A 202512-nucleotide genomic window follows, 5' to 3' on the forward strand; every position below is an offset into this window, starting at 1 on the left:
GATGTCCGTGGCCTACCCTGACCGGTTTAATAAGTATTTATAAACAATGCTCACACACAAACAACTTGACACACTCAGCGCATCAGAAAGATAACGGAAATCAAGAGTTGCGACCAACTCTTCCGGTTCCATTTCACCCAGCAGGCGCCACAGAGGCTTTCCAGCACGCTTGGCTTTAATATCCCAAAGCGCTGAGAGCAATGCACCGATAGCCATATGCTCCACGCCCTTCTCGGGACCAAGCCACCGCAGTTGGGAATCCCCTACGAGCAGATCCCACGCGAGTCGCATATTGTCGAGCAGCTCTTCAACATTACGCCCGACGAGCGTGTGAGCCATAGAGTTCATTGCCGCGCAAACAACATCATTTCCACGACCAATGGTGAACACAAACCCAACACCGATAATTCCATCATCAGCATCAGTAGAAATCTCCACATAAGCCGACGAGTAGTCAGGGTCGGGATTCATCGCATCCGAGCCAGAGAGCGTGTTAGATGTGGGGAATCGAAAATCGTACGTTTTTACGCCGGTAATCTTACTCACGAGTAAACTCCTTTGTTTTAGTTACCCACCGTGGAAGTTCCACGTCATGAACCCTAGTCCCATTTGGGGAACTATCCTAGGACCTTTTGCGACCAAGATTTGCACCCAGTGCGTAAAACTGCACAAATACGCGGGTTTAGTATTTAGGTATGACACACTTCACACATTCTCATAATCTCGCCAAAGCTACAGGAAATAATAATTTCAGGTTCAAAACAAATGCGGGGCGACTCTTCCCGCATGACTTTGAATCGTTTCCGGTTCCTCAAGGCTCCTTACGAGAGGAGGCGCACAAGCAACAGTCAACCATCTACAATTGAGTTCCATAAAATGGAACTGGTGGTCCGTATCGATCTAGAAGAAGGTTCTTCTCTTGAGTACCAAACAGAGCCCGAGCGCAGCCGATAAAACTCTCATTGTTCTTCAGGCAGCACTGCAACACCCCCGTTTTACCGACATCGTTAACGCGACCGGCCTGGCAAAATCTAGTGTGCATCGCCTTCTCCAAACTTTGGTGAAGTACGAGTTCATTGCGGTAAGCCCTGACGGAAACTATTACGCCGGACCGGCTGCTTTGTCACTCGCCGCAACAGCATTCGAAAGAATCGACATCTCTCAACAAACGAAACCCTACATCCGACAACTTGCCCGCGAAGTTGGGTGCCAAGTGCACATTGGGGCGAGGAACGGTAAAGATGCCGTTTATGTTGCCATACAAGAAACTGATACCCCGTACCGCATACCATCACGAATTGGGGATCGGCTTCCTCTCCATTCAACTTCAATTGGTAAGTGTTTCCTCGCCGAGGAAGAGGATGAGGCGATCATTCGTTACGTGGCAGAGATGCAACTCCCTAAACATACACCCCGAACTATTTCGACAACCGCTGAACTGATAAAAGAAATCGACACAGTTCGTGACCGCGGGTTCGCTATTGACGACGAAGAGAATGTTCCCGGAATTCGATGTGTTGCCGTCCCTATTCGCAACCATCTTGGACGGGTGAACCATGCATTATCAATCACGACTTTAACATTGGAGAAAAGCATGGACGAAGTCATTGCCTTGGTTCCTCAAGTTAAACAAACCGCAGCAAAGATCTCGCGTTCTCTTGGTGCTAAAGAATCCTGAGAATAATCAACCGAGTATTTGGAGTGAACTACCCCAGCTCCATGCGCTCCTCACATGTGCGGCGCTGCGCCTCGAGTTCCATGAGGCGGGCGAAGTGCTGCTGGTAGGCGGCATCTTCCGGATTGGTGCGCTGGAGCGCGGAACGCACGTCCTCGATTTGGCGTAGCACACCTAGCCGAATGAGCGCGAGGGCAATCCCCCACACATAGTGCGGGAGGCGCTGCACATCGGTCTCCGGGAGCGGCTCGGCGGCGAGCTGGGAAATCACTCCGGCTAGCTCCGGGCCACCGGCCGCAATCACCGCCTCCACGTAAGCGGCACTCGCCTGGGGCTCGGCGTGTTCTACGTCCATACCCGCGCCGGTCAGCTGCGCGAAGCGCTCGGCAAATACTCGGGTTCCGCCCGCCGCCCGAATCGCCGTATGAATGGCGTGGTGCACCGGATGGGTGAACGTATGCGGAGGCAGATTATCCATCTCCGCCCGTGCCGCAAAAGCCGGAAGCTGAAGATAAATCTCCAGCGCAGCCCGCTCGACTTTTTCGGTAGGGTCACGCAGCTGCGACACCGGCGGCAAGGTCGCCGCCCGGTGGGTACCGGCATCGGCCGCACTCCCCTGCACTGTACCCGTCCTTTGCGCTGCCGCCTGGTACGACGGCGCATTCCCCGGCTGCACCGCGACTCCCGCCTGCTGCGCACCGCCGGCCGCTAGCGCCCTCGGGGTGTGCTCGCTGGCTGCCTCCAGCACCGCGCGCGCCTGGGCTCGCCCCTGGCGCCCGGCTTCCGCCACCGCCTGGCGCACCACGTGCTCATCCATGCCGAGCCAGCCGGCCAGATTCCGGGTGTATTCCCCGCGCAGTACCCGATCTCTAATCCCCGCCACAATCGGCGCGCTCACCCGTAGCCCGGCGCTGCGGCCCTCCGCGGTGGTGAGCGGAAGGTCCTCAATCAGGGAGCGAATCGCGAATTCGAAAAGGGGGCGCCGCCCGGCGATTACCTCGCGCAGCGCCTCATCCCCGCGCTGGAGCCGCACATCGCAGGGATCCAGATTATCCGGCGCAATCGCCACGTAGGTTTGGGTGGCGAAAGCCTGATCTTCCCCGAAAGCACGCAAAGCTGCCTTCTGGCCGGCACTATCGCCGTCGAACGTAAAAATAACCTCGCCGCCGTAAGCCTTCCCGGAGGAGAGCACCACCCCGGCGGCCGGATTGGCGCCGTCGCCCAAAAGCCGCCGCACAATTTTGACGTGCTCCGCCCCGAAAGCTGTACCACACGTTGCTACCGCCGTGGTGATTCCGGCCAGGTGCGCGGCCATGACGTCCGTATAGCCCTCCACGATGACCACGGAACGCGAGGTCGCGATCTCCTTTTTCGCGAGGTTGAGGCCGTACAGCACCTGCGATTTTTTGTAGATCGGTGTTTCGGGGGTATTGAGGTATTTCGGGCCGCGGTCATCCTCCCCGAGGCGGCGCGCCCCGAAGCCGATAGGTTCGCCGGTGATGGAGAAAATCGGCCACATGAGCCGCCCGCGGAAACGGTCGTAGAGCCCGCGGTTGCCCCGGGTGGCCAGGCCCGCCGTTTCGATTTCCCGGTCGGAAAAGCCGTGGCTGCGCAGGTGCGTGTAGAGCGCGTCCCAGGAGTCCGGGGCGTAGCCGCATTCAAAATGGTCAACGGCCGCCCGCTCAAAACCACGTTCGGCCAGGAGCGTGCGGGCCGGGGCCGCCGCCGGGGTATCGAATTGGGCGCGATAGAACTGCACGGCAACCCGGTGCGCATCGATGAGCCGCCGCTTGGACGGCTCCCCCGGCCGCCGTTCACGCGCGCCCTCGTAATGCAGCTCGATTCCGGCGCGCCGCGCCAGCAGCTCAACCGCCTCCACAAAATCAATACTTTCGGCCCGCTGCACGAAAGCGAAAACGTCGCCGCCTTCCCCGCAGCCAAAGCAATGCCAGCGCCCCAGGTTCGGGCGCACGTGGAAGGACGGAGTTTTCTCGTCATGGAAGGGGCACAGGCCTTTGAGGGAGTCCACCCCACCGGGGCGCAGGGCCACGTACTGGGAGGCGACGTCGTCGATCCGCACCGCGGCGCGCACCCGATCGATGTCTTCCCTTTTGATGAGCCCGGCCATGCCGCCTAGTCTAAGCGAGCCCGCCGCGCAGCGCACGCTCGAACCGTTTCACGCGCTCACCGCGTTCCGCACGCGCGAACCGCGGCGCACGCCGGGGCCGCGGGCGCCGGAACATCAGTGCCGGAACATCAGTGCCGCAGCATCCCGCACAGGTGCGCGTGCCACTGCCGCGCCGAGAGATCGGTGAGCGAAGCGACCTGGTCAATCACCAAACGCAGCCGCGCGTCCTTATCGCTGCTCGCCCACAATTCCGCCAGGTGCGGCTCCAATTCATCCGGATTCTCCAAGAGCGCCTCGACGAGGTCGAAAATAATGGCCCGCTGCTCCACGTAATGCGGTTCGTGTTCGCGCGGAGCCATAACATAGGCCACCGCGATCCCTTTGAGAACCGTAATTTCGGCAAAAGTTTCTGGTGGTACGACGACGTTACCGTTGTAGCGCACCAATTTGCCATGCCCGGACTGCGCCCAGGTTGCCTGGCATACGGCGGAAACAAAACGGCCGATGAGGTCGGAAGTGAGGTCCTTCATGCGGGCAAAATCACGGTAATTGCCACCGAAGTGCACCGGCCAGGCTTCTTCGCGCAGCAGGCGGTCGAGGGCATCGGAAAGCTCCCCCGCGCTCGGTTCGCCATACCAGGCCAGGGTATCCTCCACGACTTTCTGGCGCTCCCCCGGGTCGGTCAGGCAGGACGGGTCGAAGAAACCGCGGGCGATCGCATCCTCAACATCGTGGACGCTATAGGCAATATCATCGGCCAAATCCATGATTTGGGCTTCAACACAGCGGTCGTGCCCGTGCTCGCCGTGAATCCACTCGAAAACATCGGCATCATCGCGATAGTAATTGAATTTCGGGGTGCCGCCCGGGCCTTCGTTATTGCCCCACGGGTATTTGATGACGGCATCCAGGGTGGCGCGGGTGAGGTTGAGGCCGGCCGGACGCCCGGTGTGGGTGGTGCGTTTCGGTTCCAGGCGGGTGAGGATCCGCAAGGTCTGGGCATTGCCTTCGAAGCCACCGATCTCCTCCCCCACTTCCGCGAGGGCCCGCTCCCCGTTGTGCCCGAAGGGCGGGTGCCCGAGGTCATGACACAAGCACGCGGTTTCTACGATATCCGGGTCGCAACCGAAGTTTTTTGCCAGCGAGCGCCCGATTTGGGCCACTTCGAGCGAGTGGGTGAGGCGGGTGCGCACAAAATCATCCGATTCGGGCCCGAGCACCTGGGTTTTCGCGCCCAGGCGGCGCAGCGCCGAAGAATGCAGCACCCGCGCGCGGTCGCGTTCAAAATCGGTACGCGAACGAGATTTGGGTGGTTCATGCACCCAGCGCTCGCGGTCATCCGGCCCGTAAACTTCGGCCGCCCCAAATAAATCCGTCACAGCTAGAGGGTACCAAGCCCGCGGGCGGTGCGGTGGCGGCGAGCGGAGCGGTCGTGACGGGCAGGGCACCGGGCCTGAGGCAAGCGCCGCGTCGGGGCTGGGGCAGCCAGCACACCGTGGCCGGCGCGGTCTCCGCGCCGTTGCCCGTTTAGCCGCCGGAAATATCGAGTTCGGCTTCGTGGATCCGGGCGGCCTGCTCCGGGGTAAGCTCGCGCGAATCGAGCCAGCCCTCGGGGAGATGCGGGCGCTTTTCCCCGCCGGCGCGCCCGCGTTTACCTTCCGCGGCCGCCGGATAGGGCTGATCCAAGTCCAGGGCCTGGAGGCGTTCGTGGAGTTCCTCCAGGGTGGAGACCAGCCCTAAGGAGTGGCGGGTTTCCCCGCCCACCGCGAAGCCCTTGAGATACCAGGTGATGTGCTTGCGCAGCTCGCGCATGGCCTTATTTTCGCTTCCGAAATGCTCCACCGAGAGGCGGGCGTGGCGCTCGATCATCGCGGCGACTTCGCGCAGCGTGGGGCGGCGCTGGGCGCTGGCCCCGTGCATGAGGGCAGCCAGATCATAGAAAATCCAGGGCCGGCCCTGGCAGCCGCGCCCGACAGCTACCCCGGCGCAGCCGGTATGGGCGCGCAGCGCGGCGGCATCTGCGGCGTCGAAAACATCACCGTTACCAAAGACGGGCAGGTCCGTGGAGTCTACGAGCTCCGCAATAAAATCCCAGTTCGCGTGGCCGGCGTAATGCTGCGCGGTGGTGCGCGCGTGCAAGGTGAGCCCGGCAACCCCGTAATCTTCGGAGATGCGGGCGACGTCCCGGAAAGTTTCGTGGGCGGCGTCGATGCCGATGCGGAATTTCACGGTGATGGGTACGGCGTGATCGCGCCCGCGGTTCGCGGCACCCGCTGCTGCGGTGGCCTGGCGCACCAGGTCCTCGTACAAATCCAGTTTCCACGGCAGGGCCGAACCGCCGCCTTTGCGGGTAACTTTGGGGGCCGGGCAGCCGAAGTTGATATCGATATGGTCCGCGCGGTTTTCATCGATGAGGAGCCGCACCGCCGCGGCCACCACCTTGGGTTCTACCCCGTAGAGCTGGATGGATCGCACCGGATCGCTCGGATCGGGCTGGATCATGGTCATGGTTTCCGGGGTGCGTTCCAGCAGCGCCCGGGAGGTAATCATTTCGCAGACCCACAGCCCGGCCGGGGCGTAAGATCCGGGCGCGTGGGGTTGCGGGGAGGGCGTATCCGGTGCATTGCTGGCGGTCGCACCCGGAGCATCTTTCGCGGCCGTCGCGTTTTTTGTGCCCGTCGCGTCTTTCGCGCCCATCGCGCGCCGAATTCCCGCTTCGGCTTCTTCACGGCAGAGTTGGCGGAAAGGCGGGTTGGTCACCCCGGCCATCGGCGCGAGCATGACCGGCGTGGCCAGAGTCAGATCGCCTAGCTGAATCGCCGGCCATGCGGCATTCTCCGCCATACGCTTCCCTTCTTCCCGTCCTGCGTCATGGATGAGGGTACCGCACAGCCAGGAGCGAGAGTTATTCCGTGAGCTAAACACCCAGCTATATGACCTGCATCACGGTAGGCTACAAGTGAACTCGCCAGAGTTCCCAGGCAGATTGCGTTCTTCCCGCACCGCCCACGCCGCGTGGGGCCTAGGCTCTTCCGCCGTGGCTGGGAAGAGGTGTCACCACCACACGTGAGCAGTTAGCTTCGGCTACCTGGCCTCGGTTCTACATTTTCTATCAGGAAGGCACACCACATATGGCCGAGAACAAGAATGTTCAGGATCTCCTGAACGCCACCGCATTTGATTCCCATAACGATAAGCTCGGCGGAGTTAAGGAGGTATTCCTTGACGCCGAAACGGGCCAACCCTTCTTCGTGGAAGTGGGCCACGGACTCTTCGGTATGTCCTCCAGCCTCGTTCCGCTGCGCGGTTCGCACCTTGAGGGTGAAGAACTCCACCTGGCTTTCGTCAAGGATGCGATCAAGGATGCCCCTGATTTCGATGTGGAACAGGGCATCACCCCCGAAGAGCAGGACCGCCTGCTCGCCCACTACCATCTCACGGATGCTCACGAAGGCGACCGCTACGCCACCGAGGTTCCGCCGGTAGGTACCGGTGAGCCTCGCACTGCGGCCGAGCATCCCGCCCCGGTAACTGACGCGGATGATAATTCCGTGGTTCGTTCTGAAGAGCGCCTCAATGTTTCTAAGGACAATGTGGCGACCGGTACCGTGCGGCTGCACAAGTACGTTGTGCATGACACCGAAACGGTGGAGGTACCCGTGACCCGCGAAGAAGTACGGGTGGAACGCACCCCTATCAAGGAAGGTGAAGAGTACGTTGGTGAAATTTCTGAAGGGGGCGCCGCTGTCACCCTTCATGAAGAACGCGTCAATGTAGAGAAGGAAACCGTACCCGTTGAGCGGGTATCTCTCCATAAGGATGTCGTGCAGGATACCGAAACGGTCTCCGAAGATGTAGCCAAGGAACAGATCGAAATCGAAGACGAAACGGGCCGCTCTACCAAGTAGTAGGCTCGTGAGAAACCTGACCTGCTAGGCAGAGCCAGGCAGGAACGTGAGCCGCACAGGAACGTGAGCCGCGCGGGCACGTCAGCCGCGCAGCGAAGCTAGGGAAAGAGGAAGAATGGCTGAGGTAACCGTCCGCGACATTATGGATGCCACCGCTTATGACCGCTCCGAGGCGGAGATTGGGCCGGTGCGCGAGGTATTCCTCGATGATGCCAGCGGGCAACCCACCTTCGCTCTCATCGGGCGGGGATTATTCAATCTTCGCTCCGCCCTGGTTCCGCTGCGCGGTTCGCGCCTGGTGGAGGGCAGGCTCATCCTCTCGGTTTCCGCAGAAGCGGTGGCCAGTGCTCCGGCCTGGTCGGTGGAGGACGGCCTGACCGAGGACCAACAGCAGCGTATTTACGAACATTTCGCCCTCACCGATATCGCCGACGGCAAAGAGCACGCCACTAACGCTTAGGCACCGGATCTCCACGGGGAACCTGACCTCCGAGGGGAAGCTGCTCTCCACGGCGAACCCGATCTCCACGGGAACCCGGTCACCAAGGTATCGCCTGTTGTTTAGCCGCCCCGGGGAGCCACAAGCTAGGCGCTCACCCGATCCCGCCCCGGTGCCACAGGGGCGAGGAGCGCGGCTACCGCCGTCGTCAAAGGAATTGCTAATACCAAACCAACGGAAGCAGCCAGGGTGCGGGTGATCTCCTCCGCGATCTGCTCCACCTGCATGAGGTCAAGGAACGACCGCTGGTACATCGAGGCAAGAATGAGAAGGGGCAACGAGGCCCCCACGTAGGCAAAAGCCAGCGTGTAAACGGTTGAGGCAATGTGGTCGCGCCCGATGGCCATCCCGCGGCTGATGAGGCGGCGGCGCGGCGTGCTCGGCGATTCGGCATGCAGCTCCCAAATGGTGGAAACCTGAGTAATAGTGACGTCATTGAGGGCCCCGAGCCCGGCCAGAATAATCCCCGCCAGCAGCAGCGTGCGCATATTGATACCGCCCAGGCTCCAGGACAGCATCGCGGTTTGTTCCCCGCCCGTACCGCTAAGATTTTGGGCGCCCACCGCCCACACCGCCACCGCCGTGGTGATAAGAAGCCCGAGGAAAGTGCCGATAATCGCGGTGGTGGTGCGGATAGAAATACCGTGGGCCAAATAAATCGAGGCGAACATCATCGCCGAGGCCCCGGTGAGCACCACCGCGAAAGCATTTCCGCCGCCGGCCAACGCCGGGATAATAAAGAATCCGACCACCAGGAAGGACACCCCCAGGCCCGCGAGCGCCGCCAGCCCTTTCCAGCGTGCCACCGCCACAATGACCAGCACGTACAGTCCGGCGAGCAGCGCCAGGGGCATCCCACGCTCAAAATCAACGAAAATATGGGCAGTGCCCGAGGTGGCCATGGCCGGGTTGAAACGGGCTTCGATCACGTCGCCCACTTCCAACCCGGAGGCCACCACCTCCGCGGGGACGTGCACGGGAACCGGCACGCCCTCGACCTCCATCTCCACCGGGGTCTGGCCCTGGGGATCCGTCTGCCCCACCGAGGTAATCGGCCCGCTCACCATCTGCACGCCCGGGGAATTCAGCGGAATGGAGCCCACCGGGGACTCCCCGCGCGGCCACAGCACCGCCAGCGCAATCGCGGTAAGCAGCGCTAGGGGAACAACAATAGCGGCAAGCAGGCGCCCGACCTTGCGGCGCACCCGCGCCGGGACCTCAATATCTGAATGATGATGCACGCCTTCAGGCTACCGGCCCGCCGCCGCGCGTGGGAACAGGTGTTTCCTCCCGCGGCACCGCGTGGGAGGTGTTTCCTCCCGCCGCCGCGATACTCACTCGCTAGACTGTATACATGCATTTCACCACCTTGACCGCCGAGGAATACGCTTCCGCAACCCGCCACAGCCCGCGTCTTTTCCTCGCCCAGCTTCCCGAATACGGCCAGTGGCGCACCGAGCAGGGTGACGCCGTTGATTATGTGGGGGTGCGTGATGGCGCACAGCTGCGCGGCGTCGCCCTTATTACCTACCAGCCGTGGAAAAAGCTTTTTACCCGCGCCATTATTACCAATGGCCCCACCCTGGATTGGGAGGACGGCGAGCTGGTGGAGTTCTTTTTCACGCAGCTCGCCGCGTATCTTGCCACCAAGAAACGGGTGATTGCGCTGCGCATCACCCCTAATGTGCCCGCCGCTTTCTATGAGGACACCACGAAAATTGCGGATTCACCCCTGGGGGCGCGGGTGACCGAGCAGCTGCGCGCAGCCAGGTTCCAGCATATTCCCGTCGATCCCAATGACCCGGCCGATATTCATTTTATTTATACGAAAGATATTGCCGGGAAGAATTTCGAGGAGATCGCTGATTCCCTCACGAAAACGATGCGCCGCCAGGTCAAACACGTAGGGCGCTACGGCGTGGAGGTGCATACCGGCGGGGTCGAACTGTGGGGTACCTTCCACCAGCTTTATGAATCCTCGCGCGAGCGCACCGAGATGGCTGAGATCTCGGATTATTCCGCGCAGCTGTATACCGGAATGATGGAGAAGCTGGGCCCTGAGCGGGCTTTCCTCGCGATTGCCTACGCGCATCCGGCCACCTACCTGGAGGAAATCACCGCGAATATCGCTCGCCTCGATGAGCAGATCGCGCAGAATTCCACCGAGCCGCGCACCCGCAAAAAGGAGGGCGCCCTCAAGGAGCTCGGCAGCCAGCGCGCTTCCCTCCTCAAGCAGGAAACCGAGGCCCGCGATTTAGCGCAGCGTTACGGCAATAATGTGCCTTTTGCCGGGGTTCTGGCCTGAGTCGTGCAACTTTTTGAGTTTTAAGATTTTCTCGAGTGTTTGGCCTGGTCAGAGGGTTGTGGTTGGTGGTTTTGGGTCACTAAAAGGGTGGTGGTGTTTTAGCTAGACTGGGATCATGGCACCTTTCCTACGTAAAGTGAGAACCGCCTCGGGTGCCACGGCCGTGCAGATCGTGGAAAAACAAGGCCGGGTAAACCGGGTTATCAAACACCTCGGCTCGGCACACGACGAGGCCACACTGGCGGCATTACTCGAGAAAGGCCGCCAAGAACTCTCCCCGGGCCAGTTAAAACTCGATTTATTCGATAGTGGTAGCCCTGGTAGCCCGCGTGCTTCTACCCTGGCTAAACGCTCAACACTACTGTGGCAAGTCCTCCAGGACGCCTACCGGGTAGTGGGCTTCGACCAGGCCATTAGAGACAACGTATTTGAGCAGTTGGTTTTAGCCAGAATTGTTGAACCGGCCTCGAAAGCCGACACGATCCGTATCCTCGACGAGCTCGGTGTTGAGCACGCGAGTTTGCGTACCATATTCACTACCCTGCGTCGCTGCGCGGATAAAGACTACCGATCCCAACTCGCCCGGGCGTGTTTCGGCCACGCCACAAAATCCGGGGATTTATCACTGGTGTTGTATGACGTGACTACCTTGTATTTCGAGGCTGAACGCGAGGACGAGGACGGGGACGCGAATGAGGGATTACGTAAAGTCGGGTACTCGAAAGAAAGACGTGTTGACCCTCAAATCGTGGTGGGTTTGCTGGTAGACCGTGGCGGGTTTCCTTTGGAGATCGGTTGTTTTGAGGGTAACAAAGCCGAAACTAAAACCATTCTCCCAGTCGTGAAAGGCTTTCAAGCCCGTCACGGGTTAGATAGTTTCGTGGTGGTAGCAGACGCAGGAATGCTCAGCGCCAACAACCTCAAGGAATTAGACGCAGCCGGGTTCAGGTTCATAGTCGGGGCCAGGCAAACCAAAGCACCCTACGACCTGGAATCCCATTTCCACTGGCATGGCGCGTCTTTTACTGACGGGCAGATTATCGACACGGTCACGCCCCGGCATGCCAACACGAAAGTCAATGACAAGTTGAAGGAAGACGAGCCTGTGTGGGATGAGACTATGGTCAAGTCCTGGCGGGCTATCTGGCAGTACTCCGCAAGGCGAGCCCGCAGGGATGGACTCACCCTGGAAGCCCAACGCCGGCGTGCTATGGAGGCGATAGAAGGCTTCAAGCCCGCGCGTAAACCCAGGTTCGTGAAAACCACTCGTAACGGTTGTAGTTTCGATGAGGTGGCCTTTGAACGTGCCCGGAGGCTAGAAGGATTGAAAGGCTATGTCACTAATATCCCGATCGCGGTGGCTCCGGCAACGCAAATCGTTGATTCCTACCACGAATTGTGGCACGTGGAGCAGTCTTTCCGTATGTCTAAATCGGATTTACGGGCCAGGCCGATATTCCACCGGAAACGTGAGGCAATCGAAGCGCACCTGACCGTGGTGATGGCGGCTTTGGCTATCTCCCGTTATCTCTACCAGGAAACCGGGGTCACGACTAAAAAGCTCGTACGCTTGCTACGCCCGATCCAGGAACAAACCATCCTTTATCAGGGCCATGAAATCCGTTCCAGTGATCCCATCCCGCCCCAAGCCCAAGAAATCCTAGACAGTCTGGGTCACTAAAGTTGCACGACTCAGGAGATCGCTGATTCCCTCACGAAAACGATGCGCCGCCAGGTCAAACACGTAGGGCGCTACGGCGTGGAGGTGCATACCGGCGGGGTCGAACTGTGGGGTACCTTCCACCAGCTTTATGAATCCTCGCGCGAGCGCACCGAGATGGCTGAGATCTCGGATTATTCCGCGCAGCTGTATACCGGAATGATGGAGAAGCTGGGCCCTGAGCGGGCTTTCCTCGCGATTGCCTACGCGCATCCGGCCACCTACCTGGAGGAAATCACCGCGAATATCGCTCGCCTCGATGAGCAGATCGCGCAGAATTCCACCGAGCCGCGCACCCGCAAAAAGGAGGGCGCCCTCAAGGAGCTCGGCAGCCAGCGCGCTTCCCTCCTCAAGCAGGAAACCGAGGCCCGCGATTTAGCGCAGCGTTACGGCAATAATGTGCCTTTTGCCGGGGTTCTGGCTTTCCGCTGGGGTGATGAGCTGGTGCAGTTGCTCCGCGGTTTCAATAAGGATTTCACCACCTATAACCGTGATTACCCGGTGGAATCGACCCTGCTGCGCTGGGCGGCCGCCCACGATATTTCCACCTACAACACCCTCGGGATTTCCGGTATTTTCGACGCCACCGGCCCCGATTACCCGGTGCTCGAGTACAAGCGCAAGCTCAACGGGAACGTGGAGGAATTCATCGGCACCTTCGCGCTGGCGCTGCGCCCGGAAGCCAAGCTCACAGGAGCGTTATTCTAGCGGTTCTGGCACGCCACCCCGCCGCACCGGGTACGACGACGGGGCTGCGCCGCCGGCGCAGCCCGGCTAGCTGCCACCAAGCCGATTAGCGGCGGCGTAGGCGGGCCAGGATCCTACCCACGGGGCGGAAGAGCACATCGATTTCTTCCATTTTTGCCAGCTTCATGCCACCCACGTACACGAGCACCATGACGCTTCCTCCCACGATGAGGGCCAGGAGCGCCTGGACGGGGCTCATGGGGCTGAAGACGGGGCCCACCAGGCGGGCCGCCCCGTAGCCGGCAGCGGCTGCCAGCCCGGAAATCCCCAAGAGTTTGAGATGGAAGGAAGCCAGAACTGCGCCGTCGACCCCACCCATCCGCGGTGAGAGGTGCCACAGCATCACGATGACCGCAAAAATATTGGCGAGCGAGCCCACGATACCCACCGCCCACACCACGTGCTGGGGCGGGAGTAGCGCGCAAAAAACCGTGAGCACGCAGGAAGCACCCTGGAACGGCAAGCTGATGAGGAAAGCGCCGCGGGTGTCCTCGAAGGCGTAGTAGACGCGGTCGAGTACGCTCACCGCGCCGATGCCGAAAAGCCCGAGGGCCATGGAGGCCACCACTTTCCCGAGGGTGACGGCCTGCTCCGCGCTCGAAGTAATGGCGAAGAGGCGGGAGACGGGAACCGCGAAAACCATGAGGCCGATGGCGGCCAGGAACATGATGGTGGAGACGATGCGCAGGGTGCGGGAAACGTCGCGGCGCATCCGATCCCGGTCGCCGTCCGCCGCGGCGCGCGAGATGCGGGTGAAGACCGCGGTGGCGATAGAAACCACGAAGAGCGAGGTGGGCAGGGAGTAGATCGTGTAGGCAGTGTCGTAGGCGAAATTGCCCGCCACGTACTCGGAGTTCATCCCCATGCGAATGGCCCGGTCAGAGGCCCCGGCGGCGGCATTGGAGATGAGCGCCGTCGGAATAATGGAGGTGACCATCATGAGGAGCATCCACCACGAAGCCCGGCCAGCCGCTCCCAGCCCGGAATTGCGCCACCGGAAATCGAAACGGAAATGGATGCCCAGGCGGCGCAGCGGCCAGATGAGAATAAGCGCTTGGGCGACGATCCCCAGGGTGGAAATACCGCCGAGCCAGCCCACCCGCGAGGCCGTCCAGCGCCCCGCTTCCAGGGCGTCTTCCGGGGTGGCCGAACCGAACAGAGCGAGGATGGCGAGCATCCCGAGGACCGCCACCACGTTATTGAGAGCCGGCGCCCACATATAGGGCCCGAAGTTTTCGCGGGCGTTGAGGATCTGCCCGATCACGGTGTACATGCCGTAGAAGAAAATTTGGGGCAGGCACCAGTAGGCCCAGGCCACCGTGAGGCGATACCAGTCCTCGGACATGGTGGCGGCCATGACTTTGACCACGGCGGGAGCGGCCAGGGTGATGAGCACGGTCACCGCGCCCAGGCCCACAATCGCCACGGTGAGGAGCTTGTTAATAAAGGCGGCGCCTTCTTTTTCCCCCCGTTTGGTGGCCCGCACAATGGCCGGCACCAGCACCGCGTTGACCAGGCCCCCCACAATAATCATGTAAATAAGATTGGGGAGCTTATTGGCGATCCCGAAAGCGTTGCCGGCCGGCGAGGTCAGGCCCACCACCGCGCCGAGCAGGATCGGGGAGCGCACCAGGCCGAGGATACGCGAAACGAGCGTGCCGAAGAACATAATGATGGAGGCCCGCGCGGCGCTCGCGCTTTTTTCGCTCGCGTTATTCGCGCTCGAGGTGGCGGAAGTAGCGGGCCCCGCGGAGCCGCCGGAGGTAGCGGACTCGAGGCCGGCAGCCGAGGTTTCGTGAGTGGCAGCCGCGGATTCCGCTAGATCCGGGCGGGCATCCGCGCGGTCATCGGCCACAAAATGCCGTCCGCTAGGGCGGCGCGGGGGGAAGAAACGCATGCTTCGAGCTTAGCCTTAGAATCCAGATTCGGTGGGATGCGGGTAGAAGCGCCGCATTTTCTGTACCGCGCGAATATCAGAAAGCATCCGGAAGATGGTGCGCTTGGGGTGGCGGTCCTTGCTGTAGGCGATCGGGTTGACCACCGGGCCGCGCCGCCGCACCCGCCGCACCTGCTCGGCCAGCTGCGGATCGCGCAAGTAGCGGCGCCCCGCCAGCCAGTCGGGAATAATCGCGAAAATCCCCTCGCGATTGACCCGCTGGAGCGGCGCGGTTTCCCCGGCCATATCCGCCACCAGGGCACGCGCCAGATTCACCCCGCCCACCTTGAGGTAGTAGTGCCCGCGCCCGGCGCGCGGGTTGAGATCCAACCAATAGGCCCGGCCGGTACGCGGATCAATTTTCACGTCCATGGAGAAGAAGCCGCGCAGGCCCACCTCGCGCACGATCCGTTCGGCGCGGTCGGTGAGGAACCCCTCCGGATCGGTGAGGATAATCCCAGCGTTGCCGATGAGCGAGGGCTCATGCAGCCCGAGGAGCACCCTCCCCGAGCCAATCGCGCTCAGGTGCCCGCGCGAATCGATATACCCATTGACAACCCACTGGGTGGTGTCGTCCCCCGGGATGAGTTCCTGGGCGATAAGGTCAATATCGACCTGACGGCCGGCAAGCGTGGCAAATTTCGCGCGGGCCAGCGCGGCGTCGTCGAATACCTCCACCTTTTTCAGACCCGTGGCGTACAGCGAGGTGGGGTTATCCGCGCGCGCGGGTTTGACGACGATGGGGAAAGGCAGCGTGGCGAGTGCCGCGTCCCAGGTATCGGGTTGGGAGAGATGTACGACGGCGCGCCGCGGGGCCGCCTCCCCCACCTTTTCGTACACCTGCGCCATCGCCTCTTTCGAATTCGCCACGTCCACGACGTCCGGCGCGGCGAAGGGGAAGAACCAATTGGAGGCGAGGCGGTGCCGGTTGCGCACAATAACATCCACGCCCTCATCAACATTGACCAGGCAGATGAGGCGGCGATCCGCGAACTCGGCGGCCAGGGAATTGAGCAGGGCCACGAATTTTTCTTCGTCCTCCATAATATGGCGTTCGCAGTAGCGCACCGAGAGGATAGAGGAATTATTAATATGCCCCCGCGGGTATTCGGCGACGACGAGCGAATTCACCCCGTAAGTCTCGTGGAACAGCCGCGCGAAACTATAGGCTTCCACCTCATTACCGAAGATCACCGGCAGTGCATCCATACGTGTTCTCCCTCCGCGCCCGGCCGCGGGCATGGTCATTATGCTAGCAGCGCCGCGCTAAAGTAGAAGGCAGCACTCCGCCCGCGTGAAAGGACCATCGTGACCGAAGCCGATATCCCCAGCATTGAGGTTCGTTTGCCGATTAAGCTCGGCCAGTTCGTGAAATTAGCATCGCTGGCCGCCTCGGGCGCCGAAGTCCGCGAGCTTATTGAAGCGGGCGATATTAGCGTAAACGGCCAGGTAGAAACCCGGCGCGGCAGCGCGCTGAGCGACGGCGATGTGGTTGCCCTCGCCCAGCCGCGCGGTGCCTTGCGGGTGCGGGTAGCGAGCCTCTAGTAGCTAGCCTCTAGCAGCCCACCAGTTTCTGGGCCAGGAAGCCCTCCACCTTCTCGAGCGGGATCCGGACCTGCTCCATGGTGTCGCGGTCGCGGACCGTCACCGCCTGATCTTCGAGGGTGTCGAAGTCCACGGTCACGCAGTACGGGGTGCCGATTTCGTCCTGGCGGCGGTAGCGGCGCCCGACCGCTCCTGCGTCGTCGAAATCAACATTCCACGAGGCCCGCAAGCGCGCGGCAAGATCCGCAGCCAGGGGCGTGAGCTTCTCGTTACGCGAGAGCGGAAGCACCGCGGCCTTGACGGGCGCCAGGCGCGGATCCAGGCGCAGCACGGTGCGCTTATCCACCCCGCCCTTGGTATTGGGGGCTTCATCCTCCACGTAGGCATCCACGAGGAAGGCCATGAGCGAGCGGGTCAGCCCGGCCGAGGGCTCAATCACGTAGGGAACGTAGCGTTCCCCGCTGGCCTGGTCGAAGTAGGACAGGTCCTTGCCGGAATGCTTGATATGGGTGGTGAGGTCGAAATCGGTACGGTTGGCGATGCCTTCCAGTTCGCCCCAATCCGAACCTTGGAAACCGAATTTGTACTCGATATCCACGGTGCGCTTGGAGTAGTGGGAGAGCTTTTCCTTGGGGTGTTCGTACAGGCGCAGGTGCTCCGGGTTGATGCCCAGGTCCTTGTACCAATCCAGGCGCTGATCAATCCAGTACTGGTGCCATTCTTCGTCCTCCCCCGGCTTGACGAAGAACTCCAGTTCCATCTGCTCGAATTCGCGAGTGCGGAAAATGAAGTTTCCGGGAGTGATTTCGTTGCGGAACGACTTGCCGATCTGGCCAATGCCGAAAGGCGGCTTCTTACGCGAGGTGGTTTGCACATTCGCGAAATTCACGAAAATACCCTGGGCGGTTTCCGGGCGCAGGTAGTGCAGGCCGGATTCGTCTTCCACCGGGCCGAGGGTGGTTTTCAGCATCATATTAAAATCGCGGGGCTCGGTCCATTGGCCCTTCACCCCGCAATGCGGGCAGCCCAGCTCCGCGGTGGGGATGGAATCCGGGTCGTCAATATGCTTCTTGGCGGCCAGCGCTTCCTGGAGCTGGTCCATGCGCAGGCGCTTGTGGCAGTTGAGGCATTCGATAAGCGGGTCGTTGAACACGCCGACGTGCCCGGAAGCAACCCACACTTCCCGCGGCAAAATAATGGAGGAGTCGATACCCACAACGTTATCGCGACTTTGCACCATGTAGCGCCACCACTGGCGCTTAATATTTTCTTTCAGCTCGGTTCCCAGCGGGCCGTAATCCCAGGCCGAGCGGGTACCGCCGTATATTTCCCCGGCGGGGAAGACGAAACCGCGGCGCTTGGCCAAAGAAATAACGTTATCGAGACGGGAGGGAGCAGGCTTAGCCAACGTTGTTCCTTTCTATTGCGCGCATCCGGATGATGCGTGGCCCGTCTAGTCTACCGCCGCGCCCGTTTCCGCGCGGTCCCGGCCGGTGCGGAAAACGAAAAGGAAATATGCGACGACGACGCCCAGTACCACCACTGCGGCAATTCCCCACGGGTTGCCGAAAATAGCGGCCCAGACCGCTCGCAGGGCGAGCATGCCCACCGTGGAGTAGATCGCCGCCCAGCCCAGCCAGCCGGGCAGCGCGGCCAGGGTGAAACGCCAGCCGCTCATGCGGGTGAGCCCGGCACCGATAAGAATGACGGTTTGCACCCCGATGGTGAAGAAGCAGAGAGTAACGAGGGGCCAGCCGCGCCGCGCCACTCGCTGCGAGGCCGCGATCACGCGCTCGTCATGCGCCCAGGCCCAGGCCCGGTGGGCGAGGCGGTTGCGTGGTTCGCGCTGCCGGGCTACCAGGTAGGCGGCGTAGCGGCCCAGCCAAAAGGTGGCGCTGGAACGCAAGGACACCACGAGGAAAAGGAAAAGATAGACGAAGGCGAAGGAACGCCCGGCCAGGAAAGAGAAGGAATCCATGCTTAGCGGCCCGTTCCTTCCCGGTTCCGGCTGGTTTGCTGCCCGGCGCAATCGGCGCAGACCCCGATGAGTTCAAGGGTGTGGTCCACATCCGAGAAGCCGTTGGCAGTGGCGATGGAACGCACCCAATCTTCAGCCCCTTCAAGCGCGATTTCCACGGTTTTCCCGCAGCGCCGGCACATGAGGTGATGGTGGTGTTCTTCGGTTTCGCAATAGCGGTAGAGGGTCTCGGTGCCCTCCTGCATGGTGTCAAGAATCCCTTCGTCCGCCATCGCCTGCAAGGTGCGGTACACGGTGGCCAGGCCGATGCGCTGGCCCTCCCGGGAAAGCTTTTCGTGGAGCTCCTGGGCGGAAACGAATTCCGGGATCGTCTCCACCATCTTCGAAATGGCGATCCGCTGGGCAGTTACCCGCGGTTTAGACGCGTTCATGAACCCTCCTGTGGTTGCGCCGTACCAGTGTGGACATGATTGCCACAACTGCGTACCCGGCAATGAGAATCACCGCGATCATAGCCCCGGGAGAGGCAGAAACATAGCGGGTAATGACCAATCCGACAAGTGCGGCCCCGCATCCGAGCCCCATGGCCAGGCGCTGGGTGTGCGCCAGGGAGGAGCACACCAACTGGGCGGTGGCCACCGGCACGATCATCATGGCCGAGACCAACAGAATTCCCACCACCCGCATGGAAACCGCCACCGTGAGGGCGGCCGTGACCGCGATGAGGATATTAAAAGCACGTACCGGCAGGCCCGAGGCCCGCGCGAAGTCTTCATCATTGGTCACGGAAAAGAGTGGGCCGCGCAGCCCGATACCCACCGCGAGGATGACCACGGTGAGGGCTACGGTGTACCACACGTCCTGCCCCGTGACCGTGGTAACCGAGCCAAAGAGGTAGTAGTTGAGGTTCGCCGTCGTACCACCCGCGAGGGAAATCAGCAGTACCCCGCACGCAATACCGCCGTAAAACAAAATCGCGAGCGCGGTATCTCCCGAGGTGATCCCCGAGGAGCGCACCCATTCGATAATGAGCGCGCCGAGCACCGCAATAATGAGGGCGCCGGGTACCGCGAAACGTTCGGGTTGCCCGTGCAACCAGGTGCCGGTCAGCCAGCCGAGCGCCACCCCGGTGAGGGCCACGTGGCCGATGCCGTCGCCCATGAGGGCCATGCCGCGCTGGACGAGGTAGCTGCCCACGATTGGTGCGGCCAGCCCCACGAGCACCGCCACCAGCAGCGAGCGCATCATGAGGGGCGAGGAAAGAATATCTGCGATCATTGCGCCACTCCCCCGTGCACGTAGCCATCGGATACCTGAATATCGCGGCCTACCAGGTGGGCGAGTTCCCCGCGTTCGTGGAGCACCATGACGAGGGTGAGGCCCGAGCCGTGCAGGCGGGTGAGGATCTCGGCGAGGTCGGTGCGGGCGCGGGCATCGATGCCGGCCAGCGGTTCGTCGAGCACCAGCAGATCGGGGCGGCGCACCAGCGCGCGGGCAATCATGACACGGTGCTGCTGCCCGCCGGAAAAGACCCGCACCGGGTCCTGGGCGCGGCTTTCCAAACCCACCGCCGCGAGGGCCTCGTAGGCGGCGGCGCGGGCCGCTTTCCCTTTATCCGCGAAGAGGCGGCGCCCGGAAAGTAATCCGGAGCGCACCACTTCCAGGGCGGTGGCGGGCAGGTTGCCGGCATGCACCATCGACTGGGGCACGTAGCCCACCCGGTGCCAGGGCACCTGGCGGGGGTGCGCCGTATCCGCCCCGAATATCTGCGCGGTCCCGGTATGGGGTACGACGCCGAGAAGCCCTTTGACAAGGGTGGATTTGCCCGAGCCATTGGGCCCGAAAATCCCCACTGATTCCCCGGCTGCGATCTCCAGGTGGGCCGAATGCACGATTTCGCGCCCGCCCAGGGTAATGCACAGATCGCGGGCGAAGAGGGCCGGGGCCGGGCTTACTGGCACTGCAATCCCTCACGCAGGTGGGCGAGGTTGCTGTCCATAATGGCCAGGTAGCCCGCGCCCTCCGGATCGGCTTCCGCGGTGCTCAGCGAGGAGAGCTGCGCGCCGGTTTCCGAGGCGATGGCCTCCGCGGTTTTCGTCGGGCTATTGGCTTCCGCGAAGATGGTGCGGGTCCCAGTTTCCGCCATAATGCGTTTTACTTCGGAAATATCGAGTGGGGAGGGATCTTGATCCGGGTCAATGCCGGCGATCCCCACCTGGACGAGGTTGTAGCGGTCGGTCAGGTAGCCGAAGGCCGCGTGGGAGGAGACCACCGTGGTGGTGGCGCACTGGGCCAGGCCGGTGGCGTAGCGCGAATTCAGATCGGTGAGCTCTTGCTTGAGGCGCGCGAAATTCGCCTCGAAATCACCGCGGTGTTCCGGATCCATAGAGGAGAGCGACGCCGTGATCGCTTCGGCTACATCCTGCATGCGCACCGGGTCGAGCCAGAAATGCGGGTCGAGGACGCGCCCGGCTTCGGTGGCTTCATCCCCGTGATTATCGGCCAGGCCGCGGTGGTGGACCAGCTTCGCGGCATCGGCCAGGTTCACGGCGTTACCGGCCCCGATGGTGGAAATAGCCGCGTCGAGGGAGGGCTGGAATCCGGAGACGTAGAAGATAACATCCGTGCTTTCCAGCTCCGCGACCTGCTTAGGGGAAAACTCGTAATCGTGGGGTTCCACATTGGTGGGGGTGGCGGAGGTGACCGTCACGTAGTCCCCGCCGATCTGTTCGGCAAGCCACCGGATCGGGGTGAAGGATGCCGTCACGCCAATGCGCGCGGCATCCGCGCTTGATGCGGCTGCGGAGCTTGAAGCACTATCCGCGGGTGAGGTTGAGGAGGGCTGGCACCCGGCCAGCAGGGCGGTGGATCCTAGCAGCGCCGTGCAGCTCAGCAGCGCCACCATACGAGTCAAAGTTTTCTTCACCCGCCCAGTCTACCCAACGCGCCCGACCGTGCGGCGTGGCGGCCCGCGCCAGTAGCGCGTAGCCGCGCCGTCGCCGCCCCATAGCTACCGTGCCTACCGGCCGCGCCGGTGGCGCGTAGTCGCTGCGCCCCGCCTCGCAACGCCGTCGCGCCGCTACGACACCACGCAGTTGCGCCCGAGGAGCACCTTGAGATCGGAGAAGAAACGCGCTTCGGGTTTGACGTAAAACTCCTGGCCCACCTGCACCACCGAGGTGCGCCCGGGGCGCTGGATATGGAGACGCACCGGGGCGCTACCCGGGTAGGTGCGCAGCAAATCGCTCAGCTGCCCGAGCAGATCGCGAGTGCAGATACGTTCAGCCAGCTGCACATCTACGGGAGAATCCGGGAGCAGGTCACCGCTCGGGATTTTCATATCCTGGGCGGAGAGCTGAATATTGCCATCCCGATCCGAGACGCGCGCGGTAATAATCGCCACCTGGTCCGGGGCGAGCAGCCCGGCCACGGTCTGATAGGTAGCCGGGAAGAAGTTAATTTCGGTACTGCCCGTCATATCTTCCAGGACGATCGTCGCCCACATCTTCCCGTTTTTCTTGGAGATGCGCGGTTGGACAGCTGTGACGAGTCCGGCCAATGTCACAGTCCGCCCGTCCGTTGCGGCGTCGTCGTCCAAAAGACGTACCACCGTGGTATCTGCCGCACGGTCCAAAATATGCTCCATGCCCGAAAGCGGATGGTCGGACACATACAGGCCGAGCATATCGCGCTCGAGGTTGAGCTTTTCGCGTTTATCCCATTCGGGAAGCTCGGGGATATCGACTTCCACCCCGCCGGCGATTTCCGAACCACCGAACAAATCGAATTGCCCCACCGCTTCATTTTTCTTTAGGGCGACGACGGCATCTACTGCCTCGGCGACTTTGGAGAGCAAGGCGCGGCGGGTATAGCCCATCGAGTCGAAAGCCCCGGCACGCACGAGGCATTCCACGCTGCGCTTATTGAGGACCTCGAGGGGGACCTTGTCGAGGAAGTCCTGGAAGGAGGTGAAAGCGCCCTTCTCTTCGCGGGCGCTAATAATGCCGTCCACGACTTTCGCGCCCACGTTACGCACCGCGGAGAGGCCGAAGCGGATCTCCTCCCCCACGGCGGAGAAATTCGCCAGGGATTCGTTGACGTCGGGCACCAAAACCTTGATGCCCATGCGGCGGGCTTCCCCGAGGTAGACCGCCATTTTGTCTTTATTGTCTTTGCGGGAGGTGAGGAGGGCCGCCATGTATTCCACCGGGTAGTGGGCTTTCAGGTAGGCCGTCCAGTAGGAAATCACGCCGTAGCAGGCCGAATGGGATTTATTGAACGCGTAGGACGCGAAGGGCTCCATGGTGCCCCACAGGGTTTTCACCGCGTCCTTGCTAAAGCCCTGGGCCACCATCCCGGCTTCGAAATCGACGTACATCTTGTCCATGACGTCTTTTTTCTTCTTGCCCATGGCTTTACGCAGCGAATCTGCCTGGCCCATCGTGAAACCGGCCACCGTGCGGGCGATCTGCATGATCTGTTCCTGATAGACGATCAGGCCGTAGGTGGGGGCCAGAATCGGCTCGAGGATCTCCTCCAGCTCAGGGTGGATCGCCTCGATTTTCTGCAGCCCGTTCTTACGCAGCGCGTAATTAGTGTGGGAATTCATCCCCATGGGGCCGGGGCGATAGAGCGCCGAAACGGCGGAAATATCCTCGAAGTTGGTGGGTTTCATCTGCTTGAGCAGGGTACGCATCCCCGACCCATCCAGCTGGAAAATACCGAGGGTATCGGCGTGCTGGAGCAACTCGAAGGTGCGCTCATCGTCAAGGGGAACATTATCAATATCGAGCGGCTCTTTATTATTCGCCACGATATTTTCCAGGGCGTCCTCAATGGTGGTGAGGTTGGAGAGCCCCAGGAAGTCCATTTTGAGGATGCCGAGGTCCTCGCATTCGGGGTATTCGAATTGGGTGATAACCGCGCCGTCGGCCGGGCGTTTCATCACCGGGATCACGTCCGTGAGGGGCACGGAGGACATGAGGATAGCGCAGGCGTGCACGCCCCACTGGCGGGTGAGGCCTTCAATACCCTGGGCCAGGTCGAAAACGCGTTTGGCATCCACGTCGGTGGAAACCATATCGCGGAATTCCCCGGCTTCCATATAGCGGGAATTCTTTTCATCGAAAACGCCGGAAAGCGGGATGTCTTTGCCCATGACCGAGGGCGGGAGGGCCTTCGTGAGGCGTTCGCCCATTTCGAAGGGGTAGCCGAGCACCCGGGAAGCATCCTTGAGGGCCTGCTTCGTCTTAATGGTGCCGAACGTGACCACCTGGGAGACTTTGTCATGCCCGTATTTATCTTCCACGTAGGCGATGACTTCCCCGCGGCGGCGTTCATCAAAGTCCACGTCAATATCGGGCATGGACACGCGTTCCGGGTTAAGGAAACGTTCGAAGAGGAGGCCGTGCTCGATAGGGTCAAGTTCGGTGATATGCAGCGCGTAGGCCACCATGGAACCGGCTCCGGAGCCACGCCCCGGCCCGACCCGGATACCGTTACGTTTGGCCCACAGGATGTAATCGGATACCACGAGGAAGTAGCCGGGGAAGCCCATCTGGACAATAACTTCCACCTCGTAATTGGCGCGCTGGCGCACGTGATCGGGAATATGCTCCCCGTAGCGCGAATGCAGGCCGCGTTCCACTTCCTTAATGAACCAGGAGGTGATGTCCTCCCCATCGGGCACCGGGAAGACCGGCATGTAATTGGCGCCTTCGGCGGCGGTGGTGAAGGAGATATTGCAGCGTTCGGCCACCAGCAGGGTGTTTTCCATGGCCCCGGGCAGGTCCCCGAAGAGCTTGTACATTTCTTCGGTGGAGCGCAGGTGGTAGCCATGCCCGTCGAATTTGAAACGGTTGGGGTCCTGGAGGGTGGAGCCGGAGTTAATGCAGAGCATGGCGTCCTGGACGGAATGGTCCTCCGCGCGCACGTAATGCGAATCATTGGTGGCCAGCAGCGGCGCATTGATTTTCTTGGCGAGGTCAAGCAGGTCATTGCGGGTGCGTCGCTCGATCTCATTATCGTGGTCCATGATTTCCACGAAGTAGTTCTCTTTGCCGAAGATTTCCTGCATGCGCCCGGCGGCCTCGAGCGCTTCGGCGTGCTGGCCCAGGCGCAACCGGGTTTGCACCTCCCCGGAGGGGCAGCCGGCGGTGCCGATAAGGCCTTCGTGCAGCTCCTCAAGAAGCTCGATATCCATGCGGGGCCATTTGCCCATCTGGCCTTCCAGGGAGGCGCGCGAATCGAGCCGGAAGAGGTTATGCATCCCGGTGTTATTGGTGGCGAGCAAAGTCATATGGGTATAGGCCCCGCGCGCCGAGACGTCATCGCTGCGCTGTGATTCATCTCCCCACAGCACCCGGTTGCTCGAGTACCGCGAGGTCCCCGGGGTCATATAGGCTTCCACCCCGATAATCGGTTTGATGCCGGCATCCTTGCAGGCCCGGTAAAACTCGTAAGCACCGAAGCAGTAGCCGTGGTCGGTGATGGCCAGGGCGCTTTGCTTTTGGGCGACGGCCTGCGCCACCAGCGGCTTGATTTTCGCCGCCCCGTCCAGCAGGGAGTATTCGGTATGGGTGTGGAGGTGAACGAAATCTGAGGGAGCGGCCATGGGGCCTAGTCTATCCAGCGCTCACTACCCGCGCCATTTCCCGGTGCCAGATGCGCGCGTCCGAGAAGGGTGCGCGGGCCGTGAGTTCGTAGCCGAGGGCCCGGTAGAAGCCGATTTTGTCCTCCTGGGCGTCGAGGACGATCCGCACCTGCCCGGCGTGTCCAAATTCGCGCAGCGCTACCTGAGCGGCCGCCTCGCACAGGAAGCGCCCTACGCCTAGCCCGCGCGCGGCACTGGTCACGCACACCCGCCCCAGGTGTACGACGCCTTCGGTGGTTGCGTAGACCCGCGCGGCACCTAATGCTTCACCAGCATTATTTTCGACGACGACGTGGTGGGCGCGTTCGTCAATATCGTCAAGTTCTTCCTCAAGCTCCACGCCCTGTTCCCCGCAGAAAACCTCGATACGGAGGGCGCGGGCCCGCTCCAGGTCTCCCTCGAGCCAGCGCAGCTGGGTGGCGCCGCGTTGCGGCACGGTGGTATCTGGCGCGGCGGGCGGCGCGGTGGCGGGTTGCGGCGCACCGTGCAGCGGTGCGCCGTATGGCGGGGTGGTGGGTCGCGGCGCGCCGTGCAGCGGTGCGCCGTCGTGCGCCGCCGTCATGAAAAAACTCCTTTACGCATGCGCTCAAGAGCGGTGGCGAGGTCCTCCGGGTAGGGTGCCTCGAATTCGCGCCAGCTGCCGTCCGGGTGTTCGAAGCCGAGGCGGGTGGCGTGCAACCACTGGCGGGTGAGCCCCAGGGTTTCGCTCAGGCCCGGGTCGGCCCCGTAGGTAGCGTCCCCCACGCAGGGGTGGCCGAGGGCGGACATATGCACCCGGATCTGGTGGGTGCGCCCGGTTTCCAGGTGGACCTGAAGGAGGCTGCCGCCGGCCATGGCTTCGAGGGTGTCGTAGTGGGTGATGGAATGGCGCCCGTCCGCCCGCACCCCCATTTTCCACTGGTGGCGTGGATCGCGCCCGATGGGGGCGTCCACGGTGCCGGAGAGCGGGTCGGGATGCCCCTGCACGAGGGCGTGATAGATCTTTTCGGGAACGCGGTTGCGGAACTCATCCTTGAGTAGCACGTAAGCGCGTTCTGATTTCGCCACCACCATGCACCCGGAGGTGCCCACGTCCAGGCGGTGCACAATGCCCTTGCGTTCGGCCGGTCCGTAAGCGGAGAGCTGCACCCCGGCGTTCATGAGGGCGCCCAGCACGTCCGGGCCGGTGAAATTGAGGGAGGGATGGGCCGCCAGGCCGGCCGGTTTATCCACCACCACCAGATCGGCATCTTCGTAGAGGATGGGGATGGTGACATCTCCCCCGCGCGGGGCAACGGTGCGCGGGGTAGGAATATTGATTTCCAGGATGCTCGGCGCGCGCAGCCGGAGGGATTTCGCTACCGGGCTGCCGTCCAGGAGGACATCCCCGGCATCGATGAGGCGTTGTACTTCCGCGCGGGAGAGGCCGGTCAGACGCGCGATGGCCGCGTCGATACGAGCCTCGTTAAATTCTTCCGTGACCGGGTAGGTCCGCCACATGTTACTCGCCTCGCTCCGGCTTTCCGGGTGCGGGCACGGAGCCTGATGTGGATACGGAGCCGGAGTCCGCGCTGGCCCGAGCTGCGCCGTCGTTCATAAAGAACGCGACAGCGATCATGATCACGGCCCCGGCCACGAGTGCAATATCGGCCACGTTTCCCACGAACCAGTCGAAGTAGGCGATGAAATCGACCACGTGCCCGGCGAAACCGCCTGGCTCGAAGAAGATCCGGTCGATGAGATTGCCGGCCGCGCCACCCCACATGAGGGCCAGGCCCACGCCGATCCAGCGGTGCCGTACCCGTGCCGCGAGGACGGGGAAAACCGCGAGCACCACGACAAGCGCGATGGCGGTAATGACGCGGGTGGAATTTGCCCCCAGTGAGAATGCTGCACCCGGGTTGAAGACCAGGTGCAGCCCGAGGGCATCCCCGACAATGGCGATGCGCTCCGTTTGGCTGAGGTTAGCGATGGCCCACTGCTTCGTGAGTTGGTCGATGGCCACCACGGCCAGCGCCCCCACGAGGATGAGGAACCACGAGGTGCTTCGCCTCACCATACGCACTAGTTACGAGCTTCGGGTTCCTGCGCGCCAGAATCGACGTTGGCGAGCAGCGTCTCCAGGTAGCTGTGCAGGCGCGTGCGGTAGTCACGCTCGAAGTCACGCAGCTCGGAGATCTTGCGCTCCACCAGGCCGCGTTCCTGCTCCAGCTGAGCCAGGGTGCGGTTGGACTGGGCTTCGGCATCCTCGATGATCTTGGCGCTGCGGGTTTCCGCATCCTGGATCTTCTGGGCCTTCTCGGTTTCACCGCGGGCCACGAGTTCTTCGTAGGTCTGCTGCGCCATCTGAAGCACGGCGGCGGCCTGTTCCCCAACGGTGCCGGTGGGCTGAGCGAAGGACGCGGTGGTTGTGGCCTGGTCCGGCGCTGCGGGTTCTTCACCCGAACCGTTCTGGAGTTCGGTCACGCGCGCTTCGGCGACGGTGGCGCGATTCTCCGCTTCCTGGAGCTGCTTCGACAAATCGACGATGGTTTCGTAGATCGCGTCAAGGAATTCATCGACCTGTACCTCGTCGTAACCGGTCTCCGCGGTTTCCGGGCGCTTAAAGCGGACATCCATGACATCCTGTGCCGTGAGCATTGCCATTTCTCACCTCAAGTAGTGTAACGAAACTGTGTTAAGAGCACGCGGCTGTGTTATGAGCACACGGCTCTCGGATAAAGCCTACCTCATCTGGGCGAACTACGAGACAAAGATACGTAAAATTATCCCATTGAGGATTTGAAGCACGATAAAAACAACGATGAAACCGATGTCAATCGCGATGCCTCCCAACCGCAGGGGCGGGATGATTTTGCGCACCAGATTGAGAATCGGGTCCGTGAGTGCGTAGACGACATTAACGATAACGAGAAGGGCGCCACTAGGGCGCCAATCACGCGCCGCAATGGTCACCAGATCAATAATCACCCGCGCGAGCAGCACCAAAAGATAGATGCTGATGAGGGTGGAAAGAATGATTCCAAGTACTGCCATTAGAACGAATCACGCGACTCCGGGCGCTGGTTTTCCATGCGGACGGTGCGCGGGGTCATGAGCAGGACATCCGCGGAAATCTTATTGAGATCCCCGTGCAGTCCGAAGCAGATCCCGGTGGCGAAATCGACAATGCGATTGCGCGCAACGTCGTCAGCTTCCGCCAGGTTGATAATGACGGGCAGGCCGTCGCGGAATTGTTCGGCGAAGCCCCGCACCTCGGTGAAGGAACGCGGCTTAGCGGTGATGATACGGGCGATATCCACGGGCTGCTCCACAGCGTGAATTTCGCTGACGGGGCTTTCCGCTTCGGCCTCGTAATCATCTTCGTAGTAATCGGCGTCGTCCTGGTAATCCAGGTACTCGTCGTCGTTAAGCGTTGCCTTGGAGACAAAACGCTGGAACATTCCCATAGCAGCCAACCCTTCTCGCTGTTCTCGTTTTACGTTAGGCGACGCGCCCGGCCTTGTCAGCACGGCGCGCCGCGGGAGCGTTGCCGGCAGTTTCGATGCACGGCGCTTCGGTACCCACCGGCACCGTGTCCGTTAGTGCCGTTCCCACAAGCTCAGTGCCCACCGGCGCCGTGCCCGCAGGCCGCGGAGTGACGTCCACCGCGAGCACGCCGGCGAAGCGGCCGGTGCGCGATGCACGTCGGTAAGAATAAAAATCTGGATCTTCGCGGGTGCACTGAGGACTGACGTGGATCTCAGACACGCCGACGGCGCGCAGCTGGGCGGTGAGCCCGGCCGCGATATCGAGGGAGGGCGTGCCCCAGGCGGTGCGCCCGGCAGCCTCGGGGATGCGCGCGGAAACGCTATCCCGGAGTTCCTCGGGCACTTCGTAGCAGCGCCCGCAGATGGACGGGCCAAGGTAGGCGATGAGGTGCTCCGGCCCGAGGGCGCGCGCCGCGGCCGGCCCGATACCGGCCTCCAAACCGCGCCGGCCCACATGGACGGCTGCCCCGGCGGGACGATCCTGCGCCACCAGGAGCAGCGGGAGGCAATCGGCCACCATGACCACCGCGGCCGCGCCCCTCGGTACAGGTGCGGCGCCCGAGCTAAGCGGGATGTCAATGAGGAGGCCGTCGGTGCCGGGGGCCACGAAGGTGCCGGCGGAAGTCAGAACGCCGGCATCTTCAAGGTGGTCCCCGTGCACCTGGTCCATATAGACGGGGCGCTGCCCGATTTGCTCTGCGAGCATAGCTCGGTTGTGCTCCACGGCGGCGGGGTCATCCCCGACGTGGTGGGCCACATTGAGGCTCGCAAAAGGAGCGCGGGATACCCCACCGGCGCGGGATGTGAATCCCGCCCGGATGCGGCCACCGGGCACGGAGATATCCGCCACCCACTCCACCAGAGCGCTACGAGTCATTGATGCCTGAGTTTCCTATGCCCTATGTTTCCCTGAGTTTTCGAGCTTTCCGGGGTTTCCCGCAGTTTCCCTAGTTTCCGCGATTTCCCCTAGTTTTCCTCGAAGAGGAAGGAGGGGATATCCAGATCGGAGCGCTGGGGTTCTTCCACCCGCGGCGGGATGGCGCGGTGGGTTCCCGGGCGCTGTGCAGCCGGCTGCGCTTCAGGCTGAGCCGACGCATAGGTGGGGGTGGCCACCGGATGAGCCGGGCTCGCCACAGCTTCAACTTCCGGTTCGGGTTCCACGGGGGCCAGGTCCTCAATAGGCTCCACGGTATCGTGCCCGGCAGGCACGCCATCCATCTGCAGCAGGTGGTCGCGCGCCTCATCGAAGCCCGCGGCAATCACCGTCACGCGCACCTCGTCGCCGAGGGATTCGTCGATAATCTGGCCAACGATAATATTCGCGTTCGGATCGACCGCTTCCTTGACCATCTTGGAGGCGGAGGCGAGCTCCTTCATGCCGAAGTCCGCGCCGGCCAGGAAGGAAATAAGTACGCCGTGTGCGCCGTCGATGGAGGCTTCCAGCAGCGGGGAGGAGATGGCGCTTTCGGTGGCGCGCACCGCCCGATCTTCCCCGGAGGCCGAACCGATACCCATGAGGGCGGTGCCCGCGTCCTTCATAATGGCCTTGACATCCGCGAAGTCGAGGTTGACCAGGCCCGGAATGGTAATAAGATCCGAAATTCCCTTAACGCCCGAGCGCAGCACTTCATCGGCGAGGTGGTAGGCCTCAATAATGGTGAGATCTTCTTCGGCGATCTCCAGCAGGCGATCATTGGGGATAACAATGAGGGTATCCACCGCTTGACGCAGTTCCGCGATACCCATGGAGGCGTTATTGGCGCGCTGGGCGCCTTCAAATTCAAAGGGGCGGGTCACGACGCCGACAGTCAGCGCTCCCAGATCCCGAGCCACCTTGGCAACCACGGGGGCGGCACCGGTGCCGGTCCCTCCGCCTTCACCAGCAGTGACGAACACCATATCCGCGCCTTCGAGGGCACTTTGGATAACTTCCACGTTTTCTTCCGCGGCGCGCTTACCCACCGAGGGATCCGCGCCCGCACCCAGGCCCTTAGAAACCTCGCGGCCAATATCGAGTTTGGTTTCCGCTTCGGATTTCACCAGGGACTGCCCGTCGGTGTTAACGGCAATAAATTCCACACCGGCAAGTCCGTCTTGAATCATGCGGTCAACAGCGTTGACACCGCCCCCGCCGACCCCGATGACTTTGATATTGGCGGCGTTATTGACTACGGCCATGAGTTTTCCTCCCGAACCTCAAGTAAAACTTGAGGTTTTTCGTTCCTGACTTCGCGGAAAAGATAGTAGGTGAATGACAACGGTGCAATTCCCCGCGCTGGTGTGTTGCGAAGTGATCTGCGCCGCCGGGTCGAAATCGGGTGGAACGATGCCGCAGTGGGGCGTAACGGTGCGCGAATCGAGTGGAACGGTGCGATGGCCCCGTGGAACGGTGCGGTAGCCGGGTGGTTCAGGATTAATGAACGACGACGGCGGTGGGCTCTGACACGTCGTACACCTGGCCAGGAACGGTAATCACGGTGGCCAGTGCGGCCGCTTTCAGATCGGAACGCTGGGCATCCCCCCAGATCACTTTCTGCCCGGAGTTGAGATCGAGTCCGACCCGCCCGCTATCGCTCACTGACACCCCGGCTACCTGAGCCCGGACATCGTCCTTGAGGCTGGCCAGCACATCGAGGGCGATGCGGATACCCGGGCCGTCACTACCATCCTCGGAGCGGGTGGCCGGCCCGGGGCTCAGGCTCACGCGCGGGAGGCTGGCTTCCACCTCGGGGAGGACCGGGAAGCTCACGCCGTCCCGATCCATGGCGGAGCATGCTCCTTTGCCCACCAGGCAGGCCACCGGTTCACGCACGGTGAGGGTGACCTCAAGTCCGTGGAGGTAGCTGCGGCGCAGCTGCGCTTCTTTAATAGATGGGAATTGGGTACTCAGGTCGGTGGCGAGCGCTTCGGTATCCAGGCGTGGGAGCGGGATTCCCGAGCGTTCGGCGAGGGCGGCGGTGACGTCTTCCGCCGTCACCGCCGCGTTCGCGGGGATACCCGAGACGGTAATATCGCTGGCCCGCAAAGCCAGCAGCGGGCTAAAGAAAATCACCCAGGCCAGTGCGGCAAGCGCGGCGAGTACCGCACCAACCACCCCGAGGCGCCGCCAGCGTACCCGGCGTTTCTCGGAAGCTTTTTCTTCGAGGCGCTCGTCCAGGGATACCGTGGTGGTGCTCCCTAGGTCGGCTAGCGGGGCGTCGCCGTCGTCGTACACCACCGGGGCGGTGGCTGCGGTGGGAACGTAGGTGATCTCCGCGTGCGGATTGATATCGCGCGCGGAGCGGCGCCGGGATGGTTCTTTCACCGCGCCGTCCCCTCCCCCAGTGCCGCCAGGATCTCGGGCCCCAGCGCGGTCACATCACCAGCCCCCATGGTGAGAAGCAGATCTCCCGGCTTCGCGCTTTTTGCGAGCACCCGCGCGGCCTCGTGTTTATCGGCAATAAAATGCCCGGCGTTTCCCATGCGGGAGGTGATCATATCGCCTTCGATACCGTCGAAGGGCGTTTCGCGGGCCCCGTATACGGCGGTAACAATGGCGGTATCGGCCAGTTCGAGAGCGGTGGCGAAACGATCCGCGAAATTGCGGGTGCGCGAATACAGGTGCGGTTGGAAGAGAACTCGCACGCTGCCCTGCCCGGCCTCGGCGCGGGCGGCGCGCAAGGTGGCTTCCACTTCGGTGGGATGGTGGGCGTAATCATCGAAGAGTCGCACTCCCCCAGCCTCGCCGCGCAGCTCAAAACGCCGCCCCGTTCCGGTAAAAGCCGCCAGGCCGCGCGCCATATCCGCCAGGCTCACGCCCAGTTCCAGACCGGCGGCGGCCGCCCCGGCCGCATTGAGTTCGTTATGGGATCCGGGAACCTGAAGGGAAAGCGGGGCGCGGCTTTCCCCGCACCGTAGCGCCCCGTCCTCGAGGGCCACGTGGAATTCCACGCCAGGGAGCGGGGCGCCACGCCCGTAGCTGACCACCCGGATACCTTCGCTCACCGCTTGAGCGCCCAGGCGGGCCGCACCTGCGTCGTCGCCGCACACGATGAGGAGCCCGCCGGGCACGATGCAGCGCGCGAATTCCGCGAAGGCTTCTTCGAAAGCTTCCCGGCTGCCGTAATGGTCGAGGTGATCGGGTTCGACGTTGGTGACCAGGGCGATACGGGGCCGGTAGTTGAGGAAGGAAGCATCGGATTCATCGGCTTCGGCAACGAGAACCTTCCCGGTGCCCAGGTGGCCTCCGGAGCCGTGCCCGCGCACGCTCCCGCCAATCGCCCAGGACGGTGCCTGACCGGCTTCCTCCAGTGCCACCGCCAGCATTGCCGACGTGGTGGTTTTCCCGTGCGCTCCGGCGACCGCCACGAAATCGCGATCCCCGCTCGCGAGGGCGAGGGCTTGGGAACGGTGGATGACGCGGGCACCGAGCTGGCGGGCCCGCGCGAGCTCGGGGTTATCTTCCCGGATGGCGGAAGAGACCGCCACGAGGGTGTCGGCGCTGAGGCGTTCCGGTTCCGTTCCGATCCACAGGGTGATGCCGGAATCTGCCAGGCGCTCCGTGGTGGCCGAGGCGCGGGCGTCGGATCCGGTCACGGTCCAGCCTTCGGCGTGGAGCAGATCGGCGATTACGCTCATGCCTGCCCCGCCGATGCCGATGAGATGGATATGTGTCACCTGAGAACCTCCTCGATAAGATCGGCGAGCCGGGCCGCGCCGTCGGCCGGGCAGATGGCACGCGAAGCCTGGGCCATGCGGGTGCGGGTGGACGCATCGGTGACGATGCCCAGTACGGTGCTCACCGAATCGGCAGTGAACTGGGAATTGGGGATGAGCAGCGCCCCGCCGGCAGCCACGACGTCCGCGGCGTTGCGCGCCTGTTCGCCGTTGCCGATAGGAAGCGGAACGAAGACCGCGGGGATACCCAAGGCCGAAACTTCCGCGACGGTGCCGGCCCCGGCGCGGCACACCACGGTGTCGGCCACCGCGTAAGCGAGTTCCATTTCTTCCAGGTAGTCGAGCACGTGGTACCTGGGGATAGTGGCGGCGGTGCGCTGGGCCGCGGCGGCTTTACCCCGCCCGGTCAGATGGAGTACCTGCACGCCGGCGGCGGCGCAGCGGGGGGCGGCTGCGGTCATCACGTCATTGAGGTGGGCAGCCCCCAGGGAGCCCCCGGTGACCACAAGGGTAGGTAACCCCGGATCCAGGCCGAGGCGCGCCGCGGCGGCGGTGCGTGCTGCTGCCCTATCGGCGCTGGCTAGAGCCGCGATGGCGGGGCGTAGCGGCAGCCCGACGGTGCGGGTGATGCCGCGCGCGGCACGCAGCGGTGTGGAGGGGAAGGTGAGGGCGACGGCGGCCGCGCCCCGTGCCCCGAGTTTATTGGCCAGACCCGGTAGCGCGTTTTGTTCGTGCACCACTACCGGGATGTCGGCCCGGCGTGCCGCGGCGTAGACGGGGGTGGAGGCGAAACCTCCGAAACCGACAGCCAGCTCGGCTCCGGCCGCGGTGAGGATACGGCGGGCTTGGCGCACTGCCCTCGGGAAAGCCACGGGGAAACGTAGCGCGTCCCTATCGGGACGGCGCGGGAACGGTGCGCGTTCCACGGTGGCGAAATCGAAGCCGCTGGCGGGAACGAGGTCTTTTTCCATACCGGTGGCGGTGCCGACCACGAGGATACGGTGCCCGCGCCCGGCGAGTTCGTGGGCGGTGGCCAGTAGTGGATTGACGTGCCCGGCGGTTCCCCCGCCGGCGAGCACTAGTGTCACGAAGTCCTCCTGATAACTGCGCGCACCCGGCCCGCGAGTGAGCTGGAGCGCCGGAACGATTCTTTCACGCCCGGGACCGCCAGGGCTGCCGCCACGCAAACTCCCACCGCCATGAGGCAGGAGATGACAGAGGAGCCGCCCTGACTCATAAAGGGCAGCGGCACTCCGAAAACGGGCAGCAGGCCGGTGACGACGAACATATTTGCCACGGCCTGTCCGCATAGCCACAGGGTGGCTCCCCCGGCAACGAAACGGCCGAAACGGTGCGGGTGGTACATGCAAATGGTAAGAAGGGCGTAGCCGATGGTGCCGAGCAGCACGATGACGACGGCGCATCCGAAGAAGCCGAGTTCTTCTCCCACCACCGCGAAGATGAAGTCGGTATGTGCTTCGGCGAGGTTCCCGGGCCATTTTTCAATTCCGGTGCCCAGGCCGGAGCCGCCCGGCCCCCCGGAGCCGAAAGCCCAGAGCGCGTAATCAGCCTGGGAGGGTGTTTGCCCGGTGGGAAGCGTGAAGAGATTTTGGAAGAAGTCTTGGATGCGGGTGATGCGCGACCGGCTGGAGAAAATAAGCACGACGACGAGGAAGAAACCCAGCGCCCCGCTGATAAGGAAATAGCGGCCCGGGAAACCGGCCATCCAGAACATTCCCACGCCGATGAGGAGGAAGATGAGGGCGGTTCCCATATCGCCGCCCACGAGCACCGCGCCGATGGACGCGCCGGTGATGGCAATGGGGCCGCTCCAATCGGAGAGTTGGAAGTGGGCGCCTTGCACCATGCGCCCGAGCACCGCGGCCAGGGCCACCACCATGGCGAGTTTGAGGAATTCGGAGGGCTGGAGCCGGATGGGGCCGAAGGCAATCCAGTTGCGGTTACCGGCAACGGAGGCACCCATCGGGCTGAGCACGAGGAGCTGCAAAAGGATCCCGAAGCCGAGGGCCAGGCCCCACAGGCGCTGGAAAACAGCGAGGGGAATACGCGCGCAGATCACCGCCAAAACGGTGCCGATAGCGGCGTAGGCCATCTGGAGGTAGGCGGAGCGGAACAGGTTGGGGCCGTCTTCGTATTCGGCCCGTACCGCCCCGGGGGTGATGGCGGAAAACACCATGAGGAGCCCGAGGAGGGTGAGAATCGCGGTGGCCACCACGAGAAGGAGGATGGAACGGTGCATGACGTTGCGCACGCGTTCCTCCGGGATACTCGGTGCCTGCGGCTTCTCGGTCCGCTCACGCATGACGTGCCTCCGTGGCGCTATCCGGTGCACCGTTATCCTGCACCGTCGCCTCCGTCGGGGCACCGGCGCCCGCCGAAGTGCTGCCCGCTTCCGGGGCAGCGTCCCCCGTTACAGCACTACCTTCCGACGGGGCGGGCAGGGCGCGCACCGCCGCGGCGAAGCGGTCACCGCGATCCGCGTAGGAGGTGAATTGGTCCATGGAGGCACTGGCGGGAGCCAGCATCACGGTATCCCCCGCCTGTGCGTAGCGCGAGGCAGCCAGCACCGCGCGCGCCATGGGTTCGGAAGCCGCCGGATCGATATAGGTGACGGGGAGGTTTGCTCCGTCCAGCGCCGCGTGCCAGGGTTCTTGGTTCACGCCAATAACGACGACGGCGCGCAGCTTGTCCCGCACCTGTGCCACGAGGGATTCAAAGCGGGCGCCCTTGGGTTGCCCGCCCACGATCCACACGCAGGTTCCCTCCGCCAGCGCGGAGACGGAAGCGAGGGCGGCGTGGGCATTGGTGGCTTTGGAATCGTCCACGTAGCGCACCCCGGCACGTTCAGTCACCGTCTCAATACGGTGGTGGCCCGGGCGCATATGCTGGAGGCCGGCGCGCACCACCTCCGCGGGAATATCAATGGCCCGAGTGAGCGCCACGGCAGCCAGGGCATCCCAGATAAGGTGGCGCGGCAGCGCCGCAGTCGTGGGAGCCAGCTGGGCGACGTCGTGCAACGAAGCGATCTCCACGGCGCTAGTCCACCGTTGCTTCCCGTAGGCACGGTCCACAATGAGGCCGTCCACGATGCCGATCTGCCCGACGGCGGGAATGCCGGTGGTGATGCCGATGGCGCGCGCGCCTTCGCGCACGTCCGCGTTATCGACCATGCTCTGGACGGTGCTATCACCCACCGGGTATACCGCGGCGGTGCGCACATGTTCGTAAATACGGGCTTTCGCGGCGGCGTAGGCGGCGCGGCTGCCGTGCCATTCGAGGTGGTCGTCGGCGATATTGAGGCAGATACTGGCGGCCGGCTCCATGGTGTGGGTGGTGCGCAGCTGGAAGGAAGAAAGCTCCAGGGCGAAGGCACGCGGGGCATCCGGGCCGGTGGCGCTCACGGCGGTGACGGCGGGATTGCCGACGTTCCCGATGGGTTCGGCCCCCAGGTGCGCGGCGCGCAAAATATGCGCCGCCATGGTCACCGTGGTGGTTTTGCCATTGGTGCCGGTGACGGCGAGCCACGGGGCGGCGTGCCCCGCACCGTCATGGGTGCGCAGGCGCCAGGCCAGTTCGATTTCAGACCACAATTCGATACCGTGGTCGGCGGCCGTCGTAAAAAGCGGGCCGATTTCGGGTATGGCGGGTGCGGGGATAATAACGTCGGGCCGCCACGCCAGCACTTTGCGTGCCAGTTCGGCAGGGGTCGGGTCACTGCCGCCAGTATCCACGGGGAGCGCGGTGACCGCCCCGAGCTTAGTGATATCGGCGTCCCATACGCTCACGCGTGCCTCGGTGAGCTCGGTCAGTGCCCGCGCGCAGGCCCGCCCTGATTTCCCTAAACCGACGACGGCGATGCGGCGCCCTGCCAGTTCCGCCCCGCCCGGATGTTGCCACTCACTCATCTTTGCATCAACCACTCAGCGTAAAAAATACCCAGGGCAATAAAGCCGCACAGGGCTTGGATCACCCAGAAGCGCACCACAACCGTGACTTCGTTCCACCCTTTGAGTTCGAAATGGTGGTGGATGGGCGCCATGCGGAATACCCGTTTTCGTGTCATTTTGAAGACGCCCACTTGGACTACGTCGGAGATGACTTCTAGCAGGTAGAGCCCGCCGATGAGCACGGCGAGGAATTCGGTGTGGGTGTAGATGGACATCCCCGCGAAGACGCCGCCCAGGGCGAGGGAGCCGGTATCCCCCATGAAGATTTGGGCCGGCGAGGTGTTCCACCAGAGGAATCCGATCAGTGCCCCGACGAGGGCCACCGCGATGATATTGAGATCGCGCGGGTCACGGATGGGGTAGCACCCGGGGGCGGCGTCCACGAGCCCGTAGCAGGGGTGGTTGCTTTGCCACATAGTGATGAGAGTGTAGACCCCGAAAGCGATGATGGAGGCACCGGTGGATAGGCCGTCGAGACCATCGGTGAGATTGACGGCATTGGACCAGGCGGTGATAAGGAAATTCGCCCAGATAATGAAAAGGATAATGCCGACGGCGGTACCGGCGAAGGCGAGACTCAGGCCGGTATCGCGCACGTGGGAAATGCGCATCGATGCCGGGGTTCGGTTGTTTTCATCCGCGAACATGAGGGAAAGCACCGCGAAGGCGACACCGACAATCCCCAGGCCGGCGATTTTCGCCCAGGGGGTGAGCCCCAGGCTTTGTTTGCGGGAAATCTTGGTGAAATCATCGGCGAAGCCTACGCCCGCCATGCCGATCATGAGGCCGAGGAGGAGTATCCCGGACATGCCCGGGCTGCGCCCCGCCCCGATATTGCCCACCAGGTAACCGATAACAACCGCTGCCACGATGGCCAGGCCTCCCATGGTGGGGGTGCCGCGCTTGACGAGGTGGGAGGTGGGGCCGTCCTGGCGGATGAATTGGCCGAATTGTTTGCGCACGAGGAAACGGATGAGAAGCGGGGTCCCGAATAGGGTGACGAGAAGCGAGACCGCAAAAGCGATAATAAGCGCGAGCACTATTCCCCCTTGAGGCGGGTGGCGATATGCCACACGCCCGAACCGTGCGAACCTTTGATGAGGAGTGCCCCATCCTCATTGAGCATATCGGAGAGCTCCGCCTCGGCTTCTTCCCACGCGCCGACGGCGCGGGCGGTGATACCGGCGTCACGGGCTGCCTCGGCGAGCGCCGCCATCTGGGGGCCCACCGCGATGAGGAGGCTCACCCCGGCGGCTTCCAGGGCCGGAAGGAGAGCGAGGTGTTCTTCCCGCGAGGCAGCTCCGAGTTCGAGCATATCTCCGAGAATTGCGGCTTTGCGCCCGCTTCCGAGCTGTCCGAGCGCGGCGATGCCGGCGCGCATGGAATCCGGGTTGGCATTGTAGGAGTCGTCGATGATGAGGGTGGAGCCGCGGCGGAATACATCCATACGGTGGGCGCTGGCGGGTCCGCTGGATAGCCCCGCCACGATGGCGGGCAGGCTGACCCCGGCGGCGGCCGCGGCGGTGGCCGCCGCGAGCGCGTTCATGACCTGGTGTTCTCCTACGAGTCCGAGGTTGACAGCAGCTGCGCCGTCGTTCATATGGAGCGTGAAACTGGCCCGACCGTCACTGCCGAGGGTAATGTCGGTTGCTGTCACGTCCGCCGGGTGCACGCGCCCGAAGGTGCGTACCCGGCCGCTCGCGACCTGCCCGGCCATGGCCGCCACCCGCGGATCATCGGCGTTGAGGATAGCGATGCCGTCCTCGCGCAGGCCTTCCACGAGTTCTGCCTTGGCGCGCGCCACGTTCTCGATGCCACCAAATTCGCCCAGGTGCGCGCGGGCAACCACCAGCACCACGGCGATATCCGGGGGTGCGATGGAGGTGAGGTAGGCGAGGTTGCCGATATGGTCGGCGCCCATTTCCGCCACCAGGGTGGCGGTGTTCGCGCCTACCCGGAGCACCGTGAGCGGTAAGCCGATTTCGTTATTGAGCGATCCGGGTGGGGCAACCACATCCCCCCGTTCCCGGCATATGGCGGCGAGAAGATCCTTGGTGGTGGTTTTCCCGACGCTCCCGGTCACCGCGATAACCCGCAAGTCGGGGTTGAGGTGGCGGGCCAGCTCAAGGTTGTGCCGGGCCAGGCGCCCGAGCGCTGCGGGAATATCATCAACCACGATAATCCGCTCAGCTTCGGCACCGCCGGCGCGGGCTGCCTGGCCATCTTCGGTGAGAATGAGGCTGGCTCCTGCCGCGCGCGCCTGGCCGCTCAGGGTATTCGCGTCCACGCGCGCGCCTTTCACGGCGGCAAAAAGCGCGCCGGGCGTGATGGCGCGGGTATCGATAACCGCCGCGGTGACCTCGGTATCGCACAACGGTGCGAGCGCGGTCCCGCCGACGGCGGCGATAACCTCCGCGGAGGACATGGAAATCATTGCGTGTCTTTCTCTTCTTGCGTGTTTTTGTCGAGGATGCCGCGCCTAGCGCGCTCAGCGAGCGCCACCCGCGCTACCTCGCGGTCGTCCAGCGGAATGTTACGCCCCCCGGCCACCGGTTGATAAGTTTCGTGCCCGCGCCCTGCCAGCAGCACGGTATCTTCCGCTGCCGCATCACGGATGGCGGTGCGCATGGCGGTGGCGCGATCAGCTATCTCCACGATGCGTGCGGGGCTGTGCGCGCTGCGCGCCCCGTCCAGGAGTGCGGCGCGAATCGGTGCGGGATCTTCTTCGTGCGGATCGTCATCCGTGATGTAAACGACGTCGGCCAGTTCGGCCACCGCCCGCCCCATCTCGGGGCGCTTGTCCACATCGCGCTCCCCGGCGCTTCCGGTTACCACGATGAGCTGACCGCTGGTGGTGGGGCGTAGGGCAGTGATCGCTAGGCGCAGCGCCGCGGTATTATGCGCAAAATCAACGACGACGCACGGCGCGGCCCCCACCACTTCCATCCGACCGGGAACTTGCGGTGTGAGCCCGGTGCCTACCACGGCGCCAACGGCACTGCGATCCGCCCCGCTTTCCAGCACCATGGCCACGGCAAGCGCGGTATTGGCGATATTGAAATCTCCGGGCAGGCCGGTGCGCACCGTCATCTCCCAGCCGTCGCTATGGGTCAGGGTGAAGGAGGTGACGGGGCCGCGCTTGATATCGCGCACCTGGTACCCACTTCTCCCCTCAAGTTGAGAGAACACGGCGAGGGCCACGGTGGGCACCTCGGTTTCATCCGCCAGGCGCCTGCCCCACTCATCATCAACCGTGATAACCGCCCGCCGTGAGCACTCCGGGGTGAAGAGGCTGCGTTTGGCCTGGTAGTAGTTTTCCATGGTGCGGTGGTAATCGAGGTGGTCCCGGGTGAGGTTAGTAAATCCGGCCACGCTAAAGACCACGGGGCTGGTACGGTGCTGGGCCAGCGCGTGGGAGGAGACTTCCATGGACACATCCGTGCCGCCCCGTTCCACCAGGAGGGCGAGCAGTGCTTGCAGATCCGCGGGCATGGGCGTGGTCAGATGCGCGGGAGCGCACAGGTCCGCAATTTTTGTTTCCACGGTTCCCACCAGCCCGGTGGTGCGATCCAGCGCGGTGAGCAGGCCGTCCAGGAGGTACGTCGTCGTCGTTTTTCCGTTGGTGCCGGTCACCGCGAAACTCCGCAGGTGTTCGGCCGGTTCCCCGTAAATGCGGGCCGCAATGCTGCCCAGGTGCGCGGCCGGGTCCTCCACCACGAGGAGCGGAAGCTCCACTCCGGCCTGCGCGATGAGAGCGGCCCCGGCGGCGTCGGTGAGGATGGCGCGTGCGCCCCGTTGCGCCGCCTGGGGGGCAAAGCGCGCCCCGTGGGCGTGAGCGCCGGGCAGCGCGGCGAAAAGCGCCCCGTCCTGCACCGCGCGCGAATCGGCGGTCACGGAACTAACGGCAGTCACGGACGTAACGGTGGTCTGCGGGGCCTCGCAACCGGCACCATCCACCTCGGAAAGCTCGGAAAGCTCGCGCAGCGCCACCGGACGCACCTGCGGAAGAGGGAATTCGTCACTCACTAGTTGCCTACCTCCGATGAGAACCACGGATATTTGAAGAGGGGAACGGTGCTGGGCGGGACGCCCAGGTGCCGCATCGCGAAGGGCGCGAAATTCGCGAAAACGGGCACCGCCGTATCCCCACCGTACCCGGCCCCGGCCCCGCCGTAGACCGCTATCGCCACCGCAATCTGCGGATCTTCGGCCGGGATGGCCGCAATAAAGGTACCCACGCGGCGGGTGAGGTTTCCGTTAGCGTCCGGAACCTGGGCGGTACCGGTTTTGCCAGCCACGTTGTAGCCGGGGACTTTCCCGCGCCATCCGGTGGATTGGTTATTGGTGACCGCCTGCATCATATTCATCATGGTGCGTGAGGATTCCTCGCTCATGACGCGGTGGCTTTCCCCGGGAACGGTGGGAGTGGTGCGTCCGCTGGCGTCGGTGGTCGAGTCCACAACATGGAGCGGGATATAGACTCCCCCGTTGGCGATGGTGGCCCCGATCTGAGCGAGTTGCACGGTGGTGGCCGCCCAGCCCTGCCCGAACATGGTGGTGTAGCGGTCACGCTGGCCCCATTGCTCCGGCGGGCGTAAAATTCCGCTCGATTCGGCCGGTAATTCAATCCCCGTGGGGCTTCCCAGCCCGTAGCTGCGCATATAGTCATAGCGCACGTTATCGTCCACGGTGTCACCGATCTGGACGAGCCCGGTGTTATAAGACTGGGCGAGAATCCCCGCCACCGTCATGCCCTGGGTGGGATGCGGGTCGTTATCGGAAATGCTTTCGCCATTGGGCATGGTGATAGTGTCCGGAACCGTGAACTGAGTGAGCGGGGTGACGGTGCCGGTATCGATGGCCGCCGTGAAGGTGGGGAGCTTACCGGAGGAACCCGGCTCGACCGGCGCCTGCACGGCGCGCGAACCCCAGGAATCCGGATTCGCTTCCTGGAGGCGCGAAGGATCAGGGGCATGGGAATCAGCCAGGGCAAGCACCCGCCCCGTCCCCACTTCGATAACAACGGCGGCACCCCAATCCGCGGCATTGGCGTCCACCGAAGCGTCGAGAGACTCCATGAGGGCGTTTTGCAGATCGCGGTCGATGGTGAGTTTCACGCTCGCACCATTGACCGGATCCACGCGTTCGGTTTTCCCATTCGGTACGACGGCGCCGCCTCCGGCGGTTTGCACCGTCAGGCGCCCATCCGTGCCAGAAAGGGCATCATTGAAGGTGCGCTCAATCCCGGCCTGGCCGGTGGGCACCGGGTTATCCGCGGTTTCCCCCACGTAGCCCAGCACATTTCCGGCCACCGAACCATTGGGGTATTCACGTTTCATGAACTGTTCGGGTTCGATTCCCGGAATTCCCAGCGCGTTGATTTCCCGCCATTTTTCGGGGGAAATATCCCGGGCGATATACACGAAAGTGGATTTCTTCTCACCGCCCAGGAGGGTGCCTCCCAGTTCCGCCCGATCCACGCCGAGCAGGGGTGCGAGTACTTTCGCGGCTTCTGCCGCCCCGGTGCCTTCCACGATGAGCTGGTCATTGGCATCCAGAACGTAGTCACCATTGTCATCGGTTTGGTAGTGCCGATAGGAGCCGATGAGATTCTGGTTGACGCCCACGTTATAGCGCTCCACGGAGGTGGCGAGAACCGCCCCGTTGGCATCCACGATATCGCCCCGTTTGGCCTGCAGAGTGTAGGTACGGGTGCGGAAAGCATCCGCCGAGGCAGCCAGGGCATCGGCGCGAATAAATTGCAGGTCGATGAGCCGCACCCCGAGGATCCCCAGCGCGAAGAAGAAGATAATCGCCATGGTGCGCACGCGCCGTACGTGCGGCTGCGCGGCCTTCCAGCGGCGGGCTAGTTCCTTCATGCGCTTGTCCTTCGTGTCACTCCCCCGGAATCGGAGCAAGAATTGTAGCGGACCCCAGGTCCATATGCTGAACGTCCGTGGCGGGGACGAGGCCGAGGGCCTGCGCGCGTTCCTTGAGGCCTTGCGGAGTGGAGGCCCCCACCACTTCATCCGTGAGGGTGGACTCCACCGATTGCGCGACCGCCAACTCCTGCTTGACGGAGCGGATTTCGTACGCCGTGCCTACCATACGCGTATTAAGCGCGAAAACTGTGGCAAACGCGCCGAAGAAGAGCGCCAGGCAGATGATCACGGTGCCGAGGAAACCACGGTGCGCCGCCGGAGTGGGGATGAGTGTCAGCTCGGGTCGCCCCGAGATGACGGGACGGGTACGCGGCGCTGCAACAACGTGGGGCTGTGCGCTCATAGCTGACCTCCGGGGCGGATTTTCTCGGCCGCGCGTAAGCGAACAGAGGCGGAACGAGAATTGCGGGTAATTTCTTCTTCATTGGCTTGGATAGCTCCTCGGGTGAGGAGCTCCAGCCAAGGTTTATGTTCTTCAAGTTCAACGGGCAAACCCTTGGGCGCCCGGGAGGTAGCACCGGCAGCGAAAGCCCGTTTCACCAAGCGGTCCTCGAGGGACTGGTACGCTTCGACGACGATGCGCCCACCCACTCGCAACGTGGCGAGGGCTGCCGGCAAGGCTCGTTCGAGCGTTCCAAGTTCGTCATTGACCGCGATGCGTAGTGCTTGGAAGGTGCGCTTGGCGGGATTCCCGCCGGTGCGCCGTGCCGGGGCGGGAATCGAGGAGCGCACGATCTCCACCAGTTCGCCGGTACGGGTGAGCGGGGCACTGGCGCGCCGTTCCACAACGGCGGTGGCAATACGGTGGGCGAATTTTTCCTCTCCGTACTCGCGCAGAATCCGGGTGAGTTCCCGCACCGATGCGCCCGCGAGGATATCCGCGGCGGTGCGCCCGACCTGGGCATTCATACGCATATCGAGCGGAGCGTCATGGGAGTAGGAGAACCCGCGCTCGGTTTCATCCAATTGCAGGGAGGACACTCCCAAATCCATGAGGATTCCATCCACGGGGCGATTACCCGCTGCCGCGGCCACGTCGTCGTACGTGGTTTGGACGGGGCGGAACCGCTGCCCGAAACGGGCCAGGCGCTCCCCCGCCAAGGCGATGGCGGCCGGGTCGCGGTCGATTCCGATGACGGTGAGGTTCTCGAAACGCTCGAGGAAAGCTTCGGTGTGCCCGCCCATCCCGAGGGTGCAGTCAACGAGGACCGGAGCGGGAACCTGGAAGGCGGGAGCGAGGAGCTCGATGCAGATGTCCACGAGCACCGGGGCATGCAGCGCGTTCCCAGCGGCACGCGGCGCGTCCGGGGTGCGTGCTGTCTCCATCCTGTGCCCTTCTCATTGCGGCGCCCGCGATAGTGATCCCCCGCGAGCGATCTGAAGCTGGGGAAGTGCCTCAGAGCTCTCGCGAAAGACCGCCACCGCGATCACGCGATTCCTAGAAGAGGCCGGGAATGACCTCTTCCTCCCTATCGGCGAAAGCCGATTCTTGATCCTCCAGGTAGGCCGCCCACGCGGCGCTATCCCAGATTTCGACCCGGTTGCCCGTGCCGATAACCGCGAGGTTGCGATCCAGGCTCGCGTAGCTGCGCAGCATTGCCGGGATGGTGATTCGCCCCTGCTTATCAGGGATGTCATCCACGGCGCCGGAGAGCAGCACGCGGGTATACGACCGCGCCTCTTTGGACGTCAAGGGGGCTTTAGCCAGGGTCTGCTGCAATTCCACAAAATCCGCGAGCGGGAAAACGTAGATGCAGTGTTCCTGACCGCGCGTCATCACCAGCCCGCCCTGGAGCTGATCACGAAATTTGGCGGGCAGGATGATTCGGCCTTTGTCGTCCAATTTGGGCTCATACGTGCCGAGGAACATCTACCGCACCCCCTCTCGTGGCGCTTGCCTCCACTTTACTCCACTTTCCTCCACCAGTTTGCCACGGCAGGGGTATGTCGCGCTAGTGATTCCTAGAAAAGCGCGCCAGAACACGGAAAAGCGAGTGGAGGGTTAGTGGAGTGTGGTGGGGAGATCAGTGGCGGGTAATCCGTGGTGTGGGGCGCCAGAGCGGTGGAGTCTGGCGGGCGCGGGGCGGTTGGCTCGCTTCGTGGAGCACCGTGGATGGCCTGGCGCGCCCCTGCCCGGCGGCGCCGTCGTATCTAAAAAGAAAAAGAAAAACGGTGAGAGGATCGATATCCTCCCACCGTTATGGGTGCTGAGTTTGAGTTACCGGCCGACCGGGCCGGCGCTACCGCAGTTTTTAGTGTTCGCCGCGGCGGCGCTTTTCCCAGATTTCTTGCTGGCGCCGCATAAAGGACGATACGCCGCCCGGCGCGGACGACGTTGGCGCCCCGCCACCGCCGGCAGGCACCGCCACTTTCTCCGTGTGCACGCCCGCGAGCGCGTACCACACCGAGGCGAACATGATAATGACGCCGAGCAAACCGAGCCACCACATTTTCGGTGTGGAAATTCCGCCGATAAGAATGGCGATGCCCGCGACCAGCCCGAGAATCCCCAGTACGAGATTGCGCACGGACAGTTGCCGACTGATGGCTTCCACTTCCGGCGCAGCGGGCTTCATATTACGTGCGAAGCTGGGATCCTCGTTGGTGAGCTGCGCTTCCAGCTCCGCGAGCATCTTCTTCTCGTAGTCCGATAGGGCCACTGTGCCTCCTTGTTAATGTACTGCTGCCAGTCTACCGTGCGCGGCGCGTCAGCGTCACGATATGTTGTGTCACGATACACCGTCCCGGTGCCCCGTGTGTCCGCCCGGTGCGGAGCTTCCCGGCACCGCGCCAGCCCCGCCGTCGTGCTCCGTTCCGGCACGTTCAGCCCCGCCGCCGCGCACCGTTCCGGCACGTTCAGCCCCGCCGTCGCGCACCGTCCCCGGCGACTGCAAGAGACTTGCCGGGCCGAGCGCCCCGGCCCCGAAGCGCGAGCGCACCGCATCCATGGCGTTCTCAGCTTCCCCGCGGCGCGGATCATCATCGAAAGCGAGCTGCTGGTAGCCGCCTTGCTCGCTCAGGTTCTCCACACGCAAGCCCAGGAGCCGCAAACCGGCGGCGGTGATCTCCACACCGTCCAGAAGCTCGCGGGCGCGTTCGTAGATCTCGGCGGCAACCTGGGTGGCTTGCGGTAGCGTTACCGAGCGGGTGATAGTGGTGAAATCCGGGAAGCGCACTTTGATGGCGACGGTGCGCCCCACCAGGCCTTTTGCACGCAGCCGAGTGGCGGTGTCATGCGCCTGGAAAAGTAGAATACGGTGCAATTCCTCCCGGTCAGCCAGGGGGTCGAAAAAGGTTTCTTCGCGTCCGATGGATTTTTCCTCGCGGCTCGGGGTGACGGGGCGCGGGTCGACGCCGCTGGCCAGCTGGAAGAGGTGATCTCCGGCAGCGGTGCCCAGGAGGCGGCGGAGCTGGTCCGGGCCGGCAGCTGCGACGTCGCCCACCGTTTCGATCCCGTGCAAACGCAGCCGTTCTTCGGTGCGCCCGCCCACACCCCAGAGCGCTCCGGCCGGTAAGTCATGCAAAAACTCGAGGGTAGCCGCGGCGGGAATGAGGAGAAGCCCATCCGGCTTGGCGTGCGCGGAGGCAATTTTAGCTACGTGTTTGGTCGCGGCGATCCCCACGGAGGCCGGCACCCCAACCTCGGCGCGGATACGGGCACGCAGCTGCTGGCCGATTTGTACAGGTGAGCCGAAAAGCCGGCGCGCTCCCCCGACGTCCAGAAAAGCTTCGTCCACGGAGAGCTGCTCCACCAGCGGGGTGACCTCCCGCAAAATCGCCATGATTTTCTCTGAAACATTCCGATAGAGCCCCAGGCGCGGAGTGAGCATAATGAGATTCGGGCAACGCCGCCGCGCCTGCCCCACCGGCATCGCAGAATTCACCCCGAAGGCGCGCGCCTCGTAGGATGCCGCCGCCACGACGCCCCGTTCCTGGCCGCCCACCGCGACGGGGCGCCCGCGCAGCTCCGGGTGATCGAGGAGCTCCACGGAAACGAAAAAGGCATCCATATCAATATGGAGGATGGGGGTGCCCGAATCGTCATCGCCCCAGGAATGGCGGGCGGCGCGTGATCGCGGTGCACGTGACATGAGCCCTCCGTTCCCTCTCGCTCCATTTTTGCGCGCGGTTTCGTTTCCTGAGTTCTCCTCGCGAAGGCGCGCTCTCCATTAGGCTGGAACTGTGAGTGTGCCTACAGAACCCGTGCGAACTGATTATGCCCTCGCCGAACTGGATCGGCGCTCGGATCGCCCCTCCCTCGTGACGCTCTACCTGGACGGGGTGGAATCTTCCGCCCTGGACCTTGACGATCCCACGTATCTGGAATTCGAGTATATGCAACAGTTTAGGTGCATTCTCGAGGCCATGTACCCCAAGCGCGAGCCGCTGCGCGTGCTCCACCTGGGTGCGGCCGGATGTGCTTTCCCGCGCGCCCTGGATGCCGCCCGCCCCGGCTCGCGCCAGCTCGCTGCGGAAATTGACGGCAAACTCGCCACCTACGTGCGTGAATGGTTCGATCTGCCCCCGTCCCCGCGTTTGCGTATCCGGGTGCAGGATGCGCGCGTCACCTTGGATACCACGGCGGCACGGTGGGATGTGGTGGTGCGGGATGCTTTCGCTGACCGCGACGTCCCGTCCCATTTACGTACCGGCGACGCCGCTGCGCGGGTCGCCCAGGTTTTGCAACCGGAGGGCGTGTATCTCCTCAACTCGGTGGCCTCCACCGGCCTGACCCGCTTCGCGAATGAGTCACGGGCTCTCCTCGAGCATTTCGAGCACGTGCTGGCGATTATGGATCCGGCAGTGCTGCGCGGGCGCCGTTTCGGCAATATTGTGCTGGCTGCCTCGCAGCGGGAATTTGCTTTCGCGCAGATCGAGAGGCTGGTGCGCCGGCTCCCGCTCCCGGCGCGCATGGTGGGGCGGGCGGATTTACGCCGCCGAGCCCGCGGCGCGATCCTCGAGAGCGATGCCGATATCGGCTACGTACCCCCGAATACCTAATCCGCGGCGTGCCGGCCGCGCGGGCGCTGCGGCGCCTCTCCCCCGCCGTCCTCACCGTGGGCATCCCCCTCGGCTCCGGCTTGAGCTTCGCCTCCGGTATGCGCCTCGGTGCCGGGCTGGTGCCCGCTACTGGCGTGCTGCCAGGCGGCCCGCATATTTTCCAGGCGTTCCGTCAGCTGCGCCTGCTCGTTATCCGCGTGCTCCTTACGCTTGACCATCGAGGCATCCACTCGGGCGAGGAAACTTTCCGCGGCCCGCCCAATTTCATCAGCGCTGGGAACAGTGAGGGTATGCTGCGGGGCCTGGATAAGCCCGGGGTGCCCTTCCGCGCGATCATATTCGTGTTCCAGGGCCGCCACGATCTCCGCGAGCTGCTCATTCTGCTCGGTGAGTTGGGCGAGCTGCTCGGATTCTTCAGCGGCACTGGCCTCCAGATCTCCCAGTGGCAAGCTCAGTCCGGCCGTTTTCGCGAGCATGGACAGCGCGCTAGCCGCCCCGGCCGCGTAATGGTGCCCCGCGATATACATGGGCACCCGCACCGTCACCGAGAACGTCGCCACGCCCATTTGCCCAAGGCTGTATTCCAAAAAATCAGAGAATGAAGCCGGGTACCACACATCGGCTTCCAGGGCGGGAGCCACCGGATCGGCATTGCGCGTGCGGATGAGCATATCCGGCTGGCGGGTATGGGGCAGCGCACCGGCAACCGATCCCGCCCGGTAAAGCCGTTTCACCCCCAGTTGCGCGAATACCGCCATGAGCTCCGAATTAAGACCCTGCCAGCAAAAATCAGGTTCGGTACCGAGCAGGAGCAAAAACGAGGTACCTTCAATATCCTTGGCGTGGAAGAGCCCGAGCGCGGGGATAGCAATATCTTCCAGAGCACCGTTGAGGTAGTGCACCCGCGGGCGCTGCGCCCGGTAATCAACCAGCCCATCCACATTAATATCGGCCACCGGGCTGAGATCCAGGGTGTAGAGCTGGGAGGCAATAAGTTCGGAAACCGAACCGATGTCATTGATGGGATCGGTGAGATGAACGACGACGCTCTCGAAATGCTCCCCGTTCGCCCAGGAATCTTCATGTTTCCCCTCGCAGGGGTAAACGAAATAGTTCACCGTGATCCTCCTCCCTCTCCAGCTCGCTAGCTTCCCCTCCAGCCTAGACTACCGGTCTGGCCGAGTACCCTGGGCGCCGTCGTACCTCCATAACGGCAATCTCTACAACGAGACGCAAGCACACACGGTTCCGGTATTCGCCACCGGCTGATCACTGTCGTTCCCGTCACCGCACTATAGCGCGCCCCGGTGTTTTCCGTAATAATTGATTGTTACTTTTTTGCAGGACGCCACCCGATAATTTTCGGTCATCAGGAGGAGCCGCTCGTGGTTAACGATCCTCACAGTGCGCGCGAGGACGCGATACGGGAAGAACAGCTTTTCGTGGACACTGCGTACCGTGCCCTTGACCGCCAGCGCGAGGCTTACGCCCAGCGCCTGGCCGCGGTTCGCAGTCAGAGCGGTCAGGAAAGCGCCGGTGAAATGACCGAGCGCGATTCCTTCGCCACCCATTACGAAGATAATCTCACCCGATTGCGGCGCGTGGAAAACCGCTTGGTTCTTGGGCGACTCGATACCCGCGAGGGGGAAACAGATCATATCGGGCGTATCGGCTTGAAAGACGAGGCCGGGGACATCCTGCTTCTAGATTGGCGGGCCCCGCAATCCGAACCGTTTTATCGGGCCACCGCGGCCCATCCAGGGAAGGTGCGGCGCCGGCGCCATATTCAGACGCGTCTGCGCACCGTGACCGGCGTGGAAGATGAACTTCTCGATTCGTCGCAGGCATCCTCGGATCTCAATTTGACGGGTGAGGGCGCGCTCATGGCGGCAATGAATGCGGCGCGCGACGGGAAAATGAACGATATCGTCGCGACGATTCAGGCCGAACAGGACCGTATTATTCGCGCTGATTCCAATAATGTGCTCGTGGTCCAGGGCGGGCCGGGTACCGGGAAAACGGCGGTGGCCCTCCACCGCGCGGCCTATCTTCTCTACACCCACCGCGAGCGCCTGGCGCGTTCCGGCGTGCTCATTGTGGGCCCCTCGCCGGTCTTTTTGCGCTATATCGACCAGGTGTTGCCTTCGCTGGGCGAATCAGATGTGGTGTCGACGACGCTCGCCGGGCTGGTGCCCGGCGTGACGGTCAGCGCCGTCGACACTGCCCCAGCCGCGGAGATCAAAGGGCGCCTGGTGTGGCGCACCATTGCCCCGCGGGCGGTGCGCACCCTCCTGGAGCGTCCGCTCCTCCGCCCCGTACGCATGCGCATCAGCGGGGTTGATGTGCGTTTGACCCCGCAGGATGTGGAGAATGCGCAGCGGCGGGCTCGCCGTACCGGTAAGCGCCATAATGAGGCCCGCGATACCTACGCGAAATACCTCGTGGATGTGTTGGCCCGCCAGGTGGCCGAGGGTCAGGACGTTGAGCTTTCGGAAAATCCGTGGATTATTGCGGACGTGGCGGAGAGTATTGACGCGCGCCGTGAGATTAATTTGCGTTGGATGCCGTCCTCCGCGGTGGCGCTGCTCGAGCGCCTGCTCACCAAGCCGCATCTCCTCGCCGAGGTAGCCTCCGAGCTGAGCGCTGCCGAGCGGGCTGCGCTCGCGCGCCCGGCCGGGCACGGTATTACTATCGCGGATATTGCCCTCATTGATGAATTCGCTGAGGTCCTCGGGCCTTTTGCCACCGACGCGGAGCGCCACGCGCGGGCGGCTCGCGATGCGGCCGAGCGCAATCGGCTCAGCTACGCCGGGGAAACGATGGAGGCCCTGGGCGTGGGCGGCGGGATCGTGAGCGCGGAGCTGCTGGCCGAACGCATGGGCGGGCGCGGGGACGGGACTTCGCTGGCCGAGCGGGCCGCCGCGGATCGGACCTGGACTTACGGGCACGTGGTGGTTGATGAGGCGCAGGAGCTCTCCCCCATGCAGTGGGAGATGCTCATTCGGCGCAATCCCTCGCGTTCCATGACGGTGGTCGGTGACCTGGACCAGCGCCCCGATGGTTCCCCGCGCGCCGGCTGGGAAGGGCTGCTGGGCCGCCTGGCTGATCGGGTGCGAGTGGAAGAACTCACGGTTTCCTACCGAACACCGGCCGTTATTTTGGATACTGCCGGTGCGGTGCAGCGCGCCGCCGGGGTGAAGGTGCGTCCCGTGCGTGCGGCGCGTACCGAGGGTGGCGCCGTGGAGATCGCTGAACGTTGCGCGCCGGGAACTCTTGTGGCGGGCGCTATTGCGGCGACGGCGCAGGTGTGCCAGCGCTTGGACACCCGCTACGGGCAAGCCGGTACCCTCGGGGTTATCGTGCCGGAAGCTCGGCTAGCGCAAGTGGCGGCGGCTATCGGCGCGGCTCCGGAGCTGGCCGAATGGACTGTGGATGTGACGGGGCGCGATGTCACGGCGCGTATCCAGGTTCTCACGGCGGTTCAGTCCAAGGGCTTGGAATTTGACGCTGTTGTGTTGCTCGAACCTGCTGAGATTTTAGCCGAAGGGCCGGGCAATATTTACGTGGCGATGACGCGCCCCACCCAGCTTCTCTCTGTGGTTTCCGAAGGAGAACTCCCGGCCGGGCTCACCGCGAGCGCGGCGGATACAGGAGTCTAGCTGCACCGTGGAGCGCCGGTGAGCGTAGGTTCGTAGGGCGTGGTTCGTAGGGCGTAGGCTCGGCGGACGTGGGCCGCAGTTCCCAATTGTTACCACTATGATTGATTAGTCAATGCTGTGAGGCTGCCGTTCGGGTAGGTGAAGGAGTAGGAATGACCGTGAAACCTTGGCTGGATATTTACCCGGAGTGGGTACCTTCCGATATCACGGTGGATGAGGAGACTTTAGAAGAGTCGCTCCTGCGCGCTGCTGACCGGTACCCCGATCGGGTGGCCTTGGATTTCCTCGGTGCGACGACTAGTTATCGCGAACTTGTTGAGCGTGCCCGCAAGGTTGCTACGCTGCTACGTAATTTAGGGGTGCAGCGCGGGGATACCGTTGCTCTGGCTTTGCCGAATTGCCCGCAACATATGTATGCCCTGTGGGGAGCGATCTTGACGGGGGCAACCGTGGCAGAGATGAATCCGCTGGCCCCGCAACCGGAATTGCACCGCCAGATCGCGATGGTTGATGCGCGGGTTGTTATCGCGTGGGAGAAAACCATTGCCACGATGGCGCCGGCCGCTGATGACCCGCGCCACTACTTCGCGGTTGATCTTTCCCGTGATTTGCCACTGACGTCGCGGATGCTTCTCAAGCTTCCGGTGGCCCAGGCCCGCACCCAGCGCGCTCGTTTGCGCGGGGAGGTTCCCCCTCATGTGGCTTCTTTTGATCGGGAGTGGCGGAAGGCGGCCCCGATGGATCTTGCAACGTTCCGTAAACCGCAGGCGGACGACGTCGCTCTCTATATGTTTACCGGGGGTACAACGGGAAAGCCGAAGGCTGTTATGCTCACCCACCGGAATTTGGTATCTAATCGTAAGCAGATTATTGCTTGGGTGCCTTTTGAGGCTGATCATCACGAGGTAATCGCGGGGGTGCTTCCCCTCTTCCATGCCTTCGGTTTCACTCTCATGATGATGTGCGCCCTGGATCTGGCGGCTACCGCTATTTTCTTGCCGAATTTCGATATTCCGTCTCTCTTGGCCGCTCAGAAGCGCCGGCCGATTACGGTGCTGCCCGGGGTGACTCCCATGTTTTCCCGCATTCTTGCCGAGGTGGAGAAGCGGGAAGCGGCCGGGGAAACTATTGATCTGTCCTCGATTCGTTTCGGGGTGTCTGGAGCAATGGCGCTGCCGGATGAGGTGGCGCGCCGCTGGGAGGAACGCACCGGGGGCTTCCTCATTGAGGGATACGGGATGACGGAATCTTCTCCGGTGGTTTCCGGGTCTCCGATGAGTCAAGATCGGCGCCCGTCCACCTTGGGTGTTCCGTTCCCCGGCACCGAGGTGCGTATCGCCAATCCCGATAATTTGGCGGAGGACGCCGAGGATGTGGGTGAGATTTTGGTGCGCGGCCCGCAGGTGTTCGCTGGGTATCTGGGTGAGCCGGAGGAAACCGCGCAGGCGATGTTCGAGGATTGGCTGCGCACTGGTGACCTGGGGCGCTGGGATGGGCCTTTCGTTGTTATGGCGGATCGCGCAAAGGAAATGATTAATTCTTCCGGCTTCAATATTTATCCTTCCGAGGTGGAGGAGGTTCTGCGCGGGATGCCGGAGGTGCGCGATGTTGCTGTTGTGGGGATTCCCGCCGCTGAGCGTGGCGAGTCTGTGGTAGCGGCTCTTGTTTTAGAGCCGGGATCAACGGTTGATTTGGCGACGGTGCGCCGCTGGGCGGAGGGTAAGCTCGCCCATTACGCGATGCCCTCCTCCATCGCTCTTTTTGATGCGCTTCCCACGTCTCAGTTGGGGAAGGTGATGCGCCGCTCGGTGCGCGAACAGCTGGATACTTTCGAGCTGAAAACCGGCGTATGGGTGAAGAAAGCCGGTGCAGTTGCGGGTAGTGCTACTGCCGCGGTGAGTGATATGACCCGTGAGACTTTCGAGCGGGTCTTGGCCGGGTTGGAGACCACCTATAACCTGACTGTTGATCAGATTCAAAGCTGGGCATCCAGCGTCACGAAGTCCGCTGCGGAAAGTGGCGATGTGGTACGCCAGTGGGTTGATAAAACGGCCCCCAGTGGCGAAACTATTGCAGCTTTTGTGCGCTCCGCGGGAGCCACGCTGGAGTCTTTCGCCACCTGGGTGGTGCGTTCCAGTCACGACCTGGTTGCTGGTGCTACACGATCCGTCCCACCCGCAGCGGAAGACAAGGGTACCACTGGAGACGACACGACCGATCAGGAAGGCCGCGCCAAGTCCGAAGAAACCGCGTAGCCCCGGCCACCGGAGCATCCGGGGCCACCGGAAACACCCGGCCCTGGCACAGCTCTTTGCGCGTGGAACCCTCAGGCGCGTGGAACCCTCAGGATTGGGGTTTCGAGAAATCCGGCGATTCGGATGCAACTGGGACATCCGGATCTTGGCGTAGATCTGCGATGGCTCGCTCGAAGTCGTCAATGGAATCGTAATTCGAGTAGACCGAGGCGAAACGCAGGTACGCGACCAGGTCAAGAGCCTTGAGCGGTTCGAGAATGGCAAGACCAATATCATGCGCATCGATCTGCGAGCTTCCCGAGGAGCGGACTTTTTCTTCCACTTGGGCTCCGAGCAGCGCAAGTTGGTCTTCGGTAACCGGGCGCCCCTGGCAGGCTTTCCTCACCCCGCTGATGATTTTCTGACGCGAGAAGGGTTCGGTAGCACCCGAGCGTTTGACGACCACGAGGCTGGCTGTTTCCAGCGTGGAGAAGCGCCGGTGGCAGTTCGGGCATTCACGACGACGTCGAATGGACAGACCGTCATCAGCGGTACGAGAATCAATCACCCGTGAATCAGGGTTGCGACAAAATGGGCAATGCACATTAATCATTCTAAATGTCTCAGCTATAATACGCCAACCGCATAACTATGACGGACCCGCTAGTGCTACCCGTGGCACTATCCGCAGCGACCGTGCCGCCCACGCACAGCCTTGTAGCTCGGGACTAATAGCCTGGAATCTCAAGCACTTGGCCGGGAACCAGGTCATGAGAAGCGAGTCCGTTGAGGTTCACGATATCCGCCACGCCGGTGGAAATATCCGGAACGCCCGGGATGCTGGCAGCAATGCTGGCCAGAGTATCCCCGCCTTGCACCGTTACCGTGGCCATTCCCGTTTCCAGGAAAGTGGTGCCTACGATCATGGCAAAGCTAGCCAGCAGAAGAGTGACAGCGATGGTCAGCGCCACCCGCACCCCCATGCGAACGATGGCATCCAGCGAAGCCGGAGTGGTACGCGAACGAGCTGCCGCTGGCACCGGCACGTGACTAGCGGATCGTTCGACCCCTAGGGCGAGCGATGACGCCACCGCCCCTGTGCGTTGAGCGGCTGGCCGGGCAACCGGCTGTGGAGCGAAAGTAACTGGACGGCGCACCGCGCCCAGGGCCGGAGTATTCCAGCGCCGACGCGCCTGCGCCACTCGCAGCGCGGTGACTGAAGCTCCCCCGCGGACACTTCCGCGGGCATCCCCGCGGGCATCCCCACAATCATTCCCGTAGTGCACTTCTTCGCCGCGCAGCTCACGGTGTACAGCAGCCGGGCGCTCAGCCACCACCCGCAGTTTCGGGTGCCGCCGGCTAGTGTGGGCACGGCTAGTTTCCCGCGGAATCTCCTGGTATGCGACACTCATTTTCCACTCCTCGAACATTCGTTCGCCGAACATCTGTATGTTAGACTAGTACGACAGTGAGGGTTTGTCTAGAACGTTCGTTCGATTCCGTTCGCTTCGGTAACGTTCTGGGCCTTGCCCTCATAGAACTATTCAAACCCGCCCTTACGACATAAAAATCGGCACGAACTCTCGGGAGTGCATATGGATCGTCCTCAGCTCACAGCTCGCCAGGCAGAGATACTGGACGCTGTTATTAACGGGATCGTCACCCACCGCGTCCCCCCAACGGTGCGGGAAATTGGTGAGGAAGTAGGAATGTCGTCCCCTTCCTCGGTGAAATACCAGCTCGATGCACTGGAAGAAAAGGGCTATATCTCCCGTAACCCGCGCCGGCCGCGCATGATTGAACTCACGGAAGCAGGGGTCGCCCATGCCCGTAGTTCTCGTAGCGATTCGGCGTGGGAAAGCACCCTGTTCCCCGTGGGTGAACCCGCTCAGAGCAGCCTGGAATCCGATGTGCCGGTTGATATTAGCGAGGCAATCAATGTTCCCGTCGTTGGGAAGATCGCGGCGGGGGCTCCGATTCTGGCTGAAGAGCTTATTGAAGATGTTTTCCCGCTCCCGCGCCAATTGACCGGAACGGGCGAGCTTTTCACGCTCAAGGTGCAGGGCGAATCAATGATTGATGCCGCGATTTGCGATGGAGATTGGGTGGTAGTGCGCCGCCAGCCCACTGCGGAAAACGGGGAAATTGTTGCCGCCATGATCGATGGCGAAGCCACGGTCAAAGTCCTCCAACGCCGCGATGGCCACGTCACGCTACTCCCGTGCAACCCCGCCTACTCCCCTATCCCCGCAGATGATAGCGAAGTGCTCGGCCGTGTCGTCATGGTACTGCGCACCCTCTAAGCATCCTCTGGTTCAGCCAGCTTCAGCTAAGTCCTAGCCCGGAGCTACCTTCGGGCTGAGGCCCCATGCCGCGGCCCCCGGGCCCAGTCACTGCCAAGCCCACACTCGTGGCAGGTCAGCCTCCCGCCACGAGGCTGCGTCGTCGTACTACTTCCCGTTACCCCAGCTGTTCCGCAAGCCGGCCCAGGGCCGCACGCACCACGGCGCCGTCAACCGTACCCCACATACGCGGAAGGGAGGCACGCAAGAATCCGCCGTAACGCGCCGTCACAAGCCGCGGATCCAGAATCGCCACCACGCCCCGATCGCCCTCGCTGCGGATAAGGCGCCCGGCTCCCTGCGCCAGCAGCAAAGCAGCATGCGCGGCAGAAACATCCATGAAGCCGTTAAATCCACGCTCGTTAGCTCGTCGCGAACGTGCCTGCACCAATGCGTCATTGGGTCGCGGGAAGGGAATCCGATCAATAGTCACCAGACGGCACGTCAAGCCGGGCACATCCACGCCCTGCCACAGCGAAAGCGTGCCAAAAAGCGAGGCATGCGGATCCGCCGCGAAATCCTTAACAAGCGTGGGCAACTGGTCTTCGCCCTGCACGAAAATCGGCAGGTCAAGGTGATCACGAGCGAAAGCCGCGGCCTCATTCGCTGCCTTGCGGGAAGTGAAAAGGCACAGCGCCCCGCCCCGGGAAGCCTCAATCAACTCCACGAGTTCGCGCAGCGTTTCCTGCCCGTACCCGTCCTTTCCCGGCACGGGCAGGTGGCGCGCAATATAGAGAATGCCCTGCTGGTGGTAGGTAAAAGGAGAGCCGACGTCGATTCCCAGCCACGGTCCCTGACTCGGATACGAAAAACCAATCTGCCGAGCGGCCAGGTCAAAACGCCCGCCAATAGCGAGCGTTGCGGAGGTGAGGATCGCGGGGCGCGCCTCGAAAAGGGTATCCGCCAGCGGCGCGGACACGTCGAGCGGCGCCGCGCACAAACTCGACCGTCCCTCCAGGTCGCGGGATACCCACACGACGAGGGAGCCGTTCGCCACCTCGTCACTGACCATCGCGCTCACCATATCGACGCAGGTAGAAAGCCGGTGGCGCACTACCGCTTTCGTTGCGGCATCAGATTCGGTACTACCAGGCAGAGCTGCGACGTCGTTCTCCACCAGCTGCAATTCACGCAGCAGCAACATAAGAGCGTCCTGCAGGGGCGCCGGAAGAGACGTGAGGCGCCCTTCCTCCAGCTCATCAAGAATATCGACGACGCCGTTACGGGCCCGTTCGATCCCATCTGCCAAGATTTTTTCGCGGCGCAGCAGGCGCGCCAATCCCGTGATTTCGCCGTGGGAGAGCGCGAATGTGAGTTGGCTGGTGACCCGGTCAGCCAGGTCATGGGCTTCGTCCACAACAAAAGCATCCACGTCCGGGAGCACCGGAGTGCCCGAGCTATGCACGCCCAACATCGCGTGGTTCGTGATAACGATATCCGCCTCGGCGGCCTCGGTGCGGGCGCGCACCGGGAAACACACCTCGCGCAGCGGGCACTTCACGCCCACGCATTCGGGTTTACTCAAAGAAACTTGGCGCCACGCCCGCTCCGAGACCCCGGGAACAAGATCATCGCGGTCCCCGGTCTCGGTTTCTGCGGCCCATTCGCGCAAGCGCATCACTTCTTCGCCGGTTGCGCTCGCGCCGTATTCCCCTTCGGCGCGGCTGACCAGGGCATCGTCTTCGGGGTAGCCGCCGTGGACTTTACGTAAACATACGTAATTATTCCAGCCTTTAAGCAGGGCAATATGCGGTTCGTGGCCGGTCACGGCGCTGACGGCCCGTGCCACTCGCGGTGCGTCCTGCCCCACGATTTGGCGCTGCAAGGCGAGGGTGGCGGTGGAAACAACAGCGCGCTGGCCGGTGCGCACCGACCATTCCATGAGCGGGACCAGGTAGCCGATAGATTTCCCGGTGCCCGTCCCGGCCTGAATCAGCAGGTGGGAGGAGTCCTCGAGTGCGGTGGCGGTCTCCTCGACCATGCGATTCTGCCCCTCGCGGACCGCTCCCCCGAGATCCGCGACCACCAGCTCGAGGATCTCGGTTAGTTCTTTCCTCATGCCCGCGTCCCGGTGGGCATATCTGTTTGGGCACCCCAGCGGTCCTCAATCTGGCCTGCGATATTTGCTCGCACCCGCGCGTGGATACGAGTTCCGGTGGGCAGATACTCAAGTTCCTCCAAGAGTTCCCCCTCTTCCAAGATCCGTGAAACAAGATCGCCGCGCTCAAAGGGAATGACCGCATCTATTTCAATATTCGGGTGAGGCAGTTCTTCTTCGATGCGCGCCAGGAGCTCATCGATACCCGCTCCGGTGTGGGAAGACACCGCGATAGCGGACGGGTAGCGCGAACGCAGCGCGGTTAGATCCACCGGATCAGCAATATCGGCTTTGGAGAGCACAATAATTTCCGGGATATCGCGGGCCCCGGGCACATCCGCGAGCACCTCGTGCACGGCGGTGACCTGGGCAACCGGATCAGCGTTGGAGGCATCAACGACGTGGAGGAGAACATCCGCCCCGTCCACTTCCTCAAGGGTGGAGCGGAAAGCTTCAACCAGCTGAGTAGGAAGATTGCGCACAAATCCCACGGTATCCGAGAGAGTGAATTCACGGCCTTCCGGAGTGAGGGCTTTGCGGACCGTCGGGTCAAGCGTAGCAAAAAGCGCGTTTTCCACCAGAACATTGGCGCCCGTGAGCCGGTTGAGCAGCGAGGATTTCCCGGCATTGGTATAGCCAACCACCACCACCGAGGGAATCCCGGTACGGCGCCGTTCGGCACGCCGGGTGGAGCGGGCCGGTGCCATCTTTTTGATATCGCGGCGGAGTTTGGCCATGCGTTGGCGGATGCGACGTCGATCCAATTCGAGCTGAGTTTCACCCGGGCCGCGCGACCCGATGCCGGCGCCGCCAGCCACCTGCCCACCGGCCTGCCGCGACATCGATTCACCCCACCCGCGCAGGCGCGGGAGGAGATATTCGAGCTGAGCGAACTCAACCTGGGCTTTACCCTCTTTCGATTGGGCATGCCGCGCAAAAATATCGAGGATGAGCGCGGTGCGGTCAATCACTTTGACATTGACGATATCTTCGAGGGCACGCCGCTGGGAGGGCGCGAGCTCAGTATCGACGATGACAGTATCGGCTTCCTGGGCTTCGACCATAGCGGCGAGTTCGCGAGCCTTGCCGGCGCCCAGGTAGGTGGCGCGATCAGGTAGCGCGCGACGCTGGATCACTCCGGCCAGTACCGTTGAGCCTGCGGTATCCGCCAGTGCGGCGAGCTCACGCAAGGATTCTTCGGCGCGGGGGCGATCCTCAGAAAAGACTCCCACGAGGATGACCCGTTCGAGGCGAACCTGGCGATATTCAACATCGATGCCTTGTTCGCGTTCGATACCGCGCGCTAGGCCTTCCACTTCTTGGAGGCCGGTGTGGTCACGGTGGATGCTATCGGTATTGGCCTGCCAGGCACTATCGGCTTGGAGTACCGTGCCGCGGCGGGTGGAGATATCGACATCACCGACGTGGTGGTTGTGTTCATGTACTTCGTTGCTAATGGCCACGTTCTCCTTTGTATTCGCTTTTATTTTCTCACGTTGTGCCGGAGTTTCCTACCGGGAAGTGGCGCGCGTGCTTCGGGTATGTACGTGGGATTCTTCGAGACGGTTTCCACGGTGGTTTTCACGAAAGTTTGCGCGACAGTTTCCGCGCCGCTGTGCGCTCCTTTAAGCTGGTGTTATGACTTCGCACTACTTTTCAGAGCATCCGGATACCGCGAGTAATGCGCGCACGCTCGAGGTTACAATCCGCGGACGGGACTATTCCGTTACGGTCGACGACGGCGTCTTTTCCGGCGGTGGCCTCGATAAAGGCACCGCGGTGCTCTTACGAAAAGTGCCCGAGCCGGAGCTGGATCCGGGCGATATCGCGGTCGATCTCGGGTGTGGCTGGGGGCCGATCACCTTGGCTTTGGCCGCCGAGGCACCTCAGGTTATCGCGGTAGACGTGAATGATCGGGCGCGCGAATTGACCCGCGTCAATCTTGAAGCGAATGGCTTGCGAGGCGAGGTGTTGGCTCCGGATGCGGCTCTGGAACGCTTGGGTGAGAAGTCGATTCGGTTGCTGTGGTCAAATCCTCCTATCCGTATCGGGAAAGCTGCCCTGCATGAGCTGCTCACCACGTGGTTGGGCCGTCTGAGTGAGGACGGGGAAGCGTATCTGGTTGTGCAGAAGAATCTGGGTGCTGATTCCCTTGCTTCCTGGCTGGTAAACGAGGGGTATCAGTGCGAGAAGATCGGTTCCTCTAAAGGATTCCGGGTCTTGTACGTACGCCGGTAGTAACACGGGAGCTAACTCGATACTGACAGAAACGCTCCTTCGGTAACCGCAGCGCCGTTCCGCGGACTCACCGGGTGAGTTTCGTGAGGATCTGCGCGGCTAGCTGGGCTGGCGTGTCCGTACCTGCGTCCAGCCAGGTGATGCGGGGATCGGCCCGGAACCACGAGCGTTGCCGGCGCGCGAGCTTTCGGGTGGCGATACGGATCTCTTCGGTTCCTTCAGCGAGGCTAAGGGTGCCGTCCAGGATGGCCATGGCTTGGGGGTAGCCGGTTGCCCGTGATGCGGTGGGGGCTTCCCGCAAGCCGCAGCGTAGCAAGCCGGCGGTTTCTTCCAGGAGCCCCTCCCGCATCATTTCATCAACCCGCTCGTTAATCGCGGCGTGAAGATCGGCTAATTCCCCATGGATCGCGAAGATATGCACATCCTGGTAGTGGGAGGTATGGCGCGGGAAACGCGGGGTGTAGGGCTTTCCCGTCAGTCGAATAACTTCCAGGGCGCGAATGACGCGGCGTTCATTACGCGTATCGATGGTGGCATATGCCTGCGGATCGCGTTCCTCTAGCTCCCGCAGGAGCCGGGGATAATCACGGCGGGATTCCTCCGTGATCGCGGCTCGCAACCTGGGATCGGTTCCAGGGAACTGCAATTCATCAAGAAGCGCAGATACATAGAGCCCCGAGCCTCCCACCACCAGGGGAATTTTCCCCGCCGTGGTGATAGCCGCGAGATCCTGCCGGGCATGCTTTTGGTAGGCCGCAACCGAGGCTTCTTCCGCGATATCTAACTCATCAATCTGATGGTGGCGGATTCCGCGCCGCTGGGAAACCGGAAGCTTGGCGGTACCAATATCCAAGCCGCGGTAGAGCTGCATGGCATCGGCGGAGATGATCTCCACTTTTTGCGGCCCGCCCAGAAGCTCCGCCAACTCCAGCGAGACGGATGTTTTTCCGCTCGCGGTGGGACCCACCACTGCAATAATCACCCGGCCACCGCCTCATCTGCCGCGTAACCGTACTGAGCATCATCAGTTTGCTCCGCGGCAAGTTCTTCCGCGGCAAGTTCTTCCGCGGCGCGTTCTTCTAGGAGCACCGCACGGGCTTGGCGGAGCGCCTGGGCGCATTGTTCGGCCGTGAAACCGCGCCGAGCCAGCATGGCGTAGGTACGTTGGGCGAGCGTTTCCGGTTTCCCGGAGGCGCTGCGTAGCTTCTTGAGAGCAAGCGCCACCGCCGAATCGAGTTCCGCTTCCGGTTCAATATCAGCAAGCACTTCCTCGATAATGCTTGCGCCTACGCCTTTGCGGCGCAGTTCCGCTGCGATAGCACGCCGGGAGGCGTTCTTATCACGCCGGCGGGCCGCGGTCAGCGTGCGCGCAAACTTGGCATCGTCAATATAACCGGCCGCCTCAAATTCGTGAAGTACCCGCTCAGCCACGCCTTCCGGCACCTGGCGGGTGTGAAGCGCCTGGCTGAGTTGATAGCGAGAACGATCCATCATCCCGAGCTGGCGATAAACAATATCCCGAGCCCGGTGCAGGTGTTCTTCTTCACTCAAGGACTCGAGGTCAGGCCCTCTCCGAGCGCCGCGCCCATCTCTACTAGCGCCGCGTTGTGAACGGCCACCGCGGCGTGTGTAGCTAGCACCGCGTGATCGACCGCCGCCGGTATCGGTATCGGTATCGGTATCGGTATCGGTATCCGAGTAGTGTGCCACCGCGACCACCTACTTAGAAATCAACGGTTTCCGCGGCGGAGCCGGTGCTTTTCGCGGATGCGGCCTGCTTAGCACCACCAGCTCCCGCGGTAGTGCCATCAACTCCGGCCTTAGCTTCAGTTTCGCTTGCTTCAGCTTCCTCCGGGTCTTCCCGCAGGCCGGCCTTGCGGAGAATTTTATCCTCAATTTCATCACGCAAATCCGGATTATCCATGAGGAATTGGCGGGCCTTTTCTTTACCCTGGCCTAATTGGTCACTTTCATACGTGAACCAGGCGCCGGCCTTGCGGATGATATTCAGTTCCACCCCAACATCGAGGAGGCTTCCCTCCCGGGAAATGCCCTCACCGTAGATGAGGTCAAATTCTGCCTGCTTGAAAGGCGGTGCCATCTTATTCTTGACGATCTTGACGCGACAGCGGTTCCCCACGGGTTCACTACCATTTTTGAGGGTCTCAATGCGCCGCACGTCCATACGGACGGAGGCGTAGAACTTGAGGGCCTTTCCGCCGGTGGTGGTTTCCGGGTTGCCGAACATCACCCCGATTTTTTCACGCAGCTGGTTAATGAAAATGGCGGTGGTACCCGAGGCGGAGAGCGCACCGGTCATTTTCCGCAGTGCTTGGCTCATGAGGCGTGCCTGCAAACCAACGTGGGAATCGCCCATATCGCCTTCAATTTCCGCCTTGGGAACGAGGGCAGCCACGGAATCGATGACGATGATGTCAATCGCGCCGGAGCGAATGAGCATATCGGCAATTTCCAAACCCTGTTCCCCGGTATCCGGCTGGGAGACAATCAGCGAATCAGTATCAACGCCCAGCGCCCGCGCGTAGATAGGGTCAAGCGCGTGTTCTGCGTCAATAAACGCGGCAATCCCGCCATTGCGCTGCGCGCTAGCAACAGCGTGGAGCGCAACCGTGGTTTTACCCGAAGATTCCGGACCGTATATTTCCACCACGCGCCCGCGCGGCAAACCACCAATGCCAAGGGCAATATCCAGAGCGATAGATCCGGTAGGAATGACTTCCACCCGCGGACGGACATGGTCACCCAGCCGCATTACGGAGCCCTTACCGAATTGCTTATCAATTTGCGCCAGAGCGGTATCAATTGCCTGTTTGCGATCATCCACTGCGGGGCGCCCGACCGTTTTGGTGCGGGCACTAGCTTTAGCTGCGGCCATATCCCATCCTTACTCACGTTTCCTACAGATCAGGCCTAGGCGAGACACTCCCTCTCCGAGAGGCTCGAGATCACTGTATATCCGGCCTACGACATACTTAGGCGCCGCGAAACTCTTGTGGATAACGCTGACGCCTGAGGATCTGTGGACTATTCTAATACGAACGGTTGTTCGGTACCGTATCGAGAGGGTGTGTCACCCGCTGCATTCACGCAGCTACTCGCGGGCCGCGAAATCTTCCGAGCTGAGCCGGTGGAGGTAATGGTAGTAATCCGGGAATCCCATCGTGTCACAGACGGCATCCCAGATCCGCTGCGGATCTTCCCCCGCTTCGAGGGCTTGGACCGGGCTGCGGTCACCCAGAGCGGATAGAACGAGATCTTGGGCCGCGCTTCTCCCGCGCCCGTGCGGGAAAGCACGATCAATATTGAGCCAGAATTCAGATTCACGCACCGGTGCTTTGCATTCCTTTGCTGGTGTGGGGCCTCGATTAGGGCGCCTGGTGAGAAGCGCTCGACACAGCATAACGGCGCGTATCAAGGGAAACTGAAGCTAATGGCCTAGCTCCGAGCACTCCCGCTTTGCGAGCGGGGCGCTACCTTGACCGCGCCGTTTGCGACGTGGTGTACAGGGATTACTTCGTAGTGGAAAGTTCCCCGCGCATGAGTTCCGCCGGACTTTCCGGCACGCGCAGGTGAGCCGGGATGCGACCTTCAACCAGATCAATCCGATCAGCAACCAAGCGCAGCACGTGACTCATGGGCACGTTGAGCGCCCGGCAGATCGAAGCGAGGAGTTCCGAGGAAGCTTCTTTCTGACCACGTTCGACTTCGGAGAGGTATCCGAGGGAAACACGTGCATCGGAGGAAACTTCCCGCAGGGTACGCCCTTGCCGCTGCCGGTAGGCCCGCAAAACCTCGCCAATCTCTTCGCGAAGGAGAGCGGGTTGGCGCTGTTCAGGACGCACTACGAAATCATTCTTCCGGGTTACGCCGGTACGGGTATCAATTGTCATCACTAACCTCAACGCCTACTTCCTGTTTTTATTCCCCACAGAGCGAAACATCTTCATCGCCTCCGGTGCCAGGCTCGTGGCACGAGGCCATCAAAAGGTTCCACAAATATTAAGCCAGGCGAATCTGAAGATTTACTGGGAGCGAACAGGAGTTAGTCAGGACACAGCCGAATTGGCGCACTGATCGGTTGCGCCGTCGTGCAAAAACGTTGCAAGAAGTTCGACGGCGCCGCGCACCGCCCCGCTCCGTACGTCGCTCCGGCCCCCGGCAATATGGAGTTCGCGCGCCAGGTGCGCACCGCTCCGCGTGCTCACCGCAATCCACACGGTTCCCGCCGGGTGCCCATCATGCGGGCCGGGGCCGGCTACCCCGGTGGTGGCCATGCCGATATCCGCTCCGGCGACGTCGCATACGCCGCGGGCCATCTGGAGCGCGACTTCCCGGTCTACCGGCCCGTGGCTGGCCAAACGCTCGCTAGACACTCCGAGGATGCTGGCTTTGAGGTCGGTGGCATAGCTGACCACTCCCCCACGCAGCACCGCAGAAACCCCGGGAATGGTGACGAATTGTGCGGTGAGCAGCCCGCCGGTGAGGGATTCCGCGCAGGCGAGGCTGAGGCCGCGTTCGTGCAAGTTCCTCACGCAAGTTTCCGTGAGCGTGGCGAGGTCCGCGGCGCCACTTGGCTGCGCCGTCATCATGAATGCGCCTCGTGGCCGCTACCGCGGGCGATACGCACCGCGTCGCCGACATACCCGACGGCGGACCACACCGAGAGTACAAGCGCCACCCCGAGGGTGATCCACCCGAGCCACTGGAAAATATCTCCACCCGGGTGCCCGAGCCACGCAATCCACGGCAGCATGAGGATACCGGCACCGATGGACTGGGCAAACATTTTGAGTTTGCCAATCCAGCCGGCCGCCATAACCTGTTTTGTCACCACGAGCATCCGCACCAGGGTGATGAAAATTTCGCGGGCGATCATGAGGATGGTGACCCACCACCACAGCCGGTCATGGAGCGAGAGCATAATGAGCGCCGCCGCGATGAGGCCTTTATCGGCGATGGAATCGGCGAGTTTCCCGAAGTTAGTAATCAGACCGCGCGAACGCGCCAGCTGCCCGTCGAGGCGGTCAGTGAAAGCGGCGACGGCAAAAACTACCCATGCCCAGAAGCTGCGGGTAGCGGTCGGCTCCCAGAACACCCAAACAAAAACGGGGATGAGGATGATCCGCGCGACCGTCAAAGCATTAGCAATATTGAGGAGGGGCGGCTCGCTCGCCTCCGGAGCGTTCGTGTGAGACATGGCCCTACTTTACCGCCCCGTGAGCTGCCAGGCGTCCTCCCCGGATTCGCCGGCGGGGTCATCATCGTCGTACCAGGTGGGGGCGGTGCTCTCCGGGTCGTGTGCCAGTGGATCTTCGGCGTAGCGGTTCGCGGGCGCGGCGCCAGCACCGGCACCGTTCGCACCGTTAGGTGCCCCGTTACCACCGTTCGCGCCCTTCGCCCCGTCGGGCGCTCCAGTTCCCGGCGCACCGGCGCCAGCTGTCCCGGCCCCGGCTTCCGCCTCGCTCGGTTCGTCCTCGTAAATAGAGTCACGTTCTCCACGCAGCATGGCGAGGGCGTCTTCCACCAGTTCCGGGGCCACCAGCACGTCGCGGGCCTTGGAGCCTTCGGAGGGTCCCACGATTTCGTATTGTTCGAGCAGGTCCATCATCCGCCCCGCTTTGGCGAAGCCAATGCGCAATTTACGTTGCAGCATGGAGGTGGATCCGAATTGTGTGGTAATCACGATTTCCGCGGCCTGGAGCAGAATATCGAGGTCCTCACCGATTTCTTCGCGCTGCTTCTTTTCACGCCCGGCAGCCTCCACCGTTTCTTGGAAATCCTCGCGATACTGGGGACGCAGCTGCGTTTTCACGTGCTCGACAACGCGCTCGATTTCTGCCTCGTCCACCCAGGCACCCTGGAGGCGAATTGGCTGGGCACCGCCCGGCATGAAGAGGGCGTCGCCCTGGCCAATCAGTTTCTCCGCCCCACCCTGGTCGAGGATGGTGCGCGAATCGGCCAGCGAGGAGGTCATAAAGGCCAGGCGGGAGGGAATATTGGCTTTAATAAGGCCGGTAACCACGTCCACGGAGGGACGCTGGGTGGCGAGCACCAGGTGAATACCGGCGGCGCGCGCCAGCTGGGTGATGCGCTGGATGGAGGATTCCACGTCGCGCGGCGCCACCATCATCATGTCAGCCAATTCGTCCACCACGACCAGCAGGTAGGGGTAGGGCTGGAGGGTACGGTGCGGATCGTGTGCCTTAACGGTGCCCGCCCGGATCGCCTCGTTGAAATCGGTGATGTTCTTGAAGCGGTAGGACTGCATATCGTCGTAGCGCGCGTCCATCTCCTTGACCACCCATTCCAGCGCCTCGGCGGCCTTCTTCGGGTTGGTGATAATCGGAGTGATGAGATGGGGAATACCCGCGTAAATCGTCAGCTCCACGCGCTTGGGATCCACGAGGATCATCCGCACTTCGTCCGGGGTGCAGCGCATAAGTACCGAGGTAATCATCGAGTTGATGAACGACGACTTCCCCGCACCGGTAGCGCCCGCCACCAGCAGGTGCGGCATTTTCGCCAGGTTGGTCACCACGAACTGCCCGCGCACATTCTTCCCCACCGCCACGGTGAGGGGATGGTGGTCACGGCGCGCCACGTCAGAAGCCAAGACGTCGCCCAGCTGCACCACTTCACGGTCCGCATTGGGAATCTCAATACCGATCGCGGATTTGCCGGGAATAGGCGAAAGAATACGCACATCGGCGCTTGCCACCGCATAAGCAATATTCTTCGAGAGCTGGGTGATGCGCTCGACTTTGACGCCCGGCCCCAGTTCCACTTCGTACTGGGTAACCGTCGGCCCGCGTGAAAAGCCAACCACCTGCGCATCCACCCCGAAATCGGTGAAGACCTGGGTGAGCGCAGCAACAACGCGATCATTTGCCTCGGTGCGTTCGGGATGCACCGCCCCGCGTTTGAGCAGATCCGGGGAGGGCAGCTCATACAAAATACTCGGGTCGAGGACTAGCTGCTGGGTACGGGTGAACGGTGCGCCGGTATCGGGTGCGGGAAGATCAGGCACCGTGGCCGCCGCATCCTGGGTCTCTGCCGCGCTGCCGGTTTTCTTGGTGCGCACCGTTTTTTTCGGCGACGACGCCGCCCGACCCGCCGCCCCGCTTCCCGCCGTAGCCTGCGGCAGCACCGTGGTGGCGCCCTGGGTCTGCGCACCATTGGCGCCGCTGGCACCATTGGCACCGTCTGCCCAGGCGGACCCCGCCGCCCCGTCTGCACCATTCCCGCCATTACTGGCGGCGGGATCGGTAGCGGCGTCGTCGTGCTCAGAAGAAGCTCCGGACAGTGCCGCATCCAAGTAACTGCGCGCGGATTTCTTACCGCGCCGGGACGTGCGCCCGGCGCTGGGGAGCCGGGTGGTGTTCTCCGCCGCATCAATATCGTGGGGGGAATCGTAGGGCACTGAGGCGGAATGCCCGCGGTTGGCGATCTCCTCCCCCGTATCAAGCTGGCGCTGTTCGCGCCGGTCCCGAATGGTGGCGGCAATATCCGCCATGGAGACGTCGGCAATATAGAGCCCGGCCCACAAAATAATAATGACGAGGATAGGAACGGCGCCCCACGGGGAGAACAGCATTTCGAGGACGCCCCCGCCGAGCCAGCCGATCAGGCCGCCGGCGTTTTCTACGTCCGCGAAGTGGTCGGCCGGGCTGCGCGGTTGTTTCACGACGTGAATAATGCCGGCCAGGCACACCACGATCATCAACACGCCGAGCAGCACCCGCCGGTGTTCGTTCCCGCGCGCCGGGACCACCAGCCTGATAGCGAGGGCCAGGAAGACGGCGGGTATAAGAACGGAGAGCATCCCGAAGATACCGGCGGTGGCGTGGTGAATAACCCCGCCGAGAACCCCGGAAATATTGAACCATTCGCGCAGTGCCACAATAACCGCGAGACCGAGGAACGTGGCCACGAGGGCGTTGCGCACGTTCCCCGTCAGCTGGCGCCCCTCCGCCCGCTCCGTACCCGCACCGTTGGCGGACGGTGCGGTACGGCGGGACGGGCGGCGCGCGGGCGCCGTCGTCTCTTTCTCGGTTTTTTTGACACGTCGCTGAAACTTCACATCAAAAGCCTAGCCTTTGTGCAAAAACTTGCCCCTCCCGGCGCGCCGCATGCGAGGGGGACTACACCTCCACGACGGTCGGAATAATCATGGGCGAACGGCGCAATTTACGCGACACCCAGCGCCCCACCACGCGCCGCATGGCCTGCTGCATCCCGTAGCTATCCGAGCCCTTCGCCACGGCTTCTTCCAGGGCACGCGTGACTTCCGGAGTGATGCTGTCAAAGACGGTTTCATCTTCGGCCATGGCACGCGCCTGGAGGTGCGGGCCGGTAACGATGCGCCGCGCATTGGTATCCACCACCGCGAAAATAGCAATAAAGCCTTCGTTGGAGAGAATTTGGCGGTCCTTGAGTTCGGATTCGGTAATATCCCCGACCGAGGAACCGTCCACATAAATATTCTGGAAAGGCACCGACCCGACGAGGCGAACTTCGCCGTCGATCATATCGATAACCGAACCGTTTTCCGCCAGAATCACATTATCGGCAGGCACCCCGGTTTTCACCGCGACACCGGCATTAGCGACCTGGTGGCGCACCTCCCCGTGAATGGGCATGGCGTAGGCCGGCTGCAAAATGTTGTAGCAGTAGAGCAATTCGCCCTGAGCGGCGTGCCCGGATACGTGCACCCGCGCATTTCCCTGGTGGATAACATTCGCGCCGAGCTTGATAAGCCCGTTGATCACCCGGAACACCGAATTTTCGTTTCCGGGAATGAGCGAGGAGGCCAGCAGCACCGTATCCCCGGGATTAATTGCCACCTTGGGGTGGGAACGATTCGCGATGCGGGAAAGCACCGCCATGGGTTCACCCTGGGAGCCAGTGGACATGTAGATGCGGCAGTTTTCGGGCAGGTCCTTCATATTTTTGAGATCGACGACGGTGCCCTCTGGCACGTCCAAATACCCCAGGTCCTCCGCAATTTTCATATTGCGCACCATGGAGCGACCCACGAAGGCAACCTTGCGCCCGTTGTGGGCAGCGGCGTTGAGGACCTGCTGGACCCGGTGCACGTGCGAGGCAAAGGACGCGACAACGATCTGCCCGGTAGCCCCGCCGATTACCGAATCGATCACCGGCTGAATTTCTGATTCGGAATGCACAAAACCGGGAATTTCCGCATTGGTGGAATCGCACATGAATAGGTCCACGCCTTCATCCCCGGCCGCCGCGAAAGCGCGCAGGTCGGTGAGGCGCCCGTCCAGCGGGAGCTGGTCCATCTTGAAATCGCCGGTGATGAGAATATTGCCCTCCGGGGTGCGGATGAACAGGGCCAGCGCATCCGGAATGGAATGGTTGACGGCAATGAACTCAAATTCCATGCCCGCGATACTCATGGAATCACCTTCGGCCACCACGGTGACATTCGGGGTGATGTGGTGCTCCTGGAGCTTCGCCTCCACGAAAGCAATGGTCAATTGGGATCCGATCACCGGGATATCCGGGCGCATTTTCAGCAGGTAGGGCACCGCCCCGATATGGTCCTCATGCCCATGGGTGAGCACGATGGCGGCAATATCCTCGAGGCGATCTTCCAGGTAGTCAAGATTGGGGAGAATAAGATCAACACCGGGCTGGGCTTCTTCGGGGAACAGCACGCCGCAATCGGCAACCACCAGTTTTCCCTGGTATTCAAGAACATTGCAATTGCGGCCAACTTCACCGAGCCCACCTAGGGGAACGATACGAACGGCGTTCCGCAGCGGTGGTACAGATTTCTTCACTTCATCACTCACCCCTGTATTCTCTCACGAAGCGGGGCGCTTCCATAGGTGCTTCATGCCCGGGCGTAAAACTAGTGGCCTGCTAGTCCGCCGCGGCGGCGAGGCACGGCGCGGCACGGAGCGCCCCACCTCGTTGCGGCACGGCGCGGCACGGAGCGCCTGCCGCCGTTGCCGCCGTGCCCGCACCGGCTAATCCGCGAGGAGCCCTTCGGCGCGCAGCACTTCCGCCAGTTCCGCGATCTGCGCCGCGGAGGCCCCCACCAGGGGTAGCCGCAGGGTTGCCGAGGGGATAACCCCGAGGAGCTTGAGCGCCTCTTTGGCCATAACGGCGCCCTGGCCGCTGCCCATAATCGCGGAAATAATATGACGCTGCGCGGCGGCTTCTCGGCGGGCGGCGGGCAGATCCCCGGCATCGACCTGCTCCACCAGGGCCCGCAAGCGCGCCGCAATAACGTGCCCGGCCACCGAAATCACCCCGGAGGCACCGTGGGCGAGCCAGGCGAAATTGAGAGCGTCGTCCCCCGAGTAATACTCCAGGCCGGTGCGCGCCATTTTGACGAAACCGCCCGCCACGTCCCCGGTGGCATCTTTGACGGCGAGGATGCGCGGATGCTCCGCCAGGCGCAGCAGCGTATCCAGTTCGAGCCGCACCCCGGTGCGCCCCGGGATATCGTAAACCATGACGGGCAGATCGGTTGCTTCCGTCACGTTCAAAATATGCTGGTACACGCCCTCCTGGGAGGGCCGGTTGTAATACGGGGCGACGACGAGCAGCCCCTGCGCCCCACTTTTTTCCGCACCGCGGGCAATGCGCACGGCGTGGGCGGTGTCATTAGAACCGGCGCCGGCGATAACCATGGCGCGGTTCCCCACCGCCGCGCACACTTCCCGCACCAGTACGTCTTTTTCGGGCTGGTGCGTGGTGGGAGATTCCCCGGTGGTACCCGAGAGGAGCAGGGCATCGCAGCCCTGGTCCACGAGGGTGGTGGCCAACGCCACCGCGGCATCAACATCCAAGGAGCCGTCGGCGTGGAAAGGGGTCACCATCGCAACGCTGACGGATCCGAAACTACGTGAAGGCAAAGTGTGCTCGTCCATGGGCTCAGCCTATCGTCCCCAGCTCATATACTGCTCTAATCCCACCTGCACGCCCGGATGCTGGTCAATGCCGCGGATAGCGAGGAGCACCCCGGGCATAAACGATTCGCGGGTGAAAGAATCCTGGCGCAAGGTGAGCTGTTCGCCCGGGTTGCCCAGCAGCACCGTTTCGTGGGCGTTCAGGCCCCGTAGGCGCACCGCGTGCACCGGGATGCCGGCAATTTTCTCCCCGCGGGCGGGCGCCGGCCCGCAGGTCGCATCGGGGGCGGGTGCGCATCCGGCCGCCGCCCGGGCCGCCGCGATTTTCTCCGCGGTGGCGCGCGCCGTTCCCGAGGGAGCATCCACTTTATCTGGATGGTGCATTTCCACCACTTCGACGGATTCGAAATACGGGGCGGCCATTTCCGCGAACATCATGGTGAGCACGGCGCTCAAACCGAAATTCGGGGCGATGAGCACATGGCGCCCCGTCTCCTTGGCCACGGCCTCAATACGCGCGATTTTTTCCGGGGTCCATCCCGTTGCCCCCACAACAGCATGGCAGCCGTTGGTCAGGAGGGCTCGCACGGTATCTTCCGTGGCATCGGGAACGGTGAAATCCACTCCCACGGTGGCACCCGCCAGGGTCTGGGCATTGATGGGATCGTCCTTGGTGATCCGGGCGGTCAAGTTCATATCGGGGGCGGCGGTGACGGCGGTGCACACGGTGCTCCCCATCCGTCCCGCCGCTCCCACCACAGCTACGTTGATAGTCATACCGTCCATGCTACGTGGCCTGGATAGACTAGGTGTTATGAGTTTTGGATATGAGCACAGCTCGGAACGTTACGATGCCCGCGGTGGGCGCGACTATCGGGGAGGCCGGGGCCCGCGCGGGGGCCGGGATCGCCAATTCGACCGTCGGGATAGGCGGGGCGGGGCGCCCCGTGAACGGCGCGAATTTGCGCGAGTCGAGGGAGACGACGTCGACCTTATCGACCGCCTCCACGAACTGGACGGACGCAATTACCCTGCCTACAAGTCTGTTATCGGCGATTACGACTACGGCATGTACACGGTGCATATTGATCGGGTGCAATCCGATCCCTACGCACCGCCCTCCGCGCTGCGGGTGACGGCCGATCCGGCGAAGGTAGGGATCCCCGCTGATCTGCTCACCACCCCGGAGCAGCGCCTGGCTGTTGCTGATTTCCTGGCCCGTACTTTTGCGGAGCACGCCCGCCATTCTCGCGATATTTCCATCGCGAAAGTGGGGCAAGAGATTTTGGAGCGCTCGAGCGCTACCGTTCTCGCCAATCATGTGGAGTTGCGTTTCCAATGCCATTTCCCAGCGCAGGGGCGCACGATCCTCGGGCATGCCATGGCCCAAACCGCCGATGAGTACCTTCCCGAGATCATCGAAGCCACGCTCAATTTCTCCTCCGAAGGGGAAGAATTCGCAGCTCACCGGGACGCGTTACGTAAACATGTGGAAACGTATGAGGATTATCTCGCCCTTCAGGACGTGATTCGGGAGCGCGGCTGGATTGGTTTTATTAACGACGGCGCAGTACTGGTGCGCCGGTCGGGTATTTCCGATCTGCCTTTGAGTGATGCCATTGCTTTCTCCAGCCCGGAGAATTTGCGCGAAAGCGTGCAGCTGCCCCATGCCGGTGAGGTGACCGGCATGCCGGTTATTCCGGGTATTACGGTGATCGTTGGCGGGGGCTACCACGGTAAGTCCACGCTGCTCTCCGCGCTGGAGCGCAGTGTTTACCCGCATATTCCCGGGGATGGGCGCGAGCTGGTCGCCATGGATCCCAGCGCGATGAAGGTGCGTGCCGCCGATGGGCGCTGGGTGACCGGTGTGGATGTCTCAGCTTTCATCAATTCCCTGCCCGATGGCACGGATACCACTGATTTTTCCACCGAAAATGCTTCGGGTTCTACTTCGCAGGCCGCCGCAATTGCCGAGTCCATTGAGGCCGGTTCGCGGGTCTTGCTTATTGACGAGGACACCTCGGCCACGAATCTTATGATTCGTGATGAGCGGATGCGGGAGCTGGTGCCGGCAAACCAGGAACCGATTACGCCTTTTGTGGATCGGGTGGCAGGTATGGCGCGCGCCGGTATTTCCACCATTATGGTCATGGGTGGCTCGGGCGATTATTTGGATGCCGCGGATCGGGTGCTCCTCATGGACCACTATGTGTGCCACGATGTCACGGAGCAGGCCCGCGAGGTTGCCGCGGCACACCCGCGGGAGCGCAACGATATTGCTGAGTTTGCGCACCCGGCACCCCGTTACCCCCTCCCCCTCAAGGCCCACGGGGTCAAAGCGAAAACGAAGTCGCGCGGGGTGGATCTTATTTCTCTGGATCGCGCTGATATTGATCTCAGCGATGTGCCCCAAATTGTGGATCCGGGCCAGACCGCCGCAATTGCCTGGGCGATCCGTTCCCTGACCGACCCCACCCGCGCCCTGTGCCTGCGCGGCAAATACACCGTTCCGGAAGGTATTGCGCGCCTGGAGGAGACCATTGCCACGCACGGCCTCGATGCCTTGGGTGCCGGCGAAAAACCGGCCTTCCTGGCCCGGCCGCGCGCGGTGGATATTGCCGCAGCACTCAACCGCTACCGCACCCTCAAGGTGGTGCACGCCCCGGTGGGCGAGCCGCCCGCGGGCGAGCCGGCCGCGGGCGAGCCAGAAACGGACGAGAAGGAGGCGGACGGCGCGGAGGCTGGGGCGGCCGCGCCGTCGGCACCAAGTGCGGGATCCGTACCCAGTGCCCCGTCTGCCCCATCGAGTGACAGCGCCCCGTCGGCGCCCAGCCCGGAGCACGCCGAATAGCCGGAAACCGACCGGAGAATTAGCGGCCCAGCGGAGCGCCCGCTAGTTCTCCGGTCCGACGGTTACGCACGAACGCTGGCCTGCCGCAATGCGGCGGGCCAGCTCGTTTATATCTGCGGCGCGCACGGCGCGGGCCCGGCGCAGGTGTTCCTCATGCGAAATGAGGCTGCCCCGGACCAGCTCCGAGGTGCCGAGCCGGGTCATGGCGGTGCCCACCCGTTCGGCGTCGAACACAATATCGGCGCGCAGGCGCCGGAAGGCGGATTCTGTTTCTTCTTCACTCACGCCGTCGCGGGCGAGGCGATCCAATTCGGTCATCATGAGTTCGCGCACGGTGCCCACATTATGCGGGGCACAGCCGGCCGCCAGGCAGAACATGCCGCCTTCGCGGTAGCTGATCGGGAAGGAATAGGTCGAGTAGGCCAGGGCGCGCCGTTCCCGAATTTCCTGGAAGAGCCGCGAGGAGGTTCCCCCGCCCAGAATCGCATTGAGAGCCAGCAAGGTGGGCAGGTCTTCGCTGGTCAAGCTCAGCCCCGGCATCCCCACGATAACCGCCGCCTGCTCCACTTCTTTCGGAACATGCAGCTCGCGCGCTTCCTGGTAGACGATAGGCGGGGCGATACGGCGCGGGTGGGCGTCGCGCTCCGTGCTCAGGTCCCAGCCCCCGGCGCTCAGCGCACCCACCGCTAGCTCGCATAGCCTGTCGTGATCAACGGCGCCCGCGGCAACCACCACCACTTCATCGGGATGGTAGACCCCGTGGTAGTGCTCGAGGAGTGCCTCGTGCTGGAGGGCCCGCACCGTCTGCGCCGTTCCCCCGACGGGGCGCGCCAGCGGGTGATCCCCGAAGACCAACTGCGGGATTTTTTCCATGGCGGTATCGGTAGCGTCGTCGGCATACATGGCGAGTTCTTCGAGGATAACGCCGCGTTCCACCGCGAAATCTTCGGCGCTGAGGGTCGCGCTGGTGAGCATATCGGCGAGGATATCGATGGCCTGGGGCAGGTCCTCGTCAAAAATATGGCCGTGATAGTGGGTGTATTGCTTCGAGGTGGCCGCGTTGAATCCCCCGCCCAGGTAGTCCGTTTCTCGCGAAATATCGAGGGAACTGCGCCGCTTGGTGCCTTTGAACAGCAGGTGCTCAAGGAAATGGGTGGATCCTTGGGTTTCGGCAACTTCGTCGCGTGACCCGGCGCCCACCCACATGCTGACGTAGGTGGAGTGAATATGGGGCAGGCGGTAGCTGAGGACACGGAGCCCGCCGGGGAGGACGGTGCGGCGTAGGAGTGCGCCGTCGTCGTCAATATTGAGACTGGCGCCCGCGTTAAGCGGAAGGGGCAGTTCGCTATACATCATGGGAATACTTTTCTGGATAGTTACGCAAACTCCCCGAACGTCCGGAAACATTCGGGGAGTTCACTATGCCTTAGCGCCCGTGGGCGCGGGTTTTAGTCTTCGTCCGTGTGGACGGTGCGACGACGCCGCCGCGAACCGCGACTTCCACGCGAACCGCGGCTCGAGCTGGAATCAGCATCGGAGTCGTCTGCCGAGGGCGCGCTGGGCGCCGAGGACTCGCTGCGCCGGCGCGAACGGGAACGCGCACGCGGCTGCCGCGGGGCGCTCTCCTCCGCTTCGCCGTGATCGCCGTTATCGCCCTGATCGGAGCTTTCCGCTTCGGTGTTCGCTTCGCCTTCCGGAACGACCGCTTCCAGGGAGATCTTGCCGCGATCATCGATTTCGCCGATTTCGACCTCGACCTTGTCGCCCACGTTGAGGACATCTTCCACGTTCTCCACGCGCTTGCCACCCACGAGGCGGCGAATCTGGGAGATGTGGAGGAGGCCGTCGCGGCCCGGGGTGAGGGAGATGAACGCACCGAAGGTGGTGGTCTTGACCACGGTGCCCACGTAGCGTTCGCCCACTTCGGGGAGCTGCGGGTTGGCGATGGAATTGACCGTGTCACGAGCGGCTTCCGCGGAGGCGCCGTCGGCAGCGCCAATGAAGACGGTGCCGTCATCCTCGATGGTGATTTCCGCGCCGGTATCTTCCTGGATCTGGTTGATCATCTTGCCCTTGGGGCCGATGACTTCGCCGATCTTATCCACCGGGATCTTCACGGTGAGGATACGGGGGGCGGTGGGCGCCATCTCATCGGGGCCGTCAATGGCCTGGTTCATGAGATCGAGGATGGCCAGGCGGGCGTCACGGGCCTGGGACAGCGCCGCGGAGAGGACTTCCGCGGGGATGCCGTCCAGCTTGGTGTCCAGCTGCAGCGCGGTCACGTAATCGCGAGTGCCGGCCACCTTGAAGTCCATATCGCCCAGGGCGTCTTCCGCACCGAGAATATCGGTGAGGGTCACGTACTTGGTTTCCCCATCAATCTGGGCGGAGATGAGACCCATGGCGATACCGGCAACCGGGGCCTTGAGCGGCACACCCGCGTTGAGCAGGGACATCGTGGAGGCACACACCGAACCCATGGAGGACGAGCCATTCGAGCCCATCGTCTCGGAGACCTGGCGGATCGCGTAGGGGAATTCCTCGCGGCTGGGCAGCTGGGATTCCAGCGCCATTTCGGCCAGGTGCCCGTGCCCGATTTCGCGGCGCTTGGGGCTGCCCACGCGCCCGGTTTCGCCAGTGCAGTAGGGCGGGAAGTTGTAGTGGTGGATGTAGCGCTTGTGGGTAATCGGGGAAAGATTATCCAGCGGCTGCTCCATCTTGAGCATATTGAGGGTGGTCACCCCGAGGATCTGGGTTTCGCCACGCTGGAAGATCGCCGAACCGTGCACGCGCGGCAGCACGCCGGCCTGCGCGGAAATCGAACGAATATCGGTGGGACGGCGCCCGTCCATACGCACGTTTTCGGTGAGGACGTGGCGGCGCATGACTTCCTTGAAGTGGTCATTGACTGCGGCGGCGAGCCCGGGGCCATCTTCTTCCAGGTTGAACTGGGCATCGGCGGGCACCGTCAGCTCGGAAACGATCTGATCGGTGAGGTCATTGAGTGCGGTATCGCGCTCCACCTTGTCCACAATCCCGAGGATGGTGTTGAAACGATCACCAAGAACATTCCCGACGGCCTCGAACTGGGCGTCAGTGTAATTCGGGAAGAAGGGGTAGTCCGCGGTGGGCTTCCCGCATTCGTTGATGAGGCTGAGCTGCGCTTCGCAGAGGGTGCGGATAACGCCCTTGGCAGCTTCCAAGCCCTGGGTAATAACTTCTTCGGTGGGGGCAATGCCACCGGCGGCCACGTTCGCTTCCGTTTGTTCGGGAGCTTGGGCCTCCACCATGGTGATGGCGACGTCGTCCCCAACAATGCGCCCGGCAATGTCCATGGAGAAGGTGGCGCGCGCCATTTCCGACCAGCGCGGGAAGGCGATCCACTGCCCGTCCACGAGGGACACGCGGGTGCCACCGACCGGCCCGGCGAAGGGCAGATCCGTCAGCGAGGTGGACAGCGAGGCGGCGTTGATCGCGAGAACGTCGTAGGCATCATCCGGGTGGATGGAGAGGACGGTTTCCACGATCTGCACTTCGTTACGCATGCCCTTGGTGAAGAGCGGGCGCAGCGGGCGGTCGATGAGGCGGGCGGCCAGAATGGCGTCCGTACCGGGCCGGCCTTCGCGGCGGAAGAAGGAACCGGGAATTTTACCGGCCGCGTAGGAGCGTTCTTCCACGTCCACCGTTAGCGGGAAGAAATCGAAGTGTTCCTTCGGGCTTTTCGAGGCGGTGGTGGCGGAGAAAACGGTGGTTTCCCCGTCCAGGTAGGCCAGGGCGGCGCCGTTGGCCTGCTGGGCCAGCAGCCCGGTTTCGAATCGAATGGTACGTGTTCCAAAGGAGCCGTTATCAACAACGGCTTCCACACTATGAATATTGGGACCCTCCACGGGACCTCCTTTTATTTCGGCCGCGAGGCGGCCATCAGTGGTAATTCACGAAAACGGGCCCTAGCGTTCCCGCCTTCGTCAACCATCACCGAAGACCACGTTCGCGGTACTCCACATGTTAGGGTGCGCAGGCGCACCGCACCCTGTCTATCGTAATGCCCGAGCAAGCAGCTGAGCGCCGCGCACAGTTCACTTGCGGCGATGCTGAGCCACTTCTCACGCCTGCGGGCATACGGAAAGCGGCCCGGGATGAAACCCGAGCCGCTTTAAGTACTTATCGACGCAAGCCGAGGCGTGCGATCAGCGACCGGTACCGCTCGATATCTTCCTCAGCGAGGTAGCTGAGAAGGCGGCGGCGCTGGCCGATAAGAAGCATGAGACCACGACGCGAATGGTGGTCGTGGATGTGCGAGCGGAAGTGCTCCGTCAGCTGCGAAATACGAGCCGAGAGCAAGGCCACCTGCACTTCGGGGGAACCGGTATCGCCCTCGTGCGTGGCGTATTCGGCAATGATCTTCTGCTTTTCTTCAGGCTTGAGGGCCATGCGATTCTCCTTAGTTTCCGTTGCACGGAGCTCCGGGGCATGTTCTCCCAGGCATGACGCTACCGTGGCCGATGTAAACGGCCTGAAAATTCTAGCACACGGCGACGACGCCCCGCACTGGCGTATCCGCCAGTGCGGGTGTGGCCTTCCCCGCTTTCCCTTTGCCGGTCGGTGGTGGTGACCGGACGGTGGGGCCTGACGGGGCGCTACGAGCGGTCCACGAAGCCGCTCAGCACCATATTGACGAGGGAGACAACAATCCCACCGAAGAGCGCCGCCCAGAAGCTGCCCACCTCCAGGTGCACCGCCAAGCCCTGGGAAGCCCAAGCGGTGAGCGAGATCATCGCCGCGTTAATCACCAGGGAGAAAAGCCCGAGGGTGAGGATATAGAGCGGGAAGGACAGGAACTTCAAGATCGGCCGAATGACAGCGTTGAGAATAGCGAGAATGAGGCCGGCTACCACGAACCATCCGATGAGACGGAGCGTATCGGGGGCCTCCCCCACCATTGCCAGACCGGGAATCAGGAGCGTGGCCACCCACAGCGCAACAGCATTGATGGCGACGCGAAGAGCGAATGTACTCATGCACCTACCCTAGCGAATGCGGCCGGCCGTTTGCTGACGGTGCTGACGGTGCTGACGGTGCAGGCGGCGCTAGGCTTGCACGGCGCCGGGTGGCACGCGGCCGGCGGGCGGAACACCCAGGCGATCCGCTGTTTCTAAAACGTCAAGGTCGATGCGGGCCAGCAATTCATCAACCGAACCAAATGTGAGCATGGGGCGGATGCGGGAGACGAAATCGATACTGATGGGCTCCCCGTAGAGGTTGAGGTCGCTACGCCCGAGCACGTGGGCTTCCACGGTGCGTTCCTGGCCATCGAATTGGGGATTGGTGCCCACGGAGATGGCGGCCGGGAGGTATTCTTCAGCGCTGCCGCCTGGCACGCGGCGCACCAGCCACCCGGCGTAGACGCCGTCAGCTGGCACTTCACCCAGGTCATCCCCGCTGAGATTGGCGGTGGGGAATCCCAATTCGCGCCCGCGGCGCGCCCCGTGTACCACGGTGCCGTGGATACGGTGCGGGCGCCCCAGGATCTGCGCGGCGTGATCAACGTTGCCGGTGGCGAGCGCGGCGCGCACCCGGGTGGAGGACCACCGTTTCCCCGCCGCATCGCATCGCTCACCTACGATTTCCACGCCGAAGCCCAGCTCCGTGCTGAGGGAGCGTAGCACCGCCTCATCCCCCGTATTCCCCGCCCCGAAGCGGGCATCATGCCCGACCACCACGAAGCCGGCCCGGAGTTGGCCCACCAGCTGGTCCCGTACAAATTCTGCGGCGGTGGCGCGGGCGTAGGCGGCGTCGTAATGCTGAAGGTAAAGCGCATCTACTCCCAGCGTTTCAATGCGGTTGATACGATCTTGCAGGCTCATAACGAGGCGAATATGGGCCTCGGGGCGGTGGACGGTGGCCGGATGGGGATCAAACGTGAGAACAATAACGGGCCAGCCGAGCTCCCGGCCAATATCAACGGCGCGGGTGAGCACGGCGCGGTGCCCTCGGTGGACGCCGTCGTACACCCCGAAGGTCACGACGCTCCGGTCAAAATCCGGCGAAATATCTGAAGGAGATGTCCAAATCTGCACGTTCTCCAGGGTAGCTTATTCGCCTCGTTATCCCACCCGCGCAAAAACCAGAATTTTTTGCGCACCCGGGCTTGACATTTTTACGCCACGGCGCGGGGCCTTCCGCGCCCCGTATGCCCCAAAATCACGGTGATTTTCCAGATAAACTGGTGTGCGAAGAAAGCGTGCGCAGCGTCGGGCAGCCAGGTTACGGTGCCCCGGGCCTGCGCGCAGAACAGCTGTGGCGATGGGAGGCACCAATGGCACGATTTGTGAGCGCCGGTGAAGCGCTTGTGGACATTATTATCCGTGAGGGAGAAAGCGGACCCGGCACCGAGGTCGTGGGCGGCTCACTTCTCAATGTGGCATCCGGCGTCGCCCGGCTCGGCCAGCACGTGGAGCTCGCCACCTGGTTCGGGCGTGATGAGCGCGGGGAGCGGATCGCCGCGCAGGCCGCCGCCATGGGTGTGGAGATCGTCCCCGGATCCGACGGTGCCAGCCGCACCACTACCGCGAGCGCCTTCCTCGACGCGGAGGGCCGGGCGCGTTATGAATTCGACGTCGAATCGGACTTCCCCGAGATCCCGGACCCGGATACGGTGGGCCACCTGCACTGCGGCTCGTACTCTGCGGTGGTGGGTGCCTCGAGCAAGAAGATTTTACGCGCCGTCAAGCGCCAGGCACTGACCGGCACGGTCTCTTACGATCCTAATGCCCGCCCGGATCTGATGGGTTCTCCGGAAAAGGTGCGGGAGAGCATTGAGGAACTGGTGGCGCTGTGCGATGTGGTCAAGGCCTCTGATGAGGACCTTGAGTGGCTCTACCCGGGTGAGCCGGTGGAGCGGATTATGCGCCGGTGGGTTACCTCCGGGCCGGGCATGGTGGTGGTTACCCGCGGGCCGTGGGGTGCTTATGTCAAGCTGGCCGGGGAGCGCGATATGCTCGTCGTCGATCCGCTCAATGTGGAGCTGGGCGACACGGTGGGCGCCGGTGATTCCTTCATGGCCGGAATGCTGGCCGGGCTCCTAGAAGCCGGGCTCCTCGGATCGGTGGAAGCCAAGCAGCGCCTGCGCGCCGCCCACTTCTCCGACGTGCGCCCCGCCCTGCACCAGGCGGTTATTACGGCGGGGCTGACCGTCAGCCACGACGGTGCCTACTCCCCCACTCCCGCGGAGGTTGATACCGTCCGCACCGGCGATCCGGCGTTGCGCTAAATATTATTTTGGAAGGAAAATAAATGACACTCCCCTTCGTTGTTGGGGCTTATGCATCGCTCCCCGAGCCCGCGTTGCAACCTGACTACTATCGCCTGCTGGCGGAGCAGGAATGGGTCTCCGGAATCGAGATTCCTTTCCCGGGAGTCCTCGCCGGCGAGCCTAAGGCCATCGCGGACGTCATCGCCCCGCATTGGACGCCTAACACAATTACCGCGATTCCTGGCACCATGCAAAACGTCGGGAAAAACCCGGCTTTCGGACTGGCTTCCCCCGATGAGGAGGGCCGCGCGGCCGCTCTCGCTTTCACCCGTGAGATTCGCGACGCCGTCGCTTCCCTCGCCCAGCTTAGCGGCCGCCCCGTCATCACGAAGGTGCAGCTCCATTCGGCCCCCACCAAGCAGGCCGACGGCGCAGCTTTCCGCGCCTCCCTCGCCGAACTATCGGAGTGGGATTGGTCCGGGGCAGTTCCCGTGATCGAGCATTGTGACCGCTATATCGAAGGTCAGGCTCCGGAAAAGGGCTTCCTTCCCCTCGAGGAAGAAATCGCCCTCTGCCAGGAGCTGGGCCTGGGTATCCACATTAACTGGGGCCGCTCCGCACTCGAGGAACGCAGCGCGGATACTGCTTTCGCGCATATCGAGGCATGCGCGCAGGCGGGTGTGCTCGCTGGCCTTATGTTCTCCGGGGCAGGCCCGGCAGAAACCCAGTACGGCTATGCCTGGATCGATGGGCATCTCCCCTCGCGGGCCGATGAGCCGACGTCGATTATGACGGCGGAAGAAATCACCCGCTGCGCCACGGACGCTCGCAAGGGCGGGGCACAGTACCTGGGTGCCAAGATCTGCGTGCCGGCCAATGCTTCCCTGCCCGAGCGCGTGGCCATGCTCGAGCATATCCACCGTGCCGCGGTAGCGAACTAACCGCACATTATCGCTAGCGCGTGCATCACCCCGCGCCGTCACCCGAGAGGTGACGGCGCGGGGATTTTTATGCACCTATGTGCCTACGTATCAATGTATTTATGCGCCGGGCGGGAAGACGGTGGCCGGCCGGAAGCTATCCCCGTGCCGGCGCGCCACCGCAACAAGCTCATCACCGTGCAGCAGGGCGACGGTACCAACTTCGCTTTCCGCGCCGGATACTTGTCCCGGCGTGGTTCCCGTAGCGCGTGAATCTGTCTGCGCCGTTCCAGCGACATGTGCATCTCCCGAGACCGTTCCTGCGGCGGGGGCCACTGCTCTCCCCAGTGCCTCAAGAAACTGGCCGTGGCGCGCGGATTCGGCTTCAGCTGCCGCAATCTGCACCGTCGGGAGTGCACGGGCCGCCACCTGCGCCAGTGGGATAACGGGGGGCTGCGCCCCGCCCTGCACCAGTGGCGTCAGTTCCGCTATGCTCACCGCTTCGTCTTGCCGGAAACCGCCCACGCGGGTACGCCGCAACGCGCTCATGAGGGCTGCGCTTCCCAACGCTATCCCGGTATCACGGGCAATGGCACGCACGTAGGTACCCGAGGAGCAGCTCACCTCCACATCAACATCCGCAACCGGCACAGATCCTGCTTGAGTTTCTACCGGCTCCGCCCCTTCGAATTGCGCCGCACTATCCGTCAGAGCCGGACCTTCCAGCGCCGCCGTGCCGCTGACCGGCGCCTGGCGCCAGCGGAGCTCCCCGCTCCGTTCCAGGCGGGCAATATGGATCGGTACCGCTTCGAGCACCACCTCCTGCCCGGCCCGGGCCAGATCATAGGCACGCTGCCCGGCGATCTTCTTGGCCGAATACGCCGAGGGCACCTGCGAGATATCACCCTGGAGGGAGGAGAGGGCAGCGTCGAGCTGCGCCGTCGTACCGGAAAAACCTGGGGCGGATGTGACAGTACCGGTGCAATCCTCCGTATCGGAGCCGATGCCGAGCGTGAACGTGGCCCGGTAATCTTTATCAGCCCCGCTCAGGTAGGTGAGGAGCCGAGTACCGGCGCCGATACCCACCACGAGCACCCCGGTGGCAATCGGGTCGAGCGTACCGGCGTGCCCCACTTTACGGGTGCCACATAGACGGCGCAGCGCGGCAACGACGTCGTGGGAGGTCACCCCGGCGGGTTTATCAATAACCAGGACGCCGCTTGGCGCCGGATGCTGCGCGCGGGGCAGATCAGGCCAGGGATTCTGGCGCATCGGTTTCATGGGATGCCTCAGGCGCTAACGGTGCCGCGGTACCCGACGGCGCGACGGGGCCCGACGGTGCGGCGGGAGTAAACGGTGCGACGGGGCCCGACGGCGCAACGGGGCCTGACGGTGCGGCGGCGCCGTCGCCTTCCGTTACTTCACGGGGCTTGCGGTAAGGATCAGCCTCCCCCGCGTATTCCTTCCCCTCCGCGTTGCGCGCCAGTTCGGCGTCACGGTGCAGGGCCGCGGCCAGCACGTCCTCAAAAATGCGGGCCCCTTCGGGTAGTTCGTCGGCCACGAATTCCAGGGTCGGGGTGAGCCGCAAGCCGAGCTGGCGCCCCACTTCCGAGCGCAGCGCACCCTTGGCTGCCTCCAGCCCGCGGGCGGCATCTTTCACCTGATGCTCATGCCCGATCGCGGTGAAGAATACGGTGGCGTGCTGGAGGTCGCCGGTCACGCGGGTATCGGTGATGGTCACCATATTCAGCCGCGGGTCTTTCATACGGGTGTTAATGGTTTGCGCCACGATCTGCTGGATACGTTTCGCCACCCGTTCCGCACGGGGATTAGCCATCTTCGTCTCCTTTATTGCTGGTGGATATGCTGCGGCCCGCCAGCGCCAGTGGCGAGCCGGCGGGCCGCAACGTTCCTCAGGACAGCCCCTTAGCTACGGGCCTTCTCCTGCATCTCGAAGGTTTCAATAATGTCGCCTTCGTGAATATCGCGATAGCCGAGCGTAATGCCGCATTCGTAGCCTTCGCGCACTTCGGTAACATCGTCCTTTTCGCGGCGCAGCGAGACAATTTCGAGCTCGGGTTGCACCACGACGCCGTCGCGTACCAACCGTGCCTTCGCCCCGCGCTTGATCGCACCGGTGCGGACAATGGAGCCGGCAATGGTGCCGGCCTTGCCCGAGCGGAAGAGCTGGCGCACTTCGGCGCTGCCCAGCTGAACTTCCTCGAGGACGGGCTTGAGCATGCCCTTGAGGGCCGCTTCCACTTCCTCGATGGCCTGGTAGATGACCGAGTAGAACTTCATCTCCACGCCTTCGCGTTCGGCCATATCGGCCACGCGTTCGGCGGGGCGCACGTTGAAGCCGATAATGACGGCGTTATCAACGGTTGCGAGATTGACGTCGTTCTGGGTGATGGCGCCCACGCCACGGTGGATGATCTGCAGCGCAACTTCGTCGTCGACCTCAATATCGAGGAGCGAGGATTCCAGCGCTTCCACGGCACCGGAAGAATCGCCCTTGATAATAAGGTTGAGCGTTTCGACGCTGCCTTCCTTGAGGACATCCCCGAGGTTCTCCAGCGACACACGCTTGCGACGCCGCGCCAGGGAAGCCGCCCGCTGTGCCGATTCGCGCTGTTCGGCAATCTGACGTGCGGTGCGTTCGTCGTCTGCCACGAGGAAAGCATCCCCGGCGGAGGGCACCGCATCCAACCCGAGCACCTGGACCGGCATGGAGGGGCCGGCTTCCTTAACCGGGTTGCCGCTGGCATCGAACATGGCGCGCACGCGCCCGTGGGCAATACCCACCACGATGGGATCGGAGATCCGCAGCGTACCGGTTTGTACCAGGGCGGTAATCACCGAGCCGCGGCCCTGATCAAGCTTCGCTTCGATGGCAACACCGCGCGCGGTGCGATCCGGATTGGCCTTGAGTTCCAGTTCAGCATCCGCCACGTAGAGGATGGCTTCGAGTAGATCGTCGATGCCGATACGCTGCTTGGCCGACACGTCGAGGAACATGGTGTCCCCGCCGTATTCTTCGGCGATGAGGCCGTATTCGGTCAGCTGGCTGCGCACCTTCTGCGGGTTGGCGCCTTCCACGTCGATCTTGTTGACCGCGACGATGATCTTCACACCCGCGGATTGCGCGTGGTTGATCGCTTCCACCGTCTGGGGCATCACGCCGTCGTCCGCAGCGACCACGAGGATCGCAATGTCGGTAATATCCGCACCGCGGGCACGCATCTGAGTGAAGGCTTCGTGACCGGGGGTATCGATGAATGTGATCGCCCGGGTTTCGCCTTCGTATTCGATATCGGTCTGGAAAGCACCGATGGCCTGGGTAATACCGCCCGATTCGGTACCTTCCACCCGCGAATGGCGGAACGCATCGAGGAGCTTGGTTTTACCGTGGTCCACGTGGCCCATAACGGTAACAACCGGGGGACGCGGCTTGAGGTTCTCTTCGTCTTCCAGGAGTTCTTCTTCTTCGAGGTTAATATCGAAGCTCTCCAGGATTTCGCGATCCTCATCTTCGGCGGAGAGAACTTCCACCTCGTAGCCGAGCTCGGCGCCCAGCAGCTTGAAAGTATCTTCGTCCAGCGACTGGTTCATCGTGGCCATTTCACCCATGCGGAAGAGCACGGTGATGAGGGCCGCCGAGGACGCACCGATACGTTCGGCGAAGTCCGCAAGCGAAGCACCCTGGCGCAGGCGCACCACGGTGGAGCCATCCCCGCGGGGAACCTGGACACCGGAGAGCATCGGCGAGGACTGTGCTTCGTATTCTTCGCGCCGGGTCCGCTTGGATTTGCGACCCCCGCCGCCTCCACGGCGCCCGAAAGCACCGGCGGTGGAGCCGCCACGCGCACGCCCACCACTGCGGGTGAAGCCGCCCGTGGGCCGGCCTTGCCCGCCACGGTTCTGACCGCCGCCCGCCGGACCGCGCCCGCGGCCACCGCCGCGACCGCCCCGCCCGGAGGACGGAGCACCGGCCATCTGGTTAGGCATCATCGCCGGCGAGGGACGTGAACCACCGTGCCCGCGCCCGCCACCGGAGCGCTGCCCGCCGCCGTGATTGTTCTGATGCGCGCCTTGATGCGCACCGGGGCGGGGAGTACCCGTATTCTTGCGCCCGCCACCCGGGCGGGGCATGCCCTGCGAGGTGGCATACGGATTATTGCCGGGCCGCGGACCGCGCCCGCCACCCGGACGGGGCATGCCCTGCGAGGTGGCGTAGGGGTTATTGCCGGGGCGCGGGGTGCGCTGATCGGCTTCGGCGCGCGCGGCCTTGGCGGATTTCACCGCGCCGCGCGGGGTAGGAATATTGGAACGGCCGGCGTGCCCCGTTTCCTGGGGCTTAGAGCCGCCGTGCGAGGCAGCGGAGCCCTGGGCGGAACTCGCCTCCCCGGATTTGCCGGACGGTGCGGGAGCGCCGGGCTTGGGAGCCGGTTTCGGCGTGGCCTGCTGCGAGCCGGGCTTGCCGGGCTTCGGGGCTGCCCCGCCGTGCGCACCAGCTGCGGCACCGGGCTTCGGTGCAGCGGTGCCGGTGGCCGTTCCGGCGTTAGGTCCGGCGCTGCCTGCCACCGCGGCCGGGGTGGGCGCCGCGGCACTATCCGCATGCTGCTTGGCCGGGGCCGGCTTCGGGCCGGGCTTGGGTGCACCGGTGCCAGCGGTACCGGCGGCATCGGATTTCGCGGCGGCTTTCGCCTGCGCCGTCACATCGACAATTGAGGCCGAACCGGCGGGCATATCCACCGCATCGGGGGCCACAGGATGCTTACGAACCGGCTTGCGTGGGGCCGGCTTGCCGCTCCCCTTAGATTCAACCAATTCGGGGTGCGCTTCAAAGTATTCACGTGCTTTACGCACAACAGGTGCCTCAATGGTGGACGAGGCAGATTTGACGAATTCGCCATTCTCCTTGAGCGTGGCCAGCAGCTTCTTGCTGGTCACCCCCAGTTCCTTGGCGAGTTCATGGACGCGGACTTTTGCCACAGTTCTCCTTCGTTGGGCCCGGCAAAAGTGCGCGCGGACCCGTTAAATCCGGTTGTTCATCGTTGGGTACTCATCGGGTGCCCATCAGCTTCCAACCCGCTTTCTTGGTCTCGGGTTTTCGCTCCGCTCACGCGAGCGAACTGATTACTTCTGTTACGGCATGCGGAGGAAGAACGACGGCGCAGCGAAAGGCATGCGCAAGTTGTCCCGTCCGCATTCCCCTGGCTAGACAGTCAGGGCGGGGATGCACCCACGCTCCCCGGCCGAGTAGTCGCTGTTCCTTATCCACAACGACTCCCGCATCGGTGAGTGCTAAGCGCACCAGATCCTCCCGGGCGGCACGCTGACGGCAGCCCACGCACATGCGCGGATTTTTCGCCATCATCCCACCGCCTCGAAAGTCACACCCTATCTATTTTAGCGGCAAGATGCTACTAACGCACGTCATCATGCGGATGCGGCGCGTGATCTTCCCCGTGTTCAGCGGCGCTTGCTTCAACGGCGGGGGTGGCGGGAGCGGCGCTGGGAGCGGCGCCGTCTGCGACGTCGCCACCGGAGGCTTCTTGCACATCGGATTCTTTACGAATATCGATGGACCACCCGGTGAGCTTGGCGGCCAGGCGCACATTTTGCGCTTCTTTACCGATGGCGAGGGATGCCTGCCCATCGGGAACAATGGCGCGAGCCTGGCGCTTCTCCGCGGAGAGGATATCCACCCGGCTTACTTTCGCGGGTGACAGCGAGGCAGCGATAAATACCGCCGGGTCATCGTTGTAATCAACGATGTCAATTTTCTCCCCGCCCAGTTCCGTGGTGACCGCGCGCACGCGCTGACCGTTATGGCCAATACACGCACCCTTGGCATTAACCTCCGGATCCTCGGCGTACACGGCGAGCTTGGAGCGATGCCCCGCCTCGCGCGCGAGCGCCACGAGTTCCACGGTGCCGCTAGCAATTTCAGGCACTTCGAGTTCGAAGAGACGGCGCACAAAATCCGGGTGGGTGCGCGAAAGCCGAATGGAGGCACCGCGGCTGGTGACTACCACATCTAAAACAAGGGCGCGGATGCGATCCCCGCGGTTGAGATGCTCGGTGGGAACCTGTTCTTCCGCACGCAAAATAGCTTCGTGATCCCCGACTTCCACGAGAAGATCACGGGAGAAGCTATCGCGCCCGGCCCGGCCTTGCACCACGCCGGAAATAATGTCACCCTGCTTATTTTTGAAGGAGCCGAGCACGCGATTTGCTTCGGCTTCCTTGAGACGCTGGGCGATCACGGATTTCGCCGTCGCCGTTGCGATGCGCCCAAAATCGTGCGGCGTGTCATCGAATTCACCGACGACGTTGCCTTCTTCGTCAATTTCCGGGGCCCACACCACGATTTTGCCGGTGCGCCGATCCATATCAACCCGGGCCCCGCGAATCGCACCGGGCACCCGCGCGTAAGCGTGCAACAAAGCATCTTCAATTGCTTCGACGAGTACATCGGAGCTCAGGCCAAGTTCACTTTCCAGGGCCCGCAGCTCGTTCATGTGAATTTGAATATCCACGATTTCTCCTACTCTTCCTCGCCGTCGCGATGGAATTCAATATCAACGCGGGCCCGTTCCACTCGGCCAATGGGTAAGCGCCGTTCCGCTCCCCCGTTATCTGATGCGAGAACGAGGGTATCGCCTTCAACGGCGCGCAGCCGGGTCACGATCTCATCCTCACCGGAGGGTGTCAGACGCAGCAGGCGCCCCACGGCGCGGGAAAAGTGGCGCGGCTCCACGAGCGGGCGGGTGGCACCGGGGGTGGACACTTCAAGGTTATAGGCGCCCTGGACGAGATCAACATCGTCCAAACGTGCGGAAATAAGGCGCGAAACGTCGGTGAGTTGATCCGAGCCAACACCGCCGGGGCCGCTGGGAAGATCGACGGTGACCTGAACGACGGCGCGCCCGCCGGCACGGCCCACCGTTACGCCTTCCAGGTAGAGTCCGCATTGCGAGACAAGAGGTTCAATCGCGGCGATGATTTCACCGGTCCGCTGTGCCTGACTGGATTTACGGGGCCCGGTAGAGCGGCGGTCCCGCCGCGCGGGAGGACGCGAACTCTTGGAATGACTCATGGGCTAATCCTACAGTTTCCGCGCCGCGCCGTGGTACACGGGCGTGCCAGACGGCGCCCACGGTGCAGTTAGCGTTGCCGGCGCCCACGGTGCAGGTATCACCCGCCGTTGCCAACGGCGGCACGGTGCGCCACGCACCGTTATCCGCGCGCGCACCGTTATCCGCGCGCGCACCGTCTCCAGGGCCGACGGAGATGGCACAATGTAAGCGGTTTTATTCTCGTCAAGAAAGCGGAGAATCATGGCAGCTGCACCCCGGAGCGGAGCGCCCGCTCATCGGCGCACCTCTCAGCCGGTTCGAACCACGGTGCAGCTGGTGGGCACCGCCGTGCTCGCCATTCTCATTATTGGCGCCATTCTTATTGCGATGGGAGCGCGGTGGGAACACGGTGATCCTTCTCCCAAACCCATGACGACGACGCAAGAACTGCGCCAAGGCCTCGCCGTGGCATCCCAACGGTGCTCCGCGGCCGCCACCGATCTGGCCGCCGAAGCGGGCGGCTACGCCGCGCAGGTATATCAGGATGTTGCCGAACACGCGAACGCGTGGGAGAACCAGCTGGGCGGGGTGTGGCAGGCCTGGCCGAGCGGCGCCCCGGCCGGGCATACAAATTCTCCCGAGCCTTCTCCCCTTGCTCCGGATGCTGCTGAGTTACTCGCGGAATTATCCAAGATCAGCACGGTGGCAGTGACGGCGGCAGATGCGCTACTGCCCGAACCAGAAGCTCCGGCGAAAGGTGCGGCCGCCGGTGCGTCAAGTGGTGCAGTAACTGACGCGGCAGACGGTGCGGCAGGCGGCGCAGCGAAAGGCGTCAGCCCTCGCGAGGAAATGTCCGAGGAAGCAGCCGGGGAGCGCGCGCTTTATTTAGCTATTGCACTGCGGGCAACGTGGGATGCTCAGGCCGTGGCTGAGGCTGCGGGGTTACCCGCCCCAGCTGCCTTTGGTGCCGAGGGTGCGGGTGGCCCCAGGTACGACGCCGCTCAGCTGGCACCGGCGGGCGGCGACGAGACGCTTCTCGCGGCCGCGAATACGGCCCGCCAGTGGTACGAAGTTGATGCGGCACGCCGCGGCATGGACGGGCATGCCGAACGCATGGAACGCATCGCGCGCATTGCTGATCTGGAGGAAGCCCTACTTCGGGCCGGCACCCCGGATACCCGAGCCGCCAGCGTTCCCCTCCCGGCTGTTGCGGATGATGAGCTCGCATCCGCCGCTTACGCTACGCTGATCGGTGCGCTGTGGCATAGCCCGGTTCCGGCCACGGAAGCTCTCAATTTTGCGATTGCCTTAGATGGTGCGGACGGGACCGATGGCCAGAGCCCTGGCAGCGCGGCACTCCCCGGGCTTTCGCCACACACGGCAGGCTAATTACGTTATCCCTGCGATAATCAATAACTAATAAGGTACGTTGGTTGTATGCATGCACACAACGCTTCTCTCAGCGATGAGCCAGACCGCCCCGGCCTCAACGATCCATTGCCGCGCTCAGAGGAGGACATCGCCATCGAGCGCCGCATGTCCCGCATTTTAGATCTGCTTGCCGATTATGTTCTGTGGATCCTCTTGTTACTCGCTTTTCACGTCAATAATTCACGGGCACTACTCGAGAAAAAAGTGGGCTATGGCGAGGCACTCGCCTACCAGTGGCCGCGTTTACTGGGCGCCTGCGCCGTCTTTACGGTTTTATTCGTCATCGTCAAGAAATACCGCAAGCCCGGCAGTAAACCGCCCCGTTTCGGGTTCAACCTTGAGACCGTCGCGGATATGGGGACTCTCCTGGCTTTCTGCTTCGCAGTGGGAGTGATAGGAGCGTTTTAGCCGAACGTAGCCCGACTTTATTGATCGGATCCGACCCGCCCCCCGGGCACACAAAATGCGCTTCCAGAGCATACAGATTTATGTAACTGGAAGCGCATTTTGTGGTTATCAGTTATCAGAGTCGAGCACACAGCTACCCGGCGTGGGAACGATTACTCGCCCGCTTGGGCAGCAGCCAGGATCTCCTGTACCCGTGCGGCAGCATCCGCCACCGCCACGTCTTCGGATTCCCCAGTGGCGCGGGTGCGGACTTCCACCGTCCCGTTGGCCAGGCCCCGCCCAACCACCACCGCGTAGGGCATACCGAGGAGCTCGTAATCAGCGAATTTCACCCCGGCGCTCACCTTACGGCGGTCATCAAAGAGGACTTCGATACCCGCGGCGGTCAGCTGCGTGGCTAAGTCCTCCGCGGCAGAGAAGACGGCGTCGTCCTTACCGGTAGCAAGAATATGCACCTGCGCGGGCGCGACGCCCACCGGCCAGACCAGGCCCTTCTCATCGTGGTATTGCTCTGCAATAGCGGCGAGGACGCGGGAAACACCCACACCGTAGGAGCCCATGGTGACCACGCGGGTTTTGCCGTTTTCGTCGAGCACCGTGAGGCCGAGAGCCTCGGCGTATTTGCGCCCCAGCTGGAAAATATGACCAATTTCAATACCGCGCGCGATATCGAGCGGGCCCGAGCCGTCCGGGGCCTCGTCGCCGGCGCGTACTTCGGCGGCTTCGATGGCGCCATCGGCCTCGAAATCACGCCCGTACACCAGGTTGAATACATGCTTATCCACCGCGTTGCCACCCGCGATCCAGCGCGAGCCACGGGCCACGTGGGGGTCAAGGAGGAGGCGCGCCACCGGCACCGTTGCGCCGTCGCCGGTTGCTGCACCGTCATCGGCACCGTCGGCAACGGCGCCGCCGCGGGCTTGCGGGCCAACCGCACCGGGGCCGGTATAACCCGGCACGATTCCCGGGTACTTCTCCATGTCCTCAGGAGAAGCAAGCTCCACTTCGGCCGGAGCCAAGCTGGCTTCCACACGCTTCATATCAACTTCGCGATCCCCGGGAAGGGCGATAACCACCACTTCCTTCTCGCCGTCGGGATGGGTGAGGGTCACGATAACCGACTTGAGGGTATCGGCCGCGTTCCAGGGACGATCCGAGCGGGGATGTACCCGGTTCGCCATCTCAACCAGGTCAGCAATGGTTTTCGCCCCGGGGGTGTCCACCAGCTCGGGTGCCGGAACGTCGGAGAAGTCCTGCTCCGGGAGCGGCGGCGTCGTAACCGCTTCGGTATTCGCGGCGTAACCACCCGCGGACCGGACAAAAGTATCCTCCCCAATAGCGGTGGGGAACAGGAACTCTTCCGAACGCGAGCCACCCATCGCACCGGACATGGCGGAGACAATCGCGTAAGGCAGACCCAGACGCTCGAAAATACGCTGGTAAGCCGCACGCATCGTATTGTAGGAAGCGTCCAGACCCGCCTCGTCCATATCGAAAGAATATGCATCCTTCATGACGAATTCGCGCCCGCGAATCACACCAGCGCGCGGACGGGCCTCATCGCGGTACTTCGTTTGGATCTGGTAGAGCGTGAGGGGCAGATCCTTGTAGGAAGAATAAAGATCCTTGACGAGGAGCGTGAACATTTCCTCGTGCGTGGGGGCGAGCAACATGTCGTTGCCTTTGCGGTCCGCCAGCTTGAAAAGAGTGGGGCCGTATTCGCTCCAGCGGTTTGTGGCCTCATAGGGTTCACGCGGGAGGAGCGCCGGGAAAAGTACTTCCTGAGCCCCGGATGCATCCATTTCTTCGCGGACAACCTGTTCCACTTTCCGCAGCACCCGCAGGCCCAGCGGCAGCCAGGTGTAAATACCGGGAGCCACGCGCCGCACGTACCCGCCGCGGACTAGGAGCTTATGACTGGCGACCTCGGCGTCGGCCGGGTCTTCGCGCAAGGTGCGCACAAAAAGACTAGACATTCTCAGCACGCCCGCCATTCTACCCGCTTGCCGGGAACGGCGCGGCACGGTGCATACGGAGCACAGCACCGGTGGTGGAGGGGGCGACGGCGCGGCACTGGTGGTGGACGACGCATACGGGGCGCAGCACGGTGCCTGGAGCGAATACGGCGCCCCGCCGCTAGAGGAGGACCGTCGCCCACTCCCCCGCACGGCTGAAGCCAACATGCTGGTAGAGCCGCACCGCGGCGGCATTGTAGTCATTGACGTAGAGGGAGACGGTGGGCGCATGGCGGGCACGCACCTGATCGACGACGCTCGCCATCGCTCGGGTTGCGATCCCGCGCCCGCGCAGGTCAGGAGCGGTCCATACTCCTTGGATCTGCGCCACTCCCCCGGCTAACGCACCGATATCCGCCTTGAATTCCACTCGCGGGGCGCCGGTGGCGGGGTCGATGCCCATGCGCACGAAGGTGCGGCCGGAGCGGATGAGCTCGCGAACCCGGCGCGCGTAGGTGGGCCCGTACACGGTGGGGTCGTATCCGACTTCCTCGGTGAACATAGCTACTGCCGCCGGGAAAACAGCGCCAAATTCCCAGGGTTCGGCCGGGCGCACCTGCGGATCGGGCACCACTGGAGAGGCGTGGGTCAGGGAGAGAGAATATTGGCGCGCGCGAACCTCGCGGGCGGGGCTCCAGGAGCGCTCCAGGTGCTCCCACAGCCCAAGAACCTGATCGGCCGGCCCGAGGATGGAGCAGGCTACCCGATGCCGGGACAGAATATCGTCGCCTAGTTCGCGCAGCCCCGCCGCCGAAAAGCCGAGGGGAATAATATTTCCACCATCCCAGGCGAGGGCTTCAATATCGCGGCGGTGCATCGCCGCCAGCGCCGAGGATGTTCCCACGCCCATGCGTTCCACATTGACGCGGGCGAGCACGGAGTTGATCGGGTCGCGGGCTAAAAATTCCAGGGCGCGGGATTTATCCGCGCCCGTGAGACGGCGCAGCGAGGATGCGGCTCGATGCGGCCAAATGGAGCGTTTCATCGCGGTGCGTTTACTCCACCGCAAGCAAGACGCTGACAGCCCGCTCGAGGAACACATCCACGACGGCCTCATCATAAGCATTTTTTCCGCGTGATTCCGGGAAAATAGCATCCCGTACCACTTCGGAAGTTACGGTTTCTTCACCGTCGAAATACCGGGCGAGGCGGTCAAGAAGTTCATCAACGTCCGTTTTGCGGTATCCCCAGCCTTCAGCGTCGGCAAAACGCTGCCCGGCCGGGCGTAGCAGGCGCGGATAGAGACTTTTAGCATCCTGGTAGGCGAGGTTGAGCCAGGCCTGTTCCCCGCGCGCCCCGATGGTATTAGCACGCTTGAGGTGAATAAAAGCGGCTTCAAGGCGGTCGAGAGCGGCATCCACGCGGGCCGGATCATATCCGCCGCGCTGGCGGGAAAAACCGACGCGCCGCACATCAGTCTCGTCCATATCGCCAGTTCCCCGCGAATATGCGTCTTTCGCGCGGGCGAGGAAATCATCGACCTGCTCGGTATTGTATCCGCGCGTGAGCGGACCCACTCGCTTAAACGTGCTCACAACTCACCTCACTTGTCTGTGCCAGCACCACGGTGCCGACATGCCGACCTTCCCTCTTAATGTGCCGCACTCATTTTGCCATATGCGCCCGCCACGCGCCGCTCTCGCTCACAGCGCAGCACCCACCGATACTACGGTGTGGAAATTTAGAGCGTCTTTCAGAGCACCCCTTGCGCCGCCGCGAAGAAGAGATAGCAGAACGGCGCCCAGAGCAAGATGGAATCGATGCGATCCAGCATGCCGCCGTGCCCGGGGAAAATTGCTCCCATATCTTTGACACCGAGCCAGCGCTTGAGGCGTGATTCAAGCAGATCACCGGCGGTGCAGCACACCACCGCCGCCATGCCGATGGCCAGCGCCCACCACACGCCATGCCCAAGGGCCACCGTGGCAAGAAGCAGCGCCACCACCAGGCAGGCCAGCACCGAGCCGGCCAGCCCCTCCCAGGTTTTCTTCGGGGAAATGCGCGGGGCGAGCGGATGGCGCCCGAAAAGTACCCCGGCGGCCCAGCCACCCGTGTCATTGGCAACGGGCAGGAGGATGAGCGCTGCCACCATCCACGCTGGGGAATCAAGCTGGCACAGCGCCACCGCAAAACTCCCCAGCACGCTAATCCACAGGGAAACGAAAACCGCGCAGGCGGCGTCGCTCACCTGTGCCCGCGCCCGGTCGCGTATCCCCAGCCACACGGCGCAGGCCACCACCGTCGCCCCGAAAGCCAGCATGGCAGCGCCGAGTCCGCGCCACCAGGCAAGCGCCAGTATCGCGATATTCCCGGCCAGCAGCATCGTGAGCGGCAACCGAATACGGCGCGCGAGAAACGCGCCCGCGGCCTCCCATACAGCGAAGCTGAGCGCCACCACCACGAGCACCACAAAAAGCTCGATGCGCCAGAGAACACTGAGGGCCACCAGCGCCAGCAGAATCAGCGCGGTGGGGACGGCGGCTTTGAGATTACGGCCGGCCCGCGAGGAGGTGGGGCGCGGCGGTTGCGGGGGACGCGGAGCGATTATGCTCCGCAACGAGGGGCGCGACATTAGATTTCGAGCAGGTCCTTTTCCTTGCCTTCGAGGAGCTTATCGATCTGCTCCACGAAGCTCTTCGTCAGCTTTTCCAGTTCGTCTTCGGCGCGCTTGACTTCATCTTCCCCGGCCTCGCCATCTTTTTGAATAGCCTCCAGGGTGTCCTTCGCCTTGCGACGCACCGCGCGGATGGACACGCGCCCATCTTCAGCGCGGGTACGGGCCAGCTTGACGTAGTCCTTGCGGCGTTCCTCGGTCAGGGCCGGAAGGTTCACGCGCAGCACGTTGCCGTCATCGGAAGGATTAACGCCCAGGTCAGATTCGCGCAGCGCCTTGTCGATACCCTGTTTGGCACCCGGATCGAAGGGCGTGATCATCACGGTGCGCGGTTCGGGAATGGTGATGGTGGCAAGCTGCTGGAGCGGCGTGAGGGTTCCGTAGTAGTCCACCAGAATCGGGTTGAACATCCCGGCGCTGGCCCGCCCGGAGCGAATATGCGAAAATTCTTCGCTGGTTGCTTCAATAGTTTTGCCCATCTTTTCGCGGGCTTCGCGCAAAGCTTCTTCAATCATGTTTTTTCCTTCGCAGTTTCGTTCACGGCGCGTAGCTACGTGGTACGACGACGCAGCAGCGTCCACGCGCCCGATGTGACATATCTTACCGGCTTAGCGGGGCTATGCGCCCTGAGCGGAGACCACCGTTCCAATATTCTCACCGCGCAGCGCGGCGGTAACATTACCCGGCTCAGTCATCCCGAAAACCCGCATCGGCAGGGAGTTATTCCGCGCCAGGGCAAAGGCGGCGCCGTCGGCCACCTGGAGGTTGTGGGAAAGCACCGTATCGTAGCTAATGGCGCTGAGCTTTTCCGCTTCCGGATGGGTACGCGGATCGGCGGTATAGACTCCGTCTACCCCGTTCTTGCCCATGAGGAGCTCATCGCAGCGCAGTTCCAGGGCGCGCTGGGCGGATACGGTATCGGTGGAGAAATAGGGCATACCGGCCCCGGCGCCGAAAATAACCACCCGCCCTTTCTGGAGGTGGCGGATGGCGCGCAGGGGAATATACGGTTCGGCAATCTGGGTCATCTGGATCGCGGTTTGCACGCGGCACTGGGTGCCGGCCTGCTCAATGAAATCCTGGAGCGCGATCGCGTTCATGACGGTGCCGAGCATCCCCATATAGTCCGCCCGGGCCCGGTCCATTCCGGACTGCTGCAATTCGGCTCCGCGGAAGAAGTTTCCTCCGCCTACAACGATGGCCACTTGGATTCCCGAAGCCGCCGCTTCGGCAATTTCTCCGGCGACGCGCTGGAGCACCGTGGCATCGACACCGACGCTACCCGCCCCAAAAGTTTCTCCAGATAGTTTGAGAAGAACTCTGCGGACTCCATCCGAGCTCGCGTCATGTTCCAGTAGTGTCACCATTGCCTCCCGTCGCTCAGTTCATCGGGCTTAACCATACCAGCGCGAGCTGAGGCATAATATCCGGGTGTCTAATAAAAATACGTCTTTCGACGCCGCCACGTGGGCGGCGTCCCTGCGCGCCCTCACGCCGGGCGTGCTGCTCGCCGCTCTCATCGCGGTGGCATCCTGGGGCTTGAGTAAGTTGATGCCCCTGCTCTCTGCCATGCTCTTCGCCATCGTACTGGGCATGCTGGTGCGTAACCTGGGACTTATTCCCCGCTCGGCCAACCGCGGTCTCACCTTCACGTCCAAGCGGGTGCTACGCACCGGAGTGGTGCTCCTGGGGCTGCGCCTGTCCATCCCCGCGATTTTGAGCCTGGGCTGGGGCACTCTCATCACCATCATCACCTGCGTGACCGCAACGATGCTCATTTCGGTGCCGCTGAGTAAACTCCTGCGGGTGCCCCATGCCTCGGCTATTCTCACCGCCGTGGGCACCTCAATCTGCGGAGCCTCCGCGGTGGCAGGAACCTCCGCCGTGGTGCGGGTTCGTAACGAAGACGAGCGTGATACCGCCGCGGCAACCGCTATTGCCTGCGTGACGCTCTTCGGCACCCTCACCCTGGTGGCACTCCCCTGGCTCGCCCACCTGCTGGATTTGAGCGCCAATCAGGCGGCTGTGTGGATGGGCGCCACTATTCACGAGGTTGGCCAGGTGGTGGCCGCCGCGAATATTTACGGTGGGGTGGCCGATACCGCTACCGCTGCAAAACTCGGGCGCGTGGTGTGCCTGGCCGCCGTTATCGCCGTGGTGGGGCTACTGGAGCGCGCCGCTAAGCAACGTGAGGCCCGCGCCGCGGGGCTGGACGGGGCGGCGCTTGATGCCCACGGGCATACCCGTAGCTCCGCTCCCCTTATCCCGCTGTTTGTGCTCGGCTTCCTTATCGCGGTGGGGATCGCCTCCGTGCTAGAAAACCAGGCTTGGGCGGCCAGCGCCTTGCAGATTCTTGGTAACGACGTTGCCAACTGGCTCCTCATCGCCGCCATGGGCGCCATGGGCGCCGGCGTCCATCTCAAGACGATTATGCATACGGGGGCACGCACCGTCCTCTTCGGTTTCCTTCTCACCTTGGTAATCGTGGGGATCGGGCTGGCTTGCGTGGCCGTTTTCGTGGTCTAGCAGCCGCGTAGCATGCGACACACGCGAAAGCGGGGGCCTCCACTCAGGAGAGCCCCCGCTTTCTTTGCCCCGTGGCCGGGAGAAATCTTGCCCAGCAGTCGGGATGGTTATGCGCCGTCCCGCCAGGAATGATCGTGTGCCCGCACCTGGGGATGCTTGCCCGTACCCGGGGCGATGGCGGTAGCGCCGTGGATTACTTGAGCGGCGCGTCGTAGACGTCGGCTGCGTCGTCGTCACGCAGATACGCAACCCAGAAGTAGGTGGCGAGGATGAAACCGCCGCCCACGATATTGCCGAGAATCACCACACCGATATTGAGGGCGACGGCGCCCGGCGTGAACGCGGCGTAGTCGGCGAGCCCGTGGCCGGAAGCGAGCACCGCTTCGGAATTCCAGAAGGCATCCCCGCCCCAGTACTTGCACATGAGGCCGAGCGGGAGCAGGAACATATTGGCGATGGAGTGCTCGAAGCCTGCGGCAACGAAGAGCGGGATGGGGCACAGGCAGGCGAGAATCTTATCCGCCGTGGACCGCCCCGATTGCGCGATCCACACGCCGGCGCACACCGCGATATTCGCGAGCACACCGAGGAGGAAGGATTCCGGGATAGAGTGCGCGGCCTTGCCCGCCGCCGTGTGGAGGGCAACTTCGCCCCATGCCCCGCCGTTGGAGAGCGCCTGGCCGGCCCCGAAGACGAGCAACGCCAGGAACAGTGCCCCAACTAGGTTTCCGGCCAGGGAGGTGCCCCAGTGAGCGAAGAAGCGCCGTGGGCGCACCCGCTTGTGGTAGAGCGGCATGACCGTCATCGTGGTTGAGGTGAAGAGGTCTGAGCCGGTCAGCACCACCAGGATGAGACCGACGGAGAAGCACAGGCCTCCCAGGACTTTCGCCGGGCCGAGCGGCGCGTCAGCCAGGCCCTGTTGCGACGTGATGTAGAAAATGTATCCCATGCCAATGAAGGCACCACCGGAGAGCGCCATCACGAAGGATCGCGTCAGCGGTTTCTTAGTTTTCTTGTATGCCGCGCGGGCGTTTTCAACCGCAAGGGTATGCGGATCAGGAATGGTTATGCTCACCTCTTACTCCTTTGTCAGTTCAGCGCCCCTCATCTTATGTGAAAGTGCCCGCTGGGAGCTATAGATATTTATGAGCAGATAGCGACGGGGCACGGCGCGGACGGCGGGGCATACGGTGCAGGCTACGGCGCTCCGGGGCGGCGGGCCAGTTCGCGGCACATCCTGGTGATCGATATGCGCCTACGGTGCCCACGGTGGGCTGGCCCCGCCCCGCGGCACGCGGGGCGCCGTCGTCGTACTAACGGCGCGCATCACTGCGCGCACACATCGCACCGCACCGGTGCCCATCAATCGCACTGCACCTGCACGCACACATAACCCACCGGCGCCCATCAATCGGGCCGCACCTGCATGCACACATAGCCGCACCTACACGCAAAGCGTCGGCTCCAAAAACAACAGAGGGCGGGACGTACTCTCGTACCTCCCGCCCTCCGGCTTCTATCGTTCTCGCAACCGAAAGCTAGGCTCCCGGCAACCGGAAACTACATTCCGGTGCGTGCACAAACTTATTCAGCGTGCGAACCGACGCGCAGACGCTTGAAACCGGTCACCTTGCCGCCGGTCTGGGACACGATGGTCTTGACCGGGGTCTTCGGCTCGCGGGCGTAGCCCTGCTCCTCAAGAACAACCTGCTTGTAGAAGCCGTGCATGCGGCCTTCCACGATCTTCGGCACGGCCTTTTCCGGCTTGCCTTCAGCGATGGTCGTTTCGGTGGCGATGCGCTTTTCGGTTTCCACCACGTCGGCCGGAACGTCCTCAATGGAGAGGTACTTCGGGTCGAGCGCGGCGATGTGCACGGTGACGTCGTGCGCAACTTCGGCAGCCTTGGCATCGGTGGCCACCAGCACGCCCACCTGCGGGGGCAGGTCGGGGTTGGTGCGGTGCATATAGGCTTCCACGTGCTCGCCCTCGAGGACTTCCACGTGGGAGACTTCCATCTTTTCGCCGATGACGGCGGTCATGGCGGTGATGCGATCCGCAACGGTGCCGTCGCCCAGCTTGGCGGCGAGCAGCGCTTCCACGCTATCGGCGCCGGAATCCACGGCGGCGGTGAGGATCTCATCGGCCATACCGATGAACTTCTCATTCTTGGCCACGAAGTCGGTTTCGGCGTTGATCTCCACGAGAATGCCGCGCTGGCCGGCAGCGGTATCGGATACGTGCGAGGCAACCAGACCGTTCGCAGCGGTGCGGTCCGAACGCTTGGCGGCGGACTTCATGCCCTTGACGCGCAGGATCTCTTCGGCCTTGGCAGAATCCCCCTGGGCTTCGTCGAGAGCCTTCTTGGCGTCCATCATGCCGGCGCCGGTCTTGTCACGCAGCGCCTTCACGTCGGCGGCTGTGTAATTAGCCATGCTTCACTCCTCACTTGTAGCGCTCAGGCTTAGGCCTGGGCGTCAGCTTCTTCGGACTTGTTTTCTTCGGATTCGGTGGCTTCGGCTTCGGCCGGGGCGGCCTCGGCTTCAGCTTCCGCGGCGGGAGCGGCCTCTTCAGCCTTGGGGGCTTCTTCGGTAGCTTCCCCGGCCGCGAGAACTTCGCGTTCCCATTCGGGCATCGCATCTTCGGTGGCGTTCTTGCCGGCGCCGCGGGCCAGGAGGCCTTCGGCTACCGCATCACCGATGACGCGGGTGAGCAGCCCGACGGCGCCGATGGCGTCGTCGTTACCCGGAATCGGGTAGGCCACTTCGTCCGGATCGCAGTTGGTGTCCAGGATGGCAACCACCGGGATGTTGAGCTTGTTCGCTTCGGAGACCGCGAGGTGTTCCTTGTTGGTGTCCACAACCCACACGGCGGAGGGCAGACGGTGCATATCACGCAGGCCGCCGAGGGTCTTCTCCAGCTTGTCCTTTTCGCGGGACAGCATGAGGAGTTCCTTCTTGGTCAGGCCCGAGCCGGCGACATCTTCGAAGTCCATCTGCTCGAGTTCCTTGAGGCGCTCAATACGCTTGGCAACGGTCTGGAAGTTGGTGAGCATGCCGCCCAGCCAACGTTCGTTCACGTAGGGCATCCCGGTGCGTTCGGCCTGTTCCTTCACGGCTTCCTGCGCCTGCTTCTTGGTGCCCACAAAGAGGATATTTCCGCCGTGCGCCACGGTTTCCTTAACGAAATCGTAGGTGCGGTCGATATCGGCGACCGTCTTGCGCAGGTCAATAATGTAGATCGAGTTACGATCCGTGAGGATGTAACGCTTCATCTTCGGGTTCCAACGGCGGGTCTGATGCCCGAAGTGCACACCAGCTTCCAGCAGCTGGCTCATGGTGACGACAGCCATGCGGCGTCCTTTCTCAGGCGCCATCGGTGCGATGGCGCGGTATCGGTTCTTGCACGACGGCGGAATTGCCGCCGCGCCCTGGTGCCCACGAACCGCGGTTCCCGATATGCGCCACCCACTGGGCAGCCCATGCCGGGACCGATCCGCGACCCTTGTATGCGGGCACGCGTATTACGACCGGAGATAACCGGCCGCCTGTACATATTACCCCACCCGGAAAAACGGGAAACTGCGGACGGATGTGATTTTCGCGGGAATATTGCGGTTAGGGCGTATGTACAGACGGGGCGCTCCAGCGACTACACGGTGCGGAACCGTCAGAGCGAGCGCCGCTCACAAGCAAACACACGCTACGTCTCAAGATGCGGCTGAGGTTGTACAGCGCTACCACATGACTATAGGATGACACGCATAGTTACTAACACTGCAATCTAGGAGCAACCTGCCCTATGCGAGTCCTTGAATCCATTACCTATCGCATCAAGGAAAACTTCTTTATATAAAAATGCGAGAAAGCCGTATTCTCGCACGCGTTTAGCGATGATGCGCGCCCGGAGCCTATATCTATCTTTCTAAAGCCTCCGGGTGAGTACACCTATGTACTTTCCTAAATGGCGCGTGCGAGAGGGGTTCATGCTGCCCTGAATACGGCAAGTGGATTGATAAGGACAAGGATTTTGATAGATCCTCATATTCCCGTCCTCGACGTCGCCCATGCGCGGCGTGTTTTCGGGAAAGAGAAATTTGTTGCAGTTGAAGATGTGTCCCTCCAGGTGCAGGCAGGCCAGGTGCATGCCCTACTCGGTCCGAACGGGGCTGGGAAAACCACAACGGTGCGGATGTGCGCGACCTTACTGGCCCCCACGGCGGGGCAGGTCCGGATCGCGGGGGTTGACGCGGTGCGCCATCCGGAGAAGGCACGCTCGCGCCTGGGTCTGGTGCTAGGCGGCGACCTCGGGTTTTATCCCCGGGCTACGGCACGCGATAATCTCCTCTATTTTGCCGACTTGCAAGGGGTGGCGAGCGGGCAGCGGCGTGGCGTCGTCGCTGATGCTCTTGAGCGTGTCAAGCTCACCGATTCTGCCGGGTCTAAGGTGGGCCAGTTTTCGCGCGGTATGCGCCAGCGCCTCCACCTGGCGCGCGCCTTATTGGGCGCCCCGCCGTTGCTCCTTCTTGACGAACCGACCACGGGGCTGGACCCCGACGTCGCGCTGACGGTGCGCGATATTATCCGCGACGTTGCCGCCAACGGCACCGCGGTGCTCCTCACCTCGCATTCCATGCCGGAGGTCAAAGAGCTGGCAGATATCATCACCGTCATCGGCGCAGGAAAAATCGCGGTGCGCGGCAGCATTCGCGATATTGCGAACTATGCCGGGGTGGGTGCAACCACAACGTTCACGCTGGGTGCGCGCCAGGCGAATATTTTCGCAAGCCTCGAAACTGAGTTCCCGGACGCAGTGGTGCAGCGCCGTCCGCGCGCGGGCAATTGGGCGGTCACGATCTATTGGGATGCGCGCTCCGGTGCGCAGGCCGAACGCCTGGTGGCGCTTCTCGGGCACGAGCCGGAGGACCTGGTGACCCGCCCGGCCTCGCTGGAGGAAACGTATCTGGCGCTGGCAGATGGGTTGGCGCGGTGATCCGGCAGTTACGTATGAGCGCTTTTCATGTGCGCCAATTTGTGTCTGTCCCCTATTTCATCCAGCTCATGGTGACGACGACGCTCGCCACCGCACTGGTGCAATTCCTGAGTTTCCGAGCTTTCGGGACTATGAACGCGACGCAGGGATGGGTGCGTGCCGGGATTATCGGCATGTGGACCACGGCCACCTGCGCCGCCGGAATTATTGGTTTCGAACGCTATAAGGGCACCCTCGTCTACCTGGTGAGCGCGCCGATTGGGGCGCTACGGAGCGTAGCCGCGGTGGTGGCATCGGCCGGTTCCTTCGGCCTGGCGGCATTCCCGGTGGCCTGGGCGACGTGGGCCCTGTGCTCCGCCTCAGTTACCTTTACTGCACCGTCCTGGGGTTTTGCGTGCGGCGTCCTTCTGCTATGGATGGGGTGCCTGAGCGTATCCTTCGTCATCGCCGCGCTTTTCGTGCTCACCCCGAACGCGATTAGTTACGAAGGTCTGCTTCTGGTTCCGATGTTTTTGGCGTCCGGGATTCTTTTTACGACGACGGCGCCACCTACGTGGCTGGCCTATCTCTCCCTCTTCGTACCCCTCTCGATGCCCACCTCCCTACTCTTCGGAGAAGCTATTACCTGGAGTGACGGGGCTATCTGGGCGGTCGTGCTGGGTACGTGGCTCGCGGTGGCGGGAGTGGCGGGGCGTGCGGCGCTGCGCCGTGCTACCCGCTCCGGGACTTTGGAGGTGATGTGATGCTGACGCGTTATCGTTCGATTATTCGGGTCTCCTGGGCTTCCTCAGTGACCTTTGCGACGGTAGGGACAGCGGTGACCACCCTCCTGGTGCTTCCGCTCCTCGACGTGCTTTTTGACGTGGTGCTCGGCAATGATGTGGGAACCCCGGACTTGGTGCGCACCGGCTATGCCGCGGCGCTGGTTGCTTTGGCCACGTCGATGGCTTCCGGAGTGGTCAGCGCGGTGGCAACCGACCGGGCGCTGGGGATCTTCCAGGAAGTTCACCTGCGCCGTCGTTTCGACGTGGTGTACTGGGTGGCGGTAGCTACCGTTCCATGTTTCTTGGCGGTCTCCACCGGTATTGCGGCCATCGGCGCCGTCTTCCTCCTCTCCCCTGACAAAGATGCGCTGCTGCTGGGGCGCGTAGCGCTCTTAGCGGTGGCTGCTTTGGTATGCGGAGTGCTGCTCGGAGTGGCGGCGGCCGGGATTGGGGTGGATCTTCCCGACCCGTATCTGGGAGCAACACTGCTCGCGACGTTCCTGCCGGTGTTCACCGGGGTTATTGTGCCTCTCGAGTACTACCCGCCCGCGCTGGCAGCACTAGCGAATGCCGTGCCACTCTCGGGAACCATTGCCGGTATCGCTGAGCCGGTCGGATGGTTGGTAGTCCGCGATATTGCGGTTGCGGCGATCTGGGCCGGTGTTGGTGTGATAGCGACCCGCCATGCGGTGGCTCGGCTGCGTTCGGGTATGCGGAGGGATGTTGTATGAGTTTTCTGGGTTTTGATGAACGTTGGGCAGCCTACCTGAAAGTCGCGGAAATGAACCTTGGCGGCACCGCGCGCGTGCACGGCGGGCGGATCGCCGCGGTACATCGCGGCGCCGTTGAGGTTCTCCGCGTTGATGAGACCGGTGCGCCAGACGGGGCTGCGCATGGTGCGCCGGACGGGGCGCCGGTGCGTATTGACCTCGATATTCCGGGCCACTACCAGGAGAGTGAATCCTGGCCGCCGGTGGTGGGTGACTGGGTAGGCGTCGATGATGTCGGGCATATTCTCGACATTTTGCCGCGCCGTACCTACCTCACCCGCCCGTCGGTGGGCCGAGCCGCTCTCGAGCAACCCATCTGCGCGAATATTGATGTGGTTCTCATTGTGGAACCCGTGGTACCAGCATCCAGTCGCGGGCGTATCGAACGCTTCGTGGCCCTGGCCCACGCGAGCGGGGCCCGCCCTTGGCTGGTGCTCACGAAGGCGGACCTAGCAAACCCGGCAGATCTCCAGGAGCTGGGTGAAGGGTGCGAAGAAGTGCTTGCGCTTGATGCACGGTCAGCTGCGGACGTGGCGCGACTCGTTGAGCTCCTCTCCGGCACGGTCGTGGTGGTGGGGCGCTCCGGCGCGGGGAAATCCACCCTCACCAATACCTTGCTCGGAGCCACCCAGACGGTGGGAACGGTGCGCGAAAGCGACCATAAGGGTCGGCACACCACCACCGGGCGCCAGTTGGTTTGCGGAGAAGACTTCGCGGTCATCGATACTCCCGGGGTACGTGCACTGGGAGCCACGATGGACACAGAGGCGATTGCGGATACCTTCGCGGATATTCGCGAACTGGCTGCTTCGTGCCATTTCGCGAACTGTAGCCACGGGCGAGAGCCGGGGTGTGCGGTGCGCGAGGCCTGTGAGAGCGGGGCTTTGGACGCGGACCGACTGGATCGCTATCTGCGGATGATGGCGGAGGCGGAGCGGTTACGTTCCCGCAGCGATGCACGAACAGCGCGGAGTCAGGACCGGCACGCTTCGAAAGAGAATACCCGCGGGCGGCGGGAAACGATGCGCCTAAAAGGTAAAAACCGCGGATAACAGCGCAAAAACCCGGGCGAACGCCCGGACACAAGCCAGAGCTATCCACAGGATACTGGGATGCATCGACTATCCACAGCCTGAGGATGCGCTCTGGCGGGCGAGTCTTATCCAGGGCATGCTCAGCCCTATGAAGACTCTCAGGATTTTTGCAACTCAATTCCCCGGTGCGCGCTGTGGCCCGAGCACCAGTACCCGTGCCCGGGCCACGGTGCGCTCGCGCTCCCGTGCGGGGCGCATAATCGTGGCACGCTGCCTGGCTGCGGCCGGCGCGGCTCTTACCCTGGTGGCGAGCCTTATTTCAGAATCGGCATCTGGAACGGTGGCGTCGTCGTCGGATAATACCCCCGAGCAGGCCGCAACCTCGACAAGGGATAGCGAGTTGGAAACACCGCTTACGTCCACCTCCATGGCGGAAGCCAGCAATGTCACTCATACGAAGGCCACGCAGCCCCGCGCCACCGGCTTCCGCTCCCCCACCGGTAGCGCGCCGGTGGTGACCCGCCCCTTTGATCCGCCTAAGCACAATTGGCTGCCCGGGCATCGCGGTGTCGATGTTGAGCTTCCTGCGGGAAGTCCGGTGCTGGCTGCCGGCTCGGGCACCGTGGTGTATGCCGGGATGCTCGCGGACCGCCCCGTTATTTCTATTGAACACGCCAATGGTCTGCGCACCACCTATGAACCCGTGGAGCCGAGCGTGCACCGCGGGGATACCGTGAGCGCCGGAACGGTGATCGGGACGTTGCTGGCCGGTCATGAGGATGGCGGGCGCTTCCCCGGGGATGTTTTGCACTGGGGTGCGCGGCGCGGGAAAACCTATATTGACCCGATCTCACTCCTCTACCGGCGTGAGATCCGCCTGTACCCGTGATAACCGTGACGCTTCAGTGATACTTCTACGGTGCTTTAGGGATGCTTCTGGCAAGGATTCTTTAGGCCCGCGGGTGGGCCTGCGCGAATGCAGCCCGGAGCCTATCGGCGCTGACGTGGGTGTAGCGCTGCGTGGTTTGCAGGGAGGAGTGACCAAGGATCTCTTGGACGCTACGCAAATCTGAGCCGCCGTTGAGGAGATGCGTGGCGGCGGAATGACGCAAATCGTGGGGGGTAATATCGGGCACTCCCGCGCGGCTGGCAGCACGATGCACGACGTCGCGCAGCGAGCGCGGGTTGAGGCGCCTGCCTTGCGCCCCCAAAAAGAGAGCCCGGGTCGGTTCTTTCATAAGAGCGGCACGCGCGGGCAGGTATTCCTGCACGGCCCGCATGGCCGGCACCCCGTACGGGACCACGCGTTCCTTATTTCCTTTTCCGAGGACGCGCACCGTCAAATCAGGGCGGACCTGGTCAATATCCAAGGAACAGACTTCGCTCACGCGCAAACCCGCCGCATACATGAGCTCGAGGGCCGCCCAATCCCGGTAGGCGAGAGCTTCTCCGCTCTCAACCGCGTGGCTTTTCGCGTTGTTGAGCAATTGTTGAGCCTGGTGCTCGTTGAGAACATGCGGGAGCTCATTAGTGACCCGAGGTGATTTCAGCCGCGCTGCCGCATCCGACGCGGTATAGCCGCACCGGTATGCCCAGGAACTAAAAGTGCGTATCGCGGCCGATTGCCGGGCCATCGAAGCCAAAGCGCTACCGTGTTCGCGCGAATGGGCTAGCCAAGACCGAAGATCAGCAAGATCCAGGTGCTCGAGGTCAATATCGAGGTCGGATAAGTCCTCATCCCCCGCTTTGTTTCCGGTGGATAGCTCGTGGAGAAAAGTGAGGAGGGAGAGCACCTCGTGCAGATAGGCGCGGATCGTATGTTCGGAATATCCGCGGCGCAGCCGCAATTCTCGCTCATAACGTTCCAAGATATCTGCTACTCGCATGCTCCCCAGTTTATGCGAGTCTTAGGAGGCCCGCTGCCGGCTCGCTTCCCGGGCCTGGGGAGTCAGGCGCCACTTCCCTCCCCGACTTTCCGCGATTCCGGCTACCTCGAGTTTCCCGAGGGCCGCCATCACCTCAGCAAATCCCATTCCCGCGGTCTGCGCTATTTTATCCAGCGGCTGGTAATTACGAGCCGGCAGCGCATCGCGCACCCGCACCGCCCGCGGATCCCCGGCAAGCGGATCGGTGACGGTCACCCCGAGCCCTAATTGCACCCCGCCGGCAAGGGCACGAGTGACCGTCCGGCTTGCCGCTCCGCTGCGGTGATCAGCCGCAACGTTCCCCGCCACCGTCCGAGTGCGATTGACGTGGAGGAGTTGCTGGCCGGCGCTGAAGCCGAGCATTTCGACAATATCTTCAACCCGGGTAATGCACACTGCTCCTTCCCGCAGCAGCCGGTGGCAGCCCGTAGAGCACATGGCGTAAATGGATCCGGGTACTGCCCCGACCGGGATGCCATACGTATGTGCGTGCCCCGCAGTGTTAATAGCGCCCGACCTGTAGGGAGCTTCAATAACAACAACGGCTTGCGATAGGCCCGCAATGATCCGGTTTCGGGCCAGGAAACGGTGCCGGTGGGGAGCATTGCCCGGTGCCGTTTCTGAAAGGGCGAGCCCGCCGGTGTCAAGAATTCGCGCGAAGAGTTCCTGGTGGGCTTTGGGATAGGGGCGGTTGATCCCGCTGGCGAACACCACCGCGGTCGGAGCATTCGCGAGCACGGCGCCACGGTGGGCGGCCGCATCGATACCCATGGCTCCCCCGGAAACAATAAGGGCACCGCGTTCGGCCAGCTCGTAGCTAAAATCGGTGGCGATTTTTTCGCCATAGTCGGTAGCGGCGCGTGAGCCCACCATCGCGAGCGCGGGGCGATCCAGTGCCGCAATATTTCCTTTCCACCACAGCCCCAGCGGGCGTTGTTCCCCGAGCTGCACTAAGGATTGCGGCCAGGCGGGGCTACCCGGGTAGGTGAATCCGTAGCCTCGGTTGAGCAGTTCACGGTCGCGCGCAAATCCCTGTGCATCGTACCGGGCACTCCAGCGGCTAGCTGCCGCACGCAACTGTTCAGGAACCGGGGCGCCCGCTCGTGCTTCTTCGAGCCAGGCAAGCGCTCCGGCGTAACCGAGATTGTCGGTGAGTGCAACGGCGTGGTAGTCCTCCCCTTCGGCCAAGCGTGTCCATGCCATTGCTGCGGTTTCTTCTTCCCAACCGGAAGCTCCCGTTGTTTCGCTGCTGGTCCAGGGTGTTTTATCCTCCGTCATAGCCAGAATTTCCTTTCCCGCGCAGGGCGAACGCCCCGGCAACGTCGTCGGTGGTGGGTTGTGTATGGCCGGCTAGGTCTGCGAGGGTCCAGGCAACTCGCAGGATTTTATCCGCGGCTCGCATGCTAATGAGGCCGCGGGTGAGGGCCTCGCCCAGGCTCGCGCTTGAGCTAGCTGCTAATTGAGTGTGGGCCCGGAGCCAGGTGCCCGGTATCGCGGCGTTAACGTCCCAGGTTTCATCCCGGAAGCGGTGGTGCTGGCGTTCGCGTGCTTCGCGGACCCGCGCGGCGACAGTTTCGCTGCTATCACCGCTATTGCCCGCGGCTAATTCCGCCCGGCTCGGCCTGGGCAGATTCACCATGAGATCGATGCGGTCCCGGAGCGGACCTCCGATGCGATGCTGGTAGTGGACGCGGTCCGCTCCCGAACAGGTGCAGGCGGTTGGGGAATCTAGTAGCCTGCCGCACCGACACGGGTTTCCTGCTGCTACCAGTTGGAAACGGGCCGGGAAGCATACCGAGCCTTGGGCGCGGTGAATATGTATTTCTCCCGATTCCATGGGTTCGCGTAGGGACTGGATAGCCCGGGTGGTGAATTCGGGAAGTTCGTCGAGGAAAAGTACGCCGTGGTGCGCGAGGGAAATGGCGCCGGGGCGGGGCCGGCTTCCGCCTCCCACCAGCGCGGTGGCACTCGACGTGTGATGGGGCGCCACGTAGGGAGGCCGGGTGGTGATCTCCTCGAATTGCCCCACAATGGAGCGAATACTGGCGCTTTCTACCGCTTGAGCGCGGGTGAGAGGCGGCATGATTCCCGGTAGGCGGGTGGCCAGCATTGATTTACCCACTCCTGGTGCCCCGATCATGAGGAGATGGTGGCTTCCCGCGGCTGCTATTTCCAAGGCATGGCGGGCCAGGTATTGACCCCGTACCTCAGAGAGGTCACCAATATCGGTGCTAGTGCGGGGCTGGGATACCGGCACAGGTGGCGGCGGTGGCACCGGGTCACTGGCCGCTCCCAGGCGCTGGGCGATCTGGGTGATATGCCAGATTTCTCCCACCTGGATCTGGGCAAGCGCAGCTTCGGCTCCGCAACCGCGGGGAACGATGGCGTGCCGGAAGCCGTGGTGGGCGGCGCCCAATACGCACGGTAATACTCCCCGCACCGGACGCACCGATCCGTCCAGCCCTAATTCGCCCAGGAAAACAGTGCCGGGTGGCAGGTGGGTGTGGGCTTGCGCGGCAAGGATAGCGGCAGCAATCGCCACATCAAAAGCGGTACCGACTTTCGGGGTATCTGCCGGGGATAGGTTGACGGTGACGCGCCCGGCCGGGAAGCTGACCCGGGCGGCGGCGAAAGCGGCCCGGATGCGTTCGCGTGATTCGCTCACCGCCGCATCGGGAAGGCCCACAATCGTGAAATTCGGTAGCCCTGAAAGAATCGCTACTTCTACCCGGATGGGCATGCCCCGCACCCCGAGGATAGAAACGGTATGGGAAGTGCCAATCATGAGGCATTCCGCAGATGCTCGATGGTAACGGGACCACAGGTGGGCACGGTGACAGCCACGATATCCACCGCGAGATCAGGGTAGTGCCCGCCATCCGCATGGAGCCACTGTGCCAGGAGGCAGCGGAGCCTGCGATATTTTTCGGGGCTGACAGCCAGCGGTGCCGGCACCGTATTGTGCCCGCGCCGAGTTTTCACCTCAACCGCTACCAACGCGCCGCTGAGTTCTTCACGGCATATCAGGTCAATTTCCCCGCGCCGGCATCTCCAATTCTGGGCCAGCACCTGGTAGCCGTGCTCCCGCACATATCCGGCAGCCACGCTTTCTCCCCACTCTCCTAGCTCCCGGGTGGTAGCGGAAGCGGGAAGCGGGGCAAGCTCGCTGCGGGCGATGCTAGCATGCAAAGTTTCACACTGGTACATGCCCCTAGTGTGGCGCGGATATTACCGATGGTGGCTTGAGAGGTGCGTGGCTGGGGATAGCGTCGTCGTTTCAGAAACCTGTGGATAAAAGCGAGCTCCCATGGAACTCACAACGCAACAGCCCCCAATTAAAGAGAGGAGCCGGGAAGATCGAGTTCGCGGGTAATATCGGTTTGGTTGAGCTCTTCAATATTGACGTCTTTGAAGGTCACCACGCGTACCGAGCGGATGAACCGGGAGGTGCGGTAGATGTCCCACACCCACGCGTCGGTGAGATTCACTTCGAAGAATACGTCGCCGGCAGTGGAGGATCGCACTTTCACGTCTACGTCGTTGGCGAGGTAGAAACGCCGTTCGGTTTCCACCACGTACCGAAAAATCTTCACAACATCGCGGTACTCGCGATATAACGCGAGTTCCAGTTCGGCTTCGTAGCCGTCAATCTCGCTCATTATTCACTCCTTACCGCGGGCAAATGCCACGACATTCGATGATACGGGCTCGGCCCCACCTGCGCGATGGCATCGAGGTGGGAGGGCGTACCGTACCCCTTGTTATGTTCCCAATCGTAATCGGGAAATTCTTTCGCGAGCGCCTCCATGTAGCGGTCTCGTTCAACTTTAGCGACGACGGACGCCGCGGCAACCCCGGCGCAGGAAGCATCCCCTTTAATCACGGTGGTGACCGGAAGCTGCGGGACGGTCGGTTCGGCATCGAAAAGGGAATCCTGGGCCCACCAATTGTGCTTTCCGTCAAGAAGAACGGCATCGGGGCGCAGTCCTGCTTTTTCTAGCTGGGCGAGGGCATCCGCGGCGGCGCAGCGCAAGGCTTCAATAATTCCAACCTGATCGATAACGCTGGCAGGGGCGCTTCCTACCGCAACCGCGAGCGGCCAATCACGAGCAGCCTGGTAGATCGTTTCGCGGCGGTGTGCGCTCAGCATTTTCGAATCGCGTAATCCGGGCGGGAAATCATCCGGAGTATTCCCGTCCAGGAGGGCAATACCCACGCAAACCGGCCCGGCGATAGCGCCGCGGCCCACTTCATCCACGGCGGCGAGAATACGCCCGCCGCGCGCCTCGAGCCGAGCCAACAGTTCTTTTTCAACGGTGCGATCAGGTTCCTGCACGCGTACTACCTGCCCTGCCCGGAGAGCGTGGCGCTAGGTAGCCCCGGCTGGGCCACCGTGGCCGCGTATAAGGAGCGCGGATCAACAGGGTTCTCCGGCAGCGCAACCCGCACACTCGCGGACGCGGCAGGTTCGGGAACACCGGCGAAGACGTGGCTCATATCAGGTAGGCGCCCGTGGCGGCTCCACGGAGCAAAAACGTACCAGGCCCGGCCCACCACGTTATCTACCGGCACGAATCCGTTTCCGGATTCACGCTGATGCCACCGCGAATCCTTCGAATTGGCGCGGTTATCCCCCATCATCCACAGGTAGCCTTCCGGAACCTTCACCTCAAATTTCTGCAAGGAGGGTGAAACCCCGTAATTGAGATATTCCTCCGTGATCGGCACGCCGTTCACCTGCAAACGGCCATCTTCCCCGCAGCAACTGACGGTATCCCCACCCTTCGCGATAATTCGTTTCACCAGGTAGTGGCCAGAATCCGCCGGGAGAAGCCCGATGCCTTGCAGGATGCGAGTACCCGTTTGGGCAATCCAGGAGCGGTTTTCTTCCACATCATCCAGCCAGCCGCCCGGGTCCACAAAGACCACGATATCGCCGCGGCGTAAGTCCTCATTATCGGTCACCATGCGGTTGACGAAGAACTTGTCCCCGGTACTCAGCGTGGTTTCCATGGAACCAGAAGGCACGTTAAAAGCTTGGATAAAGAAGGTTTTGATAATGACGGAGACCAGAAGAACGACGGCGACAGTCAGGGCCATCTCCACTACGCTGCGCAAGCGTGAATTACGCACGGGGGCTTCCCGGGTCTCAGCATCGGGGCGCACCGGGGCAACCTCAGGAGGGTACGAGGGCGGCTGCTCCATATTGGCAGCGGAGGACTGACCGTCCGTTGTATTCATGGTGACTCCTCCGTGATTGACATGTGCTTCCGCCCGGGCCAGATCATCTCGCAAAGCTTCGGCATAGAGGCCTTCATCCGCGTTGGAGAGCTGCTCCGTGAGCGTCAGCCGTAACCGGGCTTCAGCTGAATTTATCTTAGCCGGCCCCTCCGACACGTTTTTTGCCCCGTTGGATTCTGGTGGTGTGGGCGGGCAAGGTGCTGGCTCGGAATCCGGCCCTGGTGCTGGTGTTGCTGAGGTGTGCCCCGTTGCGGGAGTCGTGGCGGAAACAGCTGCGGCGGGAGTGGCAGGCCCGGTGAAAGCGACGGGAACGGCGGAAGGAGCGATGGGGGCAGCGTCGGGAGTGGCCCCGCAGGCTGGTGACTCCTCCGCATCAAATAGCTCATCGAGATCCGGTAGCTCATCCGCATCCGCCGCCACTGACGGTTCAAGGAACGCCGGGGCCTCGTACGGCTCCGGCAGCTCGGGTGGGGTGGAGGTTGGGGTAGGGGTAGCGGCTCGGCGGCCGCGAATCTGGCTCCGGTGGGTCCGCCCTGCTGGCCACCGCGAGGCATCCTTCGATGCCCGTGACCCGCCTGACGTGCCCTCGCCCATACGCCCCTCCGCCTGAAATAGATAAAAGATATGCGTATTCCATGCTACCAGCGCACGTGAGCGTGCCTAGGGTTATCCGCGCCGTCGCGCCACGCTATTTTGGGCAGGCTCCAGGAATGCTCCAGCCCTCGCTCACGGTTGGGGTCTATAGGGGTCTAGAGGGGGCTATAGGACACTTGGGGCTGCGGACTGTTTATCGGTTATCTCCGGTTAGTGGCGGTCTTCGGGTAGCGGTCAGGATCCGCGCGGGCAGAAAAATGGACCCGCACCGAGATGCGGGTCCATATGTGAACGAGAAGTTCGTACCGTTCCTTACTTGGAATCAGTGCGACGTTCGCGAATCTTCGCTGCCTTACCGTGACGATCACGCAGGTAGTACAGCTTGGCGCGACGCACGCGACCGCGGGTAATCACTTCGATTGATTCGATGGAAGGCGAATGCACCGGGAACTTACGTTCCACGCCCACCCCGAAGGAAATCTTGCGGACATCGAAGGTGGCGCGCAGGCCATCACCCTGGCGGGCGATAACAACACCCTGGAACGCCTGGGTACGGGTGCGGTTACCTTCCACGACGCGCACGTTCACACGCACGGTGTCACCGGCGCGGAAATCGGGGATATCGTCGCGCAAACGCGAAGCATCAACTACATCAAGAGTCTGCATTATTCATTCACTTTCCGCCTCTGCACGCAGGCCAGGGGCGCTGTTATCGGTTAAGATCTCGCCGATGCGCGACCCCCTGCGGCAGGCTCAGCGCATTATGAAAGCGAGGAAACTCCACTATTATGCCACAGTCAGCGGACAGGCAAAAATAAGATCGGAGTTGACTACCTCACCCACCTGGAATTCTCGGGTTGTTACTTTTCGGAAGCCACAGCGTTTGTAGAAGCGTTGAGCGCGCCGGTTGTCTTTATTCGTTCCGAGCCACAGGTAGGGTGCTGGTGCTGAATCGGCGTCCGGGATTCGGGCCCGGCACGCCTCCACCGTTGCCCGCCAGAGCAGATCCGCTACCCCGCTCCCGTGCCAGCTGCGCTCCACATAGAACTTAGAGAGCTCGAGCAACGGGCCGTCTCGATCCGGAAGATGCATGAATGGCGCACCGTCCTCACGCCCGGCTACGTCGTCGCCCCCTATTCCCACCACGCTATCGGGCAGCAGGGTAAGACTGTACCCCAGCAATTCCCCGCGCGACTCTCCACTCCCGGCACGCACCACCACCGCCATCCAATGCGGATCAGCAAGGTAGTTTTCGAAAGCTGCGACGGAAAGATTCTCAGCCACAAAAGCGGCGATATCCGCCTCGCTGAGGTAACGCGGGCACGCATTGGGGAAGGTGCGAGTGGCCAGCTCAGCCAGCTCGGTTGCGGTGCGCCGTCGCGCCCCGTCCGGGAACGCACCGTCCGGTCGCGTATCGTTCGGGACCGCGCCGTATGGTAACGCCCCATTCTCGAGTGCCCCACCCGAAAGCGCCCCGTCCGGTTGCGCCCCGTCGCCAGAAACGACGGCGCCAGCAGCCCCCAGCACCTCAGTATCCACCGCTACCGGATGGGGGTCACTGGTGCGCCATACATAACCCGCCGCCGCGAGCGCCGGCCGGTCGTGTTTGTCCAGCTGCGAGGTATCCAGCTCCGCGATCATATCGGGACGGCGCGCGGCGGTGCGCGCAATAGCTTCGTCGCGCCGGTAACGCGCCACCGCCCCGTGGTTACCGCTCAGCAGCACGGCTGGCACCTCGAGCTCGCGCCAGCTAACGGGGCGGGTGTAGACGCGGTACTCGAGCAGACCTGCCGCGCCGTGTGATTCTTCCACGAGGGACTCTGGGTTACCCACCATGCCGGGAATGAGTCGGGTAACGGCCTCCACGAGAGCCACTGCCGCTACTTCCCCACCGTTGAGGACATAGTCCCCGAGGGAAAACTCCTCCACGCGCACCCCGTGCCCGCGGTAATGTTCAGCTACCCGTGCATCGATTCCCTCGTAGCGTCCGCAGGCGATGATGATGCGTTCCCGGGTTGCCAGGTCTTCCACGAGGCGCTGGGTGAGGGGCCGCCCGGAGGGGGTGGGAATAGCGAGGGTGATTGTTTCCGGGGCGCTCGGACCGATAAGATCATCGAGCGCACGGCCCCAGACGTCAGGTTTCATGACCATGCCGGCCCCGCCCCCGATGGGGGTATCGTCCACGGTGCGGTGGACGTCGCTGGTCCAGTCGCGCAGATTGTGGGTGCGAATATCGACGACATCGCGACGGCGTGCCTTGCCTACCAGTGATAAATCGAGGACATCGAAGAATTCCGGGAAAACCGAAACAAGGTCAATGCGTAGGCCCGCCATTACTCAGCGTCCTCCGCACCGTCTTCCTCCGTAGCGTTCGCTTCGGAAGCGCTTTGCTCCGCGCCGCTTTCACCTGCGCCGTTTTCTCTCGGGGTACTTTCCCCCGCCGCACGGAGGGCACCGGCCAGGTCATCACCTTCCACCACAATCATGTCGTCATCGGAGAAAAGCCCGGCCGGGGCATCCACAACGACGCAATGGTCATCCAGGTCCACAGCGGTCACGATCTCACGCACGAAGGGAACGCGGGCGATGCGGCCATCAGGCTCACGCACCACCAGGACATCCTGGGCGGGGCCATTCTCCAAACCGGCGATAATTCCGAGCTCGTAGCCTTCTGGGTCGAGTACTTCCAGACCGCGTAGCTCGTGGGCGTAATAGGCGTCTTCTTCGGGCTCGTCTTCATCGGTTTCCACGATGAGTCGCACCCCGCGCAGTGCTTCGGCGGTATCGCGGGTCGTTGATTCAGCGAAGAGCGCGTAGGTGATTCCCCGGTATTCGCGGGTGCGGGTGATGGTGAGCGGCCCGAAATCCGCCGGATCGGTTTCTAGCTGGGTCCCGACCGCGAGGCGGCGTGCGGGTGAATCCGTGCGCACATCCAGGCGGACTTCCCCTTTGAGTCCGTGCGGCGCCCCGATAATAGCTACCGTCAGTTGCATCGTGTCCTTCTTTCAGCTCCCGCACGCGGCGGGCAACGGTGGTGGCTCATACAAAACCGGCCCGCAACCCCGAAAGGTTGAGGGCCGGTATGCCGCTACGTTAGTTACGATCCGTTTCGATAACGTCCACGCGCACGGAGCCTTCGTCCGAAAGCGCGTTGACGACGGTACGCAGAGCCTTGGCGGTACGCCCGCCACGGCCGATCACCCGACCGAGATCGTCAGGGTTCACCCGAACTTCCAGAAGTTCGCCACGACGATTACGTGATGCCGAAACCTTGACATCATCCGGGTAATCAACAATTCCCTTGACCAGGTGTTCCAGAGCGTCCGTCAGCATTAGGCTTCCTCAGTTTCCGCTTCGGTAGCGTCGCCGGCTTCGGCTTCCCCAGCTTCGGCGGCGGCAGCAGCCGCTGCTTCCGCTTCAGCCTTCGCCTTCGCTTCGGCGACGGCAGCACGGCGCTTTTCGGCGTCGTCCTGAACCTTCTTGACCGCTGCGGCGCGTGCTTCTTCAGCGTTCACAGTTTCCGGAACACGCAGGCGCCCTTCCTGGCCATCCTTGTATCCCTTGAACTTCTGCCAGTCACCGGTCACCTTGAGCTGCGCGAGCACGGCTTCGGTGGGCTGAGCGCCCACGCCGAGCCAGTACTGGGCCCGATCAGAATCAATGCGGATGGTGGACGGCTGGGTATTCGGATCGTAGTAACCGATTTCCTCAATAACCTTGCCATCGCGCTTGACACGCGAATCCGCCACGACGATACGGTACTGGGCCGCACGGATCTTACCCATGCGCTTCAAACGAATTTTGACTGCCACTTTTGTGGTCAATCCTTTCTCATTGGGGTGGGTTACCCGGCCGGTTGGGGGACGCGCACCGTGCAACCCGTGAACACAGATGACACCGGGTTGAGAGGGACCCGGCATCTTCCAAGTACATCTAGCTATTCTGCCAGAATTTCCCAGCGGAGGGAACCGGCAATGCGCGGACGTTCGGTGAGATCACTTACGCCGCGCCGTCCTACCGTCCCACCATCCCACCGCCCCACCGTTTCAACCTGACAAGCCCCACGGTGCCTGGCAAGATGGGAGGCGTGAATACCACCGTCTCTCCCGCCGCCGCGCCTGCGGGCACCGTCGCCGCCGTGGACTCCCCCGCCGCCGCAGCCGCGCCGACCTCGAAGCTGGTGCGCTATGCCTGGCTCTCCGTTGCGGCAGCCCTCATCACCATTGCGCTCAAAGCGGCCGGCTACTGGCTCACGGGTTCGGTAGGTCTCCTCTCCGATGCCTCGGAATCGCTGGTCAATCTGGCAGCGGCGGTCGTTGCCGTGCTGGCTCTTTCCGCGGCTGCGAAACCCGCCAATGAGCGCTACACCTACGGGCGCTCGAAGGCTGAATATTTTTCTTCCGCCGTGGAAGGCGCAATGATTTTCGCGGCGGCCGGTTTTATTATTTTTTCCGCCGTTGATCGCATTATTAACCCCCAGCCGCTCTCAGACCTGGGATGGGGGCTAGGAGTTGTGGCACTTGCGTCGCTGGTCAATGGGGTTGTCGGCGCTATCCTGCTGCGCGCCGGTGCGAAGCACCGTTCCCCCACCCTGCGAGCCGACGGCAAACATCTCCTGACCGACGTGGTCACCTCCGCCGGGGTGATCGTGGGTGTGGGGCTGGTGGCGCTAACCGATCAGCCTCTTCTCGACCCCATCGTCGCTATCCTGGTCGCGGCCAATATCCTGTTCACCGGGGTTAAGCTGCTGCGCGAGTCACTGGCGGGCCTCATGGACGCGGCCCTTCCCGACCCGGATACCGAGAAAATCGTGGCGATTCTGCGTTCGCATACCCGCCGTAACGTACGTTTCCACGGGCTGCAGACCCGGGTGGCGGGGCGTGAATCGTTTTGTAATTTTGATCTGCTGGTGCCCTCCACCTGGACGGTGCGCGAGGGCCACGAACTCGCCGAGGATATCGCGGAGGAATTACGCGCCGCCGTGCCCCATCTGCGTGCCCTCATCCACGTTGAGCCCCTGGAAGACCCGCGTTCCTACGAAGACATTCCGGAAGGTTACGTGCCGCTGGGCGGTATTTCTGATGCAGTTCCGGATATCGTGGTGGAGGCTTTAACCACGGGGAAGAACGACGACACCGCTCCCTCCCAGAAATAACCACGTGGCCAAGAACGACGTAGCGGGCAAGATTCCTCCTGCCCGCTGCGCCGTCGTCGTTATTTAAGGAAGCGCTTGAGCTCTTCCATACTTGCCATATCGGGCCCAGCCTGGCCTGCGCCGGGAAGCTGGGCTCCCTTGCCGAAGGCCGAGCCCTGTTCGGCACGCTGCCGTGCCGCCGCGGCTTCGGCTTCCTGGCGGGCGCGTTTCGCCGGATTACCCGAACGCCCCTTCTTACCGCCCGAAACGTTCTTCTTCGCGCGTTTCTGTTTGCGCGAGCCCCCACCAACGCCAGGCATACCGGGCATTCCCGGCATCCCGCCGCCGCGACTCATCTGCGTCATCATCTTCGCGGCGCCCTCAAAGCGCTGCACCAGCTGATTGACTTCCTGAACGGTGGTACCCGAACCGCGAGCGATGCGCTGGCGGCGCGAGCCGTTGAGGATTTTCGGGGTACGGCGCTCGGCGGGCGTCATGGACTGGATAATGGCTTCCACGCGCCCCATCGAAGATTCATCCCACTGCTCGAGGGCTTCGCGGTACTGCCCCATTCCGGGCAGCATGCCCATGAGTTTCTTGAGGGAACCCATCCGCTTGATTTGGTTCATTTGCACGAGGAAATCATTGAGGTCGAAGGAGCCCTCGCTCATTTTCTCAGAGAGTTCGCGTTGCTGTTCCTGCGTCCAGGTGGCTTCGGCCCGTTCGATGAGGGAGAGAATATCGCCCATATCGAGGATGCGGGAAGCCATGCGATCGGCGTGGAAGCGTTCGAAATCTTCCAGTTTTTCGCCAGTGGAGGCGAAGAGGATCGGTTTGCCGGTCACGCCGCGCACCGAGAGCGCCGCGCCACCGCGGGTATCGCCGTCGAGCTTCGTGATAACCACTCCGGTGAAGCCAACGCCATCTTGGAAGGCCTTCGCGGTGGCGACCGCGTCCTGGCCGATCATGGCGTCGATAACGAAGAGTACTTCGTCGGGATTGACGGCGGCCCGGATATCGGCGGCCTGCTGCATGAGCACCTCGTCGATACCCAAACGCCCGGCGGTGTCCACTACGACGGCGCCGTAGCCGTTCGCGGCGGCGTAGTCCACGCCGCTCGCGGCCACCTGGATGGGGTCACCCACCCCGTTACCGGGTTCGGGAGCCCATACATCCACGCCGGCGCGTTCGCCCACCACCTGGAGCTGTTGCACGGCGTTGGGGCGCTGCAAATCGGAGGCCACGAGGAGCGCCTTGCGGCCCCCGCGCGCGAACCAGCGCCCGAGCTTACCGGCCAGCGTGGTTTTACCCGCGCCCTGGAGGCCGGCGAGCATGACCACGGTGGGCCGCCCCTGCGCGAAATTCAATTCCCGAGTTTCCCCTCCAAGAATCTCGATGAGTTCGTCATTAACAATTTTGACGATCTGCTGGGAGGGGTTGAGGGCCTGGGAGCGCACCGCACCGGTGGCGCGTTCGCGCACCGCGGCGGTGAACTCGCGCACCACGGGAAGCGCGACGTCGGCGTCCAGGAGGGCACGCCGAATCTCGCTAATAGTGGTTTCTACATCCGCCTGGGTGAGGACACCCTTGGAGCGCAGATTCTTGAATGCACCGGAAATCCGGTCGGAAAGATTATTAAACACTGGCCAGCCTTCGCGTCAAAAACTCGTTCCATTGTAAAGCAGGGGTTGCGGTCGCGCATATGTACCGCTGGTGCGGCGGCGTGCCCGCTGGTGCGGAGGTATGGTGCGGCGGTAGAGCTACCCGCCAACGTGGCGCCGGTATGCCCCGTCCCTAGCCCCGCCATGCCCACCTATTCGCGGATATTCCCGCCTTTAGTTCAGCAGGGAATCGACGAAACCTTCCGGATCGAAGGGGGCCAGGTCGTCCGGCCCCTCCCCCAGACCCACCAGTTTGACGGGCACGCCCAGTTCGCGCTGCACCGAAATAACGATGCCGCCCTTGGCGGTGCCGTCCAGCTTGGTGAGCACAATACCGGTCAGCCCGGTCACCTCCGCGAAAACGCGAGCCTGCTGCATCCCGTTTTGCCCCGTGGTGGCATCCAGGACGAGAAGAACTTCATTGACCGGCGCGGTACGTTCCATGACACGCTTGATTTTTCCAAGTTCGTCCATGAGTCCGGCCTTATTTTGGAGGCGTCCAGCGGTATCCACAATCACTACGTCCACTCCGGCGGCATCGGCCTGCGCCACCGCATCGAAAGCGACGGAGGCCGGATCGGCTCCTTCGCGATCCGAACGCACCACGTCCACGCCCACCCTGTCACCCCAGGTGACCAGCTGATCAGCTGCGGCCGCCCGGAAGGTATCAGCCGCCCCGAGCAGCACCGTGGTTCCCTGCGCGCGCAGCAGGCGCGCGAGCTTACCCACCGTGGTGGTTTTCCCGGTGCCGTTCACGCCCACCATAAGGACCGCCGCGGGATGCACCGCTCCAGAATCCGCTTCGCTGCGGGTGAGGTTGAGGGAACGATCCATATCCGGATCCACGTGGCGCAGCAGTTCCTCGCGCAAAATCTCACGCACCCGCTGCGGGTCGCTGGTGCTTTCAATTTTCACCCGCGAGCGCAGGCCCTCCATGATCTCGCTGGTAGCATCCAGCCCCACATCGGCCATGATGAGGGTATCTTCTAGTTCTTCCCAGTCCGCCGCGGAAAGATCCCCGCGGGAGAGAATCGCCAAGAGTGCCTGCCCGAAGCCGCCCGAGCGGGCCAGCCGGGCCCGCAGGCGCTGCATTCGGGAGGGAATCGATTCGGGTTGTTCAACCGCTGGGACGGTGACAATATCCGGGGTGGCGTCACCGGCGCTTTCACTGGCGGTTTCGCCGGGCGCCTCCGCATCGGTACCCTCCGCGGTTTCTGCCGCACCATCCCCTTCAAGAACCGGGGTATCCCGGCGTTCCAATTCCTCCCGCCGCTGGTTCTTTTTGACCAGGGAAATAACGAGAGGAACAAGGAGAAGGGCGGCAACGCCCGCGATGACAAGTGCAAGAACTACAGGATTATCCACCCCTCCAGTCTTGCAGAGGGGGGAAAGTTTTTCCACCTAGAAGGTTTTAGGCACTGCGCCGTTCGCGCTCGTCAGTATCCTCAGGCACGAAGCTTTCTGCATCATTAACGCCGTGGCTTTGCTCGCTCATACCGCCATTCGCCACGTCACTGCCCATATCCACGATCAGCGTTTCTTCCAGCTCCACCGTGATATCTGCACCGTGGCCTTCTTCCGGTGCCTCCACGACGCCATCCGCAAGGTCGGCACTGTCCGCGGCATCCGTGCCCTCCACACCGTCCACGACTTCTGCGACGCCCGCACCGTCGACTTCCGCGGGGTTCTCTTCTTCGGCGGTCACGGCGCGACGGCGCAGCGGCGGGGCGGGAATACGAGCCCGCAGCTTTTCACTATTGCGGCGCACCGTTTCCGAGATTTCACGCTCCGTTTCCCGCGCGCGGTCAAAGTGCTCATCGAGCGTTTCGGAAGTGATATAGGCTTCGGATTCGTGCGCGAAAGCCTCGAACATATCGTCTACCGCCGTATCGTGGTGGACGATGTCATAGGTGTCCATATCCAGTTCATCAGAGCGCCACGCGTCAAAAGATTCCGCGACGGATGTTCCAGCGCTTTTCCCGGAATTCCGCGCAAAGGACAGGGCATACACCAGCGCTGCGGCAGCGATAATGATGGCGATAACAACGATGATAAGGGGCACGGTCTCATTATGAGAATTTTTGGGGCGGACGGCTACCTCCAACCCGCCCGCGAGCGGAATTGTTACCGAACTGCAACGTAAGTTTCATTGTTCGCGCAGCTCAGACATCCGCTGGGAGACCACGGTGGATACCCCGTCTTCACGCATCGCCACCCCGTACAGAGCATCGGCTATCTCCATGGTGCGTTTCTGGTGGGTGATGACCAGAAGCTGGGAAGAGCGCTGCAATTCCCGGAAAATCTCGAGAAGGCGCCCAAGATTGACGTCATCGAGGGCAGCCTCCACCTCGTCCATCACATAGAACGGGGAGGGACGAGCCATAAAGATCGCCACGAGGAAAGCAATGGCGGTGAGCGAGCGCTCCCCACCCGAAAGGAGCGACAGCCGCTTGACGCGTTTACCCGGCGGGCGCGCTTCAATTTCCACCCCGGTGGTCAGCACGTTCTCCGGGTCAGTAATAATGAGGCGCCCTTCCCCGCCCGGGAAAAGGCGGGAAAAAACCTGCTCGAAACGGGCGCTAATATCGCTGAGCGCTGCTTTCATAACGAGGGTGACTCGTTCATCAAGCTCCGCCACAATATCGAGAAGGTCTGCGCGGGTTTTCTTTAGGTCATCAAGTTGCTGAGCCAGGTACTTTTGGCGTTCTTCCAGCGCGGCGTGTTCCTCGAGGGCGAGTGGGTTAATGGTGCCCAGCCGCGCGAGGGCACGCTGCGCCGTAGCCAGGCGCCGTTCCTGTTCGGCGCGCACGTAGGGCACCGCACCGTCCTCGGTGGGTACTTGGATATGCGGTCCGAATTCTTCGACGAGGGTAGTGCTATCGACGCCCAGGTCCTCGAGGGCACGGGTGGCCAGCTGCTCGTATTCCATGCGGGCACGGGCGGTCGCGAGTTCGCGGGCGTGGGTCGAATCTGCGAGCTCACGTTCGCGAGTGCGCAGCTGATCGACGCGTTCGCGTAGGTGCGTGAGCTGCCCCTCGGCGCCGTGTTGTTCTTCTTCTACCCGACGACGCCGCTCGGCCACTTCGGCACGCAGGCTGCGCACGTGACCTAAGGCGCGCACCGCCCCGGCTGCGACCTGCCCCGCCAACACCGCATGCTGGCCACGGACCTGGCGGGCGCGTTCTTCCCGCTCAATACGTTCGCGGGCCAGCCGGGCCCGGTTATCCAGGGCATCGGCCCGCCCGCTCAGAGCCCGGAAGCGTTCTTCGGCGGTGCGCAGCGCCAGCCGGGCCTCCGTTTCTTGTTTGCGGGCCCCCACGGCGGCCTCATGAGCGCTATCGCGCTGCTGAGAGAGCCGGGCAAGTTCGCCATCATCGGGAATATCGGAGGTATCTTCCTCAGGCTCCGCGAAGCTATCCAGCTCTGCCTGCCGGGCGGCGATATCTTCCCGTAAGGAGGCGGCGCGGGCGACGGCGCGCTCTTCATCGGCGCGCGCGGCGGAGAGGGCCTGGCGCAGGGCTCCCAATTGGGCGGTTGCGGCGGCCAAATTGGAATCGCGCGCCGTCAGTTCGCTCCCGGAGGCTTCGGCGCGGGCGCGGGCATCTTCCTCAGCGCTCTCCGCTTTCCGGAGCGCCGCGGCTGCCTCATCGGCTGCGGTGGCGGCGGCATCAAGCTGCTCGGAGGCATCCTGGTAGGCGGCTTGGCGGGCAAGGGTAGCAGCGGCGGTGGCCTCTCCCCCGGTAGCGGTGCACGCAGTGATGACGTCTCCGCTCCGTGTCACCGCCCGGGGCGCCCCGGCGGTCACGAGTTGGCGGGCCGTCACAAGATCGGCAGTGAGGGCGGTGCCTGCCAGGAGCTGTGTGAGAAGGCCAGCTAGGTCGCTACCTGACTGGGACCCGCTCACCACTTCCAGGGCATGAACGGCGGCATCCGGATCTGGGCGCACCGTTTCGAAAGCAGCATTGAGCGCAGCTTCGCGGGCGGCAGCTGCGGCGTCGTCGTTCTTCCCTCCCGTAATGGTGAGGGTGAGGCGCCCGGCTTGTGCTTGCGCGGCGCCCCGCAAAATATCGACGGCGCTGTTCAGATTGTCCACCACCGCGCCGGCAGCGGCGCCCGCGAGCGCATTTTCCGCCGCGCTTTCCCAGCCGCGTTCCACGTGGAGGTGGTCGCGCAACAGAGCCGCACCGTGCTCGATAGCCCAGGCGGTGGCATCTTCGGGTTCCAGCGAGAGCGCAAGGGTATCGACGATCGCTTGTAAACGCGCCATCTCCTCGCGGGCGCGCGCCTCGTTTGCTCGGGCTTCTTCCACGGCGGCGCGGGCCGCGAGATGAGCCCGAGTATGTTCTTCGTGGGTGGTGGCGAGGGTATCGTCCCCTGCGGAGGTGGCGACGAGTTCTTCTTCGATGTCCGTGACCTGCACGCTAGTGGTTTGCACGCGCTGGCGCGCGGCCGCCACGTCCTTCTCTACGCGTTCAACTTCGGCCTGGAGGGCCTCGAGCCGAGAGCGCACCGCGGAAACTTTCCCGGCCCGGCGCGCGGCATTCTCCCGCGCGTCAGCACGGGCACGGCTCGCCTGGTTATAAGCGCGCTCAGCGGCAGCTTCCGCGGTTTCAGTTTCCTCACGCTGGGTGAGTACGGCGCGCAGGGCGTCCTGGGCCTCGCGCACGCGCCCCTCTAGTTCTTCTTCTTCGGCTCGGGCCCGGACGGCGCGCGCCTGGAGCTCCTCGGGGTCATCTTGGCCGCCCCGTGCCGGCATAGCGTTCAGGGTGCGTTCGCGTTCGCGCGCCAGTTCGTCCATGGCGCGGAATCGTTCCTCGAGGGAAGCGAGTCGCTCGGAGCTATCGCGCAACGCAGAGAGTTGGGGGTTCAGGCGCGCGTGATGTTCTTCTGCCTCGGCGAGGGCGGCGCGGGCCTGGGTGAGGGCCGCTTGGTTTTCTTCACGCAGCTGGGCGGTGCGGTGGTCTTCGGCGGCCCCGGCTTCCAGCCGCGCCTGGGCCTGGGCTAGATCATCGGCGAGGAGGCGGGCCCTGGCGTCACGCTCGGTTGCTTGGATCACCTGGGCACGGCGAGCGGCCTCCGCCTGTTTGGCGAGGGGTCCGAGCTGACGGCGCAACTCCGCGGTAAGGTCCTCCACCCGCGTGAACGAGCCTTTCATCGCTTCGAGTTTGCGCAGGGTTTTTTCTTTACGACGGCGGTGTTTGAGCACCCCGGCGGCTTCTTCAACGATATTGCGGCGCTCTTCGGGGCTGGAGGTAAGGACTTCATCAAGGCGGCCCTGCCCGATAATGACGTGCATTTCCCGCCCCATACCGGTATCCGAGAGCAGTTCCTGGACATCGAGGAGGCGTGCCGGGGTGCCATTAATGGCATATTCGGAGCCTCCGGCGCGGAAGAGAGTGCGGGTGATGGTCACTTCGGAATATTCGATGGGAAGCACGCCATCGGAATTATCGATGGTGAGAGAAACTTCCGCGCGTCCGAGCGCGGGACGGCGCGAGGTGCCGGCGAAAATAACATCCGCCATGGAGCCGCCCCGTAAGGTTTTCGCTCCCTGTTCGCCCATCACCCAGGCGAGGGCGTCCACCACATTGGATTTCCCTGAACCATTAGGGCCGACCACCGCGTTAATTCCGGGTTCAAAGCGCACTGTGGTGGCGGTGGCAAAGGATTTGAATCCTCGCATGGTCAAGGTTTTTAAGTGCACGATTACAGATTATGCCAGACGGCGCCACCGGTGGGACTCCGACGTGGCGTCGATACGGTGCCATGGAGCACCGGCGCCGTTCGTGGCACGCCGGCGCTGGGCGACAGACACCGGTAACGCTGCAACGGTGCGCGGCTAAGGTGCGACGGTGCGCGATTAAGGTGCGAGGGTGCGCGGCACCGTTACAGGTTCCTAGAACATGAAGGGGACGACGACGATCTTATAGATGAGCGCAATCGCGAAGGTGGTGGCGTAGCCGGTCATCACTCGGTTATCGGTGGTGCGCGAGGTGGCGTAAGACAGCACTGCCGGCTGACCGAGCAGCCCGGCCACCGCACCCGAAGAACGGGTGGCGGAGGAACCGAGGATCCAGGCGGCCGCCATCATAACCCCGCATCCGACGATGCTCACCGCCGCGGCCAAGAGCAACGATTTCAAGCCCACCATTGTGAAGACGGTGGAGGCGAAAGCCGAACCGGAGTTGAGGCCCACCGCCGCGAGGAAGAGCATGAGCCCGAACTGGCGCAAGGTGAGATTCGCGGGGCGCGGGAGCTGCCAGGGCACCCGACCGGTGCGGTGCACCGCCCCGAGGATCAGCCCCACCACGAGCGGGCCGCCGGCCGCACCGAGGGAGAAAGCCGCGCCACCCGGAAGCGGGATTTCCACCAGTCCGAGGGCAAAGCCGAGGGCAAGCCCACCGGCTGCCGCCACCCAGTCAAGTTCCGAGGAGCTGGAGACCGAATCACCGAAGTATTCTTCGAGTTCCTCGACCCGTGAGGTGGGGAGGGCGACCTCTACCACGTCGCCCATTTCCAGGTAGGTATCCGGGGTGGCCAGGATTTCATCGTCGGCACGGCGGATGACCGTCACCCGCGCTTCAAAGCGGCGGTAGAGCGGGAGGGAACCCACCGTGAGTCCGGCAATATCCCGATTGGATACCGTAAAACGGTGCACCGTTAGATACGGATCGGTTAGGCGTCGGTGGCGCATGCGGCTGCCCAGGCGTTCGATAGCTTCGGAAAGTGCGGCTCGGGAAGCGAAAATACGAACCCGGTCCCCCGGTTCTAGAGCGCGTTCCATATCGAGGACATGCCAGCGTCTATTGCGCCGCATGGCTACGAATCGCACCTGCTGGCCGGCGATATCCCGCATCTGCTCCGCGGAGATTTCCCGGTCCACGTAGACGGTTGCCTGTTCCAATTCCACATCATCGGGGTCAAGTTGGTCGTTACGTGCTTTCCATTCCCGGTTGATGAAAATAGCGACCATGACGATGGCGAGTGTGACCCCCACCGGATAGCCAATGGAATAGCCCACCGCCGGATTATCCGGATCGGTCATTTCCTGGGCGAGTGCAAGCGAAGGAGTGGAGGTAAGCGAGCCGGCGAAAACACCCACGGCGGTACCGCGGAGCAAACCGAGGAGTTCCCCCAGTCCCACCGCGGCTGCCGCCCCGGCTGTAATCGCAATAACCGAGGCGAGCATGAGGCCCAACTGTTTGCGGATCTCCTGGAAGAATGTTTCCCCGGCTTCCAAGCCGATCATATAAACGAAAATTCCCAGGCCTAGGTCTTGCAGCAGCACAAGGAGCGAAGTGGAGGGTGGAACCACCGCGCCGACGAGCAAACCGATGAAAAGCGCCCCCGCTGCCCCAAATTTCAGGGGACCAAAAGGAATCGCCCCGAAGGCGGCACCGAGCGCCACCACGATGAAAACAACGAGAACGGTATTGCTGGCGAGAATATCGAGCACAGTGCCACCTCGGAGTTGAAGACTGGTAGATCGTTACCGATTCTACCAATTCAGTGCGCCGCGACATCACCTTGGTGCGCCGCGCCATCTCCTTAGCGCGCCGTGCCAGCACGTCAGTGCCCCGTGCCGGCTCCGTCCTTACTCGGTGGGAGCTTCATCAGGAGTCCCTTTGCCCATGATCTGGCGCGCCATGCCCGCGAGGTAGACCGAACCGAGCACGGCCACCACCGGCGTGGCGAGCTCCTCACCGGCTTCGGCCTCGGCCCATCCGGCAGCCTCGTCAATCGCGGCAAGCAGATCGCGTTCCATCCGCACTCGGTCCTCACCGAAGACCTCCCGTGCCAGCTGTGCCAGTTCCTCAGCGTCCATCGCCCGCTCACCGGGCATATCGGTGACCACAACGGAATCCAACACCGGCTCGAACTGCCCGAGGGTTCCTTCCACGTCCTTATCTGCCATCATGGCAAGCACCCCGACGCGCCGGCCGGGATAGTACTCTTCCAACGCGGCGGCGGTATGCGCCGCACCGTGGGGGTTGTGGGCCGCGTCCACGAGGACGGTGGGCGAAGTGCGCACCACTTCGAGACGTCCGGGCGAGGTCACGGCCATCAGAGCATGTTCGACGACGTCACCGGAAAGCGCGCGCCCGCCGAAGAATGCTTCAACCGCCGTGAGCGCGAGGGCCGCGTTCTCCGCCTGGTAGGAGCCGCGCAGCGCGAGGGGAATATCGTCGTAGCGAGCCGCAGGGGTACGCACCGTCATAAGCTGACCGCCCACCGCGGTCTCCCGCCCAAGCACCTCGATATCTTTTCCGTAAACAGATACGTGGGCGCGGGCCTGATGGGCTGCCTGAGCGATAGCCACAGCGGCGTCCTCGGGTTGGGCGGCGCTCACCACGCTGGCCCCGGGCTTAATAATCCCGACTTTCTCCCCCGCGATCTGCGCGATGGTGTGCCCGAGCCAGCGTTCGTGATCCAGGGCGATGGGCGTGAGGACGGCGACGTCGCCGTCAATCACATTGGTGGCATCCCACCGTCCCCCCATACCTACTTCAACCACGGCCACATCAATGGGTGCGGCGGCGAAAGCTACGTAGGCCATGACCACGAATACTTCAAAGAAGCTCATGCGCGGCCCCCCTTCCGCTTGAGAACGCTGGTCCACGAGCTCAACGAAAGGCGCAACGTCTTCCCATGCCTGAATGAAATCCGCGCGGGAAATGTTATGCCCGTCGATGGCGATGCGTTCGCGTACCGAGACCAGGTGCGGGGAGGTGAAGCGCCCGGTGCGCAGGCCATGCTCGCGCAGCAGCGCTTCGATCATGCGCGCCGTCGAGGTTTTTCCGTTGGTGCCCGTCACGTGCACGCACCGGTAGGAATGGTGCGGGTTGCCAAGTAAATCCAGGCACATCTGGACGCGTTCGAGAGAGGGCTGCACCTTGTGTTCGGGAGCGCGGGTGAGGATATCGCGGTAGATGTCCTCCACTCGGGCTTCCTCCGCGGTGGTATCCGCTAGCTCGATAATAGGATCGGGTGATTCTTTGACCTCCCGGATGACGGCTTCGTCCCCGAAAAGTCCGGAGCTGAGGACCTCGGTGAGTGCCGCGTCAAGTTCGGCTTCCCGCGCCTCCTCCAGATCACGGGGTTCCTCCAGATCACGGAGCTCTTCCGGATCACGCGCTTCTTCCGGATCACGGGGCTCCCCCGCATCGGGAGCCCCGGATGTTCCCTCCGGGTCAAAGCCCCCGGCCTGCTCCAGTTCCCCCTCGCGATAGTTCTGTGCGTCGTCGTACCCCGCACCGTTGTGACCGGTGCCATCGTGCTTCGCGTTATTCGTCCCCATACCTGCCCTTTCCACGGCACACCAGCATATACCACGGGGCCCACGGTGCGACTGGCGCTGCCAGTCCCGTGGGCCCCGTTACCGATCATCTACCGGTGCCCGAGCAGATCCTCAGGCGCACATATGTTTAGGACGCGGATTCTTCAGCGTTCTCCACCGACGGGATGAGGGTGGAGAGGAGGAGCGCGATAATCACGAGGACCGCACCCACCGCGATTCCGGCCTGGTACCCGCCCACCACGTTCTCGGTGCCGCCCACGGCGGTAGCCACGGCGGTCAGGATCGCGAAGGAGAGCCCGGCGCCCAGGTTGAAAGCACCGGCATTCATGCCCGGCAGGTAGCCCTGGTTATCGGCCGGAGAAAGCACAACGCCCAAGCCGTTGAGCATGATATTGACGGTGCCGGCGTAGGTAATACCGATGGCCACGCACAGGAAGAAGATAAGCGACTTCGAGGGCGTCCCAACTCCAAAGACCGCAATCCCGAGGAAAATCACCGTGGAAAGCAGCCCCGCCTGGAGCACCTTCTTGTAGCCGAAGCGCGAAGCGAGCTGCCCGGCAATCGGCCCCATAATGAGACCGGCGATAGCGTAAGGCGTCAGCGTCACGAAGGAGACTGTTTCTGCCGGGAGTTCCAGACCACCGGCGCTGGCTTCCAGCTGCGCCAGGTTCGGAATGAGGCCGTTCATGACCGCGAATACTCCGGTCATGGTGAAGAGGGTGGTCGATAGCAGCGCCCAGGTGCGCCGTTGCTTGAGGTAGCGGGTAGCCACCAGCGGGTGGGTGCGCGAAGATTCGATCTTCCAGAAAATCACCGCGGATACGGCCGCTACCAGGATTTCCACACCGATGAGCCACCAGCGGGCATCCCCGAGCTTGCCCAATTCGTTGAAGGCGAAGTAGACGCAGCCGAAAACGATGAGCAGTGCGATGACGCCGGGCCAGTCCATCGGGGTGCGGTCGCCCTGGGATTCGCGGGTTCCGAACATCGACGCTACAAAAGCGATGGCGCACACAACCGCCATGCATCCGAACACGTAGCGGAAGCCCCAGTTACCGGCAATCCATCCGCCCAGCAGGGCGTCCACCCCGGCGATACCGCCGTTGACGGAGGTCAGGATCGCCATGTACTTGGCGTAACGGCGCGGCTCGGGTACTTCCTGGTGCAGCATGACGAGGGTGAGGGGCACCATCGGCCCCGCCGTCCCCTGAATCACGCGCCCGATACCGAGGATGGTGACATTGGGCGCCAGTGCGGAGACCACGCATCCGATCCCGGTGGCCAGGAGCATGCCCAGCAGAATCTTCTTGCGCCCGATCAGGTCACCCCAGCGCGGCAGGAAGAGGGAGAAGAGCGCGGCGGAGGCGAAGAAGGCCGTTTGGGTCACGCCGATTTCCACGTCGGTCGCGTTTAGTTCCACGCTCATGGTGTGCAGGGCTGGGGAGAGCATGGAGGCGTTGAGCTGGAAAGCGAAGACCGCGCAGAGTAGCGCGGCCATCAGCACGATAATATTCGTGCGCGAACCGGATTGTGCCTGACCGGCACGCGCGGGAACGGAAGATGCCATAGTTTTTCTTTCTCACCGGGGAGGACGACGCCGCACCGTGGCAGCGCCGTCCTCCGTTCATAAAGGTTGGGTTGGGCGGGGCTTAGCCCCGTGATTAGCCCAGGTAGTGGTGTTCGCCTACGCGCTCCAGCGCATCGGCGATGAGATCCCAGAAACGCCCGTGATCGAGCCGGGTCGCAGCCCAGGTGTGGCAATCTTCGGGAATGGGGCCGCGGAAATCAGCCACCGTCATCCCCACGGTGAGGGTGCCGGTGAGTTCCACATCGATGGGCACCTGCACCGTTTCCACGATGGTGGGGTCGATAAGGTAGGCCACGGCGCACGGATCGTGCACCGGCGGGTAGTCGAAGCCCTGCGCGTCCTGGTAGGAGGCACGGAAGAAGTCCATGAGTTCGTGGACGAAGCGGGCTGGCTGGGTGCCCACGGCGTCAATCTTCGCGTAGGCTTCCGGGGTGCAGAGTGCCTGGTGGGTGAGATCCAGGCCCACCATAACCACCTTCCACGGCTCGTTGAAAACGATATGCGCCGCTTCCGGGTCGATCTTGATATTGAATTCGGCCACCGCGGACCAGTTTCCAACGTGGTAGCCCCCGCCCATGAGGACCACCTGCTTGACGCGCTCGGCAAGGCGCGGTTCCTTGCGTACCGCGAGCGCAATATTGGTGAGCGGCCCGGTGGGGACAAGGGTGACGGTGCCCGGTTCGTGCGCCATGACAGTGTCAATAATGAGATCGACGGCGTGCCGGGAATCAAGCTCAATAGCCGGGGTAGGTAATTCTGTGCCGTCTAGACCGGTATCTCCGTGAATATCGGGGGCGACTTCCACCGGGCGTACCAGCGGGCGGTCGCATCCGGCCGCGAAAGGCACTCCCGTCATTTTCATAACGGTGCCCACGGCGAGGGCATTATTCGTCACTTTCTTCAGCGTTTGGTTGCCGCCCACCGTGGTGACGGCAAGCAGATCAATCTGCGGATTTGCCCACGCCAGCAGCATCGCAACGGCGTCGTCATGACCGGGATCGCAATCCAAAATGATTTTTTCCGGGGTGTGCTGTGTTGCCATGTTTTTCTCCACATCCTTGGGGAACTCCCGCGGAGTTCTACGTGCTTTCATTAAAACATAGAAAGAACGGTTTCACCGCGAGCGTTCACAGCAGCACCGTAGGCACCGTCAGGATGCTGGCGCCCCCCAACAGCCCCGTTTCAGGAGACTGGCACCTTTAGGACACCCCGTTTCAGGATACTGGCGCCTCCGTCGGCGCCGCCGTGCCCCGCACCAGTGCCGGCGGGAACAATCGCCCCTGGATACCGTCCGCTACTAGACCGAGCACGAAACCGAGAAGCGCCGGCCCGGCCCAGGCCAAGCCTTCTTCCCCGAGCGGCACTATCGCAAGAAACTCACCCACGGGGGCGAAAAGATCCCATTCGGTCACAACCAAGCCGTCCAGGAGCGCGAAAGGCGCCGCGATCCAGGCGGAAGCTCGGTAGGCCCAGTGGAGGCGCCCGGGAACCGCAAGATCAACAAGGGTCACGAAAATAAGCACAATCGCGATGGGATAAATAAAGCGGTTGATCGGGTTAATGAAATTGAGGATTCCTTCCAGACCCAGCGTGGACATGGCAAAAGCGAACATTCCCTGCCCGATGAGGAGGGGGCGGTAGGCCAGGCCCGGAAGGTAGCTGCGGTAGAACTGGGTGGCGGCGCCCAGCAGGCCAATCGCCGTGGTCAAACACGCCAGGATGGTGATGGCGCCGAAAATGAGCTGGCCGCCCCGCCCGAAGAAACGCTCGGAGACGGCGGCTAAAGCATCCGCACCGTTGGCGAAACCTTCGGTGGCCACCCGCACCCCGATCTGGGAGAGCCCCAAGTAGATCGCGGCGAGAATAAGCGCAGCAATAAGGGCTACTCCCGCCGCTCCCCCGAAGAGCGCCCCGCGGGAGGTGAATCCCTTGGATCGCAACGATGACACAATCACCAGCCCGAAGACGAAGGCCGCCAGCGCGTCCATCGTCATATATCCGCTCAGCAGCCCGCCGGTGAGCGCATTGGGCGCATACGGTGCCTGCGGGAGGGAGACCTGGGGCGGCAGGTTGAGCACCACCACCGTAATAAGAATCGCCATGAGGATAACAAGGGCGGGGGTGAGGATACCTCCCACTCGGTCCACCATTTTGCCCGGGTTGAGGGCCACGAGCACAGCCACCACGAAGAACACGGCGGAGAAAACGAGGAGGGCGGGGCGGGCTGCGGCGTCGTCGTGCATCACGGGGCGGACCGCAACCTCGAAACTCACCGCAGCCACTCGCGGCACCGCGTACAAAACGCCGGTGGTAATAAAAATCGCCCACAGTAGCGCGTGACCGGGGATACGGCCGATACGGGTCGCAATATCTTGCGGGGTGCCGTCGCGGCTGGAGGTGGCGGCGATGAGGCCAATGGCGGGGAGAATCACCCCGGTGCCGATAAACCCGGCGATGGCCAGCGGGGTATTCGTGCCGGCTTGAATGCCGAGCATGACCGGGAAAATAAGATTTCCCGCCCCGAAGAACATGGCGAAGAGCGCCAAGCCGGTCACAGCGAGCGTGAGGACCCGCGAGTTTTTCATCCCTGAACCTTCGTGTGGATTGTGAGAACGGTGCCGGGCCGCGGCGGAGACTATGGTGGTCCACCGCGGCCCATGCAAGGCACCCTACTCTAGAGGATCACGGCGCGCCGTTACAGAGCGCGCCGTGTGATACCGCATTTTTAGTGCGCGACTTTCGTCACCTCAATGCCGAGCGGTGCGCCCGCAGCGCCTGCAACGCCTTCAGCACCGTCCGCACCGTCCGCGCCCGCCGTCACCTGCGCCTCCACCGCGAGGGTTTCCTCCTGGATAAAGGGCAGGTAGCGGGTCACTGCCGCGACTCGCTCGGCGGGCACCGTGAGCTTGAGCGAGATCCGGTCGGCCACGTGCAGCTGCGCATTCTTGCGTTCGTCCTGCACGGCGCGCACGACGTCGCGGGCGTAACCTTCGGCTTCCAGTTCCTCGTCCACCTCGGTATCCAAGGCGATGAAGGAGCCGGAATCGAGCGCTGCGGCCACCGAACCCGGGTCGGCTTCCACCGATACCGTGATCTCAAACTGACCGGGCGCCAGGCGCACCTCCGGGTCGGTATGGAGCACCGCATCCGCACCGTCCTCGCTCCAGTTCCCGGCCTTGGCGGCCTGGAAGAGCGCGGAGGTCATCTTGCGCAACTGGGGATCCAGTTCGCGCGGAAGGACCTTGAGGTCGCGACTCACCTTCATCCCCGATTGCGCCACGTCCTTGAGTTCAACATTCTTGACGTTCACTTCCAGGGCGATGAGATCGGTGAAGGGCGCCAGGTCACGGTCGGTGACAATGGTGAGGGTGCGCAGCGGTTGGCGCACCCGCAACTGGTGGGTTTTGCGCAGCGAGTGCGCGGCGGAGACAACGGCGCGCGCCTCGTCCATCGCTTCACGCAGCGCATCATCCGCCCAAGATTCAGGCAGTTCAGGCCAGTCTTCCAGGTGGACGGAGCGCCCGCCGGTCAGCCCCTTCCAGATCTCTTCGGTTACGAGCGGCGCGAGGGGCGCCATAACCCGCATGAGCACTTCGAGCGCCGTGTAGAGCGTATCGAAGGCGGCGTGGTCCTCATTCCAGAAACGATCCCGGGAAGTGCGCACGTACCAGTTGGTCAGCACATCCAGGAAACCGCGCACCCGGTCGCAAGCGGCCGGAATATCGTAGTTATCCAGGTCGGTGCGCACCTTATCGGCCAGGTCCTTAATGCTGGCCAGCAGGTAGCGGTCCATCACATCCAGACCGGAGGGGTCGCTGACCGGCTGGGCGCGGTAGCCCTCCCCCTTCGAGCACGTCGAAGCGTAAAGCGCGAAGAAGTAGTAGGCATTCCACAGCGGCAGCAGCACCTGGCGCACCGTATCGCGCAGGGCGCGTTCGGTCACGATGAGGTTCCCGCCGCGCACAATCGGCGAATTCATGAGGAAGAAACGCATCGCATCCGCGCCGACCTCGTCGAACATCTCGTAGACATCCGGGTAGTTGCGCAGCGACTTCGACATCTTCTGGCCGTCGTCCCCCAGCACGATGCCGTGCGAGATACAGGTGCGGAAGGCCGGGCGGTCAAAGAGCGCGGTGGCCAATACATGGAGGGTGTAGAACCACCCGCGGGTTTGGCCGATGTACTCGACGATGAAATCCCCCGGGTAGTGGTCCTCGAACCAGTCCTTATTTTCGAAGGGATAGTGGACCTGGGCGTAGGGCATGGAGCCGGATTCGAACCAGCAGTCCAGCACGTCGGTAATGCGCCGCATGGTGGACTTACCGGTGGGATCATCCGGGTTGGGGCGGGTCAGCTCATCGATATAGGGGCGGTGAAGATCCACCTCGCCCTTCTCGTTGCGCGGCAGGCGCCCGAAATCACGCTCGAGCTCTTCCAGAGAACCGTACACATCTTCGCGCGGATAGTTGGGGTCATCGGAACGCCACACCGGGATGGGGCTGCCCCAGAACCGGTTGCGGGAAATGGACCAGTCGCGCGCCCCGGCCAGCCAGTTGCCGAATTGGCCGTGCTTGATATGCGCCGGGGTCCATTCGATCTGCTCGTTGAGCTCGACCATGCGATCCCGGAAGGCACTTACCCGCACGAACCACGAGGAGACCGCCTTGTAGATGAGCGGTTTGCGGCAGCGCCAGCAATGCGGGTAGGAGTGCAGGTAGGAGCGTTCTTGGACCAGCACGGCGCGCTCGTTTTCCGGGCGGCGTGCCAGCGGCCCGGTTCCCTCGCGCAGGTCACGGGTGATAGGCAGATTGGCATCAAAAACCTGGGTGCCTTCGTAATCGGGCACCTCGGAGGTGAAACGCCCGGCACCGTCCACCGGCACCACGGGGCGAATCCCGACTTCCTGGCAGGCGAACATATCGTCTTCACCGAAGGCGGGGGCGATATGAACCAGCCCGGTACCGTCTTCGGTGGTCACGAAGTTCCCGGCGATAACGTGGTAGGCATGCGGGCCGGGGGCTTCGTCCGCCGCCCGGTTCATGAAGTAATCAAAAATCGGGGCGTAGGCGCGGCCCACCAGCTGCGAGCCGGGGAAACGATCCACAACTTCCGGATCTTCACCCAGTTCCTTCGCGTAGGATTCCAGGCGCGCGGCGGAAATCACCACCCGCTCGCCTTCCAGCTTGCCTTCGCGCGGAACCACGGTGAGGTACTCGATGTCCGGGCCCACCGCGATCGCCAAATTGGAGGGGAGCGTCCAGGGCGTCGTCGTCCAAATAAGGGCAAGTTCGCCGGATTCCAGGCGCAGTCCCACGGTCAAGCTGAGGTCCTGGCGGTCCTTGTAGACGTCGTCATCCATCTTCAATTCGTGATTGGACAGCGGCGTTTCGTCATTCCAGCAGTAAGGCAGCACCCGATAGCCGTCGTAGGCCAGGCCCTTGTCGTAGAGGGTCTTGAAGGCCCACAGCACCGATTCCATATAGGTGGTGTCCAGGGTCTTGTAATCGTGGGAAAAATCGACCCAGCGCGCCTGGCGGGTCACGTATTCTTCCCATTCCTTGGTGTAGCGCAGCACCGAGGAACGGCAGGCCTCGTTGAAGGTGGCGATGCCCATATCCTCGATCTCATCGGTGGAATCAATCCCGAGGATACGCTGGGCTTCCAGTTCGGCCGGCAGCCCGTGGGTATCCCACCCGAAGCGGCGCTCGACCCGACGCCCCCGCATGGTCTGATAGCGCCCCACCACGTCCTTGACGTAACCGGTGAGAAGGTGACCGTAATGGGGCAGGCCGTTGGCGAACGGCGGGCCGTCATAGAAAACGAATTCATTGGAGCCGTGCGGCCCGGATTCACGCTGCTCAACGGAGGACTGGAACGTATTGTCTTTCTTCCAGAAAGCGAGGGTGCCTTCTTCCATCTTCGGGAAGTTCGGGGAGGCGGGCACGCCGCCCTCGCGATGAAGCGGATACATATCCACGCGGTGTCTCCTCGTGTCTCAAACCTATTCGGAATGAGGACGACGCCGGATATCCGGTACCGCGGTACCACCTCATTTGCTACTCGCCGCACGCGTGGTACGGCGGGTAACCGCTTCATTAGGACGCTGACGGATCCACCCGCTCGGTTCTACTGGGCTGCGGGGCAGGGCCGCGCGGCTGTTCTTCCGAGAGCTCGCCGGTGATTGCCGGGTCATAGCCAACGCCGCTCATTGTAGCCCTTCCGCGCGCGGGGCGCATCTAGCTTCCGGGTGGCGGGCGGACCGGTGGGTTTTGGGGCGACGGCGCAGCTCCGGCGGGTGGTTCGTGGGGCTGCGTAAGCGTGGCGGGCGGCGCCCCAGGCTCCGTTGCTGGCGGCGCGGCGCGCTCCGTGGCAGGCTCCGTGGTGATGCGCGCCAGTTCGCGCATTTGTGGAGAATCCGCGTTTTCCAAATATTCCGAATGCTGGGAGAAGAAGCCGCCGCGCCCGGAGAAGTGATGCGCGGTGAAATCCGGGTCCCGGCGCGGATTGAAGCCGAGCGCGTCGGTGTGCCCGCCCGATACCGCTCCCCCGCCCAGCGCATTGACCACGTTAATAATGTCTTTTTTATTGGAGAGGACGTGATTGGAGGCAGCGCTTCCGGCCCCGTGCGCCCCGGTATTCATATCCCATCCTTCGGCCACGACCCCGGGTGTTCCGTACACCACAAGAGTATCGACGACGCCGGGCCTAGCCCGCTCCGCGGCCGCTGAAGCCGTCACCGAACCGTAGGAATGCCCCAGCAAATTGATACGCGGGCGATCTTCCCCGCGGACCTGGGCAATTCCCTCCGCGAAACGCGCGAGGCTGGCCCCGCCTTCCCGAGCCCTCGCCGGGGTGTAGAGAGAGGAATCCAGTGCGCTTTGCGGGGCGGCGTAATCAAACCAGGTCACCACCGCCGGGCTTCCCGTTTCTCCGCGCGCGGTGAGAATTTCCTGCTGGAGGGTAGCCAAGTGGCCGGCCGCTTCCATATGGGAATCAAGGGAATTCACCACATTGGTGGTCATCCCACCTACCTCGATGGTGATAGATGAGGCAGTATCCACATTCCCTTGGGCTAGGGCAACTTGGATGGTGCGCAATTCTGCACCGGTGCCGGTGCGGGCTCGGTTCGGTCCGCGATACACGAGGAGTTGGCGTGGATGGCCGGACTGTGTGGACTGGGCGGGGCCTGCCAGCGGAGAGGAACGCGGCGCGGGCGAGTGCGCCGGAGCTGCGCGCCCCGCGGATAGTCGCGCGGCGGATGATCGCCCTGCGGATGGCGACGAGCTCCGCTTCGAATCCTGGGGCGAAGCGGAGCGAACCGGGGCCGTGGAGATGTGCTCACGCCAATTACGATCCAGGCCGCGCTGGGTGCGAATCATGGCGTAAGCGGCCAGATTGTCGGTGATAGTGGCATGGCGCAGCTGGGCCGCACCAAGCTGGGCGGTGCGAATCTCCCGATCAGTTTTCCCTAGGTTCCCCTCAAGATCCGCCTGGGCGCTGGCAATCTCCGCGGAGAGCTCGGCCAGGATCGGATCGTAGTAGGCTCGGGCCATTTCTTCGTCATGGCGGGCAACGGCAATATTGGCGCGGTCCCGCACCGCGTAGGGTATTCCGTCCAAATTTCCCAAATCCTGCGGGTAATGCGCGAGCACATAGGAGCGCTCGGCATCGCCCAGGGATGCCCACCAGGACTGCACATAGGCCGCACTTTTCCCAACCGGCACCTTCCCCACCGAACGATAGTGGTTGGTGCGAGCCTCCGGGGCTATCTGCCCGGCAGCCAGCTGCGTGAAAACCTTGTCCAGATAGCTGAGCGTATTATCAGCCGACCCGCAGGCTACTTCCACCTCCGCCCGAATCTGGACCGCTACCTGGCGCCGTTCCCAGTCCACTACCCCAGTGGCATCCGCTCCGTCCAGCGGATCAACAACCTCACCGCTAGAGGTGATCTCCATTCCGGCGGCCTTCGCGCGGGAGAGAGCTTCGCTCACGGCCGTTTGGGTGCGGGTGATTTTATGCTGGGCTTCCCCGAGGGCCTGGATGAGATGGTCGATATGGTCGGTATGCGCGACGGCGCGCGCGGCCAGGGCCCGTACATCGGAGAGGAAGGCTCGTGCTCCGTAGCCTTCCCACTTCCCCGCCAAGGAGCGCGCCGCTAGCTGGCGCAGCTGCCAACTGGCTTCTTCACAGCGCCTGCGTACGCCCGCAACCTCACCGAGGACCGCTCCGAGCAGGGCCCCGTTCCAGCTGCACAATTGCCCCCACGTCACCCAGAGATCTTTCATCTTCCAACCCCCGCGGTATCCAAACCAGAAATATTCGTGCCGGCAATATCCAGAGCAGACATATCCGCGCCGGCTGCGGTATCTGCCCCCTGGTAGATGCGCCAGGCCAGGGCGAGGGAGGCGGCTAGATCATCGGCTCGGGCCGCGATATCGCCGGTGCGCCTATCCAGGGCCGCGCATCCCGCACTCACGCTGGCCGGCGGTGGGGTACCAGCCAGTGCCGCCGCCACCGCTCCCGGCACGCTATCCACCCGCAGCGGAGCCAGCGCGGCACTCACGTCCGCGAGCGCGGCGCGCAGATCCGCCGTCGCAGACTCCGTGATCAGAACACCATCCACCGTGACCTCCCCCTGTTCGCTCCCTTTTCTTTGCCCTGCTAACAGTTACTTTCTTTGCGCTGGCGCCGCTTACTTTCGTAGAGCAGGCGCCGCTTACTTTCGTTGAACTGGCGCCGCGTGTTTTCTGGGCGCCGGCTCCCCCTGCCAAACGCTTGAGCCGATGGTGCCAGGAAGGGAAAGATCCGTCCAGGGCCCATCCACAGGCGGAGTTCGGCGCGTGTAGTTATCCACAGGTAGGGGCGCGGTAGGGTGAAGTGTGCGTGTTTTAGTGACTTATTTTGAGCCTTTTGGTACCGATACCGAAAATGCGAGCCGGGAGGCAGCGCTGCGCTCCGTCCCTCATCTTCGAGATATGGATCTTCCTTGCGAGGTGGAGGTCGCGACGGCCATGTTGCCGGTGGTGTTCGCGAGCGCCGGGAAGGTGCTCGCCGAGGCGGTGGAACGTTTTCACCCCGATGCGGTCATTGCCATCGGAGAAGCGGGCGGGCGTAGCGCTATCACCCCGGAGCTCCAAGCTTTTAATGAGAATATCGCCCGGATTCCGGATAATGCGGGCGCCCAACCCGATGGCGAACCCGTGATTGCGGGCGGGCCTGCTATCGCCGCGAGTCCCGTGCGGGTGGCTGATATTACCCGCGCTATTACCGGGGCCGGTATCAATGCGGAAACGAGCCAAGATCCGGGGCGCTACCTCTGCAATAACATCGCCTACCGCGTGGCCCAGCTTCCTGTTCCCGGCCTCTTCATTCACGTGCCGGCTCTGCGCACCGTCGGAGTGGCCACGGTGGGCGGGGAAACCGACGCACCGTCCGCAGCGGTGCCGCAGCCAGCGTTGTCACCCACAGCGCAGCCCACACTACTAACCGACATAGCGCACGCCGCACCATCAACCGAGGCCGCCGCCGTGGCGCTCCCCCGGCCTGCCACCACCTTTGATGAGCTCGGCCGCGGGATCGCCGCGGCGATTGCGGAGCTTGCCCGGCAGGTCGCTGAAACCCGCTAGTTTCCAGCACGATACCGACACGGTGCGGGCACGGCGCCAGCGCCCCAGCGCTCCGTTACCGGCGCACGTGGAGAACGGTGAAGGTCACCACCCCGGCGGGCGCGGGTGAGGCCCCGTTACCGGCGCACGTGGAGAACGGGGCGCTTACTCCCCATCCAGCCCGGAGGAAGGCAGGTCCACCACGTCGCTGCCGGTGCGGGCCACCGTCCAGGAATTCGCCTGGGCCACGGGCCGGATAACCACCGAATCGATATTGACGTGAGCGGGGCGAGAAAGCATCCAGACCACCGTCTCGGCAATATCCTCAGCCAGCAGCGGCTCGGCCACCCCGGCATAAACATTCTGCGCCGCCGCGTCCGATCCGAGGCGATTCTTGGAAAACTCCTCCGTCATCACCATGCCGGGGCGCAGCTCCATGAGCCGTACCGGTTCACCCACCAGTTCCAGGCGCAGGGTGTCTTTAATCATGCGTTCGGCGTGCTTCGCCGCCGTGTATCCGGCCCCACCCACGTAGGTTTCCTGCGCAGCCGTGGAGGTCACAAAGAGGATGCTCCCGCCGTTCTCCCGCATATGCGGGAGTAGGGCGCGGGTGAGGCGCAGGGTACCGAGCACGTTCACGCGGTACATCCACTCCCAGTCCTCGATTTTTGCGTCCGCCACTTTGTCCTGCCCGCGGGCCCCGCCGGCGTTATTGACTAGGGAGTCCACCCCGCCAGCTTCCGCTACGGTGGCGGCGAGCCGTGCGACGTCGCCCTCCTCCATCAGGTCCGCCACCACGTAGCTGCACCCGGTTTGTTCGGCGAGTTGGCGGAGCCGATCTTCGCGCCGCGCGGTGGCGATCACCTCAAATCCGGCCGCGCACAAGGCGCGGACGCTCGCCGCCCCAATGCCGCTGGACGCTCCGGTTACGAGTACTCGATGTGACATGTCAAACCCTCCGTTCTGCCGGGTGAGAGCCACGCCGGCCATAAAACACCTTTCTTCAGCCTAAAATAAAACGCGGAGAGCATACCCGGTGTTCGCTCAGCGCCGCTGCGGGAGCACCGGGCCTAGCTGGTAGAAAGGAATTGCTCGTGATCGGCTTTATTGGAACCGGACATATGGGCGGGGCCCTGGCGCGCGGGGTGCTTGCCGCGGGCGCGGATCCGGCGTCCGTCGTCGTTTCTGCGAAAGATGCGCAGGTGGCGCGCGACTTCGCGGAGGAAACGGGGGTGCGCCCGGCCACCTCGAATACCGAGCTGGTCACGGCCGTGGGTGACGGAATCGTCGTCGTCGCCGTGAAACCGTACGCGGTTGCGGATGTTCTAGAAGAAATTAACGACGTCGCACGGGAATCTGGCACCGTTATCGTCTCCATCGCGGCGGGCCTCGAGCTTGCCACCCTCGCCCGCCATCTCGCCCCGGGTCAGCCGCTCGTGCGCGCCATGCCGAATGTGGCCGCCAGCGTGCGCGCCTCCATGACGGCGCTGTGCTTCTCAAGCTCCGTCACCCCATCCCAGCAGGACGAGGTGCGGGAGGTCTTCGCCGCCGTGGGTGCCCATATCACCCTGGAAGAAAAACATTTTTCTGTCTTTTCCGCGCTCGCCGGATGCTCCCCGGCTTTCACTTTTACCTATATTGATGCCCTCAAACGTGCCGCCGTTGCCGACGGGCTCCCGGCCGCGCAGGCGGTGCGCATCGCCGCGCAGGCGGTGGAAGGTGCGGCGCGCCTGGTGCTCGCAAGTGAGCTCTCCCCGGCGGATTTGGCCGATACGGTGCAGTCCCCAGGAGGCACCACCGTGGCCGGTGTGGTGGAATTAGAACGCGCCGGTTTCGGGGCGGCCGTCGTGCGCGGCGTGCAAGCCAGTATCGATAAAGATAGGAATCTCAGCTAAATGAACGGACTGTCAATCCTCGGCTTCGCTGGGATTTTCCTGGTGGTGCTGCTGCTGTGGGGAATTTCCATGCTGCGCGAAGCGCGCTCGCTGCGTTTTATGCGCACCCACGAATGGACCGCGGAAGAAAAAGAACGTATTTTGACGGCCGCGGCGGAGGGAACCGCCACCGCCATGCGCGCCGCGAAAAAAATCCACCCCATCTTGACCGCGCGCCACGCTCGCCTCGTGGTGCACGATCTGGAAAGCGAAGCCGCTGAGGCTCGCCGGCGCGCCAAGCGTGCCAAACCCGGGACCCGCGCGTCCCGCTCTATCCGCGATACTGACGCAAAGGAGAGGTAGCTCGCCTTTTAACTCCACGTTTTCCAACGGTTCACATTGACTCGATAGATACATATATGGCGACGTGTCCGAGCTGAGATGCGCCGAGCCATATTTTGACTTCACTACCTGATGGGAACAGATATGAAGCGTTTAGCGGGCGTCGCCCTGCTCGTTGCCGGACTCGCGCTGTCCGGATGCTCAACCAATCCGCCCTCCGATGCGGCTTCCTCCCCCGCCAGCGGCCCGGCCCCGGTTCAGAATGCGAACCCGGATGCTTCGGTGCACGTTGGTTTTATTTTGGAACCCACCGGCCTGGATCCGACCTCGGTTTCCGGCGCGGCCCTCGATCAGCTTGTTATCGATAATGTTTATGAAGGGCTCACTCGCCGCGCCGAAAATGGTGATATTTTGCCGGCTCTGGCCACCTCCTGGGATATTTCCGAGGATGGCCTCAATTACACCTTCCACCTGCGCGAAGGGGTGAAATTCCACGACGGTTCCGATTTTGATGCCGCGGATGTGGTGGCCACCCTGGAAGCTTCTGCTGCTGAGGGGTCGAAGAATCCCGATCATAAGCTCATGCGCACGTTTAAATCAGCGCAGGCTTCCGACCCGCATACCGTCGTCGTCACCCTCTCCGAACCTAATATGAATTTCTTGGACAGTATGTCCACGGACGCCGCGATGATGGTGCCCTCCGATAATACGGTCGATTTGAATAAGGAATCGAACGGCACCGGACCTTTCACCATCGGCGAGTGGAAGACCGGCTCCACCATTACCCTGGAGCGTAACGATAATTACTGGGGCGATCCGGCCGGCACCAAGGAAGTGGTCTACCACTATTATGCGGACCAGACCGCCGCCGCGAATGCGCTTGCCTCGGGGCAAATTGATATTCTCACCACCCAGAACACCGATACGGTGGAGCGTTTCGCGGCTGACCCGGCGATTATTACCTCGCAGGGCACCGAAACCTCGTGGATGACGCTCGGCTTCAACCACTCCAACCCGGCGCTGGCTAATAAGGATGTGCGCACCGCTATCCGCAAGGGTATCGATAAGGACGGCCTCATTACCGCGCTCGGCGGGACGATGGTGCGGGTCGGTTCCATGGTCTCCCCCGGGATGTCCTGGTGGAGCGATTCCCTCAACGAGATTGATTCGTATGATCCCCAAGCCGCCCGCGAGCTGCTCAAAAAGGCCGGTTTTGAGAATCTTTCCCTCAACCTGCGGGTGGCCAATAATTACGATTCGGCTATTTCCGAATATGTGGCCGCCCAGCTCAAGGAGATCGGCATTAATGTGACGATTGACCGGATGGAGTTTTCTAGCTGGCTCGATGAGGTCTACCGCGGGGGCAATTACGATCTGACCATGGTGCTCCACGTGGATCCGTGGACCCTCACCTACTATTCCAACCCCAGTTACTACTGGCATTATGACAGCGCGCAGGCCCAGCAGCTCAATAAGGAAGCGATGACCGCCAGCTCGCTGGCCGAACGCGATAAGAAGCTCGGTGAGCTGGCCGCTTTCGTTTCCGAAGATGCCGCCTCGGATTGGCTCTACAGCCCCAAGGCCATTATTTTCTCCCGGGAAGGGGTCTCCGGATTCCCGACCAACCGGACCGGTTCTCGTTTCTACGCCGCTGATATTCAGGTTGCGCGTTAATGGCTGAACCACTCGCGCTTGCGCAGGTGCCGGGGGTGCATGGCGCCTCCGGCACCGTGGACCGCGAAACGGTGCTCCGCACCACGACGTCGCGCACCGCCCGCATCGTGCTCGCCGCGCTGGGGTGGGCGGTGGCGGCGTTACTCCTCGCCTCCTTCGTGATTTTTTTCGCGCTCCACACCCTGCCCGGTGACCCGGCTGTCATTATGGGTGGCCTGGATGCTACCGATGCGCAAATTGAGACGATCCGGGCTGAGCACGGCTGGGATCGTCCGCTTATCATCCAGTATCTGAGCTGGTTAGGTGCCGCCCTCACCGGTGATTTCGGCACCTCCCCCTTTTCTTCTCTTTCCGTGACCCACGAGCTCGTCACGAAGCTCCAGGTCACCGTGCCGCTCGCGCTCATGTCCTTGAGTTTGGCGGTTATTTTTGCCCTTATTATCGGCGTGTATGCCGCGGCCCGTTCCACCACTCTGGCCGGGCGCCTAGTTTCCTGGCTTTCCCAATTGGGTATCGCGATCCCCACGTTCATCGTGGGGATGCTGCTCGTCATGTACCTGGCGACCCCGCTCCATCTTCCCTCCACCGGTTTCCCGCGCGAGGGATGGGGCGATCCGGGTGCGGCGCTCCGTAGCCTCATCCTGCCCGCCATTACCCTGGCGATTCCGCAAACGGCGGGACTGGTGCGCTACGTACGCTCCGCCGTGCTGGAACAGCTCGGCCAGGATTATGTGCGCACCGCCCGCGCCCAGGGGATGAGCCGCCGGCGCGCCCTCCTCACCCAGGCGCTGCGGAACGCCTGGCTCCCCCTCCTCGCCGTTATTGCACTCGACGCCGCTGCCCTCCTCATGGGCACCGTGGTGGTTGAACAGGTCTTCGCGCTTCCCGGCATCGGGCACCATCTGGTTGCCAGCGTATCGACCCGCGATATTGTTACCGTCCAAGGCTTCCTTATGGTGCTTTCCGGAGCGGTTATTCTCCTCATGATGCTCTCCAATGTGGCCTCCCGCCTCCTCGACCCGAGAGTGAGGTTGCGATGAGTACCCCGTCTCCGGCCCTGCGGGCTCTTTCGGCGGCTTCCCCGTGGCGGGCCCGGTTGCGGGCGCTGCTGCGTAATCCGGCCGGCTTCATCGGCACCGTGGTGGTGCTGGCGGTGCTGGCAACGTTCCTGCTGTCCTTCATCTGGGTGCCTTATGATCCCGAAAGTGTGGATGCGCGGGCGTCCTGGGCCCGCCCGAACGGGGCGCATTGGTTCGGTGCCGACCAGCTGGGGCGTGATATTTTCTCCCTCATGGTGCTCGGTTCGCGGGTCACGGTGCTCACCAGCGTGGGCGGGGCGGCGGTAGCCCTGGTGGTCGGGCTGCTTCTCGCCTCGATTATCGTCTACGCCCCGCGTTGGCTCGGTTCCCTGACGGAGCGGCTCACCGACGTATGGGTCGCGTTCCCCACCCTCATTATTGCCCTCATTCTCGTCACCGCTTTTTCTGGCTCCACCCTCACTTCCACCGTTGCTATCGGGCTGGGCTCCGCCCCGGCGGTCACCCGCACCGTCCTGCCTGAATTGCGCCGTGCCACCGCCTCCGATCACGTGCTCCTGGCGGTGGCCGCGGGCGCGCGTTCCTGGTGGATTCTTTCGCGTCATATTTTCCCGGCGATCACACCCACACTGATCGTGCGCGTCACCCAAATCATGGGAACGGCCACCCTGGCGGAAGCGGGGCTGTCCTACCTGGGGCTGGGCACCCCGCCGCCCACGCCATCCTGGGGGCGCATGCTCTCCACCTACCAGAGCTTCATGTATTCCCACCCGACGGTTATCCTCATTCCGGCCACCGCGATTGTCCTGACAATTATCGGATTTAACCTCTTGGGAGACGGCCTGCGCGACGTGCTCGATCCGCGCGGAAGGGAGACACGATGAGCCTTCTTGAGGTACGTGATCTCACCGTGGCTTTCGGTTCCACCGAAGTGGTGCGAGGAGTTTCCTTCACGGTGGAGGCCGGGGAGCGTGTCTGCCTTATTGGGGAATCCGGGTCCGGAAAATCGATGACGGCGATGGCGATCCAGGGGCTCCTCCCCCGGGCGGCGCGCGTGACCGGTTCGATTCGTTTCGAGGGGCGCGAATTGGTGGGCGCTTCGGATACGGAGTTCCAGAAAATTCGAGGGCGCCGTATCGGCTGTATTTTCCAGGAACCGCATACGGCGCTCAATCCGGTGGTGCGCATTAAGCACCAGTTGGTGGCGGCCTCGCGTATTCACACGGGATTAAAAAAATCGGCGACGACGCAGCGGGCCAGCGAGCTGGCCCGCATGGTTGAGCTCCCCAGCCCCGAGCATATTATTAACCGCTTTCCCCATGAGCTCTCCGGTGGGCAACGCCAACGCGTGGTTATTGCCATGGCGATGAGTTTGGCACCCGCCCTCCTGATCGCCGACGAACCGACAACCGCCCTGGATGCCACGGTGCAGGCCCATATTTTGCAGCTCATGGATGATGCCGCCCGCGAGCACGGCACCGCGGTTCTCATGATTACCCACGATATGGCGGTGGCCTACCACACCTCCGAACGCATCCTCGTGCTGCGCCGGGGCGAATTGGTGGAAGAAGGCAGCGCCGAAGATATTTTGCTCCGCCCCGTCCATCCCTACACCCAGGGCCTCGTGGCTGCGGCCCGCGCCACCAGCTTGCAACGCCCGGCACTGCGGGGCGGCGATGCGCAGCTGGGTAATCAGCGAGGCTCAATGGTGCCCGGAGGTGACCAATCATGACAAGCACACCGGAAAAAACCTGGGATCCGCGCGAGGCCGCCCTGCGCATAACCTCCCGCGCACCGTTAGAAAAAGACTGGCCCGTCGAAGCCGGGGACGTGCTGTTCAGCTGCCAGAACGTCACTAAATCTTACGGAAGCACCCTGGCCCTGGCACCCACGTCTTTCGACGTACGTGCGGGGCGGTCGCTGGGAATTATTGGCGAATCAGGCTCGGGGAAAACCACGCTTAGCCGCATGATGCTCGGCTTACTTGAGCCGAGCGGAGGATCGATCACCTACCGGGGCCAGGAGGTGCGCTACGGGAAGCTCGGGGTGACCCGGCTGCGCCACGAAGTCCAGCTGGTGCTGCAAGATCCTTTTGCTTCCCTCAATCCGCGTATGACGGTGGGCCGGATTATTGAAGAACCGCTGCGTCTGCTGCGCGTTCCCGGCAAACACCGGGAGATGGTGCGTGATGCGCTGGCCGCCGTGGACCTCAACCCGGAATGGGGCTCGCGCTATCCGCATGAGCTTTCGGGCGGGCAACGCCAGCGGGTGGCAATTGCACGCGCCGTGGCCTGCCAGCCCAAGGTTCTTATTGCCGACGAGCCCGTCTCCGCTCTCGACGTGTCGGTGCGAGCCACCGTCCTAGAGCTGCTCCATGATCTGCGCGCCCGCCTGGATCTCACCCTCATTGTCATCTCCCATGACTTGGGCATTGTCCAGAATCTGTGCGAGGACACCCTGGTGCTGCGCGGGGGCGCCGTCGTCGAATATGCCCCCACGGAGCAGGTACTGGAGCACCCGCGCCACCCGGCCACCCGGGAACTTATTGCGGCAGTGCCGCTGCTGCCCGAAGCGCCACGACAGGAGAATGCCGCGCCGCGCACCACGCCCGCCACGCCCGCCGTACCTGCCACGCCCGCCGTACCTGCCACGCCCGCCGTATCCGCCCCGTCCGCCGTACCTGCCACGTCCGCCGTGCCCGCGGTACCCGCCACGCCATCCGAGGGAGACGATGACCTATGAGCCTGCGCATCCTGCACCTGTCCGATACCCATCTTCTAGCCGAGCGCGCCCGCCATTACGGAAAAATTGACACCTCGGGGCTGCTGGAAGCGGCCGTGGCCGGCGCCGGCGAGCTCGCGCCCTGCCACGCCATCGTGGTCTCCGGGGATATTTCCGATGACGGCACCCCTGCGTCCTACGCCTTCGCGGCCCAGACCCTCGCCCCGCTCGCGCAACGGTGGGATGCGCCGGTGATCTGGGCCTGCGGGAATCATGACCGGCGCGCGGCGATGCGCGAGGCTCTCGGCCTGCCCGGTGCACCCCTGGACCCGATTTTTTCCATCACCGATATCACGGTGGGAGACGCGCGCTGGCGCTTCGTTGCGGCAGACAGCTCCGTTCCCGGGCGCGGCTTCGGCTACCTCGGTGAACAGATTCACCGTATCGAGGATGCCGTGACCAACGCCGATGTCGCGCCCACTGCGGGCGAGGCATCCACGGCGAGCGAGGCACCCACGGCGAGTGGGGCACCCACGGCGGGCGGTGCGCCGTCACCGGCCGGCGCCGGCGGGCACTTCCACGGGGCGGCCGACGCTCCGCTCCGCTCCGTCCTCGTCCTCCATCACCCGCCGTTAGCTGCCCCCACGGTGCTCCACGGGGCGCTGCGCCTCATGGACGCCCCGCGTCTGGCGCAGGGGTTCCAATCCTGGGAGGTGGCGCCCGACCTCGTGCTGGCGGGCCACTACCATCTGGCCGGGCGCGGGCGCGCTGGCGGGGTGCCGGTGGTAGTTGGCCCAGCCCTCGCCAATGAAACCACTCTCGGGCGGGGTCCCGAATGGGAAAGCGCGCGAGCCCGTTCAGCTTTTTCGGTGGTGCAGCTAAGCGAGGCCAGTATCCAGCAGGATATTACCTACCTGGATGGCTCCGTGGCGGCACCGTCTGGCGGCATGGAGCCGGGCGAGGAAATCTTTGCGTATAGTCCGGAAGAAGTAGTGGCTATCGGGAGGCGCGCCGGGCGGCCCGGCTGGAGCCCGAGCGACCCGCTGGCCTGGGACGGCCCGGGTTCCTACCTCCTGGAAAACACGCTTGATACCGGATCGAAAGGACAGTGATGACTTCCCCACGCCTGCCCCTTGGCCTGCATAATCTCCGTTCCCTGGGCGGCACCCCGGTGCTCGGCGGGCATATCCGCGAGCGCGCCCTGCTGCGTTCCTCCGCGGCGTTCCGCCACGATGACAGCCTGGGAGATTTTTTGAGAGAGCAGGGCATTACCGGCGTTATTGATTTGCGCGACGACGCTGAACGCGCCGGCACCACCAATTGGGCAGATTACGGAGTGAGCGTTGCCTCCGTGCCTATTTTCAATAATCAGCTTGCCCACCTGGAGTGGTCTGAGCTTGCCGACCTGTATATGCAGATGGCCCGAAATTTCGGTGGGCAATTGGCGCAGGCGGTCACCGCGGCGGCGGAGCTATCGGCCGAAGGCGGGGTGCTCATCCACTGCACTGCCGGTAAGGACCGCACCGGGGTAGTTACCGGGCTTATCCTCTCCATCCTCGGGGCGAGCCGCGAAACAATCTTGGCTGATTACCTTACTTCCGCCACGGCGCTGGGCGAGAGCTACCAGGAGGATCTTGCTTTCGTGATGGGGCGCGAATATATCCCGGGGGCCGCCGCGCACCGCGCCGTGTACGTGACCGAAGAAGCTTTGAGCGCCGCCACGGTGCGCATCGAAGCGGCCGGTGGGGCGCGCGAGTACCTCCTCGGGCACGGGATTGACCCGGCTGTTTTTGAGCTGTTGCGCGCCCACCTGGTGGAACCGGATACCAGCCGCTAACGGGGTTGTGCCCTGCCGACAGCACCGGCGCACCCACGGTGCCAGCCTCCCATCCCGACGGTGCCGGAGAGCGCCATGACGGTGCCCGAGCACCGCGCGCCGTAGCTGCGCCGTCGCCCCTCTCACGTATGGCGCAGTTTCCCGCAGCGCACGGGGCGTGAAACAATAGCCCTATGACTAGTTTTAACCAAGAGTCCGAACTCCTCGATCACACGGAGGTACCGGACCGTGCCACTCTCGACGGTCTTGAAACTACCTGGAGCGAGCGGTGGGAAGAAGAAGGCACCTATGCTTTCGACCGCACCGCTACCCGTTCCGAAGTATTTTCGGTAGATACCCCGCCGCCCACGGTCTCTGGCTCGCTGCATATCGGCCACGTTTTTTCCTACACTCACACCGATACCGTGGCCCGCTACCAGCGCATGCGCGGAAAATCGGTGTTCTACCCGATGGGCTGGGATGATAACGGCCTGCCCACCGAACGCCGGGTGCAAAACTACTACGGGGTGCGCGGGGATGCGTCTCTCCCCTACGACCCGAATTTTGTGCCCCCGCACCAGGGCGGCGCAAAATCCATTAAGTACGCCGACCAGGTGCCTATTTCGCGGCGTAATTTCATTGAACTGTGCTGGAAGCTATCCGAAGAGGACGAAAAGCAATTCGAAGCCCTGTGGCGCTACCTGGGGCTGTCCGTGGACTGGAAGCAGAATTACCAGACCATCGGAGAGAAGGCACAGAAGGTAGCCCAAACCGCGTTCCTGCGTAACCTCGCGCGTGGGGAGGCTTACCAGGCGCAGGCCCCGGGCCTGTGGGATATTACCTTCCAAACCGCGGTGGCGCAGGCCGAGCTCGAGGCCCGCGATTATCCGGGTGCCTATCATGCCCTGGCTTTCCACGGTGCGAGCGGCGATGTCGTCATCGAAACCACCCGCCCGGAGTTGCTGCCCGCCTGCGTGGCCCTCATCGCGCACCCTGATGACACCCGCTACCAGCACCTCTTCGGGACCACGGTGCGCGTGCCGATTTTCGATATGGAAGTTCCGGTGCTCGCCCATCCCAAGGCGGAAATGGACAAGGGCGCCGGTATCGCCATGTGCTGCACATTCGGTGACATTACCGACGTGGAGTGGTGGCGTGAATTGCAGCTGCCGCTGCACAATGTGCTTGGCAAGGACGGGCGCCTGGTGCGCGATACCCCCGAGTGGATTACCTCGGAAGCCGGGCGCGCCATGTACGCCCAGATGGCCGGGAAAACCACCTTCTCCGCTCGCAAGGCACTGGTGGAGAAACTCAAGGAAACCGGGGAAATGATCGGCGATGAGAAGCCGACCATGCGTAAGACCAACTTCTTTGAGAAAGGCGATAAGCCGCTCGAAATTGTTACCTCACGCCAGTGGTACATCCGCAACGGTGGGCGTTCCCACGTGGAAAGCAACGGCAAGGAGCTGCGCGATAACCTCATTGAGGCCGGCAACAAGCTGGCTTTCCACCCCGATTTCATGCACGTGCGCTACGACAACTGGGTCAAGGGGCTCAACTCTGACTGGCTCATCTCGCGCCAGCGTTTCTTCGGGGTTCCGATTCCGGTGTGGTACGAGATTTCGGAGAACGGCGAAGTAAAGTACGACGCCGTCATTACCCCGGAGGAATCACGCCTTCCCGTGGATCCTTCCAGTGATGTGCCAGCAGGCTATACCGAAGATCAGCGCGGTAAGCCGGGCGGATTCGCCGGGGAAACCGATATTTTGGATACCTGGGCCACGTCGTCGCTCTCCCCGCAGATCGCTGGGGGTTGGCTCACCGATGAGGATCTTTTCGAGCGCGTGTATCCCATGGATGTGCGCCCGCAGGGTCAGGATATTATCCGGACCTGGCTCTTTTCCACCGTGGTGCGCGCGCACCTGGAATTCGGGGACCTACCCTGGAAGCACGCCACGATTTCCGGGTGGATTCTGGATCCGGACCACAAGAAGATGTCCAAGTCCAAGGGCAATGTGGTGACCCCTATGGATCTGCTGGTGCGGCACGGTGCGGACGCGGTGCGGTACTGGGCTGCCTCCGCACGCCTGGGCGTGGACGCCGCTTTCGACGAAAAGCAAATGAAGGTGGGGCGCCGGCTGGCTATGAAGGTGCTCAACGCCTCGAAGTTTGCGCTGGGCATGGGCGGGGAAGGTTCACCGGTCTGCCTGGATGCCTCCCGTGTGACCGAGCCGATTGATCGGGCTCTGCTGGCCGATCTGGCGCGCGTGGTGGAGGAAGCCACCGCCGCTTTTGAGGCCTTTGATCACACCCGCGCTCTGGAGGCGGCCGAAACGGCCTTCTGGACCTTCTGTGATGATTACCTGGAGTTGGTCAAGGATCGCGCCTATTCGGATACGCCGGAGGCGGAGAGCGCCCGGGTGACGCTGGCGATTGCGGTGGATACCTTCCTGCGCTTGCTGGCGCCCTTTATCCCCTATGCCACCGCCGAGGTGTGGAGCTGGTACCGTACCGGCTCGGTGCACCGGGCGGCCTGGCCGGAGGCGGCGCCGCTGCGCGAGGCTGCGGGTTCCGGGAATGCGGAGCTGCTTGAGGTGGCTGGTCAGGCACTCACGGTGCTGCGCGGCGTGAAATCCGCGGCGAAGGTGTCGCAGCGCACCAGTTTCGCGCGGGTGGAGCTGCGCGGGAATACCGCACTGCTGGAGGAGGTGCGCGCGGACCTAGTGCGCGCCGCCCACGTGCGCGGGGAGCTCCGTTTCACGCCAGATACGGAGGCCGGCGAGCAGATCACCATCGGTGATTACGAGCTGGACGAGCCGGAGCCGAAGCAGAAGTAGCGTCGCAAGCACAACGGCGCAGCGCGCGTAACTCTGTGCGCAACTAAGTTAATCCGAGTGGCGGGTCTGCAAAAGCAGGCCCGCCACCCCTATTACACTCCCGTCACAGAATTCTCATATTTCCCCGATATTTTTAGCTAATATTACCCCTTCAAAAAACCACTGCTACAATAACCGTTGAGATGACAATTCCCGAAGTGCAGGGCCCTAAACATCCTGCACACTAAGACAAAGTTGAGCACTGAAGTTTATGTAAACGTTCGTATTGTTGAGGTGGTTAGATGACAAGTACCGGAAGACTCTTACAGGACACGCAAGTTCCTTTATCTGGAATACCCGCGACTCTAAGAACAACCGCAAGAGACGATCAGAACCCCATGGGTAGACAACCCGATCGACGTATTACAAGTCACTACGTGGCGAAGCATGCAGACGAGGAGAATGGTCACTTATTAACTGGAGTAACGTTAAAGGAAGAAGCTGAAATCCCCGAAATACTTCCATGCGACAAGGTTCCTCTTCGTTTAGTCGCATGGTCAGAGGCTCGAGCAACTGCCGAAAAATCTGAGGCGTGGCTCCACTTCTTCGAGGATGACTGTAAGTTCAGCACAATATGGGATGATTCCGACCAGTTATTCTCTACAGCAAAGGAATTTGCTGGAATAATTTCGCCCGATTTCTCTCTATACCTAGACGCACCTAACCTGATAAAAATAAAAAATACCTATAAAAACTACCTTTTGGGTGCGGCAGCGCAGGTTCGCGGAATTCCTACAATTGCAAATGTTCGAATGGCCGGTAGAGAATCCGCTTGGTACACGCTTGCCGGAACACCCCATAATTCCGTTATCGCCATTGGGCTACACGGAACGATCAAAAATCGAAAAAATCGAACAATCGTAAAAGAAGAAATCGAAGTAATCGTTAACACGGTTGAACCTAAAGGACTGTTGGTGTACGGCTCAAGCGCATACGGGGTTCTCGACTATCCCAAGAGCCTAGGTATCCCGATACACACTTTCGCTCCCGACACCTATATCCGTTCCCAGCATAGGAAGGCAGCATGAGCAAACCGCGAAGCTACATGTTTAACTACGATAGTGTACAACGGCGGTACGTGAAAGGATTCACCACTGAGGTGCACTTCGGCAAACAAGCCAAACATCTATCGGGACAGCCGGGATACGATCCCACTAAATCTACCATCACCTTAAATATCGTTGAAATCCAAAAGCTAATTGATCGAAAAGCCAGGACGGGAACATGGTTCGAACCAAACAGGGAAGTAATAGATTTCGGGAAGATAATAGGGATATATAAAAACGATAATGGAGAGGTAAATACCCCTACAACTCGAGGTACGATTCACTATTCGAAAAGCGGATGCCATCTTGTCCCAACACACCCTAAGGAGTAGCCATGTTCTCCTACTTCCATCCCGAAGAGGAATTCCAAGTCTGGAAAGTGGAAAACTATTGTCACCGTTACCCTCACGCTGTTCTTGATATTTCTTTCAACGATGGCGAACGCTATCGTGGGATGTTCGAAGCCGCTTATGACTCCGAGAATGGCGGCGATCTCGATATCGAGATGGATGATCCCCGATACGACGAATTCCACCAAATTGTTTTTGAGATATCAGAAATTATTCATGACGGCCCGCGGCGTTACCGCACCTACCTTTCAATTGATTACCGCGATTTCCCCACCCTTATTACTGATATCAATACCGGAGAAACCGTCTATTCGGCTCAGACCGACTCTTCACGTACATGAGAAGATTCTCATGATTGTTTCCTGGCCCCGTCATTTCGCTCCGGTGTACTTAGGGACATGACAACTCGTGTGAAACTTCTTGCCGTACTTCTCGGGCTGGCGCTCCTCGGTTTCTTGGGGATGCAGCTTGCCCACGCCGTGAGCGGGAGCGGCACCCAGTCCGTGGGCCCCGCCGTCACCGTCACGGGGCCGTCCTCCCCGTCCGCTGGCGCCACTGGCGCCACTGGTGCTGGCAGCACCATTTCAGCTTCTTCGCCCACGGAGCGCCCGCCGCTCAACAACGCACAGCGCGCCACCCTGCGCAGTCTTTTGGTTGATGTGGCCGAAAATGCGCACCTGTTCACCGGTGATGCCTCAAATAGTACGACGACGCCGCCCGCGGGCGCTGCCCCGTCCCCCGCTAACGTCGCCCCGGCACCGGCCCCAGTTCCCGCCCCGGCAGCGCCGGCACCCGCGCCGCAGCGGGTAGCACCGGCTCCCGCGCGCCCCGCACCGCCCCAGTACTCCGATAATGACTGGGACGATGATGACGCGGATGACGATGATTGGGATGATAACGACGATGACGACTGGGACGACGAGGATGACGACTAGACCAGTCGCACACCTCAGCACTACCGCCTGAGCTAGCAGCCCCGTTCCTTCGCTGAAAAGGCCCCGCTGCCTTAGCTCAGGCGGTAGCCCATTCCGCGCACCGTTTCGATGCGGTCCCGCCCGATTTTCCCGCGCAGGTAGCGCACGTACACATCCACCACATTGGAACCGGGATCGAAATCGTAGCCCCAGACCCGGGAGAGGAGTTGCTCGCGGGAAAGCACTTGCCCCGGGTGGCGCATGAAGGTTTCGAGTAGAGTAAATTCGCGCGCGGACAGCTCCACCTGTTTCCCGCCCACGTGGGCGTGGTGGGAGAGTAAATCCAGGATGATGCCGCCGTGGGAAAGCTGGGTGGCGGAGCTAGCTGGTGCCGGGGTGGCTGCGGCGTCGCGCAAACGTAAACGGATACGCGCGAGCAGTTCTTCGAAAGAAAAAGGTTTCGCCATGTAGTCATCGGCTCCGCCCTCGAGCCCGGCTACGCGGTCCGTTACGGAGGTGCGGGCGGTGAGGAGAATAACCGGGGTGTCCAGGCCTTGCCCGCGCAGGCGCTCGAGCACCGCGAAACCGTCAATATCCGGCAGCCCAATATCCAAAATAATAAGATCGAAAGGAGTATGAACAGCCAGATCAACGGCCTGCCCACCGCTTGATGCGGTGGCGGAAGTGTAGCCGGCTGCTTTCAGGCCCTTCGCAATAAAGCGGGCAATGCGCTCTTCGTCCTCGACGATGAGGATGGTGCTCATCATGCTCCCTTCTCCGTCTGTGAGGCTATCACGAACCCCGGTAAACGCTGGGCAAACTCAAAGTGAATACGGAGCCCTCCCCCACCCGCGAGCGCACCGTGACTTCCCCGCCGTGAGCCCGGGCGATGGAGCTAACAATCGCGAGTCCGAGCCCGGAGCCTTCCGAACGTCCGGTATTACGCCCACGCGCGAAACGCTCCATGATACGGGTCGTATCCTCCGGGGCGATCCCGCACCCGGCGTCGCGCACCGTGAAACTCACCCGCCCCGCTACCACGCTTGAGGAAATCTCCACCGGGGTGCCTTCTTCGGAGTATTTGACCGCGTTCGCTGCCAATTGCAGCACCGCTTGGGTGATGCGCTCCGGGTCCAGGTACGCCTGCCCGCTGGCCACGGCGCCCAGGTTCCAGGCGCGCGGGCCCAGCCCGGTGGCTTTATCGATGATCCGCTCCGTGAGCGCGGCTATATCAACCTCGCTAGGCACCACAAAATCGGATCGCTCGGCTTTCGCGAGGGTGAGTAAATCCCCAACCAGCGAATTCATGCGGTCGAGTTCTTCGAGGGCGAGGGCGCGGGTATCCGCGGCATCGCTCGGATCGTTGGCATCCATGAGTTCCAGGTGTCCACGCACGATCGTGATGGGGGTGCGTAGCTCGTGCCCGACGTCGTCTAAAAGTTGGCGCTGATCGGCGTCCATGGTTTCCAGGGAATCGAGCATGGTGTTCATCGCCGTTGATAGCCGCGCCAGGTCGTCGCGTCCTTCCACCGGGACCCGCCGGGACAAATCCGCATTGGCGGTAATATTTTCGGCCGTGGCGCGCAGTTGCTCCACGGGGCGCAGCAGCTGCCCCACCAGTCGCCACGCGATGGCGACGACGCCGATGACGGCCACCAGGTAGACCACCGCCAGCACCGTCATCAGATTCCAGATACGGGCACTGATGACATCAAGAAGGTAGACGTGCACGAGCGCGCCGGGCTGCGAGCCGGAAAACTGCACCGGTACCACGATATAGCGGTATTCGCGCTGGGCCCCCGCGTAGGTCCCCATCGTTATCTCAGCGTTCCGGGTGAATGGGAGAAGATGGCGCACCAGTCCGGTGTCTTCCTCGGGGCGCACCGGGCTGGTATCGCCGCCCACCCAGGCGACTCGCCCATCCACAATCCCCATTTCTCCTTCGGCTTCGGAGAGAACGGTGCGCGAGAGGTAGGTTTCGATGAGCTGGGATGGCCCGGCAAAGGGTTGCCCGGTTTCCGGATCGACTCCGTTTTCGGCCAGCACCCGAAATTCGTCCGCCACCCGCACCAGGGTGGCATCCACCTGGGCGCGCCACATACGGCTTTCAGTGAGGACGACGGCGACACCGGTTGCCGCCAGCACGACCGCGACGAGCGCGACCATGGTGGCGGCAATCCGAAAACGAATCGTAATAGGACGTGATGTCACATTGTTTCCCGTTCGACGGCGGCGGGCGGGAGCGCCACGGTGTGCACGCCCGTTCGTTCCAGCTTATTCCATTCGCTGGCTTTTCCGCGTATTTCTAGCCAGATCGCTCGCACCGTCGCGGCGCTCATCATCCAGGAGAAAGGGAGCCACAGGGGTAGGGCGGGAAGGAAGCGCAGGTCGCGCCAGGCCCGATCCAGGATCAGGGAGAGCACCGTTACGCCCAGCGCCATCACCAGCCCCGCTCCCACCAGTACATTCATCCAGTGCGGAGCCGCGCCGCCGAGTGCTGCCACCGCCCACACCGCGAGGGTGACGACCTGGAGCACCGGGGCCACGATGAGCGAGAAAAGATTAATGGGCAGGTAGGCATCAATGGGGCGCCGCCACGGGGAGGTGAGGCGGGAACGGTGGATGCGAGCGGTCTGAATAAGGCCCCGTTGCCAGCGCACTCGCTGTTTCCACAGTGCCGGCAGAGTGGCGGGAACCTCGGCCAGCACGAGGGCATGGGGCGCGAATTCCACGTCCCAACCGGCGAAGTGGATCCGCCAGGTGAGCTCCAGATCCTCCCCCAGGGTATCTTCCCGGAAGCCACCTACCCGGCGCACCGCATCAGCCCGGAATGCCCCGGAATTTCCTGCCACGATGGGCAGCATTCCCACCAGTGCCAGGGCACGGCGCGTCATACCGGTTCCGACGTGGGTCATGAGGGCGAGCAGCGCCGTGAGCGGACCGGTGATATTGACCGGCTGGTCGTTCCCGCATACGGCGCCCACCCCGGGGTGGCGGAACCCTGCCAGTAACTCCGGAATGGTGGTGGGTGTGAAGAGTCCGTCAGCATCCACGAAGATGAGGATCTCTCCGGTGGCGTGGGCAATACCGAGATTGAGGGCGCTACCTTTGCCGCCGTTCGGCTTGCTGAGGAAGGTGACGCGCGGATCGCTGGTGAACGGTGCGGCAACGGCGGCGGTGGCATCGGTGGAACCATCATCGACGACGATCACTTCCAGGCGGCGCCAGCCGGTGGCGAGGATGGAGCGCAGGCACGCGCCGAGCACCACCTCTTCGTTGTAGGCCGGGATAATCACCGAGACTTTGGTGTGTGCACCGTAAAGCGGGCGGGACCGCTGGCGCATCTCCCCCAGGATGGCAGCCGGGTACATTATCCAGGTCACCGCGGTGAGGATGAGGGTGGGTACGGCAAGAATAAGAAGCAGGGTGGTCATGCCATCACCTCAACGGTGCTGCGAGGTGCCGAAGCAGGCTCCGCGGGTGTGTAAGTCTCCAGGAGCGCGTCAAGTAATTCGGGGGCGTGGGCGCTGTGTGCGCCGAAGCGGGCATTGATTTCGATGAGGGCGGGGCGACCTTGGGTATCGCGGCGGATACCCACATCTGCTGCTCCGCTCAGACCCACCGCCTGCGCCGCCGCGAGCGCCAGCTCGGCAACGTCCGGGGCATTCACCCGCCGGACCCCGGTCGCGTTCCCGTGCTGCCCGGAGGCCAGGCTGGTTTTTTCTAGTACGACGACGGTGGGGCAACGCCGCGCACCGTCCCGCGCGCCGCTGATCACGTCGCCTCCCGCACCGTTCACTGCCCCGTCGCGCGGTGAGCTTCCCGGGGCGGGCAGGTAGAGCTGCGCGCAGTATTCGGTGCCGGGGAGGAAGGCGGAGACCATTTCGGTATCGCGCAGTGGCATGGCGGGTGGGAATGTTGTTTCCAGGCGTACCCCGCGCCCGCCGCGCGCCACTCGCGGGCGTACCACGTAGGGGAAGCCGAGCCAATAAGCGCCTTCCTCGGTGAGAGTGGGAGCCTCCAAACTGCGCGGCACGGCTAGGCCGCTACTCTCCGCTACCCGGTGGGTGAGCCATTTATCGGCGGCGATCGCCACCGCGGCGGTGGGGGCTACCGCGATGCGGGCGCGGTGGAGCAGCGCGGTGCGCAGCGGTGCGAGGACGGAGAGTTCTTCATCCACGGTGGGGATGAGGAGGTCAATCGAGTATTCCTCGCAGATGGCGGCCAGGGCGCTCACAAAATCCGGGGCCGTGGCCGGCGGGCATTGCAGGATTCTGAGGCCATCGGGGCGGGGACGGGGTGCCATATCGACGCCGAGCACTGGAATCCCGCGCTCCCTCAGCTGGGTGAGGAGGGAGGAGCCGGCCGGGCCGCTGGCCCCGGTAACGAGCACCCGCGGGCGGGAACTGAGAGGAGAATGATTCATCATGATGGTCCTTAGATAAGAAGAGGGGAACGGGGCAACGGTGCAGGCACGGGGCAACGGCGCCCGCGGCGCGCGCAGGCACGGGGCGCCAGCGCCCAGGGCACAGCCAGGCACCCCGGGCTGAGAGCACGCCACGAAGATTTAGAGCACACCCCGGAAAGCGGGAATGCGCATCGCCTCAAAAGCTTCAGCAGCCTCCATTTTGGCTTGTTCGCCCCGGAAATTAGCTTTGGCGGTGAGCACGTCGCCGGCCATATACGGCTTGTCCATCTGGTCGGCGTGGATGGCCACCCCGGCGCTTTTCACCCCGGTGTAATCGGTGATATCCACGAATACCTGCGGGGAAAAGTTCGCGGTGGCAGAGGGCGATTCGTAGCAGAGAATCGCCGGGTGGCGCCGCCCGGCACGCATGGTGGCGCGGTGCACGGCGGTGTGATCCTGGTGCTGGTCATGGGCCGAATGCGTGAAAATAATATCTGGATTGAGAGTGCGGATTTTTTCTTCGATAGCACCGGTGAGGGTATTTTCATGCTCGGCTAGGCGAGTATCGGGCAGGCCGAGGGTGCGCAGCGAGGTCAGCCCGAGGAAAGTACCGGCACGCTGGGCCTCCCCGGCCCGCTCCCCGGCATTGCCTCCCACCGCACCGTCCGCGGCCACGATGGCGTGAATCTCATGCCCGGCATCAGCCAAGCGCGCCAAGGTACCCCCGCAGGCTAATTCCAGATCATCGGGATGCGCCCCGACGGCGAGGATACGGCGCGTAGGTGCCGCCGCCCCCACCGGAATCCAGCCGCTGATAAGAAGAACAAGCTGGGTGGCCAGCGCCGCAACGGAGCCCAGGCTCACCCACCGTTCCAGGTTCCCGGGCGCATTCCCGCCCAGCAAGGCGATATTAGCCGGGACGAGGAGGAAAGCACTCCCCAGCGTGAAAAGCTGGAGAGGCCGGAAGGCGCGGATGCGTCGTCGTACCGAAGTTTCAAGAAGGACAACGGATAGTGCCGTTACGAGAAGGAGCACGGCAAGCAGAGCATTCATGGAGATCGTCATGGCTCCAGTGTTCCGCCCCGTGTTAATATCGCGGTGAGGAGGTGATGAGAACTCTCTCATCGCGCCTCCACCCCCGTTTCCCGCGCGTGCCGTACACTTTACTTACTCACGCGTAACCTTGAGGAGAATCATGGCCGAAATCGAGCGGACTGAAGTTTTCACTCCCGGAAAGATTCATATCACCGATGAAATGACGATTCCGTGGGTTTTCCGTAATATCGCACGCGAACAGCCCGAGCGCACCGTGGTGGCGCGCAAAGCCTCGCTGGGGCAATGGGTGCCGGTGGCGTGGCGGACTTTCGAATCTGAGTATCGCGCGCTGGCACGCGGTTTTATTGCGATGGGCGTCCAGCCCGGGGATCGTATCGCTCTCATGTGCCACACCCGCTACGAATTCTGCGTGGTCGATTTCGCGCTGTGGTCCATTGGTGCGATGGCCGTGACCGTGTACGAAACCGATTCCACGGAGCAGGCCCGCTGGATTGTGGAGGATGCGCACTGCCGCTTCGCCGTCGTGGAAAATCAGCAGATGGCCGCGGTTATGGCGCCGTTCCGGTCCGATTTTGATTTCTTCACCGATATTTTCGTTATTTCTGACGATGACCTGGCCCGGATTTCCGCGCGCGGCACCATGGATCTCGACGCTGAGATTGACCGCCGTATCGATGCGATGCATGCCGACGACGAAGCCACCGTCATCTACACCTCTGGCTCCACAGGTCGGCCCAAGGGCGTGGTGCTCAGCCACCGTAACCTGCTGCACGTAGTTATCAACGGGCCGCTGGATGATAACCTCGCCCCGATCCTTTCCGGCGAGAAACGCACTCTGCTCTTCCTCCCCATGGCCCATGTTTTCGCGCGTTTCATTAACCTGGTGGCCTTCTACGCGGGTAATACCATCGGGCACTGCCCCGATACCCACAATCTTGTTGAGGACATGAAGTCCTTCAAGCCGCATTATATTTTGGCGGTGCCGCGCGTTTTCGAGAAGATTTACAACGCCGCGGATGCCCAATCCACCGGCGTGAAGCAGAAAATTTTCCGCTACTACGCGAAAGTTGCTATCGCCTATTCGCGGGCCCTCGATAGTGCAGCCGGGCCTTCGCTGGCGCTGCGGGCCCAGCATGAAGTAGGCGAACGCCTCGTCTACTCCAAGATCAAGGACATTACCGGCGGGAACCTGGAGAATGTAATTTCGGGCGGTGCGCCGCTGGGTGCACGGCTCGGGCATTTCTTCCGCGGCATCGGAATTAATATTTTTGAAGGCTACGGTGCAACGGAAACATCCGCGCCGACCACCGTGAATCGCTTCAACCACCAGCGGATCGGTTCGGTGGGTCCGGCCTATCCCGGCTGCCACGTGGCTATTGATACCGACGGCGAAGTGCTCGTCAAGGGCGATCACGTTTTCCACAAGTACCTGAATAATCCGGAAGAAACCGCCAAGGCGTTTACCGAAGATGGCTGGTATCGCACCGGGGATCTCGGCAAGATCGAAGATGGCTTCGTGTGGATTACCGGCCGGAAGAAGGAGCTTATTGTGACCGCCGGCGGTAAGAACGTCTCCCCCGCAATCCTGGAGGACCGCCTGCGCGGCCACCCGCTGATTTCACAGGTGGTCGTGGTGGGCGACCAGCGGCCTTTCGTGGGTGCGCTCATCACCCTGGATGCGGAGATGCTTCCCATCTGGCTGAAGAATAAGAATCTGCCGGCCATGTCCGTATCGGAAGCCGTGCACGATCCGCAGATTATCGCCTCGGTGGATCGCGCCATTAAGCGCACCAACGAAGCGGTCTCCCGCGCGGAATCCATCCGCAAATTCGTTATTCTGCCCATTGATTTCACCCCGGAGAACGGCTACCTCACCGCCTCCCTCAAGGTGAAGCGCACCGCGGTGCTCCGTGATTTCGCCACCGTGATCGGGCGTGATATTTACGGGGATAAGGGCGATAAGAACCGCGATTAGCGCTTAGTTGAGCTGCGAACGGGGGCGTGGGCTACGTAGTCCACGCCCCCGCTGCGTTTCTCCCGGTGTTGTGCGAAGCTAGTTCACGCCTTCATCCTCAGCTTCACGCTCACCGCGGTCAGCCTGAACAACGCGGTCATCCTGAACAGCGCGAGAAGCACGGGAAATCCGCTGGTGCTCCTCGACCGCGCGCGAGGTGATGACATTATGTACCCTCACCGCGAAATCGGGATCCAGCCCGGCCCCGCGCGCCAGCTCGGCAATCCGGGCATGCTGAACACCCTCACGAGCCATATCGCGGGCCGGAAGCCGGTAGCGGTCCTTGAGGCGCCCCACGGCATCGGTCACCTGCTTGCGTTGCCCCAGCAGCTCAATAAGCTGGGCATCCAAAACGTCCAGGCGTGCCCGCAAGGCCCCGAGCTCCGCGGCGCAGCGCTCCTGCTGCTTCTCCCGCGCATCCGTGCCCGGCACGCCAGCGCCATCACCACCCGGGGTACGCCGCGCCTCTTCGCCACCCATTAGGCGCTCTTCCGTTGCGCCGCGGAAACAATCTCCACCGGCGCGCCGTCGGTGACCGCCGCGCGGGTCACAATCACTTCCCGCACATCCTTCCGGGAAGGCACATCAAACATGGCCGGGCCGAGCACCCGCTCCATGATGGAGCGCAGCCCGCGCGCCCCGGTGCCCCGTTCCATTGCTTCACGCGCCATGGCTCGCAGTGCCTCGTCCTGGAAAGTCAGGCGCACCCCGTCCAGCTCAAACATGCGGGTGTACTGCTTGACGAGGGCATTGCGCGGCTCGGTGAGAATCTGCACCAGGTCGTCTTCTCCCAGGGCTTCCACCGTTGCAATAACGGGCAGGCGCCCCACCAGCTCCGGGATAAGGCCGTATTTGTGGAGGTCCTCCGGGGTGACCTGCGAGAGCATATCCGAATGGGCGTCGGCGTCGTGCAATTGTGCCCCGAAGCCGATACCGTGACGTCCAACGCGAGTGGAAATAACATCCTCCAAACCCGCAAAAGCCCCGGCGCAAATAAAAAGAATATTCGAGGTGTTGATCTGGAGGTATTCCTGCTGGGGGTGCTTGCGCCCGCCCTGCGGCGGCACCGCTGCGACCGTTCCCTCCACGATTTTGAGGAGCGCCTGCTGCACGCCCTCCCCCGATACGTCACGGGTAATGGAGGGATTTTCAGATTTGCGGGTGATTTTATCGATTTCGTCGATGTAAATAATGCCGGATTCGGCTTTTTTCACATCATCACCGGCCGCCTGCACGAGCCGCAATAAAATATTCTCCACGTCTTCGCCCACGTACCCGGCTTCGGTGAGCGAAGTGGCATCCGCAATCGCGAAGGGCACATCGAGCATGCGCGCCAGCGACTGGGCAAGATACGTTTTCCCAGTTCCGGTGGGTCCGAGCAACAGAATATTGGATTTGCCGAGCTCAACGGTATCTTCCCCGTCGGCGGGGCGCGGCGCTGCTTTCGCACGCAGCCGCTTGTAGTGGTTGTACACGGCCACGGCGAGCGTGCGTTTCGCGGCATCTTGCCCCACCACATACTCATTCAAAAACGCGTAAATATCAGCGGGAACCGGGAGCTCATTCGGGGAGAAACCGTCGTTTTCTTTCCCGAATTCCTCGGCGATAATCTCATTGCACAGCTCGATGCATTCATTGCAAATATATACACCCGAACCGGTGATAAGTTTCTTCACCTGGCGTTGGGTTTTCTGGCAGAACGAACACTTGAGAGCTTCTGCTGCATCGACGGTCGCCATGTTCCTCCTTGCCTCGCGGCCGCGCCGTACGCGCGCCTTCCCTATTTCACCGCATCCGCGCCCAAAGGTCACGTTCCCACGCGGGGCGCCCGGTCAGTGAGATGTACGACGACGCAGCTCCCGCGCCGTGCCCCGCCGCCCCATGCACGTGAGCGGGCAGGAGCACCCGGCCCCTACCCGCCCATGATACGCGCTACCGCCCGAAGCTACAGCCCGGAGCACGAGCGCGAGAATCGTATTAACCGTTGGTTACGACATCCGCATTTTTACGCGATTCGAGCACGTTATCCACCAGGCCGTAATCCTTAGCCTGCTGGGCGGTGAGGATCTTATCGCGCTGGATATCCGCCCGCACCTCATCGGGAGACTTCCCGCTGTGGTGCGCCAGGGTATTGACGAGCCATTCCGTCATGCGGTCAAGCTCATCAGCCACGATGGAAATATCCGTGGCCTGGCCTTGCATGCCCTCCATCGCCGGCTGGTGGATGAGCACCCGGGCATTGGGGAGCGCCAGGCGCCGCCCCGGGGAGCCGGCCGCCAGCAGCACCGCCGCCGCGGAAGCCGCCTGGCCCAAGCAGACGGTCTGGATTTGCGGCTTGATGTACTGCATCGTGTCGTAAATAGCGGTGAGCGCGGTAAAAGAACCACCCGGAGAGTTAATGTACATGGTCACCGGGGAGTTCGGGTCCATCGATTCGAGGACGAGCAGCTGCGCCATCACATCATCGGCCGAAGCGTCATCCACCTGTACCCCGAGGAAAATAATGCGATCCTCGAAAAGCTTCGTGTAGGGGTTGGAGCGCTTGTACCCGTAGGGGGTGCGTTCTTCGAAATCGGGAAGCACGTAGCGGCTGGAGGGCATCGGGCCCGCGCTACCGTGGCCGAAACCGGCGCTCGGTACGTTGCCAACGCCGGGAACGGAACCGGCGCCGTAGCCGGCAGCCATCATGGCGGGCAGGTTACCCGCGGCTCGGAAATTCATCGTCATGAGAGCTCCTCCCCCGCGTGGCTGGCTTCGAGTGCGCCGTCGTTATTATCGCTATTCGGCTTCTTGAGCATGACCTGCGAATTGGAAATAATGTGGTCCACGAAGCCGTATTCCAGTGCTTCCTGGGCGGTGAACCAATGGTCGCGTTCGGAATCTTCCAGGATCTGTTCCAGCGACTTACCGGTGTGCTTGGCGTTGAGCCCGGCCAGTTCTTCTTTCATCTGCAAGATGAGGTTGGCGTTGATGCGAATATCGGCGGCCACCCCGCCGGCACCGCCCGAAGGCTGATGCATAAGGACGCGGGTATGCGGGGTGATATAACGCTTGCCCTTCGTGCCAGCTGAGAGCAGGAATTGGCCCATCGAGGCTGCCATGCCCATCGCCACCGTCACAACATCCGGCTGAACATACTGCATGGTGTCAAAAATGGCCATACCCGCGGTGACCGAGCCACCCGGAGAATTAATGTACAGGTAAATATCGCTCTCCGGATCCTCCGCGGCAAGGAGCATCATCTGGGCGCAAATCTGATTCGCATTATCGTCGCGAACTTCCGAGCCGAGCCAAATGATTCTTTCCTTGAGGAGGCGCTGGTAAACAGCATCGCCGAATGCTGAAGGCTGGTTATTATCCCGGCCTTCCATGCGAGGTGATGTGGTCACGGTTTTCCTTCCTCGGAACCTCCACGCGGAGATTCCATACTCGTATGCGACTTTAACGCCCGCGGGCCGCCGTGATCATCCTGGCTCGAGACTTTTTCGCTGATGGCGCATGGTTGGCGCCGTCACGGTGACACGGGGCGACGGCGCGCACGGTGCCACGCGCCAGCATGGCGACGCAGCGTTACGGTGCCACGCGCCAGCATGGCGGCACAGCGCCACGGTGCCACGCGCCAGTGCCCCGCCACGGCGCCGCAACCGAGAAAACGAGCGGGAGGGCGGCGAGCTAATACTCGCTGCCCTCCCGCTGAAAAGGTGGCTAACTACTAGCCGCTGCTAGTGAGCCGCTAGCGATTGACGGCCGGGCGGTCAGCGCCCGCCCCGGTCCAATCACCGGCGAGGAATACATCGCCGGCGCGGCCGAAGCCGAAGCTGGCCACCGCAACGCCCTCACCCACGTTCTCACGCAGGTGCCAGATGTTACCGCGGACCACGCCAATGCCGTCCACGCCGTCCCCGTTCCAGTCACCGGCGAGGAATACATCGCCGGGCCGGCCGTAGGAGGAGGTGGACTTCGCCTGGGTGTCCGCGAAGGACGCCTGGGCAAAAACGGTGTTGCCGCGGCGCACCGCGAGTTCATCGCGCCCGTCGTCATCCCAGTCACCGGCCACCATCTGGTCGCCGTGACGCCCGAAGGAAACCATGGCGGTGTGGTTACCACCGGCTAGGTCATCGCGTACGTACACCGTATTGCCACGGCGCACCCCGATGGTGTCCTTGCCGTCCCCGTTCCAGTCGCCGATAACGATCTCATCATCCGCGCGACCGAAGGAGAATTGCAGCTGGGCATTACCGGTGGCAGCATTGGTCAGCAGGAAAGTGTTGCCGCGGCGCACCCCGGGGGTGTCCACGCCATCGCCGTCCCAATCGCCCACGAAGATGGTTTCGCCAGCGCGACCGTAGCTAGTCACGCGGTCGGCGTTGCCGCCGGCCAGAATGGTGGAAGCGAAGAGCAGGTTGCCCTGCGGCGCCGCCGGCTTGCTCGGTTCTTCACTGGGCTTATCGCCCGGTTCGGTCCCCGGCGTGCTCGGCTCCGTCCCCGGCGCGGTAGGCTCCGTGCTCGGCTCCGTGCTGGGTTCCGTCCCCGGCACCGTCGGCTCCACGCTCGGCTCCGTACCCGGTTCTTCACCGCCGGGCTGCTCGCCACCCGGGGTTTCTCCGGCGCGCGCGGTCAGCCACTTGCTGGAGTCCAGCGGTTCGCCCACGAGGCGGACTTCGCCGATGCAGCCCTGGAAGCCGGATTCACGCACGCCGGCGTAGGAGCCCGCCCCGAGGACCCACGGCAGGCCCTGGGTGCCCACGCCCACGGTGCCCGGCGAATTACGCAGCACCGGTACCCCATCCACGTACATGGTGGTCATCTTGGTCTCCGGATCATTGACTACCGCGAGGTGGAGCCACTGATCACGCGAAACAATCTCACCGGACCAGGCCGAGGATTCGGCCGGGGTGGGCTTTTGGGAATCCACGAAGGAGAACTGGATTTCCGCCAGGTTCGACAGCGCCCACGCGAAGGGCGGTTCCTCGCCCTCGGTGTTGTTGTAGCCGGCAATATTCTGGCGCTGGCCATCGCGGGAAAGCCAGGCCATCCAGGCATTGTTCTTGTTATCGAACTTCGGGGAGATCTTGATGAAGGTTTCGAAGGTGAAACCGTTCTCGAAGGTCTCGTTATTGACGGCGGCATCGGCGGCGGTCACGAAGTTATTCCAGCGTGCGTTATCACGCCCGCCATTGGCGAAGCACACCGCACCGGCATTGGCCGAGAGCGGGTGGTGGTCACGGGTCCATACGACGTCGCCCTCTTCGGCTCCCTTGGAACCTGGCTGGTCCAGCGGGGCCCGGGTGAAGTTATCCCCACCCACGGCATCCACGATGGCTTCACCCACGGCAACCGGAGTGCCTTCGGCCTTATCCACCGGCATCTTCCAGTGGGCCACGGTGCTATCCACCTTCGGGTAGTCCTCCGCGCCGCTCGGGGCGGTGGGGGTCACCTGGGTCGGCGCATCGTAGCTGGCAAGCCACTCGCGCAGCTGCGGCGTTGTCAAAGAAGCCTTCGTATCAGCGATCACGAGGTTCGGGAAACGTTCGGCGAAGTTGAAGTCAAGCTCGAAAGTTTGGCCCGCACCGTTAAGAATCGCCTGGTCGTCGGGAACAAGGGTGTCCTTGGCCTTCGTCATGACCCAGGGCGAGAAGGAGGTCTGGTAGATCTTGTTACCCGGCAGGTCGAATTCCACCATGCCCATGTAGCCGTTTCCGCCCATGTAGGCCATCTGGTAATCCATGAGGACCTGGTAGACGGGGTGGCCGGCGTCGTTCGTGCGCGTCCAGGTGGTCGCGCCGTGATGGTGGCCGTTGAAGGTGAGGAACACCTGATCGTGGTTGCGGATGAGCTTATTCCACACCTTTTCACCGAACTCGGTGGCCAGCGGGGTCACGCCGTCGCCCTCCACGTTAATCAGCTGATGCGAATTAACAATCGTGGGGGTGGTGGGATGCGCGTCGAGCACATCGGATGCCCATTGCAGCGCGTCATCCTGGGCCTGCCAGGACAGGTTCATGACCAGGAAATCTTGGCCGTTGACCTTGAGGATGTGGTATTCGTGCGCTCCGGAAGGATCGCGTTCCACGAAGGTGGAGTTCTTGGCGGCGCGCTCGGCCCCGAACCATTCCTTGTAGGTGCCGTAGCCGACCGGGTCGGTATCCGAGGCATCGGCCCCGACGTCGTGATTACCGGCAAGAATCGAGTAGGGATGCCCCGCATCCTCGAGAATCTTCATGGCCTTATCGGCGATTTCCCACTGCTGGGGGTGGTTGTACTGATCCACGATATCGCCCAGGTGCATGGACATCTTAATGCCGTACTTCTCGGCATTCTGGGCGATCCAGGAGGTCTGGGCGGAGAAGGGTTCGCTGCCGTACATGGCACCGAATTGGTTACCGGTTTCTTCCGTGGCGTAGCGCGAGTAGAACTGGGTGTCCGGGATAACGCCGAGCGCGAAGTTCGACAGCGCGGTCTTTTCTTCCGCCCCGCCGGTCCCGTCCTCGCCGGTGCCTTCCTGCGGGGTACCCGCCAGCGGGTTACCTTCCGCGTCGAGGTACACGGTGAACTGCCCGGAAAGCAGCTCGCGGCGCTCCACCTTTTCCACCTCGTAGTTATTATCGAGGATCGGGAAGAGCGAGATAGGGGTCATGACCATTTCGGCGGCCGGCTTCACCCCGGAATCGAGGGCCGGGCCGGCGTAGGGGTTGATCTTAATATCGAGGTGCCCGTAGTGCTTCCCGCCCGAGATGAGCTTCTTCACGCCCGCCTCGTTGGTCTTCCACATTTCCGGTTCATTGGCCTGCGCCATCCACACGGAGTGGGAGTTAAAACGCAGCGGTTCGTAGGCACCGTTCTCCCCCGTCTTGACCATTTTTTCGCCGCGCAGGCCGTCGGAAGCTACCCCGACGTCCCAGTGGTACACGCCCACTCCGTCGCCGGCTTCGTCCACGTAGGATGCCTGGAACATTTCGTCATGGCCGGAGAAAACGGAGGCCACATTGTACTTTTCGAAGAGCGGCTGGAGGTGGCGCATGGGCACACCCGGCTGCTGATCGGGGAACTTGTGCCCCATCGGGGTGCCGTGTACACCGTTGGAGTAGGCCACATGGTGGTACTGCACGATAATGATCTGGCCCTTGGCGCGGGCATCAGCCAGCTGCTTTTCGAGCCAGCGGTACTGATCCGAGCCGGGCATAAAGCTGGGCTGGTCCACCGAATCGGGAGCCGCATCCGGACCCCACCAGCCGGCCGCCACGGACTTGGGGAAGTCCCGCGCGTATTCCTCGTACGGGAAAACGCCCTGGGTGTCGGTCCCGAGCTGAGCGGCGGTAATGCCTTCGTCGTTACCTTCGATCTTGGCTTCTTCCGGCATTGTCTTCGTGGTCTGGTCGGTGCCGTTAGTCGAATCGAGGCTGATGATCGTCACCGGGCCCATATCGGTGCGGTGGTAGGCATCGCGCGCATTCGCGTTATCCGAGCCGTTGGTATCAAATACCTGGTTGTAGGCGGCGCGCGCCCGCGCTACCGCCGTGCGATCATCCGGGCTGCCGTAGCCGTACACTTCGTGGTTGCCCAGCGAGGTGATCACCGGGATGGAATCAAGGAGCTGGCCCTTATCACCGGCGAAGTAGCGGAACCATTCATCCCAGTGGCTTTGCGAGGAGGCACGTTCGGCAATATCGCCGGGCAGCAGCACCAGGTCCGGCTTGGCGGCAGCAATGGCGGCGTTATTAATTTCCTGCGCCTTATCCTCAGTGAGCATGTAATTGACGGCGTACTTCCCGTTACGGGTGGAGCCACCGAATTTCTCATCCCAGGCCGAGCCCCTGCCCGGGCGCTCTTCGGAGCCCTCGGCCAGGTTGAGGGTCTGTTCCCATTCGCGGTAGGTCACGCGCCCGATGGGATCGGTTTCGGTATCGGAGAAGGCGATGATGTGAAGCGGATCGGTAATCCCGGCCTTCCCATCGGGGAGGGTACGGAGCGTGGCGGAATGCGCGTAGCCATCCACCGTGACCGTGTAGGTGTAGGTGGAGCTGGGCTGGAGCTCTTCCACGCGCTGGCTGTACTTGTAGGGATGATCGGCGCGAATCCAGGCACCCTGCGGTACGGACAGCGCCTTCCCGCGGCTGAGGGTACCCTGCTTGAGTTCGTAATCCTGGTAATCGTTCACCGGGTTCTGCACGCCGGCCACGGTGTAGGTGCGCCCTTCGGCGGGCAGGCCCGGGCCGCTAATGGTGAGAACGGCATTATGACCCAGTTCCGTAAACCAGTTAATCGTCATCTCGTGGGCACCGGGGCGCTGCAGGTAGGGCAGCACCCGGAAGCCGGGACGCGGATCCATGGGTTGAGTCACCCCGTCCACGACGACGGGATTCTCATTCGTAGAGGCGAGAGCCGGTGAATCGACTCCCGGGAGTACTGGCTCGGCCGCGGCTGGCACCGTGAATGCCACCCCGACCGGCACTAGCGTAGCGGCAGCTAGAGCCGCTACTGCTCGACGCACGTGTCGCATGAATATCCTTCGCTTTGAGCTAGTCGGGGCGCGGATTGGCCCGACTCGGAAACACGCGTTTCCATTGCTCAAACTATTGAATCCGCCTTAATGAGCCGTAAACGGGCTCTTAATTTAAGGAGCTTCACGTGAATATCACATTGTACGACGACGGCGCAGCTGCGCTGCGCGCATACGCGTGTGGGGTGGGAGGCTGAGCCTCCCACCCCACACGCCCGCCAGGTTAGCGGGCAGTTAGTGCATCCCGAATTAGCCGAGGAGCTCCTCAAGCTTCTTCACGAGGGTCTTGCGGGCCTTGCCGGCCTTCTCAGCTTCGAGCACGCGGGCCACTTCAGCGGCATCCGCGCCCTGGGCGTATTCCACGACCTCGTCCACCTTCTTGGCGGCCGGATCAAAAGCATCCGCATCCGCGGCCGGCGCATCCGCGCCGGAGTCCGCTGCGGGGGCTTCCTCCGCGGCAGCGGCAGCTTCAGCTGCCGGGGCCGCGGCGGCGTCGTCGCCCTGCACCGGAGCGGACTCAGCCGCGCCGTCCTCATCAACCGGGCCATCCCACACGGGGCGGGACGGGGCGGCGGAGAAGTCCGGGGTCAGTTCGCCTTCCGGCTTTTCGCCGACGACCTTGATGACATCCACCTCGTTGCCGTTGGTGTCCACAACCTTGGCCAGGCGCAGCGCGGAGATAAGCGCCTTGCCACGGCGCAGCTCGCCGCTGAAGGCACCGAGCTGTCCGGTCTGCGCGGCCGCGGAGATGAACTGGTTGGGGTCCATGCCGTAGGACTGGGCCTGCTGGACCAGGAAGTTGAAGAGTTCATCCTGGTTGGTCTCCACGCCGAACTTCTTGACCAGTTCGTCCAGGATGATCTGGTCGCGCAGGGAATCGCGGATTTCCCCGCGGATTTCCTTGGCGTGGTCATCGTCGGTGGCGCGGTTTTCGGATTCGAGGTGGCGTTCCACTTCGGCGTCGATCACGCGCTTGGGCAGCTGCACCTTGACATCCTCACGGAGCTTATCGAGGAGGAGGTTACGGGCGGCCATGACCTGGACCTGGGCGGCATCCGTGGCGGCCTTCTCCGCCAAGTCCGCGCGCAGTTCCTCAATGGTGTCAAATTCGGAGGCGAGCTGGGCGAAATCGTCGTCCGCTTCCGGAAGCTCGGATTCCTGCACCTTCTCCACCACGACGGTCACATCGGCCTGCTCCCCGGCGTGCTCCCCGCCCACGAGGGTGGAGGTGAAGCTGAGCTCATCGCCAGCGGAGGCGCCATTGACGGCCTCATCGAGGCCATCGAGCATATTGTCATCACCGATGCGGTAGGACACGCCCTCCACCGAATCAACTTCTTCGCCATTGATGCTGGCGGAGAGGTTAATGGTGACGTAATCGCGGCTGGCGGCGGCGCGCTCCACCGTCTTAAGGGTGGCGAAGCGTTCGCGCAGCTGCTCGAGGCGCTCATCCACGGCATCCGCATCAGCATTGGTCGCTTCCACTTCGAAGCTGTACTGCGCCGGATCCGGAATCACAATCGCCGGGCGCACGTCCACCGTGACGGTGAAGGCAAGCGGCTCGGTGGAGTTCTTCTCCATCGCTACGCCGGTCACGTCCACCGCGGGGCGGCCCATGGGCACGAGATCGTGTTCTTCCAGGACGTCCTGGTAGTAGCCGTCCAGGGAGTCGTTAATCGCCTGCTCCACAATCGCGGCGCGGCCAATCTGCGCTTCCAGAACGCGCGCGGGCACGTGGCCCCGGCGGAAGCCAGGGATCTGCACCTGGTTGCCGATGGTCTTCGCGGCCTTGTCAATTTCCGGCTTGAATTCCTCGAAAGGAACCTCAACGGTCAGCTTCACCTGGGTGGGATCGAGCTGTTCGTAGGAGCTTTCCAACTTTTTCTCCAGTCTAAAAATGGGGGTGATAACCCTTGCCGATAGGACGAATCCGTCCCCTTACTGCGCCGCGCCGGGCGCGGGCATACCCGCTAATTCTACGGCACGCACCCCGGGTGATGGGAGTTCTAGCGCCAAACTACGTGCTATATGTGAACGCACTCTCACCCGCGCGGGGGCTCGGGGGTCCGCCGCGCACAGCGTCCAGAAACATGCCGACGACGCAGCTGCCCGGCACCTCGAAGCGAGGTACCGGGCAGCTAAGATCACTGGCCTACCGGTGCGGCAGGCACGGCGGGGTCATCCCGCTCGGCGTGATCACGCGCGGGGTGATCGGGCTTAGAAGGCGGGAATAACCTCACCATTGGGCCAGGTATCGCGAATGTACTTGGCAACTTCGGGGCTGTGCAGCGCGGCATCCAACTTCTTTACGCCCTCAAGCTTCTCGCCGGTGGCCTTGGAGTTCCAGGCGAGGATATTGCCGTAGGGGTTATCGGTGGGATCTTCGGTGTAGATAGCATCCTTGGAGGGAACCAGGCCGTTTTGGAGGGCGAAGTTACCGTTGATGATCGCGATATCCACGTCCGGGAGGATCTTCGGAACCGAGGGGGCATCAGCTTCGCGGAAGGTGAGGTTCTTCGGGTTGTCCACCACATCGTAAATGGTGGGCGAAGCAACCTGCGGGTTGAGCTTGATGAGGTTGTTCTTCTGGAGCAGGTCGAGGGCGCGCGCCTGGTTGGACGGATCGTTGGTCACGCCCACCACGGCATTGTCCTTGAGCTCGCTGAGCTGCTTGATCTTCTTGGAGTAGATGCCGTAGGGCTCGATGTGGATGCCCGCGCCGTGGTCCAGGGTGTAGTTCTTTTCCTTGATTTCGTTCTCAAGGTAGGGCAGGTGCTGGAAGTAATTCGCGTCGATTTCCCCGGCGTTGAGCGCCACATTGGGCTGCACGTAATCGTTGTACTCGCGGATGTCCAGGGTGAAACCGGCGTCCTTGGCGAGGTTGTCATTGACGAATTCCAGGATCTGCTTATGCGGGGCCGGCGAGGCGCCGACAACGAGGCGCACCGCGCCGTCGTCGTTCTTCGCGGGAGCGGAGGAGGACGAATCGGAGCTACCGCAGCCGCTCAACGCGAGCGCGCTCACCGCAGCTACCAGGGCAATTTTCGAAAGCTTCTTCATGGTTGTATATTCCTCTATTTTTCACAATGTTGGTGGTGATGACGGATCGCTGTACACCGTTATGCTGACAGCGCTGGTCCGGGTGCTTCCCGGTGGTGCGTGACCCGGCCGGCGGTTCCTTAGCGGTGATCCACCAGCCGGCTGAGCATGTCACCCAGCGCCTGGATAACCATGACGAGGAGCACCAGCACGATCACCACGATCGTGAGCACATCCGGGCGGTTATTGTAGTACCCGGCGTTTTGGGCCATGGCGCCCAGGCCGCCGCCGCCCACGGCGCCCGCCATCGCCGAGTAGCCGACGAGGGTGACCGCGAGGATCGTGACGGATTGGACGAGGGCCGGCAGCGCTTCGCGCATGAGCACCCCGAACATAATGCGGGTGCGGGAGGCTCCCATCATGAGGACGGCTTCCACTTTGCCGCGCTCAACGCCCATGAGATTGGATTCCACCAGGCGCGCGAAGTAGAAGGCCGCGGAGATCGTGAGCGGAACGGTGAAGCCTTGCCAGGCGCTGCCCGTTCCGGCGATTGCACGCGAAAAGCCGATAAGGATAAAGACGAAGATAATGAAGGGGATGGCGCGGCCCACATTGACGATAAAACCGAGGGTTTTATTGAGGAGCGGCGAGGGAAGCAGTCCCCCGCGGCCGGTTGCCACCAGGATCATCCCGAGGATCAGGCCAAGCGCCGAGGCGATGACGGTGGAGATCCCCACCATGGCCAGCGTTTCGAAGGTGGCGCGGGCCAGCCCGTCCTTGATTTCCGGGGCGTCGAACCAGGTGCCGCGCTCGAGCGGGAGGGTGGCCGCGGCGGATCTGACCGGTGCGGAGAAGGCCGGGCTGAAGAGCCCCGCGGCGGATACCGCCGGCGAGAATACGCTAAGAATGGTCATGCTGCCCGCACCTCCGCGGTGATTCCGGCCTCGTTCATCGCGGTGAGAACGGTATCCACCTGCGCGTCATCAACCACGAGGGCCAGGCGCGCGATCTGGATCGCACCGATAGATTCAAAAACACCCGCGCCAATATCGCAGCCGAGCCGCGCGGCCAGGCTGAGGGCCTGGGAGCCGGCGGTTTCGCCGGGACGGGCAGTAAAGGCAATATCGATAATGGAGCCGGAAACATTGGTTGTTTCAATATCCGGGGCGGGCACCAGGCGGCGCGCCAGGGGCGAACTCACGTCCGCGAGCACGCTTTCGATGGTGCCGCCGGCGGTAATCCGGCCCGATTCGAGGAGGGTGACCGAATCGCAGATCCGGCGCACTACGTCCATTTCGTGGGTAATAATAACGACGGTCACCCCGTAGGCATCGCGTACCTCGCGCAGCAGCTCGAGGATTTGCAAGGTGGTATCCGCGTCCAGCGCGGAGGTGGGCTCATCGCAGAGCAGCACCGAAGGTGTGGTGGCCAGGGCGCGCGCAATGGCTACGCGCTGGCGCTGCCCGCCCGAAAGCTGGGATGGATACGAATCGCCCCGATCAGCAAGGCCGACGACGCCCAGCAGCTCGCGCACCCGTTCGGCGATCTTCGCGGATTTTTCCCCGGCGATCTGGAGGGGGTGGGCGATATTTTCCGCGGCGGTACGTGCCTCAAGCAGGTTGCCGCCCTGGAAGACCATCCCGATGGTGCGCCGGGCCGCGCGTAATTTCGAGGCTGGCAGCGCGTTGAGATCTTCGCCGTTAATACGAATGGAGCCGCTGGTGGGTTTTTCCAAGGCGGTGAGGCAGCGGATGAGGGTGGATTTACCGGCACCCGATTCACCGACGATGCCGTGGATTTCCCCGGTGGGGATGGTGAGGGAGATGCCGCGCAGCGCCGCCACGGATTCCGCTCCGCGGCGCGGGTAGATTTTCTCCACCTCGGCTAGTTCGATCATCTCGTATCCCCTGACGTTTCCCTTAGTGCGCAGCGGGGATGCTGCGCACAGTCAATCATCGTAGGTCTTTTTGCCGGGGACAACAACGCGGTGGCTCACTCATGAGATACGCCACGGCCGCTTTAGGCGGCCCAAACAGCGCTATCCCCTCGGTTTTCCCCGGAATTTTGGCGCTTTCCCCGCCGGCGCTGCCGGTCGAGCTTTTGCGCAAATGTTTTTCCAGAGTCCCCCGAGGGGATAGCTGGCAGGTCTCTGACCTGCTGTTTTAGGTGCTTAGGAACCGGGCGCGGCCGCGGGCCAATCGCTAGGCTCGCGGCCGCTTCCGGCGCTACTTTCGTGACCGCTTAGCCGCGGTACTTCCGGCGCAGCGCGAAGCCGCCCAGAATGAGAGCGGCTGCTCCCGCGATCCCGGTTGCTGCCGCGGCGCCCGTATGCGCGAGCTTGGCCGCGGGGCGCTTCACCTTCACCGTCGGAGCCTTCTGCTCCGGCGCGGGCTTCGGGTCAGCAGGAGCGCCCGGGCCAGCCGGAGCGCCCGGGCCAGCCGGTTCGCTCGGTGTGCCGGGTGTTCCAGGCTGCTGCGGCGTGCTTGGTTCACTGGGCGTGCCGGGCGTTCCAGGCGTGCCCGGCTCACCCGGCGTTCCGGGCTCCGGCTCGGGGCCCGCCGGCGGGTCCGGGTTTACCGGCGGCTCGGGCACGGGGCACGCCCGGGCGGAAATATCGAAGCTCCACTCGGTCTGAGCTCCCGCGGCGAAGGTGTAGCGCTGCAGATCCTTGAGCTGCGCCGTCACGGTGACGCTGCCATCCGCCTCCACCCGGGTGTACTCCACGAAAGCGGATTCCGGAATGCTCACCGTGGCCGGAGTCCCGCAGCTATCTGCCGGAACCAGGGTGGGAGCAATCGGGGTGACCGCGGGCTTCTCCAGCGGAGTGGCCGTGCAGGAGGTTGAGGTGAGATCCAGGGTCCAGGTGGCCGTGCGATGCTCCTGATCAACCGTGTAGTTCGCTCCGGCACCCGGCGTAGCAATGAGGTAACCGGGCTCTGCCGTCGCGGTCACGGTGGCCGTGGTACCGGCAATCTCCGGTTCACCGTAGGTCACGCCCTCAACATTCTCCGGCAGAGTTACCTTGGCCGGTGCCACGGTTCCGCTCTCATCGCAGGGCTGCGGGGCGGTCACCGGAGCCGCCGGCACAATAATCGTGCCGTAGACCGGGGTCAAGGTCAGATCCTCGGCCGGCATGGCGAACTTCAGGGCGCTATCGGCCGGATTTGCCTGCGCATTCTGCCCGAGGGCCTCCTTGCTCAGCTGCTCCGCGGGAGTGGCCAATTCAGATACCGTCCACCAGGCGAAGGGTAAATTCTTCTCCCCCGCCGGAATGCTCGGCTGCGCGCTCGTGCTCACCTGGGCTTGCGGCGCGGTGAAAATATGCTGGCGCGCGGTGCCTTCCGGATAGTGCTGCGAGCCGGGCTCAACAACCTGGCCGGTCACGGTGCCGCTTTGCGCCGTGGTGCCAATCTGCGCCACGTAACCCTGGCCAATCGTCCAGTTCCCGGTGCGCTGCCCCTTGTGATTGACCACGAAGCGGGTGCGGGTAGTGGAGGACACGGGGCTGGTACCAGCCGGGCCGGCCACCTTATTCCGGTCGAGGTTCTCATCCACCGTGAATGCACCGCTAGCAAATTCGGCCAGGGCAAAGGTGCCGGGCTTGGTCACGCCAATCCGTTCCCCAAATTCGGTATTCGGACAGCTGAGGTAGGCACCGTAGCCCCCCTCCGTTTGGGCGGTCACATTCCCCGTACCCAGGAAGCGGCAGGTGCCTTGGCCCGCCGTGAAAATCGCGGGGGCATCCTTGGCCCCGTTCATCTTGATGAGGCTCTCACCGGTGCTCGCGAAGGTCACCCCGGTAGCGCCGACAACTCCCCCAGCAACATTCGCTGAGGAAGCGGCCACCGTGAGGGTGGCTGCGCCGTCGGCCTTCACCTGCGCCGCACCGTACACCCCGTACCCTTGCGATTGCGAGGAGGAGGTGACGCTCAGCGCGGAGGTGCCCCCAACGTTGAGGTCTCCCGCGCTGTACACGCCGAAGCTGGACTGCCCCTGCGCCGTTGCCTGCGCCGTGACCTTCGCGTTCGTGATGCTCAAAACGTCGCCGGTGTTATCGGTGTCGCCGCCGCCGGCCTGCATAATCGCCGTTGCCGTGGAGGCGTTGGAGCTGGCTTCCGCCGTGACCGTGGCGCCCTGGGTGCCGTCAATGGTGAGGTTCTTCCAGGCGTTGATGCCGGTTGCCAAACCGGTTTCGTTGGTGACGCGAGCGGTGACCTGAACATTGCCGCCGATACTGAGGTCCGCGGTGCTGCGGATCGCAGTGCTCATCGCGGTATTTTTATCCCCGCTCCCGCACTTCTCGCAGGTAATATCCCTGCCCACGGCGGTGAGCTTGCCTTGGCCCACAATTTCAATCGGTGCGCCGGAGGAGTCGAGGCCAATCGAGCCGCCCTTGAGCCAGGTCACGTTCGGATCGCTGTCCTCCAGGTTCACCGGGTATTTATTGATGGTGTTCGTGGCATCGAAGGTGGCATCGCCGTCAAAATCGAGGACGTATTTATACAGGCCATCCTGGTTACCGGCGAAATAGAGGGCGTTCGCGGTGTAGCCACCCTCGCTCGCGGTAAAAACGTTCGTGCCGCTGAACTTGACCGTCACATCGGAAGCGATCTTGCCCGTGTCCACGGACACGCCGCGCTTGTAGGAGTTCGCGGCATCCTGCACATAATTATTGAACCATAGGGTTTTTGTGGCGGCGTTCCACGAAATCTTGTTATCGCCGGTCACGAAGGACTGATCCAGGCAATACGTCACGCTATTGGTGTAGTAACTATCCTGGGCCGGGTAGGTTTTCCCATCATCCGGCTTGGCGGTGCGGAGGGTGCGGCCCGTGCAGCTATTGCTGGTCGCGCCCACCACCACCGAGGTCACATCGGCCACCGCATTGGCGGGCACAAAGCCCGCGGGCAGCTCGCTCGCCGGCGCGGGCGCCGGCGCGGGAGCTGCCACAGCGGAGGTGACAGCCCCTATTCCAGAACCTAAAAGTACTAACGCAGCTCCGACTGCGACAGATTTTCTCAACATAATGATCCCAACGACATAGGTGCAATCATTATTAAAGGATACCTATAGATTGAAAATAATATCGTGAAAGTGGGACATTTCCCTAGTTAGGCAAGGCGATGCACCAAGAAAAGGGGGAATAATATGCGGGGAATTTCGAGAAATATTCGCCTTCTGACCAGCGAAAATACAGAGCGAGTGAGGAGAATCGAACTCCCATCATCAGCTTGGAAGGCTGAGGTTTTACCACTAAACTACACTCGCGCAGAGCCGCTTTCGCGAACACTACCCGAAGAGAATACCACCCCACCACCGAGAGTTCCACTCCATTTAGCAAGCCGGCAGCATGGGCAGCGCCGGCCAGAATCTATTACACTAGGCACGTTGCCTAGGCCGCGCCGCAAGGCCGGCAAGCCGGGAGCATCCAGTTTCCGACACGTGGCAACGCACACACAACCAGTACGGGACGTGGCGCAGTTTGGTAGCGCACCCGCTTTGGGAGCGGGGGGTCGCGGGTTCAAGTCCCGCCGTCCCGACCGTACACTCTTTCGTTTATTACAGCCTCCTTTATTTTATTAACGACGACGCCGCCAGCTGGCAGCGCGCGATTTCCACAAGGCCGGCCCTCAGCGGGACGTATGTCCTTAAATAACGAGACACGCCCTCGGCACCCACGTCAACCCATTTCGCCCATCACACCACCCACTTTCCCGCATGCTTTCATGCATTTCTTGTAAATCCCCCGGGTGATCAAAGTTACACAACGCGCCGCCACATACTCTTCCCATAGGCCATACGTCCCATTAGATTAGAAGGGTGGCGCCAGTCACGGCACCGCATTCACCAGAGCGACTCAATGAGGAGAAAACTATGAAGGCTCTTGTCTACGGAGGTCCGGGTATTAAGGAATGGAAAGAAGTTCCTGACCCGCAAATCCAGCAACCCACCGACGTCATCGTCAAGATGGAAGCAACCACGATCTGCGGTACCGACCTCCACATCCTCAAGGGTGACACCCCGGAAGTGCAGCCCGGGCGCATTCTGGGCCACGAAGGAATTGGCCGCATCACCGAAGTTGGCTCGAACGTGACGAACCTCAAGGTCGGCGACCGCGTGATTCTCTCCTGCGTGAGCTCCTGCGGGCATTGCTCCTACTGCCGTGAAGGCATGTACGCCCACTGCATGGATCCCGAAGGTATGCCGGGCGTCGGCTGGATCTTCGGCTACATGATTGACGGCACCCAGGCCGAATACGTGCGTGTGCCCTTCGCGGAAAATTCCGTGTACAAGATTCCGGAAGGCGTGAGCGATGCGGAAGGTATCCTCCTCTCCGATATCCTCCCCACCGGTTTCGAAATCGGGGTGCAGAACGGCAAGGTCAAGCCGGGCGACGTCGTCGCGGTGGTCGGTTCGGGCCCCGTGGGCCTGGCCGCGGTGATGACGGCGCGCCTGTACGGGCCGGCCAAGGTCATCGCCATCGACCTGGATGATAAGCGCCTGGATCGCGCCCGTGATTTCGGCGCCACCCACACGGTCAATAACAGCTCCGCCGATTGGAAGGAGCAGGTCATGGCCCTCACCGATGGTTTGGGTGTCGACGTCGCCATCGAGGCCGTGGGTGTTCCCGCCACCTTCGATACCTGCCTCCAGATCGTGCGCCCGGGTGGCCACGTGGCCAATGTGGGCGTGCACGGCAAGCCGGTTGATCTGCCTATCGACAAGCTGTGGATCTCCAATATCAATATTTCTATGGGCCTGGTGTCCACCAATACCCTGGAAATGCTGCTCAAGTTGGTGGCCGCCAAGAAGCTGCCCGCCGATAAGTTCGTCACCCACGAATTCGCCTTCGAGGACATTATGGAAGCCTATGAGGCTTTCGCCCACGCCGCGGATACCAATGCCCTCAAGGTCCTCATCCACTAAAGGAACCTGTCCACTCCAACCAGATCTGTCCTCGGGCTCCTAGCAGCCTTCCCTCGTTTAGTAACCCGAGGACGCATCCCCTACGGCCGGGCGCTCCCGTAAGCGCCCGGCCGTAGGTTTGCTAGGGCGCCCGAGGAGTTTCTCCGCCCCGCTGAGGAGCGCGAGGCCGGCCAGGTCATTGGGCTGGTAGGGAATGGAAAGCAGCCCGCCATCCAGGGCGCGGTCGGTCAGGAAACTGGTAGAAGCCGCGGTGGCTTCGGGATGGTGCAGGTCCCAGACCAGCAGGCCCGCGAGGAGGGCCGCGGCGGTATCGGCGGCAAGGGGCGGGTATCCTAGCCGCTCCAATCCGGCATATCCGGCGCGTAGCGGCTGGGAAATGAGGACCGATTCGGTGCGGGCCATCGGTGCGATGGTGTAGGAAATATCCCGCCCGGCTTCCCGCTCCACGGTGGCGCGCCACCGCCCGATGCGTTTAGCTGCCGCGTAATTGGGGCCCTGGATATCTTGGAGCAGATTGACGACGCCGCCCTGCCGGGCAGGCCGCGCCCCGGACAGCTTCGCCCAGCTGCGGATCGCCGCTCGGGAAAGCAGCCCACCGGGGAGTTCAGCGGTGCCAGCCGCTGCGGCGTCGTTCCCCGCAACCGGGTAGGCATCCGTGGGGGAACCGTACCAGGCGAAGGCGGCCGCGTTTTCTTCGCCCACCATGCGCAGCACGGCATCCGCTCCCGCTTCCACCAGCACGAACTTATATCCGGGCGCGTAGAGAGTATCCACCACCACGAGGTCGCCGGGCAGGGAGAGGAGCCAGCCGGCCACCGCGTCCGGGGCGGCGGTCACATCACCGAAACCGGAGGGCGCAATATGCAGATCCCCGGCAGCTTCCAGAGCCCGGGCACGGAGGGTGCGCATACGGCGCGACTCGCTGCGCCCCACTCCCGCCACTCGCGCGCCGGTGGCCAGCAGCGTGGGCGCGGGCGAGAGCTCCGCCCCGGCGCCGAGCACCGCCACGGTGCGCCCTTCCAGGCGCATCATCTCCGGGTTGTGCACCACCTCGGTAAGCGCCTCCAGCACCCTCGGCTGCACTCGCCCGTTTTCTTCCCAGAGCGCGAGGTGATCCAGGAGCTCCGTGCCGCTCAGGTACACGTAGTCCCCGCGGGCATCCTGGCGGGTTGCCCCGCGCCGGTGCTCCGGAATCTCCCGGCCCCGGAAGGGCACGGTGAAGGGGCACGGCACCGTGGTGCCCCGCAGGATTTCGCCCCGTGGTGCCCCGCCGCGCGGGCGCAGTTCGGCGAGCGGCGTGCCGTCATGCAAGGTGAGGGTGCTGTGTACGAAGTCCAGGCCGGCGCGCGCCGCCTCCACGCCGTGGGCCGGATCGTCAATCCGGGTGAGCTGCGCGTAGGGCTCGCGGTAGGTGCGGCGCCAGGGAATAGCCTCCTCGAGGGATGCGGCGAGCGCGGCGTCACCTTCCGCGAAGACTTCCACCATGCCCCGCGAGACCGCGGTGCTGGAGGGTTTCCCCTCGCGGATGGGGAGCACGATGCCGGCTTGCGCCTCGCGTAATTCCGAACTGGTGTAGCGCAGGTGGACGAGGTCGCGCCCGGTGCGTTCTTCCACTACGGCGACGGCGCCTTCCTCCCCCACGGCGCGCAGCACTACTTTTTGGGGCAGCACCACCGGCGCCCGGAAGCTGACCTCCCCGCTGCCCGGTGCGTCCCCGCGCAGGCCCAGCTGGCCGCAAGCCCAGGCGTCGGTGGCGGCACCGTGGAGCACCGCCCCGCTAAAACCGAAGAGGCGCGCGGTGGCGCCCGAGAGGTGAATCGGGTTGATGTCTCCGGTCAGGCGGGCCCAATGGCGGGCGTCCTTGGCGGTGAAGCGCCGTTCGGCCACGGCGTAGGGGGTGGCGTAGCGCAGATGTCCGGCCTCATCCACCCCGAATTCGGCACGGAAGTCAAGAGCGGCGCCGGGTGCGGACGGCGCGTCAGGGACCGATGGAATGGGGGCCGAGGACGGAGCGGGTGGCGAGGACGGTGCGGACGGTGCACCGTCCCCCGGCTGGGCACCGCGCTCGGGTTGCGGTTCTTCCCCGGAGAGGTGCACGGAGCTCCCGGAGCTGCCGCGGTCCAGGTAACGGGCGATTTCTCGGTAACATACTGCGCCGTCGTACAAAATATCCGCCGCGACGCGTAGCGCCGTGCCTTTATCATCACGCTCGAAACTGGCAACCCAAGCCCGCACCGTGAGCGGGCGGCCGAAGGGGACGGGGCTGAGAATCTCCCACCGTAAGTCGGTGATCACGGCACCGGTGGCGACCAGGGGCAGGCGGGAGTCGGCAAGAATATCGAGGGTGGGGCCCAGGCATAGCTGGTGCAGCAGGGCAGCCGGTGCGTGCCCGCCCACTCCCCCGCCGGCGAAACGGGCGATGCCTTCCCCCACGGCGCGCTCGGCGACCGCGTGGACTTTCACCCGCGGCAGCTCGTCAGCCTGAGGAACGGCGCGGCGGCTGAGTTTTTGGCGGGCCGCGGCGGCGAGGATGGCGGCGTAGCGACGGGTTTGCATGGGGACCCCTTTCGTCGGTGTCCCTTCCATTCTAGGAAATGAGCTGCCCGCTGCCGCCAGCAACTACCCCGCAAGATAAAAAATACCCTCGTGAGGAATCCTCACGAGGGTAAGCAAGCTTGAGCTTCCCGCGGACTTAGTCCGAGAGCAGACCCTTCTTGTAAGCCTTGGCCAGCTTGCGCGGGATGCGCACTTCGCGGCCCCGCACGCGGACGGTCTGGAGCTCGGTAAGCTCGGCCTTCCACTGGGAGCGACGAGAGCGGGTGTTGCTGCGGGACATCTTGCGCTTAGGTACTGCCATGTCAACCGCTCCTCTCTACTTTCCGGGCCGCCCTGCGCAGCCGCTACGAATCTTCGTGAATATCCGCGCCGGAACCGGCACTTCAATAACACACAGCGAATGAGTCTACCTCATCACCTCCCCGCCGCGCCAGACGGCGCGTGTGAGATATCAAGCATCGCAGCGCCCCGTGCGAGGGGATGGTGCGGCACGGTGCGCGCGGGCGTGGATACGGCGCCATACGGTGGGAACGGTGCCACATGGCGGGCGGGCGCGCCATCACCGCCGCCCCGCGCCCCGTGCGCGCACCGGTGATGAGAGAATACCGATATGTCGGATGTGCTATTAGAGGCCGGGGCGCGCTACGAAACCGAACTTGAGATCAAGCGTTCGCGTTTTATCACGGTGCTGGCGCGGGTTGCCACCGAGGCGGAGGCGCGCGCCGTAATCGACGGTGAAAAGCGGCGCTTTCCCGATGCCCGCCACCATTGCAGCGCCTACGTGGTCTCCGTTCCCGGTAGCGCTCCAATCCACCGTTCTTCTGATGACGGCGAACCCTCCGGCACCGCAGGGCGCCCCATGCTCGATACTCTCCTCGGCGCGGACATCACCGATATTGTCGCGGTGGTGACCCGATATTTCGGGGGAACCCTGCTGGGAACCGGTGGCCTGGTGCGGGCATATTCAGATTCCGTAACCCAAGCGCTCGGCCAGGCCCGCATGGTGGAACGGCGAGTCGTGCCCCGTTACCGGGCTTTCCTCCCACATTCCGATGCCGGCAAGTACATTGCCACCCTCTCCGGCGCCGGCTTCACCCCGGAGATGGACTACCGCGACCACGGTGTTGAACTGCATATTTCTACGGAGCGCGGCGCGGCCCTGGCCGCTATGATGGCAGAGTTATCCGCGGGGAATGTCGGCGTCGAACAAATTGAGGATGCGATTATCGAGGTCCCCTTACCTGGATAAACATGACGACTCGTCTATAGCGCGTTAAAATAAACAAAAACGGCCACATCGTGCTGCGCCGTATCGACACACATCAACCCCTGAATACGGTGATGCCATGAGAAGCCCCCTGCGGTCACACAAGAAGACCGGCCCTAAACCGACCTTTACTGCCGATGAAGCAATCGATGCAGTTTTCGAGATCGGTTTAGATCGGTTCACGCTCGGCCAGGTTGCCGAGAAGCTCGGTGTGGCTACATCCGCTCTCTATCGCCTTTTCAAAAGCCGCGAAGACCTCATGGAAGCATGTTTGGCGCGTGTTTCGAGCGAATATCCCCCACCCGAAGGGGATAGCGCGGATGCCCTGCTGCGTGATTATGCGAATAAAGTGTGGGAGCTCATGGATACCCACCCGGGGCTTGATCTGCTTTTCGTGCAGTTCTCCGCCACCTCGCGTTTTATCGCCCCGCACCTCAATGCCCTTATTAATGCGCTCGAAGATATCGCCGGCTGGGATGTGGAAATCGGGCTGCTGGCGGTGGATCCCGTTACCAATATCATTATGGCCACCCACGCCGCGGCCGCGTCATTCAATAACGTCAAAGATGATGCCGATATCGCCCAGCCCACCCGCGGAAATATTGTGCTGTTCTCCCGCCTGAAATGGCGCGACCGGGCCAACCTCGATACCAAACTCGATTTTCTCATTCCGGCTTTCGCCGCGGAGGCCGAACGGCGCGCGCAGGAATCGGGCAGCACCACGCGCGGTTAGCGCACCATCCGCGCACCGTGCCCCCGCTTCGGTTCCCGCAAAGGCGCTCCGCCGCGCCAAGAACGCGCCACTAGCGCGGGCATTTGCCCAGCTCTATCCACATCTCGAGCCACGGCGCACCGCGCGCACTCCAGAAAATACTATGGAGCGGCGGGAACAATATGGCTCGCAGCGGCGTTAGCGTACCCGAGGAGGAAAATATGACCATTTTCAACGACGCTACTGAACTAGTGGGGCACACGCCCCTCGTCCGTATCAATAAGCTCGCGGAGGGAAGCTCCGCGGAAGTCCTCGCCAAGCTTGAGTTTTACAATCCCGCCAACTCGGTGAAAGACCGGGTGGCGGTGGCTATTATCGACGCCGCTGAAAAGGCCGGTGCGCTGCGCCCCGGTGGCACCATTGTGGAGGGCACCTCCGGGAATACCGGGATCGGCCTGGCCTGGGTAGGTGCCGCGCGCGGCTACAAGGTTATTTTGACGATGCCGGCGTCCATGTCGGTGGAACGGCGCATGCTGCTGCGCGCTTTCGGGGCCCGCCTGGAGCTCACCGACCCGAAGGAAGGCATGCGCGGCGCCGTGGCGCGCGCCGAGGAAATCGTGGCGACTACCGAGAACGCGATTCTGGCCAGCCAGTTCACGAACGTCGCCAACCCAGCGATCCACGAAAAGACCACGGGTGAGGAAATCTGGGCGGATACCGAAGGCAAGGTGGATTACTTCGTTGCCGGTATCGGCACCGGGGGCACCATTACCGGTGCGGGGCGCGCGCTGCGCCGCCACAACCCGGACGTGAAAATTATCGCGGTGGAGCCCGCCGAATCCCCGCTGCTCTCCGAAGGGCGGGCCGGTTCGCACGGCATCCAGGGTATCGGCGCGAATTTCGTGCCTGAGGTGCTTGACACCAAGCTCTACAACGAAGTCATCCCGGTTCCCACCGCGAAGGCTCTTGAGGTGGCCCGCGCGGCTGCTACCTCAGAGGGCTTGCTGCTGGGCATTTCCGGAGGCGCTGCGCTCCAGGCCGCCCTCGAGGTGGCGGGGCGCGAGGAAGCCGCCGGCAAGCGCATCGTCGTGATCATCCCCGATTTTGGGGAGCGTTACGCTTCCACTCCCCTTTTCGATCCCTACCGCGACTAGTGGGAGGTACCGATACGACGGCGCAGGCCAACCTGGCGCGGGGCTATACGCCCACGGCGCGGGCGGCCGGCTAGAGTAGGTCCTATGGGTTTATCTCGAGCACTCCGGCTCATGCGGGAAGATATTGATACGGCGCGCCGGCGCGATCCGGCGGCGCGTTCCCGCCTGGAAGTGGTACTGGCTTACTCCGGCGTGCATGCCGTGTGGGGGCACCGGGTGGCACACGCGATGTGGGAGGCGACGCCGCGGCTGCGGCTACCGGCGCGCCTCCTCTCCCAAGCCACCCGGTTGCTCACCGGGGTGGAAATCCACCCCGGCGCCCACATTGGCCGCCGTTTCTTCATTGACCACGGCATGGGTGTGGTGATCGGGGAAACCGCGGAGATCGGCGATGATTGCATGATCTACCACGGGGTGACCCTGGGCGGGTCATCAGCCGAACCGGTCAAACGCCATCCCACCTTGGGAAACGGCGTCATGGTGGGGGCAGGCGCAAAAATACTAGGCCCTGTCCACATTGGGGACGGTTCCCAGGTGGGCGCGAACGCCGTCGTCGTTCATGATGTGCCGGCGGAAGCGACCGCGGTGGGAATCCCCGCGCGGGTACGCACCCCGGCCCATCACGAACCACTCATCGATCCGGCGATATATATTTAGGCCGCTTTAGGCGCCCTCATACCGCTTTAGGCGCCTTCGTACCGCGCGATCTGGTCGATACGGCGCTGGTGGCGCTCGTCTTCACTGAAGGGCGTCTCCAGGAAAAGCTTGACCAGGTTCCAGGCTTCTTCCTGGGTGTGCTGGCGCGCGCCGATGGAAATGACGTTGGCGTTATTGTGTTCGCGCCCGAGCTTGGCCGTATCTTCATTCCAGGCGAGGATGGCGCGCACCCCGCGCACCTTATTCGCGGAAATCTGCTCGCCGTTCCCGGAGCCACCCAGCACGATGCCCAGCGACCCGGCATCGTCCACAACGCCCTGCCCGCAGGCAATGCACGGGGCGGGGTAATCATCGAGCGCGTCGTAGGTTTTCGCGCCGTGGTCAACAACTTCGTAGCCACTCGCTTCGAGCTTCTCCACCAGGAATTCCTTGAGTTCGAAACCGGCATGATCTGTTCCAATATGTACTCGCATGCAGCAATCCTATCCTATTGTGCCGCTTGTCACTTTTACTTTGAGGATGGTGCGGCGACGGCGCCCACGGGGCCAAGGGTGCATACGGCGCCCACGGTGCGCCGCGACGGTGCGGTGGCGCGGGCCGGCGCCAGTAGCGCGGGCCCGGCGGGAACGGGAAGCTGCGCCCGTGGCGATGCGCTATTTAAAGTGTCGTAGGCGTCCACTACCCTGGACACATGACTGATACTGCTTTGCATGCTGTGCTTTCGGGCGCTGATACTTCGGTGCGCCCCCAGGATGATCTTTTCCGTGCCGTCAACGGCACCTGGTTGCGTGAGAAGGAAATTCCGGCCGATCAGGTGTCGGTGGGTTCCTTTATTGATCTGCGCGATGAAGCTGAGCTCCACGTGCGTGAGCTCATCGAAAAGGCCGCTGATGCAGCGGGCGCTACTCCTTCGGAAACGGCCGCGGATTCCGCGCCGGGTGTTCCGGCGGAATCGCTGGCGAAGGTCGTAGCCCTCTACCGTTCCTTTATTGATACCGCTGCGATTAATGAGAAGGGCACCGCTCCCCTCGCCGCTGATCTTGACCCGGTGGCTAGTGCGAAAACAAAGGAAGATCTGGCCCGCGTGATCGGCGCGCTCATGCGCACCGGGGTGGATAGCTTCTTCGGGGTTGGCGTGTCCCCCAGCCTGGCCAATCCCAATGTGAACGAATTTTCCATCGGCCAGTCCGGCCTGGGCTTGCCCGATGAAGCCTATTACCGCGAAGCACAATTCGCTCCGATGCTGGATGCTTACCGGGATTTTGTGCCGCAACTAGCCCAGCTGGCTTTTGATGAAGCAGCCACCCAGCCCAGCCCCGCCATCACGGCCGCAGCCACGCGCGTTATCGATGTGGAAACGAAACTCGCCGCCGCGCATATGAGCCGCACGGATGCCCGGGATATGGATAAGGTCAATAACCCGATGCCTTTCGCGGATTTCGTGGCTTCGGCCCCGCAATTCCCCTGGGCTACCGCGCTGCGCGCTATCGGTTATGACCCCGATCAGCTCGGCACCATTATTGTGACCACCCCGCAGGCGCTCCAGGCTGCCGCGCAGCTGTGGGAAGAAACCCCGCTGGAAACCTTGCAGGAATACACCCGCTGGCGCATTCTGCTGGCGCGTGCCTCCTACCTGCCCGAAGTGATCGACGCAAAGAATTTCGATTTCTACGGCAAGGTGCTCGCCGGCACCACCCAGCAGCGCGATCGCTGGAAGCGCGCGGTGCAGCTGGTCAACGGCGTGCTCGGCGAAGCTGTGGGTCAGCTTTACGTGGCCTCCTACTTCCCGCCCGAACACAAAGCCACCATGGATCAGCTGGTCGCGGATCTCCTGGATGCCTACCGGCTTTCTATCCGGGGCCTTGACTGGATGAGTGACGCCACCAAGGAGCGCGCCCTGGCCAAGCTGGATACTTTCGCGCCGAAGATCGGCTACCCCGACAAGTGGAAGGATTATTCCTCCATGCAGATCGGCACGGATCTGCTGGCCAATATTCGCGCCGCCTGCGAATTTGAGGTGGAGGAAAATATCGCCAAGCTCGGCAAGGAAGTTGATCGCAGCGAATGGCATATGAATCCGCAAACGGTCAATGCCTACTACAACCCGCAGTGGAATGAGATTGTATTCCCCGCCGCTATTTTGCAATGGCCGTTCTTCGAGCAGGATCGCGATGCAGCCTTCAATTACGGCGGTATCGGCGCGGTGATCGGCCACGAAATCGGGCACGGTTTCGATGACCAGGGCTCGAAGTTCGATGCGGACGGCTCCCTCAACAACTGGTGGACGGATGAGGACCGCGCCGAATTTGAGAAGCGCACCGCGGCTCTAATCGCGCAATTCAATTCCTATATTCCGGCCCAGTTGAACGGGGATGAGGCCTTCCACGTCAACGGTGAGCTCACCCAGGGTGAAAACATCGGGGATTTGGGCGGCTTGTCCATCGCGCTCAAGGCTTATGAGATTCACCTGGAACGCGAGGGCCTCACTCTGGAAAGCGCCCCCGTGATTGACGGCTACACCGGCGCCCAGCGTGTCTTCCTGTCCTTCGCCAAGATCTGGCAGGGCAAGAACCGTGACGAATGGGCGCGCCAGCTCATCGCCATCGACCCGCATTCCCCGTCCGAATTCCGGTGCAACGGCACGGTGAAAAATATCGACGCCTTCGCGCAGGCTTTTGGCCTGGAAGAAGGCGACGGCCTCTACCTCGCCCCGGAAGAACGCGTGCGTATTTGGTAAAAGCGCTCTTCCTGCGCACGGCATATTGCGTGCGCGATACCGCGCATACGCACCATTCCATATGCGCGGCCGAAGTAGCGTGCAGGGCATCGCACGGTGCCGAAATAGCACGACGACGGCGCTAACGCGCGCCTAGTTGCCACGGCGTTACGGCGGCGGAGTGCCGGACTGACCAGGCCACCTATCCATGACATCTGTCATGAAGAATTGGTGATGCATGGCAGTTCCGGCGCCCCGCCGCCCATTTTTACACTGATGGCATGAACACAAGACCAGCGGCCAACTCGGCCCACCCGGCCCGGCCGGAACAAGCGACGCCCCCAGCCCGCACCGCACAGCCGGCCGCCGCAATGCAGCCAGCCGGCACCACAAAGCCAGCCGTTTCCGCCCGCGCCCTCAGCCGTTCTTTCGGGAACGTACGCGCCGTCGATAATATCGACCTCCGAATCGACACCGGCGAGATCGTGGCGCTCCTCGGCCCCAACGGCGCCGGGAAAACCACGCTCCTCGATATGGTCCTCGGCTTCACCAAACCCATCCGCGGCACCCTGGAAGTTTTCGGCCAGACTCCCGGCTCCCCGGCCCTCACCGGGCACATCGGCGCCATGCTGCAGACCGGTGGAATGCTCCGTGATCTCACCGCCGCGGAAACCCTTCACTTCCTCGCCGACTGCCTCCCCTTCCACCTACCGGTGAGCGACGTTATTGAACGCGCCGGCATGAGCGACTTCGCCTCCCGGAAAATCGCCAAATGCTCTGGCGGGCAAATCCAGCGCATCCGCTTCGGTGCCGCCCTGCTATCCGACCCGGAGCTACTCATCCTCGACGAGCCCACCGCGGGGCTGGATGCCACGGCACGCCGTGACTTCTGGGAGCATACTCGGGCTGACGCCGCCCGCGGACGCACCATTATTTTCGCCACCCACTACCTCCAGGAGGCCCAGGACCTCGCCGAGCGGGTCATCCTCATGAATAACGGGCGCATCGTAGCTGACGGGAGCGTCGCGGAGATTACCGCACAGCAACGCCACCACCTCACCGTCATCTGGAATCCGCAGGCCACCGTCACTCCGGAAGAGCTGGCCCGGCGCACCGGCGCCGACACGGTGGAACGAGACGGTGACCTGGTGCGTTTCACCGTGGCTGATTCCGATCGGCTTGCCGCCGTCATTCTTGGCGAAGGGCTCGGCTCCCATCTCCAGATCTCCGCCGCCAGCCTCGAAGATGCGTTCTTCAGCCTCACAGCCTCCCCGCACCCCGATTCGCCCGCCACCGCGACACCCGAAGGAGCCCTCTCATGACCACCCTCATAGCCAGCCCGGCCGCGCCCCGTTCCCGCACCAGTATCTTCTTCTCCTATATCCGCCACGAACTCTGGCGAAATCTGCGGATGGTGGACTCCCTTATCTTTCTTATCGCCCTCCCCCTCGTGATCTTCGCGGTTTTCGGAGTGGCCTCACCGGGAACGGACAAGCACATTCCCGGCGGCACCATCGCCGCCTACGTCATGGTGAGCTTGGCCCTCTACGGGGCAGCCACCGCCGCGACGTCCATGGCGGGCGCCGCCGCCGTGGAACATGACAGCGGCTGGGGCCGCCACCTGTCCCTGACCGGCATGCGCCGCGGAGACTACCTGGCGGGCAAAATTATCGTCAGCCTCCTCATTGCCTGCCTCCCCATCGGCGCGACCTTCCTCCTCGGAATTCTGACCACCGCGCAATTTGATACCCCCGGAATCTGGCTCGCGAGCGCCGGGCTGTGCCTGGTGGGCGTCTTCCCCTTCGCTTTCTTCGGCCTCGCCGTTGCCCTGGCGCTCCGCAGCGAAACCGCGGTGTCCATTGCCTCCGGTGTGGTGGTGCTCCTCGCTTTCCTCGGTAATCTCTTCATGCCGCTGAGCGGAGCCATGATGGAGCTGGCCCGGTACACGCCCTTCTACGGGGCGGGCGTGCTGGCGCACTGGCCTCAGAACGGGGACGTGATTATTACCGGTGCTTTCGCCACTCCGGGTATGCCGGAGGCCCTTCCCACCGAATCCTTCGCCTGGGCAATCGGGAACGTGGCGGTGTGGACGCTTATCTTCGCGGTGCTGGCGCTCCTGGCCCTGCGCCGTTCCACGGTGCGGCGCTAGCGTACGGCGCTAAGGTACCGCAACGTGCGAGCACATCAGCAGGCACGAGCGGCGGCCGCGGAGGAACTTCGCGGCCGCTATGCTCATGGTATGGCCCCATCCCCCGCCGCTCCTTCACCCGGCTCCGCCCCGTCTCCCGCCGTCTCAGCGGCCAGCGCCGTCCCATCGGCCAACACCGTCTCAGCGGCAAGCACCGCCCCGGCCACCTCCGCCCTGTCTGCCTCCGCGTCGTCTCCCTCCAGCCATTATTTAAACCGCATGTGGCGCACCGCTAACCAGATACCGGCGGCCCCCACCACCCGCCGCGAGCGTCTGACCATGCTCTTCGGCAGCGGGATCTGGCTGATTTTCCTGGTCTTTCCTTTCGCGGGAGTTCTCTTCACCCAGGGGCTCTCGCCCGCCGAGCGCACCCTCGGCTATATCGGGCTGGCCGCGTTCGCATTCTTCTATATCTTGGCTTTCCAGTTCCCGGATCTGCGTCCCACCTGGCCACGCTGGGTTTCCCTCCTGCTCTGGACGGTAACCCTGGCGCTATCAGCCACCCTCATCCCGCCTTTCCCCCTGGGTTTTGCTTTTACCGCACCGTTTTTCGCGGCGATGTGGATTTTCTCCCTCCCGCTTATTCCCGGGATTCCGTGTGGGTTGCTGTGTTTCGCGGGCGGAGCGGTGGCCCACCTCTTGGCCCCCTATGGGTTCTTGTGGGGCGCGTTCCTGGGCAGCATTATTATCCCGATGATCCCCATCCTCATCTCGCGGTTGCTGGAAGAATTTGCCACGCGGTCGGCGCGGATGCGCGCGGAGCTCATCCTTTCCGAGCAGCGTTCCGAGCTGGCCTCCGTGGTTCATGACGTGCTGGGCCATTCGCTGACCGCCATCACCGTAAAAACTCAACTGGCCGCGCGATTATTGGAGAGCAATCCGGAGGCGGCCCGCGCTGAATTAGAAGACAGTCTCAAAATTTCGCGCGACGCTATCGACACGGTGCGGGCCACCGTCACCGACCTGCGCCAGCCCACCCTCGATGCCGAGCTGGATTCTGCTTACGCGCTGCTCCGCTCGGCGCGTATCACCGCGCATTTCACGCCTCCCCCGGAACTTCCCCTCCTCACCGCCCAGCTTTTCGCGTGGGTGGTGCGCGAAGCGGTCACGAATACGGTGCGTCATTCTGGTGCGCGCAATTGCACCATCACTATTGAGCAGCGGGAGACAGGCGCGCGCTTGCGGGTGGAGGACGACGGCGTAGGTATCCCCGCGGGTGCTCCGGCAGGGACCGGACTGACCGGTTTGCGCGAGCGCGTGGAAACCGCCGGTGGAACACTGGAGGTCACCCGGCTGGAACCGGGAACTCGCGTGGAGGTGATCCTATGAACGACGGCGCACAGCTAGGCACCGGTGCCCCTTCCGCCACCAACCCGCACGTGGGCAACGGTGCGGCTACGGGGCACCGCCACCCCATCCGGGTAGTGATCGCCGATGATCAGCGGATGGTGCGCGAGGCTTTGGCGGCGCTCCTCAACCTGGAAGAGGATATTGAGATAGTCGCGCAGCTGGAAGATGGCAGCGCCATCGTTCCCACCGTGGCGGAAACCGGCGCCGATATTGCGCTCCTTGATATTGAAATGCCGCGCGTGGACGGAATCGCGGCGGCGCAGGCTCTGCAGGCGGCGGGGGCCGGCTGCGGCGTCGTTATTGTGACGACTTTCGGGCGCGCCGGGTATTTGCAGCGCGCCATGGCGGCCGGGGCGCGCGGTTTCGTGGTGAAAGATGCGCCGGCTGAGGAGCTCGCCGCGGCGCTGCGCGCTGTTGCGGGTGGCGGCTACGCTATCGATCCGCAGTTGGCCGCGCAGGCCTTGCAGATGGGGCCCAATCCGCTCACGGAGCGCGAGGGTGATGTGCTGCGGCTGGCGCTCAGCGGCGCGACCGTGAAAAGCATGGCCGCGCAGCTGTATCTTTCGCAGGGGACGGTGCGTAATCACCTGTCCGCCGCTATTGGGAAAACCGGGGCGAGCACCCGCACCGAGGCGGCGCAGCTCGCCCGGGCCCGCGGGTGGATCTAAACGTGCACCCGCGGGCGGCGCTGGCGGCGGCTAGCTAAAAATCGGACCCGTGGTACGCGAGCGCTTGAGCTCGAAGAAGCCGGGGGTGCGAGCCAGGGCGAGGCAGCCATCCCAGAGGGCGAGGGCGGCTTCCCCGTGCGGGGCCGGGGAGATGACGGGGCCGAAGAAGGCCGCGCCGTCGAAAGAAATAATGGGCACGCCGACCTCGTCGCCGACGAGCGCCAGCCCGGCTGCCACGCTGTCGCGGAGGGCGGCGTCGTAATGGGCGGCGTCGTTCAAATATTCGCTACCTTCGCCGAGGGCCGCGAGCACTTCGGCAAGAATCTCGCGCCCCACGGGGCGCCGGTCTTCGTGAATGGCCTGCCCCAGAGCGGTGTAGAACTCGCCGAGCTTGTCGTTGCCTTCCAGCTGCGCGATTTTCATGGCGACGAGCGCCGTCTCGCGCCCCTCCTCCACGTGGGCGCGGTACTCCTCCGAAATATCTTTGCCCTCATTGAGGATCGCGAGGGAGAAAGGCCGCCACGTGACGGTGAAATCACGAGCGGTGGCCACCTCGGTGACCCAGCGGGAGGTAATCCACGTCCACGGACATGTTGCATCAAACCAAAATTCAACCTGAGTACTCATGGTTCTATCCAAGCGTGAAAGCGGGCGGTGCGGGCAAGGGCGCGCCAGAACCGGTAGGATTTCACGTAAATTGTGCTGAAAGCCAAGGAAAGGAAGCTTGATGGCCGGGACTAATCTCACCCGCGCAGAAGCTGCGGAACGCGCGCAGATCGTAGCGACGCAGAATTACCGCATTGAACTTGATCTGACCACCGGGGAGGAAACCTTCGCGGCGGTTACCGAAATTGATTTTGAGGCCACGCCGGGTGCCGATACGTTCCTCGACCTCATCGCGAAGTCGGTGGAGCGCGTGGTGCTTAACGGCGCGGAGCTCGACCCGGCCAGCTACCAGGATTCGCGCCTGCCGCTGCCCAACCTCGCGGCGCAGAACACGGTGCGGGTGGAATCCACCCAGTACTACTCGCGCACCGGTGAGGGCCTGCACCGCTACGTGGATCCGGCCGACGGCGAGGTCTACCTCTACTCCCAGTTTGAGGTGGCGGACGCACGGCGGGTCTTCGCGAATTTTGAGCAGCCTGACCTCAAGGCGAATTTCACCTTCACGGTGACCGCGCCGGAGAACTGGAAGGTGTTCTCCGTGTCCCCCACCCCGGAGCCGGTGGCCCTGGGCGAAGGCAGGGCACGCTGGGATTTCACGCCCACCGAGCGCCTGTCCACCTACCTGGTGGCGATTGTGGCCGGCCCCTACGAGGGCGTGGAAGGTGAACCCTTCCATTCCATCGACGGGCGCGATATTCCGCTGGGCGTATACGCGCGTAAGTCGCTGGCCCCCTACCTAGATGCCGATGAGATTTTCACCATCACCCGCCAGGGCTTCGAGTATTACGAAGCGAATTACGGGCATCCCTACCCGTTCCGCAAGTACGACCAGGTGTTCTGCCCCGAATACAATGCCGGCGCCATGGAGCACCCGGGCCTGGTGACCATCGTGGAAACCTACGTATTCCGCACCAAGCCCACCGGTGCGATTATCGACCGGCGCACCATCACCATCCTGCACGAACAGGCCCATATGTGGTTCGGTGACCTCGTCACCATGAAGTGGTGGGATGACCTGTGGCTCAACGAATCCTTCGCGGAATTCATGAGCCACCTGGCCGCCGCGAATAACACCCGCTGGAAGGATGCCTGGACCACCTTCCTCGCCTCTGAGAAAACCTGGGCGATCCAACAGGATCAGCTTCCCTCCACCCACCCGATTGCCGCGGATATTCGCGACCTGGAAGATGTGCTCGTCAACTTTGACGGCATCACCTACGGTAAGGGCGCTTCGGTGCTCAAGCAGCTGGTGGCGTACGTGGGGCAGGAACAATTCCTGGCCGGGGTGCGGGCCTATATTGCCAAGCACAAGTGGGGCAATGCCACGCTCACCGATCTGCTCACCGAACTGGAAGCTTCCTCCGGGCGCGACCTCAAGGAATGGACCCGGGTATGGCTGGAGGAATCCGGCGTCAATACCCTGCGGCCCGAAGTGGAGGCCAGCGGCGGGGTTATCGACCGGCTCACCGTGGTCCAGAGCAACGACGCGAACTCCTCGCTGCGCCCGCACCGTATCCGCATCGCCGGCTACGACCTGGACGGGGACGGGCTGCGCTGCGTGAAATCCGAATGGGTGGATATTGCCGGTGAGCGCACCGAGATCGCGTCCTTCCAGGGTGCTGAGCGCCCCGATCTTATCCTCCTCAACAGCCAGGACTGGGGTTACGCCAAGATCCGTTTCGATGCTGATTCCTTCCGGGTGGCGCTGGAGAATCTTGAGAAATTCGATAACCACCTGGATCGCTCCGTGGTGGTCTTCGCGGCGATGGATATGATGCGCGACGGCGAACTCGACGCCCACACCTACGCCGATATCGCGCTGGCGGTACTGGCGGATGAAACCGATGGCACCGTACTGCGCGTGGTGCTCGGCTCCCTGCACTCCGCGGTGGAGCTCTATTCCAACCCGGCCACCCGCACGGAGTTCGCGGCCGCCGTTTCCGAGCGCATTTTCGAATTGGCGCTCACCGCGGCACCGGGTTCGGATCGCCAGCTTCAGCTCATGGGTGCGGCGATGCGCCGGGCCGTGAGCGAAGAGCAGCTCGGCCTTATTGCCGGGTGGCGCGACGGCGTGGCCGTTCCGGAAGGGTACGACGTCGACCAGGAAGTCCGCTGGAATATCCTTATCGCCCTGGCGGCTAACGGGCGGGCCGATCAGGCCGATATTGACGCCGAGTTCGCTCGCGATTCTTCCTCCTTCGGGCAGATTTTCGCGGCCCAGGCCGAAGGCGCGCTGCCCGATAGCGCGGCCAAGGAAAAGGTTTGGGAAGAAATCGTGCACCCGGAAACCAATACCCGCCAGCGCAACCTCGCCCTGGGCACCGGGCGTTCCTCCGCGGAGAGCGTGCGTGCCTACGCGGAGAAGTACTTCGCGGTGGCCAAGGACATGTGGGATAACAATTCGGTGGAAATCGCCTCGAATATGCTCGAGTACGCCTACCCGGCTCAGCTGGCCGGCCGTACCGACCTCGGGGTGGATCTGCTAGCCCTCGGCCAGGAATGGCTGGCCACCACGGATGCGGCGCCGGCCTGCCGGCGTATCGTCTCCGAAGTGGTGGACGGCACCGCCCGGGCGGTGCGCAACCAGGAAGCCGACCGGAAGGCTGGGAACTAGGCCGTAGGCGCTAGCCACGTAGCCGATTATTCCGATACCTAAACGGTGCGGGAACTCATGACGGGTTCCCGCACCGTGGCATTTAATCAGCCCGCGCCGACTACCTCAAAGCTGGAACTATCTTGGATATTTTTATCATCACATTTCCTAATATCCTTTTATTACTTCGCTATAAACTTGTGGTGCAAAACCGTCATACCCAAAGAAGAGGAAGACACCCTGATGAAGCACCCGAGTTACCTGGCCGTTGCCGCCGCGGCGGCCACAGCCATGTTCATTCCAGCCGCGGCGTTAGGTGCCCCGGCCACATCCACCAGCCTGACGAGCAATCTTTCCCGCGCCGCTGCGGATACGAACAGGGATAAGGCCGCTGAAGAGAAGGCCGCCGCGGAGGTGGAATTGGCTCGGGTCAACGCTGATCTGGCCGCCGAAAAGGCGAAGATTCCGAGCCGGGAAGAAGACCTCGCCGCCGCGCGCCAGCGCCTCGCGGACCAGGAAGCTCCCCTTGCCCCGTTGCGTGCGCAGCAGCAGGAATTGAGCACCGAGTGCGGCAAGCTCGGCCCCGCCATTGCTAGCCAGGAAAAGAAACTGGCGCAGCTCCAGGCCACGCTCAAGGAAGTTCAGGAAACCGAATACGCCACGATTGATGAGAAAAATGCGCTGGTGGTCAAGCGCACGCAAATGCAGCAGGCCGGGGCGGATGTGACGGAAATCAGCGCCCAGATTGACGCGCTGGAGAAGAAGCTCGAGCAGCTGCGCACCCAACAGCAGCAGCTCAATACCCAGATTTACACGCTCAAGCCGCTGATTGAGGAACTGCGCGGCGCGCAGGCGCAGTGCCCGGCGATGGAGGCCGAACTCGCCCAGCAGATCAAGGACGCGGAGGCCGCCGCCGCACCGGCGCGCGCCGAGGTCGCCGAGAAGGCAAAGGCGCTCGAGGCGGCGCAGGCCCGCGTGGCTACGCTCACCGAACGCGCCGCGGCGCTTGAGAAGAAGATCGCGGAGCTGAATGAGATTCTCGCCCGCCCGCTTCCCGCGCAGCCGGCGCAGCCTTCCGCACCAGGTGTTACGACGACGCCGCCAGCCGGCCCCGCGGCCACTCCGGCCGTCACCGGCACCCCGGCTGCGCCCTCCGCTCCTGGCGCCCCGGCAACCGCTGCCCCCACGGCAACAAATACGCCCGCAGCAGCCACGGCGCCCACTGCAACAGCAACAGCTACGCCCAAGGCCAATGCGGCCAAGCCGCAGCTGGCCCACTCGGGTGCGGAGCTGGGCGGCGCCATTGGCGCGGCCACGGTGCTCCTCGGAGCGGGCGGGGCGCTGGCGCTCCGGCGGGCGCGCCGCTAGGCACCAGTCCCACCATCTAGCAGGAAAGCTACATTCCTCGCATACAAGCCGAAGCGGCGGATACCCACCGGTATCCGCCGCTTCGCTTAGTGCGCGCTACTACTTTTATGACACGGTGCCGCGCCGCCCCTTAACGCAAGGCACGCGGGAGCCGGGCGCCGTCGTCGTTAAAAGCGGAGAGGCGATAGCAGGTGACGGTGAGCTCGCCGCTCACCTCCATCCGAACCTGGCCGCGCGGGTAAATGCGCTGGGTGAAAGAGGTGGTGCCTTCCTGGAAGAGCTCGACCAGGGAGCCGTCCATCCACAAGGAGGCCGGCGCGTTCACGGCGGCGGTGAAGAGCACTTCGTTCGTTTCCGAATCGCGCAGCGAGATGGTGCCGCTGCCCTCCAGGTCCAGGGAGAAGGAGCGCAGCTCGGGCAATTCGGTCACCACGGTGCCCTCGCCTTCGCGCAGCGCGAAGATTTCGGGGGCCGGCTCGGTCCACACGCGCCCGTCGGAAATACGCACCTGGCGCGGGTAGGTCAGCGCACCGTTGTAGCCCGAAGCGTCGATATCGGCGTCGGTACGGTCGGAGCCTTCCCAGGTCCAGCCCCAGGCGAGCACGCGCTCCCCGTCCACCACGCACTGGGGCGCGTAGAAGTCGGGCCCGGCGTCGAATTCACCGCCGGCACGGGGCACGAAACGGGGGTACCCGGCGCTCATATCCAGATCGCCCACCAGGTAGGCCACTCCGGTGAGGTGATCCATCAGCGTTTCCGCTTCCACCCACTGGGAGACGATGAGCACCCACGCCTCCCCCACCTGGATGAGCTGGGGGCATTCCCAGATGGAGGCCGGGGCGTAGATGGAGGCGAGCGGGTCGTCGCCCACCAGGAGGGTGTCCAGGTAGCGCCAGTTGCGCCAATCGGAGCATTCGTAGAGGAAGATCACGGGGGTGCCGTCCTCGAATCCGCCGCCGTGGATGGCGTAGGTGCGTCCCTCCACCTGGAAGATGAAGGGGTCGCGCATGGCGCGCACGTTTTCGATGGGCGGCATGGTGGCGACGACGCCGGTGGGCTCCCAGCCGCTCCTATCAGCGTTTTCCTCCGCCAGGACCGTCACGGAGGGGCCGTCCCCGCGGGTGACGGCGGTGTAGAGCAGCGAGGATACTCCCTCGTGCACGGTGCCCACGCCGGACCAGCAGCCGGCCGAATCGGGTTGCCCGGGGCGCGGTTTGAGGGCGATGGGCTGCGCCGTCCAATTGACGAGGTCCGTGGAGGTGGCGTGGCCCCAGTGGATGTGGTCATGCCAGGGCGCCTTGGGGTTGTACTGGTAGAACATGTGCCAGGTATCGCCCACCTTGTGGATGCCGTTGGGGTCGTTGACCCATCCGAAGTTCGGGCGCACGTGCAGGGCGGGGAAGAAACGGTCGGGGAAGTGGTCGAGCTGTGTCATGATTGCCTCCTTTGTTGAGGGGGTTGGGGGCGGCGTGGCTGCCAGTGGGGAGCGGCTGTGTCCCTCATCGTTGAGGAGGGCACGGTCGGGTACCCAACCGGCGTGCCGGCGCCCGTGGGCTGCGGCGTAGAGCCGATGTTGGTCAGTTCCCGCCGTTGAGCTTTCCTGCGGCGCCGTGGGGCAGCCGCAGCTCGGCCCGGTGATGACGGTGCAGGGCACCAGTCGGGTACGGTGCCGCTCCGCGGCGGCATCCGGGTCACCGAGCAGGCGGGTGATTTCGGTAATGGCGCGCTCGGCAACCTCTTCTACCGGGTCAACGGCGCGCAGGAATGATTGGGCTTCGGGTAGGTGGGAATCATCGAAAACGGCCAGGCGAATATCACGGCCCGGGGTCAAGCCGCGGCGCCGTATCTCCGCCATGGCGGGCACGCACATGGCCGAGCTGCCCAGCACCAGGGCGTCAATATGGGCGCAGGAGTCAAGCACCTGGGCGATCTGGCGGCGCACCGCCCGCGGGGAGGAATGGGCGCCCACCAGCTGGTGGCGGGTCACCCGGTGGCCCCGTTCCACCAGGGCTTCCTCGAAGCCACGCATATGCTGCGAGCCGTTGGCGATGCGCCGGTCCGGGTAGAAGAGCACCGGGTAGCGCACCCCGTGGTCGAGGAGGTGGGCGGTGATATCGCGGATCCCCTGCTGGTAGTCGGTGCTCACCTGCGGGGCCACCACGGCGGGGTCATTCCCGTTCACCACCGCGAAGGGGATGGCGTGGCGGCGCAGCCGCGGCAGCGAATGCCGGCGCCATCCGGGTACGGGGCTGATGATGACCGCGTCCAGACGGTGCGCGATGAGGGCGCTGAGCGCCGCTTCTTCGGTATGCACATTCGCGCCGGTATCCAGCAGGAAGGGCACCAGGCCGGCGTCGGTGGCCTGGCGGGCCAGCTCCAGGCTGACCGCCGTGCCCCCGGCGTTGCCGAGCAGGGTTCCCACAATGGCAATTCCGGGTGAGGCCCCGGCACGTAGGGAGCGGACGGTGCGCGGGCTGGAGTAGCCCAGTTCCGCTGCCGCCTCGAGCACCCGCATCCGGGTGGATTCGGCCACCCGCCGGGTCCCGTTGAGCACGTGGGACACCGTGGTGATGGATACCCCGGCGCGGCTCGCCACGTCTTTCATCCCTATGCCCGCCATTGTTCCTCCTTCTTACCTTGTACGACGACGCCGGGGGGGGGGGGGGGGGGGGG

Annotated in this window: 170 protein-coding genes and 2 tRNA genes; 54 read left to right on the forward strand and 118 right to left on the reverse strand. The window is 63.0% G+C overall.

Annotated features, from left to right (window positions below; translation table 11 throughout):
* Positions 1–12: 12 nt before the first annotated feature.
* Entirely contained in the window at positions 13–546 is a 534-nt protein-coding gene (locus ACRQHG_RS02305; RefSeq protein WP_435719388.1) for an enolase-like domain-containing protein, read from the reverse strand.
* 373 nt (positions 547–919) lie between these two features.
* On the opposite strand from ACRQHG_RS02305, the gene ACRQHG_RS02310 reads away from it, so the two are divergent.
* Positions 920–1678, forward strand: coding sequence for an IclR family transcriptional regulator (locus ACRQHG_RS02310; protein WP_087070638.1), 759 nt, complete (start codon positions 920–922; stop codon positions 1676–1678).
* Between the two features lie 28 nt (positions 1679–1706).
* Here ACRQHG_RS02310 and dnaG read toward each other — a convergent pair whose 3' ends face one another.
* From dnaG to dusB, 3 genes are all read right to left on the reverse strand, one after another.
* Positions 1707–3803 carry a DNA primase gene (gene dnaG, locus ACRQHG_RS02315; RefSeq protein WP_180948680.1) on the reverse strand — a complete coding sequence of 699 codons (2097 nt, stop codon included), beginning with the start codon at positions 3801–3803 and terminating at the stop codon, positions 1707–1709.
* A gap of 128 nt (positions 3804–3931) precedes the next feature.
* Positions 3932–5182: a deoxyguanosinetriphosphate triphosphohydrolase gene (locus ACRQHG_RS02320; protein ID WP_320754163.1), complete on the reverse strand. Its 1251-nt coding sequence runs from the start codon at positions 5180–5182 to the stop codon at positions 3932–3934.
* A gap of 148 nt (positions 5183–5330) precedes the next feature.
* Positions 5331–6647: a tRNA dihydrouridine synthase DusB gene (gene dusB / locus ACRQHG_RS02325; protein ID WP_410374495.1), complete on the reverse strand. Its 1317-nt coding sequence runs from the start codon at positions 6645–6647 to the stop codon at positions 5331–5333.
* Between the two features lie 287 nt (positions 6648–6934).
* Here dusB and ACRQHG_RS02330 point away from each other — a divergent pair, with 287 nt between their 5' ends.
* Both ACRQHG_RS02330 and ACRQHG_RS02335 read left to right on the forward strand, forming a co-directional pair.
* On the forward strand, positions 6935–7711 hold the full coding sequence (locus tag ACRQHG_RS02330; protein ID WP_284889595.1) for a YsnF/AvaK domain-containing protein: 777 nt from the start codon (positions 6935–6937) through the stop codon (positions 7709–7711).
* Between the two features lie 115 nt (positions 7712–7826).
* Positions 7827–8171, forward strand: coding sequence for a PRC-barrel domain-containing protein (locus ACRQHG_RS02335; protein ID WP_320753742.1), 345 nt, complete (start codon positions 7827–7829; stop codon positions 8169–8171).
* A 125-nt stretch (positions 8172–8296) separates the two neighbouring features.
* Here ACRQHG_RS02335 and ACRQHG_RS02340 read toward each other — a convergent pair whose 3' ends face one another.
* Positions 8297–9451, reverse strand: coding sequence for a YibE/F family protein (locus ACRQHG_RS02340; protein ID WP_284901226.1), 1155 nt, complete (start codon positions 9449–9451; stop codon positions 8297–8299).
* Positions 9452–9564: 113 nt separating this feature from the next.
* Between ACRQHG_RS02340 and ACRQHG_RS02345 the strand changes: the two genes are divergently transcribed.
* The 3 genes from ACRQHG_RS02345 to ACRQHG_RS02355 all read left to right on the forward strand — a co-directional run bounded on the left by ACRQHG_RS02345 (position 9565) and on the right by ACRQHG_RS02355 (position 12943).
* Positions 9565–10515, forward strand: coding sequence for a lipid II:glycine glycyltransferase FemX (locus tag ACRQHG_RS02345; RefSeq protein ID WP_435719389.1), 951 nt, complete (start codon positions 9565–9567; stop codon positions 10513–10515).
* A gap of 115 nt (positions 10516–10630) precedes the next feature.
* The gene (locus tag ACRQHG_RS02350) at positions 10631–12196 is read left to right on the forward strand and encodes an IS1634 family transposase (protein WP_320754604.1); all 1566 of its coding nucleotides are present in this window, start codon (positions 10631–10633) and stop codon (positions 12194–12196) included.
* 18 nt (positions 12197–12214) lie between these two features.
* A complete protein-coding gene (locus tag ACRQHG_RS02355) occupies positions 12215–12943 on the forward strand; it encodes a peptidoglycan bridge formation glycyltransferase FemA/FemB family protein (protein ID WP_435719479.1) in 729 nt (242 codons plus the stop codon).
* An 85-nt stretch (positions 12944–13028) separates the two neighbouring features.
* Here ACRQHG_RS02355 and murJ read toward each other — a convergent pair whose 3' ends face one another.
* The gene (gene murJ, locus ACRQHG_RS02360) at positions 13029–14879 is read right to left on the reverse strand and encodes a murein biosynthesis integral membrane protein MurJ (protein ID WP_435718980.1); all 1851 of its coding nucleotides are present in this window, start codon (positions 14877–14879) and stop codon (positions 13029–13031) included.
* 15 nt (positions 14880–14894) lie between these two features.
* Positions 14895–16127 (reverse strand): carboxylate--amine ligase, encoded by a 1233-nt coding sequence (locus ACRQHG_RS02365; RefSeq protein WP_435718981.1) that lies wholly within the window; start codon positions 16125–16127, stop codon positions 14895–14897.
* Between the two features lie 99 nt (positions 16128–16226).
* On the opposite strand from ACRQHG_RS02365, the gene ACRQHG_RS02370 reads away from it, so the two are divergent.
* Positions 16227–16463: an RNA-binding S4 domain-containing protein gene (locus tag ACRQHG_RS02370; protein WP_435718982.1), complete on the forward strand. Its 237-nt coding sequence runs from the start codon at positions 16227–16229 to the stop codon at positions 16461–16463.
* A gap of 10 nt (positions 16464–16473) precedes the next feature.
* Here ACRQHG_RS02370 and ACRQHG_RS02375 read toward each other — a convergent pair whose 3' ends face one another.
* From ACRQHG_RS02375 to ftsZ, 15 genes are all read right to left on the reverse strand, one after another.
* Entirely contained in the window at positions 16474–17871 is a 1398-nt protein-coding gene (locus ACRQHG_RS02375) for a glycine--tRNA ligase (RefSeq protein WP_087070930.1), read from the reverse strand.
* A gap of 45 nt (positions 17872–17916) precedes the next feature.
* Complete coding sequence (locus ACRQHG_RS02380; protein ID WP_035276647.1) at positions 17917–18441, reverse strand: VTT domain-containing protein; 525 nt, start codon at positions 18439–18441, stop codon at positions 17917–17919.
* A 2-nt stretch (positions 18442–18443) separates the two neighbouring features.
* A complete protein-coding gene (locus ACRQHG_RS02385) occupies positions 18444–18872 on the reverse strand; it encodes a Fur family transcriptional regulator (protein WP_435718983.1) in 429 nt (142 codons plus the stop codon).
* Positions 18859–19719, reverse strand: a complete 861-nt coding sequence (locus ACRQHG_RS02390) for a metal ABC transporter permease (protein WP_087070932.1) — start codon at positions 19717–19719, stop codon at positions 18859–18861. Before ACRQHG_RS02390 ends, ACRQHG_RS02385 begins: the two co-directional genes overlap by 14 nt.
* Positions 19716–20402: a metal ABC transporter ATP-binding protein gene (locus ACRQHG_RS02395; protein WP_435718984.1), complete on the reverse strand. Its 687-nt coding sequence runs from the start codon at positions 20400–20402 to the stop codon at positions 19716–19718. The genes ACRQHG_RS02390 and ACRQHG_RS02395 overlap by 4 nt, the downstream gene beginning before the upstream one ends.
* Complete coding sequence (locus ACRQHG_RS02400) at positions 20393–21367, reverse strand: metal ABC transporter substrate-binding protein (protein WP_435718985.1); 975 nt, start codon at positions 21365–21367, stop codon at positions 20393–20395. Before ACRQHG_RS02400 ends, ACRQHG_RS02395 begins: the two co-directional genes overlap by 10 nt.
* A gap of 153 nt (positions 21368–21520) precedes the next feature.
* On the reverse strand, positions 21521–25054 hold the full coding sequence (gene dnaE / locus ACRQHG_RS02405; RefSeq protein ID WP_435718986.1) for a DNA polymerase III subunit alpha: 3534 nt from the start codon (positions 25052–25054) through the stop codon (positions 21521–21523).
* 10 nt (positions 25055–25064) lie between these two features.
* Positions 25065–25655 (reverse strand): GNAT family N-acetyltransferase, encoded by a 591-nt coding sequence (locus tag ACRQHG_RS02410; RefSeq protein WP_435718987.1) that lies wholly within the window; start codon positions 25653–25655, stop codon positions 25065–25067.
* On the reverse strand, positions 25652–26572 hold the full coding sequence (locus ACRQHG_RS02415) for an RluA family pseudouridine synthase (RefSeq protein ID WP_435718988.1): 921 nt from the start codon (positions 26570–26572) through the stop codon (positions 25652–25654). Before ACRQHG_RS02415 ends, ACRQHG_RS02410 begins: the two co-directional genes overlap by 4 nt.
* Before the next feature lies 1 nt (position 26573).
* Positions 26574–27131 carry a signal peptidase II gene (lspA, locus tag ACRQHG_RS02420; RefSeq protein ID WP_435718989.1) on the reverse strand — a complete coding sequence of 186 codons (558 nt, stop codon included), beginning with the start codon at positions 27129–27131 and terminating at the stop codon, positions 26574–26576.
* A gap of 5 nt (positions 27132–27136) precedes the next feature.
* Complete coding sequence (locus ACRQHG_RS02425; RefSeq protein WP_016442554.1) at positions 27137–27718, reverse strand: DivIVA domain-containing protein; 582 nt, start codon at positions 27716–27718, stop codon at positions 27137–27139.
* 96 nt (positions 27719–27814) lie between these two features.
* Positions 27815–28108: a YggT family protein gene (locus ACRQHG_RS02430; protein WP_435718991.1), complete on the reverse strand. Its 294-nt coding sequence runs from the start codon at positions 28106–28108 to the stop codon at positions 27815–27817.
* Positions 28108–28515, reverse strand: a complete 408-nt coding sequence (locus ACRQHG_RS02435; RefSeq protein WP_284889610.1) for a cell division protein SepF — start codon at positions 28513–28515, stop codon at positions 28108–28110. The genes ACRQHG_RS02430 and ACRQHG_RS02435 overlap by 1 nt, the downstream gene beginning before the upstream one ends.
* 40 nt (positions 28516–28555) lie before the next feature.
* Complete coding sequence (locus ACRQHG_RS02440; RefSeq protein ID WP_435719390.1) at positions 28556–29479, reverse strand: purine nucleoside phosphorylase YfiH/LACC1 family protein; 924 nt, start codon at positions 29477–29479, stop codon at positions 28556–28558.
* Between the two features lie 89 nt (positions 29480–29568).
* Positions 29569–30780: a cell division protein FtsZ gene (gene ftsZ, locus ACRQHG_RS02445; protein ID WP_026428586.1), complete on the reverse strand. Its 1212-nt coding sequence runs from the start codon at positions 30778–30780 to the stop codon at positions 29569–29571.
* Positions 30781–30853: 73 nt separating this feature from the next.
* On the opposite strand from ftsZ, the gene ACRQHG_RS02450 reads away from it, so the two are divergent.
* The gene (locus ACRQHG_RS02450) at positions 30854–31000 is read left to right on the forward strand and encodes a hypothetical protein (RefSeq protein WP_435719391.1); all 147 of its coding nucleotides are present in this window, start codon (positions 30854–30856) and stop codon (positions 30998–31000) included.
* 15 nt (positions 31001–31015) lie between these two features.
* Here the strand turns inward: ACRQHG_RS02450 and ACRQHG_RS02455 are convergent, their stop codons facing one another.
* The 14 genes from ACRQHG_RS02455 to ACRQHG_RS02520 form a co-directional block, all read right to left on the reverse strand.
* Complete coding sequence (locus ACRQHG_RS02455; RefSeq protein WP_435719392.1) at positions 31016–31906, reverse strand: cell division protein FtsQ/DivIB; 891 nt, start codon at positions 31904–31906, stop codon at positions 31016–31018.
* Positions 31903–33258, reverse strand: coding sequence for a UDP-N-acetylmuramate--L-alanine ligase (gene murC / locus ACRQHG_RS02460; protein WP_284896766.1), 1356 nt, complete (start codon positions 33256–33258; stop codon positions 31903–31905). The genes ACRQHG_RS02455 and murC overlap by 4 nt, the downstream gene beginning before the upstream one ends.
* The gene (murG, locus tag ACRQHG_RS02465; protein ID WP_284896765.1) at positions 33255–34346 is read right to left on the reverse strand and encodes an undecaprenyldiphospho-muramoylpentapeptide beta-N-acetylglucosaminyltransferase; all 1092 of its coding nucleotides are present in this window, start codon (positions 34344–34346) and stop codon (positions 33255–33257) included. The genes murC and murG overlap by 4 nt, the downstream gene beginning before the upstream one ends.
* Complete coding sequence (locus tag ACRQHG_RS02470; protein WP_284896764.1) at positions 34343–35581, reverse strand: FtsW/RodA/SpoVE family cell cycle protein; 1239 nt, start codon at positions 35579–35581, stop codon at positions 34343–34345. The genes murG and ACRQHG_RS02470 overlap by 4 nt, the downstream gene beginning before the upstream one ends.
* The gene (gene murD, locus ACRQHG_RS02475; RefSeq protein WP_284896763.1) at positions 35574–37184 is read right to left on the reverse strand and encodes a UDP-N-acetylmuramoyl-L-alanine--D-glutamate ligase; all 1611 of its coding nucleotides are present in this window, start codon (positions 37182–37184) and stop codon (positions 35574–35576) included. The genes ACRQHG_RS02470 and murD overlap by 8 nt, the downstream gene beginning before the upstream one ends.
* The gene (mraY, locus tag ACRQHG_RS02480) at positions 37181–38266 is read right to left on the reverse strand and encodes a phospho-N-acetylmuramoyl-pentapeptide-transferase (RefSeq protein ID WP_016442544.1); all 1086 of its coding nucleotides are present in this window, start codon (positions 38264–38266) and stop codon (positions 37181–37183) included. Before mraY ends, murD begins: the two co-directional genes overlap by 4 nt.
* Positions 38266–39660, reverse strand: a complete 1395-nt coding sequence (locus tag ACRQHG_RS02485) for a UDP-N-acetylmuramoyl-tripeptide--D-alanyl-D-alanine ligase (RefSeq protein ID WP_435718996.1) — start codon at positions 39658–39660, stop codon at positions 38266–38268. The genes mraY and ACRQHG_RS02485 overlap by 1 nt, the downstream gene beginning before the upstream one ends.
* Positions 39657–41252, reverse strand: a complete 1596-nt coding sequence (locus ACRQHG_RS02490; protein WP_435718997.1) for a UDP-N-acetylmuramoyl-L-alanyl-D-glutamate--2,6-diaminopimelate ligase — start codon at positions 41250–41252, stop codon at positions 39657–39659. Before ACRQHG_RS02490 ends, ACRQHG_RS02485 begins: the two co-directional genes overlap by 4 nt.
* Complete coding sequence (locus ACRQHG_RS02495) at positions 41252–43105, reverse strand: peptidoglycan D,D-transpeptidase FtsI family protein (RefSeq protein ID WP_284896760.1); 1854 nt, start codon at positions 43103–43105, stop codon at positions 41252–41254. The genes ACRQHG_RS02490 and ACRQHG_RS02495 overlap by 1 nt, the downstream gene beginning before the upstream one ends.
* A 16-nt stretch (positions 43106–43121) precedes the next feature.
* Complete coding sequence (gene ftsL, locus ACRQHG_RS02500) at positions 43122–43511, reverse strand: cell division protein FtsL (RefSeq protein WP_026428577.1); 390 nt, start codon at positions 43509–43511, stop codon at positions 43122–43124.
* A complete protein-coding gene (gene rsmH / locus ACRQHG_RS02505) occupies positions 43508–44494 on the reverse strand; it encodes a 16S rRNA (cytosine(1402)-N(4))-methyltransferase RsmH (RefSeq protein ID WP_435718998.1) in 987 nt (328 codons plus the stop codon). The genes ftsL and rsmH overlap by 4 nt, the downstream gene beginning before the upstream one ends.
* A gap of 112 nt (positions 44495–44606) precedes the next feature.
* Positions 44607–45038, reverse strand: a complete 432-nt coding sequence (gene mraZ / locus ACRQHG_RS02510) for a division/cell wall cluster transcriptional repressor MraZ (protein ID WP_087070949.1) — start codon at positions 45036–45038, stop codon at positions 44607–44609.
* Positions 45039–45420: 382 nt separating this feature from the next.
* The gene (locus tag ACRQHG_RS02515) at positions 45421–45828 is read right to left on the reverse strand and encodes a DUF3040 domain-containing protein (protein ID WP_435718999.1); all 408 of its coding nucleotides are present in this window, start codon (positions 45826–45828) and stop codon (positions 45421–45423) included.
* A 69-nt stretch (positions 45829–45897) separates the two neighbouring features.
* The gene (locus tag ACRQHG_RS02520; RefSeq protein ID WP_435719393.1) at positions 45898–47259 is read right to left on the reverse strand and encodes a DNA polymerase IV; all 1362 of its coding nucleotides are present in this window, start codon (positions 47257–47259) and stop codon (positions 45898–45900) included.
* A 91-nt stretch (positions 47260–47350) separates the two neighbouring features.
* Between ACRQHG_RS02520 and ACRQHG_RS02525 the strand changes: the two genes are divergently transcribed.
* Complete coding sequence (locus ACRQHG_RS02525; RefSeq protein ID WP_435719001.1) at positions 47351–48169, forward strand: spermidine synthase; 819 nt, start codon at positions 47351–47353, stop codon at positions 48167–48169.
* On the opposite strand, the gene ACRQHG_RS02530 is transcribed toward ACRQHG_RS02525, so the two are convergent.
* Complete coding sequence (locus ACRQHG_RS02530; RefSeq protein WP_435719394.1) at positions 48166–49287, reverse strand: PAC2 family protein; 1122 nt, start codon at positions 49285–49287, stop codon at positions 48166–48168. The two genes, ACRQHG_RS02525 and ACRQHG_RS02530, sit on opposite strands and share 4 nt — an antisense overlap.
* 267 nt (positions 49288–49554) lie before the next feature.
* Here ACRQHG_RS02530 and ACRQHG_RS02535 point away from each other — a divergent pair, with 267 nt between their 5' ends.
* The gene (locus ACRQHG_RS02535) at positions 49555–51828 is read left to right on the forward strand and encodes a HelD family protein (protein ID WP_435719395.1); all 2274 of its coding nucleotides are present in this window, start codon (positions 49555–49557) and stop codon (positions 51826–51828) included.
* Positions 51829–51980: 152 nt separating this feature from the next.
* The gene (locus ACRQHG_RS02540) at positions 51981–54083 is read left to right on the forward strand and encodes an AMP-binding protein (protein WP_435719396.1); all 2103 of its coding nucleotides are present in this window, start codon (positions 51981–51983) and stop codon (positions 54081–54083) included.
* Positions 54084–54171: 88 nt separating this feature from the next.
* Here the strand turns inward: ACRQHG_RS02540 and nrdR are convergent, their stop codons facing one another.
* A complete protein-coding gene (nrdR, locus tag ACRQHG_RS02545; protein WP_435719397.1) occupies positions 54172–54675 on the reverse strand; it encodes a transcriptional regulator NrdR in 504 nt (167 codons plus the stop codon).
* 115 nt (positions 54676–54790) lie between these two features.
* On the reverse strand, positions 54791–55474 hold the full coding sequence (locus tag ACRQHG_RS02550) for a LysM peptidoglycan-binding domain-containing protein (RefSeq protein WP_435719398.1): 684 nt from the start codon (positions 55472–55474) through the stop codon (positions 54791–54793).
* Positions 55475–55657: 183 nt separating this feature from the next.
* Between ACRQHG_RS02550 and lexA the strand changes: the two genes are divergently transcribed.
* A complete protein-coding gene (gene lexA / locus ACRQHG_RS02555; protein WP_435719399.1) occupies positions 55658–56365 on the forward strand; it encodes a transcriptional repressor LexA in 708 nt (235 codons plus the stop codon).
* A 157-nt stretch (positions 56366–56522) separates the two neighbouring features.
* On the opposite strand, the gene ACRQHG_RS02560 is transcribed toward lexA, so the two are convergent.
* Positions 56523–58463: an ATP-dependent DNA helicase gene (locus tag ACRQHG_RS02560; RefSeq protein WP_435719400.1), complete on the reverse strand. Its 1941-nt coding sequence runs from the start codon at positions 58461–58463 to the stop codon at positions 56523–56525.
* A complete protein-coding gene (gene hflX, locus ACRQHG_RS02565) occupies positions 58460–59965 on the reverse strand; it encodes a GTPase HflX (protein WP_435719401.1) in 1506 nt (501 codons plus the stop codon). The genes ACRQHG_RS02560 and hflX overlap by 4 nt, the downstream gene beginning before the upstream one ends.
* Positions 59966–60140: 175 nt before the next feature.
* Between hflX and ACRQHG_RS02570 the strand changes: the two genes are divergently transcribed.
* Positions 60141–60740 carry a class I SAM-dependent methyltransferase gene (locus tag ACRQHG_RS02570; protein ID WP_435719402.1) on the forward strand — a complete coding sequence of 200 codons (600 nt, stop codon included), beginning with the start codon at positions 60141–60143 and terminating at the stop codon, positions 60738–60740.
* A 67-nt stretch (positions 60741–60807) separates the two neighbouring features.
* Here the strand turns inward: ACRQHG_RS02570 and miaA are convergent, their stop codons facing one another.
* The 11 genes from miaA to dapB form a co-directional block, all read right to left on the reverse strand.
* Positions 60808–61722, reverse strand: coding sequence for a tRNA (adenosine(37)-N6)-dimethylallyltransferase MiaA (gene miaA, locus ACRQHG_RS02575; protein WP_435719403.1), 915 nt, complete (start codon positions 61720–61722; stop codon positions 60808–60810).
* Positions 61719–62450, reverse strand: a complete 732-nt coding sequence (locus tag ACRQHG_RS02580) for a regulatory protein RecX (protein ID WP_435719404.1) — start codon at positions 62448–62450, stop codon at positions 61719–61721. Before ACRQHG_RS02580 ends, miaA begins: the two co-directional genes overlap by 4 nt.
* A 13-nt stretch (positions 62451–62463) precedes the next feature.
* Positions 62464–63636 carry a recombinase RecA gene (gene recA, locus ACRQHG_RS02585; RefSeq protein WP_435719405.1) on the reverse strand — a complete coding sequence of 391 codons (1173 nt, stop codon included), beginning with the start codon at positions 63634–63636 and terminating at the stop codon, positions 62464–62466.
* A 216-nt stretch (positions 63637–63852) separates the two neighbouring features.
* Positions 63853–64089, reverse strand: a complete 237-nt coding sequence (locus ACRQHG_RS02590) for a DUF3046 domain-containing protein (protein ID WP_435719406.1) — start codon at positions 64087–64089, stop codon at positions 63853–63855.
* A 181-nt stretch (positions 64090–64270) separates the two neighbouring features.
* Positions 64271–64651 (reverse strand): helix-turn-helix domain-containing protein, encoded by a 381-nt coding sequence (locus ACRQHG_RS02595; protein WP_026428564.1) that lies wholly within the window; start codon positions 64649–64651, stop codon positions 64271–64273.
* 156 nt (positions 64652–64807) lie between these two features.
* Positions 64808–65350, reverse strand: coding sequence for a CinA family protein (locus ACRQHG_RS02600; RefSeq protein WP_435719407.1), 543 nt, complete (start codon positions 65348–65350; stop codon positions 64808–64810).
* Complete coding sequence (gene pgsA, locus ACRQHG_RS02605; RefSeq protein WP_435719408.1) at positions 65347–65958, reverse strand: CDP-diacylglycerol--glycerol-3-phosphate 3-phosphatidyltransferase; 612 nt, start codon at positions 65956–65958, stop codon at positions 65347–65349. The genes ACRQHG_RS02600 and pgsA overlap by 4 nt, the downstream gene beginning before the upstream one ends.
* A gap of 9 nt (positions 65959–65967) precedes the next feature.
* Positions 65968–68841 carry a DNA translocase FtsK gene (locus ACRQHG_RS02610; RefSeq protein WP_435719409.1) on the reverse strand — a complete coding sequence of 958 codons (2874 nt, stop codon included), beginning with the start codon at positions 68839–68841 and terminating at the stop codon, positions 65968–65970.
* A 61-nt stretch (positions 68842–68902) separates the two neighbouring features.
* A complete protein-coding gene (locus ACRQHG_RS02615; protein WP_435719410.1) occupies positions 68903–70579 on the reverse strand; it encodes a ribonuclease J in 1677 nt (558 codons plus the stop codon).
* Between the two features lie 177 nt (positions 70580–70756).
* Positions 70757–71665, reverse strand: coding sequence for a 4-hydroxy-tetrahydrodipicolinate synthase (gene dapA, locus ACRQHG_RS02620; protein ID WP_435719411.1), 909 nt, complete (start codon positions 71663–71665; stop codon positions 70757–70759).
* Between the two features lie 9 nt (positions 71666–71674).
* Complete coding sequence (gene dapB / locus ACRQHG_RS02625; RefSeq protein ID WP_284896740.1) at positions 71675–72421, reverse strand: 4-hydroxy-tetrahydrodipicolinate reductase; 747 nt, start codon at positions 72419–72421, stop codon at positions 71675–71677.
* 37 nt (positions 72422–72458) lie between these two features.
* On the opposite strand from dapB, the gene ACRQHG_RS02630 reads away from it, so the two are divergent.
* On the forward strand, positions 72459–74495 hold the full coding sequence (locus ACRQHG_RS02630; RefSeq protein ID WP_435719412.1) for a P-loop domain-containing protein: 2037 nt from the start codon (positions 72459–72461) through the stop codon (positions 74493–74495).
* A gap of 42 nt (positions 74496–74537) precedes the next feature.
* Here ACRQHG_RS02630 and ACRQHG_RS02635 read toward each other — a convergent pair whose 3' ends face one another.
* From ACRQHG_RS02635 to ACRQHG_RS02655, 5 genes are all read right to left on the reverse strand, one after another.
* Entirely contained in the window at positions 74538–75851 is a 1314-nt protein-coding gene (locus ACRQHG_RS02635; RefSeq protein WP_435719413.1) for a M16 family metallopeptidase, read from the reverse strand.
* 92 nt (positions 75852–75943) lie between these two features.
* Complete coding sequence (locus ACRQHG_RS02640) at positions 75944–78382, reverse strand: polyribonucleotide nucleotidyltransferase (RefSeq protein WP_435719414.1); 2439 nt, start codon at positions 78380–78382, stop codon at positions 75944–75946.
* Between the two features lie 274 nt (positions 78383–78656).
* Positions 78657–78926: a 30S ribosomal protein S15 gene (gene rpsO, locus ACRQHG_RS02645; protein ID WP_016442511.1), complete on the reverse strand. Its 270-nt coding sequence runs from the start codon at positions 78924–78926 to the stop codon at positions 78657–78659.
* 206 nt (positions 78927–79132) lie between these two features.
* On the reverse strand, positions 79133–79513 hold the full coding sequence (locus tag ACRQHG_RS02650) for a phage holin family protein (protein ID WP_435719415.1): 381 nt from the start codon (positions 79511–79513) through the stop codon (positions 79133–79135).
* Between the two features lie 69 nt (positions 79514–79582).
* A complete protein-coding gene (locus ACRQHG_RS02655) occupies positions 79583–80572 on the reverse strand; it encodes a bifunctional riboflavin kinase/FAD synthetase (protein ID WP_435719416.1) in 990 nt (329 codons plus the stop codon).
* Positions 80573–80811: 239 nt separating this feature from the next.
* Between ACRQHG_RS02655 and ACRQHG_RS02660 the strand changes: the two genes are divergently transcribed.
* Together ACRQHG_RS02660 and ACRQHG_RS02665 are read left to right on the forward strand one after the other, a co-directional pair.
* Complete coding sequence (locus ACRQHG_RS02660) at positions 80812–81765, forward strand: PfkB family carbohydrate kinase (protein ID WP_026428554.1); 954 nt, start codon at positions 80812–80814, stop codon at positions 81763–81765.
* A gap of 23 nt (positions 81766–81788) precedes the next feature.
* On the forward strand, positions 81789–82688 hold the full coding sequence (locus ACRQHG_RS02665; RefSeq protein ID WP_435719417.1) for a DUF4862 family protein: 900 nt from the start codon (positions 81789–81791) through the stop codon (positions 82686–82688).
* A gap of 99 nt (positions 82689–82787) precedes the next feature.
* Here ACRQHG_RS02665 and truB read toward each other — a convergent pair whose 3' ends face one another.
* The 6 genes from truB to rimP all read right to left on the reverse strand — a co-directional run bounded on the left by truB (position 82788) and on the right by rimP (position 89772).
* Positions 82788–83948: a tRNA pseudouridine(55) synthase TruB gene (truB, locus tag ACRQHG_RS02670; RefSeq protein WP_435719418.1), complete on the reverse strand. Its 1161-nt coding sequence runs from the start codon at positions 83946–83948 to the stop codon at positions 82788–82790.
* Complete coding sequence (rbfA, locus tag ACRQHG_RS02675) at positions 83917–84504, reverse strand: 30S ribosome-binding factor RbfA (RefSeq protein ID WP_435719419.1); 588 nt, start codon at positions 84502–84504, stop codon at positions 83917–83919. Before rbfA ends, truB begins: the two co-directional genes overlap by 32 nt.
* 89 nt (positions 84505–84593) lie before the next feature.
* Positions 84594–87662 (reverse strand): translation initiation factor IF-2, encoded by a 3069-nt coding sequence (gene infB / locus ACRQHG_RS02680; protein WP_435719420.1) that lies wholly within the window; start codon positions 87660–87662, stop codon positions 84594–84596.
* Between the two features lie 127 nt (positions 87663–87789).
* Positions 87790–88047, reverse strand: a complete 258-nt coding sequence (locus ACRQHG_RS02685) for a YlxR family protein (protein ID WP_435719421.1) — start codon at positions 88045–88047, stop codon at positions 87790–87792.
* A 49-nt stretch (positions 88048–88096) separates the two neighbouring features.
* On the reverse strand, positions 88097–89206 hold the full coding sequence (nusA, locus tag ACRQHG_RS02690; protein ID WP_435719480.1) for a transcription termination factor NusA: 1110 nt from the start codon (positions 89204–89206) through the stop codon (positions 88097–88099).
* Between the two features lie 14 nt (positions 89207–89220).
* A complete protein-coding gene (gene rimP / locus ACRQHG_RS02695) occupies positions 89221–89772 on the reverse strand; it encodes a ribosome maturation factor RimP (RefSeq protein WP_087070982.1) in 552 nt (183 codons plus the stop codon).
* 241 nt (positions 89773–90013) lie between these two features.
* Here rimP and ACRQHG_RS02700 point away from each other — a divergent pair, with 241 nt between their 5' ends.
* Both ACRQHG_RS02700 and ACRQHG_RS02705 read left to right on the forward strand, forming a co-directional pair.
* The gene (locus tag ACRQHG_RS02700; protein ID WP_435719422.1) at positions 90014–91141 is read left to right on the forward strand and encodes a hypothetical protein; all 1128 of its coding nucleotides are present in this window, start codon (positions 90014–90016) and stop codon (positions 91139–91141) included.
* Between the two features lie 48 nt (positions 91142–91189).
* The gene (locus ACRQHG_RS02705) at positions 91190–91591 is read left to right on the forward strand and encodes a hypothetical protein (protein WP_435719423.1); all 402 of its coding nucleotides are present in this window, start codon (positions 91190–91192) and stop codon (positions 91589–91591) included.
* Between the two features lie 152 nt (positions 91592–91743).
* Here ACRQHG_RS02705 and ACRQHG_RS02710 read toward each other — a convergent pair whose 3' ends face one another.
* The 6 genes from ACRQHG_RS02710 to pyrH form a co-directional block, all read right to left on the reverse strand.
* Positions 91744–93567, reverse strand: a complete 1824-nt coding sequence (locus ACRQHG_RS02710) for a proline--tRNA ligase (RefSeq protein ID WP_435719481.1) — start codon at positions 93565–93567, stop codon at positions 91744–91746.
* Between the two features lie 160 nt (positions 93568–93727).
* A complete protein-coding gene (locus ACRQHG_RS02715; RefSeq protein ID WP_435719424.1) occupies positions 93728–94591 on the reverse strand; it encodes a GNAT family N-acetyltransferase in 864 nt (287 codons plus the stop codon).
* Positions 94592–94601: 10 nt separating this feature from the next.
* On the reverse strand, positions 94602–95141 hold the full coding sequence (locus ACRQHG_RS02720) for a DivIVA domain-containing protein (RefSeq protein ID WP_051278233.1): 540 nt from the start codon (positions 95139–95141) through the stop codon (positions 94602–94604).
* 158 nt (positions 95142–95299) lie between these two features.
* Complete coding sequence (locus ACRQHG_RS02725; protein WP_435719425.1) at positions 95300–96178, reverse strand: phosphatidate cytidylyltransferase; 879 nt, start codon at positions 96176–96178, stop codon at positions 95300–95302.
* Complete coding sequence (gene frr / locus ACRQHG_RS02730) at positions 96178–96735, reverse strand: ribosome recycling factor (RefSeq protein WP_026428541.1); 558 nt, start codon at positions 96733–96735, stop codon at positions 96178–96180. Before frr ends, ACRQHG_RS02725 begins: the two co-directional genes overlap by 1 nt.
* Before the next feature lie 102 nt (positions 96736–96837).
* On the reverse strand, positions 96838–97587 hold the full coding sequence (pyrH, locus tag ACRQHG_RS02735; protein ID WP_087070988.1) for a UMP kinase: 750 nt from the start codon (positions 97585–97587) through the stop codon (positions 96838–96840).
* A 64-nt stretch (positions 97588–97651) separates the two neighbouring features.
* Here pyrH and ACRQHG_RS02740 point away from each other — a divergent pair, with 64 nt between their 5' ends.
* Complete coding sequence (locus tag ACRQHG_RS02740) at positions 97652–98746, forward strand: YeiH family protein (protein WP_435719426.1); 1095 nt, start codon at positions 97652–97654, stop codon at positions 98744–98746.
* Positions 98747–98939: 193 nt separating this feature from the next.
* Here the strand turns inward: ACRQHG_RS02740 and ACRQHG_RS02745 are convergent, their stop codons facing one another.
* The 3 genes from ACRQHG_RS02745 to rpsB all read right to left on the reverse strand — a co-directional run bounded on the left by ACRQHG_RS02745 (position 98940) and on the right by rpsB (position 102096).
* Positions 98940–99821 (reverse strand): formate/nitrite transporter family protein, encoded by an 882-nt coding sequence (locus ACRQHG_RS02745; RefSeq protein WP_435719427.1) that lies wholly within the window; start codon positions 99819–99821, stop codon positions 98940–98942.
* A gap of 509 nt (positions 99822–100330) precedes the next feature.
* Positions 100331–101179 (reverse strand): translation elongation factor Ts, encoded by an 849-nt coding sequence (tsf, locus tag ACRQHG_RS02750; RefSeq protein WP_435719428.1) that lies wholly within the window; start codon positions 101177–101179, stop codon positions 100331–100333.
* A 29-nt stretch (positions 101180–101208) separates the two neighbouring features.
* A complete protein-coding gene (gene rpsB, locus ACRQHG_RS02755; RefSeq protein WP_087070992.1) occupies positions 101209–102096 on the reverse strand; it encodes a 30S ribosomal protein S2 in 888 nt (295 codons plus the stop codon).
* A 677-nt stretch (positions 102097–102773) separates the two neighbouring features.
* Between rpsB and ACRQHG_RS02760 the strand changes: the two genes are divergently transcribed.
* The 5 genes from ACRQHG_RS02760 (at position 102774) to ACRQHG_RS02780 (ending at position 107193) form a co-directional block, all read left to right on the forward strand.
* On the forward strand, positions 102774–103736 hold the full coding sequence (locus ACRQHG_RS02760) for an ABC transporter ATP-binding protein (protein WP_435719429.1): 963 nt from the start codon (positions 102774–102776) through the stop codon (positions 103734–103736).
* Between the two features lie 14 nt (positions 103737–103750).
* Positions 103751–104479 (forward strand): ABC transporter permease, encoded by a 729-nt coding sequence (locus tag ACRQHG_RS02765; protein WP_435719430.1) that lies wholly within the window; start codon positions 103751–103753, stop codon positions 104477–104479.
* On the forward strand, positions 104479–105231 hold the full coding sequence (locus tag ACRQHG_RS02770; protein WP_435719431.1) for an ABC transporter permease: 753 nt from the start codon (positions 104479–104481) through the stop codon (positions 105229–105231). The genes ACRQHG_RS02765 and ACRQHG_RS02770 overlap by 1 nt, the downstream gene beginning before the upstream one ends.
* The gene (gene rsgA, locus ACRQHG_RS02775; RefSeq protein ID WP_435719432.1) at positions 105228–106322 is read left to right on the forward strand and encodes a ribosome small subunit-dependent GTPase A; all 1095 of its coding nucleotides are present in this window, start codon (positions 105228–105230) and stop codon (positions 106320–106322) included. The genes ACRQHG_RS02770 and rsgA overlap by 4 nt, the downstream gene beginning before the upstream one ends.
* A gap of 244 nt (positions 106323–106566) precedes the next feature.
* Positions 106567–107193 (forward strand): M23 family metallopeptidase, encoded by a 627-nt coding sequence (locus ACRQHG_RS02780; protein ID WP_435719433.1) that lies wholly within the window; start codon positions 106567–106569, stop codon positions 107191–107193.
* A 61-nt stretch (positions 107194–107254) separates the two neighbouring features.
* On the opposite strand, the gene ACRQHG_RS02785 is transcribed toward ACRQHG_RS02780, so the two are convergent.
* From ACRQHG_RS02785 to rpsP, 12 genes are all read right to left on the reverse strand, one after another.
* Positions 107255–108190, reverse strand: a complete 936-nt coding sequence (locus tag ACRQHG_RS02785; RefSeq protein ID WP_435719434.1) for a tyrosine recombinase XerC — start codon at positions 108188–108190, stop codon at positions 107255–107257.
* 21 nt (positions 108191–108211) lie between these two features.
* Positions 108212–109507 carry a DNA-processing protein DprA gene (gene dprA, locus ACRQHG_RS02790; RefSeq protein ID WP_435719435.1) on the reverse strand — a complete coding sequence of 432 codons (1296 nt, stop codon included), beginning with the start codon at positions 109505–109507 and terminating at the stop codon, positions 108212–108214.
* Positions 109494–111014 (reverse strand): YifB family Mg chelatase-like AAA ATPase, encoded by a 1521-nt coding sequence (locus ACRQHG_RS02795; RefSeq protein WP_435719436.1) that lies wholly within the window; start codon positions 111012–111014, stop codon positions 109494–109496. Before ACRQHG_RS02795 ends, dprA begins: the two co-directional genes overlap by 14 nt.
* Positions 111011–111436: a YraN family protein gene (locus tag ACRQHG_RS02800; protein WP_435719437.1), complete on the reverse strand. Its 426-nt coding sequence runs from the start codon at positions 111434–111436 to the stop codon at positions 111011–111013. The genes ACRQHG_RS02795 and ACRQHG_RS02800 overlap by 4 nt, the downstream gene beginning before the upstream one ends.
* A gap of 128 nt (positions 111437–111564) precedes the next feature.
* On the reverse strand, positions 111565–111888 hold the full coding sequence (locus tag ACRQHG_RS02805; RefSeq protein ID WP_026428528.1) for a DUF2469 domain-containing protein: 324 nt from the start codon (positions 111886–111888) through the stop codon (positions 111565–111567).
* Positions 111888–112565, reverse strand: a complete 678-nt coding sequence (gene rnhB, locus ACRQHG_RS02810; protein WP_435719438.1) for a ribonuclease HII — start codon at positions 112563–112565, stop codon at positions 111888–111890. Before rnhB ends, ACRQHG_RS02805 begins: the two co-directional genes overlap by 1 nt.
* Before the next feature lie 5 nt (positions 112566–112570).
* Positions 112571–113890, reverse strand: coding sequence for a signal peptidase I (gene lepB / locus ACRQHG_RS02815; protein ID WP_435719439.1), 1320 nt, complete (start codon positions 113888–113890; stop codon positions 112571–112573).
* Positions 113891–114376: 486 nt separating this feature from the next.
* On the reverse strand, positions 114377–114730 hold the full coding sequence (gene rplS / locus ACRQHG_RS02820; protein ID WP_016442470.1) for a 50S ribosomal protein L19: 354 nt from the start codon (positions 114728–114730) through the stop codon (positions 114377–114379).
* A gap of 120 nt (positions 114731–114850) precedes the next feature.
* Positions 114851–116398 (reverse strand): tRNA (guanosine(37)-N1)-methyltransferase TrmD, encoded by a 1548-nt coding sequence (trmD, locus tag ACRQHG_RS02825; RefSeq protein WP_435719440.1) that lies wholly within the window; start codon positions 116396–116398, stop codon positions 114851–114853.
* Positions 116398–117057, reverse strand: coding sequence for a ribosome maturation factor RimM (gene rimM / locus ACRQHG_RS02830; protein WP_435719441.1), 660 nt, complete (start codon positions 117055–117057; stop codon positions 116398–116400). The genes trmD and rimM overlap by 1 nt, the downstream gene beginning before the upstream one ends.
* A 100-nt stretch (positions 117058–117157) precedes the next feature.
* Complete coding sequence (locus ACRQHG_RS02835) at positions 117158–117397, reverse strand: RNA-binding protein (RefSeq protein ID WP_026428525.1); 240 nt, start codon at positions 117395–117397, stop codon at positions 117158–117160.
* Positions 117397–117876 (reverse strand): 30S ribosomal protein S16, encoded by a 480-nt coding sequence (gene rpsP, locus ACRQHG_RS02840; protein WP_435719442.1) that lies wholly within the window; start codon positions 117874–117876, stop codon positions 117397–117399. The genes ACRQHG_RS02835 and rpsP overlap by 1 nt, the downstream gene beginning before the upstream one ends.
* A 266-nt stretch (positions 117877–118142) precedes the next feature.
* Between rpsP and ACRQHG_RS02845 the strand changes: the two genes are divergently transcribed.
* Entirely contained in the window at positions 118143–119219 is a 1077-nt protein-coding gene (locus ACRQHG_RS02845; RefSeq protein ID WP_435719443.1) for a cation diffusion facilitator family transporter, read from the forward strand.
* Between the two features lie 59 nt (positions 119220–119278).
* Here the strand turns inward: ACRQHG_RS02845 and ffh are convergent, their stop codons facing one another.
* From ffh to ACRQHG_RS02905, 12 genes are all read right to left on the reverse strand, one after another.
* Positions 119279–120841 carry a signal recognition particle protein gene (gene ffh, locus ACRQHG_RS02850; RefSeq protein WP_026428522.1) on the reverse strand — a complete coding sequence of 521 codons (1563 nt, stop codon included), beginning with the start codon at positions 120839–120841 and terminating at the stop codon, positions 119279–119281.
* Positions 120842–121033: 192 nt separating this feature from the next.
* On the reverse strand, positions 121034–122224 hold the full coding sequence (gene ftsY / locus ACRQHG_RS02855) for a signal recognition particle-docking protein FtsY (RefSeq protein ID WP_435719444.1): 1191 nt from the start codon (positions 122222–122224) through the stop codon (positions 121034–121036).
* Positions 122225–122270: 46 nt separating this feature from the next.
* Positions 122271–122921 (reverse strand): hypothetical protein, encoded by a 651-nt coding sequence (locus tag ACRQHG_RS02860; protein WP_435719445.1) that lies wholly within the window; start codon positions 122919–122921, stop codon positions 122271–122273.
* Positions 122922–123005: 84 nt separating this feature from the next.
* Positions 123006–126563 (reverse strand): chromosome segregation protein SMC, encoded by a 3558-nt coding sequence (smc, locus tag ACRQHG_RS02865; RefSeq protein WP_435719446.1) that lies wholly within the window; start codon positions 126561–126563, stop codon positions 123006–123008.
* Between the two features lie 192 nt (positions 126564–126755).
* On the reverse strand, positions 126756–128315 hold the full coding sequence (locus ACRQHG_RS02870) for an aspartate:alanine exchanger family transporter (RefSeq protein ID WP_026428518.1): 1560 nt from the start codon (positions 128313–128315) through the stop codon (positions 126756–126758).
* Positions 128316–128453: 138 nt separating this feature from the next.
* Positions 128454–130157 carry a bifunctional folylpolyglutamate synthase/dihydrofolate synthase gene (locus ACRQHG_RS02875; protein WP_435719447.1) on the reverse strand — a complete coding sequence of 568 codons (1704 nt, stop codon included), beginning with the start codon at positions 130155–130157 and terminating at the stop codon, positions 128454–128456.
* Between the two features lie 127 nt (positions 130158–130284).
* On the reverse strand, positions 130285–131724 hold the full coding sequence (gene uriT / locus ACRQHG_RS02880) for a uridine transporter UriT (protein WP_435719448.1): 1440 nt from the start codon (positions 131722–131724) through the stop codon (positions 130285–130287).
* 94 nt (positions 131725–131818) lie between these two features.
* Positions 131819–132787, reverse strand: coding sequence for a uridine-preferring nucleoside hydrolase UriH (gene uriH / locus ACRQHG_RS02885; protein ID WP_026428515.1), 969 nt, complete (start codon positions 132785–132787; stop codon positions 131819–131821).
* Positions 132788–132959: 172 nt separating this feature from the next.
* Positions 132960–134330, reverse strand: a complete 1371-nt coding sequence (brnQ, locus tag ACRQHG_RS02890; RefSeq protein WP_435719449.1) for a branched-chain amino acid transport system II carrier protein — start codon at positions 134328–134330, stop codon at positions 132960–132962.
* Positions 134331–134470: 140 nt separating this feature from the next.
* Complete coding sequence (ileS, locus tag ACRQHG_RS02895; RefSeq protein ID WP_435719482.1) at positions 134471–137716, reverse strand: isoleucine--tRNA ligase; 3246 nt, start codon at positions 137714–137716, stop codon at positions 134471–134473.
* Between the two features lie 265 nt (positions 137717–137981).
* Complete coding sequence (locus tag ACRQHG_RS02900) at positions 137982–140030, reverse strand: alpha/beta hydrolase (RefSeq protein WP_435719450.1); 2049 nt, start codon at positions 140028–140030, stop codon at positions 137982–137984.
* On the reverse strand, positions 140027–140368 hold the full coding sequence (locus ACRQHG_RS02905) for a hypothetical protein (RefSeq protein WP_435719451.1): 342 nt from the start codon (positions 140366–140368) through the stop codon (positions 140027–140029). Before ACRQHG_RS02905 ends, ACRQHG_RS02900 begins: the two co-directional genes overlap by 4 nt.
* Before the next feature lie 268 nt (positions 140369–140636).
* Here ACRQHG_RS02905 and ACRQHG_RS02910 point away from each other — a divergent pair, with 268 nt between their 5' ends.
* Positions 140637–141371 carry a pyroglutamyl-peptidase I gene (locus tag ACRQHG_RS02910; RefSeq protein ID WP_435719452.1) on the forward strand — a complete coding sequence of 245 codons (735 nt, stop codon included), beginning with the start codon at positions 140637–140639 and terminating at the stop codon, positions 141369–141371.
* A gap of 144 nt (positions 141372–141515) precedes the next feature.
* Here ACRQHG_RS02910 and ACRQHG_RS02915 read toward each other — a convergent pair whose 3' ends face one another.
* A complete protein-coding gene (locus tag ACRQHG_RS02915) occupies positions 141516–142298 on the reverse strand; it encodes an SDR family oxidoreductase (protein ID WP_284889695.1) in 783 nt (260 codons plus the stop codon).
* Between the two features lie 146 nt (positions 142299–142444).
* Between ACRQHG_RS02915 and proC the strand changes: the two genes are divergently transcribed.
* The 14 genes from proC to ACRQHG_RS02985 all read left to right on the forward strand — a co-directional run bounded on the left by proC (position 142445) and on the right by ACRQHG_RS02985 (position 156021).
* Positions 142445–143245, forward strand: coding sequence for a pyrroline-5-carboxylate reductase (proC, locus tag ACRQHG_RS02920; RefSeq protein WP_435719453.1), 801 nt, complete (start codon positions 142445–142447; stop codon positions 143243–143245).
* Positions 143246–143587 (forward strand): hypothetical protein, encoded by a 342-nt coding sequence (locus tag ACRQHG_RS02925; protein WP_026428508.1) that lies wholly within the window; start codon positions 143246–143248, stop codon positions 143585–143587.
* Positions 143588–143698: 111 nt separating this feature from the next.
* Entirely contained in the window at positions 143699–145240 is a 1542-nt protein-coding gene (locus tag ACRQHG_RS02930; RefSeq protein ID WP_435719454.1) for an ABC transporter substrate-binding protein, read from the forward strand.
* Positions 145240–146280, forward strand: coding sequence for an ABC transporter permease (locus tag ACRQHG_RS02935; RefSeq protein ID WP_435719455.1), 1041 nt, complete (start codon positions 145240–145242; stop codon positions 146278–146280). The genes ACRQHG_RS02930 and ACRQHG_RS02935 overlap by 1 nt, the downstream gene beginning before the upstream one ends.
* Complete coding sequence (locus tag ACRQHG_RS02940; RefSeq protein WP_435719456.1) at positions 146277–147161, forward strand: ABC transporter permease; 885 nt, start codon at positions 146277–146279, stop codon at positions 147159–147161. The genes ACRQHG_RS02935 and ACRQHG_RS02940 overlap by 4 nt, the downstream gene beginning before the upstream one ends.
* Positions 147158–148009, forward strand: coding sequence for an ABC transporter ATP-binding protein (locus ACRQHG_RS02945; protein WP_435719457.1), 852 nt, complete (start codon positions 147158–147160; stop codon positions 148007–148009). The genes ACRQHG_RS02940 and ACRQHG_RS02945 overlap by 4 nt, the downstream gene beginning before the upstream one ends.
* Positions 148006–149019, forward strand: coding sequence for an ABC transporter ATP-binding protein (locus ACRQHG_RS02950; RefSeq protein WP_435719458.1), 1014 nt, complete (start codon positions 148006–148008; stop codon positions 149017–149019). Before ACRQHG_RS02945 ends, ACRQHG_RS02950 begins: the two co-directional genes overlap by 4 nt.
* Positions 149016–150110 (forward strand): metallophosphoesterase family protein, encoded by a 1095-nt coding sequence (locus tag ACRQHG_RS02955; protein ID WP_435719459.1) that lies wholly within the window; start codon positions 149016–149018, stop codon positions 150108–150110. Before ACRQHG_RS02950 ends, ACRQHG_RS02955 begins: the two co-directional genes overlap by 4 nt.
* The gene (locus tag ACRQHG_RS02960) at positions 150110–150835 is read left to right on the forward strand and encodes a tyrosine-protein phosphatase (RefSeq protein WP_284889702.1); all 726 of its coding nucleotides are present in this window, start codon (positions 150110–150112) and stop codon (positions 150833–150835) included. The genes ACRQHG_RS02955 and ACRQHG_RS02960 overlap by 1 nt, the downstream gene beginning before the upstream one ends.
* A gap of 173 nt (positions 150836–151008) precedes the next feature.
* Positions 151009–153651 carry a valine--tRNA ligase gene (valS, locus tag ACRQHG_RS02965; protein ID WP_435719460.1) on the forward strand — a complete coding sequence of 881 codons (2643 nt, stop codon included), beginning with the start codon at positions 151009–151011 and terminating at the stop codon, positions 153649–153651.
* Positions 153652–153932: 281 nt separating this feature from the next.
* Entirely contained in the window at positions 153933–154718 is a 786-nt protein-coding gene (locus ACRQHG_RS02970) for a DUF4417 domain-containing protein (RefSeq protein ID WP_435719461.1), read from the forward strand.
* A 17-nt stretch (positions 154719–154735) separates the two neighbouring features.
* Complete coding sequence (locus ACRQHG_RS02975; protein WP_435719483.1) at positions 154736–155068, forward strand: polymorphic toxin type 50 domain-containing protein; 333 nt, start codon at positions 154736–154738, stop codon at positions 155066–155068.
* 2 nt (positions 155069–155070) lie between these two features.
* A complete protein-coding gene (locus ACRQHG_RS02980) occupies positions 155071–155427 on the forward strand; it encodes a hypothetical protein (protein WP_435719462.1) in 357 nt (118 codons plus the stop codon).
* A 57-nt stretch (positions 155428–155484) separates the two neighbouring features.
* On the forward strand, positions 155485–156021 hold the full coding sequence (locus ACRQHG_RS02985; protein ID WP_435719463.1) for a hypothetical protein: 537 nt from the start codon (positions 155485–155487) through the stop codon (positions 156019–156021).
* Positions 156022–156092: 71 nt separating this feature from the next.
* On the opposite strand, the gene ACRQHG_RS02990 is transcribed toward ACRQHG_RS02985, so the two are convergent.
* The 5 genes from ACRQHG_RS02990 to ACRQHG_RS03010 form a co-directional block, all read right to left on the reverse strand.
* A complete protein-coding gene (locus ACRQHG_RS02990) occupies positions 156093–156764 on the reverse strand; it encodes a response regulator transcription factor (protein WP_435719484.1) in 672 nt (223 codons plus the stop codon).
* A 28-nt stretch (positions 156765–156792) separates the two neighbouring features.
* Positions 156793–158211 (reverse strand): sensor histidine kinase, encoded by a 1419-nt coding sequence (locus ACRQHG_RS02995; protein ID WP_435719464.1) that lies wholly within the window; start codon positions 158209–158211, stop codon positions 156793–156795.
* On the reverse strand, positions 158208–159434 hold the full coding sequence (locus tag ACRQHG_RS03000) for a glycosyltransferase family 2 protein (RefSeq protein WP_435719465.1): 1227 nt from the start codon (positions 159432–159434) through the stop codon (positions 158208–158210). Before ACRQHG_RS03000 ends, ACRQHG_RS02995 begins: the two co-directional genes overlap by 4 nt.
* The gene (locus ACRQHG_RS03005; protein WP_435719466.1) at positions 159431–160429 is read right to left on the reverse strand and encodes an ATP-grasp domain-containing protein; all 999 of its coding nucleotides are present in this window, start codon (positions 160427–160429) and stop codon (positions 159431–159433) included. The genes ACRQHG_RS03000 and ACRQHG_RS03005 overlap by 4 nt, the downstream gene beginning before the upstream one ends.
* Before the next feature lie 138 nt (positions 160430–160567).
* Positions 160568–161473 carry a PIG-L deacetylase family protein gene (locus ACRQHG_RS03010; RefSeq protein WP_435719467.1) on the reverse strand — a complete coding sequence of 302 codons (906 nt, stop codon included), beginning with the start codon at positions 161471–161473 and terminating at the stop codon, positions 160568–160570.
* A 130-nt stretch (positions 161474–161603) separates the two neighbouring features.
* Here ACRQHG_RS03010 and ACRQHG_RS03015 point away from each other — a divergent pair, with 130 nt between their 5' ends.
* Complete coding sequence (locus ACRQHG_RS03015) at positions 161604–163439, forward strand: AMP-dependent synthetase/ligase (protein WP_284889709.1); 1836 nt, start codon at positions 161604–161606, stop codon at positions 163437–163439.
* Positions 163440–163517: 78 nt separating this feature from the next.
* Here the strand turns inward: ACRQHG_RS03015 and ACRQHG_RS03020 are convergent, their stop codons facing one another.
* The 11 genes from ACRQHG_RS03020 to ACRQHG_RS03070 form a co-directional block, all read right to left on the reverse strand.
* Positions 163518–163958, reverse strand: coding sequence for a chorismate mutase (locus tag ACRQHG_RS03020; protein ID WP_435719468.1), 441 nt, complete (start codon positions 163956–163958; stop codon positions 163518–163520).
* Positions 163958–165217, reverse strand: a complete 1260-nt coding sequence (gene clpX, locus ACRQHG_RS03025; RefSeq protein ID WP_087071028.1) for an ATP-dependent Clp protease ATP-binding subunit ClpX — start codon at positions 165215–165217, stop codon at positions 163958–163960. The genes ACRQHG_RS03020 and clpX overlap by 1 nt, the downstream gene beginning before the upstream one ends.
* A gap of 238 nt (positions 165218–165455) precedes the next feature.
* On the reverse strand, positions 165456–166079 hold the full coding sequence (locus tag ACRQHG_RS03030; protein ID WP_051278253.1) for an ATP-dependent Clp protease proteolytic subunit: 624 nt from the start codon (positions 166077–166079) through the stop codon (positions 165456–165458).
* A 122-nt stretch (positions 166080–166201) separates the two neighbouring features.
* The gene (locus ACRQHG_RS03035; RefSeq protein WP_039898292.1) at positions 166202–166849 is read right to left on the reverse strand and encodes a ClpP family protease; all 648 of its coding nucleotides are present in this window, start codon (positions 166847–166849) and stop codon (positions 166202–166204) included.
* A 362-nt stretch (positions 166850–167211) separates the two neighbouring features.
* Positions 167212–171978 (reverse strand): metallophosphoesterase, encoded by a 4767-nt coding sequence (locus ACRQHG_RS03040; RefSeq protein ID WP_435719469.1) that lies wholly within the window; start codon positions 171976–171978, stop codon positions 167212–167214.
* Positions 171979–172227: 249 nt separating this feature from the next.
* A complete protein-coding gene (tig, locus tag ACRQHG_RS03045; protein ID WP_435719470.1) occupies positions 172228–173856 on the reverse strand; it encodes a trigger factor in 1629 nt (542 codons plus the stop codon).
* Between the two features lie 339 nt (positions 173857–174195).
* Positions 174196–175038 carry a MetQ/NlpA family ABC transporter substrate-binding protein gene (locus tag ACRQHG_RS03050; protein ID WP_087071032.1) on the reverse strand — a complete coding sequence of 281 codons (843 nt, stop codon included), beginning with the start codon at positions 175036–175038 and terminating at the stop codon, positions 174196–174198.
* 119 nt (positions 175039–175157) lie between these two features.
* Positions 175158–175931 carry a methionine ABC transporter permease gene (locus ACRQHG_RS03055; RefSeq protein ID WP_435719471.1) on the reverse strand — a complete coding sequence of 258 codons (774 nt, stop codon included), beginning with the start codon at positions 175929–175931 and terminating at the stop codon, positions 175158–175160.
* The gene (locus ACRQHG_RS03060) at positions 175928–176914 is read right to left on the reverse strand and encodes a methionine ABC transporter ATP-binding protein (protein WP_435719472.1); all 987 of its coding nucleotides are present in this window, start codon (positions 176912–176914) and stop codon (positions 175928–175930) included. The genes ACRQHG_RS03055 and ACRQHG_RS03060 overlap by 4 nt, the downstream gene beginning before the upstream one ends.
* Before the next feature lie 344 nt (positions 176915–177258).
* Positions 177259–179967, reverse strand: coding sequence for a hypothetical protein (locus ACRQHG_RS03065; RefSeq protein WP_435719473.1), 2709 nt, complete (start codon positions 179965–179967; stop codon positions 177259–177261).
* Positions 179968–180214: 247 nt separating this feature from the next.
* Positions 180215–180285: transfer RNA gene (locus tag ACRQHG_RS03070), tRNA-Gly, on the reverse strand.
* A 198-nt stretch (positions 180286–180483) separates the two neighbouring features.
* On the opposite strand from ACRQHG_RS03070, the gene ACRQHG_RS03075 reads away from it, so the two are divergent.
* Both ACRQHG_RS03075 and ACRQHG_RS03080 read left to right on the forward strand, forming a co-directional pair.
* Positions 180484–180557 (forward strand) — tRNA-Pro (locus ACRQHG_RS03075).
* A gap of 334 nt (positions 180558–180891) precedes the next feature.
* On the forward strand, positions 180892–181944 hold the full coding sequence (locus tag ACRQHG_RS03080) for a zinc-dependent alcohol dehydrogenase family protein (RefSeq protein WP_026428489.1): 1053 nt from the start codon (positions 180892–180894) through the stop codon (positions 181942–181944).
* Positions 181945–182001: 57 nt separating this feature from the next.
* On the opposite strand, the gene ACRQHG_RS03085 is transcribed toward ACRQHG_RS03080, so the two are convergent.
* Both ACRQHG_RS03085 and rpmF read right to left on the reverse strand, forming a co-directional pair.
* Positions 182002–184500 carry a MaoC family dehydratase gene (locus tag ACRQHG_RS03085; protein WP_435719474.1) on the reverse strand — a complete coding sequence of 833 codons (2499 nt, stop codon included), beginning with the start codon at positions 184498–184500 and terminating at the stop codon, positions 182002–182004.
* Positions 184501–184636: 136 nt separating this feature from the next.
* Positions 184637–184801 carry a 50S ribosomal protein L32 gene (gene rpmF, locus ACRQHG_RS03090; protein ID WP_016442420.1) on the reverse strand — a complete coding sequence of 55 codons (165 nt, stop codon included), beginning with the start codon at positions 184799–184801 and terminating at the stop codon, positions 184637–184639.
* A gap of 309 nt (positions 184802–185110) precedes the next feature.
* On the opposite strand from rpmF, the gene ACRQHG_RS03095 reads away from it, so the two are divergent.
* From ACRQHG_RS03095 to epsC, 4 genes are all read left to right on the forward strand, one after another.
* A complete protein-coding gene (locus ACRQHG_RS03095; RefSeq protein ID WP_435719475.1) occupies positions 185111–185749 on the forward strand; it encodes an IMPACT family protein in 639 nt (212 codons plus the stop codon).
* A gap of 97 nt (positions 185750–185846) precedes the next feature.
* Complete coding sequence (locus tag ACRQHG_RS03100; protein WP_435719476.1) at positions 185847–186500, forward strand: TetR/AcrR family transcriptional regulator; 654 nt, start codon at positions 185847–185849, stop codon at positions 186498–186500.
* A gap of 200 nt (positions 186501–186700) precedes the next feature.
* Positions 186701–187633 carry a cysteine synthase A gene (gene cysK / locus ACRQHG_RS03105; protein WP_435710826.1) on the forward strand — a complete coding sequence of 311 codons (933 nt, stop codon included), beginning with the start codon at positions 186701–186703 and terminating at the stop codon, positions 187631–187633.
* A gap of 84 nt (positions 187634–187717) precedes the next feature.
* The gene (gene epsC, locus ACRQHG_RS03110; protein WP_087071041.1) at positions 187718–188290 is read left to right on the forward strand and encodes a serine O-acetyltransferase EpsC; all 573 of its coding nucleotides are present in this window, start codon (positions 187718–187720) and stop codon (positions 188288–188290) included.
* A 26-nt stretch (positions 188291–188316) separates the two neighbouring features.
* Here the strand turns inward: epsC and ACRQHG_RS03115 are convergent, their stop codons facing one another.
* On the reverse strand, positions 188317–188763 hold the full coding sequence (locus tag ACRQHG_RS03115; protein ID WP_284883669.1) for a ribose-5-phosphate isomerase: 447 nt from the start codon (positions 188761–188763) through the stop codon (positions 188317–188319).
* A gap of 218 nt (positions 188764–188981) precedes the next feature.
* Between ACRQHG_RS03115 and ACRQHG_RS03120 the strand changes: the two genes are divergently transcribed.
* The 5 genes from ACRQHG_RS03120 to ACRQHG_RS03140 all read left to right on the forward strand — a co-directional run bounded on the left by ACRQHG_RS03120 (position 188982) and on the right by ACRQHG_RS03140 (position 195212).
* Positions 188982–191027 carry a M13 family metallopeptidase gene (locus tag ACRQHG_RS03120; RefSeq protein ID WP_435710825.1) on the forward strand — a complete coding sequence of 682 codons (2046 nt, stop codon included), beginning with the start codon at positions 188982–188984 and terminating at the stop codon, positions 191025–191027.
* 260 nt (positions 191028–191287) lie between these two features.
* Positions 191288–192328, forward strand: a complete 1041-nt coding sequence (locus ACRQHG_RS03125) for an ABC transporter ATP-binding protein (RefSeq protein WP_435710823.1) — start codon at positions 191288–191290, stop codon at positions 192326–192328.
* Positions 192325–193155, forward strand: coding sequence for an ABC transporter permease (locus ACRQHG_RS03130; RefSeq protein WP_435710821.1), 831 nt, complete (start codon positions 192325–192327; stop codon positions 193153–193155). The genes ACRQHG_RS03125 and ACRQHG_RS03130 overlap by 4 nt, the downstream gene beginning before the upstream one ends.
* A 90-nt stretch (positions 193156–193245) precedes the next feature.
* Positions 193246–194523, forward strand: coding sequence for a sensor histidine kinase (locus ACRQHG_RS03135; protein WP_435719477.1), 1278 nt, complete (start codon positions 193246–193248; stop codon positions 194521–194523).
* Positions 194520–195212 (forward strand): response regulator transcription factor, encoded by a 693-nt coding sequence (locus ACRQHG_RS03140; protein ID WP_435710819.1) that lies wholly within the window; start codon positions 194520–194522, stop codon positions 195210–195212. The genes ACRQHG_RS03135 and ACRQHG_RS03140 overlap by 4 nt, the downstream gene beginning before the upstream one ends.
* Positions 195213–195242: 30 nt before the next feature.
* On the opposite strand, the gene ACRQHG_RS03145 is transcribed toward ACRQHG_RS03140, so the two are convergent.
* Complete coding sequence (locus ACRQHG_RS03145) at positions 195243–195839, reverse strand: mycothiol-dependent nitroreductase Rv2466c family protein (RefSeq protein WP_435710818.1); 597 nt, start codon at positions 195837–195839, stop codon at positions 195243–195245.
* Positions 195840–195939: 100 nt separating this feature from the next.
* On the opposite strand from ACRQHG_RS03145, the gene pepN reads away from it, so the two are divergent.
* Positions 195940–198492 carry an aminopeptidase N gene (gene pepN, locus ACRQHG_RS03150; protein WP_435710817.1) on the forward strand — a complete coding sequence of 851 codons (2553 nt, stop codon included), beginning with the start codon at positions 195940–195942 and terminating at the stop codon, positions 198490–198492.
* Between the two features lie 222 nt (positions 198493–198714).
* On the forward strand, positions 198715–199839 hold the full coding sequence (locus ACRQHG_RS03155; RefSeq protein WP_435710815.1) for a hypothetical protein: 1125 nt from the start codon (positions 198715–198717) through the stop codon (positions 199837–199839).
* A 130-nt stretch (positions 199840–199969) separates the two neighbouring features.
* Here the strand turns inward: ACRQHG_RS03155 and ACRQHG_RS03160 are convergent, their stop codons facing one another.
* Positions 199970–202459: a LacI family DNA-binding transcriptional regulator gene (locus ACRQHG_RS03160; RefSeq protein ID WP_435719478.1), complete on the reverse strand. Its 2490-nt coding sequence runs from the start codon at positions 202457–202459 to the stop codon at positions 199970–199972.
* Positions 202460–202512 lie beyond the last annotated feature (53 nt).

The sequence above is a fragment of the Actinotignum vesiculae genome (assembly GCF_051267215.1).
Classification (GTDB): domain Bacteria; phylum Actinomycetota; class Actinomycetes; order Actinomycetales; family Actinomycetaceae; genus Actinotignum; species Actinotignum schaalii.

Excerpts from the sequence above, each read along its gene's own strand:
- dnaG (WP_180948680.1), bottom strand. The coding sequence starts at position 3,803 with ATGGCCGGGCTCATCAAAAGGGAAGACATCGATCGGGTGCGCGCCGCG.
- dusB (WP_410374495.1), bottom strand. The coding sequence starts at position 6,647 with ATGGCGGAGAATGCCGCATGGCCGGCGATTCAGCTAGGCGATCTGACT.
- ACRQHG_RS02330 (WP_284889595.1), top strand. The coding sequence starts at position 6,935 with ATGGCCGAGAACAAGAATGTTCAGGATCTCCTGAACGCCACCGCATTT.
- ACRQHG_RS02335 (WP_320753742.1), top strand. The coding sequence starts at position 7,827 with ATGGCTGAGGTAACCGTCCGCGACATTATGGATGCCACCGCTTATGAC.
- ACRQHG_RS02345 (WP_435719389.1), top strand. The coding sequence starts at position 9,565 with ATGCATTTCACCACCTTGACCGCCGAGGAATACGCTTCCGCAACCCGC.
- ACRQHG_RS02350 (WP_320754604.1), top strand. The coding sequence starts at position 10,631 with ATGGCACCTTTCCTACGTAAAGTGAGAACCGCCTCGGGTGCCACGGCC.
- murJ (WP_435718980.1), bottom strand. The coding sequence starts at position 14,879 with ATGCGTTTCTTCCCCCCGCGCCGCCCTAGCGGACGGCATTTTGTGGCC.
- ACRQHG_RS02365 (WP_435718981.1), bottom strand. The coding sequence starts at position 16,127 with ATGGATGCACTGCCGGTGATCTTCGGTAATGAGGTGGAAGCCTATAGT.
- ACRQHG_RS02380 (WP_035276647.1), bottom strand. The coding sequence starts at position 18,441 with ATGGATTCCTTCTCTTTCCTGGCCGGGCGTTCCTTCGCCTTCGTCTAT.
- ACRQHG_RS02385 (WP_435718983.1), bottom strand. The coding sequence starts at position 18,872 with ATGAACGCGTCTAAACCGCGGGTAACTGCCCAGCGGATCGCCATTTCG.
- ACRQHG_RS02390 (WP_087070932.1), bottom strand. The coding sequence starts at position 19,719 with ATGATCGCAGATATTCTTTCCTCGCCCCTCATGATGCGCTCGCTGCTG.
- dnaE (WP_435718986.1), bottom strand. The coding sequence starts at position 25,054 with ATGGCCGCTCCCTCAGATTTCGTTCACCTCCACACCCATACCGAATAC.
- ACRQHG_RS02410 (WP_435718987.1), bottom strand. The coding sequence starts at position 25,655 with ATGACGGCGGCGCACGACGGCGCACCGCTGCACGGCGCGCCGCGACCC.
- ACRQHG_RS02415 (WP_435718988.1), bottom strand. The coding sequence starts at position 26,572 with ATGTGGCGGACCTACCCGGTCACGGAAGAATTTAACGAGGCTCGTATC.
- lspA (WP_435718989.1), bottom strand. The coding sequence starts at position 27,131 with ATGGTGAGGCGAAGCACCTCGTGGTTCCTCATCCTCGTGGGGGCGCTG.
- ACRQHG_RS02425 (WP_016442554.1), bottom strand. The coding sequence starts at position 27,718 with ATGGCAATGCTCACGGCACAGGATGTCATGGATGTCCGCTTTAAGCGC.
- ACRQHG_RS02430 (WP_435718991.1), bottom strand. The coding sequence starts at position 28,108 with ATGGCAGTACTTGGAATCATTCTTTCCACCCTCATCAGCATCTATCTT.
- ACRQHG_RS02435 (WP_284889610.1), bottom strand. The coding sequence starts at position 28,515 with ATGTTCCAGCGTTTTGTCTCCAAGGCAACGCTTAACGACGACGAGTAC.
- ACRQHG_RS02440 (WP_435719390.1), bottom strand. The coding sequence starts at position 29,479 with ATGACTCGTAGCGCTCTGGTGGAGTGGGTGGCGGATATCTCCGTGCCC.
- ftsZ (WP_026428586.1), bottom strand. The coding sequence starts at position 30,780 with ATGGCCGTAGTCAATAACGCCGCCAATATCAAAGTCATCGGGGTCGGC.
- ACRQHG_RS02450 (WP_435719391.1), top strand. The coding sequence starts at position 30,854 with ATGACAACGGTGCAATTCCCCGCGCTGGTGTGTTGCGAAGTGATCTGC.
- ACRQHG_RS02470 (WP_284896764.1), bottom strand. The coding sequence starts at position 35,581 with ATGCGTGAGCGGACCGAGAAGCCGCAGGCACCGAGTATCCCGGAGGAA.
- murD (WP_284896763.1), bottom strand. The coding sequence starts at position 37,184 with ATGAGTGAGTGGCAACATCCGGGCGGGGCGGAACTGGCAGGGCGCCGC.
- ACRQHG_RS02485 (WP_435718996.1), bottom strand. The coding sequence starts at position 39,660 with ATGATTTCCATGTCCTCCGCGGAGGTTATCGCCGCCGTCGGCGGGACC.
- ACRQHG_RS02495 (WP_284896760.1), bottom strand. The coding sequence starts at position 43,105 with ATGAAGGAACTAGCCCGCCGCTGGAAGGCCGCGCAGCCGCACGTACGG.
- ftsL (WP_026428577.1), bottom strand. The coding sequence starts at position 43,511 with ATGAGCGCACAGCCCCACGTTGTTGCAGCGCCGCGTACCCGTCCCGTC.
- rsmH (WP_435718998.1), bottom strand. The coding sequence starts at position 44,494 with ATGGAGACAGCACGCACCCCGGACGCGCCGCGTGCCGCTGGGAACGCG.
- mraZ (WP_087070949.1), bottom strand. The coding sequence starts at position 45,038 with ATGTTCCTCGGCACGTATGAGCCCAAATTGGACGACAAAGGCCGAATC.
- ACRQHG_RS02520 (WP_435719393.1), bottom strand. The coding sequence starts at position 47,259 with ATGTCACGTGCACCGCGATCACGCGCCGCCCGCCATTCCTGGGGCGAT.
- ACRQHG_RS02540 (WP_435719396.1), top strand. The coding sequence starts at position 51,981 with ATGACCGTGAAACCTTGGCTGGATATTTACCCGGAGTGGGTACCTTCC.
- nrdR (WP_435719397.1), bottom strand. The coding sequence starts at position 54,675 with ATGATTAATGTGCATTGCCCATTTTGTCGCAACCCTGATTCACGGGTG.
- ACRQHG_RS02550 (WP_435719398.1), bottom strand. The coding sequence starts at position 55,474 with ATGAGTGTCGCATACCAGGAGATTCCGCGGGAAACTAGCCGTGCCCAC.
- lexA (WP_435719399.1), top strand. The coding sequence starts at position 55,658 with ATGGATCGTCCTCAGCTCACAGCTCGCCAGGCAGAGATACTGGACGCT.
- ACRQHG_RS02560 (WP_435719400.1), bottom strand. The coding sequence starts at position 58,463 with ATGAGGAAAGAACTAACCGAGATCCTCGAGCTGGTGGTCGCGGATCTC.
- ACRQHG_RS02570 (WP_435719402.1), top strand. The coding sequence starts at position 60,141 with ATGACTTCGCACTACTTTTCAGAGCATCCGGATACCGCGAGTAATGCG.
- recA (WP_435719405.1), bottom strand. The coding sequence starts at position 63,636 with ATGGCCGCAGCTAAAGCTAGTGCCCGCACCAAAACGGTCGGGCGCCCC.
- ACRQHG_RS02595 (WP_026428564.1), bottom strand. The coding sequence starts at position 64,651 with ATGACAATTGATACCCGTACCGGCGTAACCCGGAAGAATGATTTCGTA.
- ACRQHG_RS02600 (WP_435719407.1), bottom strand. The coding sequence starts at position 65,350 with ATGATGACGGCGCAGCCAAGTGGCGCCGCGGACCTCGCCACGCTCACG.
- pgsA (WP_435719408.1), bottom strand. The coding sequence starts at position 65,958 with ATGTCTCACACGAACGCTCCGGAGGCGAGCGAGCCGCCCCTCCTCAAT.
- dapA (WP_435719411.1), bottom strand. The coding sequence starts at position 71,665 with ATGGACGAGCACACTTTGCCTTCACGTAGTTTCGGATCCGTCAGCGTT.
- dapB (WP_284896740.1), bottom strand. The coding sequence starts at position 72,421 with ATGACTATCAACGTAGCTGTGGTGGGAGCGGCGGGACGGATGGGGAGC.
- ACRQHG_RS02630 (WP_435719412.1), top strand. The coding sequence starts at position 72,459 with ATGAGTTTTGGATATGAGCACAGCTCGGAACGTTACGATGCCCGCGGT.
- ACRQHG_RS02635 (WP_435719413.1), bottom strand. The coding sequence starts at position 75,851 with ATGATGTATAGCGAACTGCCCCTTCCGCTTAACGCGGGCGCCAGTCTC.
- rpsO (WP_016442511.1), bottom strand. The coding sequence starts at position 78,926 with ATGGCCCTCAAGCCTGAAGAAAAGCAGAAGATCATTGCCGAATACGCC.
- ACRQHG_RS02650 (WP_435719415.1), bottom strand. The coding sequence starts at position 79,513 with ATGAGTACATTCGCTCTTCGCGTCGCCATCAATGCTGTTGCGCTGTGG.
- ACRQHG_RS02660 (WP_026428554.1), top strand. The coding sequence starts at position 80,812 with ATGGCACGATTTGTGAGCGCCGGTGAAGCGCTTGTGGACATTATTATC.
- ACRQHG_RS02665 (WP_435719417.1), top strand. The coding sequence starts at position 81,789 with ATGACACTCCCCTTCGTTGTTGGGGCTTATGCATCGCTCCCCGAGCCC.
- truB (WP_435719418.1), bottom strand. The coding sequence starts at position 83,948 with ATGAAACCGATGCGCCAGAATCCCTGGCCTGATCTGCCCCGCGCGCAG.
- rbfA (WP_435719419.1), bottom strand. The coding sequence starts at position 84,504 with ATGGCTAATCCCCGTGCGGAACGGGTGGCGAAACGTATCCAGCAGATC.
- ACRQHG_RS02685 (WP_435719421.1), bottom strand. The coding sequence starts at position 88,047 with ATGATGGCGAAAAATCCGCGCATGTGCGTGGGCTGCCGTCAGCGTGCC.
- rimP (WP_087070982.1), bottom strand. The coding sequence starts at position 89,772 with ATGAGTCATTCCAAGAGTTCGCGTCCTCCCGCGCGGCGGGACCGCCGC.
- ACRQHG_RS02700 (WP_435719422.1), top strand. The coding sequence starts at position 90,014 with ATGGCAGCTGCACCCCGGAGCGGAGCGCCCGCTCATCGGCGCACCTCT.
- ACRQHG_RS02705 (WP_435719423.1), top strand. The coding sequence starts at position 91,190 with ATGCATGCACACAACGCTTCTCTCAGCGATGAGCCAGACCGCCCCGGC.
- ACRQHG_RS02710 (WP_435719481.1), bottom strand. The coding sequence starts at position 93,567 with ATGTCTAGTCTTTTTGTGCGCACCTTGCGCGAAGACCCGGCCGACGCC.
- ACRQHG_RS02715 (WP_435719424.1), bottom strand. The coding sequence starts at position 94,591 with ATGAAACGCTCCATTTGGCCGCATCGAGCCGCATCCTCGCTGCGCCGT.
- ACRQHG_RS02725 (WP_435719425.1), bottom strand. The coding sequence starts at position 96,178 with ATGTCGCGCCCCTCGTTGCGGAGCATAATCGCTCCGCGTCCCCCGCAA.
- frr (WP_026428541.1), bottom strand. The coding sequence starts at position 96,735 with ATGATTGAAGAAGCTTTGCGCGAAGCCCGCGAAAAGATGGGCAAAACT.
- pyrH (WP_087070988.1), bottom strand. The coding sequence starts at position 97,587 with ATGGTGACACTACTGGAACATGACGCGAGCTCGGATGGAGTCCGCAGA.
- tsf (WP_435719428.1), bottom strand. The coding sequence starts at position 101,179 with ATGGCTAATTACACAGCCGCCGACGTGAAGGCGCTGCGTGACAAGACC.
- rpsB (WP_087070992.1), bottom strand. The coding sequence starts at position 102,096 with ATGGCTGTCGTCACCATGAGCCAGCTGCTGGAAGCTGGTGTGCACTTC.
- ACRQHG_RS02765 (WP_435719430.1), top strand. The coding sequence starts at position 103,751 with ATGAGCGCTTTTCATGTGCGCCAATTTGTGTCTGTCCCCTATTTCATC.
- ACRQHG_RS02770 (WP_435719431.1), top strand. The coding sequence starts at position 104,479 with ATGCTGACGCGTTATCGTTCGATTATTCGGGTCTCCTGGGCTTCCTCA.
- rsgA (WP_435719432.1), top strand. The coding sequence starts at position 105,228 with ATGAGTTTTCTGGGTTTTGATGAACGTTGGGCAGCCTACCTGAAAGTC.
- ACRQHG_RS02785 (WP_435719434.1), bottom strand. The coding sequence starts at position 108,190 with ATGCGAGTAGCAGATATCTTGGAACGTTATGAGCGAGAATTGCGGCTG.
- dprA (WP_435719435.1), bottom strand. The coding sequence starts at position 109,507 with ATGACGGAGGATAAAACACCCTGGACCAGCAGCGAAACAACGGGAGCT.
- ACRQHG_RS02795 (WP_435719436.1), bottom strand. The coding sequence starts at position 111,014 with ATGATTGGCACTTCCCATACCGTTTCTATCCTCGGGGTGCGGGGCATG.
- ACRQHG_RS02800 (WP_435719437.1), bottom strand. The coding sequence starts at position 111,436 with ATGTACCAGTGTGAAACTTTGCATGCTAGCATCGCCCGCAGCGAGCTT.
- ACRQHG_RS02805 (WP_026428528.1), bottom strand. The coding sequence starts at position 111,888 with ATGAGCGAGATTGACGGCTACGAAGCCGAACTGGAACTCGCGTTATAT.
- rplS (WP_016442470.1), bottom strand. The coding sequence starts at position 114,730 with ATGCAGACTCTTGATGTAGTTGATGCTTCGCGTTTGCGCGACGATATC.
- trmD (WP_435719440.1), bottom strand. The coding sequence starts at position 116,398 with ATGGCGGGCCTACGCATTGACCTTGTTTCGGTTTTCCCGGAATTCTTC.
- rimM (WP_435719441.1), bottom strand. The coding sequence starts at position 117,057 with ATGCAACTGACGGTAGCTATTATCGGGGCGCCGCACGGACTCAAAGGG.
- ACRQHG_RS02835 (WP_026428525.1), bottom strand. The coding sequence starts at position 117,397 with ATGCTGACGGACGCTCTGGAACACCTGGTCAAGGGAATTGTTGATTAC.
- ACRQHG_RS02845 (WP_435719443.1), top strand. The coding sequence starts at position 118,143 with ATGGGAGGCGTGAATACCACCGTCTCTCCCGCCGCCGCGCCTGCGGGC.
- ACRQHG_RS02875 (WP_435719447.1), bottom strand. The coding sequence starts at position 130,157 with ATGGGGACGAATAACGCGAAGCACGATGGCACCGGTCACAACGGTGCG.
- uriT (WP_435719448.1), bottom strand. The coding sequence starts at position 131,724 with ATGGCATCTTCCGTTCCCGCGCGTGCCGGTCAGGCACAATCCGGTTCG.
- uriH (WP_026428515.1), bottom strand. The coding sequence starts at position 132,787 with ATGGCAACACAGCACACCCCGGAAAAAATCATTTTGGATTGCGATCCC.
- brnQ (WP_435719449.1), bottom strand. The coding sequence starts at position 134,330 with ATGAAAAACTCGCGGGTCCTCACGCTCGCTGTGACCGGCTTGGCGCTC.
- ileS (WP_435719482.1), bottom strand. The coding sequence starts at position 137,716 with ATGTATCCGCTTCATCGCGAGGGCGGCGTGCCCGCCTCCCCGAACTTC.
- ACRQHG_RS02900 (WP_435719450.1), bottom strand. The coding sequence starts at position 140,030 with ATGAAAGATCTCTGGGTGACGTGGGGGCAATTGTGCAGCTGGAACGGG.
- ACRQHG_RS02915 (WP_284889695.1), bottom strand. The coding sequence starts at position 142,298 with ATGTCACATCGAGTACTCGTAACCGGAGCGTCCAGCGGCATTGGGGCG.
- ACRQHG_RS02925 (WP_026428508.1), top strand. The coding sequence starts at position 143,246 with ATGAACGGACTGTCAATCCTCGGCTTCGCTGGGATTTTCCTGGTGGTG.
- ACRQHG_RS02930 (WP_435719454.1), top strand. The coding sequence starts at position 143,699 with ATGGGAACAGATATGAAGCGTTTAGCGGGCGTCGCCCTGCTCGTTGCC.
- ACRQHG_RS02935 (WP_435719455.1), top strand. The coding sequence starts at position 145,240 with ATGGCTGAACCACTCGCGCTTGCGCAGGTGCCGGGGGTGCATGGCGCC.
- ACRQHG_RS02940 (WP_435719456.1), top strand. The coding sequence starts at position 146,277 with ATGAGTACCCCGTCTCCGGCCCTGCGGGCTCTTTCGGCGGCTTCCCCG.
- ACRQHG_RS02945 (WP_435719457.1), top strand. The coding sequence starts at position 147,158 with ATGAGCCTTCTTGAGGTACGTGATCTCACCGTGGCTTTCGGTTCCACC.
- ACRQHG_RS02950 (WP_435719458.1), top strand. The coding sequence starts at position 148,006 with ATGACAAGCACACCGGAAAAAACCTGGGATCCGCGCGAGGCCGCCCTG.
- ACRQHG_RS02955 (WP_435719459.1), top strand. The coding sequence starts at position 149,016 with ATGAGCCTGCGCATCCTGCACCTGTCCGATACCCATCTTCTAGCCGAG.
- ACRQHG_RS02960 (WP_284889702.1), top strand. The coding sequence starts at position 150,110 with ATGACTTCCCCACGCCTGCCCCTTGGCCTGCATAATCTCCGTTCCCTG.
- valS (WP_435719460.1), top strand. The coding sequence starts at position 151,009 with ATGACTAGTTTTAACCAAGAGTCCGAACTCCTCGATCACACGGAGGTA.
- ACRQHG_RS02970 (WP_435719461.1), top strand. The coding sequence starts at position 153,933 with ATGACAAGTACCGGAAGACTCTTACAGGACACGCAAGTTCCTTTATCT.
- ACRQHG_RS02975 (WP_435719483.1), top strand. The coding sequence starts at position 154,736 with ATGTTTAACTACGATAGTGTACAACGGCGGTACGTGAAAGGATTCACC.
- ACRQHG_RS02980 (WP_435719462.1), top strand. The coding sequence starts at position 155,071 with ATGTTCTCCTACTTCCATCCCGAAGAGGAATTCCAAGTCTGGAAAGTG.
- ACRQHG_RS02985 (WP_435719463.1), top strand. The coding sequence starts at position 155,485 with ATGACAACTCGTGTGAAACTTCTTGCCGTACTTCTCGGGCTGGCGCTC.
- ACRQHG_RS02990 (WP_435719484.1), bottom strand. The coding sequence starts at position 156,764 with ATGAGCACCATCCTCATCGTCGAGGACGAAGAGCGCATTGCCCGCTTT.
- ACRQHG_RS03000 (WP_435719465.1), bottom strand. The coding sequence starts at position 159,434 with ATGACCACCCTGCTTCTTATTCTTGCCGTACCCACCCTCATCCTCACC.
- ACRQHG_RS03005 (WP_435719466.1), bottom strand. The coding sequence starts at position 160,429 with ATGATGAATCATTCTCCTCTCAGTTCCCGCCCGCGGGTGCTCGTTACC.
- ACRQHG_RS03010 (WP_435719467.1), bottom strand. The coding sequence starts at position 161,473 with ATGACGATCTCCATGAATGCTCTGCTTGCCGTGCTCCTTCTCGTAACG.
- ACRQHG_RS03015 (WP_284889709.1), top strand. The coding sequence starts at position 161,604 with ATGGCCGAAATCGAGCGGACTGAAGTTTTCACTCCCGGAAAGATTCAT.
- ACRQHG_RS03020 (WP_435719468.1), bottom strand. The coding sequence starts at position 163,958 with ATGGGTGGCGAAGAGGCGCGGCGTACCCCGGGTGGTGATGGCGCTGGC.
- clpX (WP_087071028.1), bottom strand. The coding sequence starts at position 165,217 with ATGGCGACCGTCGATGCAGCAGAAGCTCTCAAGTGTTCGTTCTGCCAG.
- ACRQHG_RS03030 (WP_051278253.1), bottom strand. The coding sequence starts at position 166,079 with ATGCCCTCCAGCCGCTACGTGCTTCCCGATTTCGAAGAACGCACCCCC.
- ACRQHG_RS03035 (WP_039898292.1), bottom strand. The coding sequence starts at position 166,849 with ATGGAAGGCCGGGATAATAACCAGCCTTCAGCATTCGGCGATGCTGTT.
- ACRQHG_RS03040 (WP_435719469.1), bottom strand. The coding sequence starts at position 171,978 with ATGCGACACGTGCGTCGAGCAGTAGCGGCTCTAGCTGCCGCTACGCTA.
- ACRQHG_RS03050 (WP_087071032.1), bottom strand. The coding sequence starts at position 175,038 with ATGAAGAAGCTTTCGAAAATTGCCCTGGTAGCTGCGGTGAGCGCGCTC.
- ACRQHG_RS03055 (WP_435719471.1), bottom strand. The coding sequence starts at position 175,931 with ATGACCATTCTTAGCGTATTCTCGCCGGCGGTATCCGCCGCGGGGCTC.
- ACRQHG_RS03060 (WP_435719472.1), bottom strand. The coding sequence starts at position 176,914 with ATGATCGAACTAGCCGAGGTGGAGAAAATCTACCCGCGCCGCGGAGCG.
- ACRQHG_RS03080 (WP_026428489.1), top strand. The coding sequence starts at position 180,892 with ATGAAGGCTCTTGTCTACGGAGGTCCGGGTATTAAGGAATGGAAAGAA.
- ACRQHG_RS03085 (WP_435719474.1), bottom strand. The coding sequence starts at position 184,500 with ATGCAAACCCGTCGCTACGCCGCCATCCTCGCCGCCGCGGCCCGCCAA.
- rpmF (WP_016442420.1), bottom strand. The coding sequence starts at position 184,801 with ATGGCAGTACCTAAGCGCAAGATGTCCCGCAGCAACACCCGCTCTCGT.
- ACRQHG_RS03095 (WP_435719475.1), top strand. The coding sequence starts at position 185,111 with ATGTCGGATGTGCTATTAGAGGCCGGGGCGCGCTACGAAACCGAACTT.
- ACRQHG_RS03100 (WP_435719476.1), top strand. The coding sequence starts at position 185,847 with ATGAGAAGCCCCCTGCGGTCACACAAGAAGACCGGCCCTAAACCGACC.
- cysK (WP_435710826.1), top strand. The coding sequence starts at position 186,701 with ATGACCATTTTCAACGACGCTACTGAACTAGTGGGGCACACGCCCCTC.
- epsC (WP_087071041.1), top strand. The coding sequence starts at position 187,718 with ATGGGTTTATCTCGAGCACTCCGGCTCATGCGGGAAGATATTGATACG.
- ACRQHG_RS03115 (WP_284883669.1), bottom strand. The coding sequence starts at position 188,763 with ATGCGAGTACATATTGGAACAGATCATGCCGGTTTCGAACTCAAGGAA.
- ACRQHG_RS03120 (WP_435710825.1), top strand. The coding sequence starts at position 188,982 with ATGACTGATACTGCTTTGCATGCTGTGCTTTCGGGCGCTGATACTTCG.
- ACRQHG_RS03125 (WP_435710823.1), top strand. The coding sequence starts at position 191,288 with ATGAACACAAGACCAGCGGCCAACTCGGCCCACCCGGCCCGGCCGGAA.
- ACRQHG_RS03130 (WP_435710821.1), top strand. The coding sequence starts at position 192,325 with ATGACCACCCTCATAGCCAGCCCGGCCGCGCCCCGTTCCCGCACCAGT.
- ACRQHG_RS03135 (WP_435719477.1), top strand. The coding sequence starts at position 193,246 with ATGGCCCCATCCCCCGCCGCTCCTTCACCCGGCTCCGCCCCGTCTCCC.
- ACRQHG_RS03140 (WP_435710819.1), top strand. The coding sequence starts at position 194,520 with ATGAACGACGGCGCACAGCTAGGCACCGGTGCCCCTTCCGCCACCAAC.
- ACRQHG_RS03145 (WP_435710818.1), bottom strand. The coding sequence starts at position 195,839 with ATGAGTACTCAGGTTGAATTTTGGTTTGATGCAACATGTCCGTGGACG.
- pepN (WP_435710817.1), top strand. The coding sequence starts at position 195,940 with ATGGCCGGGACTAATCTCACCCGCGCAGAAGCTGCGGAACGCGCGCAG.
- ACRQHG_RS03155 (WP_435710815.1), top strand. The coding sequence starts at position 198,715 with ATGAAGCACCCGAGTTACCTGGCCGTTGCCGCCGCGGCGGCCACAGCC.
- ACRQHG_RS03160 (WP_435719478.1), bottom strand. The coding sequence starts at position 202,459 with ATGGCGGGCATAGGGATGAAAGACGTGGCGAGCCGCGCCGGGGTATCC.